Genomic DNA, 230,686 nt, shown 5'->3' with positions numbered 1-230,686 from the left:
CACTTTATGGCCGATGAGCAGGAGATCATTGCCAAAATGGACCGGACGCAGCTCATCCGGGTGGTGACCAACCTGGTTAAGAACGCCATCCAGGCGGTCCCGGAGGTGGACCACCCGCGAATCCTGGTGTCTGTGGCAGCCGAGGACGGTTTTGTCAAGATCATGGTGGCCGACAACGGCATAGGCATCGAAGCAGACAACCGCGACAAAGTATTCGAACCCAAATTCACTACCAAAAGCAGCGGGATGGGGCTCGGCCTGGGAATGGTCAAAACCATTGTGGAAACCTATGGCGGCAGGATTGAATTTACCTCTCAGAAGGGAAAAGGCACCGTCTTCACGGTATACTTGCCGAGGGAAAAGGCATAGGCAACAGCGGACACTGATAATTTTATAACTTCAGACAGAACTTCAAATAAAACCCTAAGTAATTCCATGAAATTCAAAAACCTGAAAACCGAGGAAAAGGATGGGATAGCGCTGCTGACCATCGACCGGCCCAAGAAACTCAATGCGCTGAACCGCAAAACCATCGAAGAGCTCCACGAGGCATTCTCGTCCCTGGATGCCGACCCGGATATCCGGGCCATCGTGGTGCGGGGTAGCGGGCCCAAGGCATTTGTGGCCGGGGCGGATATCGCGGAATTCGCGTCTTATGGCCCTGAGGAGGGGCGCGACCTGGCGGCAAAAGGCCAGGAAACGCTTTTTGACTTGGTGGAACAGCTCGGCACCCCGGTGATCGCAGCCGTTAACGGCTTTGCCCTTGGAGGCGGCCTGGAACTGGCCCTGGCCTGCCATATCCGGGTGGCCAGCCACAATGCCCGGATGGGGCTGCCAGAAGTATCACTTGGGTTGATCCCCGGTTACGGGGGAACCCAGCGGCTGCCGGAACTCGTGGGCCGGGGCCGGGCGCTGGAGATGATTCTCAGCGGCGGCATGATCGATGCGGAACGGGCCCTGGAGTACGGGTTGGTCAACCACGTAACGGCCCTGGAGGAACTCGAAAGCTACTGCCTGCAGCTCGCAGGGAAAATCGCAAAAAATTCGCCGGTGGCCATCCGGTATGCAATAAAAGCGGTAAATGCGGGTTCTAGGAGTAGTGTTTCCGGGTTTCGGACCGAAATCGACGCCTTCGGATCGTGCTTCGGCACGGCCGATTTTAAGGAAGGCACCACGGCTTTCCTGGAGAAGCGGAAGCCCGATTTCCCCGGGGAATAATCAAAAGGACATCCTATGTATCGGAATCTCTGTATGGCAGTTGCGCTGCTGGCCGCCTGGGTCTGCGGGGCGCAGGAAATGCCTGTGGACTATATGTTCGGCGAAAAATATAACGATCGGTACAGATATTCAAACCTGGTCACTTTCTCGGAGTCTGCCCAGGGCAACAAAGTCCTGGTCAGGGCCTATTATACCGGGCTGATCCTGAGGCCAAAAGGCTACCTGATAGAGCGGTATAACCCGCAGCTTGAACTGATAGACGAATACAATTACAAGTTCCGGGGAGCCGACTTCCTGGACGGTTTTGTGGCCAACGGGCAATTATACCTGTTGTTCCTGAGCTACGACCCGGAGCGTTTGAGTTATACGTATTCCGTGCATCAAACCCCGGTTGGGGCCTACAATTTTACCCGAAAGGACCTGCTCACTATTCCATCGGTATATGTGGAAAACCCGGTCGACAAGAATTATTACAACCGGAAATTTAATTCGGGGTTCAGTACGACCCTGCTATTTGACCGGGAACAGAAAGCTTTTGCCCTGAGCCTGCACCACAAGAAGGGCGACGTGAACAAGCACCGGATCCTCGTGTACAATTTCAATATGCAACCGGTCATGGACGTCGATTTCTCGGCCTCCGTGGAAGAAAAAAATTACGCCTTTGAGGCACTGGAAATGGCTCCGGATCATTCCACGGCCTACCTGGTTGCCAAGGCGTATTTCCGGAAGCGCCGCTTTAAGGCCGAAGAGCGGAAATTCCAGTACGAACTAATCAAGCTCACCCGGGATGGGGCCCAAACCGCCTCCTACGACCGGGAAGGCTTTTATTCCGAGGCGCTCAAGCCGATCCTGCGCAACGGGAAACTCCTTTGCGTGGGCTTTTATGCCGACCGGAAGGACGAGCGGTACAACGGCCTGGAATACCTGGAAGTGGACCCGCAGACCCTGCAGGCGGGTATCCACAAATACAACCCCTTCTCCCACCAGTTCATGGTCGATAAATTCGGGTCGGAATCCGAGAAAGCCATCAAAAACCTCGTGTTTAAGGACGTGCATTTTACGCCGGACGGTTCCCTGCTCTTCAACGCGGAGGAGTATTTTGTTACCAACAGCATCCAGGATAACGGGAGCGGCGGCAGGCTGCGCGTGGACCGCTTCCACCACAACGACATTATCAGCGTTCGGTTGGATAGCCGCGGAGACCTGGTCTGGGCCCGGAACATCAACAAGACCGAAGTGACCCAGGGCGACGGGGCCTATGCCTCCTACAGCGCCTATTCCAAGGACGGCCACACCTATTTCTTTATATGTACCGCTGCAGACAACCCCCAGTTGCTGAACAATGAGCGGCTCATTTTCCGGCAGGGGCTCAGCCGGAACCGGAACGTGTTCCTGATCCGCCTGAACCCGGAAGGCCGGATCTCCTGGGAAAAGATCATTGACCAGTCCGAAGCGCGCCTGCCGCTGATGGTTTCCAAACCGCTGGTGGAGGAGGACGAGGACCGGCTGTACTTCTACGCCAAGCGGGGCAGTAAGAAGCAACTCGTTTCCGTACATATCCGCGGGTAGTTCGCTTTCCGCTGCCGCCGGATCCTTACGCGGCATCCCGTTTCGGCGGTGTTAAATTCTCCATCAACCATCGCATATCAGGATAATATCCATAAATTTGGATAAATTCCAATTGCCGTGTCGCATCCCGAAAGAGAAATCCGCAAAGGCCGCGGGGCCCAATCCCGCCAGGCAAACCGCTTTGAGGCACTTCAGGAGCAGCCCCTGGAGGATTTTCTGGAGCACCAGCGGATCAGCGGGGAATCCGAGAAGGTCCGCACCGGCTACCTGCGCGTCCACCCAAAAACCATCGTCAACAAGGTTACCAGCCCGGATGTGGGCATGTCCTACAGCATGAACCCCTACCAGGGTTGCGAACACGGATGCGTCTACTGTTATGCGCGGAACTCCCACGAGTACTGGGGGTACGGGCCCGGCCTGGATTTTGAAAGCAAGATCCTCGTCAAGGAAAACGCCCCGGCCCTGCTGGATCGTTTCCTCAAACACCGTTCCTGGAAGGCGGCCCCCATCGTGCTTTCCGGGAATACGGATTGCTACCAGCCTGCTGAAAGGGAGTTTGGGATCACTCGCGCCTGCCTGGAAATATTCCATCGCTACCGCCACCCCGTGGGCATCATCACAAAAAACGCACTGGTACTCCGGGACATGGATTTGCTCACGGAACTACATGCCGACGGTTTGGTGGGCGTCAATATTTCGGTGACATCCCTGGACGAATCCACCCGCAGGTTGCTGGAACCCCGCACCGCGAGTATTGCGAAACGGTTGGAAACGATCCGCAAACTATCCGATGCGGGCATCCCCGTCAACGCGATGCTCGCCCCGATCATCCCGGGGATCAACAGCCACGAGGTAATGGACATGGCCCAAGCGGTTGCCGATGCAGGAGCCCGCTCTTTCGGGTTTACGTTGGTACGTCTCAACGGGGCCATCGCCGGAATCTTTACGGAATGGCTCCATCGGGCAATGCCGGACCGGGCCGGGAAAATCCTCTCCCAGATCCGCGCCTGTCACGGCGGCAGCCTGAATGACAGCCGTTTCGGCATCCGCAACAAGGGGGAAGGGGCCGTTGCATCCCAGATCCACCAGCTGGCCGGGATTGCACGGAAAAAATACTTCGCGGGGCGCAAATTCCCGGAACTCAACACCTCCCTGCACGCAGCGCATAAAAGCGGGCAGTGGGAGCTCTTTTAACCCTGTCGGAGGGTTGGAAAGCAGGCCGGACCAGGAGTAGCCCCGGGCTTATGGACAGGCTGCCGGGCCTAGGCCAGATCCCAGCCTTCCCGGTAACTGCCGTTTACCCATTCGTTTGCCTTGTCGAAATTGGTGACCCGCATGTTTTCGCCGTCCCACATAATTTTCTTGCGCCCGGGGTATTCAAAGTACGACCGGCCGCTATCCGGGTCGGTGACCCGGTTTTTGTATTGGAAGGCCCGGATGGCCAGGTTCCCCATCAGGACGGATTCCGTAAGTTTTCCTGCCTTCTCGAAATCCGATGAGGTGGGGGTGCCGTTCAGGCAGCCTTCCACAAAATTCCGCTGATGCCCTCCGGTACCGCCTTCCACACGGGGCAGCCTGGGAGCCGGCTTGCTGACCATATCCATAAGGTCAGAGGGAAGGAGGCGGGCATTCCGGGAATACGTATCGCAGACCATGATGCCTTTGGTCCCGTAGAATATGGAGCCGCCGCCGTTGTCGCCAATGGTCTCCCCGTCTTTCAGTTCGTCGGGCAGGTCGGGCTTCAACCCGCCGTCGTACCAGTTCAGGGCTACCTGCCCGTGCTGGTCCGTGTCGAATTTCAGCCGGACGATGGAAGAGGAGGGACAGGATTCACTGTAGTCCGCTTCCACAAAGTCGCCCACCCAGTTGGTGGTGCAGCTCGCCTCCGCTTCTGCAGGGTATCCGAGTTCCAGGACGCTGAAAGGGGTTTCCATAATATGACAGCCCATATCGCCCAGGGCCCCCGTGCCGAAGTCCCACCAGCCACGCCATTTAAACGGGAGGTAGCGGTCGTTGTACGGCCGCATGGCCGCAGGGCCCAGCCACAGGTCCCAATCCAGTTCCTTCGGGATCGGATCGCTTCCTTCCGGTACCGGGACCCCCTGGGGCCAGACAGGACGGTTCGTCCAGCAATCCACTTTTTCAATCCGGCCGATTATCCCGGAATCGAGCCATTCCCTGGCTTCGCGGCTCCCGTTGCTGGAAGCCCCCTGGTTGCCCATCTGCGTAACAATCCCCATCTCGCGGGCTACCTGGGTCATCATCCGGGCCTCGGCGATGTTGTGGGTCAGGGGCTTCTCCACATAGGCGTGTTTTTTCTCCCGCATAAATGGCAAGGCAATGGTGGCATGCGTGTGGTCCGGGGTCGCTACCATAATGGCATCCATGTCTTTCAAATGCTTCTTGTACACGTCCCGGTAGTCTTTGTAACGCTTTACATCCGGGAACATCTCATAGGTAGGGGCAGCCCGCCGGTCGTCTACATCGCAGAAGGCGACGTATTTGACCTTTCCGGTTTCGCTCAGGCCGCGCATCACGCCGGCACCCCGGCCGCCAACGCCGAAGGCGGCTACGTAGAGCGTGTCGCTGGGGGGCACATGGCCTTTTCCCAGTACGAAACTCGGGACAATGCTGAATGCCGCCGTAGAGGCAGCCGTATTTTTCAGGAATTTTCTTCTTTGCATGGATGTTGGGTGTTTGTTCGGTTTGTTCAAAAATGAGCTTTCAAGATACAAAAACTACGGAAAGCGGACGACGCCCGAACGGGCCGGCACATGCAGGTTCAATACGGGGCGGGAGCCTGGAACCGGTCTGGGAAATCAGGCCGTGCCGTTCCACTCCCGGTAGAATTCCTCCAGGTATTCCAGCATAAAGGCATGGCGCTTTTCGGCCAGGCGTTTGCCGGTATCGGTGTGCATGCGGTCCTTGAGCAGCAATAGTTTCTCGTAGAAATGGTTCAGGGTGGGCCCGTCCGATTTCTTGTATTCCGCCTTGCTCATTTTCACCCGGGGGGCGATTTCGGGGTCGTAGAGTTTCCGTCCTTTGTAGCCGCCGAAATTAAAGGCACGAGCAATCCCGATGGCGCCCATGGCATCCAGGCGGTCGGCATCGCGGACCACAAAGAGCTCGTCCGAGGTAAACGGCTTTTTGTTTTTCTCCAGGCTGTTTTTAAAAGAAATATTCCGGATGATCTGGACCACATGCGTGCGAATGGCCTGGGGCACCCCGATTTTGCGCATAAAGGCGTCCGCTTTTTTCGGACCGGCATCTTCATCGCCGTCGTGGAATTTTGAATCGGCAACGTCGTGGAGCAGGGCAGCCAGGCTCACGATCAGGATATTCACCTTCTCGTCTTTGGCAATCAGCAAGGTATTGCGGAATACCCGCTGGGTGTGGAACCAGTCGTGGCCGCCTTCGGCCCCATCGAGTTCGCTCCGGACATAGTCAATGGTCTGTTCTACAAATTCTGCATCGGTCATGCTGGGGGGTCGATCTTGGAAGCGATCTTCGCTTCGAGTTCTTTCATTTTTTCAGGGGTAAACCCGGCTACGGGCATGGGCGGGTGTACGGTAAACCGGACCCGGGCCCCGAGGCCGAGCGGAAAAGCTCCATAGCGGAACAGTTTCCAGGAATTGTTGATGGTTACCGGCAGGATCAGCGCGGAGGGTGCCTGGTCCATCAGCAGGCTCAGGCCAAAAGTACGGAATGGTTTCGGCTCCCCGGTGCGGGATCGGGTCCCTTCCGGGAATATCACCGCGCTACGGCCCGTTTTTTCGATATACGCACCCAGCCGTTCGAGTTCGGCCCGGGCCTGCCGGCGGTCCTTGCGGTCGATCAGGGCCGAACCCCCGTGGCGCAGGTTAAAGGAGACGCTAGGGATTCCTTTTCCGAGCTCTTTTTTGCTGACGAATTTCGGGTGGTATTTCCGAAGGTACCAGATCAGGGGCGGGATGTCGTACATGCTCTGGTGGTTGGTCACAATGATGAGCGGCCCGCTTTCGGGCATGGGATCGGCGTATTCAAACCGATAGGTGGTCCCCAGGATGTGAGTACTGCGCATGATGCACAGATTGAGCAAACTGACGCTCGCCTTATGGGCCTGGTAGCCGAAAAGGTTCAGGCAGACCCACTGCACCGGGTGGAACACCACCAGGACCAGCCCGAAAACGAGCAGGTAAATTGCGGAAAGCGGGTATGCAAGGAGCTTGACCATGGTGTAAAAATAAGAAACGCACCGCGACATGGAGCAATGAAGCCAAATTGTAGGAATCACCCTATATTTATCCCGGCAAAAAATGAAACCCAACTCATTTTGAAACGGATCCGAATACTTTATTGGAGAGTTCTAACGATCGTATTTGTTGTGATCGTGTCACCCGGGAGTGCGCTGTGCCAATCGAGTCCCATTTGCGGGTTTACAAGCCGTATTTCATTCGATGAATTCATTGAACCTTGTGGCACCCCAATGCCGCCGCCGGAAATCCCTTCAGATTCAGTAACCCGTGTGGAAATGCCCGGGAAGACAACGTCGTGGTGTATGTCCTCGGTGTGCGATCCCACCCGCCTGGCGCGACTGGATTCTCTATTCAGACAACTCCGGATCAGTCGGAATTTTTCGCTGATTGCCTGTGCGGAAGGGTCGATGAATACGTCGACTTCATCTAATAATGACAGGGGAGTAAAGACTCGTATCATCGCGGTGCAATCGGACCTTGAGGACTTTATCAACCGGCCCGGGTCGGACCTGGTGGGCACTCTTACGTTTATGCACGCCCTGGGCCACCATGTTTTTCAGCATCCCATGAGTCAAATGGACCTCCTGGAAACATTTGAATTGGAGGCCGATTATTTTGCGGGGTTCGCCTTGAGTTATTTCGGGCTTGACAGGGCCGAAGTCGATTCAGTACACAAACAATTGCTGCAAGGCAAACCGGTGCCTGAGGGGTATCCGCGTATTTCCGACCGGGAAGACGCGTTTGGGGAAGGCTGGTCCTGGGCGACGTATTCCCTTCAGTTTGGTTGGGGAGAAGCCATTTCTATATACGAACTCGACCGGATTAAATCTGACAAATTCAAAGAAGAGGCAAAACAGGCCGAAGAAGCTGGCGACCTGGCCCGGGCCGCACGGCTTTTCGCTGAGGCATACGGGTACGACTGGCGGATCTCCGGAAATTTGCACGAGGCTTTGCGCTGCGCGCGTCAAGGGAAGGATGATAGATTCGCCCTCGACATCTATGGGGAATTGCTTGCCTCCGCTGGAAAAGACCGCCATATGAGGCCCCGCAAATCCTACCTAGCCGAAATGGCGACCCTTGCCCGGAGTCTGGGGCAGTACACAAAGGCGGAAGCCTATCTCAGTATCAGCCGGGAGCTCGAAACCGGCCAGGTTGCGGATGAAGTCAATACGGGCCATATGTACCTGAAAATGGAAAGGTATCCCCGGGCCGCCGAAGCATTTCTGAAAGCCATCAAATTAGGGCCTGCGTCGGCCGAAATGTACCTTGGTCTGGGCAAGGCACAAAGTGCCATGGGAGAGGCCGAGTCTGCCATTCGGTCCTTCAGGGCTGTCCTGGCGGGATCCCCGGACAATACTGAGGCTTACCTGGAGCTGTCAAAGGTGTATGCCAATGAGGCCGAGGCGCTGCGGGGAATTATCGAACAGGAATCGTCGCGGGCTGAAGTCCGTCGGCTTGAGGCAATCAAAACGGGCTTGTATCGAAAATCAGAAGCGGTACTCATGGACGGATTGCAAGTTGAACCCGCCGATCGGGAATTGCTAACGCAGCTTTACAGAATCTATCTGAGTATCCCCGATAAGTCCGGGATCCGGGAAACCCGCAAAAAACTCAAGGACGTCAGGTAATCTCTTTTTCGCGGTGAATCAATAAAGAAACCCCGCCAGTCCGGCAGGGTTCTTCCTATAGGGTTACGAACCGCGTTTCAGCAAAACTCGTCGTACGCCTGGGTGAGGTTCTCGGCGATCATCTCCGCCGGGCGGCCTTCGATATGGTGGCGTTCGATCATATGTACGAGTTCCCCGTCCTTGAAGAGGCCCATGCTGGGCGAAGAAGGCGGGAATGGCACCATCAGGCTGCGGGCGGCATCTACGGCTTCCCGGTCCACTCCTGCGAATACAGTGACCAGGCGGTCCGGGGTCTTGCCGTTCTGCAGGCTCAGCTTGGCGGCAGGGCGCGCATTGGCGGCGGCACAGCCGCAAACCGAATTGACGACTACCAGTACGGTACCGGGTTGTTTTATAGCTGCCTCTACTTCCTCGGCCGTGAAAAGTTCTTCAAAGCCGGCGGTGGAGAGGTCTTCCCGCATGGGTTTTACGAGTTCTGTAGGGTACATAGTATTTTTTTATGGAATTTCTAAAGTGCAAAGGTACGAAAAGGACGCCACTTTACCATAAGGGGCACAGGTAATTACAGGACCCGGGAACCGCTTATCCGCCCGCTGCGGCATTCCGGGGCAATGCGCTATCTTTGCCAAAAATTTTTCCGGATGATCAAATGGTTTGGCGCTTTCGTCGGGTACCTCTTCCTCCGGCTGCCGGGGGCCATTATCGGGTTCCTGATCGGGAGCCTGATAGACGGGGCCAGTCGCAGCGGCGGGACGGTGTTTACCGATTTTACCCGGCAAAAGGTATCCCCGGCCGACTTTGAGCTGAACCTGTTGTCGCTCTGCTCCATCGTTATCAAGGCGGATGGGCGCGTGAGCCAGCAGGAACTCGACTACGTGCGCCAGTATTTCCTCGCCACCTACGGGAAGGAGAAGGCCAATGCCATTTTCAGGACGTTTAACGAGGTCATCAAAAAACGGGAAATTTCCGGCCAGCGGATCTGCGCCTACCTGAACCAGCGGACGCGCTATGAGGTGCGGTTGCAACTGGTCCACTTCCTGTTCGGGATCGCGCAGGCGGACGGGCACGTGAGCGAGGCGGAAATCCGCAAACTCAGGGAGTTGGCGGGATACCTGCAAATAGGGGCCACGGATTTTGAAAGCATCATGGCGATGTTTGTCGAATCTGCGGACAACGCCTATAAAATCCTGGAGATTGAACGCACTGCCACGGACGAAGAGGTGAAAAAGGCCTACCGGAATATGGCCAAAAAGTACCATCCGGATCGGGTCAACACCCAGGACGAGGCCATCAAGCGCGGGGCCGAAGAAAAATTCAAGGAGGTGCAGAAGGCCTATGAGGCCATCCAGCAGGAACGGGGAATTTAAGCGGCGGCCCCGGATACCGGGCCGTTTCTGGCCAATGCACCTTTCGCATATCGGGGCGCTCAAGAATTTTTGAAATAATAACAGGATGGAGAATTTCTGGATGTACGGGGAATTGGGGTTCCTGCATGTGCTGGACCCGCAGGGCTACGACCACGTGCTTTTTCTGACGGCCCTGGCCCTGCCGTTTACCTATCGCTACTGGAAGCGGGTGTTCTGGCTGGCGACGCTCTTTACGGTGTCCCATTGTTTGTCCCTGGCCCTGGCCGCATACGGGGTGGTGGATGCGGATGCCGGATGGGTGGAGTTTCTGATCCCGCTGACCATTCTGCTGACCGCCCTGTTTAACCTGCTGTTGACGGGCGCCGGCCCGGACCGGCAGGCGGCTTTCCGGGTGCACCTGGTTTCCACCGGGTTGTTCGGGCTCATCCACGGCCTGGGTTTTTCCAATTACTTCCGGATGCTGATGTCCGGGGAGTCCGAGAAAACCGGCCCGTTGCTGGGGTTTGCCCTCGGGATCGAAGCGGCCCAGTTGCTGGTCCTGGTAGTGGTGCTGGGGGTTACCTATCTGGTGGTGGAGCGGCTGCGCGCCCCTTCTGCCTGGTATGTCCGTTTGGCCAGCCTGGCCATTGTGGGGATTTCCACCGCGCTGCTGATCGGGGCATGGCCCTTGTGATTTTCACTTAATATTAACCCGGGCGGGGTTGTAAGCCACCCCAAAAGCGGGTATATTAGTGCTTTCCCGCACGAAATTTTTTCTGGCCGCGTTATACCAATAGAGTGAAGGAGAAAAAACAGGAGAAATACGACAAGGCATACCTGCGCATGGCGAACGAATGGGGCAAGCTTTCCTACTGCCGGCGCAAACAGGTGGGGGCCATCATCGTCCGGGAACGGATGATCATCTCCGACGGGTACAACGGCACCCCCTCCGGATTTGAGAATTTCTGCGAAGACGAGGAGGGCTATACCAAGTGGTACGTGCTGCACGCCGAGGCCAATGCGATTTCCAAGGTGGCCTCCTCCACGCAGTCCTGCGAAGGGGCAACCCTCTATATTACCCTGTCCCCCTGCAGGGAGTGCAGCAAGCTGATCCACCAGTGCGGAATCCGACGGGTGGTATACCAGAAGGCCTACAAGGACGATTCCGGGTTGCAGTTTTTGGCGCGGGCCGGGGTGGAACTCGTCCATTTGCCGGTTATCGACATCGGGGTGGCCGTAAATGAAGAATGATTTGAAGAAAAGCTATTACATCGGACCGGCAGTCGTGGCCTTTGCCCTGGCTCTGGGGATTTTTGTGGGCGGGAAACTGCACTTCAACGATACCCCGGAGAAACTCTTTACGACCAATTCCAAAAAGGACAAACTCAACCGGCTCATCGACTATATCGATTACGAGTACGTCGATGAGGTGGATACCGACAGTATCGTCGATGTGACGGTGAACAACATCCTGGACAAACTCGACCCGCATTCCGTCTACATCCCGAAATCCGAGATGAAGCGGGTTTCCGAGAACATGAAGGGCGACTTTGTCGGGATCGGGATCAACTTCTACACTTTCCGGGATACCATTACCGTTACCCGGACGATTCCCGGGGGGCCCAGCCAGCGCGCAGGCCTTCAGCCCGGAGATAAAATTTTGCTGGCCGACGGGGATACGCTCTACGGGCGCCGGATACCCGACGGGCAGATCGTCTCCCGGCTCAAGGGGCAGGAAGGCAGTTCCGTCAAACTGCAGGTATACCGCAAAACCGAGGACCGGCTCTTTAGCGTCAACCTGCGTCGCGACCGGATCCCGATCCGCAGCATCGATGCGAGTTACATGCTGACTTCGGACATGGGCTATATCCGGATGAACCGTTTTGCCGAGACCACTTTCGACGAGTTTGACGCTGCCTTACGGAAGTTGCAACAGCTCGGCGCCAAGAAACTCACCCTGGACCTCCGGGACAACCCGGGGGGGTATCTGAACGTGGCCGAACGCATTGCCGACGCCTTCCTGCCGGAGGGCAAACTGATCCTCTTTACCCGGAACAAGAAAGGCCAGACGGATTCCATCTACGCCACTTCCCGGGGCCGGTTTGAAAACAAACCGGTCTATGTACTGATCAACGAGCGGTCTGCCTCGGCTTCCGAGATCATCGCCGGGGCCCTGCAGGACAACGACGTCGGTACGATCGTCGGGCGGCGATCCTTTGGCAAGGGGCTCGTGCAACGCGAAATGGACCTGGGCGACGGCTCGGCCGTGCGGCTCACGGTATCCCGGTACTACACGCCCACCGGCCGCTCCATCCAGCGCGATTACCAGAACGGGAGCCAGGACTACTACGACCGGTTCACCGAGCGTTACCACAACGGGGAGCTCACCTCGGTAGACAGTATCCGGGTGGCCGACTCCCTGAAGTTCACCACGCCCGGCGGGAAGGTGGTTTACGGGGGCGGCGGCATCGTCCCGGATGTTTTTGTGGCCATTGGCAGCAATGAGGAAGAGGCGCTGGCAGCCCTGGATTCCCGCGGCTATTTTTCCCGCTTTGTCTTTGACCACCTGGAAGAAGACCGCAACCGCTACGCGGATTACGACGAGATGCGTTTCTACCGGGAGTTCCGAACCGACGATATCCTCTTTGAGCACATGGTGGATTTCCTCTCGGCCTTTAATTTGCGCATCGACTACTACGAGCACGAGGATTTGCTGAAGACCTACATCAAGGCGGGGATCGCCGAGCAGCTCTTTTCGCCGGACATGAAGGCGCGAATCCTGGCGCCTACGGACGCGATGCTGTTAAAGGTGCGCGACCTGGACCGGCCCAGGCTCAACCCGGAGGAGGGGCCGGAGTCCCGGCCGGATAGCTGAAGTTTCCCGTTGTAAGCCAGCCCTGCCGTCCATAAGGGGCCAGCCCGGGCTGCGTTTATTCCCCGTCCAGTTTTTTCTGGATACGCCGGGAGGTTTGGTAGATCAGCAACAGCACAATGGCGCATAAGGCGGCTGCAATGCCGATGAGTGCCACAAGACTATCCCCTTCCAGTGGGTCTTGCATATCCACCATGGTGATGTTAAAGACGATCAACGCCAGGGCCAGTACAATCAGGACTATCAATAAGATTCTATTCATCGGAATACGGTTTTAATGACCCGCAGGTCCCGGCGGGCAGCGGGCTGCTTTAAAACAGCCCGTTGATGTTTGTCGCGAACAGCTTCACCGAGATAGCCAGCAGGATCACCCCGAAAACCTTGCGGATAACGCTCAGGCCGTTTTGGCCGAGGACCCGCTCGATCCGGGAGGAGGCTTTTAACACCCCGTATACAAAGATACAGTTCGCGACAATAGCCACAATGATATTTACCACATCGAATTCGGCCCGCAGGGACAACAGCGACGTCATGGTGCCCGCCCCGGCAATCAGCGGGAAGGCCAGGGGAACGATGGATGCAGCCTCCGGGGCCTCGTCCCGGTACAGGGTGATGCCGAGGATCATCTCGATGGCCAGGAAAAAGAGCACAAACGAACCGGCCACGGCAAAGGAATTTACGTCGATACCGATCAGCTTGAGGATTTCCTCCCCGACAAACAGGAAGGCAACCATGATAATTGCGGCGACCAGCGTGGCCTTGCCGGACTGGATATGCCCGGCCTTCTTCCGCAGGTCGATGATGATCGGGACGCTGCCGACAATATCGATTACGGCAAAGAGGATCATGGTGGCGGTGGCGATTTCGCGGAAATTAAAGTTCATAGTGCTCGATTTTTTGCGGCGCAAATGTAATGGGAATCCGGAGATTCCAATAGTGGTTATACGGGAATTTTCCACTCCCGGATTTCAGGTTGAAAAGAATATCTTTGTCCAAATTTCCAACCGATGTTTGAACTGGGTAAAACGGTAGTCTCGGAGGAGCTTTTTGAGAAGCATTTTGTTTGCGACCTGCAGGCGTGCAAGGGCGCCTGTTGCGTGGACGGGAGTGCCGGCGCCCCGGTTGCAGAGGAGGAGCGCGGTATCCTGGAGAAAATCTACACCCGCGTGCGGCCGTTTCTTCGGGACGAGGGCCGGAAGGCGATTGAGGCCCAGGGGCCCTATGTCCGCGGATCCGACGGGGAGTGGGAGACCCCGCTGGTAGACGGGAACGAATGCGCCTATGTCGTGTATTCCGGGGAGACCGCGCTATGCGGTATCGAGGCGGCCCACCGGGAGGGGGCTATCGATTGGAAGAAACCCCTGTCCTGCCACCTCTACCCGGTGCGTATCCGGGAGTACACGGCCCTGACCGCTGTGAATTACCATCAGTGGCACATCTGCGACCCGGCCTGTTCCCTGGGGGAAACTACCCGGGTGCCGATTTACAAATTTGTCCGGGAGGCCTTGGTTCGAAAATTTGGGGAGGCGTGGTACGAAGAGCTGGAATCCGTGGCGGAGAAACACCTCAAATAGTCGGGATTTTCAGGATCACCTCGGTCCCGGCAGATTTCCCGTCCGCATCGAAAAGATCCCGGATTTCGATGGTGTAATTGTACTGGTAATCCCTGGAAAAATTGGCAAGACGCTCCCGCGTTATGTCGATCCCGACAGACTTCCGCTTGAGCACCCGCCGCTGTTTTAACTTGTCGGCTTCCGCCCGCCCGATGCCGTTGTCCCGGATCACCAGGGTGATATATCCGGAATTTTCCTGCCGGATCAGGATCCGGATGCGTTTCTCCCCCTCCTTTGACGAAAGCCCGTGCCAGATTGCATTTTCGAGGAATGGCTGCAGGATGAGCGACGGAATTTTCACCAGGCTCGGGTTGATCTCCGGATCCATCTCCACGGCAAAGTCAATCTCGTTGTTGAACCGGATGTTTTCGATATTCATGTACAGTTCAACCGTTTCCAGTTCCTCCGCCAGCGGGATTTCCTTCAGGGAGGATGCCTCCAGGATTTTCCGGACGAGTTTGGAGAACTTGTTCAGGTAGTGCACGGCATTTTTCTGCTCGTTGTTGATGATGTAGAGCTTAATGGAATTCAGCGAATTAAAGAGGAAATGCGGGTTCATCTGGCTCCGGAGCATAGCCTGTTCCAGGGTGAGCACTTTTTTTTCGCTGTTCAACTGGTACTGCCGGTACAGGATGTAGAGGATCAGGGTAATCAGCACGAGCATCAGGGCGCCAACCAGCAGCGTGGTCCGGTTCCGCCGGAGCCGGAGCTTCACGATCTCGTTTTCCTTGGAGAGGATTTCTATCTGGTCCTTTCGCTTATCTACCTCGGACTTGGAAATCATCTCGTAAACGTACCGGCGGTTCAGGTCGTTCGAGATCATCCGCCGCGCAGCCACGGAAGCCTTGTAGAATTCAATGGCCGCCTGGTAATTTCCCAGGGCCATTTCGATGTCGTGCAGGTAGCGGTTGGCGGAATCCATATTGCTCGGCAGATTCAGCTCTTCGGAAATCCTGAGTCCGTTGAGCAGGTAGCCCCGGGCCTCGTCGTAACGCTTCAGGCGGGACAATACCCACCCGAGCTGCACATAGACGTTGGCCAGTAATTCGGGATCGCGCATAGACCGCGCTTTGGGCAGGATGGCCTCAAGAATTTCCAGGGCTTCCGCGGCTTTTTCCTCATGGGCAAGGACGTGGGCCATGCCGTATCTGGTAATGACGTCGCTCCGGTCCGAGCCCAGGCTTTTGTTCACCCGGAGGGCGTCCTCGTAGTAGGACATGGCCCCCGTGAGGTCGCCGAGGGCTTCCAGGCACTCCGCGATGTTCTGGTAATTGGCTACCTGACCCTCCAGGTTTCCCAGCGCCTGGTCGTTCTCCAGGGAACGCTGGAAATACTCAATGGCCAGGCCGTACTGCTCCAGCATCCGGTAAATATTCCCGATGCCGTTGATGGCGGTGTTGCGTTCCCGCAGGACAAAGTCCCCGGGATCCGCAATCGATTCGCTTAGGCTCAGGGCTTCCTGGTGATAATCCAGGGCGGATTTGATGGCTTCCATTTTTCGGTACGCCATTCCCAGCCGGTTCAGGGCGACAATCCGCAATTCGCGGTTATTGGATTCGGTGGCCTTTTCCAGCGCTACGGCCAGGTAGTCCAGGGCCCGGTCGTTTTGGGAGAGGTTCTGAAAGTGCACCCCGAGTTGGGTATATCCGTATATGGCCCCGGGGGTAAAGGCCGCAATTTCGGCCTCCCGCACAAAATACTGCATAAGGAGCGTATCCTGGGAATACGGCCCAAGGGCGGTTTTATAGGCGCTGTAGTTTGCCGGCCGGGCACGGATGAGGCTGTCGGCAAGCTGGCGGAAATCTTTCGGGATACCCTGGGCGGCCGCCTGCGTACAGATGGCGGCAATGCAAATATGGAGCAGGGTTTTAAAAAGGTGTTTCCGCATGGAGGGGGCCGGCTTAAATCATATCCAGGAAGTCCGACTTTTTTTGTCGGCTAACCGGGATTTTATGATTCGGTTTGAGGATGACGTACCCGTCCGTTTTAAGAAATTCCTTGATTTTGTTTAAGTTGATGATAAAGGAATTGTGTATCCGGAAAAAGGTGTCGGAAGGCAGCAATTCCCCCACTTCCTTTAATTTTTTGGTCAGGACGATTTTATTTCCGTCGGAAAGGTAGATGGTGCTGTAGTTGCCGTCGGATTCCGCATAGATGATATCGTCGTTTTCCAGGAAAACCAATTTCCCGTCCGTACTCAGAGTAATCTTTTTGTGAGAAGAAGTGGCGTTGTGGTTCAGGAGGATCCGTTCCAGGCGCTCGGCGGACATGCCCCGGGCGTGGTGCTTCCGGATTTTGGTGATGGTATCCGCCAGGTCGTCCGAATCGATGGGCTTCAACAAATAGTCGATGGCCTCGTTTTTAAGGGCTTTGATGGCGTATTGGTTGTACGCTGTGGTGATAACCACGGCCACGTCGCTGTTCTGCATCTTCTGGATAAACTGGAAGCCGTCCATGGACGGCATTTCAATATCCAGGAACAGGCAATCCGGCTGGTTGCTGTCCAGGTAACTCAGCGCTTTGTAGGCATCCGTAAAGGAGGCAACCACCGAAATTTCATTCGAAAAATTGGTCAGTTCCCACTGGAGGCTCTGGAGCGCTTTCTCTTCATCGTCGACAATGACTGCCTCTAACATAACTTTGACTTCGTACGTCCTAATTTAAACAAAATTAAAGATCGGGGGGCAGGCCGGGCGTTAACTTGTGTTGATTGCAGGTTTCAGTTTATGAATGGTTGCAAATCGGATGAATCCGGTCCGCAAGGTCTGGCAGGCCCCTGAAATTGCGGGTTGCGTCCGCCCAAAAGGGCCGGGAGGGCGCATCGCCTGCACGGGGTGTTGCGGATTATACAGGATTTCAGCCCGATTATACATTTTGGACCCCGCCCGGTGCATGTACGCATTACATTGCCGGCAGATTATGAAGATAAAGGAAAAGATGATGAAACGCTGTCTGTATTACTTCCTGGGGTTGGTTGCCGCGCTGGTTCTGGCCGTGCTGTCCGGGAAGGCCACCTACGGGGAAGGCAGCGTCCTGGACGGAACCGAGACGGCTGCCGTTTCCGACGAGGGTTCGGACGCGCTGGTTTCCGGGGCACCGCTGGAAAAAGTCCGGGGAATTGAACCTAACCAAGAGAATCCGTGAATCAGAGGACAAAATGGATTACCCGGATTGCGGGGGTCGCTTTGACGTCCCTGGTAGTGCTGGGAATTATCTCCTATATGACCCCTGGAAATATGTTGCCGGAAAGCCCGATGGTCACTGGCAAATACCAGCTGTCTTCCCTGCAGGACGGCCAGGTGGAATACTTTGAGGGGCCGGTTTATTTTGAACTGGCCAAACAGCATTCCGGATTCCGGCAGATCCCGGTATTCAAATTGCATTTTATCAACCCGAACGCCCAAAAGGGCAAAGGCTTTGGATTCATTATCCCGCTGTCCCAGGACTCTGCGTTTATCCGGGCCGAGCAGTACAGCGTGGAATCCACCAAGGACGAATTCCTGAGCAGCCTGGGGACGGTGTTCGGCTATGCGGACCTCGTTAAGGAAAAAAACACCCTGTATTTTACGGAATCCGGCAGTATTTCAATCTCGGCGTCGAGTTTTGAAGAGGTTGCCGGGAACATGAATATGCTGTTGATGGACGAGAACGGCCGGAGCATGCGCCTGAAGGGGCGGTTTAATGCCCGACCGCTGTACACGCAGCAATTGAATTGAAAGTTTTAACAATAACCGATAGATTTTTAGTCAAACAGGAAGTACGGCTCTTATATGTTCGTTATGTTTTAACAGCTGCGTTCAGGCGTCGGGCGTTTGCAACCAAGCCAAATTTTGGAACTGGTATCTGTTAGATTTTTAGGTTTCGGGGGAACTACCTAGATCAACAACCGCAACCGCCAACCACGTCGCCGGGAGCCGTACCGTTTGACAAAACCTATCCGAATTAATAGACCGAATAGTATGCTTGAATAAGCGACTGTTCGGTTTATTTTTTTGATATACATCCCCGGGAATGCCCTTATTTTTTTTATAAACCCCGAACCTGCCGTATCGAGGCTTGCGAGGCTAGATTTCAACAGGTTGTGTTAAAAACTTTGGGGCAGATGGGGACTAACCCCCTTTCCTCTTTGGCGGTATTTTCCAATCTTTGTTGGTCCCTATTGCAAGGAAATTTCACACTTTTTTAACTCAATTTAAATCCCGCATTATGTCAGCAGCTGAAGAGCCAATCCTGAAGGAAAATAAGGACAGATTTGTAATATTCCCGATACAACACCACGATCTTTGGGAGTGGTACAAGAAGTGTGAAGCCTGTTTCTGGACCGCGGAGGAGATCGACCTGCACCAGGACCTGAGCGATTGGAACAATAAGCTTTCAGACGACGAGAAATACTTTATCAAGCACATCCTCGCTTTCTTCGCTGCCTCGGACGGGATCGTGAACGAGAACCTGGCAGAAAATTTCGTCAACGAGGTACAGTACTCGGAGGCCAAATTCTTTTACGGGTTTCAGATCATGATGGAAAACATCCACTCGGAGACCTATTCGCTGCTGATCGATACCTATGTAAAGGACGAAAAGGAAAAGAACGTGCTGTTCCAGGCCATCGAAAATTTCCCGGCGATCAAGAAGAAAGCCGACTGGGCGCTGAAGTGGATCGAGTCCCCGAGCTTTGCCGAGCGGCTCATCGCGTTTGCCGCCGTGGAGGGGATCTTCTTCTCCGGGGCCTTCTGCTCCATCTTCTGGCTCAAGAAGCGGGGCCTTATGCCCGGGCTCACCTTTTCGAATGAGCTGATTTCCCGGGACGAGGGGATGCACTGCGATTACGCCGTCCACCTGCACAACAACCACCTGGTGAACAAAGTGCCCAAGGAGCGCATTACCCAGATCATCACCAACGCGCTGGATATTGAGCGGGAATTCATTACCGAGTCCCTGCCGGTGAGCCTGATCGGGATGAATGCGAAGTTGATGACCCAGTACCTGGAGTTCGTGACCGACCGCCTGCTCGTGGAGCTCGAGTGCGAGAAGGTCTACAATTCCACCAACCCCTTCGATTTTATGGACATGATTTCCCTGCAGGGGAAGACGAACTTCTTCGAAAAGCGCGTCTCGGAATACCAGAAAGCCGGGGTAATGAACAAGGAAAAAGACACGGACTCACAGAAAATCAGCTTCGACGCCGATTTCTAGGGAGCATCCGACGGAAAAGAGTCCGCTCAACGACCGGGCTTTTTTCTGCCGCAAATTGAAAATGTTAAGAATTTTAACAGGGCAGGGCGAGCCCGAATACTAATGATCACAAAAAGGAGAAACACATGTTTGTAGTAAAAAGAGATGGCAGGAAAGAGCCGGTAATGTTCGACAAGATTACCGCGCGGGTGCGTAAATTGTGCTACGGTCTGAGCGACCTGGTAGACCCGGTCAAGGTAGCCATGCGGGTTATCGAAGGCCTGTACGACGGGGTGACTACCTCAGAACTCGACAACCTGGCGGCCGAGATTGCCGCCACACTGACCACCACCCACCCGGATTACGCCAAGCTCGCTGCCCGTATCTCCGTCTCCAACCTGCATAAGAACACCAAGAAGTCTTTCTCCGAAACCATGAAGGACCTCTACGAGTACGTGAACCCGCGTACCGGCAAGAAGGCCCCCCTGGTTGCCGATGACGTCTTTGAGGTGATCCAGAAGCACGCCGATACCCTGGATTCGATGATCATCTACAACCGGGATTTCGGCTACGATTACTTTGGCTTCAAGACCCTGGAACGATCCTACCTGCTCAAGCTGAACGGGAAGATCGTAGAGCGCCCCCAGCATATGCTTATGCGCGTTTCCGTCGGCATTCACCTGGACGACCTGGACGCCGTCCGGGAGACCTACGAGCTGATGTCCAAAAAGTATTTCACGCATGCCACGCCCACCCTGTTTAACTCCGGGACGCCAAAGCCGCAGATGTCTTCCTGTTTTCTCCTGGCCATGCAGGACGACAGCATCGACGGGATCTACAACACGCTGAAACAGACGGCAAAGATCTCCCAGTCGGCGGGGGGCATCGGGTTGTCCATCCACAACATCCGGGCCACCGGTTCCTATATTGCAGGCACCAATGGCACGTCCAACGGTTTGGTTCCCATGCTGCGCGTTTTCAACGATACGGCGCGGTACGTGGACCAGGGAGGCGGCAAGCGCAAAGGCAGTTTTGCCATTTACCTGGAGCCCTGGCACGCGGATATATTCGATTTCCTGGAACTCAAGAAAAACCACGGGAAAGAAGAGATGCGGGCCCGGGACCTGTTCTACGCCATGTGGATCTCCGACCTGTTTATGAAGCGGGTGGAGGCCGATGCAGAGTGGACGCTCATGTGCCCGAACGAATGCCCGGGGCTCTATACCACCCACAGCGAGGAGTTCGAGGAACTGTATCTGAAATATGAAAAAGAGGGCAAGGGCCGCAAGACGATCAAGGCCCGGGAGCTCTGGGAGAAAATCCTGGAATCCCAGATTGAGACGGGAACGCCTTACATGCTCTACAAGGACGCTGCCAACCGGAAGAGCAACCAGAAGAACCTGGGGACCATCCGCTCTTCCAACCTCTGTACGGAGATTCTGGAATACACGGCAGAAGACGAGGTGGCAGTGTGCAACCTGGCCTCCATCGCCCTGCCGATGTTTATCAAAAACGGCGAATTTGACCATAAGGAGCTCTTCCGGGTGACCAAGCGGGTGACCAAGAACCTGAACCGGGTCATCGACAGGAACTACTACCCGATCAAGGAGGCGGAGAATTCGAATATGCGCCACCGGCCGATTGGTCTGGGGGTACAGGGCCTGGCGGATACCTTTATCCTGCTTCGCCTTCCCTTTACCAGCGACGAGGCGAAGAAGTTGAACCGGGAGATATTTGAGACGCTGTATTACGCGGCTGCAACGGCCTCCATGGAAATGGCCAAGGAGGAAGGGCCGTATTCTTCCTATGAAGGCAGCCCGATTTCCCAGGGGCAGTTCCAGCATAACCTGTGGGGGATTGAGGATAAGGAGCTCTCCGGCCGCTGGGACTGGGAGAAACTTCGGAAAAGCATCAAAAAGAACGGCGTGCGCAACTCCCTGCTTGTGGCGCCCATGCCGACGGCTTCCACTTCGCAGATCCTCGGGAACAACGAGTGCTTTGAGCCGTATACCTCCAACATTTATACGCGACGCGTCCTCTCCGGGGAATTCATCGTAGTCAACAAGCACCTGCTGGAAGACCTGGTAAGCCTGGGTCTCTGGAACGAGAATATGAAGCAGGAGCTCATGCGGGCCAACGGATCCATCCAGCATATCGATGCGATTCCCGACAACATCAAGGAACTCTACCAAACCGTCTGGGAGCTCAGCATGAAGGACATCATCGATATGAGCCGGCAACGGGGGTACTTCATTGACCAGAGCCAGTCGCTGAACCTGTTCATGGAGAACGCGAACTATGCAAAACTGACCTCCATGCACTTCTACGCCTGGAAAAGCGGCCTGAAAACGGGGATGTATTACCTGCGTACCAAGGCGGCTGTGGACGCAATTAAATTCACCCTGGACAATACCAAGAAAAAGGTGGAAGTTCCCGAAGCGGTGGTGACCGAGGAAGGCGTTGCGCCGGAAAAGGCAAAGAACCTGAAGGTGTCGACCACCCCGGTGAAGGAACAGCCGGTGGATGCAGAACCTCTCAGTGCTGAGGAGATGAAGGCCCTGGTAGCCCAGGCCAAAGCGGCTTCAGGCCAAACCGACGACGATTGCCTGATGTGCGGTTCGTAAACCGGTTCATGCAGGGGGTCGTAACGGGTATGCCGGTTGCAAGCCCCTGCAAGTTTTAGTGTTTATTCAAAAAAATACCCCGGCCTGCTGCCAGTAGCAGCAATCGCCGGGGTATTTTTATTTTGGGCACGCAGGCTCCGGATCACCCTACAGGGATCACCCAACGGAAATAAGCCGGAATCCGGTCAATCTTTCAGCATCGGTCTGACGATGCTCCGGATTACCAGGAATGCGGCCAGGTAGCCCAGTAAAATAATATAATAATTCTCCATCTCGAGCTCGCGTATGATATATACGGGTCAAAATGGCCGTTTGGATTACCGGCGGGTAAAGAAATTGTAAAAACGCCCGGCTCCGGGCGCCGAAGGAATGCTTGCCAGCGGACTAACCCATCTCCTGTTCCGCGGGTTCGGCAGGCGTTAACCGGTTTTTGAATTTCCGGTAGGCATAACGCGCCAGGGAATACAGGGTTACATAGGTCAGCAATACATACAGGTAGGTGTCGATTTGGGACATGACATCTTTAGTTTTGGGGGATATGCGATGAAATGTACAATTAAATCGATAACGCGCCCAAATTTGTAGGAAAAATTCGATGAAATGCTCAGGGGTCCACGGCGCGGTAGGCTTCGATCACTGCTTTTTCCCCGGAAATACCCTCCTGGGAATTTCCGTGTTCCATCCCAAGGATACCGTCATAACCGCGTCCGGCAATGTATTTAAAAACATTTGAATAGTTGATTTCGCCCGTTGTGGGTTCCTTTCGGCCCGGGTTGTCCCCAATCTGGAAATAAGCAATTTCATCCCAGCAAGCCTCTATGTTCGGGATCAGGTTGCCTTCCTGGATTTGCTGGTGGTAAATATCGAAAAGGATTTTGCATGCCGGGGAGTCTACTGCCCGGCAGATTTCATAGGCCTGTGCCGACCCGCTGAGAAACATTCCCGGGTGGTTTCTGAAGTTGAGGGGCTCCAGGACCATCGTGAGGTTGTGAGGTTCCAGGATGTCGGCGGCCCGCCGGAGGCTTTCCACCACATGGGCCGTCTGGTGGCCCATATCCTGCCGTAAATCCAGGTGTCCGGGCACTACGGTCATCCACCGGGCGTTCACCCTCTGGGCTACCGCTACGGCTGCCCGGATTTCCCCCTGGAATTCTTCCCGGAGGGCCAAATCGCCGGAAGCCAGGTTCGGGCGGTCCCAATAGATGGTATGGGCCACAAAGACCCCCATCCGCATGCCCCGTTCCGCCATCAGGCGCGCCATGGCTTCCTGCTGGGCTACCGGCCGGTTGCCCATTCCATTGTCCTCAAAAGATCGAAAACCCGCGTCCGCCATGAAGCGCAGCTGCTCCAGGGGGTCCTCCCCGGCGCTTTCCCGGAACATCCCCAGGTGGGGGGCGAAGTCCAGGGTAAATGCTTCCGCTGGTTGGGGAAAGGTGCTGTCCGACTGTTGCGATTTCACTGCGGCACCCGGTCCGGCTTCCCGTCCGAATGCAATAGGGCTTGCGGCACCCAAAGCAGCCGCAAGCCCTGTATTGCGTATGAATTTCCTGCGGTTCACCGGGGGTCTGTTAAATAGACCAGGCCTTGCCGCCGGTCAGTTCGTCTACGTCCCCGCAAGGGATGTATTCGCCCGGTACGGGCTGGTAAGCCAGTACCTCTTCCCCAATGTATTCCGTGTTCTTGTAGGCCCAAATGACGGAGCCGCGCAGGTTGTTCGCAAAACTGTATCGGGAGATCGCCTCGTCCAAGGTGGCTTCCTGCCCGGATTCCACAGCTTCCTGGTAGGAGCCGATGGCTTCCATTATCACCGCTTCCTCCTCAGGAGTCTTTTTCGCCAGGCTCTCGGCGAGGACGGGTTCCAGGTCCTCGACGGTCAGGTCTTCGGCAGCTTCCTTCCCGGAATCCGCCAGTGCCTTGTCTATAAACGCCCCGAATGCCATCCGCATAAAGTCCTGTTCCTCCGCTGGGGGGACTGCTTCCATATAGCTGTCGATAAAGGCGTGAACCTGTAATTCGGAGGCAGCGGGAGTATCGGTTTTAGGCAGGATGATGTCCACGAGCTTCACCAGGACGGCTCCTTCGCCCTCGCTGAAGAAGACCGGGGTCCAGTCGGTGCCTGCCTCCTGCTGGCAACTCTGCAGGATGCTTATTACGGTGGGCGTGGCCAAGGTGAGCCCCATAGCCATCCCCATATTTTTTAAGGCTTTTCTTCTTTCCATTAGATATTTCCTTTTTTAAGTTCTTTAACGGCGTGGTCCGCTGCCCGGGCCGTAAAGGCCATATAAGTGAGCGACGGGTTTACGCAGGAGGCCGAGGTCATGAAGGCCCCGTCTGTGACATAGACGTTTTTGCAGTCGTGCACCTGGTTGTAACCGTTAACCACCGAGGTCCGACGGTCACGTCCCATCCGGGCCGTTCCCATTTCGTGGATTCCGAGGCCCAGGGCGCTGTTTCCGTTGAACGGGGTCACTTCGCGGAAGCCGGCTTTTTCCAGCATATCCGCGGCCTGTTCCATCATATCCTGCCGCATGTTCAGTTCGTTTTCCTTATAACCCGCGTCGAAAGTCACCGTGGGCAGGCCCCACTGGTCGAGCTTGTCGTAGTCCAGGGTCATCCGGTTGTCCTCGTAGGGCAATACCTCGCCGAATCCGCCCATGCCGAAGGTCCAGCCCCCGGGTTTCAGGATCGCCTCCTTGAGGTCCTTGCCGTGGGAAAGCTCCCCAATGGTATCTTCCCAGTTTCCGCGGCTGGCGCCGCCCTGGTAGCCGTAACCCCGCTTAAAGCTGTCCACGTTTGTACCGCCGCCGAGGTTCCGGAAACGGGGGAGGTAGATGCCGTTGGGCTTGCGTCCTTTATAGTATTTGTCCTCGAAGCCGTCGAATTTGCCCGACGCCCCCACGTTGAGGTGGTGGTCCATGATGTTCCGGCCCAACTGGTCCGAATCGTTCCCCAGCCCGTTCGGGAACCGGTCGGAACGCGACTGCATCAGGATGGAGGTGGAAGCGATGGCGGAGGCGCACAGGAATACCACCTTTGCCTTGAACTCGAATTCCTCCTTGGTGACCCGATCGATGATTTTTACGCCCGTGGCTTTTTTGGTATCCGGGTCGTAGGTGATTTCGTGAACGATGGAATCCGGCCGGAGTGTCAGGTTTCCGGTCCTTTCCGCAGCCGGCAGCGTGGAAGAGACGCTGCTGAAGTATGCGCCGAAGGGGCAGCCCCGGATACACCGGTTCCGGAACTGGCAGCGGTTGCGGCCCTCGTATTGTTTGTCGCTGTTGATATGCGCTACCCGGCCAGCGGTAACCACGCGGTCTTCGTATTGTTCGGCCAGCTTCTGGCGGAAGTGGTCTTCCACGCAGTTGAGCTCCATCATGGGTTCGAAGACGCCATCCGGGAGCTGGGGCAGCCCGAGTTTTTCGCCGGTAACCCCGATATAGGCTTCCACCTTGTCATACCAGGGGGCGATGTCCTTGTAACGGACCGGCCAGTCCACGGCGATGCCTTCCCTTTTGTTCGCTTCAAAGTCGATATCGCTCCAGCGGTAACTATGACGTCCCCACATAATGGAACGGCCACCTACGTGGTACCCGCGCATCCAGTCGAACCGCCGGGTCTCGTTATAGGGGTGTTCCAGGTCGTTGACAAACCAGAAATTATGCTGGGCGCGCACGGTATAACCCGTCCGGGCCTGCTTTTCCTGTTTGGCCGCTTCTTCCCTCGGGAGCTGCCCGTTGTGAGGGAAATCCCAATCATCCATGTTGGCCGTCGGATAGTCTTCGATGTGCTTGACCATACGGCCGCGTTCCAGCACCAGGGTTTTCAGGCCGGCCTCGCAAAGTTCTTTCGCCGCCCAACCGCCGCTGATCCCGCTCCCGACGACAATCGCATCGTAGGAATCCTGCTCCTGGTTGTAATAGAATTTACTCATTTAGAATGTTTGTTTAATTCCTAAAAGTATTAAATATTAAATTAATTTTCTACATTTAAACGCCCATAAATCCTAGGGTTTTGCAGTAAAGGAGGCGTAAAGATACGGATAATGCAATGAGAGCGAAAACCTTAGCGCCTGCCTGCCCGCACAGCCGCCCGGCAAAGCGGATCTGACCAGCAACCAATTAAAATAGCCGATAACCGATGAAAAGACGCAAATTCCTCCACCAGAGTGCCAAGGCTTCGGCCGCAGTTTCCCTGTTCGGGGCCCTTGCCTGTAAGGGAAATGAGAAGAAAGAAACCAGCGACGGCAGCCCGGATTCCGGAGCGATGGCCGCCACCGCTGAAGCCGATTTGTTTTTCGATCTCTCCCTGGGCCAGTGGTCAATCAACCGGATGATCCGCAACGACGGGGTAGACCCGTACACCTTTGCGGAGAAGGCCAAGGGATGGGGCTTTACCGGCCTGGAATACGTCAGCGCCCTGTATTACGGCACCCTGCAACGGGCGGGATTTTCTGCTGAGGCCATGCAGGAATTCGTCGATAAATCCAATGAGGAGGCACAGAAACACGGGATGAAGAACGTCCTGATCATGGTGGACGGCCAGGGGAATCTGGCTGTGTCCGACGCAACCGAACGCGCTGCAGCCGTTGAAAACCACCACAAATGGGTAGATGCCGCCGCGGCCATGGGTTGCCATGCCATCCGGGTCAACCTGGCCGGCAGCGACGTCCCGGATGAGTGGATCGCCAATTCCATCGACGGCCTGACGCAGCTGGGCAACTACGCCCGCGACAAACGCATCAATGTCCTTGTCGAGAACCATGGGGGGCTCTCCTCCAACGGGGAGATGATGGCCAGGGTTTTCAGCCAGGTGGAACTGGATAATGTGGGCACACTCCCGGATTTCGGGAATTTCTGCATCCGGCGAAACGACCCGTCGGACTACGGTTCGGGCTGTGCCGAGGCATACGATATTTACAAGGGCGTCGAGGAGCTCATGCCGTTTGCCAAGGCGGTGAGCGCCAAATCCCACGATTTCGGCCCGGACGGCAACGAGTCGGAGATCGACTACGTCCGGATGCTGAAAATTGTGAAGGACGCCGGATACCGCGGGTATATCGGGGTGGAATACGAAGGAAGCGAACTCGGGGAAGAAGCCGGGATCATCGCCACGCGGGACCTGTTGATCAAAGCCGCCGGGGAATTGTCATAAGCAGTAATTAATGGGATGAAATCGTATTTCCACCAACTTTTTGATTACAATTATTACTGTAACAAAAAGCTTATTGAAGCTTGCTCGGAAATGAAGGAGGTGTCTGCGCGTACAGCGGAGCTCTTCAGTCATATACTCAATGCACACCATATCTGGAATGCCCGGCTGAACGGGAGCGAACCCCAACACGGGGTGTGGGATGTGCATGCGCTTTCCGATTGGGCGGATATCCACTACGAAAACCAGCGGGCCTCCTTTGAGTTGATCACCAATGCGGACGACCTGGAAAAACGCGTGGGATACGAGAACTCCGAGGGGCGGAGTTTCAGCAATACGCTCCGGGACATCCTGTTCCATATCCTGAACCACTCCACCCACCACCGGGCACAGATTGTGGCGGAAATCCGCGCCAGCGGCGCGGAACCTCCCGCTCTGGACTACATCTTCTACAAGCGATAAACCGCCGCCATGAAGGGTCGAATCCAATTGCAGCTATCCTTGATGATGTTCCTGGAGTTTTTTGTCTGGGGCAGCTGGTTCGTAACCATGGGTACCTATCTGGGCCGGAGTCTGAACACGGACGCAGCAGCAGTCGGCACCGCTTATATGACGCAATCCTGGGGGGCCATCGTCGCGCCCTTTATCGTCGGGCTGATCGCCGATCGCTTTTTCGCGGCCCAGCGCATGCTCGGAGTCATCCATATCGCGGGCGCCGTACTGATGTATTTTATCGGGTCCACGCAGGAATTCGCCGTATTCTACCCGCTTTTGCTGGTCTATATGGTCCTGTACATGCCCACCCTGGCCCTTGCCAACAGCGTGGCCTTCAACCAGCTGTCCGACCCGTCCAAGCAGTTTGCCAGGATCCGGATCTGGGGGACCATCGGCTGGATTGTTGCGGGGATGCTCATCGGCTACGTATTTCATTGGGAGGCCGAAAACCTGCTGGGTTACACCTTTATGCTGGCCTCCGGGTCTTCCCTGGCCCTGGGCCTGTTCAGCTTCACCCTCCCGGATACCCCGCCCAAATCCAAAGGCGACCGGATTACCCTGAGCGACGTGCTGGGGCTGGAGGCACTCAGCCTCCTGAAAAGCCGCAACTACCTGATATTTTTCCTGTCGAGTGTTCTTATCTGTATTCCGCTTGCATTCTATTACAGTTTTGCGAACCCCTTCCTGAACGAAATCGGGATGGATAACGCTGCGGGGAACATGACGTTCGGACAGATTTCCGAGGTGATCTTCCTGCTCCTCCTCCCGGTTTTCCTGAACCGGTTCGGGCTCAAGTGGACGCTGATTGTCGGGATGCTCGCCTGGGGGGTGCGCTATACGCTCTTTGCCTACGGCAATGCGGACGAGGGGGCATGGATGTTGTTTACCGGCATCGTGCTCCACGGAATCTGCTACGATTTCTTTTTCGTCTCCGGGCAAATCTACACGGATGTCAAAGCCGGGCCGCGGATCCGGAGCGCCGCCCAGGGACTGATCACCCTGGCAACCTATGGGGTGGGAATGCTTATCGGTTACCAGGTTTGCGGGAGCATCGTCGACGCCTTTGCCACCGCCGACGGCCATGCATGGCGGGAAATCTGGCTGTACCCGGCCGGGTTCTCATATGTCGTCTTGCTGCTGTTTATCCTCTTTTTTCGGAATGAGAAAGTCAGCTACAAACTATAATTTTAATATATTCATCGCTTGCAACTAAACTAAAACAAACATTATGAAACCAATTAACAGAAATCGGGTGTTCCTTGCCGCTTGTATCTCCCTGGTGGTAACGTCCATGACCTTTGCCATCCGGGCGGGGATCCTCGACCAGCTGGGACTCCAGTTCGACCTTTCGGATACGCAACTGGGCTATATCAACGGAATGGCCTTCCTGGGTTTCCCCATCGCCACGATTGTCGGCGGGCTGCTTTACAATTTACTCGGTCCGAAAAAGTTGATGATGATTGCGTTTTTCTCGCATATCATCGGCCTGGTGATGACCATATACGCCGGAGGGTTCTGGACGCTGTTGATCTCCACCTTCTTTATCGGCTTTGCAAACGGGTCCGTGGAAGCGGCCTGCAACCCGATGATTGCCGATATGTATACGCGCAACCGAACCGCCATGCTCAACCGCTTCCACGTTTGGTTTCCGGGGGGTATCGTGATCGGGGCGCTGATTTCCAAGTTTATGACGGATTTTGGCATGGGCTGGCAGGCCCAGATAGCCATCATGCTGATCCCCACGTTGATATACGGCTTCATGTTCTTTAAGGAGCCCCTGCCGGAAAGCGAACACATGGAAACGGACACGCGCCTCAATATCAAGGCGCTCGCCAGCCCGCTTTTCCTCTTTATCATTGTCTGTATGACCCTGACGGCGATTTCCGAATTCGGGCCCCAGCAATGGGTGGAGCGGATCCTCGGGAATTCCGGGGCGAACCCCATGCTGGTCCTGGCAATGGTTACCGGTATCATGGCGCTCGGCCGCTATTTTGGCGGTTTTCTGGTGCACCGGCTGAACCCGATTGGCGTACTGTTGATGTCGGCGATTGTCACGACGGCGGCCGTCTACAGCATGAGCATTGCAGAAGGCGGGATGATTTATGCGGCGGCGATCCTGTTTGCCCTGGGGGTGTGCTATTTCTGGCCCACCATGATCGGGTTTACCTCGGAGTATATGCCTAAAACCGGGGCCCTCGGCATGTCGCTGGTAGGCGGAGCCGGGATGTTGTCCACAGCCATCTGGCAGCCCGTGATCGGGTCCTGGCTGGACAGTGCACGGCAAACTGCCCTGGACAGCGGGATGGCCCAGGAAGTGGCGGAACTGGCCGCCGGGAAGGCAACCCTCGGGAAGATGATGTTCTTCCCGCTTACCGTTGCCGTACTCTTTGGGATACTGTTCCTGTTTTTCCGGAAGAAACTGGAAGAGCGACGCGTACCACAGGCGCATGACATGGCCGATGTCCTGGAGCAAACAAAAGGAAGTTAAAATCAAAAATTACCTAATACTATGCCTGAAAAGATAAAACTGGGTATCCTCGGAGGCGGGGGCGATTCATTGATCGGCGTCCTCCACCGGGTTGCCGCCCATATGTACGACAGCTATGAGATTACCGGAGCGGTCTTTAACCCGGACCATGCACAAAGCCTGGAATTTGCCCGGGAACTTGGGATTTCAACCGACCGTATCTATCCGGATTTTGATACGCTGATTGCCGAGGAGACCAAACTGCCGGAATCCGAGCGGATCCAGGTGTGTTCCATCCAAACGCCGAATTTCCTCCATTACCCCATGGCCAAAAAACTCCTGGAAAACGGCTTCCACGTAATCTGCGAGAAACCGATGACCACCACGTACGAAGAGGCCAAAACCCTTCGCGACCTGCACGAGAAATCCGGGAAGGTTTTTGCCGTTACCCACACCTATACGGGTTATCCGATGGTGCGCCAGATGCGGGAAATGATTAAGGCCGGTGCCCTCGGGAAGATCCACAAGGTGGATGCCCGGTATTACCAGGGCTGGATCAACCCGATTATCCACGATAAGGAAAAGCGGAATTCGGTCTGGCGGCTCGATCCGAAGAAAGCGGGCATCAGCTCCTGTATGGGGGATATCGGCGTCCACGCTTTCAACATGGTGGAATTCACCACGGGCCTGAAAATCAAATCGCTTCTTTGCGACTTCAACTACCTGTATGACGACAACGTCATGGATGTGGACGGCACGGTGCTGATCCGAATGGACGAACACGTGAAGGGCGTAATCCGCGCCAGCCAGGTAGCCACCGGGGAGGAGAACGGACTGGCCATTACGATTTACGGCGAAAAGGCCGGTTTCCGATGGGAACAGGAACGCCCCAACTTCCTCTACCTGTTGTCCGACACGGAACCCGTGCGGGTATACAAACCCGGGCACGCATACAATTCCGAGCTGTCGCTGGATGGAACCAAGCTCCCGGCCGGGCACCCGGAAGGCATTTTCGATGCGATGGGCAACATCTACCGGGGCGTGGCCAAGGCCATCCGCGGACAAAAGTACAACGACGGGGAATTCCCGACCATGACAGACGGAGTCCGCGGCCTGAACTTCATTGAGGCCACGGTAGCATCCCACAAATCCGGGAACACCTGGGTGGATCTGGATTGACGCAACCCGTTTATCAGAAATAAATAAGCCCGGGTTGGTCCGGGCTTTTTTATGGCGAGGCCGAAGAAGACGACCCCCGGGAAGACGATGACCGGGCCGACGACGAAGACGACCCCCCGGGAAGACGATGACCGGGACGACGACGAAGACGACGAGGACTAAACCAGGGATTCCGGTTTATAGGTGGAGGGGAGCGCCGGCAGGAAGTACCGCAAAAGCATTCACCCTTAAACCCAATTGCCATATTGAAATCTTCAAATCGGCACATCTTCAAATCTTCAAATCGGCAAATCTTCAAATCAGCCTTACCCCTCGTACACTTTCTCAAACACCTCGCACACCACGATCATACTTTCCCTCGGAACCCTGCCAAAGGGCTCCAGTTCCCGGGCAAATGCCTCCCAGTGCGATTTTTTCCACTGCTCCAGAGACCCGTCTCCTTCCCCTTCCAGCTTGGCGTAGGAGGAAGAGATGCTGAAAAAAGGCTTGAGCCGCACGGCCACTGTCCGGACAATGCACCGGGCCTGACCCTCCCAATCCGTTAAGACGGTAAAGTCCCCGATCCTGGGCAGGGTCTCCCCCCGGTGCTGCAAGCCCAGGAGGGCATGGCTGTAAGAGCGTTTTTTTCCCTTCAGGACCAATTGGAGGTTCCGGTTGGCCTGGTCGGCATCGCGGCCCAGGGGGCGCACTTTGGGTTCGCCGGTGAAGGCGTATTCCAGGTGACGGTCCAGGTAATCGCCCCAGAGGCGTTTTGCAGATGTGTTTTTCATCGGGTGGTGTGGGATTAACTAAAGGCGCCAGCCTTGAATTGTTCGGCTGCGTGATGTGCAGCCCGGGCGGTAAAGGCCATATAGGTCAGGGACGGGTTTACGCAGCTGGCCGAGGTCATAAACGCCCCGTCGGTGACGTAGATGTTCGGCACGTCGTGGACCTGGTTATGCCGGTTGACCACGGAGGTTTTCGGGTCGTGGCCCATGCGGGCCCCGCCCATTTCGTGGATGCCCAGCCCGGGCCCGGTTTCCCGTTCGTAGGTTTCAATATCCTTAAAGCCCGCCGCTTCAAACATCGCGACGATCTGCCGGAGGATATCCTCCCGCATGCGGTATTCGTTTTCTTTGAATTCGACGTCGAAATCCAGCTGGGGCAGCCCCCACTGGTCTTTTTCCGTTTCGCTCAGGCGTACCCGGTTGTCGTGATAGGGGAGCATCTCCCCAAAGCCGGTAGCCCCGATAGTCCATTTCCCCGGTTTCATGATGCTGTCCTTCAGGCCGGCCCCGTACCCCATTTCGGCTACCGATTCCGTCCAGTCGCCGCGGCTGGCAGAGCCCTGGTACCCGAAGCCCCGGAGGTAGTCTTTTTTCTCCGAATCCCGGCCCAGGTTGACAAAGCGGGGAATATAGAAGCCGTTCGGACGACGGCCTTTATAGTATTTGTCCAGGTGGCCTTCCACGCTGGCACGGGCCCCCAACTGGTAGTGGTGGTCCATGATATTGCGGCCCAACTGGTCGTGGTTGTTGCCGATTCCGTCCGGGAAACGGGAGCTCCGGGATTTCATCAGGATGCCCACGGTGGCCATGGCCGAAGCGCAGAGGAAGATCACTTTGGCGTTGAAGGTTAGCTGTTCGTGGGTTTCCGTGTCGATTACTTTGACGCCGGTGGCCCGGCCGGTGGCTTCGTCGACGATGACTTCGTGGACAATGGCCAGGGGCATCAGGGTCATGTTCCCGGTGCGTTCGGCCGCTGGCAGCGTACTGCTGTTGCTGCTGAAATACCCGCCAAACGGACATCCGCGCCAGCAGCGATCGCGGAACTGGCAGGGGTTGCGTCCCTCGGGAACGGCGTTCGGATCGGTAATATGGGCTGCCCGCCCCACTGTGAGGACGCGTCCGTCCGAAAAGGACCCGGAAACAGCCTTTTTCAGGTCTTCCTCCGGGCAATTCAGGCCCATGGGCGGCTGGAATTTTCCATCCGGCAGGTGGGGGAGCCCCAGGGCCTCTCCGCTGACGCCAATATAGGATTCCACCTTGTCGTACCAGGGGGCGATGTCTTTGTAGCGCACCGGCCAATCCACGGCTATCCCGTCTTTCTTGTTCGCTTCAAAATCCACGTCGCTCCAACGGTAGCTCTGCCGGCCCCAGGTCAGGGAACGGCCGCCTACCTGGTAGCCGCGGATCCAGTCAAAACGCTTGGTTTCCTGGTAGGGGTGTTCCAGGTCGTTGACAAAAAAATGCGCCACGTCCGGACGGGGCGCCCAACCTACGCGGAGTTGTTTGTGGTATTGCCGCTGGCGTTTGCGGTCCATCTGGTTGCCGTAAGGCAGGTCCCAGTCATCCAGGTTCGCCGTTGGGTAATCCTCTATATGCTTCACCATCTTGCCGCGCTCCAGGACCAGGGTCTTCAGGCCTTTTTCACATAGTTCTTTGGCGGCCCATCCGCCGGTGATTCCGGTACCGACGACAATGGCGTCGTATTCTCCTGAGGGTTTACTCACGTTTCCACGGTTTATTCTCGGGTATTTTCTATCTTTATGACGGTCGCTCCGCGACTACCCGGATATTTTCGATTCATTAAATATAGGGTATAATTCACAAACTGCTGCGGGATAAAAGCTCCGGCGAAACCGGAGTCCGGGCGCCCTCGGATGCGGGCGGCTGCCCCATTTTACAACGCGGCGGGAGGTGAAAAATTTTACAACTACCAAAAACTGACAAGAAATGAAAACTATCAAGGGGCCGGCGGTTTTCCTGGCCCAATTCGTCGACGACAAAGCGCCATTCAACAGCCTGGACGGCATGTGCAAATGGGCCTCGGACCTGGGGTACAAAGGCATTCAGATTCCCACCTGGGAGCACTTCCTGATCGACCTGGACAAAGCGGCGGAAAGCCAGGATTACTGTGACGAGCTGAAAGGGAAAGTACAGTCCTACGGCCTGGAGATCACCGAGCTATCCACGCACCTGCAGGGGCAGTTGGTAGCCGTCCACCCGGCCTACGACCTGATGTTCGACAACTTCGCCCCCGACGCCGTCAAAAACAACCCGAAGGCCCGGACAGAATGGGCCGTAGACGTGGTAAAGAAGGCTGCTACGGCAAGTCGCCGGCTCGGGATCAAGGCACACGCTACTTTTTCCGGCGCACTCCTCTGGCATACCTTCCACCCCTGGCCGCAACGTCCGCCCGGGCTGGTGGAAATGGGCTTTGAGGAACTGGCAAAGCGCTGGAAACCCATCCTGGACCACTTCGACAAGGAAGGGGTAGACGTCTGTTACGAAATCCACCCCGGGGAGGACTTGCACGACGGGGATACCTTTGAGCGCTTTTTGGAGGCCACCGGCAACCACCCCCGCGTGAATATCCTCTACGACCCGAGTCATTTTGTACTCCAGCAACTGGACTACATCGAATACATCGACCACTACCACGAATTTATCCGTTCCTTCCACGTGAAGGATTCCGAATTCAACCCCACCGGGAAGAAAGGGGCGTTCGGCGGGTACAACGACTGGGGCGACCGGGCCGGTCGCTATCGCTCCCTGGGCGACGGGCAGATCGACTTTAAGACGATTTTTTCCAAGCTGACCCAATACGGGTGCGACGTGTGGGCCGTGATGGAGTGGGAATGCTGTATCAAGAGCCCCGAACAGGGCGCCCGGGAAGGCGCCAAATTCATCCAGGACCACATCATCGAAGCCACGGAGAAAACCTTCGACGACTTTGCCGGGGGGGAGATCGACAAAGAGATGCTCCGGAAGATCCTGGGACAATAAAAACCTCACGAACCACTAAATATTCAAACTGAAATGAGAAAACTGACATTGCTGGCCTGCTGCTTTTTTGCAGTAATCGCCTGCAAGGAAAACAAGGAAACACCATCCGAAGAAGTTGCGGAATCCGCAGAGACCGCAACCCCGGAAAATGAGGCGTCGGACTGGAACGTCCTGTTTGACGGGACATCTTTTGACGGCTGGAAGGGCTACAACCAGGAAGGGGTGCCGGACACCTGGTCCATCGAAGAGGGGGCCATGGTCTTTACCCCCCCTGCCGAACGGCCGGAGGGAGCCAGCTACAACCTGGTCACCGAGTCCAAATTCGAGAATTTCGTACTCTCCCTGGAATGGCAGATCAGCGAAGGGGGGAACAGCGGGGTGTTCTGGGGCGTCGAGGAACTCGAGCAATTTGGCCAGCCCTACCAGACCGGCCCGGAGATCCAGGTGCTGGACAACGAAAAGCACCCGGATGCCAAGGCAGGTACCACCCACCAGGCCGGAGCCCTCTACGACATGATCGCCCCGTCCGAGGATGTTACGCGCCCGGTGGGCGAATGGAATACCATGGAGATTACCATCGATTACGCCGGGGAGACCGGCAAAGTGGTGATGAACGGTACCGAGCTGCTCACCTTTCCCCTGGGGAATGACGCCTGGGATGCCATGGTGGCGGACTCCAAGTTCGACGGGTGGGAAGGCTTTGGCCAGTACCACGAAGGGAAGATCGGGCTGCAGGACCACGGCGACCGGGTGGCCTTCAGGAATATTAAAATCAAACCGCTATAATCATGAAGAAGTTACTTACCGGCCTGGCTGGAATGGCCCTGCTGGGCGCATGCCAGCAGCAACCGGAACAATCGACGGAACCGGAAACGGCCGGCGGGCCCGAGCCTATTGTCCATGAGGAATATCAGGGCGAGGAGCCTACAGAACCCGAGGCCACCGAGGTGTATGAGCCCGTGCCACCGAAAGTGGACCCCTACGGCCAGAACGGGGCCCCCAGCGATGCGATTGTACTGTTTGACGGAGGCGGTTTTGACCAGTGGCAGATGGTCAGCGACAGTTCTGAGGTGAAATGGCACCTGAACGACGACGGCAGCATGACTGTAGCCGACAAGACGGGCGACATCCGGACGAAACAGGAGTTTGGCGATATCCAGCTTCACCTGGAGTGGCGCTCCCCGGCGGATGTGCAGCGCGACGGGCAGAACCGCGGGAACAGCGGGGTGTTTCTGAACGGGCTCTACGAAGTGCAGGTGCTGGACAACAACGACAACGATACCTACGTGAACGGGCAGGTGGCCTCCGTCTATAAGCAGCACATCCCCCTGGCCATGGCCTCCGTGCCGTCCGGGGAATGGAATACGTACGACATCATCTACCACATGCCCGAGTTCAACGAGGCCGGCGAGAAGATCCGCTCCGGGACGCTGACAGTGATCCACAACGGCGTGCTGGTGCAGGACCATGTGGAACTCAAGGGAACGACCCCCTATATCGGCTGGCCGGACAACCCGGCCCACGGGAAGGGACCCCTCATTCTCCAGGACCACGGCGACAACAGCCGGGTGAGTTACCGGAACATCTGGGTTCGGGAGCTCTGATCGCCTTCGGCAATACGCATGCGTTATAATATGAAAGGGCCGCCAGCACACGTCTGGCGGCCCTTTTTTCACGGGCAGAATTTACTACCTTTGGCAAAACAGACCACGCAGGAATGATCCACTCCATGACCGGCTTCGGGAAACACGTCATCCAGTCTCCCGGAAAGAAAATCACCGTAGAACTCAAATCCCTCAACAGTAAAAACCTGGATATCAATGCCCGGGTGCCCCAGGCCTACCGGGAAAAGGAACTGGTCTTCCGCAACCGCATTGCCCGGGAACTCGAAAGGGGGAAGGTCGATTTCAGCCTCTATGTGGAACTGACCGGCGACCAACCCTCGGCGGAGATCAATGGGGCCATCGTCAAAAAGTACATGGAGCAGCTCGGGGAACTCGCCGAGGGAGATTCCCAGAATTTCCTGGCCATGGCGCTCCGCCTTCCGGATGCGTTGCGCACGGAACGGGAGGAAATCGACCCGGAGGAATTTGCAGCCATCGAAGCCGCCCTGCAACAGGCGCTGTCGGCCCTTAAGGAATTCCGGCGTGACGAAGGGAAAGCCCTGGAAAATGACTTCCGCCAGCGTATCGAGGCCATCCTTTCCCATCTGGATGCCGTTGACAAGCGGGACACGGACCGGCTGGCTGCTGTCCGGGAGCGCCTCCAGCGAGCCGTGGCGGAGATCCGGGAGAACGTGGACGAAAACCGCTTTGAACAGGAACTGATCTACTATCTGGAGAAGTACGACATCACCGAGGAAAAAGTGCGCCTGGCCAAGCACCTGGAATATTTCAGGCAGAGCCTGGACAGCGCGGATTCCAATGGCAAAAAGCTGGGTTTTATCTGCCAGGAGATCGGCAGGGAAATCAATACCATCGGTTCCAAGGCCAACGACGCCCCCATGCAGCGGATTGTCGTGCAGATGAAAGACGAGCTGGAAAAAGTCAAGGAACAAATCCTGAACGTACTGTAATGGCAGGAGGAAAACTCATCGTATTCTCAGCCCCGTCCGGCAGCGGCAAGACCACCATTGTACGCCACCTGCTGGAACAGCCCAACCTGAACCTCGCCTTCTCGGTTTCGGCCACTTCCCGCCCGCGGCGGCCCAAGGAGAAACAAGGGGAGCACTACTATTTCATGACCGTGTCGGAGTTTAAACAACACATCAAAAACGGCGATTTCCTGGAATGGGAGGAGGTGTACCGGGACAATTTCTACGGCACGCTGAAAAGCGAGGTGGAGCGCCTCTGGGCCGAGGGGAAGAACGTGATATTCGACATCGACGTGGCCGGGGGGTTGCGCATCAAGAAAAAGTTCCCGGACCAGACACTGGCTGTATTTGTCAAGCCGCCCAGTGTGGACGAGCTGAAGATCCGCCTCAAGAAAAGGAGCACGGAAAGCGATGAGAAGATCAATATGCGGATTGCCAAGGCATCCGTGGAGCTGGCCACCGCCCCCCAGTTCGACCGGATCATCAAGAACTACGACCTGGAGGTTGCCCTGAAGGAAGCCCGGGACCTCGTGGCCGGCTATGTCGGGGAGGCTGAACCGGGCGAAAACCGGGCGAAAACCCGCGATTTGGACGCCGGCGGGAACGGGACGGATGCAAAAAACCCTTCCTAAACCACAGTACCCGCAAGCATGAAGAAAACCGGCTTGTTTTTCGGCACCTTCAACCCGATCCATATCGGCCACCTGATCATTGCCAACCACCTGGCGGAATTCTCAGATCTGGACCAGGTGTGGTTTGTGGTTACCCCCCGCAGCCCCTTCAAGAAAAAGGACAGCCTGCTGGACGACTACCACCGGTTCCAGATGGTCTACGAGGCAGTCAGGGAGTATCCGCGGCTGGAGGTCTGCGATGCGGAATTTAAACTGCCCCAGCCCAACTACACCATCGATACGCTCACCCACCTGCGCGAGAAACATGGGGACTCCCGCCAATTTTCCCTGATCATGGGGGAAGACAACCTCAAGGGCCTCCATAAGTGGAAAAACTACGAAGCCATCCTGGAATACTATTCCATTTACGTCTATCCGCGGCTCGGGCCCGGGGACATTCCGGAAGCGCTCCGGGACCACCCCGCTATTTCGCGGGTGGATGCCCCGGTGATGGAATTGTCGGCCACTTTTATCCGGAAGCAACACGCGGCGGGGAAAAATGTGCGGCCCTTGTTGCCGGAAGCCGTGTGGAAGTACATGGATGAAATGAATTTCTACCGGTAGGGCAGGGGCCGCTGCCCGTGCCTCTGGGACTTCTCATTGCGTATTTGGGCATTTTGCCCGCGCCTCCGGTACTTTTACCGATGCGGACGGGATTTTTCCTGTTCCCCGATCAATTGCATCGCCCAGGCGAGCCCTGCATCCATCGAATCGAAAATCCCGCTCGGGCAGGGCACGAATTGTTGCTCCAACTCGGCCACGCGACGGTTGATGTCATTGTATGCAACCACCCCGTATCCGAGTAAGAAGGGGAATAGCTTGTGGGCCTCCAGGTGGAGGGTCGGATCCATGGAGTAGGAGTGCTGCCGGTCCGAGAGGTAAACAGCTGGTCGCTTCCGGTTGTAGAATTCGATGCCGATGGCAATTACCGGCAGGGCGCTGTCCAGGGTTACCTGCTGCCCTTCGTCAATCCGGCCGATGACCAGGTTGCGGTAGAACCGAAACGTACCGATTGCCAGCCGGTGTTCCGCCAGGAAGGTAGTTTCGAGTTCCGTTCCGGTCATTAGTATGCTATTTGCTATTAAAAGTTACAAATAATCCGATTCGCAAATTTCAGGTTGCGAGAAAATCGACAAACTCCCAAAATATCGGAGGAAATGCACGGCGCATTCGGGCGGTCTACCCGGAAGGGAAAAGTTACCGAGGGGCTGCCCGGGCATGAATTGGCAGAAATGGGCAGGAATGGGCTACTCGCGGCTGCCTGCAGGCCGCAACCGATCGGAACCCAGGTATTCCCCCGTATCGTTGCGGTACCATTTGCGGAATTCGGGTACCCGCATGGTCCCGATTGCGGCTTCCCCTTCCAATAGGATGTACTCCCCGTCATTTGCGGCCACGTCATGGAAGAACTGGTAGGCCCCCAGGGCGGAGGTTACCGGGTCGAAATAGAAGCGCCAGGTATCGGATCCGGTACCCGGCTCGTACCGCACCTCGATCACGAGGTATTCCTTCCCGTGGAAATCGGCCCGGGTCACCTCCGGCTCCATCACGGTACCCGGATCCCGGAGTTTCATCGGCAGGCCGTAGAGGTAGCTGTAGTAGTCGCGGAGCAGGGAGGCCCGCTCGCAAGTAAGATTTTCCGATGCGGCTGTTTCTTCCGGGAACCCGGCCTCGCCCTGGTACCACAGGCGGCAGTGGCCCCCGTGTACCTGATAGGTCTTGGTTACCCCTTCCTGTTCCACGCGGATACGAAAAAGGGAAGCAGCCTGATCCATGTGGATGGTGCTGAGGCGGTCTGATCCCCCCGGCCGTTCGGCCAGGATTTCAAAATCCGCCCGGAGCCGGCCCCATTGACCCTGCGGGTCGTGGTACGCGATGCTTTTTTCCAGCAGTTCGGGGGCGGTTATCTGCTGGGATTCAAGTGCAGGCGGGGAGAGGAGAACCAGGACGTAAAGACAAAAGAATTGCAGGTATCCCATAGGATCGGTATTAGTTCTTAAAAATAGTGTTTTGCGAATCGTTGGGGACAACTGGCATTAAATGGAGTCGATAAACACCATTTTTCCCAGGTTTTTGGTAAACCACTACGCTTAGTGGGCGGTGTTTAATATACTGATAAACAGGCACCAATATCTTTAATGTAAACTTAATGTAAATAAAAAGTTAGCTGAAAGTAATATTGACGTAAAATAATTGTATATTTGTTACGTTAATGTAAAGTACAACACATAAAACCACAGTATTATGTATAGAATTATGACACTTTTGATGTTGATTTGTGGTGTGATTTCAATCGAGGCGCAACAACCTGAGCCGCAGTTTGAGCGGACTGATGACCTGGTGAAGGCTACATATTATCATGAAAACGGTGCGGTTGCCCAGACCGGGTTTTTCCTGGACGGCCAATTGCACGGGGAATGGATCATGTTTGACACTTCCGGGAAAAAGGTCGCCATCGGGCAATACGCTGCAGGTAACAAAACCGGAAAATGGTTTTTCTGGGAAGAAGATAACCTGCGTGAAGTAGACTACTCCGATAATGCTATCGTGAACGTAGTCAATTGGAACAACGGCACCCGGGTAGCGGTGAACAGATAACTCGCTACCGAAACGATTCCGTCAACGATAAAGCCCGCCATGCAGCGGGCTTTTTTTTTGACCGGTGCAACCGGGAAACCAGGGACACCAATGGCCGGACCGGTTGCATAATGAAGGCATTCCAGGTCGATTATAATTCCAATTCGATTTTGTTGATGTTAACGTCGTAGATCTCCATGAGCTTGAAGGTAGCTTCCAGAAGGTCTCGTGTCTCCTGAAGCAGGTTGAAATACAGGGCTGTGTTTTTAGGGCTCGATTCATCCCCCCGGGTCCGTTCAATTTGCTTGCGGATTTTTGCATCTACCCGTTGTAAGAGTTCCTCCTGCCGGATCAGCGTCTGGGTCAGTTCCTCAAAATTCCCTTCCGAAAATATTTCCTGGACCTCCTTAAAAAAACCGGAGACAAAGGAATCTGTTTCCTTCAGGTCCCGCAATTGCTGGAAGCGCAATTTCTTGTGGTTGTTGTTGACGTGTTTATAGGAACTCTTGGAGATGTGTTCCAAGGACTGGGTCATATCCTGAAGGTACCGCAAAATCTGCAGGTACAGGTTGGATGCCTTGACGCTTCCCTCATCCAGGTTTTTGATAAAGTAGAAGATGCTTTCCCGGAGGTTTTCGACTTCTGTATCCAGTTTCCGGATGTGTTTCGTGCTTTTTTTCAGGGAGTTCAGGTCGTGCTTTACGAGTCCCTCCATGCTGGAGGTGTAGATTTTGTTTACCCGTTTGATGGCTACTGCCACATTGTCCGCGCTGTCTTCGATGACTTCGCTGATGGTGCTGCTTTCCGTTCGCCTCAATACGTATTCCTCCTTGAGCTCCCGGCTGCGTTTTTTATGGTTTAAGTAATTCCGGATCAGGATTACCAGGGCCAGTACAAATAACAATCCGATAGCCCAGGCCCCACCCAGGTAGATCAGGTAGGCGACGATCCCGGCTCCTGTAAAGGCCGTAATGGCCGTGAGGAACCATCCTCCGATAACGTTAAGGACGCCCGCAACCCGATATACCGCACTTTCCGAGCCCCAGGCCCGGTCGGCCAGGGAAGTACCCATTGCCACCATAAAGGTGACATAAGTTGTGGAGAGCGGCAGTTTCATAGAAGTGGCAATGGAAATCAGGACGCTGGCCACCATCAGGTTTACCGATGCCCGGACCATATCGAAGGCCGGCTTCTCCTTGGCCTGGACCCGGCTCGTATAGCTGGGGGCCCGTTCAAACCTTCGGGAGATAGCTGCCTGAACCTTTTTTGGAGGCAGGGAGGAAATGGTTTCAACGGCCGCAACAGTGAGCCGGACGATTTGCCGGGACAGATAATTCGGGCGGAACCGCTCTTCCCCTTCGCCTTCCCGCGCCAGGTTAATCTCGGTTTCCGTAACAAAAAGGGCTTTGGTGGAAAACCAGAGCGTCAGGATCATCACCACGCCCGACAGCAACAACAGCAGGGTTGGCGTCTGCACAGCGGCAGCCAGTCCGTCCATGGCATAGTTGTCCGCCCCTACCCCGGAAGCGCTCCAGTCCAGGAAGGACTGGTAGGCGGCGATAGGGACCCCGATAAAATTAACCAGGTCGTTTCCGGCAAAGGCCATGGCCAGGGCAAAGGTCCCGAAAACGATGATGATCTGGTAGATATTCAGTTTTGCCAGGCTTTGCAACAGGCCGCATACCAGCGACCAGACGATTGCATTGCCAACCAGGAAGAGCAAGGTGTTCTGTTCCACGAAATCTATCACCAGGCCATTGAAAAGGTTTGTGCTGCTCAGTCCCTTGATAAGGATAAAGTATACGATCCCCGCAATGGCCAGCCCGCCGAATACAGAAGCTTTCCAGGTGGCCTTTTTCTGGAACTCGAAGGTGAGGAATAATCGCGAGAGGAATTGTATCAGCGCGCCGATGGTAAAGGCAATCAATACCGACAGGACAATGCCGAGGATTATCTCGATGGCCTTGTCGTTGTTGATGTAGTTCCCCAGGTTCAGGAAACTTTCGTCGGCGGCGGACATTTTGATCAGGCTTGTGATAACGGCCGCACCCAATAGCTCAAAAACGATGGAAACTGTCGTGGATGTGGGCATCCCCAGGGTGTTGAAAAAGTCCAGCAGCAGGACATCGGTAATCATAACAGCCATGAAGATGATCATGATTTCCGAAAACATAAATTCCCCGGGCACAAAAATTCCCTTCCGGGCTACTTCCATCATCCCGCTCGAGGACATGGCCCCAAAGGCAATCCCGATACTCGCAACGATCATAATGGTACGGAAGGAAATAGCCTTGGACCCCAGGGCGGAATTGAGAAAGTTCACTGCATCGTTGCTGACCCCCACCACCAGGTCGGAGATGGCCAGGATAGCCAGGGCAATGATCATGTAGAGATAGAGGTCGTCCCCCATAGTGCTTCAAATAAACACAAAAATCAACTTATTAATGGGGAGTAACGTTAAAATAAGGTTATGAAAAGTCTCCCGCGCCCCAATATTACGGAGAATTCCGGGGATTCGCATTACAGGCTGAAGTACTGTTTCAATTCCGTGTTATTCCTGGTATCCATGTCGGCCCGGGTTGTATAAGAACCCTGGTATCCATCAAATAAAAAGCCCCGCCGAAACCGGCGGGGCCTTCTTTGAGAACAAGTGTAATTAATCCTAGCTAATTATTCTCCGGTAAACCAAGCGAATACAGAGGTATCCACTCCGGTTCCGCCAAAGACGTCGTCGTCTACGGTGGTCATTGCCGTACCGTCTACTTCGATATTCCCTACCGGGCCGCTGTCACGCATATCCACATTTACGGTGTACCCGTCCAGCAGGATATTGGTGATAATGGCGCCGGTGGTTTTCTTGAACTGCAGGGCCGTGCCGCCGGTGGAGGAAACAGCCGTAAAATTCTCCAGGGTCGGAACCGCAACCCCCGCATCCACACCATCGGCCTCTACCGCAGTAGAGAATCCTTCGATGTCGTGTACAACCAGGGTGTTGGTGAGTGTGCCGTTCCAGCCTTCTGTCCAGTCCACCGCGTCGTCTTCGTTGTTGGCCAGGTAAAAATTCGAAGCGCTGACCGTACCGCCAAAGAATTCAACCCCGTCGTCCGTACCATTCAGGATGGCGACGTTGTTGATGGTGGTCCCGGAACCAACGGCGTACAGGGAAAGGCCATTGTACTGGGACTCGGAATTGATCTGGGCCCCGGCGTAGTTGATTACGAGGTATTCGATGGAGCCGGAGTTATCCGTATCGTTAGTGCCGCCGTAAACAAACCCGCCTACTTCGGCAATGGCATCCACGCCTTCAGACGTGGTGGCATCCCCCAGGATTACCAGGCCGCCCCAGTCTCCGGGCTGCTGGCTGGAAGAGGTCATTACCACAGGGGCTTCGGCAGTGCCCTGGATGTCGATCATGGCACCTTTCTTAACCACGATGTACGTTTCAGTAGCCGCTCCCTGTTCCGCGTCGGCAATGATGCGCGTGCCGGCAGGGATGGTAAGGGTGCCGGCATCCACGCTGAAACTGCCGCGGAGGCGGTAGATGACGCTGGCATCCAGGGTCATGTCCGTAGTCATGGAACCTTCAAGGTCCTGCGTCTCAACAGAAACATCCGTATCCACCCAGGCAAAGGCTGTGGCTTCCACCGTCGGGTCGGCCAGGTAGGTCTCGGCCGGATCCGCAGCTGCGCCGTCGATCTGGACATTGGCCAGCGGCCCGCCGTCCCGCATGTCAACGGAAACTTCGTATCCTGTCAGGGAAAGGCCGGTAATGGTGGCCCCGGACTCCTTCTTAAATTGCAGGGCCGTTCCGCCAGTAGTGGATACGGCGGTAAAGTTGGCCAGGGTCGGGTTGCCGTTTATCCCGTCGGCCTCAACGGCTGTAGAGAATCCGGCAATCGTATGGAGTACCAGGGTGTTGGTCAGCGTACCGTTCCAGCCTTCTGTCCAGTCAACTGCGTCGTCTTCGTTGTTTTCCAGGTAGAAATTGGAGGCGCTTACCGTACCGCCAAAGAACTCTACCCCGTCGTCCGTACCGTTGAGGATGGCGACGTTGTCGATAGAAGTCCCGGAACCGACGGCATACAGGGAGAGGCCGTTGTACTGGGACTCGGAGTTAATCTGGGCGCCGGCGTAGTTGATGATCAGGTAGGAGATGGACCCGGAGCTGTCCGCGTCGTCAGTTCCCCCGTAAACGATCCCGCCTACTTCGGCAATGGCGTCCACTCCTTCGGTGGTGGTGGCGTTTCCGGCAATCACCAGGCCGCCCCAGTCGCCCGGGTTCTGGCCGGTTGAGGTCATCACGACCGGATTCACGGCAGACCCCTGGATATCGATCTGCCCGCCTTTCTGGACCACGATATATTTATCGGTCCCCGATTGGGAGGTGATCACGGTCCCTGCAGGGATCCTCAGGGTGACACCGCTTTCCACGCTGTAGGTGCCGGTGAGCGTATAGGCAACCGTCGGGTCGAGGGTGCGGTCTTCTTCCAGACTGCCGGACAGGTTCGCGTCTTCTTCCTCCACACAAGCTGTGCAGGAGCCTCCGCAGTCAATACCGATTTCATCTCCATTCTGGATCCCATCCGAACAGGTGGCCTGTACGGGTGGGTCGGGGCCTCCGTCATCGCTGCTGCAGCTCGCAAGCATCAGCGCGAAGACCATCGTCATTGAGGTGAGGATTCTGTAAATGTTTGTCTTCATAATGAGAGGGGTTTAATTAGTGATCGATTTCAGTTAGTGGTCATTTTTGGTCAAAATGTATAATTGAGACCCAGGCTGATCTGTGCTCCAGAAGTATAGCTACGGACAACTTCTTCCGTTTCAATATTGGTGGTACTAGGGCGGACCAGCTGGGTCCTTTCAATTGTCGGTGTAAGCAGGTTCCGGCCCATCAGCCGGATCCGCCAGTGTTCCCCGAGTTCCTGGATCAGGACGGCGTCGAGGACCACAAAGCCTTTTTCAACGATGGCATCGTTGTAGAATGTATCGCTCTGGCTCTGGATTTCCGGAGCCCCGAGGGAGAAGATCTTATCTGAGGCATAGTTGGCCGTCAGCGTTGCGTTAAACGGGTTGGCCCCTTCCAGGGAGTAATTCAGGCTCGCGTTGAAAATCCAGTCGGAAGCCCCTTGCAGGCCGGTTTCGGTCAGGCCCTTGTAGCGGAAGGTGCGGATAAAGTTCCCCTCTTCGTCCCGGACCTCTTTCAGATCCTGCTCGTGCCACATCCGCGTGGCGTTGAATACCAGGCCCAGCCCGGAGCCCTCGCGCAGGCCCTCTTCGTTTTCCGGGGCGGTAATCAGGTCTACCTTGGCCTCGGCCTCAATCCCGATCACCTCAGCTTTGTTTCCGGAGTTGAAATAGGAGAACACGCCGGCCGAACCCCGGTCCTGCACCCGGTTGATCGGGTCCGAGATCTCCTTGTAGAAGGCCGCCAGGGAGATGAGTTCCCCGGCGGAGGGGAAGTATTCCCATTTCAGGTCGTAGTTCAGGTCGCGGGAGGCTTCCAGGTCCGGGTTCCCCCGGGTTACCTGCCCCACCTGGGAGACGTATTCAAACGGCGCGATTTCCTTGAATTCCGGCAGTGTGATCGTCCGGCTCATCGCCAGGCGGAGCGCATTCCGGTCATCGATGCTGTACCGCACGTTCAGGCTCGGATAGAGGTTTGAATACTCCTTAATGGTTTCGCCCACCCGGCCCGGGAAGTTCCCCACGTCAAAGCCGACGTTGATCTCGTCCCGCTGGAAGCGCAGCCCGGCATTGAAATTCCATTTGTTCAGGCCCACATTAAAGTCGGCAAACCCGGCCATGGATTCCAGTTTCCCATTGTACAGGTCGGGCTGGAGCAGGTTGTACTGGAGGCGGCCGCTTGTAAAATTATCGGGTTGGAAAATCGCCCCGATATTGTCGATGGAAGGCGGGTTCACCGTATTGACGGATTGCTCCTCCACCCCAACGAATACGGATTCAAAATCCCGCTCCTTGTTCCGGTAGTTGACGCCGACCTCAATCCGGAAGGATTTATCCTCTTCCTGGATGATGTCCATCACGTCTTTCAGGTAGCCGTTGTATTCCCTGTCCTGTATTTCCTGGCTGGATTTCCGCTGTTGGAAACCGCCGGTCCGGCCCAGTTGCACAAAGGATCCGTCCGGGTCAAAGTTCACCTCATTCCGGATCCGATTCGGCTCGTCCGCATTCACATTATTGAAGCCCAGGGCCCACTGCAGGGAATTTTTCTGGCTGAGGCGATGGGTCCCCAATAACTGGGAAATCAGGATCTGGGTTTGCTTGATGTTCTGGTCGCGGATAAACTGTCCGAGGCCTTCGGCCGGGTCGGTCTCCTCGAAGATGAAGCCCTCCCCGTTGCGACCCCCTTCAAAGATCTCTTCTGTAAAGGTATTCAGGAAGATAGAGGACGACTTGAGTTTGTGGTTCTCGTTGATGAAATACACCATATCGAGCAGACCGGAAGTAACCTCCCGCTTCCGCCACCGCGTGGCATCCGTCAGCGTATCGTCGATAAAGTTGGAGCGGAATTGCCGGAAGAGCCCCTGGCCGTAGTCGTAGGACCGGCTTTGTGACCCAGTGAGCAGCACGGATAAGCGATCGCCGAATTTTTTCCCGGCCACCAGGTTCAGGACATAGTCCATGGGTGCCTCCTCCGTGCGGGTATTCCATCCCTGCTGGGTAATCAGTTGCTGGACGGACCGGTTGAAGCTGTAATACCCCAGGGGCGCCTTGGCGCTTGCGGGAGACAACTTGAAGTTGTCGAACACCCCGTCCTGGATTACGTTCGTATTTGCACCGCCCCGCAGGCCGATGGTCAGCTCGCTCTGCCCGACGAGTTCCCGGGAGGTGATATTGACCGTCCCGGAGGCCTGGTCGGCGGAACTCTGTACGGAATAGGTCTTCCCAATGCTGACGTTCTGGATCACCCGCGTAGGGAACAACCCCAGGTCGATATTTTTCCGGTCCACGTCGTCGGAGGGGACCGGCAGCCCGTTCAGGGTGGTGGAGAGGTAGCGGTCGCCGAGGCCGCGGATAAAAATATCCCCGGACGCCTCGCTGGCGGTAACCCCGGAGATTTTTGTGGTGGCGGTGGCCGCGTCCGAGACGCCGATCCGCCCCAATTGCTGGGATCCGATACTCTCCCGGATCAGGATGGCGGATTTCTGGTCGAGCAGCAGAGCCACCTCGGAGTCCTTGCGGGACACGGTGGTCACAACCACTTCGTCCAGGGCCATGCCTTCATTGGCAGACATGGGCACATTGATCTGGGTGATTTTCCCTGCCTCTACAGAAGCCAGGATCTCCACCGTTTCGTAACCCAGGAAACTGAAAACCACGGTATAATCCCCCGGATCCAACCCATCAATTTCATACAGGCCGTCAAAGTCGGAGGTGGTTCCCGTGGTAGTCCCCTTGATCAGGATATTGGCAAACGGCAGGGGTTCCCCGTTCATTTCCTGGTCGGTGAGCACCCCGGCAATACTTCCTGTATTTTGTGCACTCACCATAAAACTTGAAAGGGCAAAAAGCCCGAATAGTAAAATTCTCATTGGATTTATTTCGCTATACTTAGTACCGGCGCAAAGAACGCCCGGGGTTGTAAGTTTCGGGTTAGCCTGGGATTAAACCTTCTTTGCGTTATCGTTAGCTCAATGTTACGGTGTTACCCCAATGTTAACAGGTGGGAAAAGCCTCTCCACAGGGCCTGGAAAATGTAGTATCTTGCGGTTTCTACAACTACTGGTATGATGCAATGGGAGCGGCTGTTGTCGCTGAAACGACACGGGGATACACATAAACGCCTCCGCAGGGAACAGGATGAGACCCGCCTGGGATTTGAGGTGGATTACGACCGTATAATTTTCTCCCCGTATTTCCGGAGCCTGCAGGACAAAACCCAGGTGATCCCCCTCTCCAAGACGGATTTTGTGCACACCCGGCTAACCCACAGCCTGGAGGTTTCCGTGGTGGGCCGCAGCCTGGGTCGCCTGGCAGGGGCAGAGGTCCTGAAGACCCATCCCTACCTGTCCGAAGTCCATGGGTACTGTTTCAACGATTTTGGTGCCATTGTGGCCGCCGCCGCCCTGGCACACGATATCGGGAACCCACCCTTTGGCCACAGCGGGGAAAAGGCCATCGGCGCTTTTTTCAGCCGGGGCCCGGGACGCCGCTACCAGGATGCCCTTTCGGAAGATCAATTCGAGGATTTGGTGCGTTTTGAGGGCAACGCCCACGGCTTCCGCCTGCTCACGGCTTCCCGGGAGGGGATCCCCGGCGGCCTGCGGCTGAGCCACGCCACCCTGGGGGCGTTTATGAAATATCCCAAGGGATCCCTGCCCAGGAAACCCGCCCCCCATATTGCCGCCAAAAAATTCGGGTATTTCCAGTCGGACACCGACAGCTTCCGGGAGGTGGCGGAGGAACTCGGCCTGAAAACGCTGGGCTCCGGGGCCGACCGCTTCTATTGCCGGCACCCGCTCACCTACCTGGTGGAAGCCGCCGACGATATCTGCTACACAATCATCGACTTTGAGGATGGGATCAACCTGGGGCTGATCCCGGAAGACTTTGCCCTGGAATACCTGATCAAGCTGGTGAGCGACGGCATCAACACGGAGAAGTACCGCGCCATCCCCGCCATGCAGGATCGGTTGGGCTACCTCCGGGCCATCGCAATCAATTCCCTGGTGCGGGATGCCGTCCGGGTATTTATGGAAAACGAGCCCGAGATCCTCAGCGGGGAATTCCCGGTAGCCCTCCTGGATCGGAGCCGATACAAGGCGCAGATCGCGGACATCCTCAATATCAGCGTGGAACGCATCTACCAGTCGCCCGAGGTGGTGGAAAAGGAAGTGGCCGGGTATGCGATCCTCTCAGACATCCTGGAAGTAGTGACCGGAGCCCTGGTCCGCCAACTCGAAGGCGAATTATCCGCCTACGACGGGCTCATCCTGAAGCTGCTGCCAGAAACCACCCGCATGCCCGGGGCAACCTCCGTTTACGACGTGCTGCTGCAGGCCTGTTCCTATGTGGCCAGCCTCTCGGACGGGGCGGCCGTCCACCTGCACAACAAAATCAGCGGGAAGCAGCTCTGATCAGAATTTGTAGTTGATGCCGATGCCGAGCTGTTGTCGGAACTGCGTGCGGGGCGAGCCCGGGTCAATCACCGTGCCGTCGTCGGCCTCTACACGGTCAAACAGGATGTCGTCGTCATAAATCAGGTGGGTGAGCAGGGTGGCCTGGATGAATTCATTCACCTTGAAATTAAATTTGACCTGCCAGTCTACGTCCACATTCCCGAACACCCGCAGGTAGTCCGTATAAAGGGAGAGGTTGTGGTTCAAAATCACGTTGTCCGTTATCGGCAATTCCCATTTATGGGTAACCAAAAACCCGAGTTCCGCAAAGAGGTTGGACCCGGGCTCCAGGACATTGCCGTTGTTGTCCAGTACGGCTTTTTCCACCCCGAACGCCCCGTTGTTGGCCAGGGTCTGGTCCAGTACAAAGGTACCCTTGAAGGTCAGGGGTGAGATATAGAGGTTGAAGTCCTTCCCCTCGGGGATATAGGAGGTACCCGCCCCGAGGAACAGGTAACCCGGAGCCATAAAGCGGGAAATGGGTTTGCTGCGGTCCGGGTATTTAAAACCGTCGGCAAACTGCGTGTTGAAGTTCATCTTCACGGAATAGTACCAATTGCTGATCGTATCCCGCCGGTAGCCGATCGTGCTGCTCAGCCGGATGGCGTCGTCCGTCTTCCGCCATTTTCGCCCTTCCTGGGCGTTCCAGCCAAAGCGGAGTTCCAGGTCGTTGTCCCACTGGAAATAGCGGAATTTGTAGTTCCGCTCAAAGTAGAGCTTGCCGATGGCCGATACGGCATTGTCGCCCCCTGCATTCCAGTTAACAAAGGCCACCTCGCTGAGTTGCAGGTCGAATTCGTTCTTCTTTTCCCAGAACGACGGTACCCGGAAGCGCTTTTTGCGGCGCATCAGCGGCTTGGTCTCGTTGAAGGTAATCACCGGGTTCGTGAGGTTGACCCCCCGGGGGATGATCCGGATCGGATACTGGTTCGTGCGGATCACCAGGGTGTCCGTCGGGATGCTGTCGATGGTCCGGGGGATTGTATCCTGCCCGAAGGCCAGGGTTGAAAGCAACAGGCAGGCTGTTGCAACGAGGTTGGTTTTCGCGCCGATGTTACTCATGCGTCAGGTTGTTTAAGGTCCGGAGCAGGGAGGCCTTGTCGAGCCCCAGCTCTTCGTATAGTTCTTGGGTTGTGGCGTGCCCGGGGAAGGCATCCGGGATACCCAGGCGATGCACCTTCCCGCTATACCCCATCTCGGCAAGGGCTTCGAGGACGGCACTGCCAAACCCGCCCTCCCGGCACCCGTCTTCCAGGGTCACCACCTGCCCATAGGCAAGGGCAATCTCCCGCAAGGCTTCCCGGTCCAGGGGTTTGGCAAACCGGAAATCGTAATGCCCAAAGGCTTCCGGATTCTCCGTTTCCCCCAATACCTCCCGGATGGTTTGGCCCAGGGGCCCCAGGGTAAGCACCGCAACAGCTATTCCCTGCTGCAATTTTCGTGCCTTTCCCACGGGAATTCTTCGGAAAGGGTGTTTCCAACTGGCCTGCCGGCTATAGCCGCGCGGATAGCGGATGGCCACCGGGCCCCGGGGTTCCAGTTGGACGGTGTAGAGCATGTCGCGCAGCTCCCGGTTGTCCATGGGCGACATCACCACCAGCCCCGGGATGCACCGCAGGTAGGCGATGTCGAAGATCCCGTGGTGGGTGGCCCCGTCCTGGCCCACCAGGCCGGCCCGGTCCAGGCAGAATACCACGGGGAGCTGTTGGATGGCCACGTCGTGGATCACCTGGTCGTAGGCGCGCTGCAGGAAGGTGGAATAGATGGCGCAATAGGGAACCGCCCCATCGGCCGCCATCCCGGCCGCCAAAGTTACCGCGTGCTGTTCGGCGATGCCCACATCGAAGGCCCGGTCCGGGAATTCCTCCATGAGGTATTTCAGGGAGCTACCCGAGGGCATGGCAGGGGTAATCCCGACGATGCGGGGGTTCTCCCGGGCCAATTCCACCAGGGTATGCCCGAACACATCCTGGTATTTCGGCCCCCGCCCCGGATCGTTTTCGCGGCGTACCAGGTCGCCCGTGTATTTGTCAAAACGCCCCGGGGCGTGGTAGACCACCTGGTTTTCCTCGGCCTGCCGGAGGCCTTTCCCCTTGGTGGTAACCACGTGGAGCAGCTTGGGCCCCGGCCTTGAGGCCAGTTTCCTCAGCGTGGCTACCAGCCCGGGGAGGTCGTGGCCGTCCACGGGCCCGGTGTAGTGAAGGTTCAGGTTTTCAAACAGGTTGTCGCCGGCAGCCCCCCCGGCCTTGACCCGGGTTAGGTATTCCTTGAGCGCCCCGACGCTGGGGTCGATCCCGATGGCGTTGTCGTTGAGGACGACAAGCACGTCCGTATCGGCCACCCCCATGTGGTTCAGCGCTTCAAAGGCCATTCCCCCGGCAATGGAAGCATCCCCGATCACGGCCACGTGCTTCCGGGCGATTTTTCCCTGGAGCCGGGCCGCCAGGGCCATGCCGAGCAGGGCGGAGAGGGAGGTGGAAGCATGGCCCGTACCGAAGGCGTCATACGGGCTTTCGTCCCGTTTCGGGAAGCCGCTGATCCCCCCCTGTTGCCGGTTGGTATGGAACGATTCACGCCGTCCGGTGAGGATTTTGTGCCCGTAGGCCTGGTGGCCCACATCCCAGATCAGCCGGTCTTCCGGGGTGTTGAACACATAGTGGAGGGCCAGGGTCAGTTCCACCACCCCCAGGCTGGCACCCAGGTGCCCTTCCTTGACGGAAACCACGTCGATGATGAATTCCCGGAGTTCGGCCGCAAGCTGCGGGAGGCGGTCTTCGGGAAGTGCGCGCAGGTCGGCCGGGTCGTTTATTTGCTCCAGGATTTGCATCTTCGCCGGTAAAGGTACTGCAAATTCGATTTCCGGGAAGTGGAATGGACAGGACCGCAGATAGAAAGGATCGGACGAGATATTGTATTTTTAGCCCGATGGAATTGATACTCGACGATGCGTTTTTTATGCGGAAAGCCCTGCAGGAGGCCGAGGCGGCCTTTGATCTGGGGGAGGTGCCGGTAGGGGCGGTGGTCACCGTCCGGGACCGGGTCATTGCCCGGGCCCACAACCTCACGGAGAAACTCAACGATGTTACGGCCCATGCAGAAATGCAGGCCATTACCGCCGCTGCCAATTTCCTGGGGGGGAAGTACCTGACGGACTGTACGCTCTACGTGACCCTGGAACCCTGTCAGATGTGTGCCGGGGCCCTGTACTGGAGCCAGGTTTCCCGGGTGGTCTACGGGGCGCCGGACCCCCAGCGGGGATTCACCGCCATGGGGGGGAAGCTGCATCCCAGGACCCTGGTTACCCCGGGGATCCTGGAGGCGGAGGCCGCCGCCCTGCTCAAGCGGTTCTTTATCGAGCGCCGGAACCTGAACTAGCCACCCGGCATATGAGCAAAAAAAAAAACACCGCGCCAGGGGCGCGGTGCGTACTTGTCATCAAAATAAAATATAACTATCCGATTACGTGCACATCGGCCGCAACCATTCCTTTTCGTCCTTCAGTTTCCTGATATTCTACTTTGTCCCCCTGGTTCAGCACCAGCCCGTCCAGGGCCGTGGCATGAACGAAGATGTCCCTTCCGGTGTCGTCGTTAGTGATGAATCCATAACCTTTGGACTCATTGAAAAATTTAACAGTTCCAGTCATTTAAAAAAATATTAAGTAATAAAAGTTGTACGAAGTTAAACGAAATTCTTTCAACTGTCGTACCTGTAAAAAGTGAAATTAGGAAAAATTACTGATTTTCAGGGGATTTCTTCCGGTTCTCGCGCATTTCGCGGATTTTTTGGTCCGTCAGCATGTAATCCTTCATATTCTTCCCGCGGGATTCCGAAACCAAAAACAGGGGCATGGCCAGCAGGAACAGGCCCACTACCCCGAAGCCTATGAACTTGTTGGCTTGCTGGGGGGCTTCCTCCATCCGGGTAAAACCGTAGATAATGCCTGCCAGGGAGGCCAGGACAATCGCCAAAACCACGTATCGTATCAGGGTGCGCATTACCGTGCAAAGGTAATCAACTTGCGGCGGTAAGCGGTTAGCAGTTTTGATTTTGAGACAAAACCGGCGTACTTCCCGTTGCGGACTACCGGGAGGTTCCAGGCCCCGCTGTCCTGGAATTTCTTCATCACCTGCTTCATGCTGTCCGATTCGTAAAAGATTTTTTCGGGCGGGTTTTGCAGAAAGGAGGCCACGGTGATTTTGTCGTACATGGCCGTATCGAACATGAATTCCCGGATGTCGTCCAACAGGACGATCCCCTCGAGCTTGCCGTCGGCATCCACCACGGGGAAAATATTCCGTGTAGACTTCGCCACAGATTCCAGCAGCATTTCCCCCAGGGTCATCTCCTTTCGCACCTCCCGGAAGCCGGTTTCAATTACGTCGTCGAGTTCCATGAGCGTCAGGACGGTCTGGTCCTTATTGTGGGTGATCAATGCGCCGATGCGGGCGAGTTCCCGGGTGTAGATGGTGTGGTCCATTGTATTTCGCGTTATGAGGAAAGACATGGCAGCCGTGATCATCAGGGGGACAAACAGGTCGTAGCCCCCGGTGATTTCCGCGATCAGGAAAATGGCGGTCAGCGGGGCGTGGATCACCCCGGCAATCAGGCCCGCCATCCCGATGAGCGTAAAGTTGGACTCGCTCACCGACAGCCCGAGACCCAGGTTGTTGATCACCTTGGCGAGCATGTTCCCCAGGGCGCCGCCCATCACCATGGTCGGGATAAAGATCCCCCCGGCCCCCCCGGCGGCAAACGTGGTGGTCATCGCCACCGCCTTAAACAGCGTAATCCCGAACAGCAACCCGATAACCACCCAGATATTGTGCGTATAGGCGTCAAAGGGCGTGGTGCCCAGGGCAGCCAGGTGGTCGCCCTCCAGCAGGCTGTTGATAAAGCCGAAGCCCTCCCCGTAGAGGGGCGGGATAAAGTACAGCATCGTCCCGATTGCCAGGCCGCCCACCAGCAACCGGTACTTGGGGCTGCGCAGCGGCTGGAAGAGTTTCATGATCCCGAAATACATCCGCGTAAAATAGACGGAAGCCACGGCCGTCCCCATCCCCAGGAGGATATAGTACAGGCTGTCGCGGACGGCGAAGGAATCCTGCAGCTCAAAGGTGAACAGGTTTTCGTCCCCCAGGAAGAAATAGGAGGTGAGCACCCCGGAAATGGAGGCCAGGAGCAGGGGGAGCATTGAGAGCATGGTCAGGTCCAGGCTGAATACCTCCACGGCAAAGATGATTGCGGCGATCGGCGCCTGGAACACCGAGGCGATGGCCCCGGCCGAGGCGCAGGCAATTAGCAGGGAGCGTTCCTGGGAACTGATATGCAGCATGCGGGAAATGTTGGAACTGATGGCGGCTCCGCTGGCCACGGCCGGGCCGAGCAACCCCACGGACCCCCCGAAGCCAACCGTCAGCGGCGCGGTGATCAGGGGGGTGACGATTTTTTTGGCCTGGATGAGCCCTTTCTTCCGTGAGAGGGCAAAGAGGATGGAGGAGATGGCGTGTTCCAGTTTCGCCTTGTGCACGTATTTTACGTACAGGTAAACCAGGGTCAGCCCCACGATGGGCAGGATGAAGTAGATTTCTTCGCTCAGGAACAATACGCCCCGGTCCAGGGCCGATTCGATGAAATAGGTGGCGTTCTTCAGGGTAACTGCAGCCAGGCCGGCCAGAAAACCGAGGACCACGCTCATCAGGTGGGTAAAGGTCTTATGGGAAATATGCTTGTACCGCCACTTGAGGAACCGGGTCAGTAAGCTATGTGGTTGGTTGCCCATCTACCGATCGATCTACCTAAAAGTACAAAAATACCGGGGCCCCGGACCCCGGCCGATGTATTTTCAACAGGTCCGCCCGGAAACCGGCGTACCGCTCAGGATTCCAGCAGGCCCAGGTGCAATTCCCGGAGCTGCTCCGCGTCCAGGGGCGCAGGGGCGTCGATCATTACATCCCGGCCGCTGTTGTTTTTCGGGAAGGCGATATAATCCCGGATGGATTCCTGCCCGCCCAGGATGGCGACCAGCCGGTCCAGCCCAAAAGCGATACCGCCGTGGGGGGGCGCCCCGTACTGGAAGGCATCCATCAGGAAACCGAATTGCGCCCGGGCTTCGGCTTCGGTAAAGCCCAGGTGCCGGAACATGACGGCCTGGGTTTTTTTATCGTGGATCCGGATGGAACCGCCCCCAATCTCGTTCCCGTTCAGCACCAGGTCGTAGGCATTGGCGCGCACGGCTCCCGGGTCCGAATCCAGCAATTCCAGCTGGCCGGGTTTCGGGGCCGTGAACGGGTGGTGCATGGCGTGGTAGCGCCCGGACTCTTCGTCGAATTCCAGCAGGGGAAAATCCGTGACCCACAGGGGGGCAAATTCTTTCGGGTTCCGCAGGCCCAGGCGGCCGGCGAGTTCCATCCGCAACATGCTGAGCTGGCTGCGGGTTGTCCCGGCATCCCCGCTGAGGACGCAGATCAGGTCGCCGGGTGTGGCGCCCGTAGCCTCAGCCCAACGGGCCAGGTCTTCCTGGGAATAAAATTTATCCACCGAGGATTTGAAGCTGCCGTCGTCGTTGCATTTCACATAGACCATGCCCTTGGCGCCTACCTGGGGGCGCTTTACCCAGTCTACCAGGGCGTCGATCTCCTTCCGGGTGTAGGAGGCAGCGCCGGGAACGGCAATCCCCACCACCAGCTCGGCCTGGTTAAAAACATTAAAATCCCTGTGTCGGGCCACCTCATTGAGTTCCCCGAATTCCATACCGAAACGGATATCGGGTTTGTCCGAGCCGTACCGCCGGATCGCCTCGTCGTAGGTCATGCGCGGGAATTCGCCCGTGTCCACTCCGTTTACGGCCTTGAGCAGGTGACGCGTCAGTCCCTCGAAAGCCCGGAGGATATCTTCCTGTTCCACAAACGCCATCTCGCAGTCAATCTGGGTGAATTCCGGCTGCCGGTCCGCGCGGAGGTCTTCGTCCCGGAAACACTTGACAATCTGGAAGTATTTGTCCAGACCGCCAACCATCAGCAGTTGCTTAAAAGTCTGTGGGGATTGGGGCAGGGCGTAAAATTCCCCGGCATTCATCCGGCTCGGGACTACAAAATCCCGGGCCCCTTCCGGGGTGGATTTGATCAGGTAGGGGGTTTCCACCTCAATAAAGCCCTGGTCCGACAGGTACTTGCGGACCTCCATGGTTACCGTATGCCGGAACATCAGCTTGTTCTTTACCGGGTTGCGCCGGATATCCAGGTACCGGTACTTCATCCGGAGTTCGTCCCCCCCGTCCGTCTGGTCCTCGATGGTAAACGGGGGTGTCTCGGCCGGGTTCAGGACGGTCATTTCCTCCACGAGCACCTCGATGCCGCCCGTGGGCAGTTTCGGGTTTTTGGAGGCGCGCTCAATCACATTCCCTTTAACCTGCAGGACGTATTCCCTTCCGGTTTCCCGGGCCTGATCCAGCAGGGCTGCCGGCGTGCGCTCCTGGTCGAATACCAGTTGGGTGATCCCGTATCGGTCGCGCAGGTCGATCCAGACTACGAACCCTTTGTCGCGGACTTTCCCGGCCCAGCCGGCAAGGGTTACCTCCCGGCCGATATGTTCTTCCCTGAGTTCCCCGCAGGTATGTGATCGGTACATATGTCGTGATTTAGTGCTGGCAAAGGTACAGCAGAAAGGGGGAAGCCCGCAAGCCTTTTGCGAACTTCCCCCTTTGGCCGGATCCCTTTTTTCGGGACTAGGCGGCTTCCTGCAGTCGCCTCGCCTCTTCTTCCGATTTCGGCCGCCGCTTGCGCACGGCCAGTTTAATCCGGTAGGTGATGTTGAAGAGCACCGGAACGATGATCAGCGTCAGGAACGTCGCCACGATAAGCCCGAAGATCACGGTCCAGGCCAGGGGCCCCCAGAAGATCACGTTGTCCCCGCCCATATAGATGTCCGGCTGAAAGCTGCTGAAAAGCCCAAAGAAATTGATGTTCAGGCCAATAGCCAGCGGGATAAGCCCCAGCACGGTGGTGATGGCCGTCAGCAGTACGGGCCGCAGACGGGCCTTTCCGCCCCGGACGATGGCTTCTGTTACCTGAGGCAGGGTCAGCAATTCCCGGTCGTCCAGGCCGAGTTTTACCTTTTTCCGGTCGATCAGAATCTGGGTGTAATCCAGCAGGACCACCCCGTTGTTCACCACGATACCCGCCAGGGAAATGATGCCCATCATGGTCATCATGATGACAAAGGACCATCCCGTGATGATCAGCCCGCCAAAGACCCCGATAAAACTCAGGAAAATGGCAGTCATGATGATGGCCGGCTTCGATATCCCGCCAAACTGAAAGACCAGCAGCAGCATGATCAGCCCGAGGCCGGAGAAGAAAGCCCCCACCAGGAACTGCATCTGTTTGTTCTGCTCCTCGAGCTGGCCGGTATAGTCGATGCTGACATTCGGCGGGACGCCTTCGAATTCCTCCATGGCGTCCTGGATTTGCGAAACGATGGCCCCGGCATCCGTGAACCCGGGGGTGAGGCCCGAGTAGACAGTCACCACGCGCTTGGCATCGATATGCTTGATAGCGCTGAACCCGGAGGTGTTCCGGTGGCTGGCTACGGCCGAGACCGGGATTTCCTTGATCTGCCCGGTGGCCGGGTCTCGGAAAATGATGTTCTGGTTGAACAGGGCACTCGTGTTGTAGCGGAGGTCTTCGTTGAAGCGGACATTGATGTCGTAATCTTCCCCGTCCTCCTTGTAGATACCCGCCTTGTCCCCGAATATGGAGCGCCGCAGCTGGTTGCCCACCTGGCCGACGGCCACGCCGAGTTCCCCGGCTTTTTCCCGGTCCACGATCACTTCCATGGAGGGCTTGCTCTTATTCACGTCGATCTTCAGTTCCTCGATTCCCTCGATGTTCTTGCTGTTGATAAAATTCCGCATCCGCTCGGCCAGGTTGATGAGCGTGTCGTAATTCTTTCCTTCCAGCTCCACGTTGATCGGGTAGCCGGCGGGCGGGCCCACGGCGTCTTTTTCAACGGAGATCTCTACCCCGGGGTACACCCCTTCCAGGGCCTGCTGGATCCTGAGCCGCAATTCCTCCGTATCCTTGCCTTCCCGGTATTTGTACTCCCGCATGGACAGCGTGATTTTTCCCCGGTGCGGCATTTCTGCGGCCGTCCCCCCTTCGGTAAACGGGTTCTCGGCCCCACGCCCCACCTGGGAAACCGTCGATTCGAGCAGCACGTTCCGATCGCCCATCATATAGGTGTCGCTGTCTACCACGGCGTACACGCGTTCCTCGATGGCCTTGGTGATCTCGTTGGTCTTTTCGATGGAGGTACCCTGGGGATACTCGATGTAGACATAGATTTCGTTGGGCGTATTGTCCGGGAAAAATTCCACCTTGGTACGCTGGCTCGCCAGGGAAGCCCCGAAGGCCATAAACGCGGCGATCAAAAGGACGAACATTGTCCCGGCATACCAGTAGACGTTCCGGCCCCGCAGGGCGCGTTTGAGTTGGCCCTCATAGAAATTCTCCAGCCGGCGCAGGGTGACCCGCTGGAAGCGGTTTGCGCGTTTTTTGATCACGTACCGGTAAAGCCAGAACAAGCCTGCCGTGACGATCATCAGGGAGCCGAGCCCGCGCATGGCGCCCCCCACGATCAGGATGAAAATCCCCAGGGGTATCAGGATCAGCGACAGCCTCACGAGCTGTTTCCGCGTCAGTTCCTTTTCGCCCGTTTCCATGAAGTTCGATACGAGCATCGAATTCATGAAGATGGCTACAAAAAGCGACGAGCCGAGTACGACGGAAAGCGTGATCGGGAAGAAAATCATAAACTCCCCCATGATACCGGGCCAGAGGCCCAGGGGGACAAAGGCAGCCACCGTGGTGGCCGTGGAGATGATAATCGGCACAGCGATTTCGCCAATCCCTTTTTTGGCGGCTTCCAGTCGGGACATGCCCTCCTCATCCATCAGACGGTAGACGTTCTCTACAACCACCACCCCGTTGTCCACAAGCATCCCCAGGCCCATAATCAGACCAAAGAGGATCATTGTGTTCAGGGAGTAGCCGAGCCAGGAGAGGATCATAAAGGACATAAACATGGACATCGGGATGGCAAAGCCCACAAAAAGCGCGTTGCGGAACCCGAGGAAGAACATGAGCACGGTGACCACCAGCAGAATGCCGAAGATGATATTGTTCACCAGGTCATCCACCTGGTTCAGGGTCCGGCTCGAGGAATCGTTGGCGATGGTCACGTTCAGATCCCTCGGAAAATAATCCTCCCGGGCCTCCTGTACCAGGTCGCGGATTTTGTTGGCCGCTTCGATGGTGTTTTTACCCGACCGCTTTTTGATGTCGAGCATCACCACGCTCCGGCCTTTCTCCCGGGCATAGGTGGTCTTGTCTTCTTCGTGGAAGGTCACCGTAGCCACGTCCTTGATATACACGGCATTCCCGTTTTCGGATTTTACCACAAAGTTCCGGAGTTCGTCCGGGTCTTCCACTTCCCCGAGGATGCGAACCGTCCGGCGCTGGCCATTGGTCTGCAGGTTCCCGGCAGACATGGTCATATTCCCATTGCGGATGGCGTTCAGCACGTCGTCGAAGCTCACCTTGGCGGCCATCATCTTGTAGATATCCACGGCCACTTCCACCTCCTTGTCCTGGGCCCCGCGGATGTCCACCTCCTTAATCTCGTCGAGGTCCTCGATCTCGTCCTGCAGGTACTCCGCAAACTCCTTGAGCTGCTCCACCGGGTAGTCGCCGGTGAGGTTGACATTCATGATCGGGAAGGATTCCGCCAGGTTCAGGTCGAATACGTTCGGCTCCACCTTGGCGCCGTTGAATATCGGCCAGTCTTCCCCGGCCTTTTCAGCATCCACCTCGTCTTCTACCTTGAGTTTTGCATCCTGGACGCTGATGTTCTCGTCAAATTCCACAACGATCATCGAGTAGTCTTCCTGGGAAGTGGAGGTCAGTTCCACCAGGTTGCTCACATTCTTCAGCCGGTCTTCCAGCGGGTCGGTGATCAGCCGCTCGATATCCTCGGCCGTGTTGCCCGGATAGGGGGTGCTGATATACACCTTGGTTTCCTCCACCTCCGGGAAATCCTCCCGGGGCATGTTTTGGTAGGCGGAAATTCCCATGACCAGGAAGATGCCGATCATCACATAGATCACCGACGGGTTGTCGATGGCCCAGGACGAGAGCCAGAATTCCTTGTCTGCGTTCTTTTTCTGTCGGCTCATGCTTTGTTCAGTATTTGGATTTTCTGCCCTTCGCGAACGCGGCGGGCCCCTTCTGTGATAATCTGGTCGCCGGCTTCGATGCCACTGAGGATCTCCACCTGGTCGCCCTGCGACAGGCCGGTTTCCACCAGGCGCTTAACCGCCGTTCCCACGCCCTCAGCATCGATGTCCTCCGCCAGGTACACGTATTGCTGGCCTTCGGCATTCTCGGAGATCACCGAGGGCGGGACCAGGATGGCTGCCTCGGCAGAATAGTCGTTGATGCTGACGCGGGCCGTCAGGTTCGGCTTGATCTTCCCATCCCGGTTGGGCACGGGGATCTCCACGCTGAAGGACCGGTTGGTCGGATTGATGTAATTTCCGGTTTGCCGGACTTTCGTCCGGATGCTGTCGCCCAGGACCGGCAGGAAAATCATCACGTCCTTACCCGGGCGGACGCTCGGGAGGTAGCTTTCCGGTACATCTACTTCCACGTACATATCCGAGAGGTTTACCAGCCGGATCACAGGCATGCCGGCCGCCGGGTTGACGGTGGTTCCCGCTTCCAGAAGCACGTCGTCCACAATGCCGCTGAAAGGAGCCCGGATGGCCGACTTGGCCAATTGGGCCTCGGCCTGACGGATCTGGTTGGTCAGGGATTCAAACTCGGTTTTGGCCTGGAGGTACTGGATCTCCGAGCCGATATTCTGATCCCAGAGGCGTTTTTGGCGCTCATAGGTGGTTTCTGCCAGGGCCGCCTGGGTGCGGAGTTGCTCCAGGCCGCTCGACAGGCCGCCGTCGTCGATGCGGGCCAGGACCTGTCCTTTGCGGACCTGGTCCCCGTCTTCGACCAGAACGCGTTCCAGGGTGCCCGCCATTTCCGGGTAGAGCAGGACGTTCTGTTTGGTCTGCACATCGCCCTGGAGTTCCAGGTAATGGTCAAACCGGGCGGGCTGCAGCTGCATGGTGGATACCAGGGGCCGGTTGGCGTTTCCCTCCAGGGAGGCGATAACCGAATCGATTTGCCGCAGGGAGGCCTTCAGGTTTTTTTCCGTCTCGGACAATTCCTGCCGCCGGGCTTTGATGGCTTCCAGATCCCCGTTGGCGAGGAGGGTGTCCAGGTCGCTGTCCGGGCTGCTTCCGCAACCCGAAAGGGCCAGCAGGGCAAAGGTCAGAAGGAGAATATTTTTCATGGGTGTATGATTGATGGTTGTTGAAATCAGGATTTTGGTCTGTATCGGGATTTTGGTTTGTATCGGTAGCATTCGGTTCATCACGGGTTGAGGATATTTTCAAGGGCTGTTTTCCTGTTGATCACGTCCACCATAGACTGCAGGTACTCCCGCTGGGCCGAATAGAGCTGGGTTTGTGCCTGGCGCAATTCAAAACTGGATGCCAGGCCTTCGGAGTACTTGATCGTGTTTTTGCGCTCAATGCGTTCGGCCAGGGCCAGGTTTGCCTTGCTCGTCTGGAAGGTTTCGATGGCCAGGGTGTAATCGCTCCGGGCCTGTTTCAGCTGGAGTTCGAGTTGTTGTTCGGTTTCCTCCAGCTGGGTTTTGGCCTTTTCAAGCGCAATTTTGGCCCGCTGGGTGGAGGCGCTCCGGCCCAGGGAACTGAAAATCGGGATCGATAAGTCAAACCCCAGGATGGAAGACTGAAAGCTCTGGGTGTCCCCGTCAAAATAGGCCAGCGGATCGCCAAAGCCCGTCCGGCCGTAGTTGATAAAAGCATTCAGGGTTGGCAACGCCCGGCTCCGGGCGAGTTTGAGTTCGTAGAACCGTTGCTCGTTGAGGTTCTGGGCGAGTTTATAATCGACGTTGTTTTCCAAGATAAAACCGGATTCCAGCAGTTCGGGCCGCGTTTCCTGCTCCACGAGTTCATCCAGGTCCTGGGTAAGGCGCGTGGGGTGGTCCAGGGGAAGGCCCATGGTGACGTTAAGCATCTGCAGGGTAATTTCCGCCAGGCGCTGGTTGCTGCTCAGGTTGTTGTGCAGGGTAGCCGATGTAATCTGGAGTTGTTCCACGTCTTCCTCTTCTGCCAGGCCGTTCTCGTAGAGCTTCTCGGTTTCAAACAGGTTTTTGTCTACGGCGGCAATGTCTTTTTCCAGCAATTCCACACTTTCGCGGGCCAGCAGAACATTCCCGTAGGATTCCACCACGGCCCGGCGCACTTCCTGTTCGGTTTTTTCCCGGTTGTTTTGGCTGTAGCTCAAAAATGCCCGGGTAGCCTGGATTCCGACGATATAGGAACCGTCGAAGATCTGTTGGCGCAGGGTGGCCGTGGCACTCATGGTCCGGGGCGGCCCGAATACAATTTCCTCGAAGGTGCCGGGTTCTCCCCCGAAGAACTCGGCCGGGATCAGGGAAATGGGTTGCTTGAGCTGGTCCTGATAGCTTACCGCCCCGCTGATCTGCGGCAGGCCCGATGCAATGGTCTCCCATTTCTGCTTTTCGGCATCCGCGATATCGCGGTTCGCATTGATGGCGCTGTAATTGTGCTCCAGAGCAAAGGCCACCGCTTCCTCCAGGCTAAAGGCCACGGGGGCCTCCGCCTCCTGATCCGCGGATTGTGCGGTCAGGGGGGGTGTGCCTGATTGGGTGGCAGGGGGTGTCATTTCTTGGGCATATCCCGCCCGGGCAATCAGCAGGGCAAGGATTCCGATACGAATCAATCGCATTTATTCCAGATTTGAGTTGATGATTTTATTGAGGACTTTCCGGCCGTCGGGTGTAACGATGCCCCGCAGGTGGTATTCCAGATAGTGGTCCATCAGGCCCGGCATCGGAAAGTCGGATTTCGGAAAAAGGTCTTCGTCATTCAGGCTGGTTACCCCTGCAAAATAGATGCGGGCAACAAAGCCGGGATCCAGGTTGGCCCGGTAGATCCCCATCGCCATCCCCCGGTTGATGTTCTTTAACACACACTCCTTCATCATGGCGAACTTCTGTTCGTTGAGGGATTCAAAAATTCGGGGATAGTATTTGCGGAGCTGGTACTGGGGGGAGGATTTCTCGTCCTTCAGGTGGGTCAGCGCAAATTTCTTGATTTCGTATAGCTCCTCGATGGGGTTCAGCCCTTGATCGGTAATACAGGTGATGCCCAGGGAGATCTTCTCGAATAGATTGCAGGTGCATTCGTGGATGAGTTCCGTCTTATTCTTGAAATGCAGATAGATCGTCTTTTTGGAAATCCCCAATCGTTCGGCCAGGTCGTCCATGGTGACGCTCTTAAAGCCGAGTTGCAGGAACATCTCGCAGGCGGTATCGATGATTTGTTCTTTCATAGGGGGGCAAATGTAGGGTGGAAACTTTAAAAACAAAAAAAGTTTCCAAGGTTTTACGATTATTTAACAATCACCTTACCCAATCCGGGTACACGGGACACATTCAGGAAGCTGTTTCTTCGGAGGGCGTGACTTGCAGCTCGGATGTATCCGGCCCGGCAGGGAGCGATAGCAGCGCCAGGCCAAAGGCCCTATCGATCCGTTCCCGGATGCTCCTCGGCCGGGGCATTTCCTGTTTCATTGTTCAATCTTTGGATGTAGTTGTTAAAGGCAGTTTCCCCCTCCTCGTTCCAGAATCGGTCGTAGTAGGCCCATTTGTCCTTTGTTTCGAAAACCCGGTTCCGGCAAACGGGCCGTTCCCCGCCTTTTCCGGATTTCTTTTTGCCGCCCCCCGAACCGTGGCCGCCAAACCCGAACAGCAATTTGGCCAGGACCAGGATGCCGAAGGCTTTCCAGTAACCCACCGTGGGGAGTCCGAACAGCTCGGGCATCAGCCAGTTCCAAAGCAGCATAAAGGCATAGCCCACCAGCAGGAAGATTCCAATGCCCAACAGGATATAAAAGAATATTTTAACGCCTTTAGCCACCCCCCGTTTGACGCGGGCCTCCATCCGCTTTTCCATATGTTTTCCGTAATCCATGACTTTTGATTTTTATTTGTAAACCGTTTTGATATCTCTCGTAATGATTTTCACTGCCTTTTCAGGCATAAAATTTTTCTGCAGGATCGACAGCGCCCGGTGCCTCCGGGACATAAGTGTCCCCGGGGAGATCCCGGTCATTTCGGAATACTCCCGGTAGGAGTAGCCCTCAAAATCCACAGCCAGGATCACCTCCCGGTAGTTGGGCTTCAGGTTTTCGATCCCCACTTTCAGTTGCCGCATCGTGGATTCCGGGTACCTTTCGGCCGACTCCCCGTAAAATCGTTCGGCAAATTCCGACCAACGCTCCTCCAACCGCTCATTATCGCTCTGTTTCCCTTTTCGCGTCCGCATCACGTCGATGATCCTGTTCCGGACCGCGCGGTAGACAAACCCGGCAATATTGTTAATTTGCGAGAGGTCGTCTGCCCTGGAGAAAAGCCGCAGCGCCACGTCCTGGATGATATCCTCGGCATCCCGTTCGGCCGTGTCGTCGATGCGGGAACGCACATAGCCGCTGAGGGATTCGTATTCGTCCCGGAAGAATCGGTTCAGGTTGTTGTAATTGTCCTTGGCTGGGGCCATCGGGTTGATTTAGTTGCCGGCTTGCACCTGTATAGACGAAGACTTCCGATTCTATTGCATATTTTTCGGAAAAATTCGGAGGCTATGATTGAATCCATCGAGCAGTACCGCCAGTCATTTGACGATTATCTGCAGAAAATATTACAATTCGGGGAGCCGGCCGGGCTCTATGAACCCATCGGGTACATCATGGACCTGGGGGGAAAAAGGATGCGGCCGGTCCTGGTCTTATTGAGCGCGGAACTATTCGGGGCCCCCGCGGAGAATGCGTTGCCCGCTGCGGCCGCGGTGGAGATCTTCCACAATTTTTCCCTGGTACACGACGACATAATGGATGCCGCCCCGCTCAGGCGCGGCCGGCCCACGGTCCACCGAAAATGGGACCCGAATACCGCCATCCTCTCCGGCGATGCGATGCTCATTCGCGCCTACCAGCAGTTAGACGGCTATCCCCCGGAACTGTTCCAGCCGCTCACCCGGCTGTTTTCCCGGACGGCCCTGGAAGTTTGCGAGGGGCAGCAATACGATATGGATTTTGAGTCCCGGGATGACGTGGGCATCCCGGAATACCTGCGGATGATTGAGTTCAAGACGGCTGTGCTCCTGGGCTGTGCCCTGCAAATGGGGGCCATCATCGGCGGCGCGGAGGTAGCGGAACAGGAGGCCGTTTACGATTTCGGGATCCGGCTCGGCCTGGCTTTCCAGTTGCAGGACGATTACCTGGACGTTTTTGGAAACCCGGAGACGTTTGGCAAACAGGTGGGGGGCGATATCATTGAAAACAAAAAAACCTATCTCTACCTGCAGGCCCTGGAGCGTTGCGGGGCAGACGATGCCCGGGAGCTCCGGGACCTCTATTCGGTCCGACCCACCAACCCGCAGTCCAAGGTAGACCGGGTACGCCAGATTTTTGAGACCTGCGGGGCCGACCGGCAGACCCGCGATCAGATTGGCGGTTACACCCGCGAGGCATTTGCCAGGCTCGATACGCTTACCGGAAACCCCCGGGCCAAGGCGGCGTTGCGCGATTTTGGGGAGTGGCTGCTCAGCCGAGACTTTTAAGGGAGGAACGCCACAAGGCGCGGATAAACAAGCGTTTCGGACAGGCCGCAATAATCCGGAGGTCTTCGCCCAGGGAAGTCTGCTGGTGCAGGAAACGCAATATCCGGGTGGGGGGGACGCGCCTGAAGAGGGCGGAAAACACCTCGCCCCCGCGGGCATTGTTGCCCGCCAGCACCTCCAGCAACACCAAATCGTAGAACCAGAAGCGGTCCCGCCGCGCCATTTGCAGGCGCTTCCCGGATTTGAGGGCCTTTACCAACCGGGGAACCAGCTGCGTACTGTTCCAGAAGGTGTAGCCCGTGCTTGGACGGGCCCAGCCCCCGGCAATCCCGATATGGGTGATATGTTTGCTGTCCCGGGCCGTAAAATCGTTGCAGGTCATCGGGATGCTCCCGCGTTCTTTTTCCAGGATTTCATATTCCCCGACCCCGTATTCCTCCTGGAGGTACGCTTCAATGGCTGCCTCGTATTCCCCGGGTTCCAGCAGGTCTTTTGAAAAGAGCGTGTATTCCAACAGGGCCTCCGTCGGGGAGTCCGGGAGCACATACATAAAGCGCGTGTTTCCGCGCTGCGGGATGCCAAAATCCATAAAGGTCGGGGTGTCCGGATCAAAGACCGGCCGGGGGACCCGGACGCGCCACCCGATAAAATGCTGGCGAATCAGCGGATAGGGGCGCCCGGGGAGGGGCGGCTGGGAAAACGGGACGCTGCTGAAAACCCGGGAGGTTGTATAGGAGGCCCGGGACGTCTTCAGAAAGGCGCCATCGGGGCGCTCCTCAACATGGTTTACCGCTTCGCGAATGACATGGATATTCGGGCAGGTGGCGATCTTTTGGTAGTAGGACGCGTAAAAATCTTCCCCGCGGAGCATTTTGTAGGACAGCGGAAGCAGGGGGAGCACCCGGTCGATCCCGGTTCCCCGAAAACGCATCCGGTCCCAGCGGGTTTCGATCAATTCGTCGAAAGCGCCCTCGCCGGACTCCCAAAAGCACCAGGTCCGGTCATTGCCTTTTTGCTCCTGTTTCTCGAACAGGGCAATCCGCTTCCCGTCAAACCAGGTGTCGCGCCCCATGGCTTCGGCGAGCAGGAGGCCGGAGGCCCCGCCCCCGATGATGATAAAGTCAAAATGTTCCATAGCGGCAGAAAGGCCCGGGTCCAAAAGTACGAATTCGGCCGTGAAACGCCTGCCGCTGCGAGAGGGCGGAATATCCCCGGCAGGCGGAATGCCCGGGCAAGCGGGATTGCCGGCTCTTGCAGGCGGCCTTCAGAGCTGGTAACGCAACCCGGCAAATCCGCGGATCCCCTGGTTGGGCCCATAGACATAGGCGGGGTCAAAAGTGAGGCCATAGGGATTGCCTTCCGAGGGTACCGGGTCCCCGGACGCGTCGAATTGCACCTGTTTGTCAAAGGGGTCCCCGGCCCGGGCAATCAGGAAGGGCGTACCCCGGTTCGGCGTCCAGTTCAGCAGGTTCTTGACCCCCGCATAGATTTCCATATGCTCGAGCCCCTTGAAGGTGAACTGGATGTTTTGGATGCTCCAGGCAGGGGAATATTCCGGACGCGGGTCCAGGTCCCCTGCCAGGGGCAGGCGCATGGGGCCATAGAGGTTGCCCGTATAATCAGCCGTCAGCTGCAGCGGGCGGATGGGGAAGGAGACGCTCCAGGTGGCCGAATAGCGCTCGGTGAGCACAGGTCGGCTGTTGGTCCCTTCAGCGTCGACGCGAACGTCCTGCAACGTGGTCCCGGCAGCCACCCGCAGGCCATTGGCGAAGGCCGCATCCAGGTTGAGGCTGAACCCCCGGGAAACGGACCGGCCATCCAGGTTCCGGTAGAAGATCCGGTTGGGGTCCGAATCGTAGTCGGGCAAAATCTGGTTCGAGAAATCCGTGTAGAAAGCCGAGGCGTCCACGCTAAAAAAGTGCCCGTCGGGCGTGTAGAATTTCCTGAGGTAATTCAGGTTGAGGTTCCAGGATTGTTCCGGGAGCAGGTCCTCGGCAATCACCACGTCCCGGGCGCCGGTAAGGGCCGCGTGGTCTTCCGTGAACAGGTTGACTACCCGGAAGCCGGTCCCGAAGTTCAGCCGGAGGAGTTCGTGTTCCCCGAGCTGGAGCTTTACGGCCCCCCGGGGGGTCCAGATACTCCCGTGCCGGGGATCCTGGTCGTATCGCAGGCCGGCCAGTAGCGTGTGTTTGCCGGAGAATCGGTATTCGTCCTGGGCAAAGAGGCTCGGGATCCAGACCCGGTCCGGGTCATTGCCCTGAGGGGAATCCGTAGCCGGGGTATTGTCGTCGTAGTAGTTGTACCTCAGTGCAGCCCCTACCAGCAGGTCGTGGTTCCCGGCTGTCTTGTCCCAGCTCAGCTGCCCAAAGCCGATCCGCTGGTCGGCCAGGTAGGGGAGGTCGCCGTACCAGGAATCCTGGCGGTGGTCGTTATAGGATACGGACAGGAGGAGTTTTTCGGGCAGGGGCAACTGGTACCGGCCGAGAAGTTCCCAGCGTCGCGTGTAGATGCTCTCCCCGTAAATGGAATCGGTTCCCCGGAATTCCGGGGTCCACTGCATTTCGCCCCCCCAGCGGTCTTCGTAAAAAAATCGCCCTGCCAACGAGAATTCCCGGGAAGAATCCCGGGTGAAATTCCATTTCTGGAAGACGGAGATCCGATCCTGCAACGTGACGTCTGTAAAGTTGTCCCCGTTGTTGTCTGTCGGCACATCGTAGTTAAAGTAGTTTATACCGGTGAGCACCCGGGTGTTCTCCCCGATCCGCAGGGAACCCCCGGCATCCAGGTTGTATTCGCCCCAGCCCGTGGCAAAGCCGTCGGCAAAGAATTCCGGGGCCGTCAGCGCATTTTTTGTGATGATGTTAATCAGACCGCCCACCGCTTCGCTGCCGTATAGCGAGGAGGCTGGCCCTTTGACAATCTCGATCTGTTCGATCAGCGCATTCGGGATACCCGACAACCCGTATACGGTACCCAGGCCGCTGACAATCGGCATGCCGTCTATCAGCACCAGGGTATACGGCCCCTCAAGGCCGTTTATGTGGATATCGCCGGTGTTGCACACGTTGCAATTGATCTGCGGGCGCACCCCGTTTACGGCCTGAAGTGCCTCAAAAACGTTGGCAGTTGGGTTCTTCCGGATAAAAGCGGGGGAATAGACTTCAACAGGTACCGGGCTCTCAAAACGGCGGACTGCCTTGAGGGTTCCGGTAACCACTGTCTCGTTCAATTGTTCCGCCCGGGGCTGCAACCGAATCTCGAGGCGGGAGCCCGCCGGCCCCACGCGGACCGATTGGCGGTGGGTCCGATATCCTACGGCGGATACCACCAGGGTATGCGTGCCATCGGGGAGGTCCTCCAGGCGGAACTGCCCGTCCACATCCGTGGCAGTTCCCGTTTCCAGATTCCGCAGGTAGACATTCGCCAGGGGAACGGGGCCTTCGGAATCCGTTACCATTCCCCTCAATTCCCGATCCTGGGCCAGGGCGGGTGCCAGGCCAAGGAGCAGGCTGATAATCGGGAGGATACAGCGGATATTCATGCTTACTAAAATAAAATTTAGACAAAGCTAAAAATTTGTTTTTACAATTAAAAATGTATTTTTGCTTTAACTAAAATTTCAACGTTTACCCCGGATGACCCATTCCGAAGAGAATTACCTGAAAGGCATCTACCACCTCTGCAAGGGGGGCTCCGTGGCGGTGGCCACCAATGCGATCGCCGCCCAGATGGACACCAAGCCCTCCTCGGTAACCGATATGGTGAAGCGGTTGTCTGAAAAGGGCCTGGTAGACTACCGGAAGTACCAGGGGGTTTCCCTGACCGAATCGGGGAACCGGCAGGCATTGAAGATTATTCGAAAACACCGGTTGTGGGAGTTGTTCCTGGTAGAAAAGCTCGACTTCAAATGGGATCAGGTCCACGAAATAGCCGAACAGCTGGAGCATATTGAGAGCGAGGTGCTGATCGACCGGCTGGATGCCCTGCTCGAATACCCGGACTACGACCCCCATGGCGACCCGATCCCCGATAAGAACGGGGTGTTCAAAACCCGGGAGAAGAAACTCCTCTCGGCCATGCCCGTGCCTTCGGAAGGGCAATTTGTGGGGGTGAAGGATTCCTCGGCGACCTTCCTGAGGTTCCTTGACCGGCATCGCATTGCACTGGGGAAAAAGGTATCCATCCTGGAAAAAGAAGAATTCGACAAGAGTATGCGCATCCGGCTGGATGGGGAGGCGTTCCGCATCTCCCACCAGATCGCGTCCAACCTGTATATCAAACCAAACAATGCCTCATGAAAGCAGTAGTAGACTACATGCAATCCATCGACCCGATCCTGGCGGCCTTCTATGCCACCCTGTTTACCTGGGGGCTTACCGCATTGGGAGCGGCCCTGGTTTTTTTCTTCAAGACGATGAACCGGGCCGTCCTGGACGGGATGCTCGGGTTTACCGGCGGGGTGATGGTGGCTGCGAGTTTCTGGAGCCTCCTGGCACCCGGTATTGAAATGAGCCCGGGCGAAGGCTTTGAAAAAGTCATGCCCGCCGCCGTCGGGTTCTTGCTCGGGGCTGTGTTTATTTTCGGTCTCGATAAAATCCTGCCCCACCTCCATATCAACTTCAAGGAAAGCGAAGCGGAGGGGATCGATACGGGTTGGCGGCGCACCACGCTGCTGACCCTGGCCATTACGCTCCACAATATCCCGGAAGGTTTGGCCGTGGGGGTTTTGTTCGGCGGGGTGGCCGCCGGGTTTGAAGGCGCTTCCATCGGGGGTGCCGTGGCTCTCGCCCTGGGCATCGGCCTGCAGAATTTCCCGGAAGGCTTTGCCGTGGCCATGCCGCTTAGACGCTACGGCCTGAGTCGAAAGAAGAGCTGGCTGTACGGGCAGGCCTCTGCCATGGTGGAACCCGTCGCAGCCGTTCTCGGCGCCTGGGCAGTCCTCACCTTTCAGCCAATCCTGCCTTATGCGCTGTCCTTTGCAGCCGGGGCAATGATCTTTGTGGTGGTTGAGGAGGTTATCCCGGAAACCCAATTGGACAAATACACGGATATCGCCACCATGGGCTTTATCGGCGGGTTTATCATTATGATGGCCCTGGATGTAGGCCTGGGATAAACGCGGCCCTGGGATAAAAAAAACCGGCCTTCGCGGCCGGTTCCTTTTATCTGTAGTCTGCAAGGCTATTGCCTGAGTCTGCCAGGCTATTGCCCGCCTTCGCTCCAGGGGGGTACCACCCCGTTGGAACGGGCGTAGGCAATCAGCTGCCCTTTGTGTTCCCCGTTGTGCTCCAAAACCACCAACAGGCCCGAGAGCTTGTTCATCTTGGCAAAGCCAAAATCGACTTCTTCCCCAAAACTGCCCGGGTCTACCATTTGCAGCTTTTCATTGATGAATGCGGAAGACTTCTTGTAGGTTTCGATGATGTTGTCTTTGCCTTCAATGGCCTCCATATTCATGATGTCCACGCCTTCTGGCGGCGGGAAGCCCATGCGCATGGCGATGTAGTAATTGGCTGCCGCCGTGTGCAGAATGGTCTCGCCTGTGGAGCGAACCCCTTCGGACGGACGCCACCCCATTTGTTCTTCGCTGAATGCCCCGGCCAGGTCCACCATCTGTCCCTGAACCCGCTCGAGCATCCCCGAAATTCCCGGGACAACCACTTCGTCCTGGGCTGTAGCGCCGAAACAGACGACGCCCATGATTAAAAGGATAATTTTTTTCATTTTCAAAAAGGTTTGTTTTCGTTAGATCCCCACAGCCTCCTGAGCCGCAGGCATGTTCAATATACGAAATTATCGCGTGGGTCCGGGGGCCATTTGTTCGCGGGACCTCTCCGATAAAACGCAGGGAGACGCCAAGGGTGAAAATAACGGCTGCCGACGGTAATTTTTTAAACGGAATCTCCGTTAGAGGTATAGCGCCCCCGGCGAGTTTCCTTCAGACCGGACCGCGCAATACGATTAAACAACAAGGTACAATGGCCCGAACCAAGCGATCGGTTTTCTGGAACCTCCTCCTGGTAGCCTGCCTGGTGGTATGCGCCCTGGCTTTTACCGCACATTACCGGAACTGGACCCGGCTGGAACCGCACCGCATGCAGCTCCTCTCCGGGATCTATTACCTGGATTTGCCCTATGCCGAGATCAATAGCGTGGGTTGGGTGCCGAAATTGCCGCAGCTGGAACGCCAGAGTGGATTTTCGGCCGGGGCCCTGGAGAAAGGGGTCTTCAGGGATTCGTTACAGCCGGCCCGGCCCGTATACATTTTGGTAGATGACCTGAGGCAGGATAAAATCGCGGTGCGCTACCGCGACAGCCTGACGCTCTATCTCAATTTTGCCGACTCCGCCGAGACCCATTCCGTCTATAACCTGCTACTGGCCAAACACGAGGAGTACCGCACCCGGGAGCCCTAGAAGTACGATGCAATCAGGTACGTACGCTGCTTACAATTCGTTTTAAGCTTTCAAATCGATCCATATAGCCAACCGCAATATTGTATGCCGCCCAAATGATATGCAAACGGGCTTTCGGGATTTACCCGTTAGCTGTATTTTTGGCCGACTGAACGCAAACGGTTATGAGAAATATCATCGGGTTGATCACTTTGCTGGCTACCTGGGCGCTGCCGGCCCAGAACCGCCTGGAGATCGAAGTGGAAGGGGTAGAGGCCTCGGAAGGTGAGATCCAGATAGCCTTATATACCCATGAAAAGGACTTCCTGTCCATGGAGGGGGTATTTCGGGCAGATAGCGTAAAGGCCAGTAAAGGCACTACGCTGATTTCTGTGGAGGACCTGCCGGCGGGGACCTATGCCCTGGCCATTTTTCACGACCGCAACAGCAACAAAAGGCTCGATACGAACTGGATTGGCGTCCCCAAGGAGCCGCTGGGCTTCTCCAATGCCCGGATGCGGACCTTTGGCCCGCCAACTTTTGAGGATTGCATGATGCACGTGCAGGCAGACGCCCGGATAACGATCCGCCTCGAATAACTAGCCCCCGGATTTGGTGGTGATCACGATGACGCCGTTGGCCCCGCGGGAGCCGTAAAAGGAGGCATCGGACGATCTGAGCACCTTAATGGATTTGACATCCACAGGTTGGACAACATTTTCGATTTGACGGAACGAATTTCCCATGGCAAGGCCATCCAGCACATAGAGGGGTTCGGTTTGGGACCCCGACATGGAATTGGCACTTTTGGAAAGAACGGGCACCCCGTTCTGTATGGAGATGCCGGGCAGTCTGCGGATACGGGTGATCAGCGGGATCACGGCGCTGTTCCGCTCGTCCATCTCGGCTTGCATATCGGTGATTTCCCCATTGGGATTGCCGGATTTAGAGCTGCCGCAGGAAGCCCCCAGCAGGAGGGCGGCCAGCAATAGCAGGGCAGTAATATTTTTCATATAGTGTATCGATTTAATGGCAGCCGCAATCGCCGTCCCCGCAATCCCCGGATTTCTTAGCAGAAGGCCAGAGGAATTTGCGCACCAGCCAGGCAATGGCCAGGGCAACGGTGAGGTAGGCGAGTATGTTCTGCAAATTCCATTCCATTATGCGAGTATTTGGTAGGCAGCGAAAGCTACAATATAGGCAAATGCGCTCATAAACACCAATTGGAGGATGGGCCATTTCCAGCTGTTCGTCTCGCGCTTGACGATGGCCAGGGTGCTCATACACTGCATGGCAAAGGCGTAGAAGAGCAGCAGGGAAATCCCCGAAGCCAGGTTAAAGAGCGGTTCGCCCGTATCTTCCTTCACCTCGGCAGCCATCCGGTTCTTGATGGTTTCCTCCTCGTCGCTGCCCACGCTGTAAATCGTCGCCAGCGTCCCGACAAAGACTTCCCGGGCAGCGAAGGAAGTGAGTACGGCAATACCGATCTTCCAGTCGTACCCAAGAGGTTCCACGGCGGGTTCGATAAACTTGCCCATCCGGCCTATAAGCGAATGCTCCAATTTGTAGCCGGCGATTTCCTGATTCACCGCCCGCACCTCCAGCAACGACCGAAATTTTACAATCGAATCCTGAACGCTGCCAACGGGCACCCGACCGTCAGCGGGCGTAACCCCCGCCCGGAGCGTACTGCGGTATTCCTGCATTTTCTGGTCCATATACGCCTTGCTGTACTCGCTGAAGCCCTGAGACTGCACCCGTTCGGTCACAATCTCTTCGGCATTCCGGAATTCCTCGGAGTACCCGGTGGAGCCCAGGAACCAGAGTACAATGGAAATGGCCAGGATGATCTTCCCGGCCCCGTAGACAAAGCTTTTGGTTTTTTCGACGACCGTATAGAAGACATTCTTCCATAAAGGCCACTTGTAATTGGGCATCTCCACCACAAAGAAGCTCCTGTTCGGGATTTTCAGGATGCGGTTCAGCCCCATGGCGGAGAGGATTGCGGCCAGAAAGCCCACCAGGTAGAGCAGCATAAGCGTGAGGGCCTGGTAGCTCAGCCCGATAAACCGGCCTTCCGGGATCACCAGGGCGATGATGATCAGGTAGACGGGCAGGCGGGCGGAACAGGTCATAAACGGGGTCACCAGGATGGTGATCAGCCGTTCCTTCCAACTCTCGATATTCCGCGTAGCCATCACGGCCGGAATGGCGCAGGCGGTCCCCGACATAAGCGGGACCACGCTTTTGCCGCTCAGGCCAAAGGGCCGCATCACCCGGTCCATCAGAAAGACCACCCGGCTCATATAACCGGATTCCTCCAACAGGGCGATAAAGAAGAACAAAAAGGCGATTTGAGGGATAAATATTACGATCCCCCCGATCCCGGCCACCACTCCTTCGGCGACCAGATCGGTAAACATGCCCGGCGGCAGCGTGTTTTTGATCCATTCACTCGCCGAGGCAAAGCCCGCGTCGATAAAGTCCATGGGTACTTCGCTCCAGTCGTAGATGGCCTGGAAAATCGTCAACAGGATCAGGAAAAAGATCAGGTAGCCAAAGACCTTGTGGGTGAGGATCTTGTCGAAGGTGGCGCGCAAGCCTTTGGCGGCGGCCCAATCCACCTTGTAGGTCTCTTTCAGGACCCCGTTGATAAACTGGTACCTCAGGATGGTCTCCTTGTGCTGCAACCGCTTGAGTTCACCCCGCGATTTGATGTCGTAGGTAGGGGCCTCCCCCCTCAGGTTTTTTTGCAGGGGTGTAAAATTCACATCCTGGGTAATGACCACCCAGAGTTTGTAGAGTTCCTCCCCCGGAAAGGTCTTTTTGAGCCGCCCGAAATACTCCGGGTCTATTACGGAGACGTCTACACAGGGCGAAGCCGGGATTTCCCGGTAGCGTTCAATGTGATTTTTCAGCGTTTCGATCCCCGTATTCTTCCGGGTACTGATCAGGGCAATGCGCGTATTGAGTCGTTTTTCCAGGGCCTCCACGTCCAGGCTGATCCCCTTGCGCCGCATCCGGTCGGCCATGTTGATCACCAGGATGGCCGGGATGCTCAGGTCGCGTATTTGGGTAAATAGCAGCAGGTTGCGCTTAAGGTTCTCCACGTCGCTGATTACCACGGCCACGTCCGGGAAATCCGGGGCGTTCCGGTTGAGGAGCAGTTCCACCACCACACTCTCGTCCAGGGAAGTCGTGTTCAGGCTGTACGTGCCCGGCAAGTCCAGGATATGCGCTTTGATGCCGCGGGAGAGCTTGCAAACCCCCTGCTTTTTCTCCACGGTGATCCCCGGGTAATTGCCAACTTTTTGGTTCAGGCCGGTGAGCCGGTTAAAAACGGAGGTTTTCCCGGTATTTGGGTTGCCGATAAGAGCGACCTTGATGTCCTTACTCATTGGGGGGGAGGGGTTCCAACGCAATTTGGCGGGCCACTTCGCGGCGGATGGCAATGTGGGAGCCGTTGACGTTTATGTAGATGGGGTCGCGCAGCGGGGCCACCTGGACCATTTCGATAATGTTCCCGGGCAGGCAACCCAGTTCCAGGAGCTTTATGGGGAGTACATCTTCGGTAAATTCCTTGATGACACCGCGCTCCCCGCGACGTAAGTCCGCTACGTTCAAACCCAATTTTTATTTAGATTGATTATAAGCAAGAACAAAAATACGTGAAATTGCGGATATCGGAGCCTCCCCGGCCAAAAAGATTCAGGGGAGTGTCCGGAGCGCCGTTAAGCGGTCCCGTCACCGGGGTTCGTTCTAACCCCGAGCAGTTGGGTTGCCCCCGCCTGCCGGGTTGCCACCGCCCGGTCTCCGTGTTGGGCCGGAACACTCAGTCCGGGGCTGCGTAGGAAGCCTGCAGGATTTGCAGCTCCTCCAGCAGGCGCGCCATCTCCTCCCGCCGTGTCCCGTCGTAGGTCCCCCGGATGCGCCCTTCCTTGTCTACTAGGATAAAATTTTCCGTGTGGATCATATCGAAGGGACCGCCGTCCCCGTCGGTCTTTACGGCCATATAGGATTTTCGAGCCAGCTCGTAAATCTGCTTTTTGTCGCCGGTTACCAGGTTCCACTTGGCGTCGATCACCCCCTTTTCCAGGGCGTATTCCTTGAGGCGGGGAACCGAGTCGATTTCCGGGGTCACCGAATGCGAGAGCAGCAGCACTTCCGGCTGGTCGCGGAGCTCGTCCTGAAGGTAGGTCATATTCTCGGTCATGATCGGGCAGATGGTTGGGCAGGTGGTGAAAAAGAAATCCGCAATGTAGATGTGCCCGTCGTAATCGCTGCGGGTAATGGTATCCCCGTTCTGGTTGACCAGGCTGAAATCCGCCACCCGGTGGTATTTCTTGATGTGGCTGATCTCCGCGTCCACGAGTTCCGGGTTAAAGTCGGCCGGCTGGTAGACCGGCAGCACCTGCCGGGGTTCCAGGGCGTTGTACATCAGGTAGATGATGACGCCCGAAACCACCACCAGCGTGATCCAGAAATATTTGTAGCGGAAGAGCAGGGAGCGCATGGCGTGCTTTTTTGCAAAGGTACGCAACGGGCGCATCCCGGTCAAAACCCCGCCGGGCCGCGCGTGCTAATTCTTTCTTAAAGATGTCCGCACCCGGCGGATTTCTTTTTTAAAGCGTTTGTAAAAGTGTACTTTTGTGCGTTTTAAACCGCGAGAAGCCTATGTCTCCAATCCTGATTCAAGCCCTGCAATTCCTCCTCAGCCTGTCGCTCCTGATCGTGCTGCACGAAATGGGGCATTTCCTGCCCGCCAAGGCATTCAAGACCCGGGTCGAGAAATTCTACCTGTTTTTCGATATTAAGTTTTCGCTATTCAAGAAAAAGATCGGCGAAACGGTTTACGGCATTGGCTGGCTGCCGCTCGGGGGGTATGTGAAAATCGCCGGGATGATTGACGAGAGCATGGATACCGACCAGATGAACGAGCCGCCCAAACCCTGGGAGTTCCGTTCCAAGCCGGCCTGGCAGCGGCTGATCATCATGCTGGGCGGGGTAACGGTGAACTTCCTGGTGGCCTGGGTCATTTATATCGGGACCTCTTTTGCCTACGGGGATGCCTATATCGCTGCAGACAGCATCGAAGACGGCTACCACGTGACCAACCCGGTGCTCCTGGAGCTGGGCGTCCAAACGGGCGACAAGCTGGTAGCCATCGACGGGCAGCGCTACGCAAAGTACGACGACCTCCGCCGCAACATGATCACCGCAGACCGGATCACCATTGAGCGGGACGGGGTGGAGCGCGAAATTGAGCTGCCGGAGGACTTCCTCGGCCAGCTTTCCACCGGGGAGGACCTGAGTTTGTTCAACCTGCGCTTCCCGTTTATGGTTGGGGAAGTCTCCGACAGTTCCCTAAACAAGGACGCCGACCTGCAGCCCGGCGACCTGGTGCTTTCCCTCGCCGGGGAACCCGTCAAGTACTACGACCAGGTGGCACCCATCATGGATACCCTGGCCAACCGGACCATCCCGGTAAGTATTGAACGGGACGGGGAAACCCGCACGCTGCAACTGCAGACGGACGAAAACGGGAAACTGGGCATCTACCCCGGGGGCAGCATGAAGCGCTTCTCGGAGATGGGCTATTTCGATACGGTAACCGAGGAGTACAGTTTCGGGGAGAGCATCGCCGTGGGCGGCCGCAAATTTGTGGACCAGATTGGCGGCTACTGGCTGCAATTGAAAAAGATATTTACACCGAGTACCGGGGCGTACAAGGGCGTGGGCGGCTTTAAGGCCATCTTCGACATCTTCCCGGACTTCTGGAGCTGGCAGGGCTTTTGGGAAATCACCGCATTCCTCTCCATCATGCTGGCCGTGCTGAACCTGTTGCCCATCCCGGCCCTGGACGGGGGGCACGTGATGTTCCTGCTCTACGAGATGGTGTCCGGCCGCAAGCCCAGCGACAAATTTATGGAGTACGCCCAGATGGTGGGTTTCTTCCTGCTCATCGCCCTTATCCTGTTTGCGAACGGGAACGATGTGTACAAGGCGTTGTTCAAGTAAGCGGCCCGCCGGATTCGGAAACCGGGGCCTGAAATTATGGAGGGGAACCCCCGGTTGTACAAGCGCCCGGGCGATGAATTTCTCGGCATCTTTGATTGCTCGTAAATAAAAATAATTTATATTTGCACCCGCTTATCAAGCAAAAAATATTCCTCCTTAGCTCAGTTGGTTAGAGCATCTGACTGTTAATCAGAGGGTCCTTGGTTCGAGTCCAAGAGGGGGAGCATTTCACAGGCCGGTTTTCACCGGCCTTTTTTTATTTCATTGGGCTCGAGCCAGCGCACCGGCGGGCACCTTCGCCACTTCGACCCTCATTGCCTTGGATGTGCCGAACCTGAAACGGATAGTTGCCGGACGTATGTTGCTATACCAGGCGCTTAACCATATAGTAGAGGTCCAGGTTTTTCGTCCAGTAATCCTTCTCCTTCCGGATCAGCTCAAACCCGAACCGTTCGTAGAACCGATAGGCCAGCTGGGAGGTGTATACCTCCACTTTTTCGATCCCGGATTCCGGCGTCATACATTGTAAGCAGTGCTCAATCAGTATGGACCCCAGGCCCTGTCCCTTGAATGCTGGATCCAGGAAATCCCAGGTAAGCCTTCCCAGCCCCGGCCCGGAGAGGCAATACCCTCCACTCCCCACAATTTGCTCCTTCAGGGTCAGCACAAAATAACTATCGGCCTGGCGATCCAGATAGTCCCTGAGGTCCTGCAATTCCCCGGGATCGAAGTATTTGGGCGTATTGCTGAGGAAAATGCGCCTGATCTCGGGCCAGTGGGCTTCTTTATAGGGTGTTATCCGGGGTTGCATGTTAGAACTGTATACGGTTTATGACCAATCCCTGCCACTTATCCGGTTGGGGTTTATGGGTGTCCGGATCATAATGTGGCCAGGGGCTGTTGGCAATGTAATAGAATGCATGGTTCGCCAACAACTTTCCGTTGGTGGGTTCCCCCCCGAGATCCAGGTCGTTATCCAGGAGTTGCACGCGTTTTACCTCCCCGGAAGCCTCAATGGAAATCCGGATCAGGCGCATGGGGTTCGAGTTATTCTGAATGCCAATCAGGTTGCGGGAATCCAGAGCCGACAGGCCGTCGATCCCCTTCAGCAAAAATTCGGGCGAACGCAGCCATTTCCTGATGGACAAATCGTTTGCGTCCAGGCTTAAAATACCCTTGATATAGTCCGCGAGGTAAAGTTTTTGATTCGCATGGTTATATGTTATCCCCTGCAGATTAAAGGCATCTGAAATCTCCAGGGTTTGGACCAGCTCCAGGTTTCGGGCGTTCACCCTATAGAGGATGGGGCGCCGGGAATCGCTGATATAAATCGTGCCCTGTCCGTTGGAAGCCATGGACCCCAGGATGGATTCACCCGGTATTTCAAGGCTGCCCTCAACGCTTTTTGTCCCAATATCAATCCGGCTGAGGTAGGATTTGTATTGCTGCTCCGGGTTGTATCCCGCGAATTGGGGGATGACGCTGGTAGTCGCATAAAGGTATTGCCCATCGTCCCCGACCAATAAGCTCAGGGCGGACCCCGGGAGGGAAACTTTAGCAACAAGCCGGTGGTCCTGGCGACTCAGGAAATGGACAGCCCCCTGGTTCACCTCGGAAAGTATGATGTAGTCGGGGGTGAGTGCGATATCCTCAAAATGGTGTTTTTCCGCGAGCCGGAGGAACGTTTCACTCCGCCGTATGGTTTTTGAATACGCCCGGAGTTTTTTATCCAGCTTTTTCCTGAAACTGCCCTGGCGCATGAAGGAATCCACGGCCGGCTTTTGTTCGAATCGGTCTGAGGCATCCCAGCTCAGGTACCTGCCCAGGGCCTGGTATGCTTGTTTTTCTCGCCCGCAGAGGATAAGTCCTTCCACCTCGTTGAGCAGCAGTTCCGGGTGGGAGGGGTGGAGTTGCAATGCCTGCCTTGTCAAGTCCAGATAGCGCTCATAGTCCTTGACCTGAAAGGCTTCCTGGCTTTCCTGGTAGCGTTCTTTTAAGGTCTGGCCCCGGCCGATCTGGGAGCAAATGATTAAAAGCGCAGCAAATAAACAGCCCCTCATTTTTTACCTAAATTTAGCATATCCCACCGGTTGCACGTTTGTTGAAGCCAATTTTCTCTATTTTTAAGGTTAAACTCTATACCTCATGAAATACGCGATTTTCTTTTTAATGCTGGCCATACCGCTTTTAGGGAATGCCCAAAATTCCGACTATAGCGTCAGTTCTTATAAGGACGAGGGCAGAAAAGCTCCTAATACCCATTATATCGGGGAAGCCTGGTTGAACGGGGTTTTGCGGGCCGAAGGAGAGCTCTCATACAATATCACCAAAGCCACTTTTAAGGCGAATTCCACCCTGGATTGGCACAAACACGATGCCCCGCAGGTGTTGATCGTTGTGGAAGGCGAAGGCTACTACCAGGAACGTGGCAAAGACCCGATGCGCATGAAGGTCGGGGATGTCATAAAATGTGAAAAAGAAACCGAGCATTGGCATGCATCCTCCAAAGAGCACGATGTGACCTACCTGGCCATCTATACCGGGGAGACCACCTGGACGGAAGTTCTTACGGAGGAGGCTTATGATGCCGTGGCTGAGAAATTGAAGAAGTAAGCAGGAAACTCCCATAAAAGGTTCCGGTTAAGCTAGAACGGAGACCGGGACTATAACCCTATTGAGAAGCGATCGGCAGTACGAGAAAGCAGCCGTATCCCTGCCGTATCGTGGAGGCGGGTCATTTGCACATTCAGAGTGGAAAGTAAACCTGCCGATCTTCGAGAGAAGCTATCAGTTTTTTTATGGTCACTTCTTCCAGGACCCTGTTGAATTCCGTTTTTCCTTTCCCCACCAGGTCATGCAGGGCACACGGGTTTTCCGAATTGCAATTGCTGATCCCCAGAACACAGGATTCCACATACTGCCCCCCGTCTACCACCCTGACAATATCCATCAGCGTGTGGTTTTTATTTTCTTCAGACAGGTAAAACCCCCCGTTCCTTCCTTTGATGGAAGAAATGATATTGTGTCTGGACAATACCTGCAGGATTTTCGCCAGATAGGATTCCGAAACATGGATTTGTTCATACATGTCCCGGGTCAGGATCTTTTTGGGCTCGCTGGAATGCAACCCCAAATAGATCACTGCTTTAATAGCGTATTTCGCGGTTTTTGAAATCATTTGAAATCGGGAATTTCTGTGGCAGATTTCACCATACGAAGATTAAAAGATGTTTTTATCCTTTTAATGACAAATATCATGTTTTCCGCGGTATTCCACCGATACATTTGTCGTGTTAAATCTTTCAAAAATGAGAAAAATACTAATAAGCATGTCATTGCTCGTCGGGTTGATCACCCTTAGCTGCGGTGAAAAGAAGGAGAATAAGGAAGCTGATGGGTTCAAGATAGAACGCAAAAGCTCCCAGGATGCAACCAAGGCCGAAACCCCGGCAACCGAAGGTGTCAAGGCCTCTGAAAGGGTGGACCTCACCAATAAAGGCGTAGGCCCCATTACTTCGGTGACCCTTGATCCCGAGATTGACCAGGAAATGGCCGCGGAAGGGGAGGCCGTATACAATCAGATGTGCCTGGCCTGCCACAAGGTCGGCAAACGGTTTATCGGACCGGCCCCCAATGGTATTTTGGAACGCCGGACCCCGGAGTGGGTAATGAACATGATCCTGGCACCTGAAAAAATGGTCAAAGAAGACCCGCTGGCGAAAGATCTGTTAATGGAATTTAACGGGTCGCCCATGGCAAATCAGGGCCTTACCGAAGAGCAAGCCAGGGCCGTACTGGAATATTTCAGAACCTTAAAATAATACGATATGAAAACAATCAACCAAACCTTTTTTTGGTGCATTATTTTGATGGGCCTCACCATTATGGGATGTAAATCAGACCCTGAAGCGTCCGCACAGGCAACAGACTCCGGTTCAGGCGTTGAGGTGTCCAAGGAACAGGGCCAGGCCTTTATCAAAGATGAAGCATCCGAGCCGAACATCCTGAATATTGCGGCCGGGTCGCCGGACCACACGACGTTGACTGCAGCTGTGCAGGCAGCGGACCTGGAGAATGCCCTGGTCAATGCCGGGCCCCTGATGGTCTTTGCCCCCACCAATGAAGCCTTTGACGCCTTGCCCGCAGGGACGGTGGAAGACTTGTTGAAACCCGAGAACAAGGACGCTTTGGCCAACATCCTGAAATTCCACGTAACCCCGGGGAACTACGACAAGGAGTTTCTAAAGAAGTTTAAGAAACTCGGTCAGGCCAACGACCAAAGCGTCCCGGTGGAAGTAAAGGGCGACGATGTCTATGTGGGGGGCGCTAAAATCGTAGCCAGCGTTCCTGCGAGCAACGGGATTATCCACGTGGTGGATAAAGTCATGCTGCCTCCGCAATAACCTAAAATCCAAGCAACATAATCCTAAATAGAATTTGCATCATGAAACATATTAAATCAATCATTGGAATAACCCTTTCCGGAGCAGCCCTGCTGTTTTCCGGGTGCAATCAGGGCGGCGGGTCTTCTAACGGTGCCCTCACATCAAGTGCCGCGGAAAAGGTATACGTAGCTCCGGGGGAACAGGATGAATATTACGCGTTCCTTTCCGGGGGTTACAGTGGAAACCTGACAGTTTACGGCCTTCCTTCGGGGAGGATGTTCAAGGAAATCCCGGTTTTTTCCCAATTCCCGACCTCCGGTTACGGGTATTCCGAAGAAACCAAGCCCATGCTCAACACCTCCTACGGTTTTGTGCCATGGGATGACGCTCACCACCCGGATATCTCCCAAACCAATGGGGAACTGGACGGTCGCTGGATTTTTATCAACGGAAACAATACCCCCAGGATCGCTAGGGTAAGTCTGAGCACCTTCGAAACCGAAGAAATCATCGAGGTGCCCAATAGTGCGGGGAACCACAGTTCTTCCTTTATTACGGAAAACACGGAATACGTGGTTGCCGGAACCCGGTTTTCAGTTCCCGTCCCGCAACGGGATATGCCCATCAATGAATACAAAGGGAACTTTAAAGGTGCCCTGACGTTTATTACGGTAGATCAGGAACACGGGCATATGGATATCAAATTCCAGCTGCTGATGCCCGGATTCAACTACGATTTATCCCACCCCGGCCGCGGGAAATCCCATGGCTGGTTCTTCTTCACCACCTACAACACGGAAGAAGCCAGCACGCTGCAGGAGGTGAATTCCTCCCAGAATGACAAGGATTTCATCGCTGCCATCAACTGGAAGAAAATCGAGGAATATGTAAATAACGGCGGAGGCACCAAAATGCCGGCAAACTACGCCCACAATGTTTACGACGAGAGCACGCATATGGCCACCACAACCATGGAGAAGGAAGTGCTGACCGTAAATCCTGCCGAAGTCCCCGGGGCAATCTTCTTTTTGCCGACTCCAAAATCCCCCCATGGGTGTGACGTAGACCCGTCAGGGGAGTACATCATCGGCAACGGGAAACTCTCTGCCGACCTGACTGTGCATTCCTTTGACAGAATGATTGCCGCCATCGAGGGGGAAAAGTTCGACGGGGAAGCCTACGGCATCCCGATCCTGAAGTTCGAGGATGTCCTGGCCGGCACGGTTAAAAGCGGTGGCCTCGGCCCGCTCCACACCGAATTTGACGCCGATGGCAATGCTTACACCACTTTCTTTATCTCCTCTGAGGTCGTGAAGTGGAAATTAGGCTCCTGGGAAGTGATAGACCGGAAGCCCACCTTTTATTCTGTTGGCCACCTGATGATTCCCGGAGGGAACTCGCGTAAGCCCTTTGGCAAATACGTAGTGGCGATGAACAAGATCACCAAGGACCGATATCTGCCCACAGGGCCCGAAATGGAGCACTCTGCCCAGATATACGATATCTCAGGTGAGAAAATGGAGTTGATCTACGACTTCCCGACACACGGGGAACCGCACTATGCCGCTGGATGCCCGGCGGATCTGTTGCGGGAAAATTCCAAGAAAATCTACCGCCTGGATGAGAACAATCACCCTTATGGGATTAAATCTCCTGCCGATGCCAGGGTGGAACGGGATGGCCGTGACGTACATATTTACATGTCCACCATTCGAAGCCACTTTACCCCGGACAACATCGAGGGGATCAAGGTCGGTGACCGGGTGTATTTCCACATGACGAATCACGAACAGGATTTTGACGTGCCCCATGGCTTTGCTGTCATCGGCGCCAACACCTCGGAGATCCTGATCATGCCGGGGCAGACGAAAACCATTGTCTGGGAACCGAAGCAGGTAGGGGTATGGCCCTTCTACTGTACGGACTTCTGTTCGGCCCTGCACCAGGAAATGCAGGGGTACGTAAGGGTATCCCCGGCCAATTCGAACCTGGAATTGTCCTGGTCGTTAGGAGAATAAACCGGGTCCCTGCCTTAATTTGTTGGTTCTTTTGGGGAAAGCGGGCTGTGTGAAAACCTGCCCGCTTTTTCTATTGATCAGCATACGCAACGCAATTACAGACACCATGAAAAAAGCAAGTACACTTATGATTCTGGGGCCGCTCTTCCTGTTGGGATTGTATTTCCTGCCCCTCTGGAACATCATGCTGGGGGCTCCCCAATACCCGGAACCCCTTGGGATGAATATACATATCAACGGGATCAGGGGTGTTAGCGAATTTGATATCCAGAACATCGATGGTCTGAATCACTACATCGGTATGAGGACCCTGCCCAAAGACGAAGATATGTGGGAGTTCAGTGCCTTTCCAATTATTGTGGGGGCCATGATAGCCCTCGGTGTTATTGTGGGCGTGCTGGGGTATTTCAAAAAGGTCGGGTATCGATGGTTTTTTGGCTGGTTCCTGCTGATGTCTGTACTCGGGATTATGGGCATGTACGATTTTAATAACTGGATGGTCGACTACGGGACCAACCTCGACCCCAATGCGATTATGAAACTGGAGAATCCCGACGGTACACCCATGACCTATAAGCCACCCCTGTTCGGTCATGTCAAAATGCTCAATTTTGACGTCACCTCCCTGCCGGCACCCGGCGCCTGGATGATGTTTGTAGGGATGACCATGACCCTGCTGGCCGGCTACCTGGGCTGGAAGTCTTCCAAAAAAACCGAATAAACCCAAAAAAGAACTGAGATGACTACTGGATTTTCCCTGAGAATTTTTGCCCGGTTGCCCAGGACCGTGATGTTTTCCGGGCTGCTGATTGCCCTAGCAGCGGGTTGTAAGGTAGCGCCCGAACCCATAGACTACGGCGCAGATGCCTGCCAGTTCTGCAGGATGGCCATCGTGGACCTGCAACACGGGGCCGAAATAGTTACCGATAAGGGCAAAGTGTTTAAGTTTGACGCCGTGGAATGCATGATGAATCACCTCCGGGAGGTGGAGGCCCAATCTGTATCCTTGTTTCTGGTCAACACCTATTCCCGGCCGGGGGAGCTCCTGGACGCAACCCAGGCTTCCTACCTGGTCAGTAAAGGCATACCCAGCCCGATGGGGGAATACCTGACGGCATTTGAAAACGAAGCACAGGCGGTGGAGGCCCAGATAAAACACGGAGGCGACGTGTATACCTGGCAAGAAATCAACAACCGCTTTAAAGATTAAACAAAACCCGAAAAGGGCGGAACCATATGAAAGCGGACCTCTTACGTGCCACCTTTGCTTTTTTACTAGTCTTCGCTGTGGGAATCGACGCGATGAGCGCCCGCACCATTGATGTATGCAAAGATTGCCGGGTAACTTCCATACGGGAGGGCATTCGCCTGGCCGAACCCTATGATACACTGCTAATCGGGAAAGGGTACTACAGGGAATACAATATCCTGGTGGATAAACCCCTGTCGCTGATAGGAGAGGGATACCCCATAATCGACGGGGAGGAACAGGGGGAGGTGATCCGTGTGGTAGCTGACGATGTCCGTATTCAAGGGTTTGCGATTCGCAATGTAGGGGTGAGCTACACCTCGGACCACGCCGCCATCCGGGTGGTCCAGAGTGAAGGTTTTGCGATTGAAGACAATCGGTTTGAGAATTTGTTCTTTGGTATCTACCTGGAAAAATCCCGGGGCGGGGTGGTAAGGGGAAACCAAATTTCCGGCGATGCCGTCGACGAATATAATTCCGGCAATGGCATCCAGCTCTGGTATTCCAACAATGTGGAAGTATCCGAAAACCGGATAGAGGGGGTTCGGGACGGGATCTACCTTGAATTTTCGGATACGATTCGCATCCGGGGGAATGCAAGCAGGAAGAACCTCCGCTACGGGCTCCATTTTATGTTTTCCAACGACAATGTCTATTCGGACAATCTGTTTGAAAACAACGGGGCCGGGGTAGCCGTGATGTTCTCCAAACGAATCCGGATGACCGGGAATCGGTTCCGCAAAAATTGGGGGACGGCTGCCTACGGGATGTTGCTGAAGGAGATCAACGATGCGGAGATCATCGGCAACCTTTTTGAGGAGAATACCGTGGGGATCAATATAGAAGGGTCTAACCGGATCACCTATGAGCGAAACAATTTTGTCAGTAACGGCTGGGCCATCCGGGTTTTGGGCGCCTGCTATTCCAACAACTTCCACCGCAATAATTTCCTGTACAATTCCTTTGACCTATCCTACAACAGCAATGTAAACGACAACAGCTTTGAAGGGAACTACTGGAGCAACTACTCCGGGTATGACCTGGACAAGAATGGGGTGGGCGATGTGCCACATCGGCCTGTAAAACTGTTCTCATATATTGTAAACCGTACCCCGGAGACCCTGATCCTGTTGAGGAGCCTGTTTATGGACCTGATCGATTTTTCCGAAAGGGTGTCGCCGGTATTTACCCCGGACAACCTGGCGGACAACCAACCACAAATGCGCATAATCAAATGATACAAATAGAAAACGTCCACAAGCGATTTGCCAAAAATGAAGTGCTCAAAGGGGTGGACCTCCAGATTCCTGAAGGCGGCATCTATGCGGTCCTGGGTCCGAATGGTTCGGGGAAAACCACCCTTATCAAATGTGTTTTGGGGCTGGTAATCCCCAATAAGGGCGATATCCGGGTGAAGGGGCAAAAGGTAAAAAACCAGTGGAAATACCGGGAAGAGATCAACTACCTGCCCCAGATCGCCAATTTTCCAGGGAACATCCGGGTGAAGGAACTCATAGGAATGATCAAGGACCTGCGGAAAAAACCCGGGGATGAAGTGTCCCTCATTGAGCTGTTTGGCCTGGAACCCTTCCTGGATAAAAAACTGGCCAACCTCTCCGGCGGTACCAAGCAAAAGGTCAACCTGGTGCTGACCTTTATGTTCGACAGTCCGGTGATTATCCTGGATGAACCCACCTCCGGCCTGGACCCGACTGCCATGATCGCCCTGAAAAATTTGATCCGGAAAGAGCGGGAGGCTGGAAAGACCTTCCTGATCACGACCCACATTATGCAATTCGTGGAGGAGATTGCCGACCAGGTGGTGTACCTGTTGGAAGGAAAGATCTATTACACCGGAACCCTTTCGGGACTATTGGAAAAAACAGGTCAACATGACCTGGAACACGCCATTGCGGCCATAACCAGTGAGAAACAACATGCTTAAAATCCTCAAATACAGCTTTTACGACCTGATGCGCAGCCGTTGGAGTTATGTGTACTTCCTGTTTTACCTGCTGCTCGGATCCGTGTTGTTGTTCCTGAACAACGACCTTTCCAAGGCGGTGATTACCCTGATGAACATCATCATTATTTTAGTCCCGCTCATCGCCACAATTTTCGGGGTCATGTACTTTTACAATTCCCGTGAATTCACCGAGCTGCTCCTGGCCCAGCCCCTGAAACGATCCTCCATATTCCTCGGGCAGTTCCTGGGTGTGGCGGGTTCCCTTACCCTGAGCCTTGTCCTCGGCTTGGGCCTGCCTTTTGTGTTGTATGGCCTATTCCAAAGCGGGGTCATTGTGAACTTTGCCCTTTTGATCCTCATCGGCGCATTTCTCACCTTTATTTTCGCAGGATTGGCTTTCAATATTGCGATTTTTAATGAAAACAAGATCAAAGGTTTTGGTTACGCCGTCCTCCTATGGTTGTTTATGGCTGTTATTTACGATGGGTTATTCCTGCTCGCGCTGATCGCCTTTGAAGAATATCCGCTGGATTCCTTTTCACTTGCCGCCACGGTTTTCAACCCGATAGACCTGTCGCGTATCCTCATTCTCCTCGAGCTCGATATTTCGGCTTTGCTCGGCTACACGGGAGCTGTATTCAAGAAATTCCTGGGGACGCAGCTGGGGTTCCTGATTTCCGGAGCCGTATTGATCCTATGGACGCTCCTGCCGGTTTGGAGCCTGTACAGAAAGGCGAAGAAGAAAGACTTTTAATAATAGCTCACGGTGGGATCCAGGCCGGAACCAAGGCAGTAAAGTCGCCTGTAATTGTTATTTTTAGGCAGCTGAAAAACACACAAAGAAAATGAGACACACCTTCCTACTGCTCCTGGGCGCGTTCCTGCTGCTCCAGGGGATGCCGACCCATGCCCAACGCAATAAATCGAAGAACGCCGACGAGGAAAAAAAGCTGCCGCTCCAGGCTTTTAAGTTCCGGAATGTAGGTCCGGCCTTCCTTTCCGGCCGGATTGCCGACCTGGCTATCCACCCGGAAGACGACGACACCTGGTACGTGGCTGTCGGCTCCGGCGGGGTGTGGAAAACGGAAAATGCCGGCACTACCTGGACGCCCCTCTTTGACGACCAGGGCTCCTATTCCACCGGTTGCCTGACCCTGGACCCGCAAAACCCGGCCATCATCTGGGTCGGGACCGGGGAGAACGTCGGGGGCCGGCACGTGGCCTACGGGGACGGCATCTACCGTTCCAAAGACGGCGGGGCCAGCTGGGAAAATCTCGGGTTAAAGCAGACGGAGCACATATCGAAGATTATCGTCCACCCGGACAATTCCGATGTGGTCTGGGTGGCCGCCCAGGGACCGCTCTGGAGCAAAGGGGGCGAACGCGGGGTGTACAAAACCACGGACGGGGGCGCCACCTGGAACCGCGTGCTCGGCAATGCGGAGTGGACCGGGGCCACAGACCTGCTTATCGACCCGCGCGACCCGCAGGTACTCTACGCGGCTACCTGGGACCGTCACCGGACGGTAGCTGCCCTGATGGGCGGTGGCCCGGGGACGGGGATCCATAAATCCACCGACGGGGGGGAGACCTGGGAGGAACTCACCTCGGGCTTGCCCAAGTCGAATATGGGGAAAATTGGCCTGGCCATCTCGCCCCAGGACCCGGATGTACTCTACGCGGCCATCGAACTGGACCGTACCCAGGGGGCGGTATACCGCTCGGCAGACCGGGGGGCTTCCTGGAAGAAGATGTCGAACACGGTGTCCGGGGGAACCGGGCCGCACTACTACCAGGAGCTCTATGCAAGCCCGCATAAGTTCGACCGGCTCTACCTGATGAACGTACGCGTACTAACCTCCGAGGACGGCGGGAAGACCTTTACCCAACTCAAGGAGGAGGACAAGCACTCGGACAACCACGCCATCGCCTTTAAAGCGGACGATCCGGATTACCTGATGATCGGGACCGATGCCGGCATCTATGAAAGCTTTGACCTGGCCGAGACCTGGAGGTACCACAAAAACCTCCCGCTCACCCAGTTCTACAAGGTGGCCGTCAACAACGCGGAGCCTTTCTACCACATCTTCGGCGGGACCCAGGACAATGGCTCGGCCGGCGGTCCTTCGGCTACGGACGAAGAGGAGGGGATTGCCAACCGGCGCTGGTATAAGACCCTGGGCGCCGACGGGCACCAGTCCGCCACGGACCCTGAGTACAACAACATCATCTATGCAGAAACCCAACAGGGCGGCCTGCACCGGGTAGACCTGACCACAGGGGAACAGGTGTACATCCAGCCGCAGCCCGGGCCCGGAGACCCGCATGAGCGCTTTAACTGGGATGCACCCATCGTGGTTTCCCCCCACAACCCGGCCCGGCTGTATTTTGCCTCCTACCGCGTCTGGAAGTCGGAGAACCGCGGGGATTCCTGGACGCCGATTTCCGGCGACCTCACCCGCAACGAGGAGCGCCTGGAGCTTCCCATCATGGGGCGGCAGCAATCCTGGGACAACGCCTGGGACGTCGGGGCGATGTCCAATTACAATACGATTACCTCCCTGAGCGAATCCCCCGTGCAGGAGGGGTTGCTTTATGCGGGGACGGATGACGGGTACATCGCTGTAAGCAGCGACGGGGGCGGTTCCTGGGACCGCATCCCGGTAACGCGCCTCGGCCTCCCGGCCCGGAGTTTTGTGAACGACATCAAGGCAGACCTCCACGACGCCAACACGGTTTATGTGGCCCTGGACAACCACAAGGAAGGCGATTTCAACCCCTACCTGTTCAAGAGTACGGACCGGGGGCAGTCCTGGACGTCCATCGCGGCCGACCTCCCCGAGCGGACCCTCGTCTGGAGGCTCGTCCAGGACCACGTAAACCCCAGCCTGCTGTTTGCCGCCACGGAGTTCGGGGTATACACCTCCCTGGACGGGGGGAGCAACTGGCAGAAACTGCCCGGGACCCCGAACATGGGCTTCCGCGACCTGGCGATCCAGAAACGGGAAAACGACCTGGTGGCGGCCTCCTTCGGGCGCGGGTTTTTTGTCCTGGACGACTACAGCGCCCTGCGGGAGTTGACCCCTGAAAACCTCGCGGCCCGAGGCAAGTTGTTTACGCCGCGACCCGCCAAATGGTATGTGCCCCGCAGCGAACTCGGGAACACCGGCGCCGATTTCTACCTGGCCGAAAACCCGGAGTTTGGCGCGGTCTTTACCTATCAACTGGCAGATGAATTCACAACGGCCAAAGACGCGCGGCAAAAGGCAGAAAAAGCAGCCAATGAGAAAAAGGCGGACATCCCCTTCCCGGGTTATGCGGCCATCGATGCCGAAAACAGCGAACAGCCCGCCCGGGTCTGGCTCACCATCCGTGACAGCCAGGGGAACGTAATCCGCCATATCCAGCAAAAGGCCTCCCAGGGGACCCACCGCATTGCCTGGGACCTCCGCCACGCAAGTACCGGGGCCATCGATCCGGAGCGCGATTCCCGGGGCTGGTTCAGCAGGGGCCCGCTGGCCACACCAGGCACCTATACCGCCAGTCTCTCCCTTGAAAAGGAAGGTGAGGTTACAGTACTGGATGAAGGGGTGTCTTTTGAAGTGAAACCCATCCGCGAAGGCGTCCTGGGAGGTATGGATTACGACAACTACAATACCTACCGTCAGGACCTGGAGGAAGTGCAACGGCGAATGGAAGTCCTCCGGGATCGCTTTGAACAGGCCGAAACCGCCCTGAAGGGTTTTGAAAAAGCCCTGGCGAAGACCCCGGCTTCTCCGGCCGGTCTGGCAGGTGAAGTACAGGAACTGAGGGAAGCTATCCGGGAACTCCAGATTAAAACCGAGGGCAGCCCGGCCCGGGATGAGATCGGGGAGCGGAACCCGCCCTCCGTCCAGAATTTTTTCGTGACGGCCTACCGCGGGATGAACACCACGTACGGCCCCACGCCCATGCACCGGCAAAGCCTGGATACAGCCAGGGAAATGCTCGGGGAACTGGAGCCGCAGGTAAACCGGATTGCCGACCAGATGGTGCCGGCCCTGGAGCGTAAACTGGAGGCGGCCGGCGCGCCGTATATCAAGGGGAGGGATTGAATTGGGATTCCCGCAGGAGGTTATGGACTCCTGCGGGATCTCCTGTTTACCAGTTGCCTGTACGGGGATTTGCCGGCAGGCCATTTTTCCTATCTTTAGGGAAATCCTTTCCGAATGAAACAATTCCTTTACTGCCTGCTGGCCGGCGCCTGCCTGGTTTCCTGCCAAAAAGAGGGGCCGGAGTCCCGAATAGCCTGGGATACCTACGGGGTGCCCCACATCTACGCCTCCAGCCAGGAGGACCTCTTCTTTATGCAGGGCTGGGCCCAGATGCACAACCACGCCAACCATATCCTGAAACTCTATGGGACCTCCCGCGGGAGGGGGGCTGAGTACTGGGGTCCCTCCAAACTGGCCGACGACCAACTCATCCGGACCATGGGGTTTGATGCCCTGGCAGAGGAGTGGGCCGACTCCCAGGACCCGGAGCTCCGGGAGATTTACGCAGCTTTTGTCGGGGGGATGAATGCCTATGCGGAGGCCCATCCCGAGGCCATCCAACCGGAAAACCGCGAGGTGCTGCCCATTACCCCCAAGGATGTCAATATGCATAGTATGTACGTGGTCTTTACCCGTTTTATCGGGGGCTCGGACCTCGGCAGGGTCCAACAATGGCCGGATATGGGTTCCAATACCTATGCCGTTGGCCCGTCCCGGTCGGCCTCCGGGAATGCGATGCTCGTCCAGAACCCGCACCTGCCCTGGTTTGGGGAATTCCTGTTTTTTGAATCGAATTTGATCCTGGAAGGCAGGCGCATGTACGGCACTACCCTGGTAGGGTTCCCGGGCATCGCGATTGGGTTTAATGAAAACCTCGGCTGGAGCCATACGGACAATACCATCGACAATTCGGATCTCTACGAGGTGGAACTGACCGAAGGCGGATACCTCCTGGATGGTGAACCTACGCCTTTTCAGGAATCTGCCACCACCATCCGGGTGCGCCAGGAGGACGGCAGTCTGTCTGAGGTTGAGCTTCCCCTTCTCCGGACGGAACACGGACCCGTCGTGAAGCGGGGAGACGGCCGCGCCCTCGCCATCCGGATGGTCGGGATGGACCGGCCCAATATGTTTTTACAGTGGTGGCGGATGATCAACAGCAGCAACCTGGAGGAATTCGAGAATGCCTTGCAGATGGCGCAGATCCCGTTCTGGAATGTGATGTACGCCGATCGCTTTGGGGATATCTTCTACCTGTTCAACGGCTTGGTGCCCCAGCGCGGGCAGGATGCCTGGGCGTATTGGGACCGGGTAGTGCCCGGGGGAAAGAGCGCGGATATCTGGACCGAGGTGCACCCCTATGAGGATTTGCCCAAGGTCAAAAACCCGGCCAATGGCTGGTTGCAAAACGCCAACGACCCCCCCTGGACCAGCACGATCCCGATGACCCTCAACCCGGATGACTACCCGGGGTATATGGCCCCGCGCTACATGCCTTTCCGGCCCCAGCGTTCGGCCCGGATGCTGCTTGAGGATGAATCCGTCACCTTTGAGGAACTCCAGGAATACAAGCTCTCTACCCGGTTGGAATTTGCAGACCGGATTTTAGACGATCTGGCCCGGGCGGTGGACAGCCTGGGTTCGGATGGGGCCCGGGCCGCTATGGACCATTTGGAGGCCTGGGACCGGACAGCCGATGCGGAGAGTACAGGCACCCTGTTGTTTTTTAACTGGGCGCAGAAGTTTGGGCCCTACAGGGGTTCCAACTATGCGGTTGCCTGGGATGAAGAAGCCCCCACTACCACCCCGGATGGTCTGGCCGACCCGGCGCGGGCGGTACAACTGCTTGAAGCAAGCGCAGAAGAAATCACCGGGAAATACGGCACCCTGGAGGTGCCCTGGGGCGACTACTACCGGATCAATTACAATGGGAAGGATTTGCCCGCCAACGGCACGGACGGTTCCCTGGGGGTATTCCGCGTTGCATGGCCGGGATCCGGGGACGAAGACCACCTGTACGTGGGTGGGGGCGATTCCTGGGTCGGGGTGATTGAATTTGCGGATTCCGTCCGGGCCAAGGTGCTGCTGAGTTACGGAAATGCCACCCAGCCGGGATCCCCGCACTTCGGAGACCAGCTCGAGCTCTTTTCCCGCAAGGAATTCCGGGACGCCTGGTTTACAGATTCGGCCATTGAGTCCAACACCTCCAAAGTTGAAAAACTCGAAGAAATCCAACCAAAAAATTCCGACTGAATAACATGAAAGAATTTCCGAATTCCCCCCGACTCGCTTACCGGCGCCTACTGAAAGCCTTGCAACATGTCGTTGGCGCGATGCTCCTGCTTGCAATCCTGACGGGCTGCCGGCAGGAGCGGGAGGCCGGCCCCATAATTTCCGGGATCCAGGAAGATGTTGAGGTGGTCCGCGACCCGTACGGCATCAACCATATCTATGCAAAGAACGAGCACGACCTGTTCTTTGCCCAGGGCTACCTGGCTGCCCGCGACCGGTTGTTCCAATTTGAAATCTGGCGACGTCAGGCCACCGGGACGGTAGCTGAAATCCTGGGGGAACGGGAACTCCAACGGGATATCGGGACGCGGTTATTTGCCTACCGGGGCGACCTGGAGGAGGACTTTGGCATGTACCACCCCCGGGGGTCGGCCATTATCCGGGCGTATACTGACGGGGTCAATGCCTATATCGACGAGGCGCTGGCCGACCCGGAATCCCTGCCCCTTGAATTCCGGGCCCTCGGAATCCTGCCCGGGAAATGGACCCCGGATGTGGTGATCTCCCGCCACCAGGGACTGCTTGGCAACAGCGACGAAGAACTGGCTATTGGACGGGCGGTGGCGGCCATCGGGGAGGAGGCGGTGAAATCCCTCCTCTGGTTTCACCCGAAAGAACCGGACCTGCAACTGGCGGACGGAATCGATGCAGCGTCCCTTTCCGAGGACATTTTGAAACTTTACAATGCCTACCGCAAGCCGGTGCGCTTTGAACCGGAAGACCTGGACCCGGGCTTCCCGGGTAGCAGCATGGCATTTGGAAGCTCCGGGGAGCATTTAAACGGGTCCGATCCGGTCGCGGAACCGGTTGGGTTGGAACTGCCTGTGTCCGACAGCCTGTCGATTGGAAGCAACAACTGGGTGGTGGCCGGAGAACGTACTGCCAGCGGCCTGCCGGTAATGGCCAACGACCCCCATCGCCGGATCAGCGTTCCGTCCCTGCGCTACATGGTCCACCTGGTGGCGCCCGGCTGGGATGTAATTGGCGGGGGCGAGCCGGAGATCCCCGGCGTATCCATCGGCCACAACCCCCACGGGGCCTGGGGCCTGACTGTATTCAGGACGGACGGGGAGGATATCTATGTCTACGACACGGACCCGGAGAACCCGGACCGCTACCGGTATCGGGAGGGTTGGGAAGAAATGGAAACCATCCGCGAATCCATCCCCGTGAAAGGCCGCGAGGCTGAGGATGTGACGCTGAAATATACACGTCACGGGCCGGTCCTCTTCCAGGATACGCTGCGGAACAAGGCCTATGCGATGCGGTGCGCCTGGCTGGAGCCCGGGGGGGCACCCTACCTGGCGTCGCTCAGGATGGACCAGGCGCGTACCTGGGAGGAATTCCGGGAAGCCTGCAATTACAGCCATATTCCCGGGGAAAACATGGTCTGGGCGGACACGGCGGGCAACATCGGCTGGCAGGCGGTGGGCATTGCCCCGATCCGGCCAAATTTTTCCGGTTTGGTGCCCGTGCCCGGGGACGGCTCCCACGAGTGGGACGGCTATTTGCCCATTGTGGAGAAGCCCCATGCGTTGAACCCGGATAAAGATTTTATCGCCACGGCCAATCAGAACGTGACCCCCCCGGAGTATGACCGGTGGGATGCCGTTGGATATTCCTGGTCGGACCCCTTCCGGGGTGACCGGATTGAGGAGGTGCTCGGCAGGGAGAAACCGCTCGACCTCAAAGAAATGCAGGCCCTGCAGACCGATTACCTGTCACTCCCGGCCCGCGAACTCACGCCCTATTTGCAAGGGTTGGAACTCAGTGGGCGCGCGGCAGAGGCCCGGGAGCAGTTGTCCGGCTGGGATTACCGGCTGGAGCCGGAATCCGTTGCAGCAGCCATCTATGTGGCCTGGGAAAACCGGATCCGGGAAGCGGCACACGAACAATTTGTCCCGGAGGCTGCCAAACCGCATATCGGGAGCCTGCAACTGGAGCGTATCCTGCAGTGGGTTCGGGAACCCGGCCCCCGATTCGGTGGTCCGACCGGTAGGAATGCCTTCCTCAGGGAGGCGTTTGAACTGGCCGTTGAGGGTCTGGAACAGCGACTGGGAGCCGATATATCCCAATGGCAGTACGGGCAGCAGAAGATGAAGCACATTACGATCCGCCACCCGCTGAGCGGCTTATTGCCGGACCGGCGGGAATCCCTGGACCTGGGTCCCCTGCCGCGGGGCGGCAATGGATACACGCCGGGATCTACCGGCAACAACCTGAACCAAAGCAGCGGGGCCACATTCCGCCTGGTGGTCCCGGTAGGGGACTGGGACCGGGCCCGCGCCATGAACAGCCCGGGCCAGTCCGGCGACCCGGACAGCCCGTATTACGGCAATTTGTTTGAGGCCTGGGCCAGGGACCAGTATTTCCCCTTGTACTACTCCCGGGATTCCATCCTGAAGCACGCGGATGCCCGGATGGTCCTGCAGCCGGAATAATCCCACCCGTAACATGCCTGGTTAGCGTAAGGTGGTCTGGTTTAGTAAAGAACACCAATACGTTTCAATAACGAACGGGCGTACATCCGGCATGTGCTAATTTGGTGTCTCAGGTTTGGAAAACCGGTGTGGCAAGGCTTTGAGTGGGGAAAATCATAAGCCGGGCTGGCCGGCAGCCCGCCTGGCAACAAAAAGAAGGAACGGTTGTGTGCTGCTCCTTCTTTTTTATGGGCTGAATCGGCTCGTCCGGGCACGCTAATGAGCCGTTTGTCGAATAGTGCAAACTTTTGAACGGATTTCAACAACCCGGCCGGCCGAAGATTTATAATTTGTGGAGGAACCCAATGATAGAATAACTATGGAACAGTTAAAAAAGCCAGCCGTTTATTTCCTGCTCTGGTTATCCTCTTTACTCCTTTACGTATTGGTATTGTAATAAAATGAATGTATACCGGCAGTACGATCCGTAACGATTCGTGCGGAAGCCGGAAAATAAAATGCATAAAAAAAGCCCGCCAGAAATGGCGGGCTTTTTTTTTATATCTGGTGAATCGTTGTGCCCCGGCTGTCCGGTGGCTCAGTAGCTGCCGGTATCCCGGGCAGGGAGCGTGGCCCGCTACCAATTCGACTCGTCCGCTTCCATATAGAAACCATTGCGGATTTTAAACTGCCGGAGTTTTTCCTTGATCCGCGATACGGAAGCGTCTTCCCCGCCCTGGAAATAGTGTATTTGGCGATGGTTCATCGGGATAAATGGCTGGACCTGTTGGTCCCGGTCGCGTCCCGGGGACTCTGAGGCCCTGTCTGTAACCTTTGCGCGGCTGAACAAGGTCCGCAACAGGATCAACAGGCAAACCCCGCTGATGATCCCGACAATCAAACCGGAATAAAACTCATAGGTCATAGGATTCTTTTTTTTCAAAATTACCCCAAAAGCCGTGCCTCGATTGATGTAATTCGGGAAGAAATTATCCTAATTCGTTGGAATGTGCCGGATTGATGGCCCGGAAGACTCCTATCGCTACCGGGGAATCACTACGGGTTTGCAAGTGCGAATTCATAATATTTACGGGGCTTTTGGTAACTAATTGTAATCTTATAAGATTGTTTTAACATCTGTTTTGATGCGGGAAAGCGTAAATATTGCATACGTCCGGTCATTGGGGAGATTAAGTTTTATCCGTTTTCCCGGGCTGGGACCAAAGCAGAAACCGATCATGTTGACCATTTCTATCAAGGCAAATTCCATTTCCGAATACTTTGCACAGGTGCAAAATGTTCTGGGCGGGGAACTGACCGATTACTGGGGCGAATACGTCCTGGATATAGACAACCAGTACGCCAGGGGATCCCTGCGTTATCGGGAATTCGAATGGGGTGCCAGCGTCTTTGACTACGACATTGTTTTTCACCAGCCAACCGTATTTCGCATCTGTACCATACGATATAACCCGATCCACTTTGTCTATTGCCTGGAAGGTCATAGCGAACACCGTTTCGGGCACGAATCCGAAACCCGGAAATTCGAGCAATTCCAATCCGTGATCGTCACCGGTCCGGCCGAAGGGTTTCAAACGGGGGAATTTCCAGCGGGGGTGCCGTTGAAGATCAACTCCATCCGCATCGACCGCGAAAAATTCATCAGCAACAGGCTGCAGGTGGTCGAAACCTTAAACCAGCGGCTCTACGACGTGTTCCACGATGTTGAAAGGCGGCAGGCGTTTGCCTACCAGGGATCGTATAACCTGGCCCTGGCCCCCCTGGTGGAAAAATTGTATAGCCTGGAATCCCGGGGCCTGATCCGCATCATGCAGATAGAAGGCCTGATACTCCAAATCCTCTCCGCCCACATCATGGACCACGAAGAATCCATGGCCGGCACAAACGGTAACGTACGGGTCCTGAGCCGGGAACTAATGATAGTCCGGGACATTGCACGGCAAATTTCTGAGCAGGTTGCCGGCGATTATTCGCTCCCTGCCCTGTCAAAGGCCACCGGGCTTTCCCAGTACAAACTGCAGGAAGGGTTTAAAAGCCTCTATACCCGGACCGTGGCGGATTACGTGCGGCACGTACGCCTGGAAACGGCGCGCAACCTGTTGCGGAAGACGGATATGAACATCAGCGAGGTGGTTTATTCCGTGGGTTTTAACAGCAGGAGTTATTTCTCGAATATATTTAAAAAGCAATACGGCCTCAGCCCCAGCGATTTCATCAGCAAACTCAGGCGGACGGGTTCGGATTAGCGTATGAATCGCACCTAGATTCGGCGACCTGTTTTGCACGGCTTGCACGGCTAAAGACCGGTTTGCCGGGGAAATTGCGTAAATTTCCCGGAACAGATCGTTTAAGCTAAAAACCATGGGATCCATCCGGCTCATTTTCCTGTTGCTGCTGACCTTTCCGGTGAGTCATGGACAGTCGGATGCGGCATTGCGCCCAAAACTCGTCGTGGGCGTGGTGGTGGATCAGATGCGATTTGATTATCTGGAAAAATACCGTGAAAATTTCGGCGATGGGGGCTTTCTGCGACTCCTCCGCGAAGGTTACTCCTTTGAGAATATGCAGTACGACTACATACCTACCGTAACCGCGGCGGGTCATGCCTCCATTTACACGGGTACCACGCCTTCCGGCCACGGGATTATCGGGAATTCCTGGTACGACCGGGACGCGGGCCGAATAGTTGACAACGTAGGGGATACCACCGTGCAAATTATCGGATCGCTGATGCCGAATGGAGAAGGCCGTTCACCGGCGCGGTTGATGGCGCCAACATTTTCGGACCGTCTGCGCGAATGGGCGGGGCCGGAGTCGCGGATTATCAGCATTTCCCTGAAGGATCGGGGGGCGATACTGCCCGGGGGCCACCAGGCGGATGCCGCCTATTGGCACGATTGGGAAACCAGTCCGGGTTATTTTGTTTCCAGCACCTATTACATGGACGCGCTCCCTGCCTGGGTGGAAGATTTCAACGCAGCGGGTCTTTCTGAAAACTATATGCATCAGACATGGACCCCGCTGCTTCCCTTGGAGGCGTATAAGAACAGCTCCCCGGACGACAACCCATACGAGGTGGTCCTCAAGGGCAAGGATGCCCCGGTTTTTCCCTACGACCTGGCTGCGATGCGCAGTGAATACGGGGAAGGGCAACCCTATCACAACATCCTCTGGGCCACGCCCTACGGGAATGAACTCGTAAGGGAATTTGCCCTGAGGGCCCTGCGGTCTGAGGAGCTCGGAAAGGATTCGATTCCCGACTTTTTAGGGATCAGTTTTTCAACCCCCGACGTGGCAGGGCATACTTTTGGCCCGCAATCGGTGGAAATGGCAGATATCTACCTGCGGCTCGACCGGGATATTGCCAAACTCCTCCAGGCGCTGGACCAGGAGGTCGGGCAGGGCCGGTACCTCCTCTTCCTGACTTCTGATCACGGCGTCCATCCGGTGGTATCCCAGGCGCAGGAACAGGGACTTCCTGCAGGGTTGGCGGTACTTCCCAGATACCGTCAGGATCTGATGTTCCATCTGTCCCTTCGATACGGCGCTTTTAATTGGATTGAATCGTTTGGCACCGAACAGATCTATCTAAACCGCAAACTGGCAGAAGAAAAGGGAATTCCACTTGCGGAAATCCAGCAGGTCGCCGCTGCATTCATGGCTGAGCAACCGGGTGTTCGCTATGCCCTGACGGCATCAGACCTGGCAGAGAAAGCGATGGAAGCCCCACTGCCGGCCATGTTGCAGAAGGGATTTTATGCGAACCGGTCAGGGGATGTGCTACTCGTCTACGAACCAGGTTATGCGCCAACTATGAATTATCGAATCGCCGTCTCCGAAGTTCGAGGAGCCACCCATGGTTCCGGATATGCCTTCGACACCCATGTGCCGCTGTTGTGGTTTGGCGCGGGGATTCCACAAGGTTCCACCGACCGCCTGGTGCATCCGGCCAATATTGTCCCGACACTGACCCGTGTGCTCAATCTCACTCCGCTGCCCGGGGCGGCCGGCCAGCCTCTTGACGAGTTACTCGACTGACAGCACCTATTGGTCCCGTGCAGCAACCAGGATCTGCTCCCGGTAGGACGTATCGTCCCTGAGAATCTGAAAAAAGTTTTCGAGGAAGTCGCGGGTGTTCTGGAATTGCCGGCTATTGTGAAAATCGTCCGCCATGGAATCCAGATAGGCCATCACCCGGGGTTTCAGGTCCAGGTATTGGCGACGCACCGCATCGAAGACCTGCGGATCCCGCTTAAACCCCCTGAAGAGTCGTTGGGTAACCTTTTCAATGTCCAGGTTATCGCCCTGTACACTGGAAACAACCGCATAGTGGGCATTTACCATGCCGCTCATGTCGAAATCATACGGAATGGGGATGGCTTGCCGGCCATCGACGAATATAAGTTTTTCGTTGTGTTGGTAGGCCGATGAGAAGTCCGTATTGCCAATCATAAACTGAAAGAAATCGTTCTGTACGGAGCTCAGATGGTCTTGTTGTAAGGGGTGTACGGTCCGTTTCAGGCGTTTACCCCGGTTTCGGTCTGCCACGTTTGCAATATCCTCGATCATAAACGCTTCGAGTTCATAGGCTTTTTCGTTCCGCTTCTTCTGGTCTACATATTCCAGCCGCATCCGGCGTGTACGGAAGTGGAACGGGGTGACCATCTCATAAAATTTGTACGCCAAGTATTCCTTCAGGACGTAGTCGGCGCAGTCGTCGGTGGGCGCACAGGGCAGGACAAATTTCAGTTCCTTAATGCCTTCAAATAACGTTCCCCGGGCAGCGGCCTTTTTGATCCGGACTTTAACCGGCGCGAGAAAACAGTTGGCCTTCCGCCAATTTCCCCTGGCGCGAATGCGGACTTCCAGAGAATCCCAGGTCTCGTCCCCAACCCGGTAAAGCAGCATCGTATTCAGATACGTACTGTCGTTCGTGTCCCGGATCAGGTCGCGATTGGAGTAACTCAGCCGAACGTCAAGCCGCTCGGTGCTGCTGAAAAGCGGTTTGGCTGCGCCATCTGCCGGCTCTTGTTGACCCAGGATGGCGCCCGGAAGCTGCAGGAGCAAAATCAACAGGCATCCCAGTAATCGGGATTGTATTTTCACTATCTTAGACGTTAACAATGCTTTAAGATAATAAAAATTTACGCCATAAATATTTATTTGTCCATTATTAATTGGCGAACACTCAGGGTGTTGCTGGCTTCTGCTTTGGTCACTTTTCTGGCACTAGAATTCCAGATTGCCTACAATGTGGACCTGACTTTGCTCAGTATTGCCATTGTTTTCCCATTGGTCTTTTCCATCCGCGGCTCGTTCCGGCGCAGGGAAAAAGCACTTCAGCATTTCAGCCAGTTCCGGAGCGCCCTGAAAACCCTGTCGTACTACATCGGCAGCAACGAGGCACTTCCCCAGGAACAGAAAAACCACATGGCGGGGTTGCTTTCCAGCATCAGCGACAAAACCATCGAACACCTGGGCAGGAATGACCCCTCCACAAAAGCCGTAGATGAGAGCATCAACCACATCCATGAATACCTGCTGGAACTCGGCGCCTTGGCCCCCGTCAAACTCAAGGACCGGGTTTTCAGGTTTTTAAACGACCTGCACGAAGGTTTTGAAAACCTGCACGCCATCAATATCCACCGGACCCCGGTGTCCCTCAAGGCGTACTGCCTGATATTCATCTATCTGTTTCCGTTGGTGTACGCCCCGAACATCCTGATGAATATCGGCACCACCCATCCGGACATTGTCGTATTTTTTATTGTTTTGCTGACGCAGTTTATCCTGGTAACCCTTTATAACATCCAGGACCAATTGGAGTATCCCTTTGACGAGGACGGGCTGGACGACATCAAATTGCAGAATTTTAAAATAGACCGCTGAGGCTGGCGATGGATTGGTTTGTCCCGGGAATTACGCGGGTGTTCAGCTAAGCTCCAGGACCATCCGGTAGTCGTCCATGATAAAGCCATCCCCAATGTCCTTGACGGTGCCTTCCCCTTTTTCGAACCCCATGCGCTCATAGGCCCGGATACTCGCCGAATTGTCTTTGTTTACCGTCAGGGCTATTCGCCGGCAGTCCCAGTCCCGGGCCTGGTTGCGGACATGCTGCATCGCTGCTCGTGCCAAACCCCGCCCCCGGTGGCTTTTCAGGACATAGATCTTGCTCAGGAACAATTCCTCCCCCTGCTTTTTATAAGCAAAATACCCGGCAGGCTGCCCGCGGTCTTCCAGCAGGTAATAGCACAGGCCCGCGGCCGACTGCCGGGCGATGGCGCCGGCAGTCTGGAATTTGCGCAGCATATAGTCTACCTGCGGCTTGCCGATGATGGGGATGTAGTGTTCGCGCCAGATCGTATCGGCTAGTTCTTCAATCGCCGCATAGGCTTCCGGGGAGTTGGCAAATAGTATCTGTGTCATAAGCGTTCCACAAAGGTGCAATGCGAACCAGGCGCCTTCAAATATACAGTTTGGGCCTCATTTAAGCCGGTGGCGGGAATTCGATTAATTGGCTACATTTACGCGACTGACACCAAAAATGCACGATTCATGAAAATTTTCCGCTTTCCTTTTGCTGGTGGCCCCCTGGGTGTGCCAGCGGCCAGGATCCTCACGCCTGTGATGTTGTTGGCCGGCATTTATATATCATCCGCCCAGCCGGACAGCCCCGTAATCGGGCGCTGGGACCTCACCGTTTCCATGGACGGGCGCGAATTGCCCTCCTGGCTGGAAGTGAAATTATCCGGACAATCCACGCTGGTGGGATACTATGTAAGTTTCGCAGGTAGTGCCCGGCCCATATCCGAGGTCCACGCCGACGGCGGGAGTTTCTCCTTCAGCCTGCCTCCCCAGTGGATCGGAAACCACTATATGCATGTACACGGAAAAGTTGAGGGCGACACGATCAGCGGGGAACTCCTCTACCACACGGGCACGAGCCATTCCTTTAAGGGTGTGCGGGCCCCGGAACTGCTCCGGGAGGAGCCGGAGGCCTGGACCCCCGCCCGCCCCCTGATTGCAGATTCGGGCCTCGACGGGTGGACCACCACCCCGGGGAGCGATACAAACCAGTGGGAGGTTGTTGACGGCGTACTCAACAGCCCGGCTTCGGGCGCCAACCTGATGACTGTGGAAAAATTTGACGACTTCAAGCTGCACGTGGAGTTTCGCGTCCCCGAAGGCTCCAACTCCGGGATTTACCTGCGGGGGCGGTATGAGGTGCAGGTGGAAGACAGCTACGGGAAGCAGCCGGAGTCTATCTACCTGGGTGGGGTTTACGGCTTCCTGAGCCCGAATGAAATGGCCGCCGCCCGGGCCGGGGAGTGGCAGACATACGATATCACGCTTGTGGGCCGCCGGGTCACTGTTGTGTTGAATGGCAAGACGATCATCCACCGGCAGATCATCCCGGGGATTACCGGGGGTGCCCTTGACAGCGCAGAGGGCGAACCGGGGCCCATCATGCTCCAGGGGGACCACGGCCCGATCTCCTATCGGAATATGACCGTATCGGTGCCCGCAAATTAAACCAGATATTACCTACCCGGGCCCGAATCCCATTGACCGGATCCGGTTCCTGCCAATAAAGACCAACAAAATGAAAAGATATTTCCTCCTGGCCGGCCTGTTGAGCCTGGCCTTTTCAACTTCCTTCGCTCAAGAAATCAACGAATATCTGTCCCCTGTAAAATTCCGGAACATCGGACCGTTCCGGGGCGGTCGCTCCACGGGGTCCTCCGGGGTTGTCGGCGACCCGCTGACGTATTACATGGGGACCACCGGTGGCGGGCTCTGGAAGACCACCGATGCCGGACAGCGTTGGACGAATATCTCCGACGGATATTTTAAAACCGGTTCTGTCGGGGCCGTTACGGTTTCGGAGAGCCACCCGAACGTGGTCTATGTCGGTATGGGGGAACATGCCCCCCGGGGGGTGATGACCTCCTATGGGGACGGGGTATACAAATCCGTGGATGGCGGGAAGACCTGGGAGCACCTGGGGCTGGAACTCACGCGGCATATTTCGCGGATCATCGTCCACCCGGAGGACCCGGACCGGGTATGGGTGGCCGCCCAGGGCGCCCTGCACGGCCCCACCCGGGAACGGGGCATCTACAAATCCGAGGACGGGGGAAAGACCTGGAAAAACGTCCTCTTTGTCAATGAACTCACCGGGTGCAGCGACCTGTCCATGGATGTACACAACCCACAGGTGCTCTATGCCGCCATGTGGGAACACATCCGTAAGCCCTGGCAGGTAGTCAGCGGCGGGCCGGGCAGCGGGCTCTATAAATCCACCGACGGGGGCGAGACCTGGAAGCAGATCCATAAGGGGCTCCCCGAGGAGAAAGGTAAAATGGCCATTGCCGTGTCCCGGGCCAACCCGGACCGGCTCTACGCCGTAATCGAAAGCGACACGCAGAAGGAAAAAGGCGGGCTTTTTACATCTGCAAACGCAGGGGCGAGCTGGAGCCGCGTGAGCGATGACCACCGGCTCGTGCAGCGGGCCTGGTATTATATCGAAGTGACCCCGGACCCCGTGGATGAACACACTGTCTACGTCTTAAGCGCCTCTGCCTACCGCTCCATCGACGGGGGGCGGAACTGGGAGCGGATCCGCACGAACCACGGGGACTACCACGATTTGTGGATCAACCCGAAAAACCCGAAAAACATGGTAATTTCCGACGACGGGGGGGCGGAGATCACCTTTGACGGGGGCAGCAGCTGGTCGCGCCAGGACAACATGCCCACTGCCCAGTTCTACCGGGTAGCCGTGGACAGCCTCTTCCCGTACAACCTCTACGGGGGGCAGCAGGACAATACCTCGGTCAAGATTGCCAGTATCGGGATGGGTTCTTCCGGGATCGGCCGGGAGCACTGGAGCCCCTCGGCCGGGGGGGAAAGCGCCTTTCTGGGCTTCGACCCGAACGATCCGAAAAAGGTCATGGGGGGCAGTTACCTCGGCTATGTGGAGCTGCTGGACGTACCCTCGCAAACGGGGACCCTGGTGATGATCGAACCGAACCTCTACCTGGGGTTGCCGGCCCGGGAAATGAAGTACCTGTTTAACTGGAACGCGCCGATTATTCGTTCCATGCACGAGCCGGACACGTATTACCACGCGGCCCAGTACGTGCTGCGGACCCGGGACCAGGGGATGAGCTGGGACGTGATATCCCCGGACCTCACCCGCGATTTGGATGAAAAGCAAGGCAATGGGGGAGCGCCCTACACGAACGAGGCGGTGGGGGCCGAAAACTACGGGACGATTTCGTACCTAATCGAGTCGCCCCATGAACCCGGCACGATGTACGCGGGGAGCGATGACGGTATGGTCCACATTACCCGGGACGGGGGTGCTACCTGGCAGGACGTGACGCCGAAAGGCCAGGGAGAGACCCTGGTCAACGCCATCGAAATTTCCCCCCACGACCCGGGTACCGTTTATATCGCCACCACCCGGTATAAATTCAACGATTTTCGACCCGGCCTACTGAAAAGTACGGACTACGGGAAGTCCTGGACGGCTATCAACCGGGGGATCCCGGACGGGGCCTATACCCGGGTGGTCCGGGAAGACCCGGTCCGAAAAGACCTGCTGGTGGCCGGCACGGAAACGGGCCTCTACCTGTCCTATAACGGGGGTACGGATTGGGAACGCTTCCAATCCAACCTGCCCGTGGTGCCGATCACCGATTTGCAGATCCGTTTTGGCGATTTGATCCTGGCTACCCAGGGCCGTTCGTTCTGGATCTGTGACGATATGGCCCTGTTGCGGCAGGTCCCCGGCCGCCCGGATGGGTTGAAACTCTATACCCCGGGCGATGCGATCTACCCGAACTGGTACAGCTCCATGGACGGACCGGACCCCAACGGGACTCACCCCTTTGCCGGGGTCAACCCGCCCAGCGGCATGCCGGTGTATTACCAGCTGCCCCAGACGGTAGATTCCACGGAACTGCGGCTGGAAATCCGCGATGCCTCCGGGAAGCTGGTCCGCGCGTTCAGTTCCCAGGCCGACGACTCCTACAAGTCGTACGAAGGGGCACCCCCAAGGCCGCCCGTCCTGCCCAGTCAGCCGGGGCTCAACCGGTTTGTCTGGGACATGCGGTACCCGCCCCTGCCCGGGGCACCCGAGGTTTATATCGAGGGCAGTTTCCGGGGCCACCGGGCCATCCCGGGTACGTATACCCTGGAACTTATCCACGGGGATACCCGCCAGAAGGCCACGGCCTCTATCCTGCCGAATCCGGCCCTGCCCACTACGGAGGCCGAGTTCTCAGACTATCATGAGTTTATGGAAGGGGCCGAAGCTACCTATCGGGAAATGACCCACATGACCAATGGCATGCGGGAAGTTCGCATGCGTCTGAAGGACCTTATCGGGCATTTGGAAGAAGCCGGGAAGCCCGAACTCGCCGGGCAGGGAAAAGACCTGGCTGCGGAGATGGACCAATGGGATTCCACCATGGTGCAGCGGCTTTCCAAGGCCTATGACGATGTGGAAAACTACGTAAACGGGTTTACAGCCGAATACCTGACCGCCCTGAACCACGGGGACAGCGGGATCCCGAGGGTTAACAAGGGGACTAAGGAGAAGATAGCCGCCCTGAACCAACGCTGGGCGCAGCACCGCGCAACCGCCCGCCGCATCCTGGATTCCCGGGTACCTGGCTTTAACGCGGCGCTTCAGGAAGCCGGGATCGGCGCCCTGTACCTGCCGCCCATGCCCTGACGCAGCAACCGGAGATCGCCGGCCCGATCTCCGGCTGTTTCCGGTTAACGAGAAAAGGACGTGTTTGGTCAGGAGGATTTCCCGGGGCTTTGTAAATTTGCGTACTTGGTTGATTCAGAACACTGGGGAATGATATCCAAGCCGATTTTTCTACGCCTGCTGGCGGGTTTCCTGCTGGTTTCCTGTTGGGGTTGCGCCACCCTGAAACAGGAAGAGGACCCCTATGCCGAAACCTGGGAATCCGTGGTGGAATCGCAGAATTGGAAATACGCCCTGGAACTGGGGCCGGATGATGCAGCGGCCAGGCAGGAAGCCTATTTTGCCCTCCCGGACTGGACGGACGGCAGCTCCGCTTCGGCCGACCCGGAATTTGTGGAGACCTATCCGAAACTGGTCAGTCGCGCCTATTTCCGGCTGATCGCAGAGGCCATGAAGGCGGACCGGAGGATACGCAGGTCCTTCCAGGAACTTTCCCTTGAAATCCGGAATACCGATTCGAAACCCAGCCGCAAACTCCAGCGGGACTATGAAACCGCGCGCAGGCGATATATCGCCCACCGGCAAATGCTCGAAGGGCTGCTTGCCTGGAAGGCTTTCAACACCTACGGGTCGGACGACCTGGAATTCTTTATGCGGGAACAACTGCGGCCCTCCCTGGCGCTCTACCGCAAAGGCGCCCAGCAGGAACGCATCCTGGATTACCTGATGACGGAACTGGCGGACCTCTACCACAAACCCGAGGAGGGGATCCTCGATAATTCCCTGTAAACTTTCATACATTTTGTAAATAAGACTTGACATATTGGATTTTTTGCATATACTTGTAAAGTATGTTTTACAAAAAGACAAACATTAATTACAATGCAAACCATCGATATGAATCAAACAACACGTAAACAACAACTAAGGAACCTGGGAGCCTGGACATTTGCCTGGGTGCTTTCCACGGCCCTGGTGGTTTTCGGGGCCGAATTTATCTGGGATGGCAATCCGTGGATCACCATCGTCGCACTGGCGGTAAATATCCTGGTGGGTATCGGCATGATCCTCTCCAACCGGCGGTTACTGGAAAACTGCGACGAACTGGAGAAGAAGATCCAGCTGGAATCCATGGGCCTGACCCTGGGCCTGACCCTGGTGGTGGGTATCGCTTTTTCGATGATGGATGCCACGAACCTGATTCCCTTTGACGCAGAAATTGCGTTTTTGGTGATGTTTATGGGCATTTGCTACATGCTGGCCATCTGGTTCAATAACCGGCGCTACCGGTAATTCATAAAAGCCAGATCATGAAAAACACCATCCGCGTCCTTCGCGCCGAAAAGAACTGGACCCAGGAACAGCTGGCAAGTGCCATCGGGGTATCCCGGCAGACCATCAACGCCATCGAGAAAGAGAAGTTCGACCCGAGCCTCCCGACCGCTTTTCGCATCGCCCGGTTGTTCGAAAGGCCCATCGAAGCGATATTCACCTTCGAAGAATAACCGGCATCCGCCGGGTACCTGCCCTGCCATTTTTCCATGGGAATTCCATTGATCGAAGATTCGTATCTTCCCGGGAAACCTGACGTATATGAAACGCACTGTATGGGCATTCATCGCCCTGGCCCTGACCCTTTCCTGCAACGGGCCTTCCAAAACCCATGACACCCCTGCGGACCCGTCGGCCGGATCCGGATCACAATCGGCTGAATCCGGGGAAATAAGTAATGCCCCGGATTCCCCGGACCCCGGTTACGACCCGGAAGCCCGTTTGGCGGAACTCGGCATCGACCTGCCGGAAGCTGCCACCCCCGTGGCAAACTATGTCAATGCGGTCCGCTCCGGCAACCTGATTTTCCTGGCCGGAAAGGGCCCCAAACAGGCAGATGGCACCTATATTACCGGACAGGTGGGCACGGACCTTACCGAGGAGGAAGGGTATGAGGCCGCCCGGCTGACGGCCATCAACCAACTCGCCGTACTCAAGGCGGAACTCGGCAACCTGGACCGCGTGGTGCGCATCGTTAAGGTACACGGCATGGTGAATGCCGCACCGGGCTTTACCAACCAGCCCGAGGTGATCAACGGGTTCTCGGACCTGATGGTGGCGGTTTTCGGGGACCGCGGCAAACACGCCCGGGCAGCCGTGGGGATGGGTTCCCTGCCGCGGAATATCTCCGTGGAGGTGGAAGCGGTGGTTGAGGTGCGGGATTAGGCTGCTGTCCCATTATCCCATACGAACTACTCCATCGTTCCGGCGGACTTTGGCAACACGGGCTTCCGGGTTTCAGTCCCGGCTTTCACCTTCAGCCCGAACAGCGGCCTTAGAAAACCGATCCTGCGAATGACAAATTCATAAAGGAGCATACAGATCACCCCGGTAAATACCGTAATGCCCAGGAACTTGAGAAATGGCGACAGCTCCAGGGGCAGGATGAGCATGGCCGCGGTATACAAGACCGCCATATGGATGATATATACCGGATAGGCAGCCTGGCTCAGGTAGCGCAGGGTTGCGCCCGGTCGGTTCAGGTATTTATACCCGAAGCCAAAAATGCCGAAGATCCACAGGTTGGATTCAATCGCCATGAGGTACCCCGGGGCACTCAGATTGAATTCCAGGAATCGGAGGGTATACAGGGATGCGGCTAGGCCAATATACAGCCACCTCCATTTGAGAACCGTTTGCCAGAAGGGCTTGCCGATCAGCACAAAAATGAATCCGAAAAAGAAAGCCAGTAGCCCGATAAAGAAACCATGCCAGGTCTCGGCATACAATTCAAAAGGCCTGGGCCGGACCAGCAGGGCTTCGATGACAAAAAAGGAAATGACGCTCAGAGGCCCCACGGCCTGCCGCATCAGGTATCTCAGTTTTTGAACGAATTGCCCCTCCTCGTGCTTTTTCAGGTAAAAGAACAAGGGGGAAAGCAGTAACACATAGCAAAAGATATTCCCGAGGAACCAGAGGTGCCCGGCATGCGGGTAATAGCCCAGGGGCAACCCGTAGTATTCCTGGAAGACCAGGAAATGCAACGGGGCGATGGCCAAAAACCCGAATACGAAAGGCAGGAGGATCCGTTGGCTTCGTTCGCGCAGCAACTGCAGCCAGTTGCGTTTGCGGATGGCAAAACAGACCCCCATCCCGGAAACATAGAACAAGAGCGGGATGCGCCAGACGTTCAGCAGCGTCATGGGCTTCCAGATAGCCTCCAGGGGCTCCTCTGTCCCAATAAAACCGACGAGCATCGCCCAGGGCTGGAAAATGATGGCTATGTGATAGACCAGCAACAAGCCGATGGCAATTACGCGCAGCCAGTCGATATCGTATCTTCTTTGAGGTGTCATGGCACGGATGGTTTATAAGGTTACTGCAACATCATGGCGATCACCGGGCGGGTTTCCTCGAGTTCCTCCATGTTTAGTTTCAGGCCCAGTGCCCCCAATTGCGACTGCATCATCTCATAGATGGGCTTGACGTCCGAAAAGGAACCCATGACGGATTCCCTGGGTGTTGACCCGAACTTATTTCGCACGGTTTTATCGGCGTTCGCATCCAGCAGGGCTTGTACGATTTCGACCCGGCAGAAGAAGGCGGCGGCGTGGAGTGCAGTGGATCCGTCATTATTGGTAACCGAAATGTCGGCACCGCCATCGATCAGGGTCTCGGCAATTTCAGTGTGCCCGAAGGTTGCTGCGGCTATCAACGGATACCCGCCCATGGGGTCCTGGGAATCGAGGTCCGTTCCCGCGGCGACATGCTGCTTAACTGCATCGAGGTTGCCATAGAGGACGGCTGTATGGATATCCATTTCGGGCCTGGCTACCCCGGTTTGTGATTTCGCATCCTGGCAGGATCCGGCGCTTGAAATGAGTAGCGCACCCAGAAAAGCGGTATAGATAAGCGATTTCAACGGTTTGATCTTTAAAGTTTTCATTGTGATTGTTTTTGATGTTCCTATTTGTTTCTACAAAGATCGGGTAGGGGTAAAGGCCCGGCCTATCAGCTATGCGGCCCAATCCATAAAGTTTGGCGAAGGGGTGAAACCTATGTTGCAGCGATATAAATTATGACGCAGACCGTGTTTTTTTGCTAATTTGGACGGGAATCAGCACATCATGCCGGATACCCCATCCAAGAAAGAACATTTCATCTCCCGGGCGGAAACCCTGTTGCTTGAAAATATCGCACGGGAAAATTTTGGAGTATCCGAGTTGGCGGAGGCCATGAACATGAGCCGCTCCAGCCTGCTCCGGAAAGTCAGGAAGCATACCGGACTGTCTGCCAGCCAATTCATCCGGCAGGTCCGGTTAAAGCAGGGGATGGAAATGCTACGCCAGACCACGCTGAATGTCTCTGAGGTTTCCTACCGGGTAGGGTTTGGCAGCACCTCGTATTTTATCAAGTGTTTCCGGGAGCACTACGGGTATCCCCCGGGAGAAGCGGCCGAAAGGGCGCTTGAGAATGCATCCGCCGAGCCAGGGGACAGCCCGATGGAGGCGGGGGCAAGTGCCCATGGGACGCCATTAACCAGTGCAGTGAAACCCCGCTGGAAATCGATCGCGGCTGTAGCCCTGGCCCTGGGTATTCTGGCCTTCCTGCTGTATTTCCTTTCCAGGCCGCCCACTTCCATCGAGGTCGAAAAATCCATCGCCGTCCTGCCCTTCAAAAACGAAAGCAGCGATACGACGAATACTTATTTTGTCAATGGCCTGATGGAATCCACCCTGAACAATTTGCAGAAAATCGAGGACTTGCGCGTCGTCAGCAGGCCCTCTGTAGAGAAGTACCGCCATTCGGATAAAACCATACAGGAAATGGCAGGGGAACTCGAGGTCAATTACTTTATTGCCGGGAGTGGACAGCGGGAAGGCGACCGGGTGCTACTCAATATCCAGTTGATCGAGGCGGCCACGGACCGGCAGATTTGGGCAGAGCAGTACAGCCGTGAACTCGGGGATATTTTCGCCCTGCAACACGAAGTAGCGCAGAAGATTGCTGCAGCCATTGAAGCCATCGTTACCCCGGCAGAAAGGGAACAAATCGAAAAAGTCCCCACGGAGAACCTTGCAGCCTATGACTATTACCTCCAGGCGCTTGAACCCTATCATGCGGGTAACGGGGAAGGGTTGCTCAGGGCCATCGGCCTTTTTGAGCAGGCTATAGGGGAGGACCCGCAATTTGCCCAGGCCTATGCCAATATGGCCATCGCCTATTTTTTACTGGATATGGACCTGGCCGAAAAGAAGTATACGGACCGGATCAACAACCTGGCCGACAAGGCCCTGCTCTATGATTCCAAACTGGCGGAAAGCTTGGTTGCCAAAGCCCTCTATTACATGCAGGTGAAGCAGTACCGGCTGGCGTTGCCGCACCTGGAGAAAGCGTTGGAATACAACCCCAATTCCGTCCTGGTCTATCAATTGCTCTCCGACTATTATGCCCGGATTGTCCCGGATACCGGAAAGTACCTGGAGTATGCGCTTAAGGGGAACCAATTGGAATTCGGGGCCGGGGATTCCATCACCCGGAGTTATTCCAACCTGCACCTGGGCAATGCGTTTATCCAGACGGGATTCCCGGACCAGGCAATGGAGTACATCGACCAGTCCATTGCCTATTTCCCGCAAAACGAATATGCCTCCTTTGTCCGGGTCTTTATTCAATTCGCTATAGACCGGGACCTTGGCAGGATGCAGCGATCCCTGGTCAGGGAATGGCAGAAGGATACCACCCGGCTGGACATCCTGCAGGAAGTGGGCAAGTCCTTTTACTTTCAGGAGGAATATGACAGCGCCTATTATTACTATGGGAAATTTGTCCGGGCCCGGGAAGGCAGCGGGCTGGACATCTACCCCCAGGAAGATTTAAAAATCGGCCGGGTCTTTGAGGCGGTTGGCAGACCGGAAATGGCCGGGGAATTCTATCGCTCCTATGCGGCCTATTGCGAAAGGGACGAGTCCATTTACAAACCGGCGAGCCTGGCTGTCCAATATGCCCATGAAGGGAAGCTTGACCAGGCCATTGAGCAACTCGAGGTCTTTGCGGAGCAGGACAATTTCCAGTATTGGATATTACTGTTTATCGACAAGGACCCGGTAATGGAACGCCTGGAAGGCCACCCGGGGTATGCTGCCGTCCTTCAGAAGATCCGGGACCGGTTCTGGGCGCATCACGAGCGTCTTGAAAAGGAATTAGAGAAAGAAGGGCTGCTTTGACCTGGCAGGTATTCCCGGGGCAACCGCTTCGCTGACTAAAACAGGTCCGCTTCCGGCCACTCCTGGCGGGAGGTGATCTGATCGTTCATAAAGTCCGCAAAAGCGTTGAGGACCGAATCATAGTTCGCATTTCCGGTGTTGAATACGGCAGTATAACAAAATGGGCTATTCACCGAAAGTACAGCGAGCGTGCCGGGAAGGGCGCCGTAATGCAAATAGGTCCCATTTTCCAAATAACTTTCGGCATCACCGAAATCGAGCAAATCGGGAACGACACTGCGGGTGTCCGAGTGAACCGCTATTCGCGCCAGGTCCTTTGCCGAGGCTATCCACCCGCCATGCGAGTCCATGCGGGTTACATTCATCGCATAGGGGTCGAACCAGGAAGAGTTATATAGGACTTCATTTTCAAATCTGTCATCCAGGGTATTGCCGCCTATTTTCATGGCTGAAATGCCCATGGGGGATAGGATTTTTTGTTTGACATAATCCTCATAGCTCATACCCGTCACCACTTCGATGACCCGCCCCAGCAAACAGTATCCGAAATTACTGTAGTAATAGGGGTTGGACCTTACATAGGTGCGTTCATCCAGGACCCTGTCGATCAGCTGCTGGTGACTCAGGGAAACCTCGTCAAACATAATATCGTAGGGCTCATTTTTAAAACCGGATTTATGTTCAACCAGTTCATTCACGGTGATTTTTTCTATTCCGTCCTGATAAGGCGGCGTGCCGTATTGGGTACCCAGCAGCCCGTTGGTTCCAAAAACCCGGTCGCCCATGCTTAATTTCCCGTCCGCTGCCAGCCTGGATATAGCCAATACGGTAATCGGTTTGGATATACTGGCAACCCGGAAGAGCGACTGATCATGCACCGGTGTTTCATCGTCTGCATCCCCGAAGGATTGCAGATAAACCAGCTTCTCATTTCTAGTGATGGCAACCTGCCCGCCTTTTAAACCGCGATTCGCCATAAATGTGGCTACGGCTGCGGTGAAATCTTCCATATCCACAGCATCCGGCTGTCCCCCCGTATTCTCGTCATCGGCGGGGTTTTCATCGGAGTCCGAGCCGGAATCCGGAGATTGACCGGATTGATTATTCGGCGGATTTGTTGTTTGGTCCGTTCCCCCATCGCCTTTTGAGCACGCAAGAAAAAGGACTAATAGCCCTGAAAGGAGAAGTGTTTTTAGTAGCTGCATTTCGAAATCGGTTTAGTCGGGGGCAGAGAAAATCGGGTTGATCATATTTGCGGGGGATTTTCAATATAAGAAATCTCCGTGAAAGACTTAAAGCGGGGGGCTGGGGAATGGGGATGGCGGGTGAAGGAATACGTTCAGGGAGTTACCTTCGCTTTGCTGGGTGTTCCTGGAGGCTCTAGTCTGAAATGCATTCCAGGATTCGCTTCGCTGCGCTCCGCAGTTCCTAGCGGCTCCATTCTGAAGCCCGCAGGAGATAACTTCGCTGCGCTCGTTGTTCCTTTGGGGCTCATTCTGAAAATACAAAAACCCCATGCTGGCGTTGCCAGCCTGGATTTTATTTCCCTCGGTCCGCTTAAGAAAGCGAGCTTTCTACGCGAACCTTCGGAAATAAAATACCCCGGCTGTTGCCGGGGTGTTTTTGTGCTTATTTGTAGCCCCGCTAGGAATCGAACCTAGATCCTGGGTACCGGAAACCCATATACTATCCATTGTACTACGGAGCCGTTGGGAGTGCAAAGATAAAACGTTTTCTCTGTTTTCAAACAAAAAGTGTCGGACGGATCCTGCCAGGAGATCGCTTCGCTGCGCTACGCAGTTCCTGGCGGCTCCATTCAGAGGCCCCGCAGGAGATCGCTTCGCTGCGCTCCGCAGTTCCTGGCGGCTCCATTCTGAGGCCCCGCAGGAGATAACTCGGCGCGGGCTCCCAGGTGGTCGCTGGAGCGCCTCGTTGTTCCTGGCGGCTCCATTCTGAAAATACAAAAACCCCATGCTGGCGATGCCAGCCTGGATTTCATTTCCCTCGGCCCGCTTAAGAAAGCGAGCTTTCTACACGAACCTCCGGAAATGAAATACCCCGGCGGTTGCCGGGGTGTTTTTGTGCTTATTTGTAGCCCCGCCAGGAATCGAACCTGGATCTAAAGTTTAGGAAACTTCTATTCTATCCATTGAACTACGGGGCCGCCGTAAAAGGGTCTGCGAATTTATGAATACTTTTTAAAATCTCAGGGCGCTCGGCTTCAAAATCGGAGGGCTCTGTGTGGACGGATTTCCGCATGGCTCGTGGTTTCCGGGGGGGGGGAGGCGTTTTTTGTCCAGGCCGCAGCGTGGTCGGTATAATGAGGTATGCCGGCCAGGCCCGGCGGCCATGAGCAAGTGGGGCTGCCAGCCGCGGGATTCGCAATATCTTCCCTACCTTAGCAGGGAAAGATTCGGAACATGGAAACGAAGAAAGAAACTGAAAATGGCATTGCCAAAAAGAAGGCGCTTTTTGTCGAGGGGGCCATCGCCCCGGATTTTATCGCGGAGTCCATTGCCAAACACCAGTCCAAGACCGGGATTGGGGCCCATGACATTTTTTTGGGCCAGGTCCGGGCCGACGAGATTGACGGCAAAACCGTGACGGGGATTGCCTATACGGCCTATGAGGAGATGGCCCATGAGAAGATGCATGAGATCCGGGAAGATTTGTTCGGTAAATACGACCTGAGCTGCATGCATATCTACCACAGCCTGGGCGAAGTGGCCGTAGGGGAGATCTGCTTGTTTGTGTTTGTTTCGTCCCCGCACCGGAAGGCGGTATTCGAAGCGCTGCACGAGCTGGTGGAGCGCATCAAAAAGGAATTGCCGGTATTTGGCAAGGAGTTGTTCGGCGACGATTCCTATGCCTGGAAAGTCAATAAATAGCCCAAGCAATTAACAAATCATGGTAGACATAACCCACAAAGAGGTAACGCTGCGGTCTGCTACGGCAGAAGCCATAGTGCGCACCGGCAGTGAGGAAACCATCCGGGCCATCCGGGAAGGCCGGGTACCCAAAGGGGATGTATTGGAAATGAGTAAGGCTGCCGGGCTGCTCGGGGTGAAGCAAACCCCCTACCTGTTGCCGGACTGCCACCCACTGCCTATCGAGGAGGCCCGGGTGGCATATGAAATGGACGGCCTTGAAATCCGCATCCTGATGACCGTCCGGACCCACTACAAAACCGGGGTGGAGGTAGAAGCCATGCACGGGGCCAGCGTGGTGGCGCTCACCATCTACGACATGCTCAAACCCATCGACAAGGAGGTCGAAATCCGCACCATCCGGCTCCTGGAGAAGACCGGGGGTAAATCGGACATCCGCAGGTCGGAGGATTAATAATTCTACAGGAAGATTTCACGGGATTGCGAGCCGGGCTTAGATGATCTCGCTATCTCGGGCTTTCTCAGGACGCAATGGCACAACGGCCCCGGCCGAAATCCTAACGGATCGACCAGATCTCGTACATGGGTTCCCCCCGGCTGTTCTTTCCGGTGTGGTGCCAGTCGTCCCCCTTGCGTTCAAATGAGAATTCCAACTCGGCCCCCACGCGGGAATCGTCCCGGGAGAAGAACTGGATCTGTTCCGTATAGATGCCCTGGTCTGCCGCGTACCGGCCGCCTCCGGACCCCATAAAGTCCATGGTTTCCGAATTGTAGGCAACCCATTGGAAATATCCGTTGTTCAGGAACTTGAGTGTTTTGCGCGCGCTGTTATCGCCCCGGCGTTCCTGCCCGGTATCCGGCCCCCGGGTGGCAAAGAGCCAGGCGCCGTCCAGGGGTTGGTCCAGGTCGGGTTCCCGCCGGTAGGGACGGGCGTGGTTTTCGTTGAAAATAAGGTTGCCGTCTGCATAGCCGTAGGACACCCGGTGCACCTTTTCTCCCGTTTTCTCATAGTCTGTATTGAATTCCAGGTCTACCCGGAGCGAATCTTCGCCGATTTCGTAGAAGCCTCCCATCGTACTGATAAAATGGGCGGGCTGGCTGTCGTAAGTGGTGTGGATGATGTAGTTATCGGAGACGAGCAGCAGGTGGTTCCGGGTGGTGTCCCCGTGCATTTCAACGGCCTTGTAGGCGCCAGGGCTAATCTGGGCCCACACGCCCCAGGCGGATAGCACCGAGGCGATCGCACAAAAAATTAATCGTTTCATAATGGTTTCAGACTTTGAATCCCCCTAAATTACAACATATTTACGGTTCAGAAAATTATTAAATACGCTGAAAACCAGTTAGTTGAATGAGGAGGTGAATGATATTTAAAAAAAACGCAAAAAACCGGTTATATTTAAAAAAAAAGTTTTCATTTGCAGCCGTCAAAATAGGGCCTGACCCGTTTGGACTAGCTGAACATCTTGAATCGTGTTTGTATATTCGGGTGGGGGGGAAACAGGAAGTCATACCCCGTCACAGCCTATCAGATAGGCAACCGAAGTTTAAAGCTAACTTCCGTAAGCATTGTTTACCGATCCGCCGGTTCCTGCGGACTCGTACGCGTACTTCCAAGTGGCTTATTTTCCCATACACGGAGGCCTATGAACTAACTTCCGGCCCCGGCAGATACCGGGTCGGCGCAGATTTTCAACCACTATGAATATTACCTATCGGGATCTTATCGATCAGACCTATTATTTTCCCACCGAAGAGTTCGACCTGGAGGGGGACCGGCTCCGTTTCCACGGGGTTTCCCTCACAGACCTGATCGAGCGCTACGGCAGCCCGCTGAAATTCACCTACCTGCCCAAGATTTCACAGAATATCAACCGGGCCAAGGACTGGTTTGCCGAGGCGATGGAAAAGCACGACTACCCGGGTAAGTACTATTATTGCTACTGCACCAAGAGCTCGCATTTCCGCTATGTGCTGCACGAAGCCCTGAAGAACGACATCCACATCGAGACATCTTCCGCCTTCGACATCGATATTGTCGAAAACCTGAAGGCGCAGGGGTTGATCAGCGACCGCACCTACGTGATCTGCAACGGCTTTAAACGGGAGGCCTACGTGGACAATATCGGGCGGCTTATCAACGAAGGCCACCGGAATTGCATCCCGATTATCGATAATTACGAGGAGCTTTCCCTTCTGGACGAAGTCATCGACCAACCTTTCAAGGTCGGGATCCGAATCGCTTCCGAGGAGGAGCCGAAGTTTGAGTTTTACACCTCCCGCCTGGGGATCGGCTACAAGGACATCGTCCCGTTTTACGAGAACCAGATCCGGGATAACGACAAGGTGGAACTCCGGATGCTGCATTTTTTCATCAATACGGGGATCCGCGACAATGCGTATTACTGGAACGAACTCAACAAGTGCCTCAAGGTATACGTCCGCCTGAAAAAGCTGTGCCCGAGCCTGGACAGTCTGAATATCGGCGGGGGTTTCCCGACCAAGAATTCCCTTTCCTTCCAATACGATTACGCCTATATGGTGGATGAGATCGTGAACCAGATTAAGCTCACCTGCGAGGAAGGAGACGTGCCCCCGCCCAACATCTTCACCGAATTCGGGAGTTTTACCGTGGGGGAAAGCGGCGGGGCCGTGTACAAGGTGTTGTACCAGAAACAACAGAACGACCGGGAGAAATGGAACATGATCGACAGCTCGTTTATCACGACCCTGCCGGATTCCTGGGCCATCAACAAGCGCTTTATCATGCTGTCGGTAAACCGCTGGGACGACCCGTACGAGCGCGTGCTCCTGGGCGGGCTCACCTGCGACAGCGACGATTATTACAACAGCCAGCAGGACATGAATGCCATTTACCTGCCCAAGTTCCATTCGGGCAAACCCCTGTACATCGGGTTTTTCAATACGGGGGCATACCAGGAAACCATCGGCGGGTTCGGGGGGCTGCACCATTGCCTGATTCCCCAGCCTAAGCACCTGCTGATAGACCGGGACGAAAACGGCGAGGTATTTATATCGGTGTTCAGCGAACAGCAAACGGCCCGGGACCACATGCAGATCCTGGGTTACGGTCCGGGCCCCGACGGGGAACCGGAAGCGCAAACCAGCCTGCGCACCGGTAAAAAACGGGAAACGGCCTCCTGAATGGCCCGTGAAATCCAAAATCATTCACCTGTAAAACCTAATTGACTACCCCTATGAAACAATCGAAGAATTACGCCGGGATTCCTGACGAATTCTCGCAAATGGAGAAAGCCGCCGTGGTCCTGATCCCCGTGCCCTTTGACGGCACGAGTACCTGGGGAAAAGGCGCGGACAAAGGCCCCGACGCCTTCCTGGAGGCATCGGAAAACATGGAGCTCTACGACATCGAAACCGGCACGGAGGTGTACCGTCAGGGCATCTACCTGGCCCCGCCTGTCACGGGGGATCACCCCGAGGGGGTGGTTAACGCGGTCCACGACCAGGTGAAGGATTACATCATGCGAAACAAGTTCGTTACGCTGTTCGGGGGGGAGCACTCGCTATCGATCGGGTCGATCCGGGCCTTCAACGAGTGCTTCGACGACCTGACCGTCCTGCAGATCGACGCCCATGCGGACCTGAGGAAAACCTATGAAGGCACGGCCTACAACCACGCCTGCGCGGTGCACGAGGCTTCGCAAACCACCAACCTGGTCCAGGTGGGCATCCGCAGCATGGATGCTATTGAAAAGACCTATATGGACCCGGAGAAGGTGTTTTTTGCCCACGAAATGGCTGCAGACGAGTTCTGGATGGACAAGGTCATTGAGTTGCTCACGGACAACGTGTTTATCACTTTTGACCTGGACGCCCTGGATCCGTCCATTTTGCCGTCCACGGGTACCCCGGAGCCCGGGGGCCTCTTTTGGTACGAGACCCTGGAATTTTTATTTCGGGTCTTTGAGGAAAAAAACGTGGTGGGCTTCGACATCGTGGAGCTCTGCCCCAACCCGGCCGACCGGTCCTCGGATTTCCTGGCGGCCAAGTTGTATTATAAAATGTTGAGTTATAAATTCAGGGAGGATGCGATCGAAGGGGATGCCTGAGTGCCGCGGCGCCTTGCCCTATGCCCCAATGTCGCTTCCCGATAAAAGTTAAGAACATGGATTCAAATGCCCCGGTTACCGATTTTATTACCCGATACTTCCGCCACTTCAACGCCGCCGCCCTGGTGGACGCCGCCAAAGGCTACCAGGACCAGTTGGACCAGGGCGCAAAAATGCTCGTCTCCCTGGCCGGGGCGATGAGCACAGCCGAGCTCGGGCGGATTTTTGCCGAGATGATCCGGCAGGACAAGGTGCATATTATCAGCTGTACGGGCGCCAACCTGGAGGAGGACATCATGAACCTGGTGGCCCACAGCCATTACCGGAGGGTCCCCGAATACCGGGACCTCACCCCGAAAGACGAATGGGCGCTGCTGGAAAAAGGCCTCAACCGGGTAACCGACACGTGCATCCCGGAGGAAGAAGCTTTCCGGCGGCTGCAGGAGCACATTTTTAAGATCTGGAAGGATGCAGAAGCGGCCGGGGAGCGGTATTTCCCCCATGAATTTATGTACAAGCTCCTGCTCTCCGGCGTGCTGGAACCCCATTACGAGATAGATTTAAAGGATTCCTGGATGTACGCGGCGGCGGAAAAGAACCTGCCCCTGGTTTGCCCGGGCTGGGAGGACAGCACCATGGGGAACATCTTTGCCTCCTACGTGGTCAAGGGCGAACTGAAAGCCAGCACGATGAAATCCGGCATTGAGTACATGACCTACCTGGCCGACTGGTATACGGACAATTCCGATAAGGGGATCGGATTCTTCCAGATCGGGGGCGGCATAGCCGGCGACTTCCCCATCTGCGTGGTACCGATGCTCTACCAGGACCTGGAGCGCACCGAGACGCCGTTCTGGAGCTATTTCTGCCAAATCAGCGACAGCACCACGAGCTATGGATCCTACTCCGGCGCGGTGCCCAACGAGAAGATCACCTGGGGAAAACTGGGGATCGACACACCGAAGTTTATCGTGGAGAGCGACGCGACGATTGTCGCGCCCTTAATTTTTGCTTACCTTTTAAACATGTAATTATGGATAACCTCAAGCGCGTCATAGTAGATTTTAAGAAACTGACCCCCGAGGTGCTGAAGTTGCTGGTCGAGAAGTATCCGGACGGTTACGACGACGACAACATCATCACCTTCAGGAATGCGCAGGGCGAACGCGTGGAAGCGGTAGAAGTTACCACGGACGACACGAAATACCTGGTTAAAATCAGCGCCAAGCTGGAGAAAACCATGGCCAACTACGAGGAGGAAGACTACGAGGATTTTGACGACGATGACCCGGAGGCCATTCCGGACGTCGAAATCGATTCGGAAGACGACCCGGAAATGTGATTCCGCCCAAACCGAATGCAATCAACTTTTTCCCGTGCCGCCTGCAGCTTTCGGTGGCCAGCCCTTAAATTTAGATTTCCATGACCCAATTACCAACGCTCGGGAGCGAAGAGTGGTGCGTCTTTGACGACCTGGGCATCCCGGCAATAAAGGCCCGAGTGGATTCCGGGGCCAAGACATCCTCCATGCAGGCCACCAATATCAAGGTGGTGATGAAGCACGGGGAAGAATGGGTGCACTTTGAGGTACACCCGCTCCAGGATACGCGCAGTATCACTATTCCATGCGAAGCGAAACTGGTAGACCGGCGGTATGTAAAAAGTTCCTCGGGGATCACCGAGGAGCGCCTGGTTATCCGGACACCTGTACGCCTGGGGGAGGATACCTTTGAAATCGAAGTAACCCTGGCCAGCCGGGACACGATGGAGTACCGCATGCTCCTGGGCCGGGAGGCCCTCTCGGGACGCTACCTGGTAAACCCCGCTGCGAGTTTCAGCCAGCGGGAGATCTGCGACGCGGAACTCGAACGGCTGTACAAGCCACATCGCCCTTCCCGGTCCGGCCTGAAGATTGCGCTCCTTGCCAGCAACCCGCAGCTCTACAGCAACAAGCGCATCATGGAAGCCGCCCAGGGCAGGGGGCACGAAATCGTGTTCCTCAACGTGGAGCTCGCCTACATGAAACTCGATGCCCGTTCCCCGGAAATCCGCTACCGTGGGGGCAACATCCTCAATGAATTCGACGCGATCATCCCGAGGATCAAGCCCGCCGTCACGTTTTACGGTTGCGCGCTGATCCGGCAATTCGACAACCTGGGGGTCTATTGCCTGAATTCCGCCGAGGCCATTACGCAATCCCGCGACAAACTATTTGCCTCCCAGCTTTTTTCCCGCCACGACATCCATATCCCCATTACCGGATTTGCCAAGTCCCCCAACGACACCCGGGACCTGATCAAGATGGTGAACGGGGCGCCCCTGATCATCAAACTCCTCGAGAGCACGCAGGGCAAAGGGGTGGTGCTGGCCGAAACCAACAAGGCCGCCGAAAGCGTAATCAATGCCTTTAAAAGCGTCCAGACAAACATCCTGGTGCAGGAATTTATCAAGGAGGCCAATGGTCAGGATATCCGCTGCTTTGTGATCAACAACAAGGTGGTGGCCTCCATGCAGCGGCAGGCGGAAAAAGGCGAATTCCGGGCAAACATCCACCAGGGGGGGAGTGCTTCCCCGGTAAAAATCACCTCCGAGGAGCGGAAGCTGGCTATCAAGGCGGCCAAGGTGCTCAACCTGGCGGTCGCCGGGGTGGATATCATCCGGTCCAACAAGGGGCCGTTATTGCTGGAAGTCAATTCGTCGCCGGGCCTGGAGGGCATCGAAAATGCCACCGGCAAGGACATTGCGGACAGCATGATCCGCGCCATAGAGAAGAAGCTCAACTATCAGCCTGCCTGAGCCCGCAATTCAGCCAACATGGTAGCGGTGGTTTTCTGCAGGTTGTATTCCGGCTGCCAGCCCCAGTCCTCCCGGGCCTGGGAATCGTCTATGCGGCTCGGCCAGGAATCGGCGATTTCCTGCCGGAAATCCGGGGCGTATTCAATTCTGAAATCCGGAATCTCCCGCCGGATGGCCTCTGCGAGTTCCTCCGGGCTGAAGGTCATTGCCTGCAGGTTGTAGGAGGAGCGGATGCTCAGGGCCTCCGCATCGGCGCGCATCAATTCGATGGTCGCCCGGATCGCGTCGTCCATATACATCATGGGCAGGCGTGTATCCCGGTCCAGGAAACTCGTATAGGTGCCGTTTTTCAAGGCTTCGTGAAAGATCTCTACCGCGTAGTCCGTGGTGCCCCCTCCCGGCTGGGTCTTCCAGCTGATGAGCCCGGGATATCGGAGGCTGCGCACATCCACCCCGAATTTCCGATGGTAGTAGGCACACCAGCGTTCCCCGGATTGTTTGCTGATGCCGTATACGGTACTCGGTTCCATCACGGTGGACTGGGGGGTATCCTCCTTGGGGGTCGTACCCCCGAAGACCGCAATGCTCGATGGCCAGAATATTTTGGAAATCTTGTTTTCCCTGGCGAGCTTCAGGACGTTGAACAGCGTATTCATGTTCAGGTTCCATGCCCGGTCCGGGAACTTTTCGGCCGTAGCGCTCAGCATAGCGGCCATCAGGTAAATCTCGTCCACCTCGTAATGCACTACCACCTCTTCCATGGCGTCGGCGTCTGTGGCATCCAGGATTTCAAACGGCCCGGAACCCATCAGTTCGGAATCGCCCTCCCGGATGTCGCTCGCCACCACGGCCTCCGGCCCGTGAATCCCCCTCAGGGCCAGGGTGAGTTCCGTGCCGATCTGCCCGCAGGCGCCCAGAATCAAGATGGTTTTGGCCATATCGCGTGCGCTAATAGTTTGCGCGGCTAAAGATAACTCTTTGTAAATTTGTACCTTCGATTATGAAGAAATTGTGCGCTTTTTTCCTGCTCTTATGCGTGCTTTCCGGTTGTGACCAGCCGGCGGGCCCGCGGATTGACACCCCCCCTGAGGGAACCCTCCCGGACACGCTCCCCCTGCCGGAACCGGTGGGCCTGCAGGGCCCGGTCCGCACTGCAGTGGCAGATTGGGAGGCGTTTACCGCGCTCGAGGAGCGCATCGCATCTCTATACAACGCGCAGGGTCCAGAAGAAATGAAATTAAAACTCGAGGAACTCACCGCCGATTTTCAGGCCCTCGAGGAATCGGAATTCCCGGAACTATTTAATATCCCATCGGTCAGGAGCAGGGAGCGGGTGGTCCGGACATTCCTGCTGAAAACCCAGGCGGCCCTGTATTACCGCAGGGATTACCGCCCGGCACTGCGCCAGTTCCTGGAAGCCTATAACGCCTTCCGGTCTCAGCTCAACCGCGTGGAGTCCAGCCAGCTCGACCCGTCCCTCTTTGACGAGGACTAAAACCCAGACCATGAAAAGATTCTCCCTGTTATTCATGTGTTGCCTGCCCCTGATGGTGGCGGGGCAGCAAGCCGAAAAAAAACATTTGGACAGTTTGCTAACGGCCTGGCACCAGGCCGCTTCGGACGCCGATTTTGATGCGTATTTCGGTTTGATGGCCCCCGGCGGGGTGTTCATCGGCACGGATGCCTCTGAAAATTGGGACCGGGAGGCCTTCATGGAATTTTCCAGGCCGTATTTTGACCAGGGGAAGGCCTGGTCATTCCGGGCTATCGAGCGGAATATCTACCTGGGGCCCGGGGGAAAAACCGCCTGGTTCGACGAACTGCTGGATACCTGGATGCAACTCTGCAGGGGGTCCGGGACACTGGTGAAAACACCGGAAGGCTGGAAGATTGCGCACTATGTCCTGTCGATGACCATACCCAATGAAGAGGTGGAGGGGGCTGTTGCCCTGAAGAGAGAACGGGATAGCCTGGTTCGCGCCCGCCTTACCGGTGACAGGCAATAGCCGGATTCGAAGGGATTGATACGTATCGCGCCATTGATACCGGCGGGTCGGCACGCTTTTGGTGCGCGGCCTTTGCTTCCCTGGAGTTATCCGGTTAGTTATCCGGGTTTTCCCCTTCCTGCGCCTGTTGTTTCCTGGATTCGAGTGCCTGCTTGCTCAGGCTGGCCAGGTTGAAATTGGGATCCATGGCCAGGGCCTCGTCAAAACTGGCAATCGCCTTGTCGATGTTGTTGCGGTTCATACCGTATTGCGCCAGGCCGCGGAGGTGGATCAATGCGGACTTCAGCGAGACCTCGTAGGGCTGCTGCCTTTCGTAAAAGGCGTATTTCATCTCGTCCGTAGCGTGTTCAATACCGTATTCGATGGCGGTTAGCGCCCCGGCATTTTCTCCCACCTGGATTTTCAGATCGGCGATCTCATACGAGAGGTAGGGGTTTGGGTTGCGGTCGAACAGGGCTTCGAAATGCTCCAGCGAACGTTTGGGCTGGTTCAGGGATTTCAGGGAAAGGGCTTTGACCTGCAGGGCGATATCCGAATCCTCCGGGCTGAGGTCCACCCCCAGCAGGTTAAGCGCCTGCAGGTGCTGGTCGTTGTTGGCGTATACGTAGGCCAGCGTGTCCCGCCGCTCCACGGAATAATCCAGGAGGTTCAGGTGGGTGAGGGCGTTGATCACTCCGCGCACATCGCCCTGCACGCGCATTTGGCGGTAGTAATCCTCATAGTGTTTTTTCAGGGCCGACTCCGTTTGGGCAGTCAGCTGGAATCCTGCGGCCAGCAGGATAAGCCAAACCAGTTTTTTCATTTTGACAGTGTTTCAGGTGGGCAAAATTACGTTATTTTTTGTAGTCGCACCAGCAACCCCTGAAAGCCGGGTGTCCCGGTCTGATCCTGATTGGCAGGGAACTCGCATTACGGGGATACAAGCGGGTACAAAAAAGGGGGGCGTCATTCGGCCCCCCACTTGAATTGGGTCATGGTTGGTTAGCGGGACAGATCAGTACAGGACGGCCTGGCGTTTGCCGGCCCGGAACCGCCTGAGCAATTGTGCGTAGAAAGACAGACTTTTGCGGTCTGTCTGCAAACATCCGGTTAGGAATGCCTTCAGGTTTTTAAACAATAGGTTGACGTACAGCACCGGCAGGTTCAGGTTGACTTTTCCCGGCCGGTAACTGGCATTGTCCGCTAGTACAAACATCCTGATGCGTTTGCGATGGTAGTCGATGTCCACGTCTGCCGCATTGTAATGGTTGCGCAGCAGATCGCGGTGGAGTTCGCGATATCGCTCGTCATTCTGATTTTTTCCGCAACTCTCGGAGATCAACTCCTCGAGGTCGGAAACGATCCGTTCTTCGATGTGTTTTGTTTCCATGACATGTGGTTTTAACTATACTAAAGTTACCGTTTATCGATAAAAATCTGTAAATCAACGGAATAAATTAACCATTTGTCGATGATTTTGTTGTGAAACACACCTGGGATGTGGTGAATCAGGCCTCAGGAGTTGTCAGAAATTCGTACGTATTAACAAGAAAATGCCTACTTTTTATGCGTTTACCCGGTTTTTGTCCTGTGGAATCCACATATTGGGGTACCGGGATGCCCCGTTCCAGGGCTTCGCCTTGATAATAATCGGCTTTGGCCGGGTGGCCCGGGGCTACCCCGTTGGCAATACCTACCTGGGAAGGGTCGCGTATCGCCCGTTCAATGAGGTTCAGGCAGTCTGTACGTTCGATGAGATTCACCGGGTCATTCCCCCCGGAAAGCCCCGTCCGCCCGGAGAGCATCGTCACCGGGTGGCGATCCGGACCGATTAACCCGCCAAATCGAAGGATGAGTGAAGACCCGGCGAGAGGGGAAGCCCGGAGGATTTCCTCCGCCCGCAGCAGTTGCCTGCCGCTTTCGCTGTCCGGTTCGGGTTCCGTGGCTTCGTCCACCACCCCCTGGCTGCGGCCGTAGACCGAAGTACTCCCGATGTAGATCAGGCGGGGGACCCCATGGTCTTCAAGGGCGCGGACCAGGTGGCGTATTTTGGCCGGATAATCCGTTTGCGGATTTGCCCGGATCCCCGGGGGAATATTGCATACCAACAGGTCGAGCCCTTGCAGAAATTCCCGCCAATCCCCGGTAAAGCCGGTTTCCGTCAGCACCACTTGAAAAGCTCGTATCCCGGCATTTTCCAGCTTGTCCAACTTTTCGGCCCGCGTAGTGGTTCCCCGTACCGAATAACCGGATTCCAGGAGCCTGCCGGCCAGGGGGAAACCCAGCCAGCCGCAGCCGAGGATGCCGATGGTCCCGGGGGCATCCGGTAAAGTGTGACGGGCGGAGTCGGGGGAATCACTCAAAATGCAGGGATTTAATCAAAAGGACGGCATCGTTCAGTATAAATGGCATGGGGATCGTTTCAGCGGGCCGCGGGGGGATGCTGAACCAGGGGTTGTCCAGCAAGTCGTTGGAGGCTTCGTACAGGGTCAGTTCCAGGGCCTCCCCGGCCGGGAATTCCAAATCCAGGCGGGTCGGGGCATTGTCGCTCACATAGTGGGTGACCAGTTTGCCGCCTCGTCTCCGGTCTAGGTAATCCTCGGAAAGCTCTACACCGTTGACACGGGCAGCGCTGAGTTCCGCCCCGGTGGCAAAGACTTCCAGGCGGTTAATATCCCTTTGGGGGATAACTTCCAAAACCAGGTGGTGCCGGCCGCCGATCAGGGTATCCGTCAGGATTTCCACGGCGGGTTCCGGGATGGGTTTGCGGCTCGCTTCGCGGATAAACGTGAAACCCGAATTGTATTTGCTGCTCAGCGTATGCAGGCCGGCGGTTTCCGGCCGCTCCGGTTCGGGGCCCAGGTAGGCCTGCGTCCAATCGGAAGGGACCTGTTCGTACGTGGCCCAGAAGGCCTGTTGCGTATCGGTTTGGCCCACGTACAGCAAACTGGTGGGCTTAGGGTTTTCGGGGGTATACCGGCTGGAGAAATGCGCCCCTGCCAGGAACCCGGCAAACAACAGGAGGCCCAACCCGCCGAGGCGCGCTTTGTTGGGAAGCCTTGCCAGCAGCCCGAGGAGCAACAAAAACAGGAAGGTGGTCATCAGGCTCGCCGCGATCAGCATTTTCATCCCGAGACCCACCGGAAACATTTTAACAAACGGCGCAAAAATCCAGAGGGCGGGGATGCCCAACAGGCACAGGACGTACGGATTGGGGGACTCCTTCAGGCAGCTGATCAGCAGCGCCATCAACAGGGCGATCCCCGGGATCAGGAAAAAAGCTGCCCCGGGCAGGTAGATGTTCAGCACCCCGCAAAGTACCAACCAGAGGAGGAGTGGGGCCACCAGTGTATCGGCCGGCGGGAGTTTCCGGAACCTGGAATACACCAGGAAACAGATGCCGGCCGCCAGGGCCGCCCAGGCAGCGATATACAGGTAGCCGTTATAGGGGAAGCCTTGCAGGATATCCCCATAGCCCGGGTAGAGGGTTTTGAGCAGCGGCCAGGCAAAGTAGCCGGCCGCGCCGTTGAGTATCGGGCAGGCGAAGAGCGGGGCAAACCCTTTGAGGATTCCCCTCCCGTGCAGTTGCCCGTTGCGTAAACCAATCGCGCAGACCAGGAGGAAACCGAGCACCGCCAGGCCAAATATCGGCCAGATCCAGCGAAAGGGATAGGTGACCAGCCCAAAAAAAGGCAGGTTAAAATAGACGGAATCCTCCCCGCTTTTCAGGCCGTCCAGGGAAGTCTGGCTAAAGTGTTCCAGGAGGGGGACCAGGTAACTGCCCTGATGCGCGAGGGTTCTGAGGTCCAATCGTTCCGGGGTGTCCAGGGCTGTATGGTAGTCAAAGTGGTCGTCGATGAAGGCAAAGTTCATCCCCTCGATATCCCCGTCCTCCCGGAAGACCGTCAGGTCCGTATCGTTGGGAAGCATTTTATAAATGCTGTAGGCCAGCGAATTCGCGACGGGGTATTCGGCCCCGGCAGCAACAAAAGCGTCCACGAGTCCGGAATTTCCGCCGTTGGTCTCCAGGAGCATGTACCCGGGCCCCCCGCTGCCCCGTGCTTCGAAGTTCAGCACAAGGCCCACATCCTGGGCCCAGGGGTGCTGGTTGACAAAAAGGTCGGCCCCGTTCAGGCCGAGCTCTTCGGCATCCGAAAACAGGAGGATGATGTCGTTGGCAGGCTGCTCACCAGATTCGCGGTAGGCGCGGACGGCCTCCAGGATCACGGCCACTCCGCTGCCCGCGTCGCTCGCCCCGAAGGAGGAATGCGGGCTGCTGTCGTAATGGGAGAGGAGCAGGAGCGCTTTTCCGGACCCCGTCCCGGGTATCCGGGCCAGAATATTGACCGCCTTGCTCAGGTTGCCCCAGTCGCCGGCCGTGTATCCTTCCTGCAATTCGGGTTCCAGGCCCATTCCGCGAAGCGTGCGCACCAGGTATTCCCGTACGTCATCGTGTCCAGGAAAACCTACCCCGTGGGGTTTTCGGGCTATCGCTACAACGTGCTCCATCGCCCGGTCGGTGGAGAATTCGGCCGCCGGGACATCCGCGTCCTCATGGTAGCGGGGAGTAGCGCTTTCAAAAGCCCAGAAGGTGGCTGCCAGCAGCAGGAGCAGGCAGAGGACGGTAGCGGTAGGTTTCATACTGAGGATTTCGCAATTAAAAGTATAAAAAATTGCAGGGCCCCGGCATTTCAGCGATTTAATTTAGAAGGTATTGAAAGAAAATACTATATTTAAGAATAACCTGACTAAATATAACTCCATGGCTATTAAGAGTTTTCAGGGCCGCAGGGCCAAGGATCCATCGAAAAAAGAATACGACGCCCCCATCCTGGTGTCCGATTATATGACGCGTAACCTGGTCACTTTCCGACCCGATCAGTCGATTCTCGAAGTGATGGAAGCCTTTACGCGCCACCGGATTTCCGGGGGTCCCGTACTGGACGACAACGGGTTTTTGGTCGGCATTGTCTCCGAGGCCGACTGCATGAAGCAAATCTCGGAAAGCAGGTATTTCAACCAGCCGATCCTGGATAAAAGCGTCGAGCGTTTTATGACCAAGGAGGTGGAAACAATCCCCCATGACATGTCCATTTTCGACGCGGCCGGGGTGTTTCACAAAAACAACCGCCGTCGCTTACCCGTTATGAAGGATGGGTTGCTCATCGGGCAGATCAGCCGGAAGGATATCGTTGTGGCTGCCCTGAAGCTGAATTCCCAAAACTGGAAATAGCGCACCGCCCCCGGGAGTCCCCGGGCCGCATTGTACCCTTTGTACCCAGCAGGTATCCCCCCGCCAAACAAGGCGGAAATCGTATACCAGATGACCTGGCTTACCCCCGGCATCCCGCGCGATACCGGTAAACAGGTTCGGATCAAAACCCCCGGCGAGTAACTCCTGTCTTTGGATAACCCCGCAGGTCTGCCCCCTGAGGTGGGCGTGCAGGATGCGGTAATTTTGCTTAAGCCGCCTATTCACCGAACGGAACAGCCCGTTGGTTTCCCGGTTTCGCGAATTGTGATAGGCGTTCCGGCAGGCATCCGAACAAAAACGCTTGTCCGACCGGCCGCTGAATCCTTCCCCGCATTCCCTGCATATCCCCCTCATGGCCCCAAAAGTACCTCCCGGGGCTGTAAATGCCTTTCAGTCTTCCATAATCAGCGCCGGCAACCCGAGCTCCCGGTAACTCCGGTTGTAGCCTTCCATGCCTTCGTTTACAATGGCGTCCCGCTCGCGTGCCAGGCTTCGCCAGGCAGTCATGAGGTCGCGCAGGCGTTCGCGCGCCCCCTGGGTGAGGACCGGTTCCGCGCCGTCGATGTAACCCTTCAGGTACATGAATTCGGCATTGAGCTGGTTGTTGTAATTGATGACGTCCTGGAAGGTTTTCTGCCGGGGCTGGATCAGTTCTTCTTCCCAGTCCGTAATCCGTTGCAACAGGGAGTCGCCCAGCTTCAGCAGGGGTTCTGCCTTTTCATCCCCGGAAAGCAAATCGGCGTAGGTCTCCAGCTGGGAGCGGACGGAACGCAACTGGTTGACGGCGCGGTGCATGTCGCGCAGGGCCTCCTCAATTTGCGACAGGGCCTCCTGTTGTTCCCGGAAATCTGCCGGGGTCGCCCCGATATCCGGCCGGGGCACAATCCGGATGGGCTGGGTAGCCTCTGTGGAATCCATGCGGATCCGGGCGGTATAATTTCCGGGTGCCACACGGGAACCTGAATAATCCCCCATCACAAATACCCCGTCCACGGCCGGGATGGCTTCCCGGCGAAAGTCCCAGACAAATCGGTTCAGTCCGGTATGGGCTGTCAGGGTTTCCGGTTTGGACGGCCCCCCCGGCCAGGTTTTGAAATCTTTTGGGGGTTGGTTCGTATAGCTGCGGATTACGCGGTTATTCTCCAGGATTTCCAGGACGATTTCGGCGGAATCCGCCTCACGCCCCAGGTAGTAGTCCAGGATGACCCCGGATTTGGGGTTCTGGCCCAGCCCGGGTGTCGGCTTTTCCTGGTATCCCCCGGAAAACAACACGGTCTCCCGCGGCTGAATCAGGGAGATGGGTTGCCGGCGGTCGTAATCCTGCTGGAGCGCGGACAGGTCGTCCAGGATCCAGAAGGCCCGGCCGGCGGTTGCCGCCACCAGGTCGTTGTTGCGGAATGTGAGATCGTTGATGGGCACTACCGGGAGGTTCAGCTGGAAGGGCTGCCAGTAGCCTCCCGCGTCCCGCGATATGTACAGCCCGGTTTCCGTACCCGCGTAGAGCAGGCCGGGGCGTATGGGGTCTTCGCGGACAACGCGTACAAACCCATTCGGGTCGTCCAGGCCGTCGGTGACCAGGCTCCAGCTGGCGCCGTAGTCCGTCGTTTTATAGACGTAGGGAGTCAGGTCCATAAATTTGTACCGCATCAGCGTGGCGTAGGCGGTGGCCGGGTGGTGGGGGGAGACCTCGATGCTGTTGACAATGCCCTGGCCCATACCTTCCGGGGTGACGTTTTCCCAACTTTCGCCTCCGTTGCGGGTCAGGTGGATCAGTCCGTCGTCGCTTCCCGCCCACAACGTCCCCTGTTCGTGGGGGGATGCCGTCAGGTACATGATCGTGTTGTAATTTTCGCCCCCTGCCGCCTCGTTGGTGAACGGGCCACCTCCGGGCCCTTGTTTGTCGGCTTCGTCCCGGGTGAGGTCCGGGCTGATGACCTCCCGGCTCAGGCCCCCGTCCTGAGAGCGGAACACGACGTTCCCGGCATGGTAAATCGTATTCCTGTCAAACGGGTCGCTCACAATGGGCGCATTCCAGTTATACCGGTATTTTTGGTCTTCCGGGGCTTTGCTCAGGCCGAGTTCGGGGTATTCCTGGATTTCCTTCGCCGTCCGGCGATCCCGGAACCACTTCTCGATGATCCCCTGGTAACATCCCCCGTAAACTACGTCCGGGTCGTCCGGGTCAAAGGCCAGGTACGCGCTTTCGCAACCCGCCACCGAATGCCAGTCCTTCCAGTCGATGCCCCCGTCCGAAGTCCGGCTGGCAATTGCAATGGCGGAATTGTCCTGCTGGCCGCCGTAGACCAGGTAGGGGAACTGATTGTCCGTGATCACCCGGTAGAATTGGGCGGTTGGCTGATTTTCCTGACTGCTCCAGCTGGCTCCCCCGTTGAGGGAAATGTTGCCCCCCCCGTCATTGGCATTGATCATCACCTGGTTGTCCTCCGGGTGGATCCAAAGATCGTGGTTATCCCCGTGCGGCGTGGGGATAGGCTGGAAGGTCTTTCCCCCGTCGATAGAGCGGGTCATCGGGGCATTGAGTACATAGACGCGCTCGGGGTCCTGCGTATCGGCGAAAATTTCCATGTAGTACCAGGACCGGGCGACATTGATCCGGTCCTTATTCACCTGCCGCCAATTGCCACCCCCATCGTCCGAGCGGTAAACCCCCGCCTGCTCGCCTTCGGCTTCCAGGACGGCATAGACGAGGCCGGAACGCGCCCCGGAGGCGGATATCCCTGCCTTCCCGAATGTCTCCGGCAGCCCTTTGCCCAATTTTTCCCAGGTGGTGCCGCCGTCGGAGGATTTATAGATGCCCGAACCTTTGCCCCCGGACTCCATGGTCCACGGAAACCGGCGGTGTTCCCACATGGCCGCATAGAGGATCCGCGGGTTTTTGGGGTCCATACTCAGGGAGGCGGCTCCCGTCCAGTCGTTTACATGCAGCACGCGCTCCCAGGTTTGCCCTCCGTCGGCGGTCCTGTATACCCCCCGGTCCCCGCCCGGTCCGTACTGGGCCCCCTGGGCAGCCACATAGAAGGTGTCCGGATCCGTCGGATGGATGATCACGTCGGAGATGTGCCGGCTCTTATCCAGGCCAATGTGCTCCCAGGTAGTACCGGCATCGCGGGAGAGGTAAACCCCGTCCCCCATGGAAGTCATCACCCCTCGGGCTGCGTGTTCGCCCATCCCCGCGAGTACGACATTCGGGTCGGAAGGCGCCACGGCGATATCGCCTACCGTCCCGGTCTTCAGAAAGCCGTCCGAAATATTTTTCCAGGTAATGCCGTTGTCCCCGGTTTTCCAGATGCCACCCCCGGTAGTCCCCATGTAATAGGTTCCCGGCTGGTCTGCCACCCCGCATGCCGCCACACTCCGACCGCCCCTGAAGGGCCCGATATTCCTCCAGGCCAGGCCCGAATACAGGGAATCCGGCAGGATTTCCCGGGGCGCCTGCCGCCGATTGCGTTGGGAGTAAGATGCTTGCGCTACAAGGGTGAATGTCAGTAGAAGGATCAGGTGTTTTCTCATCGATACAGGTTGATTAAAGCTCAGGAAATTTTGATTTTCGGTTATAGCCGCGGGCGCCCGCTATGGCGGGTCGCCCGGAAAGGGTTATCGCAACATCAGTCGTCGATGGCGGCGAAGACCATCTGTCGGAATTTCCATCCGGTTTCGTCCTTGCCAGCACCCTGGGTTTGCTTCATAAGGATCCCGATCAGCTGCTCCCCGGGGTCGGCAAAATACTGGGTGTTGAAATAGCCGCCCCAATCAAAGGTGCCGATTCCGCCTTCGCCCCCCTGTGCCACGCCGTCCGGGTTCACGATGGCAAAGGCCAGGCCGTAATCCTTCGGGCCGCCGGACCAGAGATCGCCGATCTGGTTGGCCATCATGGTTTCAATAGTTGTCCGGCTCAGGAGCCGCTGTCCGTTGTATTCCCCCCCGTTGAGGTACATCTGCAGGAAGGCCGCATAATCAATGGCTGTGCTGGATAGGCCGGCACCGCCTGCAAAGTAGGTGCGGGCGCCCTGCTTCGGGTAATCGATGTCAAATACAGCCGTGGTGAAGGGCCTCCAATCCCCGTCGTCCGGGTCCCAATATTGCACGGGAACCAGCCTCTCAGCGCGGTCTTCCGGAAGGTAGAACCAGGTATCCACCATGCCCAGGGGGTCGAAAATCCGTTCCTTGAGGAAGACGTCAAAGGGCTTACCGGACACCAATTCCACAAAGTACCCGAGCACGTCCAGGCCTTCGCTGTAGGTCCAGCCCTTCCCGGGCTCGTGGTGGAGGGGCATGCGGGCGAGTTTGGGGATGTTTTCGGCAAGGGTCACCGGGCGGGCCGTAAACGCATCGACAATCCCGGCTTTGGCATAAGCCTTCCGGAACCGGGGGTCCCCGTCGATCATCCCGTAACCGATCCCGGAGGTGTGCGTAAGCAGGTGCCGGATGGTAATCGGGGTTTCCAGGGGGGTGGTTGTAAAACTGCTGTCCGCTTCGCGGAATGTATCCAGGACACCGGTATCGGCAAACTCAGGGATGTAATCGGCAATGGGGTCATCCAGCCGGAAACGGCCTTCTTCCCAGAGCATCATCACCGCCGTTGCGGTAATGGCCTTGGTTTGGGAAGCGATCCGGAAAATCCCGTCCGGGCGGAAAGGCAGGCTGTCCCGGACATTTGCCAGGCCGTACGCCTTGTGCAACACGATTTTTCCATTCCGGGCTACCAGGGCCACGGCACCGGGAATCTGATCCCCGGCGATGGCGCGATGCAGCATGGAATCGATGCGGTCCAGGCGCTCGTCTGACATGCCCTGGCCGGTTGGGTCGGCCATGACCAGGTTTTCGGTAGTTCCTTCAGTCTGTGTGACGGGCTGCGGGTCCTGCCGGCATCCCACCGCAAGGGCCAGGAGGAGCAGAAGGCAGATGGTATTTTTCATAAGGTCTGTTTTTGGTGTGGTTGTCTTGGTTTGCGGATGCGATTCGGCGCAGTCAGGTGGCAGATAGGGCCTCCGACCGGGTCAGTCCTGCCCTCCTTCCCGGTTGGGCGACCGGGGTTCGGGCCATTCCCGCTGCTCCCCGGTACGGGGGTTGACGGAAAGGACCGCCTTCTCCCGGGAGGTCCGCTCCGGGTCTTCGCTGGCCATATATGCGAGTACCGCGGTCAGGATGGCATTGTTGCGCACGTCGTCAAATACGATTTTGTCATAGGTGTCCAGGTTGGTGTGCCAGGTGTAGTTCCAGTAACTCCAACTCAGGGAACTCAGGGAAAAGGCCGGCGCCCCCATGGCGACGAAAGAGGCGTAATCCGATCCGCCCCGTCCCGGGTTTCCGGGGAATTGGGTTTCGATGTGCTCCGTCACGTGGTCCGGCACGGCTTCCAGCCAGCGGCCCAGATATTCGTAGGCGTGCAGGAATCCCTGCCCGGAAATATTTACCACGCGGCCCGTGCCGTTGTCCTGGTTAAAGAGCGCCTGCAGGCCGGAGACCACCTCCGGGTGGTCCTCAACATACGCCCGGGAGCCGTTTAACCCTTGTTCCTCACTCCCCCAGAGCCCGACGATGATCGTTCGCTTCGGTTTCGGGTATACCTTTTTCAGGATCCGGGCCGCCTCCATCATCGTCAGCGTCCCGGTGCCGTTGTCGGTAGCACCTGTTCCCCCGTCCCAGGAATCGAAGTGCGCCGATAGCACAATGTACTCGTCCGGCAATTCGGTTCCCCGGATGGTTGCCACCGTATTAAAAGTGGGCACACGCCCCAATTCGCGGGACTCGGCCACCACGCGGAGGCGCGGACCATCCCCGTTCTCGGCCATCCGGTAGAGCATGCCGTAGTCTTCCAGGGAGAGGTCAATCACGGGTATTTCCTCCGTGTTGGCACTGAATATTTTGTTGGCCCCGAAGGCCCCCGACCAGCGCGACTGGACAATGCCTGCAGCCCCTGCGGCTTCCAGGGCCTGGTTGATAGACCGGGAGGAATAGCCGGTATTCCTCAGGTTTTGCCGCCAGGCCTTTGTTTGGGCCTCCCGATCGCTTTTCATTTTTTCAAAGGAGGCTTCCGTTGCCCATTCCTCCCAGTTATAATCGGGCCGGCCCGTGGGTTCCGGCATGGAAACCAGGACCCATTTGCCCTTTACTTCCGGGAGCCAGCGGGCAAATGCCAGGGAATCTGCCACTTCGGGCAGGGTGATCAAATCGGCCGTAATGCCTTTGGCGGGAGTTGAAGGACTCCAGGCGAGTTGCCTTCCGTGGAGGCTTACCACCCGCGGTTCCAGCAGGTCGATGTGGCAGATACCCCGCTCCCAGCCCCGCCAGGTACCCCATTGTTCGTTTTCGGCCGGGATGCCCCATTCCTTAAACGTGGCTACGGCCCATTCGTGCGCTTTATTCATTTGCGGGGTGCCTACCAGGCGCGGCCCGATGACGTCCATCAGCTGGTGCGCAAGGGTTTCCAGTTGGGAATTTTCGACTGCCTCCTTTTCGATTTGGGCAACGAGTGCGGCTGTTTGCTGTTCCGCGGCTGTTTCCTGGGCCGTCCCGGAGGCCAGGACGAAGAGGCAGAGGAGTAGCAGGATGGGATGATTTCTCATAATGGGTCGGTTCTCGGTTTCGTATTCAGGAAATATAAGAATTATCGCTCTGATTTCGCTGCTTCCCCGGCCGGGGAAGGGTCAGCTGTTTGCAAACAGGTATAAACAGGTATAAACGGGTGGACGCGGGTATAAATGCGTAACTACCGATTTTGGGCTGGATCCGGGATTATGTTTGTTTTTTCGGGGGGCGAATACCCGGAGCGATGTTTAACAAATACCTAACAACACTATGAATGCCCTAAGGAACAAAGTACAACTAATCGGAAACCTCGGCCAGGACCCGGAGGTTACCGTGCTGGACGGAGGCGGGAAAATGGCCCGGTTCTCCCTGGCAACCAATGAAATCTACAAAAATGCGCAAGGCGAAAAAGTAACGGACACCCAATGGCACCAGGTAGTAGCCTGGGGTAAAATTGCGGATATTGTGGAAAGTTACCTGAACAAGGGTAAAGAAGTGGCGGTGGAGGGCAAACTCATACACCGGCATTACGATACCGAGGAAGGCCAGCGGAAATACGTGACGGAGGTGCGGTGTTCGGAACTCCTGCTACTGGGGAAGTAGTATTTTACCGCAATTGAACGAGAAAAGGGGCGTATTGCCTCATTTCTTAGGAAAAAAGCGGGTGTTTCGGTAACTTCTGGATGGTTGGATCGTCCAATATAATAGAAGCACCCGCTCATGTCCTCTAAAGCCACATATTGGTTGTTTGCTGCCCTGATCAGCTGTTCAGGGGCACTGGCACAACCGGTGGCGAAACATGCGGGTTTTGCCCAATCCGTTACGGAGCAAATTCGGGAAACCACCCCGGGACTTCCCAATCCGGCGTTTTTCGTTCGGCAGGCACAAACGGATGCGGCCTATGAACAACAACTGCAGTTGGAGGGAGGCAAGGAGGAAATGGATTTCTGGACGGACCAACGGGCTTTTGAACGCGAGTTATACAGGCAAAACCTAGCTGCCTACAAAGTGTACATCCAGGCGAAAAGGGATGTGTATTCCTCCCATCAGCAAAGCTGTGGCCCTTCCTGCTTGCACGGGGATTACTACTACCTACAGGCTTCGTTCTATTTGCAAATGGGTTCGGATTCCAACGGGGATTCCTGGATGTTCGGGTCCCTGGATTCGGGGGGCGGCTTGATTGCCGCCGGGCCTGAATAGGCATTCCGTTTGGCCCGAAGGTCGTTTGGCCCGAAGGCCGGCGAGTACAGCCGGCAACCGGTTAAGCCACCTGTTGAAAACCGGGGTTAGACCGTGCCAGCTTCAATAAGTCCTTGCACGGGCACTTGCGACACCGCTTGTGCTCTCCTTTCTTAAACTTCTTACAGCACTTGGATTTACAGCCCTCGGGGGCACATCCCGTCCGGAGGATTTCCTGCAGGCGCTGCTCCCGCAAAAGCAGGAGTTCGGCGGCACATTTCTTTTTTTTCTTTTTCTTTCCCATTCAGGCAACAGACCGTAAACCCATCGGAATGACAGGCTGCCTTCAAAAGTAGTAATTTTTATTCGTTCTAAATAGGGTTGTGGCAGGTTGTCAGGCGGTTTCCCCGCTGGCTGCGCTATCCGCGCTTATTTGCTTTATATCCCTGTCAAACAGGTAAAGCCCGCCTTTGTCATTGCCGATCAGGTTGATCTTGTCGAGGATGGTCCGGGCAAGCGCTTCTTCTTCGATTTGCTCTGCCACGTACCATTGGAGGAAGTTATGGGTGGCGTAATCCTTCTCCTCCAGGGTCACATGGACCAGGTCGTTGATACATTCCGACACGTAAATTTCGTGTTCATAAAGCATTTTGAACAGGTTTTGAAACGACCCGAAATCGGTTTCAGGGGCATCCAGCTCGGAAACCACGGCATGTCCGCCCCGTTCATTGACGTATCGTACAAGTTTTAGCATATGCATCCGTTCCTCGTCGGAATGTTTGTAAAGGAATTGGGAGATGCCTTCCAGCCCTTTTACCTCTGCCCATGAGGCCATGGACAGGTAGATCTGGGAGGATTGTGCCTCTACGCGGATCTGTCCGTTCAGGGCAGTTTCTACGTTCTTTTTTAACATGTTTGCGGTTTTTTATAAAGATACAAACTGTTTCAGAGAAGCCCGCTACCGGGAAAGCACAATACATGCGAGTCCCAGGATATAGAGGATCAGCATGCTGTTCAATAATGGGGTCACCCCGCGGGGCGCGCCCCGGAACTCCTTAGCAGTGTGTTAAACGCAAAGTTGCTGACAAGAATGCCCAGGGAGAAGATGAATACGGCAGAATACGGGCTGAGTTTGCCGGCGGCGGCATCGGGCCTTTCAGGCCCGGGCGTTGGACCCGGCGGGTTTTCTGCGGTTTCTTTTTTTCACCACATGCCGACAGGATGGAAAGGGTTGCCGCAATTGCCAGATGGGCGAAACGTATTGTTTTCATGGGAAAGGAATTCGGTTCCTCAATATAGCCTTTTCTCCGGGGAATAGTTCTTTTGGGTGGAGTCCATCTGATCCGGGGAATAGGGAAGGAGCTTTTCCGGGTATTCGGAATGAGCTGAAACGTCAGAACCGGTACTGCATCCCGATGGTCCCCGGCCCGAAGGTGAGGTTCCATTGGGCCTGGTCGGGATCCTGTCCGTATTTTTCATCGTAGCGCCGGTCCAGGTAGCGATCGATGGCTTCCACGGTGAAAATGCTGATGCCAATGCTGAAAACCACGTCGGAAAGCCAGTGTTTCCCCTCCCAGAGGCGCGATATGCCCGGTACGAGCCCGACGGTATAGATCCCTGCTCTGAGCCAGGGGTTGCTGAACTGCTTGGCAATGGCATAGGCATTGGTAAAGGCAAGGATGGAATGCCCCGATGGAAAGGAGTGGAAGTCGTTGTCCCCCGGCCAAAGCGGGCTGAATGTTGCCTTCCCGAGGCCGCTCGAAGGGCGGGCCCTTCCAATAGCCGATTTCAGCACTTGTTGCAGGAATCCCGCCGAGGTGGCCGATGCCACCAGCAAAACCCCGGTCCGCCGCAGTTTAGGATCCTTCAGGAAGAGGCCGGTGAGGTACACGCCCCCCGTCAGCATATAGTTGTTTGCCGGGCTCCCAATTTCCCAACCGTAATCCCGGATAAATTTGGGTACGTCCTCCCGGATCCCGATAAAATAATCCGACACCGGTACATCCGCCAGGTAGGCCCCGCCGGTTGCCCCGACCAGGAGCGCAAAATTACCCCACTGCTGTCCACCCCAGTAGAGTGGACGGGAATACGAATATCCAACGCCCCCGAAAATACTCCCCAGGTCGTAGGTGAATTGCTGCCAGGTACCGGCGTCGATGCTGCGTCCCGGTTGCTGCGCGGATACCGGGACGGCCAGGCAACACAGGAAGGCGATAAAAATATTTCTAACCATCAGAAATACAGGCTTTGGGCGGTTCGGAACGTTTGGGCGTGGGCCTCCACAATTGTGCGTATCTGGGGGGAGTATCCACCTCCCATACTGCATTGAACGGGAAGGCCATGGCTGCGGCACCACCGGAATACCATTGCGTCCCGCTGCCGGCAACCTTCAGGGGTCAGCGCAAGGGTGCCCAGCTTATCGGTGGCCAGGACATCCACTCCACAGAGGTAAAATACAAAATCCGGCCGTACTTGCGCGTACAAGTTTTCAAGATGGGTCTCCAGGGTGGTCAGGTACTCGGTGTCACCGGTTTGTTTGGCCAGGGGGACGTCCCAGTCAGACACTTCTTTGCGGAACGGGTAGTTGGATTGTCCGTGCATGGAATAGGTGAATACCCGGGGTTCCTCCCGGAATATTGCCGCGGTTCCATTCCCCTGATGCACATCCAGGTCGAGCATCAGGATGCGTTCGGCCAGGTTGTTTGCCAGCAGGTGGCAGGCCCCGATGGCCTGATCGTTGAGCATGCAGAATGCCTCCCCCCGGTCCCGGTACGCGTGGTGGGTGCCGCCGGCAATATTCATGGAAACACCGTTCTCCAGGGCGTAGTGGCAGCATCGGATGGTCCCCTGTGCAATGGTCCGCTCCCTCAGGACCAGGGCCTCACTCCAGGGAAAACCCACCTTGCGCATCTCCCGTGGCGGGATGCGGCCGGTTTGTAAATCCTCAAAATACGCGGCATCGTGGGCCCTGAGAATTTCGGAATCCTCCGGGAGGCCGGGGGTGAAAAAATTTTCATGCTCCGCAGTACCCTCGTGCAGGAGCTGCTGGGGCAGGAGCTCGTATTTCTGCATCGGGAAGCGGTGGCCTTCCGGCAGCGGATGGGCATAGATGGGATGGAAGGCAATTTTCAGCAAGGCCTCAGCTGATCACCGAACCGTTGGCGAGGGCCTGTTCGGGAGTAAGGAACACGAGGTTGCCCTCCGCATCCTCAGCGAGCAGGATCATCCCCTGGCTCTCCACCCCGCGCAACGGCCGGGGGGCCAGGTTCACCAGCACGGTTACCTGTTTCCCGACGAGGTCTTCAGGCGCAAATTGTTTGGCAATCCCCGAAACGATGGTCCGCGTATCGATACCCGTATCCACTTTCATCACGATGAGCTTGTCCGCCTTCGGCATTTTCTCGGCTTCGAGGATGGTGCCCACGCGCAGGTCGAGTTTCGTGAAATCGTCGTACTGGATGGTGTCTTTTTGCGGGGTTACGGAAGAATTGTCCATTTCGTTCTGTTTTTTCGTCTCGTGTAGTTTTTGCAGTTGTTTTTCGATTTCTGCGTCTTCTATTTTTCGGAACAACAGGCGGGTTTCCCCAATGGCGTGCCCGGCGGGAAGCAACACTGCCTCCCGGGATACGGCTTCCCATTCCAGGGGGGAATCCAGTGTTCCCAGATTCAGGATCTCCCGCAGCCGTCCGGCGGTAAACGGGAGGAAGGGTTCGCAGAGCACGGCCAGGGCAGCCGCTACCTGCAGCCCGACCCCCAGGATGGTGCCCACCCGGTCCGGGTCTTCCTTGATCACCTTCCAGGGCTCTTCGTCCGCCAGGTATTTATTGCCCAGTCGTGCCAGGTTCATCAACTCCTGGGAGCCTTCACGGAACCGGAACCGGTCCAGGCAGTCTGCAATCCGGGCGGGATAGGCCCGCATCGCATGCAGGGTATTGCGGTCGTTTTCGCTGAGGTTTTGCAGGGCGGGCACCTGGCCGCCTTTGTATTTGTCCGTCAGTACGGCCACCCGGTTGATAAAGTTCCCGAAAATCGCTACGAGCTCGTTGTTGTTCCGGGCCTGGAAATCCTTCCAGGTAAAGTCGTTGTCCTTGGTCTCCGGGGCATTTGCGGTGAGCGCATACCGGAGCACATCCTGCATGTCCGGGAACTCCTCCAGGTACTCGTGCAGCCAGACCGCCCAGTTTTTGGAAGTGGAGAGCTTCTGCCCCTCCAAGTTCAGGAATTCGTTAGCCGGTACATTTTCGGGCAGGATGAAATCTCCATGGGCCTTGAGCATGGAAGGGAAGATAATGCAGTGGAAGACAATGTTGTCCTTCCCGATAAAGTGCAGCAGCCGGGTACCGGGGTCCTTCCACCAGATTTCCCAATCCGCGCCTTCCCGCCGGGCCCATTCCCGGGTGGAAGAAATATAGCCGATGGGCGCGTCGAACCATACGTAAAGTACTTTCCCTTCAGCCCCTTCCAGGGGAACCGGGATGCCCCATTCCAGGTCGCGGGTTACAGCACGGGGTTTCAGTCCTTCGTCAATCCAGGACTTGCATTGTCCGTAGACGTTAGGTTTCCAGTCGTTTTTATGGCCATCGAGGATCCACGTCCTGAGGAAGTCCTCATAGCGGTCCAGGGGTAAAAACCAATGCCGGGTCTGCTTTAGGACCGGTTGGGCCCCGCTAATTGCAGACCGGGGGTCGATCAGGTCTGTCGCATTCAGGGAGGAGCCGCAGTTTTCGCACTGGTCCCCATAGGCTTCCGTGTGCCCGCATTTCGGACAGGTTCCCACCACAAAACGATCTGCCAGGAATTGCCCGGCCTCCGGGTCGAAGAGCTGGTCGGTTACCTGCTCCTCAAAATCGCCCTGGTCGTGGAGTTTGGTAAAAAATGCCGAGGCGGTTTCGCGGTGGATGGGGGCGGAGGTACGGGAATAATTGTCGAAGGCGATGCCGAAGGCCTCAAAGGACTCCCGGATCAGCGCATCGTATTTGTCGATGAGCTCTTTGGGGGAAATGCCTTCCCTACCGGCTTTCATCGGGATCGCCACCCCATGTTCGTCGCTGCCGCAGACAAACAGCACTTCTTCGCCACGGAGCCTCAGGTACCGGCTGTATATGTCTGCCGGGACGTAGACCCCGGCCAGGTGGCCAATGTGGATCGGGCCATTCGTATAGGGGAGGGCGGCGGTAATCGTGGTCCTCTCAAAGGAGCCTTTGGCGTCGGACATAGGCGTTTGGTTAAGCCACAAAAATAACCAAATTAAACCGGTGCCGGCAAACCCGTCATCAAAAGAAAAGCCCCCGTGACACTGGACAGATATGAATATCCGGGGCGTCCAGTGTCTGGGGGCATTAATCTTGCCGCGGGCGGGGGATCAGGCCACCATGATCGATTTGGCCAGGTGGCGGTCCTGTACGCCGATCCGGTAGATGTACTTGCCGGTTGCCAGGTGGCGCGGCACCCGGTCGCGGACGTTGATCTCCAGGCTGCCCTCAAAGACCATTTCGTTGAAGAGGGTTGCGATTTTCTGCCCGAGTATGTTGTAGAGCGAGATATCGATATGGGCGCTGAAGGGCATCTCCACGTGGATGTGCGGGTTGGATTCCGTCGGGTAATAGGGCTTGTGGACGATGGCTTCGATCTCTTCAGGCGTAGGTTCGTCTCCCGGGGTGCCGTCCCCGGGCGTCGGGGGTGTCGGGGGTTGGTCGCTGTAAGCGATATCGTCGAAGTCCACCCCGGAACAATTGAACCCGAGGTTCACCGGGTTGTAGGCATGCCCCAGCAGGTGTTGCTCCACCAGCGGGATATCCACGCACAGCCATTCGGCCAGGACCGTGGCGTACAGGTCGCGGAAATCCATGGTGTACTCCAAGTTCCCCCGGCTGTTCGGGTCGTCCAGGGAGGGGTGGTCGCCCACAAAGGCGCTGCCGTTCAGGCCGGCACCAAAGAATAAGGTGGGGGCAGCCTTCCCGTGGTCGGTGCCGTTGGAACCGTTTTCGTAGATCCGGCGGCCAAACTCCGAGAAAGTCATGCTGAGCACCTTGTCGTCCTGCTCGGTAAAGGTCAGGTCCTCATAGAAGTCCTTGACGGCTACCGACAGGTTGGTCATCAGGCGTTCGTGGATCAGGGGCTGGTTCCCGTGGGTATCAAAACCGCCCATGGAGATCATATAGACCCGGGTACCCAGGTTCCCCTTGATCAGGCGGGCCAAAAGGGCCAGCTGCCGGGCAAAGCCGTTGTCCTGGTATTCCACCTGGTTCTGGCCGCGCATATAGGCTTCGTGGATCAGCCCGGAATATTCGTAGGTGGTGTTGGCCACCCCTCGCAGGAACCGGAGCTGGTCGCCGTACATGCAATTGTCAAACAGGGCGGCATCCAGGCTGTACTGTACGCCGGTTTCGGCAATTTCCTCCAGCTGGTTGATGTTCGAGGCGACAAAGGCGTAATTCGTCTCTTCCCCCTGGAAAACCAGGTTGCCGTACTGCCCGATCTGGATGGCGGCCGGGGCTGCCGGCGGGTTTATCAGGTAATCCGGGTAGATGTTTTCAAAGTAGCGCCCCATCCAACCGGTATCCAACCCGGAAAACCCGGTGGTTGTCAGGTCTGTGTTCGCATAGATATCCGAACCGGTAAAGTGGGAGAGGCTCTGGTTTTCATAACCGACTCCGTGGACGGCCTTGAAAGACCCCTCGCCCCACATTTCCTCCAGGGCTTGCATATAGGAAGGCACCCCGAATTCGTCGGTCAGTTTCAGGACCTTGCTTTCCGGGATATAGATGTTTGGCCGCGCATTTGCATAGGTGTCGTACTGTTCAATGGGGATTACCGTGCTCAGGCCGTCATTCCCGCCGGAGAGGCGGATCAGGATGAGGATTCCGTCGCCCGGGGCATTGGCGATTGCCGCAGTCAGTGGGGATGGGGCCGATGCGCTGAGCATGTTGCTGCCGAGCATCATGGACCCTGACCCGGCAATGCCTAATGCCTGTAAAAATGAGCGGCGGCTCCAGACAATGTGCTCCTTGTCGTGGGCACTCTGGGGGTCTTTGGGAAGCGGTATATGATTATTGCACATAGTCGTAGGTTATTTGAGTTGAAATTCGGGTTGCCTCGAGAGGTACATCAGCAGCAGGAAAACCTGCTGGGGGACTTCGGGGCTGACCGCGAGCATCCAGAGGCCGAGGCCCCCGGGGATGTAATCGGACCCGTAGTAGTTTTCAGGGACATCGTCGATCTTAAAGACGTCCATGGCGTTCTCAAAATCCTGGGGTGTCAGGAGTCCTTTGGGGAGGAACTTGTCTACCAGGGCGCGCACGACGGTTTCCGGGTTGCTCGTATTGCTGTCCGCCGGGCCCACGGCATCCATGGCCAGGGTCCGGAATTGTTCCTGGTTGGCCTGGAAGAAACCCTGGATCATCACTTCGATGGTCAGCCAGCGGCCGATAATGAAATTCGTGTTGATCCACTGGCGGTCGCGTTGCCAACCGGCTACGTCCACCGGCTCAAAAAGCTCCTGCCCGATAAGGCGGGAGGACTCCAGTGCAAAGGACAGGTTTGTGTCGTCGTAGGCAAAACCCGTTTCGTTGATAAAATTGAGATAGTAATCAAACGGGCTCTTGATAATTACGCCAATGGCGTTGTCGTCAAAGAAATGCTGGCTTTTCAGCAGCTGGGAAACAACCGGGGCCAGTTCAAAATTGTTGGAGATAAACGTAGTGGCCATCCCGGAAATGATGGCCTCTGCATTTCCGGTGGCATCATTGGAATCCGGGTGAACCAGGAACTCGTAGATTTTCCGGCAGATGAATGTGGCAATTTCGTTGGGCCGCTGCTCAAAGAGGATATCGATGACGTCGTCGTACCCCCAGGTCCCGGATTGGCCGAGGATGGTCTTTACCCCCGGGTCAAAGGTAGTGATGTCAAAAATCACCGGGTCCCAGCGCTCCTCGCCCCGTTCGGTATACCCACTCAGGGCCCGTGCGGTTTCGATAATATCCTGTTCCGTGTAGCCGTTGCCCTCTCCCAGGGTGAAAAGTTCGTACAGCTCCCGGGCGTAGTTTTCGTTCGGGTTGTCCCCGTTGTTGTAAACCCCGTCCAGGTAATACAGCATGGCGTAGGTTAAGCCTATTTCGCTGACGAATGTCTTGAAATTGCCCAGGGCATTACGCTGCAGGCAATCCGTATAGTAATACAGGTACGAAGGACTCTCGTAAATCTCGAGCTCCGTAACAAAGTGGTTGCTCCAGAAGAAACTCATCCGGTCCCTCAGGTTATTGTCCAACAGGGCCTGGGTGTAATCCAGGCGCCAGGAATCCCGCTGGCTGCGGATGATGGGTCCGGCCGCATCGTCGTCGGCCGGGTAGTTGGCCCGGTTCCAATCCTGCCAGGCAGGAGCCGGTAGTGGCGGGAGGGCCAGGGCGTCGTTAACCAGGCTGTCCACCAGCGTCCCGGCAGTCTGGCCCACCGATTGGTCCACTGTCTGCACCGAAGCGCTGAAGCCGGCCCGTCTAAACAGGTGTTCCACCCGGGTTTTGTCCAGGGGGGGTGCATACGGCGTAAGGGGGGCCGTATTGCAGTTCACGAAGTATTCCATAGTAGTTGTAGGCTTTAAGAACGTTCATGTGTTTAGGGGGCAAATTCTTAACGCGCTTACAATCTGCTTAGTATCGCATAGAAACTATTTTCGTTGTATTGCGGTCTCAAAGTAAGGGGAATGCTTGAGAATTGCGGTAAACGGCATATTTTTTCGATGAAATGCACAAAATATTCACAATCCGCGGGTTGTACGTTTATTGAAACCCAACCAGAACATGCCAGAGGAGACCACCTGCGACATCGGCCGGGAAGGGGAGGACTATGCCGTCCGCTATCTGCTCGCGTCGGGTTACCGGATCCTGTGCCGGAATTACCGGTACCGACGGGCTGAAATTGACGTATTGGCCTTCAGGGAAGGGGTCCTGGTGGTCATCGAAGTGAAAACCCGTACCCGGGCATTTTACGAGGCGCTTTCCCGAAGCATCCCCAGGTCAAAAATAGCCCGGCTCGTGCGGGCTGCCGACCATTATGTCCGCAGTAACGGCCTACGGGCGGAAGTCCGGTTCGACATTATCCAGGTAATCCGTTTGCGCGAGGGGTATCGGCTGGTCCATCTGGAAGATGCATTTTACTTTTTTCAATAGTTGTTTGTTTTGTAACAAATTGTTATGTTTGTTCCTGACAAGTAACCAATCAACCAGTAATCAACGAATTAAGCAGACTGACATGAAAACGATTTCCTCCGTCGTCGAGCACTACATCAAAAAGAAACCCTTCCTGCAGACCGCGCTGGCCCAGGGCATCATCAACCTGACTTCGCTTTCCCGCCAGGTTCGCCCCGAGATCGAAGCCCAGTTGGGCAAGGAAGTGCGAAACGGGGCCATTGTGATGGCCCTGAAAAGACTCTCCGACGACCTGGAGTTCCGGGCCACCCACCGGATTGTCAAAGTGCTGAAGAATATCGGGGAAATAACCGTCAGGTCCTCCCTGACCGATTTTACCTTCCTGATTTCGGATACGATCCTCCGCAACCAGGGGCGCCTGCTGGAGGTGGTTAACAAGAACAAGGATGTTTTCTATACCTCGTCCCGGGGGGTCAATGAATTAAACATCGTGGTCAGCAACAGCCTGGACGGCGTAGTGGAAGATGTTTTCAGCGCCGAGCGGCAAACTCAAAAGGCCGAAAACCTCTCGTCCATCACCGTAAAACTGCCTGCGGAGAATGTTTCGGTCCCCGGTATCTATTACTTTATTTTCCAGCGCCTGGCCTGGGAGGGCATCGTACTCTACGAGGTGATCTCCACCACGAATGAATTTACCATCCTCGTGGACGAGGATCAGGTAGACAATGCGTTTACGGTCATCAAAGACCTGAAATCCCTTTAAATTTTCACGGGGCATAATAATTTCCCCTGGCCGTGGCCCCGGGAAGCCCATTCGGTTCAGGGCAGTAGCCTAATCCCGGTCGGTCCCGGGTCGCGATTTAATCGCGTATAAACGATTCGAAACGGACTTCCACCGGGCCAGCTTCGCCCACCTTGCCGCCCGCTTCAATCACCGAGCTCCCGTGGACGCTGATGGTGGATTTGATAAAATCCTCCTCGTCGGCCTTGTAGATGTTGTCCACATATTTCTGCGGGTTCCGGTCGATATAGGGAAACCAGGTACTGTGAATCTGTATCATGATCCGGTGGCCCTCCTTAAAGGTGTGCAGCACATCCTGCAACCGGAAATTCACCTCGGATACCTCCCCGGGCACAAAGGGCTCCGGGTGTTCAAAACTGTTGCGGAACCTGCCGCGGAATACCTCGGAACGAACGAGTTGCTGGTACCCGCCCATGACGATGTTTCCCGGGTTGTGCTCGTAGTTTTCGTGGTCCTGGGGATACACGTCGATGAGTTTCACCACAAAATCCGCATCGCTGCCCGTCATGGATACCTGTAGTTTGGCCAGGATTTCCCCGGCGATGGTCCGCGGGTCCTCCAGGGGCTCCGTCTCAAAGGTGAGCACATCGGGCCTGCGGGAGGCAAACCGCTGGTCGTCGCTCATGAACCGGCGGGGCGTAAAGGTGAGCCCCTCGGTCTGGGAGGTATACGGAACCGGCTTGTCCGGGTCGCTGGTATAGGAGAACACGGCATCGGGGTCCGTTGGGCTGTCCAGGGAAAGCGTCCCGTTTTCCCCGAAATACAGGGAGAGCGGCGCCACGTCTTTCGGGGGCCACTGATCAAAGCTCCTCCACTGCTTGGTGCCCGTATCGAACATATAGGCCTCAGGGAGGGTCAGGGTGCCCTCGTCCTTGAGGTGGTAGTTGAAGAATTGCCGTTCGATTTCCTTTTGGTAGTGCGTGGAAATGCTGTCGCCGAAATAGATGTGGTTATGGGTGGTCTGCCCGCGCTCCCGCGTCCAGCCCCCGTGGTCCCAGGGTCCCATCACCAGGGTGTTCTTCGCTTGCGGGTTGTGGGCCTCGATGGTTTTGTAGATATTCAGCGGCCCGTACAGGTCCTCGGCGTCGAACCACCCCCCGACGGTCATCACCGCATGGTCGATCCCGCGCAGGTGGGGCAGGATATTCCGTTTTTGCCAGAAGTCGTCGTAATTCGGGTGTTCCACGATTTGTTCCCAGAAGAAATTATCGTGGTGGAATTGTTCGGTTATATTTTTTAACGGGCCTTTTCGCAGGTAAAAATCGTACCCGTCGCTGGCCGGCTCCCCGTAAAAACGCATAATCTTGTCCCGGTACCAGGGTTCCCGGGTCCGTTCTTCCTTCTGGTATCCGAACACCGCAAAGGCCGCCGTATAGCTTTGGAGGTAGGCCCCCTGGTGGTGGAAATCGTCGAACCAGAAGTCCGAAATCGGCGCCTGGGGGGAGGAAGCTTTCAGGGCCGGGTGGGCATCCGGGAGGGCGGCAGCCGTGTAAAAACCCGGATAGGACACCCCGTACATGCCCACGCGTCCGTTGTTGTTGCCGATGTTGTTTATCAGCCACTCAATGGTGTCGTAGGTATCCGAACTTTCGTCGATGGCAGTCGGGTCGTCCGGGTCGTTTCCCGGGATATTCGGGGTCATATTGTCAAAGGTGCCGTCGCTCATGTACCGGCCCCGCACATCCTGGTAGGCCAGGATATACCCGTCCCGGACCAGGTAATCCGAAGGGTAGCGGTTCACCTGGTAATTGGAGTAATTCGAGGCGTTATAACAGGTGCGGTTAAGCAGGATCGGATAGGTCCGGCTTTGGTCTTTCGGCGTGTAGACCACCGTAAACAGTTCCACCCCGTCCCGCATGGGGATGTGGTATTCTGCCAGGTCGTAGTGCTGGCGGAGGTAAACGGAGTCGATGGGTTCGCTGCTGTGGGCGGGAAGGGCGAGCAGGCAGAGGACGAGGAGAAGGAAGAGTCGTTTCATAGGGTAATCCGTATCTGTTTTCGGTTGATGGAATTCGGTTTAGATGCGTGCGTTCACAGACCTAAAGATAACCATTCATCACGGGAATTGGCGCGGGCGGCAAATCAGGCCTGGGGTACGCGAGAACCGGCAATGGGTTCCAGGGCCCCAAGGGCTTTCCCGATGGAGGTCACCCGTTCAAAAACCAGCAGCAGCCGCAGCCCGTTGCGGGTTTGCTTTTCTTTCAGACGGCCACTCCCGGGGTGGGATTGCACGTATTGCAGCATCCGTTTGAAGACGGCGCTTTGGTAGAATTCCGATTGCTGGTCGGCGATGAAGTAACCAATCAGTTTCCCTTTTTTCATCACGATTTTTTCCAGCCCCAGGGCGGTCGCCATCCACTTCAGCCGGACGGATTCCAGCAGGTCGGACGCGGGTTCCGGCAGCGGGCCGAAACGGTCTTCCAGTTTCCTCCGGAATGCGGCCAGATCCTCCTCATTGTCCGTATCGTTCAATTCGGTATACAGGCTGAGCCGTTCCGAAACGCTATTGATGTAATCGTCCGGGAAGAGGAGCTCAAAATCCGTGTCGATCTGGCAGTCCCGGACGTATTGCTGCCGGGGGCCTTCCGTTTCCCGGTAGAGGTCCTTGAATTCGTTATCCTTGAGTTCGTCAATGGCTTCGGCCAGGATTTTCTGGTAGGTCTCAAAGCCGATTTCATTGATAAACCCGCTCTGTTCGCCTCCCAGCAGATCGCCCGCCCCGCGGATTTCAAGGTCTTTCATCGCGATGTTGAAGCCGCTGCCCAGCTCGGTATATTGCTCCAGGGCTTCCATTCGCTTGCGCGCCTCCGCTGTCATCACGTGGTAGGGGGGCGTGATAAAATAGCAAAAGGCCTTTTTGTTGCTCCGCCCCACGCGGCCGCGCATCTGGTGCAGGTCGCTCAGGCCGAAATTGTTGGCGTTATTGATCAGTATCGTATTTGCATTGGTTACGTCCAGGCCGCTCTCGATGATCGTCGTGGAAACCAGTACGTCGAATTCGCCGTTCATGAAATCGAGCATGAGCTTCTCCAGCTTTTTCCCCTCCATCTGGCCGTGGCCGATGCCGACGCGGGCATCCGGGACCAGGCGCTGGATGAGCCCGGCCACTTCTGCAATATTCTCGATCCGGTTATGGACAAAAAAGACCTGCCCGCCGCGCTGGATCTCATATCGGATGGCATCGCGGATTACCTCCTCGCCAAATCGGACCACCCGGCTTTCGATCGGGTAGCGGTTTGGGGGCGGCGTGTTGATGACGGAAAGGTCGCGGGCGGCCATCAGGCTGAACTGAAGCGTCCGCGGGATGGGGGTAGCCGTAAGGGTCAGCACGTCGATATGTTCCTTCAGGCTCTTGAGTTTGTCCTTGACCGAGACGCCGAATTTTTGTTCCTCGTCCACAATCAATAAGCCCAGGTCCTTGAATTCCACCTGTTTGCCCACCAGTTGATGCGTGCCAATCACGATATCGAGTTTCCCGGATTTCAGGTTCTCCAACAGCGTGCGCCGCTCCTTTGCACTTCGGAACCGGTTGAGGTAATCGACGGTTACCGGCATCTCGGCGAGCCGTTCCCCGAAGGTGCGGAAGTGCTGGAAGGCCAGGATGGTCGTCGGCACCAGGACGGCCACCTGCTTCCCGTTATCCACCGCCTTGAAGGCGGCCCGGATGGCCACCTCGGTTTTTCCGAATCCCACATCCCCGCAAATCAGCCGGTCCATGGGGCGTTCACTTTCCATATCTGCCTTCACGGCTTCGGTGGCGGTACTCTGGTCCGGGGTGTCCTCATAGACAAAAGAGGCCTCCAGTTCGTGCTGGAGATAGCTGTCGGGGGCGTGGCTGAATCCTTTTTTCATCCGTCGCTTCGCATAGACCTGGATGAGGTCGAAGGCGATTTTCTTGACGCGCGACTTGGTTTTCGCCTTGAGTTTCTTCCAGGCAGCCGACCCGAGTTTGTAGATCTTCGGCACGGTCCCGTCCTTGCCGTTGTATTTGGCGATTTTATGCAGGGAGTGGATGCTGACATAGAGGATGTCCCGGTCGCCGTAGATCAGTTTGATGGCCTCCTGCTGTCGGCCTTCCACATCGATTTTCTGCAGCCCTCCGAATTTGCCGATCCCGTGGTCGATGTGGGTAACGTAATCGCCGATTTCGAGTTTGTTGAGTTCCTTCAGGGTAATTGCCTGCTTCTTGGCGTACCCGTTGCGCAGGTGGAAGCGGTGGTAGCGCTCAAACAACTGGTGGTCCGTGTAGCAGCTGAGACCGAGTTCCTCGGACTGGAAACCCCGGTAAAGCGGCCGGACAATAGTGGAATAAGGGACATCCCGGCCGATCTCTTCAAAGATATCCCGGAAGCGGTTGGCCTGTTGTTGGGAGGAGCAGAACAGGAAGTTCTGCATTCCCTTTTCTGCGTTTTCCGCCAGGGTGTCCCGAAGCAGTTCAAATTGCTTATTAAAGGCGGGTTGGGGCATGACCCGGACGCGAAGCGCTGTACCGGCCGTTCCGGTTTCGCCGGATTTCCCGTCCAGGGCCACCGTGCGGAACCCGCCGAGCTCCCCCCGAAACGACCGCCCGTCCAGGAAGAGCGCTCCCGGTTCGGCATGGGCCAGTTCGCCCTCCAGTTTTGTAAAGGCTTCCCCGGCTTTCTTAAAAAGCTTGTCCAGCTGGGCAAAACAAAGTTCGGGCTGCTTGATAAACAGCAGGGTCCGGTCCGATATGTATTTGAGGAAACTCTCCCGGGCCTCGTGCAGTATCTTGTCGGCCACATTGGGTACCAGGGTAATCTTCTTGTGTTTGTCCGTCGATAACTGGGTTTCCACGTCAAAGCTCCGGATGCTGTCGATTTCGTCCCCGAAGAATTCCAGGCGGTAGGGTTCGTCATGGGAGAAGGAGAATACGTCCACGATGCCTCCCCGCACCGAAAATTCGCCCGGCTCGGTTACAAAATCGACCCGCTTGAAATGGTACTCAAAGAGCGTTTCGTTCAAAAAGTCGAGGGAGAGGTTGTCGCCCACCCGGACTTTCAGCGTATTGCGGCTGAGTTCTTTCCGGGTAACCACCTTCTCGAACAGCGCATCCGGGTAACTGACAATCAGGGCCGGCTTCTTGCGGGAACTGATACGGCTGAGCACTTCCGCCCGCAACAGTACGTTGGCGTTATCGGTTTCCTCAATCTCGTAGGGTCTGCGGTAGCTGCCCGGGTAAAAAAGCACATTGTCCCGGCCCAGCAGTTCCTCCAGGTCGTTCAGCACATAGGCGGCTTCTTCCTTATCGCCCAGCAGGACGAGCATGGGGCAGACCTGTGCTTTAAAGGTTTCCGCAACGACAAACGAGAGGGAAGATCCGGTGAGCCCGTCCAGGGACACCGTTGCGGCGGGTTGGGCAATAGCGTCCTGCAGATCCCTGAAAAAAGGGGCCTGTTGGAATTTTTCCCGGATCGTTTCCAGATTCAAAGGCAAAATTTTGTGCAAAAATAGGGGGATGCCAGCAAGTGGGCAATTTTTGGTGCGGGTTTCACGATTTTTCGGGATCGCCGTGGGTAAAGCGCTCCTGAAACTTCCGCATCGGATTGGTCCTGCGGTTTCGGTAGCCGTGCCACCCGACGAGCAGCAGGAGCAGGGCGGCGCCGGCCAGGGGCACGTAAAAAAGCGGCCCGGAAGACTCCTGGTGGCGGAAGGCGATGGCAGCCAGGGCCCAGATACCGACCAGGGCAAATTCCCGCATGTTTCGGCTCAATACCATAAATACGTTGAGGGCAAATGCCACCAGGACCAGGGCCAGGGCCCATTGAACAGGACCGATCCCCCAGCCGTCCCACCCGAGGTATTCCAGGTAGAGGGCGGCATTGGCGATAACCGCAACCGAAACCCAACCGGAATAGAAACAGATGGGCCACCAGACAAAGGCGATGGTGCCAATCGGGGCGTCCCACCGCTCCATATTTAGCCTGCGGATGATTGCGGCCAGGCAGGCCAGCAACCCAACGATCACCAGCAGGGACATGCCGATCCACTCCCTGGTAAAGACCACCACCCAGGCGGCATTCAGGAGGTTTGCCCCGATAAACCAGGGGGCGGAACGGGCGATAAATTCGTTGTCCCGATCGTAGCGGGAACTCCGGTAGATACCGTAGATCGCAAAGGCCAGCAACCCGATAAAAATAAGACCCCAGATGGCAAAGGCATATCCTGCCGGGGTGAAGAGCGTATCGTATTTCCGGCTGATTTCCCCGACAGCCGGATAGGGCCACATACCGGATTGGGATATCCCGTTGACTGCCAGGACCAGCATCGCGGATAAAAGGTTCAGGTACGACCAGGTCTTGTTCATGACTTGCTGCTTTTAGTTGGGGTACCGGAAATAGCGGCCTCCAGGGGAACCACTGCATCCCCGGTCAGGGCAAAAAACCGGTCGCCCGGTTCCGGGTCCAGGGCATGGGTGCCGGTAAACGCCCCGAATGCCGGGAGGATCAGTTGGTTGGTTTTCAGGTGGAAGCAGGGCAGGCGAAGCGTCTGCCGCCCCGCGCCACCCAACCGGACCGCCGGATGGATGTGTCCTGCAATATTAAACCGGCCCGCGGCTGCCTCCGGGTGGTGGGTCAGGGTAAACGGCCCGGCTTCCAGGGAGTCGTACAATTCAATGCCCAGGGCCTCGTAGCGCAGGGGGGAAATAACGTCGTGGTTGCCGACCACCAGTTGCATCCGGGAAGTGCACGCCCCGGCCCAATCGGAAAACAGCTGCCATTCGCGGTTGATATGCGAATGGAAGAGGTCGCCCAGAAAACAGAGCGTCCGGGGCTCAAAATGCCTGCGGATGGCCTCAAGCCTATCGAAATTTCGACGGATCGCAGCGCGGGGTACGGCAGCCCCGTGTTTGCGGAAATGCATCACCTTCCCCAGGTGCAGGTCGCTGAGCAACAGCGTGGAGGCGGCTGGCCAGAACAGGCCGCCCCAGGGGTGGAATACCACAGATTCGCCGGCGAGTTCCAGGGAGTGCGTCATCTGGTCAAAGATACCGAATCTCAGCGACCTCCGCGGGTCAGGATCCGTGTCATCCGGCGGATGCGGTCGGCGAGTTTTTCACTGGAGAGCTTTTCCCGCAGCCGGTCCGTGATAATCGGGAAGGAAAACGGCGTGTATTTTTCGCAGGCCTTCCAGAGGATTTCCTGCCGGGAGATCCGTTCCAGGGCTTTTCGCAGGCGTCCTTCTTCCAATTGGTGCTCAAAGGTCTCCCGGAAAGCCTGCCGGAAGAGCAGGTGGTCCGGTTCGTAGTCGCGGAACACCTCAAAGAGCAATTGGGAATTGCTCTGCAGGTGCTTCATCTTGATCCCCTTTTTCGGGTAACCCGTAAACACCAGGCCACTGATCACAGCGATGTCGCGAAATTTCCGCCGGGCCATTTCAGTGGCGTTCAGGCTTTTCTGCAAGTCGTCCAGCAGGTATTCCGGGCTGAACAAGTCGTTGTCCAGGATCACCCCGATATTCAGTTCCCGGTCGGACAGGAGCTCAAAGCCGTAGTCGTTGTAGGCCAGGGAAAAGGTGATCGGGGACAGCAGGCTGATGCGGTAACTGAGCAAGCTCGCCATGGCCTCGTGTACAAACCGTCCTTCAAAGGGGTAGAACAGGTGGTGGTACCCCTCCCGGCTTTGGAAGGTTTCAATCAGGAACTGGTCCGGCCCCGGGACGATACTCTCGAGTTGCTGCCGTTTAAAGAGTGCGTCCAGGGATCGGATTTCCCGGGATTGCTCCCCGGCCGGCCGGCGGTGCGAATAGAGTTCTTCCCGGAGCAGTTCGGACATCTCGCTCGACAGGGTCAATCGCCCGCCCATCCAGCTGGGCACCTTAGAGGTTTTCCTGCTGGAATTCCTGACCTGGGCCACCATGTCCCGGATCCGGATAAATTCCAGGTTGCGCCCTGCAAAAGTAAAGACGTCGCCGGGGTTGAGTTTGGAGATAAACCACTCCTCGATCGTCCCGATGTACCCGCCTTTCTGGTATTTTACAGTCATGTGCGCGTCCCCCACAATCGTGCCGATCTGAAACCGGTGCCGCATGGCGACGCCCCGGTTGGTAACCTTGAACAACCCGTCGGGCAGTACCTCCACCTTTTTGTATTCGTCGTAACTGGCCAGGCTCTGGCTCCCCATCACCAGGAAGTTCAGCAGCCATTCCCAGTCTTCCCGGCTCATGGCCTGGTAGCAGAACGTTCCGGTCACCTCCCGGTAGATTTCCTCCGGCAGGAAGCCATCCGACACGGCCAGGGTAGTCAGGTACTGGACCAGGACGTCGTAACTGGCCAGGTACGGGATGCGGTCTTCCACGGCCTGCTTGCGAACGGCCTGTTGCAGGGCGGAGGCCTCGATGAGTTCCATGGCGTGGGTGGGCAGGAAATAGATGACGCTTTCCCTCCCCGGCCGATGCCCGGACCGGCCGGCCCGCTGCAGAAACCGGGCCACCCCCTTGGGCCCGCCAATCTGCACCACGGTCTCCACGGGTGCAAAATCCACGCCCAGGTCCAGGCTGGAGGTGCAGACCACGGCGCGGAGGCTTTCGTTCCGGATGGCCTGTTCCACCCAGTTCCGGGTGGCCTTGTCGATGCTCCCGTGGTGCATGGCAATGTCCCCGGCGAGTTCCGGGTGTTTTTCCAGCAAGGCCCGGAACCAGATCTCGCATTGGCCCCGGGTATTGGTAAAGAGCAGCGTGGTCTTGCTGTTCCGGATAATCGGGATGACGTGTTCCAGGAGGTGGAGCCCTAGGTGGCCCCGCCAGGGAAAGGTCTCCATCGTATCCGGGATAATACTCCGGACCGTAATTTTCTTGTCGATTTGCGCGCGGATCAGCACGGAATTTTCCAGGGCGCCGGATTCCGGACCGAGCAACACCTGCCGGGCCTGTTCCAGGTTGCCGATGGTGGCGGAAATCCCCCAGATCCGCAGGGCAGGACAAATGGTTTTCAGGCGGGAGAGGGCCAGCTCCATCTGTACCCCTCGTTTGCTGCCGAGCAGTTCATGCCACTCGTCCACGACAATGGCATAGCAGTCCGCGAACAGCTTTTTATAGCCCTTGGTGGCCAGGAGCAACTGCAGGCTTTCCGGGGTGGTGATCAGCAGGTCGGGGAGGATCTTGCGTTGCCGGGCGCGTTCGGCACTGGAGGTGTCGCCGGTCCGTATCCCCACCTCAAATGGGATGTCGAGGTCCCGGGTGATTCGTTCGGCCGATTGGTGGATTTCCCGGGACAGGGCGCGCAGCGGGGTGATCCAGATGGCCTTGAGACCTTTTTTGTGCCCATCCCGGAAATTTGGGTGCTGCCGCATATACTCCAGGAGGATCGGGAACCAGAGGGCGTAGGTTTTCCCGCTTCCGGTGGGGGCGTTCAACAAGCCGTGGCGGCCCTCCATAAAGGCGGCCCAGGTCTTGTGCTGGAAGGGGAATGGGTCCCAGCCTTGCCGTTTAAACCAATCGGAGGCGATGGCCATCAGGGCGTCGGTATCCGGGGGTTGCCCGGTAGGGTGCTTGGGGCCTGCCATGGTTCAGGGGATCATGTTTTCGAGTTCCGCAAGCGTGTTTGCCTCGGAAATGGGTTTGTCTTTCCGCCAGCGGACGATCCGCGGAAAACGGGTGGCAAAGCCGCTTTTATGCCGCCCGGACCGGGCAATCCCCTCAAAGGCAATTTCAAAAACGTGTTCGGGCTTCACGGAACGGACCGGACCAAAACGCTCCAGGGTATTCCGCTTGATCCAGGCATCCACCTGCCGGAATTCGGCATCCGTCAGTCCGGAATACGCCTTGGCAAACGTAACCAGCTCGCGGCCGTTTTCCGTATCGGCCCAGAGCGCAAAGGTGTAATCCGTAAAAAGGTTGCTGCGCCGTCCATGGCCGCGCATGGCATAGGTGAGCACGGCATCCACCGTGAAGGGGTCTACCTTCCACTTCCACCAATCCCCTTTTTTCCTTCCCACGCCGTAAGCCGATGCCCGTCGTTTGAGCATGAGCCCCTCGCTCCGGAGTTCCCGTGCCCGCCCGCGTTCTTTCCGGGCCGCATCCCAGTCCTTGATTTCCAGCGTTGCCGAGAGGTCTGCCGGCAAGTTGGGGTCTGCCTGCAGGGGTTCGATCAGCGGGTCGAGCAGGGCCCGGCGCTCCGTATAGGGCAGGTCCCGAATGTCCTTGCCTTTCCATTCCAGCAGGTCGTAGGCCCTGAGGATTACCGGAATCTTCTGAAGCAGGGCGTTGGTGACTTTTTTACGGCCCAGTCGCTTTTGCAGGTCGTTGAAGCTTCCTACCTGTCCCTTGGGGTAGGGCAGTATTTCCCCGTCGATGACCGTGCCGTCGGGCAGGGCCTCCGCCAGGTCCGCGAGTTCCGGGTAGCTCCCGGTGATCAACTCTTCGCCCCGACTCCAGAGGAAATGGGTCCCCCCGCGCACAATGAGTTGCGCCCGGATCCCATCCCATTTGTGCTCCATCAGCCATGCCGAGGGATCCCCCAGGTCTTCGGGCGTCTCATCCACCGGATAGGCCAGGTAGAAGGGGTAGGGTCGGGACTGATTTTCGGCCTGCTGCTCCTGCAACACCAACTCTTGGAAACTCGTATTGGCCGGGTCCCAATTGCCCATCAGCCGGAAGGCGAGCAGGTCTTCCCCGATGCCCGTGGCCTGCGACAGGGCCCGGGTCATGAGTTTCTGGCTGATCCCGATCCGGAAGCCGCCCGTCATGAATTTGGTGAGGACAAATCGCTCATAGAACCCCAGTTTTTGCCAGTTTTCCTGGAGGTAGGCTTTTTTTCCGGATTCTTCACGGCCCCTGAGCGCCACGATGTCCTCCAGGTAATCGGACAGGGAACGGGCTCCCGAATCCGGGTTCCCCGACTGCGGGATCACCAGGGCGATAGTCTCAGCCAGATCGCCCACGATATGGTAACTCTCCTCGAATAGCCAGAGCGGGATGCCCGCCAGTTCCGACGCCCATTCCCGAAGCAGGCGGGTATTGACCGGACGGGGTGGGCGGCGGTGCGAAAGGATGGCGATGGTCCAGACCTTATCCGGCCCCGGGGCGCTGTCGAAGTAGCTGCTCAGGGCATCCACCTTGACGTTCGTCTTGTTGGTGGCATCCAGGGTCCGTATGAGTTCCGCAAATGCCCTCATGTCACTACCTGCGTGTCGTTTTCGGGGGTTTCCCCCTCGTATTGGGTTTCCTCTGTACGTGCGTCGTACCCGTTTTCGGCCAGGAAGCGCGAAAAAATATGGGCGTATCCGTGCGTGCAGATGACGCGCTCCGCCCCGGTGGCCCGGATGCTATCAAGCAGCCCCTGCCAGTCGCAGTGGTCGCTCAGGACAAAACCCTGGTCTACCGCACGCCGGCGCCTTGCCCCCCGAAAAGCCATCCAGCCGCTGGCAGCGGCTACCTCATAGGGCACCATCCGCCGCATCCAGGTACTGCCATGGGCGCTGGGCGGGGCCAGAACGAGGTTGCCGCGGAGTTCCTCCCTCGTGGTTTCCCCGGTTACCCGGGTGGTTTCCGGGAATCCGGCCAGCGGGCGCAGTACTTCCGTCATATTTTCAATGGCCCCGTGGGTATAGATCCGGCCGATGTCCGGGTCCAGGCCAGCCAGGAGTCGTTGGGCTTTTCCCAGGGAATAGGCGAGCAAAACGGAGGTTTTCCCCCCTTCCCGGTTCCGCGCCCACCAGGCGTTGATATCCCCCAGTACTTCCGCTTGCGGCCGCCATTTAAACGCCGGCAACCCAAATGTGCATTCCGTGATAAAACTATGGCAACGCACAGGTTCATACGGCGTGGCCAGGCCGTCGTCTTCGGTTTTATAGTCGCCCGAAAACACCCAGACTTCCCCCTGGTATTCCGCCCGAATCTGGGACGATCCGATAATATGTCCGGCCGGGTGAAAACTAAAGCGCACGCCGTTGACGGTAAAGGATTCCCCCCATTCCCGGCCACTGACGCGGATATCGCCCAGCCGGTGGCGGATAATCGGTACGTTTCTATGATGGGTGATATACCGGCCGTGACCGGGCCGGCTGTGGTCGGCATGGCCGTGGGAAATCAGGGCGCGGTCCACGGGTTTCCAGGGGTCCAGGTAGACGTCGGCAGGCGGGCAGTAAATGCCCCTGTCGGTGAATTCCAGAAGCGGTTTTTCCATAGCTGTGTGAAGGTACGGAATTCCGGGAACAGGAAGGACCCCGAACGTTTGGCGTCCGTTTCGATTTGGCCGGCATTACCCGTTGTGTTTCCCCCGTGGGAACCCATGGTAAAACCCCCTTCTAAGGGACCTGTAAATCTTTGCGCCATGAAGGGTTAAAACCCTTCGGGGAAGCGGGCAAATCCTTTGAAAAGAAATATATTTGCAGAGATAAACGCATTGCAGACCATGCCCATTTTAGATTTATACAACCACTCCGAGAAACGCCGCAACCTGGCGCACTTTGCAGCCATCGCCTCCCTGGCGGCCGTTGACGGAGCGGTCAACCCGGCGGAAAAGGAAATCCTGGACCGTTTTGCCCAGAAACTCAATATCACCGATGCCGAATATAAGGAGGTGATGAAGAAGGAAAACAAATACCCGATTGAGGCCCCCTTCGAGATGAAGAAGCGCTACGAGCGGCTCTACGATTTCTTCCGGATCATCTTCTCGGACCACGGAATCGACGCGGAAGAAGAGGATCTGGTACGCAAGTACGCTATCGGGATCGGCTTCAGCTCAGAAATGGCCGACAAGGTGCTTAAAAGTTCTACGGAAATTTTCAGCGGGCAGATTCCGTTTGAAGACTACCTGCTGCTCATGGAGCGCCGGAAGTAAAGTGCCGGAAGAATTGCGATGGCCGTTCCTCTGCCCCGTTCTCACCCCCGGGCTCAGGCGTATTGCGCCATAAAGGACTCGGCTTTCTCCACCATTTTACGGCTCCCGCAGAAAAACGGCACGCGCTGGTGCAGTTCTGTAGGCGTAATCTCCAGGATCCGGCGGTACCCGTCCGATGCCCTGCCCCCGGCCTGTTCGGCCAGGTAAGCCATTGGGTTGCATTCGTAGAGCAACCGGAGTTTGCCGTTGAAGGCCGTACTGCTCTTTGGGTAGATGTAGATGCCCCCCTTGATCATATTCCGGTGGAAATCCGATACCAGGGAACCGATGTACCGGGACGTGTAGGGCCGGTCGTCCTCTTCCTTCTGGCAGTATTTGATATAGTCTTTGACCCCCTGCGGAAAGTGCGTGTAATTCCCTTCGTTGACCGAGTAGATACGGCCCGTTTCCGGAAACTGCATGTTGGGGTGGGAGAGGTAAAACGTGCCGATGGCCGGGTTGAGGGTAAAGCCGTTTACCCCGTGCCCGGTGGTATAGACGAGCATCGTGGAGGTGCCGTAGATAATATACCCGGCCGCTACCTGGTTCACCCCGGGTTGCAAAAAGTCCTCCAGGGACACAGGCGACCCGATGGGGGTGACCCGCCGGTAGATCGAAAATATGGTTCCCACCGACACATTCACGTCGATATTTGACGAGCCGTCCAGGGGGTCTATCAGTACGACGTATTTGTTTTGGTGCTGTTCGTCCTGGGAATTGATGGTGATGAAATCGTCTTCTTCCTCCGAGGCAATGCCGCAGACGATCTCCCGGTTCTGCAATGTCTGTTTGAATTTTTCATTGGCCAGCACATCGAGTTTCTGCTGGCTCTCACCCTGGATATTCGTTTCGCCGGCAGCTCCCAGGATGTCCACCAGCCCGGCCTTATTCACCTCGTGGTTAACCACCTTGGCTGCAAGGCGGATCGCGTTGATCAGTTTGGACAATTCGCCCGTGGAATACTGGAATTCCTGCTGGTTCTCAATGATGAACTCCCCGAGGGTCTTGTTTTTTCTCTGCATCCGGGCGTATTAGGTGGTTGTGCCCACAAATATCGTTTATTTTGTGAAACTATATCGTTTTCGCTTATCAGTCGTTTTTAAGATTTATAACTTTGTGTTTTATTTGTAACAGATATGGAAACCAGCATACGACCCGCTGAGGAGGCGGACATGAAAGAAGTATACCGGTTGATTCGGGAGCTCGCCGTTTACGAACGGGAACCCGATGCCGTTGAAGTGACCGAGCAGCAGCTGCTCCGGGACGGTTTCGGACCCGACCCGAAGTTCCGCTGCTTTGTTGCGGAACGGGATGGCGGGATCGTCGGTATGGCCCTGATCTATCCCCGTTATTCGACGTGGAAGGGCCCGGCCATCCACCTGGAAGACCTGATCGTCACCGAGGAGGCGCGCGGCCTGGGGGTGGGCAGTGCGCTGCTCACCGAAGTGATCCGGTACGCCTCCGGGCAGGGGGTTAAGCGCGTGTGCTGGGAAGTTCTGGACTGGAACGAACCTGCAATTGACTTTTATGAAGCCCGCGGAGCCCGGGTCCTGAGGGACTGGGACGTTGTCCAATTGGACGAGGCGGGGATTGAAGCTTATCTCAAGGAATATGCGAGTATTTAAATTCGGGGGTGCCTCGGTAAAGGATGCGGACGGAGTCCGCAATGTGTTGAAGGTGCTCAGCGAGACGGGGACGGAAAAGACATTCCTGGTGGTATCCGCCATGGGAAAGACCACCAACGCGATGGAAGCCGTGGTGCGCGCCTATTTTGAGGACAAAGGCACGCTGGCCGCTGCGCTGGATGAGGTGGTGGCCTATCACCTCGGTATCGCCGGGGAATTGTTCCCGGCCGAAGGGCACCCGGTTTTCGACAGGCTTCGCGGACTCTTCGAAGAGGTGCGAGGTTTCCTCGCCTGGAACAAGTCGCCCAAATACGGGTTTGTCTACGACCAGGTCGTCGGCTATGGGGAACTGCTCTCCACAGTAATTGTCAGCGCCTTCCTGGAGGATAGCGGCATCGCGAATACCTGGCTGGACATCCGCAAATACATCAAAACGGATTCGAATTACCGGGACGGCAACGTCCAGTGGGAGCGTACCCAGGAGGCAATCGCCACCCTGGCCCCGGGGAAAGAGCTCTTCATTACCCAGGGGTTCCTGGGGAGTGACGAGAACAACTTCACCACAACCCTGGGCCGGGAGGGATCCGATTATACGGCGGCCATTATCGCCTATTGCCTGAATGCCCAATCGGTTACCATCTGGAAGGACGTGCCCGGGGTCCTCAACGCGGACCCGCGCTATTTTGAGCAGGCGAGCCTCCTGAACCGGATCTCCTACCGGGAGGCCATTGAGCTGGCGTTTTACGGGGCATCGGTTATCCACCCCAAGACATTGCAACCCCTGCAGCGAAAGGAAATCCCGCTGCACGTCAAGTCCTTTCTGAAGCCGGCCGACCCGGGGACCACGGTGGGCTCCGGCAAGGGGATCGAACCCGAGGTCCCGTGCTTTATCGTCAAGAAGGACCAGGTACTCATGCGGCTGTCTTCCCTGGATTTTTCCTTTATTGTGGAGGACAGCATCGGCGACCTGTTCAAATTGCTCCACGACCACCGGATGAAGGTCGATATGATCCAGAATTCGGCCATCAGTTTCTCCGTGTGCATCGACAACAAGTTTGGCCGGTTGCCCGAATTGCTCCAACAGCTCCGGGGACGCTTCAAGGTGGTCCACCACGAGAACGTATCCCTTTATACCATCCGCCATTTCAATGCGGAGGCGATCCGCTCTTTGCAGAATGGCCGGGAGGTACTCCTGGAACAGCGGAGCAAGGAAACCGTGCAGTTGGTGGTGAAGTGACCGCGGGGCGGTAATTCCTTCACAGACATTTCGAAATTCCCGGATTGTAGGGGTCCTCCCCGGTCAATTTTCTATCTTTACCTGTATAGCAACAGCAACCTATGAGTTTAGTGACTGCCAAGGAGGTGTCCCGGGCCATCAACCTGGACCGGTATGGATTCCTCGGAACCCTGATGGGCTGGGTCCTGATGCAAATTACGCGGATCAGCAGCATCAACCGCTTTTACAAGCGGCACCGGCACCTGGAGGGTACCGAGTTCCTGGAACGGATCCTCGAGCACTACGAAATCGACTTTGAAATCCCCGAAGAGGACATTAAACGGTTGCCTAAGGAAGGGGCTTTTATCACAATCAGCAATCACCCCCTGGGCGGGATTGACGGGGTGCTCTTGCTGAAACTCCTGCTGCAGCACCGGCAGGACTACAAGATCATCGCCAATTTCCTGTTGCAGCGGATTGAACCGCTGGCCCCGTTTATCATGCCTGTCAACCCCTTTGAAAACCACCGGGACGCCAAGAGTTCGGTGGCGGGTTTCAAGCGCTCCATGGAACATCTGGGGGGTGGCCACCCGTTGGGCATTTTCCCTGCCGGGGAGGTCTCCACCTACAAGGAAGGCCAGCACTTCGTGGACAAGCCCTGGGAGGAAGCGGCCCTGAAGCTGATCCGCCGCGCCGAGGTCCCGGTAGTCCCCATTTATTTCCACGCCCGGAACAGCCGGTTGTTTTATTACCTCTCCCGGATCAACGATATTTTCCGAACCGCCAAACTCCCCTCGGAACTCACCACCCAGCGGAACCGGAGCATCAAGGTGCGGATTGGCCACCCCATTTCGGTTGCCGTGCAAAAGGAACACGATACCCTGGAGGAATTCTCGGACCTGCTCAGGAGGAAGACCTACCTCCTGGCAAATGCCTATGAGCGGGAGCGACTCATAGACCAGATCCCCGGCAGCCTGAAAATCCCCAAGCCGCCCCGTCGCATTGCCGATGCCGTACGGAGCGAAGTGATCCAGGGGGAAATTGAGAAGCTGCGCGAAAAGAACTGCCGCCTGCTGCAAAACCGGAATTACGAAGTATTCCTCGCCCAGAAGAAGGACATGCCTTTTATCCTGCAGGAGATTGGCCGGCAGCGGGAAGTGACCTTCCGGGCCATTGGGGAAGGGACCAACAAGTCCATCGACCTGGACCGCTTTGACGACTACTACCACCACCTTTTCCTCTGGGACGACCAGGAGAAGAAAATCGTCGGGGCCTACCGGATGGGGATGGGGTCGGAAATATTCGAGAAATACGGCATCGACGGGTTCTACCTGCAGGACCTATTCCGGTTTGAACCCGAACTATTCGGCATGATGAGCCGTTCCATCGAAATGGGCCGCGCCTATATCGTCAAGGAATACCAGCAGAAACCCATGCCGCTGTTCCTGTTGTGGAAGGGCATAGTGCACACCACGCTCCGGCACCCGGAACACCAGTACCTGATTGGCGGGGTGAGCATCAGCAACCAGTTCTCGAACTTCTCGAAATCCCTGATGATCGAATTTATGAAGTCCCATTACTGGGACCCCTATGTGGCGCAGTATATCCGCCCGAAAAAGGAATTCAAGGTAAAGCTCAACGATGCGGACAAGGAGTTCGTCTTTGACGAAACCGAGTCCGACCTGAACAAGTTCGACAAGCTCATCGAGGAGGTGGAACCCGGCAGCCTCCGACTGCCCGTACTGATCAAAAAGTACATCAAGCAGAATGCCCGGGTGGTGGCCTTCAACGTAGACCCGCTATTCAACAATTCGGTAGACGGTTTGATGTATATCCGGATCGCCGACCTCCCCGAGGACACCGTAAAGCCGGTCATGGAGGAATTCCAGGCAGAACTCGAGCGACGCCTGGCCGAAGGGGCCGGCGGGGAACAGGCTAGCGGAGCTCCCGCTCAATAAAATCCCGGCAATACGCCTTGATCTGATCCCGTGCAGCGATAAAGGCCTCCCGCTTCTCGGCTTCCGAACCGGTAACTTTGGACGGATCCGAAAAGTTCTGGTGCAGCCGTTTGGCGCCGGGCGCCGGGATAAACGGGCAGTTCTCCCGCGCGTGGTCGCACACGGTGATGATATAGTCCCAGGCAATGCCTTCGTATTCATCGACATGGTTGGAAGTGTGCCCCGAGATGTCGATCCCGTCTTCGGCCATAAAGCGGACCGCGTCCGGGTTGAGCCCGTGGGTTTCCACCCCGGCGCTATAGATGCGGGCGGCGGGCTCGGACTGAAGGGCTTCCAGGTATCCGTGGGCCATCTGGCTCCTGCAGGAATTCCCGGTGCAAAGTACAAGGATGTTTTTCATGGGTGTAGAATGCTTGTTTTGGTGAAATAAATGTTTAATCGGTGCCGACGGTTTTGCTTCTGCGTTCAAACAGGATATTGTCCTGCCAGATACCGTCCCTTTTGGCAATTTTTTCCCGGTAACCCAGCCGGCGGAAGCCGACGGCTTCATGCAGGCGGATACTCCCGGCGTTTTGCGGGAAAATCCCGGATTGCAGGGTCCAGATTCCCTGCTGTTCACTCTCGGCGATCAGCTTCCTGAGCAGCGCTTTTCCCGTTCCCTTACCCCTCTGGGCGGAACTCACATATACGCTCACCTCGGCCACACCGCCGTAGACGCAGCGGCCCGAGACCGGAGAAAGAGCCGCCCACCCCGCAACCTGTCCGGAGATTTCGGCTACCAGACGGCCAAAGGGGAGATGTGCCCGGTCCCAGTCTTCATATGCCGGGACCCGGGTTTCAAAAGTGGCATACCCGGTAGCGATCCCCTCTTCATAGATTCGGGCTACCTCGTGCCAGTCCTCGGGTTGCATGTCTCGGATCTGCATGGGGCCTTCAGGTTATCAGCAACAACCAGACGCGGGGTCGCAACCATTCCGGGCCCCGGCAACTGGGGCGGGTTCCGGGGTGCCGCAGATATCGCTCGCCTTGCACTGGGTGGCTTCCGGGGAGAGGCGGAGGACCAGGTGGTCTCCTTCCACCACCTCCCCTGCAACGTGCAACTGGGCGGTGTGGAATTGCCGGTTGCCGTATTCAAATTTTACCGGGCTGTCCAACATCAGCGGTTGCTTGCGGTTGACGCGGGAGAGGATGGCCAGGGCTTTCCGTGCGGTAATAGAGCGATCCGTATGCTCCGGGACAGGGCTTTCCCATAGCTGGATGACGGTTTCCGTCCACGCGTCTGAGCGTCCGCCGCAATCCGTGGCGTCGACACGGATATTCTTGACTTCCGTGATATGGTAATCGGGCCGCAGCAGCTTCCCGGGGGCGTATTCAAAATTCAGCTCCCTTTCCGGGTGCCTTTCCAGGAGATTCAGGAATTCAGAAGTTTTCATGGGTTCGGGTATTGGATTCAATTGTTGTTTCTGTTTTTGTGTGGCTCGATTTGCGGGAATCAACAGGGATTTGCCGGGGATCTGCCGGGTATTTGATGCGCAGGGCGGGTCAACAGCACTGGCTGCTGATTCGGGTGAAAAAAGACCCGAATAACCCCTGTATTTCATTCCACCGGTCGGTATCGATGCAATAGCAGAGGTTCCTTCCCTGAAAATTCCCCCGGAGCAACCCGACTTTTTTAATTTCCGACAGGTGCTGGGAGATGGTGGCCTGGGCCAGGCCGGTTTCTTCCACCAGGTCGCTGCAAATACAGGAGTCCTGCCGGCTGATGTACTGCAGGATGGCTACCCGTGCGGGATGAGCCAGTACCCGGGCAATCTGCGCAATTTCATTCTGTCGCTGGTCGAAGAGTTGGGTTTTGGAAACGCCCATGTTTTACAATTTATATATCGCAATATTACGATAATAAGATTAAAAATAAAAGCCGAAGTGTGTTTTTCGGCTTTTTTCGTTTTTCCAAAGAAGGGGTTATCTCCGGACCCGTGCGGATTTCCCTTAAAACCAGGGCTTTTTCCCCACCTGGTAGGTATTGTAGAACTCCTCGTCGCTTTTGGTCAGGTAGATGACGCCCTCGATGAGTCCGATCAGGCCGGTGGCCCAAACCACAAAGATGCCCACGCCGATACAGGTCAGCACCATGCCGATGACCGTGACCACCAGGAGGATAATCCCCTCTTTCTGGTATCCGAGGATAAACTTATGCACGCCCAGGGAGCCCAGCACAATGGCGAGTATCCCGGCCAGGATTTTTTTGTTCTCCCCCCCGGCGCTGTTGAGGCCTTCCTTGAATTCGTCGGCGGTTTTCTTGGCTTCGCTTTTAAAATCTCCGGCAGCTTTTTTTGCATCTTCGCCGGCTTCCCGGGCCTTATCCCCGAAATCTTTATTTTCGTCTGACATGGTAATTGGTGTTGGTTTTAGTATCACCAATGTAGCAAATTATTCCTTATTCCAGAAATGCGGAATCCACAGGTTCCCAGAGTTCTATTTTATTGCCTTCCGGGTCCAGGATCCAGCCGAATTTCCCGTAGTCGTATTCTTCTATCTCACCCACCACCTGTACACCTTCTTCCCGTAACGCGGCCAGGAGCTCGCGGAGGTTTTCCACCCGGAAATTCATCATAAAGGGTTTTTCGCTTGGCTCAAAGTACTTTGTGTCCATTTTAAAGGGACTCCACTGGGTACTGCAATCCCTGCCGTTCTCGTCTTTCCACCAGAAGGTCCACCCGTAGTTGTCCGTGGGAATCCCCAGATGTTTTTTATACCATTCCTTGATATGGTCCGGGTCTTTGGTTTTAAAGAAAAACCCTCCCAGGCCGGTTACTCGCTTCTCCATGATTGCTCTTATTTATTTTTTTATTGCTTTTTCGTACATGCGAACCCAATCCTCCACCTCCATTTTTTCACAGAGTTCCCCGATGAGCCCATAGGGTATTTTATCGGGTTTCCGGAAGCGGATACAACTCTTGCCCATATCCGGCTTTCCGATATCCAGGGCCCTGTACCGGTCCAGGAACCACTGGTTGAGTTCGGGGTCCGCGTAGATCCCGCTGTGGTAGACGGCGATGTAGTTCTTTTGGCTGGCGAGGCTCATAAAGGGCAACGGGAGTTCCGGGTTGCAGTGGTAGCCATCCGGGTAGCGGGCATGGGGCACCACGTATCCGATCATCCCATAACTGATGGATTCCTCAAATCCTTCCGGCAGGTGGGTCCGGATGGTTTCCCGAAGTCTGGAGACGGGTTCCCGGCGCTCCTCCGGCAGCTGGGAAATGTAGTCGTCTGCACTGGTTGCCTCGTATTGCATGGCGGGTATATTTTTGGTTGTTGTCGGTTTTCAGGATGTCGCCGTCGAAGGCTTTGGTTTCAGGATGTCGCCGTCGAAGGCTTTCGTTTCAGGATCTGTGCGGATATAATACTCATGATCAACCCGATGAGGAAGACCGTGATAAACATCAGGAAGAAATTCATCAGGGGGTTGGTAAACAGTTCCTTTTCCGCCTCCATGGCCCGGGCGCGCTCCTGGAATTCGGATTCGGGCAGGGAGGCTTCCAGGTCGGCCAGGACGGAGGCGTAATAGGTCTCCATAAAATCCGGGTTCATATACTTTACATAGATCACGTCCAGGATTCCGAACATCAGGGCGGTGATCAGGCTGATGCCCAGGCCGATTTTCAGCCCGGCTCCAAAGTTCAGGGTACCGCTGTTTTCGCGGTCCCGGAAATGCCGGATCCCGAAATACACAAAACTGAGGGCCACCACCATGGAGGCGTACCCGATCACTTCCTGGGCGCCAAAATCCAGGCCGTCGGCCAGGTAAAGGCTCAGCAGGAAGAGTACGCAAATGACCGTGCCCCCGTAAAGGCCGTACCGGATGATTGTCTTTTTCATGGGTTCTGGTTTTAGGTTGGTATAAAAATACCCGGCCCGGGGGGAGTGGGCTTCATACTAAAGTACCAATTTTATCCTTTGGGCCTTCCGACCCGGAAATTTATGCGCTGCCTTCGGGGAGGAGATTCAGCGCCCGGGCCTTGCGGATAACCTGGGTGCGGCGCCGGACATCGAGTTTAACCAGCAGGTTGGAAACATGGGTTTTCACCGTGCTTTCGGAGATGTGGAGTTCGTCTGCAATTTCCCGATTGGACAAACCCTTGCAGAGGGGGAGGAGCACTTCGCATTCCCTGGGGGTGAGCCCGAGCTGGCGGATTTTCCGTTGGTCGGCTTCCCGGGACGGGGGTTTCGGGCGGGCATGCCGCTGCAATCCCATGCCGATCAGCAGGAATAGCACGGCCAGGCTGCCGAATATCCATTCCGGGTCAGTGGTCCCGCTATAGTACCCCAGACGGCCAATGCGCAGCAGGATCCATACTGCCAGAGCCAGGGCCGAGAAAATCCAAATGGTCCGCCACATATGGGAAAGATATAAAATGCAGGGTAAACCGCGGGAGGCGCCGGGAATCACTTTCCCTGGTAATGCTCCTTGATTTTTCGCACAATGGTGGCAGCCAACTTTTCCTTGCTCTCCACAGTCCACCCCGCCACGTGCGGGCTCAGCAGGACCCGGGGAGACCGGATCAGCTCTTGCATGTCCGGGGGCATGCCGTCCTCTCCGAAGAGGGATTCAAAGGAGGATTTCTCGTATTCCAGGACATCGAGGCCGGCGCCCAAAACCCGACCGGTCCGCAGGGCATCCACCAGGTCGCCGGTCCGGACGCATTTGCCGCGGGCCGTGTTGAGGAGCCAGATGGGTTTTGCGAAACCGCCCAGGAATCCGGCATCGACCATCCCGATGGTTTCCGGCGTTTCCGGCACGTGGAGGCTGACCACGTCGGCGTGCTGCATCAATTCCGGCATCCCTACCTGGCGGGCATCCCCGTTGCCCACGCCCCCCACGATATCATAACAAAGGGTCTGTACGTCAAAACCCCGGAGTTTGCGCGCAAAGGCCTGGCCCGTATTGCCGTAGCCGATGATGCCCACGGTCTTGCCGTCGAGTTCCACACCCCGGTTTGCCTCCCGTCGCCACCGGCCTTCCCGGACCTCGGCATCGGCCGTGTGCAATTTGTTCATCAGGGAGAGGAGCATGCCCAGGGCGTGTTCGCCTACTGCGTTGCGGTTGCCCTCGGGTGCGGCAGCCAGGAAAATGCCCCGTTCGCCCGCCGCCCGGGTATCGATGTTTTCCAGGCCGGCACCTACCCGCCCAATGAATTCCAGGTTTTTGGCCCGGTCCAGCAATTCCCTGTCGACGGGGAGCCTGCTGCGGATAATGATGCCGTGGTATGCCCCGATTTTTTCCAGGATTTCCTGCCGGGTACCGGTGTGGTCCCTGTGGTTTTTGAACCCCAGGGCCGCCAGGCCTTCCTCGAGCAGCGGGTGGTTTTCGTCCAGGTGCAGAACTTTTTTCATCGCATTGCAGTTACGTGGGTCCGGAAGGGGACCAAGATACAGAAGATTCCGGGCATTTGCGAAACGGGAGGCCCCGTCTAAATCCCAAGCACAAACCGGGCGATCCAAAAATAGATCAGGATGCCGAAGATGTCGTTGCTCGTGGTGATGAAAGGCCCGGTTGCAATGGCCGGGTCGATGCCGCGTTTGTGTAAAAAGAGCGGGGTAAATGTGCCGATGACGCCGGCTACGACAATCACCGCGATCAGGGAGATGGAAATGGCCAGGGCCGTGGGGAAGCTCCCTTTCCAGATCCAGGTAAACACCAGCAGGCCGACGGCCAGGATCACCCCGTTGAGCAGGGCCAGGAGCATTTCCTTGATCAGCCGGTTACCGACACTCCCCTTCAGGTCGTCGTTGACGAGCCCCTGTACGATAATTGCACTGGACTGTACGCCCACATTCCCCGCCATGGCCGCAATCAGGGGGGTGAAGAAGAACAGGATGGCGTGCCGGGCAATCATCTCCTCAAAGCCGCCCATGATGGCTGCGGCGCCCAGGCCGCCGATCAGGCCGAGGAACAACCAGGGCAACCGGGCCCGGGTCAGGTCCCAGATGCTGTCGTCCGCTTCCACATCCTGGGAGATACCTGCCGCCATCTGGTAATCCCGGTCGGCTTCTTCCCGGATGACGTCCACGATATCGTCGATGGTAATCCGCCCCACCAGGCGCCCGATTTCATCTACCACCGGAATGGCTTCCAGGTCGTATTTCGACATGATCCGGGCCACTTCCTCGGGTTTTTCGTTCACGTTTACCGAATCCACGTGGGATATATATATATCGCGGATCGGCGAGCGGGTCGAAGCGGTCAGCAGGTCCTTCAGGGACAACCGGCCGATAAGGATGCCCTGGTCGTTGACGACGTAGATGGAGTGGACCCGGGTTACGTTTTCCGCCTGTTGGCGCATTTCCTTGACGCAGGTGAGCACCGTCCAGTGGTCGTACACCTTGACGAGCTCCTTGGCCATCAGTCCACCGGCCGAATTCTCGTCGTATCGCAGCAGGTCGACGATGTCGCGGGCGTGTTCGCGATCGGAGATCTTGGAGATGACCTCCTGGACAATTTCCTTGGGGAGTTCCGCCACGATGTCGGCCGCGTCGTCCGTATCGAGTTCCGCGAGCTCCCCGGCGATCTCCTGGGATGAGAGGTTGCCCAGGATGGCTTCCCGCACATCCTCGTCCAGTTCGGTAAGGACATCCGAGGTTTTTTCGCTGTCCAGCAGCTTGATCAGGTAGGTGGCCTGGTCCTCGTGGAGTTCGTCGATAATTTCGGCCACATCCGCATAGTGCACCTCTTCCATCAGCGAACGCAGGGAATCGTTCTGACGGTTTTCTATCAATTGCTGGATTTCCGCCAGCAGCTCGTCGGTGAGTTTAAACGGTGTCATCCCAGATGCGCTTTGAGAGGGCGATAAATTCCCGTACTTCCAGTTGTTCGGGGCGCCGGTCAAAGATAGCATCTTCTTTGAGATAATCGGGGACGGGCAGGCTTTTAAGACTGTTGCGAAGCGTTTTCCTGCGCTGGTTGAAGGCGGTTTTCACCAGGCGGGTGAGGTGTTGGTAATCCCAGTCGGCCCGGGTATCTGTGCGGTAGCGTAAATGCAGTACCCCGGATTCTACCTTGGGCGGGGGGTCGAAGACTTCCGGGGGCACGGTAAAGCGGTATTCCGCCAGGTAATAGGCCTGAACCAGGACCGACAGGATGCCGTAGGTCTTGCTCCCGGGGCCTGCGCAGATGCGTTCGGCCACCTCCCGCTGGAACATCCCGCTGAATTCCGGAATCCGCTCCCGGTTTTCCAGGACGCGGAAGACGATCTGGGTGGAAATGTTGTACGGGAAGTTGCCGGTAACCGCAAAGGGTTTCCCGCCGAAGAGGCCGGGGAGGTCGAGCTTCAGGAAATCTCCGTGCAGTACCTCGAATGACTTGTAGGACGTCGTTTCCGAAGCCAGTTCCAGAGGGAAAACCTCCCGGAGGTACTTCACGGATTCCCCGTCGAGTTCCACGGCCAGCAGGTCCACGGGCCGCCTGAGCAGGAAAGCGGTCAGCACCCCGGTGCCGGGCCCGATCTCCAGGATCCGGGGCGGACCATCCGGGCTCAGGGTTCCGGCAATCCGCATGGCGACGGAAGCATCCGTCAGGAAGTGCTGGCCGAGGTGTTTTTTGGCGCGAACCCCCGTTGTGCGCTGGGTATCGCCTTTTCGCCCCATGCCCCCTCCCTTTTTGGCCGGGGATCTCCGCTTGCCCCTATCCCTGCTCATCGGGTGCGGTATTTCCGGCCGGAGGTTCACAGCCGAATGCCCGGTTCCGGACCCCCGGATCGGGTAGCGCGCCATGGACAAAGCGGTATGCGGGGGACGCCGTCATTCGTGTTCGCTGATGATTTCAAGTTCCGTGCGGAAGGCCACCAAACGGTCTCCGTACCGGTCGGTTACTTCCTGCCGCAGCCTGGCCGCGTGTTCCCCGTAATAGGCTTCTAGGGACTGGCGATCCGGAGCCAGGTACTGAACCGAATAGGTGGTCCCCCCCATCTCCTCCTCGACGAGTACCCGGCAAATCCGCGCGTTTTTAAAAGCGCCCGTGGCGATTACGTCCGGGATGTGGGTGGTGCGCATCCATTCGAGCCACTCCTTGCGAATAGCATCTTCGACGTTGATGGTTACATTGTAAATGATCATGTAGAGTTGGTGTTTCCCCGGGGGTTTAATTGACGGGGTCGCCCCGCAGCCTCCGGAATTGTTTGCGGGCTTCCGGGAAGTGGTAACTGTCCTGGAAGCGATAGATGATTTCCCTGTAGTGTTCCATGGCCTTGGCCGGGTCTTCCAGGCGGGTTCGGTACAGCTCCCCCATGGCAAAATGGGCGTCGTCCGCCAGGATGTCCTGCCCAAAGAACTCAACGATTTTGCGATAACTCAGTAGGGCACCTGAATAATCGCCGGCCGCTTCGAGCAACCTGCCGTGCATCAGTAAGGCCTCGTCTTCGATTTTCTCCCCCTTGTGGCCGGTCAGTATTTCGTCCAGGGCCGCGAGCGCTTCCGCGTTTTTTTGCTGGTACGCCAGCAGGTCGGCCCGGGCGTACTTCCGCAGGGCGGTCTGGGTGGAGTCCTCCAGCGAATTGTCCGAAATGATCAGGCTGAGCTGCATGGCGTCGTTGGCGATGAGCTGGGACGTGGAATTGCGGAGGACCTTCAGCTGGGTAAGCGCCCAGTCAAAATCCCCCTTGTAAAAACTGGTCTGTGCAACCTTAAAGCGGGCCTGTTGCCCCATCACGTCGTTTTTCAGCAATTTCTGGATTTGCGAGAACAAGATGAGCGCCTCGTTAAACCGCTGGTCAAAGACGAGGATGTCTCCCAGGCTGAGCTTTACGTAGCCTTCCGCATATTCCGGAAGCGGCAGGTCCAGGCTGTTTTTCAGGATGCGGATTGCCCGGTCGGGTTTGGAGAGGCGGAAGGCCAGGAATTTGGCATAGGCCACCTGCAATTGCAGGGTGGAAGCGGCATAGCCGTATTCGTCCATCAGCTCCTCGTAGGCTTGTTCGGCCTCCCGCAGGTCTTTTTCCCGGTTGTCGGCCAGGCCGATATCGATCAGGTGGAGGCGTGCGTTGAGCCGGCTTACCGGGTCGTTGCTTTCGGCAACCACAAATTCAAATGCAGCGACAGCAGCCTCAACGGCCCCGGCCTCCTCCGCGCTGCGACCCAGGTTCACCATGCGGTCGAGCCGGACCTCCGGTACGCGCCGGTATATGGCCTTTTCCTGGTTAAACGCGTTGGCGTATTGCCCCTGTTCCAGGTACAGCCAGCTGAGCAATTCGTTCCAAAGCGGGTCCGGGTCTTTCTGCGCCCGGGTAAGCAGGACGCGTCGGAGCAACTGGTTGTTTTCGGCTTCCGGATCCGGACCGATAAAGGATTCGATTACCCGGAGTACATTCGCCTTGGCGGACTCCCGTTGTTGCAACAGGTCCATATAGGCGTCGAACATTTCCCCGATACGTCCCTGTTCCCCGTAAATACGGGCTATTTGAAAATTAAAATCGAGTTCCGGGTTGAGCTCCATCGCGCGGGAATAGGCCTGCAGGGCATAATCCAGGAGGGTATACCGCTGAAATTTAAACCCGATCCCATATCCGAAATTCGGGTTGGATTCGATGGTCTCCAGTGCCTGGCGATACCATTTTTCGGCCTCCTCCGGCCGATCCATAAGCAGGTAGGTATACCCCATATCGATCAGGAGTGTCGGGTAGGCATTGCCCTCCTCCAGGCGCCGGCTCAGAAAGGAGATCGCTTTGTCGTAGGCCTCCAGCTGGTGGTAGCACAACACGAGGCCTTCCGTGTAGTCCGTCCGTCTCGGGTTGTTTTCCGCAAGCTTCTCGTAATACACAACCGCCTTGTCAAAATCCCCGTCGTTGAAATACTGCTTGGCCAGGAAATCTTCCTGGGCCGAAACGACCGAAAGGCACAGGACTGCCAGGGAGCACAGGAATTGTTTCATAACAGGGCTTTGTACAAAGATACGAAGTAATACGGGGCGGCCTTTCCGGGTGTTCCCCGGGCATCGGTCCCGACAGGGCGATCTCCCGCCCCGGGCCTGCTACTCGATCCGGTCGAAACCGGTATAGGGCACCAGCACGTCCGGGATGCGGATGCCCGATTCGTCCTGGTAATCCTCCAGGATACACGCCAGGATCCGCGGCAGTGCAAGGGCACTTCCATTCAGGGTGTGGGCCAGTTGCGGCTTGTTGTTTTCGTCCCGGTAACGCAGTTTCAGGCGGTTGGCCTGGAAGGCCTCAAAATTCGATACGGAACTCACTTCGAGCCAGCGTTCCTGGGCCGCCGACCAGACCTCAAAATCGTAGGTCAGCGCGGAGGTGAAGCCCAGATCACCCCCGCAAAGCCGGAGGATGCGATACGGGAGCCCCAGTTCGCCGAGCAGGCCTTTGACGTGCTCTACCATTTGCTCCAGGGCCGCGTAGGAATTCCCGGGTTCTTCCACCCTCACAATTTCCACCTTGTCAAACTGGTGCAGCCGGTTGAGCCCCCGCACATGCGCGCCATAGCTGCCGGCTTCCCTCCGGAAACAGGGGGTATAGGCCGTATAGCAGAGCGGCAGGTCGCCGAGGTCCATCAACTCGTCCCGCAACATATTGGTAACGGGGACCTCTGCAGTAGGGATCAAAAACAATTTGTCGTCCCGGAGTTCGTACATCTGTCCCTCTTTGTCGGGCAGCTGGCCCGTACCTAGCCCGGAGGCTTCATTGACCAGGTGGGGGACCTGAACTTCCTGGTATCCCGCTTCCGTGTTGCGGTCCAGGAAAAAGCTCACCAGCGCGCGCTGGAGCCGGGCGCATTTACCCTTGTAAACAGGGAATCCCGCCCCGGTAATTTTCACCCCGAGCTCAAAATCGATCAGGTCGTATTGGGCGGCGAGTTCCCAGTGGGGCAGGGCACTGCCTCCGGCCTGCGGCAGGTCCCCGGATGTGAAGACCACCTCGTTGTCCTCCTCGTCCGTTCCGGCCGGAACGGAGGTATGGGGAGCGTTCGGTACCTGGTAGAGGGCTTGCTGCAGGGTATCTGCTGCATCGTTCAGGGATTCCGTCAGGGCTTTGGAGGATTCCTTGAGTTTCGCTGAACGGGCCTTCAGTTCCTGGGCTTCTTCGGATTTCCCCGCCTTAAACAAATTCCCGATTTCCCGCGAGAGCGTATTGGCCTCCGCCAGTGTGGCGTCCAATTGGGTCTGCAGGGTACGGCGCTGCTTGTCCAATTCCAGTACTTCCTGAATCATGGGTTGGGCATCGATCCCCCGTTTGCCGAGGGCTTGGGCGATTGAATCGGGATTTTCCCGCAAGGTGTGCAGTGGCAGCATGTTCCGTGCAAATTTAGGCTGCAAATTTAAGGGTAAAATATGGAATCAGCCAACGGAACGGCCACCGATCGGCGCGGGTTATGCCGGCTACTCCAATTCCCAGGGGGCGGGCAGGATCCAGCGGTGGTGGCGGAAGTGATCCCAGGGTTCTGCCGCCAGGTCTACCTCCGGGTCGATAAAGGGGGCTGCCGGCTGCCGGTTGATCCGCAGGTTGCCTGCCGCATAGACGGCAATATCCTTCCCCTGCCGCGCATAGGATTTCTTGAGGTATTGGGCAAACTGCCAGATAAAATCCGGGTAGGCGAGTACTTTGCGGTACTGTCGGGGGGTCAGGTAATTTTCCGGTTTCACGGGTTCGCTGATGCCCGTGGCCTTGTCGACAATGCGGAACTGGATGGTGCCCCGCCTGCTCCGGAGCATCATGCGCCAGCTCATGCGGTGTCCCTCTTCAGTCCATAGGACATCGCCGGGAATTGCGTAATGCCGGATGGGCAGGAACACCTGCAGGGTGAAATACAACGCGCCCACACCCAGCAGGATTCCGGCATACCGGGGGCGGCCCGAGGGGGGTTGCCACTGCCCGGCGGCCTTGGTCGGGAAAAAGGTGCGGCGGATGGTTTCGGGTTCAAAAAAGAACGCGGTAAACGCCAGCGACAGGTAGGGGAATATCCCGATTTGAAAAACCACCGAGTTGAACAGGTGGAAAAAAATGGAGGCGCCAAAGGCCCATTTTCGGGTCGGCTTCCAGAGCAGGAGGGGGATGATCAGGAAATCGAATGCGATCCCGAACAGGCCGATGCACCGGTGCACCCAGGGCTCCTGCAGGATCGTTCCGATCAGCGGGTAATCTGCCTTGCCAGCCATCAGCAACCCGATAAAACTGAAATCCAGCCAGTCGTCGTATATCTTGGCGATAGCCGCATAGGTGTACACGATGAACAATTGCAGGACAACCGTCCATTTTACGGCCGTGTACATGGTATCCGTGCGTATTTCCGGCCGGCGTTTGGCGTCGAGGGACCTCGCCCGGTGGGCGGGGAGGAAACACATCAGCCCGGATATGAGGATCAGCAGGTAATAGTGGTTGTTGTAAGCGGTTTTCTGCATCAGGTAGGTGCCTGTCCAAAGCAGGGTGAACAGGATGATGCTCAGCCGGTAGCGGTACCCCAGGGCGATGGCGATACCCAGCAGCCCCATCAGGGCGTAATAGACATACATCCCCGGACCCGGCAGGGGTTGCAGCCACTCAAAGCCGATAAAGGTAAAAGTGAATTCGGGTTCCACCAGGTAGCGCCGCACCCAGCCGGTGGCGATGGCGCCGAAGCACTCCAGGGCCAGTAATACCCCGTAAAACATCCGGAACAGGATCAGCGGGCTGTTGTCCATCCGGGAATAGAGCAGGCGCCGGATCATCGTTGGCGTATGGCCCGGCGGGCCGCTTGTTGGTCCAGGGAGAGCTGTTCTTTCAGGGCTTCCAGGGAATCGAATTTCCGCTCGTCCCTGAGACGGGCCAGGAGGCCGACGCGCAGGGGCTGGTCGTAGAGGTCCTGGTCCAGGTCAAAAAAATGCACCTCAATGTGCTGGCCGGAGTCCTCAACCGTCGGGTTGGACCCGATGTTCATCATGCCGAAAACCTCCCGGTCTTCCAGTTGGCTGCGAACCGCATACACCCCATTCGCGGGGATGAGCTTGTATTCGGAGTCTATCCCGAGGTTGGCCGTGGGAAAACCGAGGTTCCGCCCCAGGCCTTTGCCCCGTCGGACGGTGCCGGAGAGCATATAGGGATACCCGAGGTAGGCATTGGCCGTTTCCAGGTCCCCGGCTTCCAGGGCCTTCCGGATTTTCGTGGAACTCACCGATACCTCGTCCACCTCCTGGGCAGAAATTTCCTCCACGGAAAAGTCGAACAGGTTCCCGAAAGCTTCCAGGTCCTGGATGTTTGCCGTGCGGTTCCGGCCAAAGCGATGGTCGTACCCGATGATGATTTTTTTGGTGTGGAGTTTTTCCACAAGCATTTCCCGCACGAACTGCGTGGCAGTTAGGCGCGAAAAACGCTGGGTGAACGGGTGGATAACCAGGCAGTCCAGGCCGGTTTCCCGGAGGATATCCGTCTTTTCCTCAATAGTGTTCAGCAATTTCAGGCCGCTGTCCTTTTGCAGTACCATCCGCGGATGCGGGTAAAAGGTGAGCAAGGTAGACTGCATGTCATGCGACCTGCCAAAATCCGTCAGCCGGCTAAGGATTTTCCTGTGCCCGATATGGACACCATCGAAGGTGCCGATGGTAACCACGCTGGGCCGCTCAATACGGTATTCTGAAAGACCTCGGACGGTTATCACGGAATCAAAATAATAAAAAAGGCGTATTTTTAGCGATGCAAAGCCCCATGAATGAAGACAAAGCTACGTCTTGTTTTATCAATTCCCATATTCTTGCTCAGCTTTTGTTCCTTCTCTCAGGAAACCAGTGGGTTGTGGGAACGTGATAACGCCATCCAGCTTCGCCGGACGGCATCCGGGGAGCTGCTGAAACCACAGGAAGGCAGCGGCTTTACCCTGGATGAAATGGGGATGCGCCGGGCATTGGAGGAACTCAACGGAAACCCCGGGTCCGCCAAGCGTATGTATTTCCCGGACAGCCGGGGCGAATTGCAGCCCTATCTGGTGCGCGAGCGGTCGGTCATGGCGCCTCAACTCCAGGAGCGGTACCCGGAAATCCGCTCCTACCTGGGGGTCAGCCCGGAGAACCCGGCAAGAAGGATCCGCTTCAGTATGTCCCCTTCGGGTTTCCAGGGCATGGTGAGCGAACCCGGGCGGGAAGCGTCCGGATTCCTGGAGAAAGTGCCGGGTAGCGGCGCTAGGTACCTGCTTTATCGCCGCGACCAGAAGGAGGCCCTGCCTTCGGCCTGGAAATGCGGAACCCGGGCTTACCGGGAATTTGCCAAGCCGGCTTCCTCCCGTGCGGCCAAGTTGGTAGACGACCAACTCTTGCGGACTTACCGGCTGGCGGTGGCAACCACAGGGGAGTACGCGGAATACCACGGGGGCACCGTCGGGAGCGCACTGTCGGCCGTAAATGCCACGCTTACCCGGATCAACGAGGTGTTTGAGACGGACCTGGCCATCAGCCTCGTGCTGGTAGCAGGCAACGACCAGGTAATCTATACGGATCCTTCCACGGATCCCTTTGGCGGGAATTTCAGCTCGGAGGTCCAAACCACGCTCGACGCCCAGATCGGATCGGCCAACTACGACATCGGCCATTTGTTCCACCGGGGGTCGGAAGCCGGGAATGCCGGGTTCATCGGTGCGGTTTGCAGCGAGAACCGGAAGGGCAGCGCGTATGCTGCTACGCCCACTCCGGAGGGCGATCGGTTTGACCTGGATTTTGTGGCCCACGAGATGGGGCACCAGTTCGGCGCAAACCACACGTGGTCCTTTGATTCAGAGGGCTCCGGCGTCCAGGCGGAACCCGCTTCCGGGACCACTATCATGGGGTATGCAGGCATCGCAGAAGGCAACAACGTGGCCCAACAAGGGGACGACTATTTCCACTATTTCAGCATCGTGCAGATTGCGCAATATGTGGCCGGCACCTCCTGTGCCTCTACGACGGCCCTCGCCAACAACCCGCCCGCGGTGAACCCCCTGCCGGATTATTTCATTCCCGCCGGCACCGCTTTTGTTCTGGAAGCCGATGCCTCGGACCCCGATGCGTCGGATATCCTTACCTACGCATGGGAACAGGTAGACGACGGGGTAGTTACCCGAGCCTCCTTCGGGCCGCAGAACCCAAGCGGGGCCAATTTCCGTTCCCTGCCGCCCGGGGTTTCCCCCAGCCGGTACTTTCCCCGGCTGAGCCGGGTGGCCTCCGGCAACCTGACCCAGGTGAGCCCGGCTTCCGGTTCCGCCTGGGAAACCGTATCGGAGATTGAACGGGACATGACCTTTGCCCTGACCGTCCGGGACAATGCCCCGGGGGGCGGGCAGGTGGCTTCCGACCTGGTGAGCGTGCGGGTGGTTTCGCAGCCGGATGCCTTCCGCGTGATCTCCCAGCAGAGCACCCAGAATTTTGCCGGGGGGAGTATCCAGACGATCAGCTGGGAGACGGGCGCAACCAACCAGGCCCCTATCAACTGCCAGGAGGTGGATATTTTCCTGTCCCTGAACAGCGGGCAGGACTTCCCGGTACTACTGGCTTCCGGGGTCCCGAACACCGGGAGTGCCCAGGTACAGCTTCCCGGGACGGCCACCACGGGGGGGCGGATTATGGTCAAGGCCTCGGACAATATTTTCTTTTCCGTCAACCAGGCCGATTTTACGATTACCCAGCAGCCCTTTGTGCTCGCTGCACAGGAACTCGAAGCGGTGGGATGCCAGCCTGTGGACGCCGTATATGATTTTACTTATCACAACTTTGACGGGTTTGCCGAAGAGGTTACCCTCGGGGTATCCGGCCTGCCCGCCGGGCTCGGGTCCGGCTTCAGCAGCCCGACTGTCCAGACAGACGGTACCGACCTGACGCTGACCATTACCAATACTGCTGCCGCGGCGCCGGGGCTCTACCCCCTGGTGATTACCGGGACGGCCCCGGGCGGGAATTTCAACCTGCCCGTCCAGTTGCGGCTTACCGACGGAAGTTTTACTGCTCCCGCCTTGCTCAGCCCGGAAGCAGATGCCACAGATGTCGGCCTGGTGCCCCGGCTACAGTGGGAGGCGACACAGGAAGCTACTTCCTACCGGGTCCAACTGGCGTTAGATGCCGGGTTCTCGGGGATCCTGGTAGATGAGGTTGTTTACCTTGCGGAATACCAACCCGAGGAGCTGCTGCCGGATACCACCTATTTCTGGCGTGTCAGGCCCATCAACGACTGCGGTCAGGGCGCCTTTGGCGCGGCCGCTTCCTTCCGGACCATCGCCACGGATTGCAAGACGCTTACCGCCCAGGGAACTCCCATCACCATTTCGTCCACCGGAACGCCCACGGTGACCTCGAGCATTTTTTTCGCGGACGATCAGACGGTCATCGGCGCGCGGGTAGGGCTGGACCTCAGCCACAGCTACCTCGCCGACCTGGTGATTAAACTCCGTTCCCCGGCCGGGACAGAAATTACGCTTATTTCCAACTCCTGTGCCGAGGCAAACGATGTGGACGCCACGTTTGACGCCGATGCCCCGTCGTTTATTTGCGGGAACAACCCGGCCATTTCGGGACTCGTGCGGCCGCTTGGCTCGCTGAACGCCTTCGACGGGGAATCGAGTTTCGGGGAATGGGTGCTGATCGTGGAGGATACGGCCCCGGCGGACGGCGGTGCCCTGAATGGTTTCAGCCTGGAACTCTGCGTGGAGGGCCAGTTTCGTCCGGATGCGGATGGGGACGGGGTTTTTGACGACGGGGACGACCTGTGCCCGGGAACCCCGCCCGGGGCTGTGGTCGATGCCAATGGCTGCCCGGTTTACCGCTTTGCCCCGGACCAGTTCGACATCGCTATTTCGGGCGAGAAATGTGTGGGTACGGACGATGGGGCCATTCGCGTCACCGCCTCCCGATCGCTGGATTACACCATTACCATCCGGGGAAATGGCCTGGACGAATCCGGGGCGTTCAGCAACTCCTTTGAGTTGAGGAACCTGGCCACCGGGCAATACGACATTTGTATATCGGGCACCGACGGGCCCATAACCTATGAAGCCCAGTGTTATAGCGTCACCATCGGCAGCCCGGATCCGCTGAGTGTGCTGGTAAGCCGGTCGGCGGGCGGCTCGGGGATTGACCTGGACCTGGACGGGGCCGTTTCCTATGTCGTTTCCCTGAACGGGGAGGAACGCACCGTGGGTTCCGGACCGCTCCACCTGGATTTACAGCCCGGGAACAACGACCTGAAAGTTACGGCCGTCCCAGCCTGTAAGGGCAGCTATGAAGCCTCCTACTTTTCATCGGATTCCATTTCGGCTGCACCCAACCCGTTCTCGGACCGCATCGGCTTGTATTTGCCGGATATCCGGGAACCCGTCACCCTGGAATTGTTCAATACTTCCGGGAGGCTGCTGTACCGTAGTGCCAGGCAGCCCCTGAGCCACAATGAAGAATTTTCCCTGCCGGTACTTCCGTCGGGCTTGTACCTGCTGCGGGTGCAATCCGGGCAACAGGAAGCACTCTTAAAAGTTTTCAGGAGATGAAGCGCGCTGTACTTATGTTGGTATTCGGTTGGTTGCTGGTGTCCTGCGGGAGCGACGATTCCCCCAAGGTGCCGCCGGCCGTTAGCCTGGCCTATCCGGAGAATAATTCGGAATGCACCACGGGCATTTCCCGGAGCGAGACCACCAGCGAGGTGGAATTCCGGTGGGCGGACACGCCCCACGCCGTGCGCTATGAGCTTACTGTCCGCAACCTGCAGACGAACGTCACCGAAAACGTCATCACATCGGGCCTGAGCGCCAGCCTGGTCCTGGAGAAGGGGACCGCCTATTCCTGGAACGTCATTGCCCGCAGCGAGTCCGGTATGGACGGACCGGCCGGGGCAGCCTGGCAATTTTTCAACGCGGGTTCCGCCCTGACCTACCCGCCGTTCCCTGCCCAGCACAAGGATCCAGTGTCCGGGGAAACGGTTACGCCAGACGCCAGCGGGGAAGTTACCCTGCGGTGGGACGGGGCCGATGCGGATAACGACCTGGTGGAATTCGAAATTTATTTTGGGACGGATGCCTCCAATCTCTCCCTGGAACAAACGGTGGGCTCCGGGCAGTTGTCCCTGGTAGTGCCCGTACAGTCCGGCGGGGTGTACTACTGGGAAATCCTCAGCCGGGATTCCGAGGGGAATACCTCCCGCTCCGGGGTGTCGTCATTTCGGGTCTTTTGACAGGCCATTCGGGGTGATTCGGGACCCGCACCCTCAGGTATTGTTGAACTGGTTCATCGTAATTCCCGGCCCGGCCAACGCAAAACTCCGGATGAGTTCCGCGGAGCGGTCCAGCCTTTCAGGCAGGGCTTCCTGCTCGGCTTCCTCCCATTTGCCCAACACGTAATCCACCTGCCGGCCTTTTGAGAATTCCGACCCGATCCCGAACCGGAATCGCGCATAGGCCGTGGTGCCCAATATTTGCTGGATGTCCTTCAGCCCATTATGGCCCCCGTCGCTGCCCTTGGTTTTCAGGCGAAGCGTGCCGAACGGGAGGTTCAGGTCGTCGGTGACCACGAGCAGGTTTTGCAAGGGGATTTTTTCCTTGTCGAGCCAGTACTGCACCGCCCGGCCGCTGCGGTTCATGTAGGTGGCGGGTTTCAGGCAGAGCAGGGACCGGCCCTTCACCTTCCAGGTGCCAACTTCTCCCAGGCGGGCCGATTCGAATGAAAAGTCTTCCGACCGGGACAGGTGGTCCAGGATCCGGAATCCGATGTTGTGGCGGGTTTCGGCGTATTCGTCGCCGATGTTGCCGAGCCCCGCGATCAGGAATTTCTTCATGGGGTCTGTTTCGTTTAGCTTGATGTCTGGCCTGAACAGGCCCGGAAATAACCGATGTAGCACCCTGTTGGTTTTAGGCCGAAAATACGAAAAGCACCCATACCGACCCGGGGGGCGGAAAGGATGCTTTCCATGATGCGGGGCTCCCGGCTTTGACAGGGAGCGTCCGGTTTATTCCTGGGCCTCTGCGGCCGGTTCTTCGGAGGCTTCTCCTTCGGCGCCTTCCGCTGCTGCGGCCTCTTCGCCTTCCAGTCCTTCTTCGTCTTCCTCGTCGGTTTCAATGACGATAGCCTTCCGTTGCGTTTTCACCTGCACCACTACGGTCGTATCCGGGTGGAGGATGGTAAATTCATCGCTTTTCAGGGTGTCAACAGCTACCAGGTCGCCGATCTTCAGGTTGGAAATATCCACGTTGAAGAAATCGGGCAGGTTCTTCGGCAGCGCCCGGATAACGAGTTTCCGCTTGCGGAAGAGCAGGCGTCCACCGTTGCGAACCCCCGGGGAATTCCCCAGCAGGCGTACCGGGATTTTCATCGTCACTTCCTTGTCCGGGAACAACTGGTAGAAATCCACGTGCAGGATGTTGTCGGTTACCGGGTGGAATTGGATGTCCTGTAATACGGCATCGATCTTCCGGCCATCCTCGAACTCAATTACCACGGTATGGGCATTGGGGGTGTACACGAGGTCTTTAAACGAAATTTCATCCGCTGCAAAGTGTAATGGTTCTTCCCCTCCGTATACCACGCAAGGGACCTTTCCAGCATTACGTAGGGCCTTACTAGCCTTCTTGCCCACGCTTTCTCTTTCTGATCCTTGAATTGTAATTGACTTCATTATATAGATTGAATTAATATGCTACATTAAAAATTTGGATGCGATGGAGGTATTGTGGTGCACCCGGTGCATCACATCCGCAAAGAGTTCCGCACAACTGAGCACCTTTACCTTGGGGCTTTCCTGGCGCGGCGGGATGGAATCCGTGATAATCAGTTCTTCCAGCCGTGAATTTTCGATCCGCTCGTACGCGCTACCGGACAGCAACCCGTGCGTGGTAATGGCCCGGACGCTTTTTGCCCCGCGCTCCATCATCAGGTCGGCCGCTTTTGTAAGCGTGCCGGCCGTATCCACCATATCGTCCACCAGGACGACGTTTTTGTCGGCAACATCCCCGATCAGTTCCATATGCGAGATCACATTCGCCTTGGCCCGCTGCTTGTAGCAGATCACCACGTCGCTTTCCAGCGCCTTGGAGTAGGCGTAGGCCCTTTTGGAACCCCCCATGTCCGGAGAAGCAATCGTCAGGTTGTCCAGTTTCAGCTTCCGCAGATACGGAAGGAAGAGGGTGGAGGCAAACAGGTGGTCTACCGGCTTTTCGAAAAAGCCCTGGATCTGGTCGGCGTGCAGGTCCATGGTAATAATCCGCGTGGCCCCGGCCGTTTCCAGCATCTTGGCCACCAGTTTGGCGGCAATGGGTACGCGGGGTTTGTCCTTGCGGTCCTGGCGGGCCCAGCCAAAGTAGGGCATCACCGCGGTAATATGCCGGGCGCTGGCGCGTTTGGCAGCGTCGAGCATCAGGAGCATCTCCATGAGGTGTTCCGGACCCGGATGGGTGGAGCCGATAATGAAAATCCGCGCCCCCCGGATGGATTCCTCGAAGGAAGGCTGGAATTCGCCGTCGCTGTAGCGGGAAAAAATAACCTTGCCCAGGTCTGCCCCATAGGCCTTTGCAATTTCTTTACCCAGGGCCTGGCTCTGGGTGCAGGCAAACAACTTGGGTTCCGGTACCGTATAGGACATTACAGCAACTTTAGGTGATCTCGCTAACTCCCTCGTTCGAAAGGAGGTGCAAATTTACACAATTATCTGAGTCGCAAAAGCATAAATCCGCCATAATTTCAGTTGCCGGAAGAATAATTTTTTTAGTTTTGCAAACCGCAAATTGCCTCGGTGGCGGAATTGGTAGACGCGCCGGATTCAAAATCCGGTTCTTTCGGGAGTGTGGGTTCGATTCCCACCCGAGGTACAGACTAACCCTGTAAACGCATTGATTTACAGGGTTTTGTATTTTTCAAGTGACGAATAAGTGACGGTTTTGGCTGATTCTAATTGATTCAGATTCTCTGTTTTTCGAAACAAATAGTATTAACACTTTTCATTTCATTTATTCTCCCTTTTAAAGTGTTTCGACCCATTTTTGCCGCCTGCAGTGGGTCCATTTTACCAGATGGAGAAAACAGCCTGTTGATAACTCCAATTCTTTTGATTTTTAGGTCATTTTTTTCGGACAGAATCCAATGCATTTTAAATGAAATTGAATTCTGGTAATTGGGTTTGTTTTCCATTGTTTTCATTTGATTGTCCGATTTCAAACGAAAGAAGATGTGGATAAAATTTGAATTGCGAGGGGCAGATCGGAGGCTCGATTTTCTAACTTCTTTTAAGAATTCTTCAATAAAAACAAAAGCGCTTTTGTTCATTTAAAAGTAACCTTAAAATCTATTTAAATGGACAATTCAATGATCCTGGAACGGCTGGACCGTATTGAACTTCTATTGTCTTTTCACAAGGAAGTTTTAACATTTGAAGAGGCATGTCTGTACACCGGCATGTCCCGAAGCTATCTCTACAAATTAACTGCCTCAGGTATTATTCCACACAGCAAGCCCAACGGTAAGCTCATTTTCTTTGAGAAGGCCAAACTCAATTCCTGGTTATTGCGAAATAACAGAAAGGCTCAATTCGAGATTGAGGATGCAGCTTTAAGGTATTCTTTTCGGAATCGATAATGCTGTGATGAAGTCGAATATGCTTTTCAACGAATTCCACTTTGGTGAGAATTTCAAGATGTGTCATTGTCATGACAAATCTTGCTTTTGCTCCCCATGGTCGCAAAAGATAAAGGTGCCTTGAAACGTGAATTCGTTCAATTCCGGTGTACGGTTTACGAGAAGAAGCTTCTAAAAGTTAAGGCTCGAAAAAGCGGCTTGACTTTAAGTGAATTCTGCCGCAGAGCTGCCTTTGAAGATCAGATCATCGAGCGTCTGACCGAAGAACAGATTGAAGCCTATAAGATGCTGGTCAAATACGAGAACAACTTCAAGAGGATTGGAAATATGTTCCGAAAGCGAAATCCCGGACTCTCTGAAGAAGTATCACAGCTGGCCGATGAGATCCGCATGCACCTGCTGAGTTTTAAAAAATGATCGGGAAAGGAAAATCTATAGCGCATACCCGGGCTTCTGTTGCCTATGGCATGAAACAGGAAAAAGAATCTGAGGTGATCCTTAAGGAGTTTTTGTCCGGGGATAATCCAAGTGAAATTGCCGAAGAATTCCGGTTGGTGCAAGAGCAGAATCAGCGCTGCACGAAAAACACGCTGAGTTTTGTGTTAAGCCCGACCATTGAAGATGGGAAAGGGTTGGATACTGAAGACCTAAAGGTAATCACCAAGCGGTTTATGGAAGCAATGCAATTACAGGACCGTCAGGCCATTGCATTTGTCCATCGAAATCGGGAACATACCCATATACATCTTTATGTAAATCGCATTGACTTTCATGGGAAAGCGTACAAGGACAACTATATCGGAAAGCGGAGCCAGCTGGCGGCTGAAAAAGTCGCACGGGACATGGGGCTATCCACGGCTAGGGATATTCAGGAACTCAAATTAGAGGAACTAAAGGGAATCCGCTCTGAGATAAAGGCGATCCACGATAAAGTGTTTGCCAAATCGAGTATTCGAAGCTTTGACACCTATATCGCCCAGATGCAGCAGAAAGAGGTACATATTGAGCCTTACATTAACAAACAAGGCGCATTACAGGGTTTTCGGTTTCAGTACAAAGGACATGACCTCAAGGGAAGTGCTGTCCACCGATCGCTTTCTGCGGGAAACATCGCTAAGCAGATGAACTTAGGATCACTGGAGGTCCAACGAATCAAAAAGGATAGGACGATACTGATATCGGGAAAGACACTATCCCTTTCCCCGAACCTGGCAACAACGATAGTAAAGAAAGCCCTGAAACTGGCCCTGAAAAAAGTGCGTAGTGCCAGCATTGAATTGTAAAGGACATGGCAAAACTGGATGAAATAGCGGAATTACTCACTGAGGAGATTCACAGTTTTGAAAAGAGCGTGAACAAACTGGAAACCCTTCAGGCAAGCTTGAAAGACTACAAGCTGGAGCCTGACATTTCTTTGGTGAATAAGATACTCTGGGAGTACCATGAAATCCAGCGCAAGCGTCACTTTGAGCTAGAAAAAATAGTGCTGGGGATAAATAACAAAATTGAAAAAGCCCAAACGATACCGGGTTGGCAGGTAAAACTGTTTTGGGCCTGGAGTTTTTTAAATCTATTAGGCTGGGGAATAACAATTGTTTTTTTACTTAAAACTTAAATTGGCAAAAAGCAGGTCGCGCCCTATTTCGATTTTACTAGCGCTTATCTACCCGAACGCTATAAAATCGAAACAGGGACCGTGCGCGAAAGTTAGGGGTAAGGATTTGGGGTTCATTTAACCGTAAACCAACATTGCAATTCGGTTGCAAGTTCTTTTCGTTATTTTTGCGAAGTGAAGTGGACGGCTATCCTTTTAACGGTCTATTTTTTGTCTCTTAATGTTCTTCCTTGCAACGATACCAGTGTTGCAATAGAGGGGGAGCATACTACACTTTCCATCGATCTATCAGACAATCACAATTTTGATTGCGAACTTTGCTCCCCATTTTGTCAGTGCCATTGCTGTCACGTTCATACCGTAAATTTTGGGGTAACTCATTTCGAACCTCTTCAACTCACAATACCAAAAAATAACTTCGCCCATTTTGATCGTATGGGCAAGGAGATTTCCATCCGATTATTCCAGCCTCCAAAAGGTTAATTCAGTTTACATAGGATAATTACATCCTGTTTTGAAATTTTTCAGCGGGAAATTCCAGGCTGTTTTCGTTTTCGCGAAAGCAACAGTCCATATATAACTGTATTAACACTTAAATCCATGATCGACAGAATCATTGATTTTTCAATCAATAACAAATTCATTATTGGTCTGCTTACACTTGCACTGATTGGTGCCGGCACCTACAGTATGACCCAGGTGCCGATCGATGCCGTGCCGGATATTACTAACAATCAGGTACAAGTCATAACCCAATCTCCCAATCTTGGAACGGAAGACATTGAACAATTCGTAACCTATCCTGTGGAGGTGGCAATGAGCAATTTGCCCAGTGTCAAAGAAATCCGTTCGATTTCCCGTTTTGGACTTTCGGTAGTTACCATCGTATTCGATGACAAGATGGGAACCTACCTACCCAGACAGCTAGTATCTGAAAAACTGACCGAAGTACGTGAAGCCATTCCAGAAGGCTTCGGCCAACCTTCCATCGGGCCTATCACTACAGGTTTAGGCGAAGTCTATCAATATACCTTAAAGGTTGAATCTGAATTTCAGGATAAATATTCCCTGACCGACCTCCGCACAATGCAGGATTGGATTGTACAGCGACAAATGGCAATGGTGCCGGGCGTTGTGGAAATCAACGCCATTGGCGGGAAAATAAAACAGTACGAAGTGGCTGTTAACCCGAATGATTTGAAAGCAATCGGGCTTACCATAACCGATGTGTTCAAAGCGCTTGAATCGAATAATAAAAACACGGGGGGTGCTTACATCGAGAAAAACCATCAGGCCAATTTTATTCGGGGTGAAGGTCTTGTACGGAGTCTTGACGACATAAAAAAAATCGTTATTAAAAATGAAAATGGTGTGCCTGTTACGGTAAGTGACGTTGCCGAAGTACGCTTTGGTTCAGCCGTTCGCTATGGAGCTTTGACACAGGATGGCGAAGGCGAGGTCGTAGGCGGGCTTGTAATGATGCTAAAAGGAGCAAATTCAAACGAGGTCATTGTCCGAGTCAAGGAACGGATGGCCGAAATACAGAAATCGCTACCGGAAGGGGTGATTATCGAACCGTTGTTGGATAGAAGCAAACTCATAAATGAAACCACGGGAACGGTACGGAACAATCTTTTGGAAGGCGCACTCATTGTAATTTTTGTATTGGTGTTTCTCTTGGGTAACTGGCGCGGTGGTTTGATTGTAGCATCCACCATTCCACTTTCACTTTTGTTCGCCTTTATTTTGATGAACGTTTTCGACGTATGGGCAAACCTGATGAGTTTGGGGGCAATCGACTTTGGTATTATCGTAGATGGTGCGGTAATCATTGTGGAAGCCAGTGTATTTCTTATGGGTAGTTATTTACTTAAAAAGAAAGCCTTGAATAGGGCAGACCGTGATGAGATAGCCGCAAATGCATCCAAAAAGATGATGAATGCCGCTTTCTTCGGACAGTTGATAATCCTAATTGTTTTCCTTCCCATTTTGGCATTGGAAGGAGTCGAAGGAAAAATGTTCCGGCCAATGGCGCTAACGTTCATCTTCGCAATGATTGGAGCCATGGTATTGTGCCTAACCTATGTGCCCATGATGTCAGCTCTATTTTTAAAACCGCCTAAAACGAAGAAGAAAACTTGGGGCGATCGGTTTGTGCTTTGGGTTCAAAGAAAGTATGAACCTCTTTTAGTAAATGCTTTGAAGAAAGGAAAATGGGTCGTGGGTATCGCCGTTGCCCTATTTGCCGTTGCCACATTCGTATTTTCCAGAATGGGTGGTGAGTTTATACCTCAACTGGACGAAGGGGATATTGCGTTCCACACCATTCTAAAGCCAGGCAGTTCGCTGAGCGAGACTATTGAAACCACTACCAAAGTAGAGCGTATTGTCATGGCCGAATTTCCTGAAGTGGAAAAGATTGTGAGCCGCATTGGTGTGGCCGAAGTGCCCACTGACCCGATGCCCATGGACTTTGCCGATGTATTTGTAATCCTTAAACCACGAGATGAATGGGTGTCCGCAGCATCTAAGGATGAGCTTATCGCCAAAATGAAAGAAGCGGTAAGCATTATTCCGGGTGTAAATTATGAGTTTACTCAACCGATCGAAATGCGCTTCAATGAACTGTTAGAGGGTATCCGTGAGGATGTGGCCATCAAAATTTACGGTGAGGATATCGATGTGCTAGCCTCAAAAGCGGACGAGATTACCCAAATCATTGCAGGAACGGATGGTATCGGTGATATGCGGGCAGAAGCTACTTCTGGATTGCCCCAGATGACCATAAAATACAATCGAGATAAGTTAGCGCAGTATGGAGTTAGCATCGACCAACTTAATATGATGGTGCAATCTGCTTTTGCTGGCGGATACGCAGGGGTCATTTTTGAAGGAGAAAAGCGTTTTGATTTGGTCGTCAGGCTCCATGAGCAAAACCGTTCAGATATCAATGACATAAGAAAATTGTACATCAGTTTGCCGAATGGGTCACAGATCCCGCTTCAAGAACTGGCCGCAATTGAATATATACCGGGACCGATGCAAATAAGCCGGGACAATACCAACCGCAGGACCTACGTGGGTGTAAACGTGCGTGGCCGCGATGTGGAATCATTGGTCAATGAGATTAAGGATAAACTGGATGCCAATCTTGATTTGCCTCCCGGTTATTTTATTCGATATGGTGGTGCATTCGAAAATCTTGAAAGGGCAAGTGAGCGATTGCAGACCGTAGTTCCGGTAGCGTTATTACTAATTTTTATCCTAATTTATTTTGCCCTAAAATCATTTCCACAATCCTTGATGATTTACCTGGCCATCCCGATGGCGACCATAGGCGGTGTTTTCGCCCTATGGCTCAGGGATATGCCCTTTAGTATTTCAGCAGGGGTCGGCTTTATTGTGCTTTTTGGCGTAGCGGTACTCAACGGATTGGTAATGATCAGTGGGTTCAACGAGTTGAAACAGGAAGGTGTTGCTGACCTTAATGTTCGTATTCTCGAGGGAACAAAACGCAGAGTACGCCCTATTATGCTCACGGCGTTCACGGACATTTTAGGTTTTCTTCCGATGGCAATTTCAGGATCCGCAGGGGCTGAAGTGCAACGACCCTTGGCAACTGTGGTAATCGGCGGATTGATATCTTCAACACTTCTGACGCTGTTGATCCTTCCTATTTTTTATCAATGGGTTGAGAATCGTTCAGAACGGGAGAGGAAACTCAATTCAAAATTAGTTTCTGCTATGGCCGTGGCAGGTCTTTTGTTCACTTCCACATTTGCAAAAGCGCAACAAGAACAAGATTCACTTCCAATTATCTCCATAGAACAGGCTGGTAAAATTGCCAGGGAAAACTATCCGCTTCTGAAAACAAAACAGCTGGAAATCCAAAAACAAAACACACTTAAAGGGACGGCATATGATCTTGGAAAGACTCAAGTATTTACGGGAGGTGAGGAGGTAGGTGATGGTCAGGGAATTTATACTATAGTAGGTATTGGGCAACAGAGTATCAATCTGTTCGGAATCGGTGCGAAAAGGCGATTGCAGAAACAGCGAATCGCTTTGGCAGAAACCGCTCATGACTTAACTGGCTTGCAAGTAGAACAGGAAGCAAAAAAGGCGTGGTCACAAGCATACCAACAACGACAGAAATATGAATTGTATCGTGAACTGGATTCGATATACGCACTATTCGAAAAGGCTGTCGAACTCAACTTTGAGGTAGAGGCCATTTCCAGGTTGGAATATGCATCTGCGATCAATCAAGCGTTGCAAATCAGCAATAAATTGCAACAGGCCGAAAGTGATTATTTGATAGCCTTGCAAAAGCTCAACCTTTGGTTGGTCTCGGACACCTATTACACAGTTCCAGGAAAGCTTGACGAACGTGAGATTGGGGCTGTAAGTCTCGATGTGGATTTAGCTAAGCATCCGGAATTGGCACTTTCACAAAAGCGAATTGACGAAGCCGAAGCCAATTACCGAGTTGCTCGTACGGATTTATTGCCAAATTTTAACCTGCAAGGAGGGTTGCAACAGGTGAGTGGCGAAAACGGTTTTTACACCTATCAGGCAGGCCTATCACTTCCCTTATTTTCCGGCACGCTACGTAGTGAGGCAAAAGCTGCCAAAATTGATAGTGAAATTGCAAGAGAACAGGCAAATTTTATCCAACGTCAACTGCAATCCGAATATCGACAAGCGGTACAAACTCATCAGAAATGGAAAACTTCCTGGCAATTTTATAGGGATAAAGCACTACCGCTTGCCGGGGAACAGCGCATTGGAGCATTGCTTGCCTATACAGAAGGTGCTGTAGACTATGCCGCATTCACGCAAATCATACGGGATGCCATAAATACTGAAATGGAGGCCCTGAACACTCTTGATAACTATCTAAAATCAGTTTTTGAATTACAATATTTCAATCAATAACATGAAAAATCTATTCATATACACGTTAATCGGGCTGTTCGTTATGTCATTTGGGTTGACCGCTTGTGGCGATTCCAACAGCGAAACTAAAGGGGGCACAAAATCTCGCTCTGCGTTGGAGCAAGCCAATTCCAAAAGCGAAGTCGATAAGGTCGTGTTGACCAAAAAACAGTTTGAGGCCTTGCACATGGCAATAGACACTTTAAAAATGCGCAATATGAGCGGATACGTTGAAGCCAACGGACAACTGGAAGTGCCGCCCCAAAATGAGGCCACCATAACTTCAGTTGTCGGCTCCAACGTTGTATCTATCGAGGTACTTGAGGGAGATCAGGTCACCAAGGGGCAAACGGTCGCCTATCTATCCCATCCTAATATTATTGAGAAACAGACGGATTACCTAAATGCATATAGCAATAGCCAGTTTCTTAAAAAAGAATACGAACGACAAAAAACCCTGTACGATGCAGGGGTGGGGAGCGGTGCAAATTTTCAGAAAGCCGAAGCAGAATATCAGGCATCGCGTAGTTTAGTAAACGGATTGGAGGCACAACTATTACAACTGAATATTAGTGCTTCCGGTTTGAGAAATGGTAAAATTTACCAACGGGTTGCTCTACGAAGCCCCATTGCAGGATTTGTCCAAAAAGTAGAAATCAAAACAGGCCAATATGTAGAGCCACAGACCGACCTTATGGAAATCGTAGACACCCACCACGTACATGCCGATTTGATGGTCTTCGAAAAGGATGTCTACAAGGTAGCGGAAGGACAATTAGTTAGGTTTAATGTTCAATCCATACCCGGAAAGGAACTTACGGCCGAAATATATTCCGTTGGTAAAACCTTTGAGCAGTACCCGAAGGCAATCCATGTACACGCCGAAATCGAGAACAAGGAAGGCAATCTGATACCAGGGATGTACATCCAGGGACGCATACAAACGGAGAATACAATGACAACAGCGATCCCGGAAAGTGCCATAGCAACTGATGGCAACAAGTTCTTTGTTTTTTCAGCTGTAAAGGAAGGTGATGGTTGGGCTTTTATTCCTTGCGAAGTAGCTAAGAGCATGCAAGACGGTGAATGGGTCGCAATCGATTTTCTGACCGAACAAGAACCCAACACCAGGTATGCCTTTAATAATGCCTATTATTTAATGGCGGAAATGAAAAAAGGGGAAAACGAGGAAGAAGGACATTAACGATATGAACAAAAAGAGAAAACAAAATTTAAAGGAAGCACGCTCACTTCAAATATGGAATGTCATTTATGATATTATAGAGGTAGTCGTATCGCTAATAGCGGGATTCACGGCAAATAGTTCGGCATTGATTGGCTGGGGATTGGACAGTACTATCGAAGTGATTAGTGCGGGAACTTTAGGATGGCGGTTGCACGGCGAAATCAAAGGACTGGATGAGAGGCTCGTAGCGAAAAGAAAAATGACCACAATGTACGTAATCGCCATTTCGTTTGCCCTAATTTGCCTTTTCATTTCCTATGATTCCATTACAAAACTAATGAGTCAAGAAACTGCTTCTTGGTCTACGACAGGTATCGTAATACTGATAGTTTCCCTGTGGGTTAACCCTATTTTGATTTATTATAAAAGAATGTACGGGCATAAACTGGATAGCCCTGCCTTACTGGCAGATGCCAAAGATACTTTTATCTGTCTGTATCAAACCGTGGTAGTCCTAATAGGCCTATTGCTTGTGAAATGGCTGGGCTGGTGGTGGGCTGACCCTGTTGCGGCATTGTTGATAGTGCCCTACGCGGCAAAAGAGGGTTGGGCGGCCTTTATCAAAGCAAGAAAAATCAAAGACAACGAGGATATAGAATGAAAGAAATAGAAAGAACCTTAGAAACAAAAGGTGTGCGCCCTACTGCCATGCGAATACTCGTTTACAAATTTCTTGCTGAAAAAAATGTAGCCTTGTCCCTCACCGATATTGAAAATGCCTTTGTCAAGGCGGAACGCACAACTCTTTTCAGAACCTTGAAAACCTTTGAGCAAAACGGAGTCGTACATCAAATTGACGATGGCACCAGAATTCAAAAATTTGCCCTTTGTGAACCTGGTTGCAATTGTGACCTCGAGCAGGATTTGCACCTGCATTTTCATTGCAACAACTGCGACGAAACAGTATGCCTAACACAACACAAGATTCCACATATTAACCTTCCGGAAGGGTATGTGGCAGAGGACGCTAATCTCGTTTTGAAAGGGATTTGTGAAAAGTGCAGCGGACAGTGATTGCACTGTTGTTGCATGACCATGAAAGATAATTTTGAGGGTGTCATTCAAGAAAAATTTTAATACACTCTTTACCCCTCAGGCTGTTGCCTGAAATTCATCCGCATGATATGAAAAAGAAAAAAGTAAACCTACGGGACATAGGTCCCAAAAAACACCAGGGCAAACATGGACGTGAGGACGGGCATAACCATAACAATCCCGGGAAAACTTCTAATTTCAGAACCTACTTGCCCGCCATTTTCAGCCTTGTTTTGCTCATTAGCGGCATTGCCGTTGATTACTTTGACACTTTTCCCTTTTTTAAAGGTTGGATTCGAATTATTTGGTACTCTGTAGCCTATATACCCGTAGGGTTCCCCGTCATCCGTGAGGGTTGGAACAGTATCAGGAGAGGCGATTTCTTCACGGAATTTTTCTTGATGTCCCTTGCGACCCTGGGGGCATTTGCCATAGGGGAATACCCAGAAGGTGTTGCCGTTATGCTGTTTTACGCGGTTGGTGAATTGTTTCAGAATGCAGCCGTGAATCGCGCGAGAGGAAATATTCGGGCCCTTCTGGATGAAAGGCCGGACCATACACTGGTATTTCGTAACGGGAATTTCATTTCCGTAGACCCGGAAACCGTAGAAATTGGTGAAAGGATACAAGTGCGCGTCGGTGAAAAAATTGCCTTGGATGGCAAGCTTTTATCCGAAAAAGCCTCGTTGAACACGGCTGCCATTACAGGCGAAAGCAAACCGGACACTATCAATAAGGGTGACGAGGTTTTTGCCGGAAGCATCAACCTCGATGGCGTTGTCGAAATCGAGACAATCAAGGAATTCAAGGACAGTTCGATCGCACGGATTCTGGATATGGTGCAGAACGCTACTGCCAGAAAATCCAAGACTGAGCTGTTCATCAGGAAGTTTGCAAGGATATATACACCTATCGTTGTTTTCCTCGCTATTGGCCTGACGTTCTTCCCTTATTTTTTTGTGGATGATTATGTATTCCGGGATTGGCTGTACCGCGCTTTGATTTTTCTCGTGATTTCGTGCCCTTGTGCTTTAGTCATTTCTATTCCCCTGGGATATTTCGGGGGGTTGGGAGCGGCATCTCGAAACGGAATTCTTTTTAAAGGGGCCTCCTTTTTAGACGCCATGACAAAAGTAAATACAGTGGTCATGGATAAAACGGGAACAGTTACAAAAGGGGTATTTAAAATAAAGGAAATAAAGTCCATGGTATTTGAGGAAGCCGAGTTTATGAAATACCTGATGGCGATGGAGGAACAATCCACCCATCCTATTGCAAAGGCGATTCTGGAGTATAAGGCAGCCGGGTCAGATTATGAGGCCACCGAAGTTACCGAGGTGGCAGGTAAGGGTTTAGAAGGTACGGTCAACGGAAAGAGCGTGCTAGTTGGAAACAAAGCCCTGATGACTGCAAATAGCATAGAAGTCCCTTCTGAAACGGAAGGTATTGTAGAATCTATTGTAATGGTCGCCACAGACAGAAAATTTGCAGGTTATGTGACCATCGCCGACGAACTGAAAGAAGATGCTCAACGGGCTATAGAGCAAATCAGGGATGCAGGAATTTCGAAAATCATCATGCTTTCAGGTGACAAAGACTCCATTACGCAGCAAGTCTCTCAGGAGTTGAATATCGATTGGGCCAAAGGGGGGCTCCTACCGGAAGATAAGTTGAATGAAGTTGAAATCCTCAAAAAACAACCCGACACCACTGTGGCCTTTATGGGCGATGGCATCAATGACGCGCCCGTACTGGCGGCCAGTGATGTGGGGATAGCAATGGGAGGTTTGGGAAGTGATGTGGCTATTGAAACGGCAGATGTTATCATCCAGACCGACCAACCGAGTAAAATTGCAAGAGCGGTAAAAATAGGACGTTCAACGCGAAATATTGTATGGCAAAATATCGGATTGGCGTTCGGGGTGAAGATAATCGTACTCATTCTGGGTGCCGGCGGCCTGGCTACGATGTGGGAAGCTGTTTTTGCAGATGTTGGGGTGGCACTTTTGGCCATTTTCAATGCGGTTCGGTTGCAGCGGATGACTTGGGATTAAAACAGAATAATTAGGTCTCATTACGCATTCATATACTTAAGAATTTTCTTAAATAAAATAATAATTATATTTTTGTTTATGAATTAATTCAAGAAAAATGAGCTTGGAAATAACTTGTACACGGAACGAGGCAGATAAGAAACAGATATCGAGATGCAGGGAAACTATAGAGAATTCTTCGAACAGCTTTAAGGCAGTAAGTAAAGTTCTGTCTCTTGCGGGAAGCGAGGTACGACTGAAAATCCTATTCCTATTGAACATTGAGAATGAACTGTGCCCATGTGATATCGCGGATATACTAGAAATGAGTGTGCCTGCCGTGTCCCAGCATATTCGAAAAATGAAAGATGCAGGTATCATCATATCGAGACGTGATGGTCAAACACTTTATTATTCGCTGGTCAAGAATGAGGACAATATTCTAAATGGAATTTTCAATTCACTCTCCATAAGAAAAAGAACAGCTTAAAAACATATGATGGAACCAAACAAAACCTCAAACACGGCGGCTTATGCGGGCATTTTTACAGCTGTAGCAGCATCAATATGTTGTATAACCCCTGTCTTGGCATTGATTGCCGGAACAAGTGGTATTGCATCTACATTTTCCTGGGTCGAGCCATTTAGACCCTATCTTATCGGCCTGACCATTATTGTCTTGGTGTTTGCGTGGTATCAGAAACTGCGGCCGAAAACTCAGGAAGAAATTGATTGCGTCTGTGAGGATGATGCAAAACCTACGTTTTGGCAATCCAAACAGTTTTTGTTCATCGTAACGGTATTTGCGGGATTGATGCTGGCCTTTCCGTACTATACTAATCTATTTTATGCGCAGCCCACCAAGGATATCGTTTATGTTTCTCAATCCAATATCGAACAACATACTTTTGATGTTGTGGGAATGACCTGTGCAGGTTGTGAGGCACATGTAGAAAGCGAAGTCAATAAATTGGATGGAATTATTTCGGTCAAAGCCAGCTATGAAAATGCCAACACCATCGTGGAATTTGACAAGACCAAAACCGATTTGCCCGCAATCCGAAAAGCTATAGAAAGTACCGGCTATAAAGTGGTCGAGAAAACCACTAAAGAAAATAAGTAGATGAAAAAATATGATGTTTTCATTATTGGCTCGGGTATGTCCGGTATGACAATCGCCTATAAATGTGCCTCAAAAGGTCTTTCGGTGGGCATTACTGATGAACTGCCTTATGGTGGCACCTGCGCCCTACGAGGCTGTGACCCAAAAAAAGTAATTATCGGTGCCACGGAAGTACGTGACTTTGCCAAACGGCTTCAAGGGAAAGGCATTGATACCATTCCGGATATCAACTGGAAGGATATAATGGCGTTCAAACAGACCTTTGTCGATGAAATGCCAAGGAAAATAGAAAAGGGGTATAAGAAGAACGGCATCGATACCTTTCACAGTTCCGCTGCGTTTATAAATGAAAATACCTTAAGTGTAGGTAACCAGACCATCCAAGCTGATAATGTTGTAATTGCATCCGGTTCAAAACCAAAAGTTTTAGACTTTGAAGGCGGACAGCTTGCGCAAACGAGTACGGATTTTCTAAACCTTAAGGAATTGCCAGAATCCCTGCTTTTCATCGGTGGTGGATATATAGCTTTTGAATTCGCCCATATTGCGGCACGTTCCGGTGCCGAGGTAACGATAGTACACCGGGGGAAACGTCCGCTAGAAAACTTTGACAAGGATATTGTAAAACATTTGGTTGATGCCACAATTAATTTAGGAGTTAGGCTTGTTCTTGAAACCGAAGTTTCTAAAATTGAAAGTGAAGATGGTCACTTTGTAACCACAGGAATTTCTGAAGGAATGGAAACTACCTACAAATCGAAAGCAGTATTTAATTCCGCGGGTCGTCCGCCTGCCATTTTTGATTTAGAATTGGAAAAAGCAGGTATATCCTTCTCAAAAAAGGGGATAGAGGTCAACGAATACCTTCAGAGCACATCGAACGCGAACATATATGCAGCTGGCGATGCAGCGGACTCAAGAGGATTGCCCTTAACACCCGTAGCTGTTTTGGAAGGACACGTCGTAGCTTCAAATATCATTAAAGGAAATAAGAAAAAAGTCAGTTATCCCCCAATGCCTTCCGTGGTTTTCACTTTGCCCACAATGGCAACGGTTGGCCTATTGGAAGATAAGGCCAAGGAAAAAGGTTTTGATATCAACGTCAATTTTGAAAAAGTGGGTAATTGGTTTAATGCGAGACGCCTGAATGTGGATGAATATGCTTTTAAAACAATCATCGATAAAAATAGTAACACTATTTTGGGCGCGCATCTGATCGGGCCTCACTGCGAAGAAACAATAAATCTTTTTGCCATGGCGATAAAGACCAAGATGACCATCAGTGATTTGCGGACAATGATATTTTCATATCCTACAATGGTATCTGACCTAACCTATATGCTCTAACTATTATTTATGGAAACTACTATATTAAAATCCACGATTACCTGCCCAGAATGTGGCCACAAAAAAGAAGAAGAAATGCCAACAACGGCCTGTCAATTCTTTTATGAATGTGATAATTGCAATCAAGTATTAAAACCAAATGACGGGGATTGCTGTGTATTCTGTTCTTACGGTACTGTATCCTGTCCACCAATTCAGGAAGATTCAAAATGCTGCCAATAAATTCGGGAAATTATTTGGAGACCACCCCAAGAGCATAGTTACATTGCAATAAAATTTTTATCAATGATACCACGGGATTTAAGTAAGGACATAAAAACAAGATTGCAAAGTATCAATGGGCAACTTAGCGGCCTCATGAAGATGCTGGACGAGGATACAGATCCTGAAAAGATACTGATACAGTTCAAGGCAGCACAAAAGGGTTTGGACAAGGCTCATTTTCTGTTACTGGACGAAACTTACAGAAAGGCTTTAGCAATCAAAATTTCAGAAACCTTGGAAGCTTGTCCTGGAGATTGTGGTAATGAAGACCGTATTGAATTTATACGGAAACAGTTTCCTGACTTGGAACTGGAAAGTCTTACTGACAAAATGAAAGAAATCGCCGCACTTAAATCCAAATTGGAAGACTCCAACAAGGAATAGTACTAGCGAAACAACGACCCCAGTTAATGGCCCAAAATTATGGGTCATTTTTTTTGAAATATTGTTTGGAGACCACCCCAGGCACCCACCTACCTTTGTACCGTGCTTATTTAATAAGCCATTATGAATAAAATTTTATTAAAAAATAGATTATGAAAAGTCAAGTAGAAGTCTTTACAGCCAACTGCCCCGTTTGTGACCCAGTGGTCAAAATGATTGAGGAACTGACCTGTGATGGATGTGAAGTGACAACATACGATTTGGTAAAAAAATGCGATGATAAGACTTGTCTTACCAAGATGAACGAATATGGGGTACAAAAAATACCCGCAATAGCCGTAAATGGAAAATTACTGGATTGCTGCAAGGATTCCGCCATTACCAAAGAAAAGTTGATAGAAGCAGGTATTGGGCAAAATTAAAAAAAAGATTTGGGTACAGCCATTTTTTACCAAATATCCTGTTGCTGTGCCGAGGGTTGTTAAGAAATAGCAGCTTAACATTTAAAAACAAGTGATTATGTCCTTTTCCACTTTTCATCTCAGATTCGTTCTCATCATTATCCTTTGCTCATCGACAATAACTATTGTTAATGCACAGGGACACGGGCCCTTATACGGTTTACAGACCCCTACCCTCGCCAAGGGAGGCGTGGATTTAAATGTCGCAAGTATGAGTTTGAGCACCGAGAACGAAACATCCTATATGCTGCGTTATCTGTTTTCCTATGGTATCACAGAAGATTTGCAGATTAACTTGACCACACCCACTATGATAGAGCGCCTTGACAATGCACCGAGAACAAGGGGAAACAGCAATATGCCCGCCAATGGTGATATTGAAGCATCTCTTTGGTACCGATTTTTTTCCAATGCCTATGGGGTCGGGAAGCGATTTGAATCTACAGCGATTTTAGGGGTATCAGCCCCTACTGATGATGTTCGAGGGCAAGTAAATGTGGGCAATTCCATCCACGGTGCAATTTCTACGGGATACGCCTCACGTACTTGGTATGTGTGGTTAGGCGGTGGCTATCAGTATTATTTTGAAAAAGACAACGAACAACTTGGCGACCTGCCATACGCGAGTGTCGTGGTAGGGTATCGTCCCAATATCTTTATGGGCGATTATCCAAAACCCGATTGGAGGATTTTTATAGAAACCGTGGCAGAATTTCCGGGAGACAATAAATATAACGAACAACAAAACTTTAGGGATTCAAGAAGCAAAAAAGTATTGATGGGGCCTTCATTTTTAGGTTTGTACGGAGCGTGGGGGATTTCATTTGGAGCCTTGTTTCCGGTGGTGCAGGACCTGACCCCAAGCTCAATAAAAGAAAATTACAGAGTATCCATTAATCTAAGTTATTGGTTATAATAGAATCAAATTTTAAAAATTAAGAAGATGAAAAAAATAGCATTGATTTTGATAATAACATTACTTGGTACTTTGAGTTCAGAGGCACAGATTCAAAAAGTGGACCAAGAGGTCTATGGGATGGATTGTGCGCCTTGTGCTTATGGCCTGGAACGCGGTCTAAAAAAAATGGACGGACTTCAAAATGTAAGGGTGAGCCTTAACGATGGAAAAGCGTATTTGGAACTGGCAACTGAAAACAAACTCACATTACAGGGCATTCAGGAAGAAGTGAAACAAAATGGATTTTCAGCAAAGAAAGCCCAAATCACCATTTCAGGAACCGTGAAGAAGGTAAACGGGCTGTGGGTAATTGATACCGGCCAAGAGCTATTTGATATATCGCAGCATTCACCGACTGAACTACTGCAAGCATTGACTCCTGGAATGACAACTTTAAGTGGTACGGTAGAAGATGAGGAGGATGGAAACCTTTCGGGCCGATGGGCCATAACACTTACAAAAATCAAATAAGTTTTTATGAAGTCTTTCGACAAAATGTTATTGGGTTCCAGTTTGCTTGCTGCCGTTCTTCCCTTGATGTGTTGTTTCATTCCCGCATTGCTTTCGGTGGTGGCCGGATTGGGATTTATAAGTAGAGGTTTTCAATGGGTACACCCCGCTGAGCTCTATCTGACCCTATTTTCGGTTGGCAGCCTTGGGGTCGCACACTATAAAAATTTTGAAGGCTCAAAGAAGCTTTGCCGGAGGAAGTCGTGCCAAGAGGGTAAAATCCATCGTGGTATCAACTCCTGGTCTCTATGGATAATTACATCCCTGGTTTTCATTTCTATGATTGTAAATTTTTGGTATGAATTTTAGAAAGGTGTACATCTTCCCCGTTGTTTTTTTGCTTCTTTTCATATCTAGTTGTAAAAAGGTTCAAAAACAATGGCATTTCGAAAGGAAAATTATGCTACCTATAGAATCCCGTCCCCTGGCATTGGCCAAGGACGGGGAAACCATTTGGTTTTCGGACCCGGATTATTTCCGACTTTTTAGAATTGACTTGAACGGAAGGGTCTTGGATTCCATTATTGGCATACAACGGCCAATGAACATCCACAGTGATAAAAAGTCGTTGTACATCCCCGAATTTTTGACGGACACCATCTGGAAGTATCGGAACGGAAGGTTGAACCCCCTTCAAATAAAAAAACGTCCTCAAGCCCCCGCAGGAGTATCGGTATATGGGGATACGGTGGCCATAGCGGACTTTTATAACCACCGTATTATTATACAGACCGCGGATACGAGTGTCACGATTGGAAAGCAAGGTCATCAAGATGGTAAGCTCTATTATCCTATTGATGTAAAACTGAGAGGCAGCAAGGTATATGTTGCCGATGCCTATAACCACAGGGTTCAGGTCTTTGGTTTTGGTGGAAAACACTTAAAGACGATTGGTCTCAATGACCAAATAAACGTGGCCTCTGGTATTGAATTGAATAGTCAGGAAATAGCGGTAACAGATCAAGAGAACGATCGTGTTTTGATTTATGGCTATGATGGGCAATTGTTTCAAGTTTTGGAAGAAGGGATCAATTATCCTACGGATGTTTTGTTGGATATGGAATATCTGTACATTACAAATTTTAAGGAGAATTCTATTTCGGTCTATCAAAAGAGGTGACTTGTTTGTATTGATTCGAGGTTTGACATGGAGTGATAAGAAAAAAAGGCTCCTACTTTAGCTTCTCCTTTTAACTTAGTGACTCAACCGATGCAATTAATTTTATCTCGCACATACATATTCTGTGAACTCATGTCGATAAAGCAAGATTATTATTTTCTTGAACGCTTTGGTCATCACGATTGCAGGCCGACGAAACTCATTGATGCATTATCAATAAATTGATTATTCCTTTTTCATACCCCATAAAAATAGGGTTACTTTTTTTTCACAATAACAAGAAACCCTAATTTTTTGTTTGTAGATAGTAAACCAATCCTATCGCCATCAAAATGATCAATCCTGCAATTATAAAAGGATAATAAAAGCCACCTGCCAGCAACCATGTTCCCAACACAGGCCCTAAAATCTGGCCGATACTGTTGGAGGAGCTTTGAATGGAAATATTTCTTCCCGTATCTTCCTTGGATAACAAAGAGACTGCCGAAAGCAGATTCGGGGTTACCATGGCACCGCCACTGGCAAATAGTATTATCATACCATATACAGATAGCTCACTTTGTAAAAAAGGGAACATTAAGAGCGATACCCCTGTTATCAATAAGCCTAACGTTATTTGCTGTTTTGAGGTTATTATCTTTTCCCCATAAGTAGCAAAAACAGGCTGTAATACCGCCATCACAGAACCGCAAAGCATAAAGCCTATACCCACTTGACTACTATTGAACGCCAATTCATCCTTGCCATAGATTGAAAAGACGGTTTCAAAGAGGGTCACAACAAATTGCATTACAAAGGATAGCAGCAGTAGGATGATAAAATAGTTACTTAAGGTAAAATCAAATTTTATCGTTTTTTCTCTAATCCTGGTCACAATTGCCGTGTTCTTCAACCATTTTATAATTACGAACAATATGATCAAACCTAATATGGCGGCAAAAAGAAATGGAATCGAAAATCGGTTAAAATGAAATATCCCAAAAGATAGTTCCAAGTGCACATTGGTCTGCGATAAGAGGCCGCCCAAAACAGGGCCAAAAATAACACCAGAACTAATGGCCACTCCGGACCATGCCATTGTTTTGGTTCTTCGCTTTTGAGAGGTTATGTCACTTAGATAGGCATTGCTTACAGGAATGACGGATGAAGTGAAAATTCCCCCAAAAATGCGGGCGGAATAGAGCATTGTAAGCGAAGTAGCCAGCCCGGTCAGCAAGTTCATTGTTATAAATCCGATTAGGCCTACTAGAATTATGGGCTTACGACCATATTTATCGGAAAGTCTTCCCCATACAATTACGAATATGAGTTGGAACAACGGATAAATACTGGTCAACATGCCGATATGGAAGTTAATCCGGTCGGCATCTAAATTATCTTTTAATGCCAATCTTTCCGTATAGTAGGGGAGAATGGGCAGTAGTATCCCATACCCTAACATAACGACAAATAGACTTAGCAGAATCAAAAATATCCTGCCAAGTTTTTGTGGCTTGTTCATCTATTTCTTCGCAATTTTCCTTTTTAGTAATTGGGCGTTTATGGCGACAATGATGGTTGACAAGCTCATAAATACGGCTCCTACGGCCGGACCAAGGACAAATCCCGAAGCGTATAGGACTCCTGCGGCAAGGGGTATTGCGACAACATTATAACCGGTAGCCCATATCAGGTTCTGGATCATCTTGTTATAGGTGGCCTTCCCAAACAAAATCAGGTTAGCGATGTCTTGTGGATTGCTGTTTACTAAAATAATATCTGCTGTCTCTGCGGCTACATCGGTACCTGAACCGACTGCAATGCCAACATTGGCCTGTGCCAGTGCAGGGGCATCGTTAACCCCATCGCCGGTCATTGCTACAAATTCCTCCTTTTCCTGTAATTGCTTTACGATTTCAACCTTTTGGTGTGGCAAAACTTCGGCATAATACCCGTCAAGTCCTAATTTTTCGCTCACCGCCTTTGCTGTCTTTTCATTGTCTCCTGTTGCCATGAGCACTTTAATATTGTTCTTTTTGAAAATCCTGATCGCTTCGGCGGATTCCGGTCTGATCTCATCGGCAAGTGCAATGTATCCTGCCAACTTCCCATCGATTAAAACAAATACAACTGTTTCAGCAGCATCACTATAGGCATCTTTTGGAATATCTATTTTTTCATCCCTTAAATAACCAGGGCTTACCACTTTTATCTTTTTGTTCTCAACAGTGGCTTCAACACCTTTTCCGGTTATAGAATTAAAATTTTTAGGTTTTGGGATGATTACCTTATCCTCCTTGATTTTTTTGATGATGCCAACTGCAATAGGGTGTTCGGAACTTTGTTCCAAAGCACTGGCGAGCCGTAATACTTCGGCCGAGGAATTGTTATTGTCTACCGACTCTATACGGGTAACACCAAAATCCCCTTTGGTCAGCGTTCCGGTCTTGTCGAAAAGCAGAGCGGATATTTTTCGGGATTCTTCAAATGCCGTCCTGTTGCGGATCAACAACCCGTTCTGTGCCGAAACTGCTGTGGAAATGGCTACTACCAATGGAATGGCAAGACCCAATGCGTGGGGACAGGCAATGACCATAACCGTGACCATTCGTTCCAAGGCATATACAAAGGGGAATCCCAATGCAAGCCAAACAGCCAATGTGCCAAAACCAATGGCCAATGCAATATAGGTAAGCCATTTGGCAGCCCTATCTGAAAGGTTCTGCATTTTGGATTTTGTTTTTTGGGCTTCCTCGACCATGGTTATCACTTTATTGAGATAACTATCCTTACCAGTATGTTCTACCTTGACCTTTAAACTACTGTTTCCGTTTACCGAACCACCTATCACTTTGTCGTTTAGTTCTTTTTTTACAGGTTTAGATTCCCCCGTAAGCATTGATTCGTTCAAGTAACTCGATCCTTCCACGACAATACCGTCCGCAGGAACTTTCTCTCCTGGTTTTATCAGGATCAAATCACCTTTCAATAAATCTTCCAGTGCTATATCTTCTATTGTTTCGCCATTTACGCGGTGTGCTTCGGCGGGCATCATACTTACCAATAATTGCAGGGCTTTTGAGGCTCCCAGAACACTCTTCATCTCTATCCAGTGGCCTACAAGCATAATGGCTATAAGGGTAGCCAGTTCCCAGAAGAAATCAACACCTTCAAGGCCAAAAACGGTAGCCGAACTATAAAAATAGGCCACACTTATGGCCATGGCAATCAGGGTCATCATTCCCGGGGCACCTTTTTTCACCTCAGACCAGAATCCCTTTAAAAAAGGCCAGCCACCATAGAAATAAACTATGGACGATATTGCGAATAGAATGTACGGGTTGCCCGGCAACAAAAAATCATAGCCGAAAAATTCTTGGATCATCGGCGACAGAAATAGAATGGGTATGGTCAGTACCAAGGTTACCCAAAAACGTTTTCTAAAGTCAGCGATCATCATCTTATGGTGGTCATGACCCATCTGCCCATGTTTCGGATTATGGTCGGAATGTTCATCATGGCTCATATTGTGTTCCTTATCCATGGTTTTGGTATGGCCATGCTCGGTTTTTTCGGCCAGTGAATCTTTCAATTCGGTCTTTTTATCCACTGCCTTTTCCTTTGCGGAACCCTTACTTCTTTTACTATGATCGTGTTTGTGATGCTCGTGATTTTCCATGTTCTTTATTGAAGTGTTATCGTAGTTTTTTTCGCATTTCTTCGGAAATGTTCTGTGCATATACCCCATAGGCATCGACTAGGGTGCCCTTAATTCCATCTTTGGATGAAATTGCATACAGAATGCTGTTGTCATCGGTACTGCTCATTCCTTCAAAGCGGTGCATTTCATCCACCTTAAAATTTTCGGGATGTATTTCCAATTTTAAGGCGGCACATTCCAAACAATGGGGATTTAGATTAAAGTTATAGGTATATCCCCTATTTTGAAGTGCGTTTATCGCCTCTGAAAGTGTATCGTAACTCTTCATTTTCTTTGCTATTATTTATAGATTATCGTAAAATAGCTTCCGTCGTTTTCTACAAATTTTTGATAGGACAACAGCCCTTTTTTCGATAGTTTTTCAAGAACTGAATATTCAAGTTCCTTTATGCGTATGCCCCACGAATAGGCTTTCACCGTAAGTTTTGAATTGATTTGAATGTCTTTTGTTTTAGGATTAAGCTTTCGGTCAAAAATGTAGATTTTACTTTTTGAGCCGAAAAAATCCAGTAATCCCGAATCAAAACTAATTTCAAGTTCAACATTTTTCAAACTGTCCATGTTGTATAAATCTTTGAAATTTTTGGAACTGGTGTTTATTTCGGTTTCTTTCGATTTTCGATTTGAAAATGGAAATGCCATTACCATAACACTCGATGCTTCTGGCCGACAGCGATAGGTGGTGGAGTATTTATCCGTTGAATTCCCGTTTTCATCAAAGAATTCGGTTTCTACCTCAATTTCATAATATCCATCCGTTTCTATTAACCCTCCCGCCTGAAAGGTTTGCTTATTGCGAAAAACTCCATTTTCATCATAATTTTCCCGCACCACCAATCTGTCGGCGAGTTGGCCTATAAGCATTTCTTCTTGTGCCTGTACTAAAAAAGATGACAATAAAACGGTCAAAATGTAAATGGTACTTTTCATGTATGGTACATCAGTTCAGTTACTTCCTGGGCTATGACATCACTTAGGTCAATACCGTTCGATTGGTGTGGTATGGTGTTGCAAGTAATGATATCTTTCACATGGGCATCCCAAAGGTCTTGATAGGCGTTTCCGGAAAAAACAGCATGGATTCCGATGCATATCGCCGGTTTCATTCCGGCATTCTTCAAATGTTCCGTGGTTTCTATCATTGTCTGAGCCGTAGATATGATATCATCCACCAGGACTGGAGTGGATACTTTATATTTCGCTACATTGGGTACGGAAACTTCAACATCACGATCACCATGGCGCACCTTTTGCAATACGGTAAATGGAACTTCGGCTTTTTTGGCTACATCGGAAACCCATTGCTCGCTTTCGGAATCAGGGCCTATTAATACCGGATTGTGTATATTTTCATTGATGTATTTGGAGATGGCATCCGCGGCATGGATAACCCTATTCGGAATATCATATACCTCGCCTAAAGAACTTATGCGATGCAAATGGGGATCGACGGTCGTGATACTATCGGCAAAGCCCGAAATCAATTTTCCAAAATAGGTGGAGGAAACCCCCTCACCATCGTTAAAAACCTTGTCTTGGCGCATATAAGCCAAATAGGGTGCCACCAAACAGGTACACATTGCCCCCAATGATTTGGCCGTATGGCTCAAAAAGTAAAGAGGCAACAACTTTACATCAGGTTCGTGAAGGGTACAGACCAATACCACACATTTTCCTTTTACATCGGACAGAATGCGAGTATAGGACTCGCCATCAGGAAATTTTCGTATCGCACATTCCCCGATTTCGGCATTCATTTTCTTTGCTAGGAGTTCCGTTAATTCTTGGTTGCCGGGAAGGCTAAATAATATCGTTTGCATAAGTTCTTTTTATTGGATTGTAATTATATCATCATGATTCTCATAATATTCCAAGGCATAGTTCAGTTCCCCATTTGTTTCTGCGTGGAGTATATAGAGCAATCCCCCCTTTTCTATCTCATCGCCCAACCGGACGTTCATCGAAATGCCCGCCAATTTGGATTGTGGTGCTCCCGACAATTTTGCGAGTTTTGCAATCTTTCGATTGTTTATTTTTTTGACCTTACCACGTTTAGGTGCATGCATCTCAAATTGGTAAGGGGCAACATAGGTTTTTGAAAATCTTCCTTGGGCCTTGCAGATGGCCTCGAATTTTTGATAAGCCTTTCCGCTTTCCAACAATTCTTTCGCTGTATCAAGGCCTTTTCCTGTTTCCACTTTTTCCGATAGCTCCAAGAGGTGCCCCGCCAACAATAATCCTCGTTCTTTTAGGTCTTGTGGCGCATCCCTCTTATTCTGCAAAACACTTAGCACATCAACCGCCTCTAAATTAGGGCCGATACCCCTGCCCACGGGCTGGCTGCCATCGGTAATGACCACCTTTATTTTAAGCCCTACTGCATTGCCTACGGCTTCCATATGTTCCTTGAGTTTTTGCACGGCCTCTTCACTGCGCACCTTGGCCGTTTTCCCAACAGGAATGTCGATTACCACATGGGTAGCACCTGCAGCCGCTTTTTTAGACAATACCGAGGCAATCAGTTGACCTTCGCTATCAATATCCAAGGCTTTTTCCACCTTAATGAGAATATCGTCCGCTGGGCTTAATTGTGCCGTACCGCCCCATACCAAACAGCCGCCTTCCTGTTCCACGACACGTTTGATTTCTTCGCCAGAAAGGGTAACATTCGTCAATACTTCCATAGTATCGGCCGTACCCGCTGGAGAAGTAATGGCCCGTGAGGAAGTTTTGGGCATGGTCAGCCCGTAAGCGGCGGCAATTGCGACAACGATAGGCGTAGTTCTATTGCCCGGTAATCCCCCGATACAGTGTTTGTCAACCACTATTTCCTTCTTCCAATCCAGTTGTTTTCCCGAGGATATCATCGCCTTGGTAAGGTCCGAGATTTCATCGATATCCATTCGGTCGCCTGCACAGGCCGTAATAAATGCCGATAAGTGGATATTGGAATAATCGCCTTCGATGATATCCGTGATGATGTCCTTGTAAGCTGTATAACCGAGCTTTTGATTATAAATTTTTGCCCTTACAAAGCTCAATGATTCTATGGGTTCCAAATGGGACACGTATAACGTTTCGCCGTCCCATACTTTGAGTTTTTTTGCTGCTATTTGTGACAGCCCTATTTCGCCCTGCCTAAGAACTTCTGAAGTAATGATATGCAGACTTGCAATTATCGAGGAGCTCATGTTCGATACCCTTATACGGGTCAATGCCTCAAACCCTTCTGAAATACAGACATGACAATCTTCTCGCATATACACAACGTTTTCATTTTGCGTGTAAATACCTAGCGATTTATATTTGAGGATGTTTGATTTTTCTTCCATTTCCATGTTATTCTTTCGTAATTTCTTACCTACTTTAACTCTTCGATACCATAGAGTTGGGGAACTTCACTATCCCAGTCATAGATTTCCTTGATTCCCTGTTTTAAGGCCTCGGCCCCTTCTCTTTCGCCATGAACGATAAATATTTTTTCTGGCTGAATCTTTATATCACTCAACCAATCCAACAATTCGGCATGGTCTGCATGGGCCGAAAGACCTTCAATCTCGGCCACTTGCATTTTGAAGGATACAGTCTTTCCATACACTTTTATTTCCTTTTCTCCTTCCAATAATTTTCTTCCACGGGTACCTTCCGCTTGATAGCCAACAAAGAGTAAAGTGTTATCGGGGTTTTGTGCCTGGGTTTCCAGATAGTTCAACATTCTGCCGCCTGTGAGCATTCCGCTTCCGGCAATGACAATTTTTGGTTTGTCATCACTTCTCAGTTCCATAGTTTCACGGTAGCTGCTAACAACGGTAAAGTGGGAGCACATTTTGTCACACTCGTCATCTTCCAACCTATGCCAGTCACGTGTTCTGTGAAATAGTTCCAAGACATTGGCACCCATTGGGCTGTCCATTATCATGGGGACTTTCGGAATTTTGGTTTCTTTTAATAGCCTCCAGAATATCAACATCATCAATTGGGCGCGTTCAACCGAAAAACTTGGTATAAAAAGGCTACCGCCCCTTGAAACGGTTTCGTTGACCAATTTTTCAATTTCGGGAAGCGCTTCCGTCTCTTCGGGATGGAACCTACCGCCATAGGTTGATTCCATAAACAGCACGTCGGCTCTTTTTGGTTTAGCAGGTGGATATAAGAGCAAATCGTTTGTTCTACCAATATCCCCTGAAAAGACAAATCGTTTGTCCTGCACATCCAATTCAATATAGGTTGCTCCGAGAATATGTCCGTTATACTGAAATCTTGCTTTTACATTTTTTAAAATGGGAAGCCACTGGTTGAGTGGTATTCCCTTGAAATACGGAATGGTCTTTTCAACATCTTTTAAATCGTACAGCGGTTCTGCGGGACTGTGCTTTGAATACCCTCCCTTATTGGCACGTTCGGCCTCTTGTTCCTGTATTTTGGCACTATCGTTCAATATAATCTTGGCGATGTCCAAAGTGGGATAGGTGCCATAAATAGGCCCTTTGAAACCTTGCTTTACCAACCTTGGCAGATAGCCGGTATGGTCCAAATGGCCATGGGTAAGCAATACGGCATCAATTTCGGTGACGTTTACAGGTGGATATTCCCAGTTTTTTAAGCGTAGTTCTTTGAGCCCCTGAAACAGACCGCAATCGATAAGTATTTTTCTGTCCCCTGTGTCCAGAAGATATTTGGAACCAGTAACAGTACCAGCCGCTCCTAAAAAATGGATATTAATAGTTCTTTCGGTCATAATTCAAGTGTTTGGTTGATGGGTTTCGCATAGACTTTGCGAATCGGCTAGAATCTTTTTTCGTCTGGCCCCATCAATCCCAACTTTTTTCAACACATCGGGATTGTCCTTTATTTCCCTACAAAGTACAATTCCATGTTCCAACAATTTCGATTTCTCCGATTTGGTAATCGTGGTCAGTGAGGTTAAGGGATGCAGGCCAGCTGTGTCTATTCTATTCTTTAGTGCTTTTCCTTTGGGATAATCCCAACTGGTCAGCATTAACCCGACACAGTTTCCATAATGTGTGGCATCACTTGTAAATCGGGTATTGGTGTAAACACCGCCTTGGTGTGATTTGTTTTTGTGACCTTCTTGCTTTTCCCATTGCTTTTGAACATCCAAAAATCTAGATTGGATGTAGAGCGGGATTTTCACATTGCAAAACCGGCCTTGGTCGCTGTGATATTTACACTCTATCATATAGTGCCTATTCCCTTTTTGGGCAATCACGTCCACTTCATGCTGTACACAATCGCCTTTGACGAGTACCCCTACTTCTACCTCAAAGCCTTCATACTGCAATACTTTGCCAACAAATTTTTCAAAGGGGTAACCGGATGGCCCAAGTTCCATTAAGGCCTTTTTTAGCTTATATCGCGACGCACTTACCCTTGCCCTGCTTTTTAGCATCCTGAAGGCCATTTGATAGATTTTTTTTGTGGTCATTCCATCCTCAATATTTCCTTCTACTTCATGGGCGATTTGCTGTACAAGACTTTCATCGACCTGAGAACGTCTTAGGGAGTTGACAAGTTTATTCATATCAAATGCCTCCATTTCGCCCGAATATTTTTTAACCTGTATTACTCCCATTCCTAAATGCGTATTGTCATTACCGGAAGTGTGGAATGATTGGCTACACCCTCAGCGATACTTTTGGAAAATAAGTTTAAGAAACCCGTATTCCCGTGCGTACACATGGCAATTAAATCCGCCGGTTCATACGTTAAGAAGGTATTGATTCCCACCTCTACAGAGGGTTCGTTATTGACGAACATGGAATAATGTTTCAGGCCTGGAAACTTTTCAACAAATGTTTGGATAGGTTTTAGTCCTGCTTGAATACTATTGGTATCCGTTTTCGTATTGACGCGCAATAGATGGATATGTGCATTGCATTTTTTTGCAATGGAAATAACATGCTTAAATGCTTGACTTACATCCTCTTCAAAATCAGAAACAAATACGATATTTTTAAAAGGGAAAGCAACCTCGTCCTCCTTGACCACGATTACCGGAACATCCGATTTTCTGACGATCTCTTCCACGTAACTACCCAACAATTCACGTACAGCACCCTTAGTGCCGCTACTGCCCGTGATAATGAAATCATGGTCAAAATGCCCCGAATGTTTTATAATATGCTTGGTTCCTACTTGATATTGAAGGAAGGTTTGACATTTCAAATGTTCCTGTTCTGCCTTCTTTTCCAGCTCGCGTAAAGCGGATTTTGCACTGCCGATTTTTTTCAAGGTTTCAGGATGCCGTTTTTCCTTTTCCTTCTCCAGCTTTACCCAATCAACAGGGGTCTGTATCAAATGGAAAAAATGAATCTCGGCATCAAAAAGTTTGGCCATGTCTATTCCGAGTTTCGCAGCTTTAGTGCAGTTTTCAGAGAAATCTGTGGGTACTAGTATATTTTTCATTGTTATTATTATTAGGTAGTATATGTTTGATCTTTATGATATGCGTTGTCGCCTTTTTGCCTGTCATTTCATTAAAAAAGCGTTGCACTTCTCGAAACAATTTAAGTTGTGTATGATAGTTTCGGCAATAATTGTCAATGTTGTGTCAGCCGGATTTCCATGAATCAGTCAAAACCTAATTCTGATCATAACGCAGCTTCCCGAACCTAGGGTTTTTGACGCTTCATCACGGTACAGTTCCTCAGGATTAGTTTATTCCGAACATTATTTATCTCCAGCATTTTATTCTTTCCCTCGGCTGCTTTTCGTTGGTAGTATTCCCTTAATTCCGGGTCGTGATTGATTGCAGAGAGGGCACACATGTGGAATTGCCTTTTTAAGACGCGGTTTTCCATATGGTGTGTTTTGGCCCACTTTTGAGGGCTGGTCCCGTAGGTATACTCAAAGGGGGCTGCCCCGCAAAAGCAAGCAAGTTGCTTCAGGTTTTCATAGCGGGTGAAGAAGCTTGTAAAGATGGTTGGGTAAATTGCTGCATTCATTCCAGGGGAATCGCATACCGAGATAAATGCCCCAACATGTTTAATATTTGTGTCCATAGTTCAATCTTGGTTGTTAACGTTCACGTCATCGGTCGATCTTTTCATATTCTGGTTTTTAAACAGTGGAACACTCTTCTTGTGTTTTTAGTACTTTATCTGAGCCTGTGATGGGCATATTTCCATAAAATCGATTGAATACCATACAGGCCGTAAGATCGCCGGTAACGTTTACTGCCGTCCGAAACATTCCAAGCAACCGTTCCACCCCTATTATGATGATTATTCCTTCTGCCGGTATGCCTGCACCGGATAGTACGGAAGCTAAAATCACAACGCCCCCTCCGGGTATTGCAGGTGTCCCTATAGACGCCGCAACGATGGTAACCACCACCACGATGACATTCAAAAGGCCCATTTCCAGTCCGTATGCTTGGGCAATAAAGAGGGTGGTTATGGTCTGGTAAAGCGCCGTGCCGTCCATATTTACGGTGGCTCCGATAGGGATTATGAAATTACTGATTGTAGGATCAACCTTTAGTTCTTCTTCCGCAGTTTTGAGGGAGAGCGGCATTACCGCCGCGGAACTTGTGGTCGAGAAGGCCAGCAGTTGCACATCCCTGATCTTACGTAAAAACCGTAACGGATTTCCCTTGCCCAAAAGGCTTACACCTATCAGGTAAATTATGACCAACAACAATAGCCCTATCAAGACGACGAGCACATAAAAGCCCAGACCTGAAAGGGAATTTAGACCAACGCTAGAGGTCAGTTGCGCCATCAAGCCGAATACCGCCACCGGCACCAACAACATGGCCCACTTGACCACGGTCATACAGATTTCCTGAATGGCACTCAATAATAATTTTACGGGTTTTAGCAAGTCGTCGGGAAGGGACAATACGGCAACACCTATTATAATAGTAAAAATGACGATACTCAACATTTCGCCACTTACCATGGATGCCAAGGGATTGTCGGGCAACAAATTTGTTATAGCAGTGGGGATATCGTTCAAGCCGAATGACAGCTCGGTGCTTTCGGCATTACTGGTCAAAGCCTCTTCATGATCCACAGCGGCTTGTTGATGTAGATACTTGCCAGGGCGAAAGATTAAGGCAAGGATCGTACCTATAGTTACCGAAATAATTGTTGTGGAAATAAAATATAAGAGCACCCCACCACCTAGCTTTCTCAGATTCTCTTTGTCATTACTTGCTATACCTGTAATGATAGAGGCAACGATCAAGGGTATCATGATCATCTGTACCAATTTAAGAAAGAGCATGCCAGGTAGGGCCAACCAATTGCCAAGAACATCGGCAGTGCTTTTGGTTATCCAACCATTTTGAGGACTTAACAACAGTCCGAGACCGACCCCAAGGAACAGTGCAATGATGACTTTTAGCCATAACCTATCTTCCACCAATTTTTGCAGGTAGTGGTTAAGGGATTTCAGTGATTTTATTTCCGTATCGAACATTCTTGATTATCCATTATGCTATGGTTACTTTCTTCTCTAAATAAACGCCCTGTACGCCACGTAACAGTTCTACCCCCTCTTTGAACGGCCGCTGAAAAGCCTTTCTTCCCAAGATCAGACCGGAGCCTCCCGCTCGTTTATTGATTACTGCGGTGGTAATTGCTTCGGCCAAATCGGATTCGCCTTTGGAGCCACCTCCCGAGTTGATCAACCCGATTTTTCCCATATAGCAGTTTGCCACTTGTAACCTACATAGGTCAATGGGATGTTCCGTGGTCAAGGTTTCATACATGGCATCTTCGTATTTGCCGAATCCAATGTTTTTGAATCCAAAATTGGTAGTTGGCAACTTTTGCTTGATAATATCCGCCTGTATAGTAACCCCAAGATGATTGGCCTGCCCTGTCAAATCGGCCGATGAATGATAATCTTCTGTATCGGTTTCGAAAGCTTCGTTTCGGGTGTAACACCAGAGAATGGTGGCCATCCCAAGACTGTGCGCCTCCACAAATGCCTCGGAGATTTCCTTCAACTGCCGATTACTTTCATCGGAACCGAAATAAATGGTCGCACCGATTGCAACGGCACCCATGTTCCAAGCTTCCTTCACTGTACCGAAGAGGGTTTGGTCATATTTGTTGGGATAGGTCAGAAGCTCGTTGTGATTTATTTTTACGATAAACGGAACTTTATGCGCATATTTCCGCGCGTAAAGGGCCAAGCCCCCGAAAGTCGAGGCCACTCCGTTGCAGCCTGCTTCGATAGCCAATTTTATGATGTTCTCAGGATCAAAATAGTCAGGATTTTTATAGAAGGAAAAAGCGGCGCTATGTTCAATACCCTGATCGACAGGAAGAATGCTGAGATATCCTGTGCCAGCAAGATTTCCGTGACGATAAAGTTGTGAAAGGCTTCCGAGGACCCGAGTATTTCGATCAGTGTTGACGAATACCTTGTCTACAATGTGTTTCTCTGGTAACTGCAATTCATCCTTGGTAATCTTATTGCTAACATGTTCCAGGTAGAAAGATGCCTTGTCCCCTAAATGTTCCTTTATTTCTTCAAATGTCATCTCTATTTTTTAATTAATTCCTAAACTTTTATTGGTTTTGACGATGGATTTTTGACCATCATTTTCGATACCCGTCAATGCTCGTATCGCATCAATGGTCTCAGGAATTACGATGGCCTGATTATCCACCACATAGGCATAAAACAGTTCGTCGACCACGACTTTGAGCATGTCTTCCCACAGGGCGACTTCGTACATATCGCCCCAAGGCCGTCCCATATCCAGATACATTTCCTTAATGGTGTTGTTCGAGACCAGCCCTTGATCGTAGCGTATCAATTTGATACGGGTCGAGGTTTTAAGGGCCGCTAGCACTTCCTCTTTGCATGCTTTTCTCTTTAGCTTTACGTTCCAGTAGTGCATATGGCTCAAAGTTTGGGGTACTTTTACCGCCGATGTAATTACATCGAGATCGGGATCCACGCTTTGGGCATCCGGACCTTGGTGGCTCGGGATTTCCTTTTCGGGCACCATCGTATTCATAATGCCCCCCAAATGGCTTTCCCAGGGGTCTGTAGCCCTTCTCAAAAGGGTGCCCCTCCCATAGTCAAGTAGTTCGGCTCTTTTTAGTGCAGTCAGCGTTCTTAAAATGGATGTGGTATTGCAGGAAACCACTCTTGTCGAATTCAAACCTACGGCCGATTCATAATTGTTCTCTGCACTAAAGGAATGGCCTGTGGTTTCATGTTTTTCCCCTCCTTGAAGGATAAATTTGATTCCTTTTTCCCTATAGGTTTCAACATTTTTAGCCGCAATCTTTTTGGGGGTACAATCCACAACCAGATCAACCCGTTCCAATAGCTCTTGCATAGAACCTGCAACGGATATTCCCTCCGATCGCATTTTTTCATCTGCTTCCTTGGTTGCGGCAAATACTGCAAAACCTTTTTCCAAGGCGGTCTGTATACGCCAATCGCTAATGATGTCGCAGACCCCGAAAAGGTCCATATCCTCTTGTACATTAACGGCATCGGCCACTCTTTTTCCGATGACTCCATATCCTACTACTGCTATTTTTTTCACACTCTTCTGTTTTTTAACTGTACATTATAAAATGCCGCTATAAGTGCTCCGATCAGCCACCCTATGATAAAAGTTTGGACAATGCCTATGGCCGCTTCCCGAAGGGGGATATCCATTCTAATAATACTTGTAGTGTCCAACCCGTGCAGCAAACTGTTGAAGAAATCTATTGTTCCCTCACGGCCGGCTGTTAACATTACTACTATACAACCCAGATATACCAATGCTCCTGTAAGCCCCATGGCAAAGCCTAATTTTTTTATGTTGATTCGATTCATGATTTTCGTTTTTTGTTATTTATCAGATTCCAAAACTTTCTTTGATTCCTCATATTCTTCTTTCGAGATTTCGCCTTTGGCAAATCGCTTTTTAAGAATATCGTTTGGGTTCTCGTTCTCGTTTTTCCGATAGGGGATGTCGTGTGGGACAAAGAATATCCAGATTAATAGGATCAACCATATGATCCACCATATAAAGTGCATACCGCCCCAGTGTCCATCGAAATAATGCATAGTTTTTTTGTTTTAAATGTTAATACTTAATTATTCTATTTCGGTTATTTTGTAACCGCCAAGCTGATCGAGTTGTTTCTGCAAATCATTTATTGAAAGATTCTCGTTCATATTGATTTTGGCAACTCCTTTTGGATTCAAGAATATTTTCGCTTCATCTATAGCCTCATGGCCTTCCAAAACCTTCTTGACCCTTGTGATACAGCCTCCACAACTTATCCCGTCTATTTGAAACTTCTTCTTCATAAGTTTTTCGTTTTCAATGGTGGTGCTGTTCTTTGTCCTTGTCCTGTTTTTCTTCACTTTTTCTTTTCAGATTATCCTCTGTTAGACCATGACTGTGGCCACCGTGTCGCATTGGCATTAACAAATGCACAGCAAACATGATTACGATAAAAGTGAACAGGGTCAGGTTACCTTTGATCCCGAATACGGGAGCGAAAAAAATAAGCAATAGGGGTAGGCCACATCCGATGACCATCCATAACCAGTGATTTTTCATGGTTCTGTATTCTTTTAAATTAAATTTTAGTGATTTTCAGAGTGATCGGTATTGGAAGAACCCGATGGCATGTTACCCATCATTCCATTCATGTCCATTCCCTTATCTCCCATCATTTTCATACAAGATTCCATACAGTCTTCGCTCATCATCCCTTTTTCGTGCATCATTTGCATCATGTTGCCCATCATCTTTCCGTCCTTCATCATATTTTGCATCATGTTCTTCATCATCATACTGTCTTTCATCATCATCTGCATGCCGCCTCCCTGCATCATGTTTCCCATCATTTTAGTATTGCCCTGCATCATTTGCATAGCATGGTCATTATTCTGCATGGCATCCATAAATTCGGTCATATAACTATGATTGCCTGCTATTGTGTTCATGATTTCAGTTCTTGTTTCGGCATTTTTAAGTAGTGCGTTGGCATCTACACTTTGGTTACAGCTCCCTAGAGCTATGAACGCAATCATAGAAAGCATTAGTGATACTGTTTTCATTGGTTCTAATTTTTATAATTAATATGTAAATGTCCTTAGGTGATATCCTTTATTATGCTTGGAATTTTGCTCCCATAACCAAAATGGCCCAGCGGCTATGGGAGCATTTCCATCTATCAATTAGCTGACTTGAGAAACTCTTCTATTTTTTTACTTTCGTGTTCGGTCAGGTTTGCCCTCACCCGCATGTGTAAGCTTATAGTTTCCCAGTCCGTATCATTGTAATCAGCCGGCGACGGGGCAATGTGACAGCGGTTACAGGTCTCTCCCCATAGTTGTGCCCCGGATTTCTCTATACTAAATTCTTCGGAAGCTTCTACCACTGAATCTGCTGGCACATCGGTATTTTTGTCCTTGGTCGATGAACAGGCGACGACCGTCAGTCCCAATGCAACCATGAGCCCCAAAGCGATTGATAATTTATACACTGTTTTCATTTCTCTAATTTTTATGATTTAATTAAAATCCTATGGCCCAATGCAAAAACAAACCGTTTGTATTGGTGATTCCATCTCCATCATGGCCTCCTTCAGTTTCTGTGGTCTGATAACTAAGCTTCACTACCGACCGCCAGCTCAACCAATAGTTGAGTCCGAAGGCATATTGTGTTGATTTCTCTTCCCACTCAGCGCCTTCAGGTGCGTTAAAGTCTGAGTACCTTCCAACAAGCTCCAATTTTTTCACGAAGTCACTGCTGGCCATTGTGGGCCTATAGCTCAGTTGGGCATAAAAGGAGTTACTTTGATTGTCAAAAGAATATTCTTCTAAATCACCATCTTCATGCATCTCGATAAATGTGGCCGTATCCACGTTGGAACTGTTATATTGTGCTTTTACATCCACTATGCCACTCAATCCCGGTATTTGTTTCACCAAGGAAAAATCCAGGGCATATAAAAAAGCACCAATGTCCTCGAATTCTGAACCCTCTTCCCCTGTGCCGCTGGTTGAATAGGCTGAAAAACCAATTTCAGTAGAAGAATCTGAAAAAGGCAACAACCCGATTCGGCCACCAAAAGCTTTGGCCAAATTGGTATCCTCATAGTTCGCAAATTCCAAAATACCTGCTTCTTCCGGTTCTTCAGATCCATCTTTTATTCTTGGGCCGTTGGTCGAGTACACTGAATAGTTTAATTTGGGGCCACCTAAATCAAATGCCCCCCTAAGCTCTACACCGATACCCGAGGAGGGTGCTATGCCATCGTGTCCGTAGCCCAAGGGGGCATTGGGTAATCTATTTATCCACGCGGGATGCAACCTTTCGATGAATGTGCCGAAGGGCAAAAGAAATTTCCCAGCCCGAACGGTCATGTTCTTGTTGAGCACGTACATGACATCTGCATATTCCAAACCGGTTTCTAATTCATTCCCTTCCAACACAAACTCCAGTTCAGCCTCGAACATCAATCTGTCAGAGTGTTTGTATAGGAATATAGGAGCGAAAGCCGATCCCAGAAAAGTAGATTCTGTTTCGTCGCCCGAATCCATATATTCGAACCCCGTGTGGCCGTAACCACGCAGCATAAATTGGGTCTTACTCGGTTCAAAGGTGTTGTAGGTCTGTCCAAATGCTGAAGACCCAAACGCCAAAATGGTCATAAATACTAGTAGCTTTTTCATTTTTTTAAGGTTCTGATATAGTTAATCAATTCCCATCTTTTCTTTTCCGGCAATGCACTTTTATAAGAGGCCATGGGTGAACGCCCTTCAGTTAACTTCCAGAAAAGAGCTCCGTCGGTCTGGGCCTGCACATCCGTATTGGTCAAATCGGTAGGTTTCGGAGTTAGGCCTGCACCTCCCATGCCGTCTCCCTTTCCTTTTGCGCCATGGCAAATCACACAAAGCATTTTGTAAGTTCTTTTGCCATTGGCAACAGCAGAGGCATCATTTTTCAAGGGGTTAGTCAATTTATCCGCACTTTCGGGCGCTTCCCATTTTTCTTGTGAATTCACGCTCGGTATCGCCAAGAGAAGTAGAAGCACCGTAAGTGTAATAGGTCCTGATAATGTTTTAGTTATTTTCATATTTTGAATCAATTAGGTTGTTGAGTTAAAACTATTTTTTATGGGTCAGTTATAACTTCATAATATTCTTTTATATCTATATAATTTCGTCAAGAAAGCCCCGTTGCCACACTTGGCTATTCTTGTAATCGGTCATGCTCATGCCCATGATTTCCTTGAACTGTCTGGATAAGTGGTTAACACTGCTGTAATCGAGCATATAAGCGATATCAGAAAAGGTATGCTGCCGCAACTGTATGAGCTCTTTTACCTTTTCAATTTTCAACTTGATGAAATATTTTTCTATAGTGGTATTTTCATTTTTTGAAAATTTTTTGCTCAGCACTTTGTAGGCTCTATGCAACGATTTTGTCAGATAGTCCGAAATATTTTCCTTTATATCAAAGGGGACATCGGAAACCAATGATATCAAAGCAATCTTTATTTGCTCGACTATCATCTCTTCTTCACTTTTGGCTATTTCAAAGCCGTTGGAATGAAGGACATCCATCACTTCTCGGTCTACTTCGGCAATTGATATTTCTTGGGCCTTTACCGTAAGTTTCCCTAATTCAAGGGACAATACCGGAATTCCCAAATCACGCAATTCTTGCTTTATGACTTTTAGGCACCGACTACAGACCATATTCATGACCCAATAAACTCTAGTGGATTCCATGTATGAAAATGTTCGTGTTCATAACTGAGTAATAAATCAATCGGAGGATTGATTCTCTGATAAAATACAGGTCGAAAAAGGGTGTCGCCAGAAAATGGACGCGACAGTAGATAACCAAACAATGGGCTGTTGGCAATGGGAAGCACAGATTGTTAATCCGCTTAAATAAAAATCAAATCAAGAAAACTTCGTGAAGTATGAGTATGTCCCGTTCGATCCAGGGAGGATCATGGTTTATAACGGAAACTGTTTTAAGCTCAAGTTCTTGAAATAGACTAAAATAGGAGTGGAAAAATGCTTTTAAAAAGACAAAAGCATGCGAATCAAGCTCAGATGAAGCCTTCTTTAAATCATCATTACCAATGTTGATAAAAGAATCAGTACTACAGCAATTTTTTTGCTCTAAAGAACATTTCTTCGGGGTATTTTCTGGGTTTTGAAGCTTTTCATCACATGGTTTTGCCTCACCAGTCACAGATAAGCTCACCAACTTGCTACAGCAATAATGCATATTTGCCGTAAAAGACATGGTGGTAAATAATACCGTACACGTGAGAAATATGGATAATATTTTAGTACAAATTCGCTTCAATGCTTAATGCTAATTGTTTTTGTTTAGCCTATTTCATATAACTTTGATTTGACTATAACTGTAATTATTTGTTTTTCAATTAATTGAATTGTAAGTCTGTTAAGAATCCGCTTTAAAAATAACCAGGAGGGCTAAACAAAAATATGATATTGGTCATGTTTAAGACTAAAAGATTCGTAATTACGAATTAAACAATGTCTTTGGTATAGTTTCTCACTAGCAATATCTTGGAAAGCGCAGCAAATCGCTTGGAATTACTGATTCAAGCACAGGAAAAGGGCACATATAAACATTCAATATCATAAAAGCGATATTAAGGAACAAAATGTTATTTGCAGAACTTAGGTGCAGGGCCGGCTTTTGCTCTTGTTTTTCACTTGTTTGAATTGTTGCTCTAAAGATGGTGATCAGACGGGTCTCTCGTTACCAAGGGAATTATTTTACTGTAGACCTGGACTTTCAGAAAGGGGCTTTGTCACAAAACAATGGCAGGTTTATACACAAGGATTTTGAGTCGGCAGGTTTTGATCATGGCCAAACCTCCAGACTTTTAACGAGTTGGACCAATTGCTAATGGAACTCAGATCGGATTAATTTGGACAAACTATGCTGGTTATGTCAGATGAAGATGTCGTAAAATATGTTAAACAGAAAAAAAGTGTTAAAGTTTTTGTAGATTTGCATACCTAATGAAAAAAAGATTTTGCAAAATATCGTCATCTATAATGGCACTTTTAGTGCTGTTATCGACGTTCTCCTTTGCCGTTGATCGGCATTATTGCGGCGATGTTTTGGTGGATTTCTCTTTTTTCGGTAAAGCGGAGTCTTGTGGAATGGAGATGCAACAATCCAAAGATTCACATTACCACCTTATAGGAAATAAAGGTTGCTGCGAGGATCAAACACTAGCCATTGCTGGCCAAGATGATTTAAAGATTTCATATGAAAATCTCAACGATGAGCAACAAGTCTTTGTAGTATCATTTCTATATTCTTTCATAAACCTTTACGAAGGATTTGATACGAAAATCGTTCCTTTTAAAGATTATTCCCCCCCACCACTGATACGGGACATCCAAGTTCTGGATCAGACCTTTCTGATTTGATTTTTAAGTAATTGACAATTTAGGCCCAACATATTATTTATTGTTAGGGTCAAGTTGGTTTTTGTTGGTTTTGTCAACTTGAATTTCCAATTACTTAATTATCCTAATCATGCTAAATAAAAGCATAAAGTTTCTCATAGAAAATAAATTGGTAGCGGTTTTGCTGCTCGCCCTTTTTGTAGGCTGGGGAATCGTAAATGCACCTTTTGAATGGAATACCGGCGCACTACCCAGAAATCCGGTTGCTGTTGATGCCATTCCCGATATTGGGGAAAATCAGCAAATCGTATTTACGAAGTGGGACGGTCGGTCCCCACAGGATATCGAAGATCAGATAACCTACCCATTGACCACATCTTTATTGGGTATTCCCGGCGTAAAGACCATCCGTAGTTCCTCCATGTTCGGCTTTTCGAGTATCTATATCATTTTTGAGGAGGATATTGAGTTCTATTGGAGCCGTAGCCGTATCCTTGAGAAATTGAATTCACTACCGGCAGGATTGTTACCGGAAGGTGTCAACCCGGCTCTGGGGCCCGATGCAACGGGATTGGGCCAAATTTTTTGGTATACGCTCGAAGGCCGTGATAAGGATGGCAATGTTACCGGAGGTTGGGATCTGCAGGAACTTCGCAGCATACAGGATTTCTATGTGAAATATGCCCTTTCTTCGGCGAGTGGGGTTTCCGAGGTGGCTTCCATTGGCGGTTACGTTCTGGAATATCAAGTCGATGTAAACCCGGAATTGATGAAGCAGTACGGTATCAGTCTGCAACAAGTCGTAAAAGCCGTAAAACAGAGCAACAGGGACATCGGTGCGCAAACCTTGGAAATCAATCAGGCCGAATATCTGATTCGCGGGCTGGGTTATGTCAAATCATTGTCCGATTTAGAGAACGCCGTGGTTACTTCGAGCGATTTTACCTCGATACGTATTGGGGATATTGCCAGGGTAGCACATGGCCCAGCTACCCGAAGGGGAATATTGGATAAGGAAGGTGCCGAAGTCGTTGGTGGCGTGGTCGTGGCCCGCTACGGTGCAAACCCCATGGAAGTCATCAACAATGTTAAAGACCAAATAGACGAACTCAGTGCGGGGCTTCCTTCAAAAGAACTTAGCGACGGGACAACATCGCAATTGACCATTGTCCCGTTTTATGATAGAACCGAGTTGATTCAAGAAACACTTGGAACCCTCGATGAGGCACTGACCCTGGAAATACTGATTACCATTTTGGTCATTATTGTCATGGTCTTTAATCTAAGGGCTTCCATTTTGATTTCCGGACTGTTGCCGGTTGCAGTGCTGATGGTCTTTATCGCTATGAAACTTTTTGGCGTGGATGCCAATATCGTAGCGCTGTCGGGTATCGCTATCGCTATTGGCACCATGGTCGATGTAGGGGTCATCCTCTCCGAGAATATTATACGGCATTTGGACGAATCTGATGGTAAAGAATCCATCAATAAAGTTGTTTATACGGCAACAGCGGAAGTGTCGGGTGCTATCTTAACGGCGGTAATGACCACTATTATCAGCTTTATCCCTGTCTTTACCATGATCGGGGCAGAAGGAAAGCTCTTTCGCCCACTGGCCTTTACCAAGACCTTTGCATTGACTGCATCCATTATCGTCGCTTTATTTTTGATACCGCCATTTGCAGCATTTCTGTTTCGTAAAAAGAGTGTAAAGAATACGCTGGGCTATGGTGTCAATGGGGTGCTTATCGTTTTGGGAATTCTTGCCATTGTCTATGGCTCTTTGTTAGGGTTGATATTGATAGCCTTTGGTGTGGTAGGCCTCTTGAAATATCCCGAATTGGCCTCAAAAATTTCATCGGGATTCACGATTTCCGATAATCGGGCCAATTTGATCAATATCATCATTTCGGCATTTGCCATTGTTTTTGTCCTCGCCGAATACTGGAGGCCCTTGGGGTTGGACAAAAGCATTTTCTGGAACCTGATATTCGTGGGTCTTATCTGTTTCGGGCTTCTGGGTTTCTTTACGATTTTCAGAAATTATTATACCCGAATTTTACGTTGGGCCTTGCGCAACAAACTTATTTTCCTCTCAATCCCGACCGCGATAGTTGTGTTCGGTGTGATGATTATGCGAAATACCGGAAAGGAATTTATGCCCTCGCTCAACGAAGGTTCCTTCCTTCTGATGCCCACATCGTTGCCACATGCAGGGGTAGAAGAGAACAAACGCGTACTTCAGCAACTCGATATGGCCGTGGCCAGTATTCCGGAAATAGCGACTGTAGTCGGTAAATCAGGAAGAACGGAATCGGCCCTAGATCCCGCTCCACTTTCCATGTACGAGAATGTTATTCAGTACAAACCGGAATACATGCTCGATGAAGATAGAAAATGGCAACGCTACAAAGTAAATGAAGATGGCATGTTCGAACTGAGGGACGGTACTTTTGTGACCAATCCGAATTTAGAGGTCGATACGGATGATGCGGATTATAAGGAATCTTCGATAAAATCTGCTTTTTCCGTACAGCAAAAAGACCTGATACCTGATGAGGACGGCGAGTATTTTCGAAACTGGCGACCCGAAATAAAGTCGCCCGACGATATTTGGAAAGAAATTGTCAAGGTAACCAAATTCCCAGGTGTTACCTCCGCCCCGAAACTACAACCTATCGAAACCAGACTGGTCATGTTACAGACAGGAATGCGGGCACCCATGGGCATCAAGGTCAAAGGTCAGGATTTAAAGCAAATCGAAGCATTTGGGATTCAATTGGAAGACATCCTGAAAGAAGCCGAGGGGGTCAAGGACGAAGCGGTATTTGCCGATAGGATTGTGGGCAAACCCTATCTCTTGATAGATATCGATAGGGAACGATTAGCCCGTTATGGTATTACCATAGAAGATGTACAAAGTGTATTACAGGTGGCCGTTGGTGGCATGGTACTAACCCAGACCGTTGAAGGCCGGGAACGTTATGGGGTTCGTGTGAGGTATCCTAGGGAACTTAGGGAAAACCCGCAGGACCTAAAGGATATTTATGTGCCCGTTGAAAAAGGGAATCCCGTTCCTTTGAGCGAGCTGGTAACCATTAACTATGAACAGGGGCCACAGGTCATCAAAAGTGAGGATACTTTTTTGGTGGGTTATGTACTCTTCGATAAGTTGGACGGTTTCGCTGAAGTGGAAGTGGTTGAAAACGCCCAGGCCTTGATTCAGGAAAAAATCGATAGCGGTGAATTGATAGTTCCCAAAGGGATCAACTATCTCTTTACGGGAACCTATGAAAATCAGTTACGGGCCGAAAAAACTTTGTCTGTGGTGGTACCCTTGGCATTGACTATTATTTTCCTGATCCTCTATTTCCAATTTCGCTCCGTGGGTACATCGTTAATGGTATTCACAGGTATAGCGGTCGCCTTTGCCGGAGGATTCTTGATGATTTGGTTTTATGGTCAAGATTGGTTTTTAAACTTTAATTTTTTTGGGGAAAACCTACGCGACCTCTTCCAGATGCACACTATAAATCTTAGCGTCGCTGTTTGGGTCGGGTTCATCGCCTTATTTGGTATTGCCACGGACGACGGTGTAGTCATGGCGACCTATCTGACACAGACTTTCGATAGAAACAAACCGGATACCCTTATGGGCGTTCGGGATTCGGTAGTGGAAGCAGGCGAAAAACGTATCCGTCCCTGTTTGATGACCACGGCAACGACAATTCTTGCCTTACTGCCAGTACTGACCTCCACAGGCCGTGGTAGCGATATTATGATACCCATGGCGATACCAAGTTTTGGCGGGATGCTTATCGCACTGATTACCCTTTTTGTGGTTCCTGTTTTATACAGTTGGAAAGCGGAGTTTCAATTAAAACGATTGTCGAAATGAAAAAATACGTACAGATCTTTTTAGGAATCATGTCCATTGCTGCTATTAATGCACAGGAGTTGGAAAGTTTGATTGAGCAGGCCGAATTGAACAACCCTGAGATTCAGGCCTATGAACTGCGCTACAATATCGCCTCGGAAAAAATCAATGAGGTCAAAACGTTTCCTAATACGGAAATAAGTGTGGGAGTCTTTGCCAGTGAACCGGAAACTCGAACAGGTGCCCAAAAGGCAAGGTTTTCCGCCAAGCAAATGATCCCTTGGTTCGGCACGATTACCGCACGGGAAAATTATGCCAGTTCACTAGCCGATGCACAATATGAAGATCTGGTCATCGCCAAGCGAAAATTGACCTTGGCCGTTTCCCAATCCTACTATCGCCTCTTTGCAATCCGTGCAAAACAAAAGGTGCTCGATGAAAATATCGAACTATTGGAAACCTATGAACGACTGGCCTTGACCTCGGTCGAAGTAGGTAAAGCCTCCGCTGTAGATGTACTTAGATTACAGATACGTCAGAATGAACTGGAACAAAGCAAAGAAGTCTTAAGTGAGGAATATCAGGCCGAGCAAACCTTGTTCAACAATCTGCTCAACAGGGAGGAAAACACACAGGTCGATGTGTATTATGAATTTACCATACCCGAAGTAGATCCTGTTTTTGCAGAAGGCGATCTTCAATTACATCCGGAACTTGTTAAGTACGACAAATTGTACGAATCTGTAGAAAAATCCGAGCTGTTGAATCAAAAAGAGGCATTGCCCGATCTTGGTTTTGGACTCGATTATATACCTGTCGCTGAACGGCCCGCGATGGACTTCAGCGATAACGGAAAGGATATCGTAATGCCGATGGTTTCCTTGTCCATACCCATTTTCAATAACAAGTATCAATCCATTTCAAAACAGAATGAGCTGCGGCAACAGGAAATCACCGC

At 54.0% G+C, this 230,686-nt stretch carries 214 protein-coding genes and 4 tRNA genes (2 of these 218 cut by a window edge); 100 read left to right on the top strand and 118 right to left on the bottom strand.

All coding sequences use genetic code 11. The features are described from left to right. From AC3DKS_RS05400 to AC3DKS_RS05385, 4 genes are all read left to right on the top strand, one after another. Positions 1-369, top strand: the 3' portion of a protein-coding gene (locus AC3DKS_RS05400) for a sensor histidine kinase (RefSeq protein ID WP_041327423.1). The gene continues 1,044 nt to the left of window position 1, outside the view; only the last 369 of its 1,413 coding nucleotides appear in the window; its start codon lies off the left edge, out of view; the stop codon is at positions 367-369. A 66-nt stretch (positions 370-435) separates the two neighbouring features. Next, a complete protein-coding gene (locus AC3DKS_RS05395) occupies positions 436-1,218 on the top strand; it encodes an enoyl-CoA hydratase/isomerase family protein (protein WP_015753159.1) in 783 nt (260 codons plus the stop codon). Between the two features lie 15 nt (positions 1,219-1,233). Further along, on the top strand, positions 1,234-2,787 hold the full coding sequence (locus AC3DKS_RS05390) for a hypothetical protein (RefSeq protein ID WP_272606837.1): 1,554 nt from the start codon (positions 1,234-1,236) through the stop codon (positions 2,785-2,787). Between the two features lie 117 nt (positions 2,788-2,904). Then, entirely contained in the window at positions 2,905-3,981 is a 1,077-nt protein-coding gene (locus tag AC3DKS_RS05385; RefSeq protein ID WP_272606836.1) for a PA0069 family radical SAM protein, read from the top strand. A gap of 68 nt (positions 3,982-4,049) precedes the next feature. Here AC3DKS_RS05385 and AC3DKS_RS05380 read toward each other — a convergent pair whose 3' ends face one another. The 3 genes from AC3DKS_RS05380 to AC3DKS_RS05370 all read right to left on the bottom strand — a co-directional run bounded on the left by AC3DKS_RS05380 (position 4,050) and on the right by AC3DKS_RS05370 (position 7,000). Continuing rightward, positions 4,050-5,471 carry a Gfo/Idh/MocA family protein gene (locus AC3DKS_RS05380; protein ID WP_272606835.1) on the bottom strand — a complete coding sequence of 474 codons (1,422 nt, stop codon included), beginning with the start codon at positions 5,469-5,471 and terminating at the stop codon, positions 4,050-4,052. A 135-nt stretch (positions 5,472-5,606) separates the two neighbouring features. Continuing rightward, positions 5,607-6,266, bottom strand: coding sequence for an HD domain-containing protein (locus AC3DKS_RS05375; protein ID WP_272606834.1), 660 nt, complete (start codon positions 6,264-6,266; stop codon positions 5,607-5,609). After that, the gene (locus AC3DKS_RS05370; protein WP_272606833.1) at positions 6,263-7,000 is read right to left on the bottom strand and encodes a lysophospholipid acyltransferase family protein; all 738 of its coding nucleotides are present in this window, start codon (positions 6,998-7,000) and stop codon (positions 6,263-6,265) included. Before AC3DKS_RS05370 ends, AC3DKS_RS05375 begins: the two co-directional genes overlap by 4 nt. 297 nt (positions 7,001-7,297) lie before the next feature. On the opposite strand from AC3DKS_RS05370, the gene AC3DKS_RS05365 reads away from it, so the two are divergent. Next, positions 7,298-8,650: a tetratricopeptide repeat protein gene (locus tag AC3DKS_RS05365; RefSeq protein WP_272606832.1), complete on the top strand. Its 1,353-nt coding sequence runs from the start codon at positions 7,298-7,300 to the stop codon at positions 8,648-8,650. Between the two features lie 77 nt (positions 8,651-8,727). On the opposite strand, the gene AC3DKS_RS05360 is transcribed toward AC3DKS_RS05365, so the two are convergent. Next, positions 8,728-9,138, bottom strand: a complete 411-nt coding sequence (locus AC3DKS_RS05360) for a BrxA/BrxB family bacilliredoxin (protein ID WP_015753153.1) — start codon at positions 9,136-9,138, stop codon at positions 8,728-8,730. A gap of 153 nt (positions 9,139-9,291) precedes the next feature. Here AC3DKS_RS05360 and AC3DKS_RS05355 point away from each other — a divergent pair, with 153 nt between their 5' ends. From AC3DKS_RS05355 to AC3DKS_RS05340, 4 genes are all read left to right on the top strand, one after another. Next, positions 9,292-10,017 (top strand): TerB family tellurite resistance protein, encoded by a 726-nt coding sequence (locus AC3DKS_RS05355; RefSeq protein ID WP_015753152.1) that lies wholly within the window; start codon positions 9,292-9,294, stop codon positions 10,015-10,017. A gap of 85 nt (positions 10,018-10,102) precedes the next feature. Further along, the gene (locus AC3DKS_RS05350; RefSeq protein ID WP_272606831.1) at positions 10,103-10,690 is read left to right on the top strand and encodes a HupE/UreJ family protein; all 588 of its coding nucleotides are present in this window, start codon (positions 10,103-10,105) and stop codon (positions 10,688-10,690) included. Between the two features lie 104 nt (positions 10,691-10,794). Then, complete coding sequence (locus AC3DKS_RS05345; protein WP_015753150.1) at positions 10,795-11,247, top strand: deoxycytidylate deaminase; 453 nt, start codon at positions 10,795-10,797, stop codon at positions 11,245-11,247. Further along, positions 11,237-12,871, top strand: a complete 1,635-nt coding sequence (locus AC3DKS_RS05340) for a S41 family peptidase (protein ID WP_015753149.1) — start codon at positions 11,237-11,239, stop codon at positions 12,869-12,871. The genes AC3DKS_RS05345 and AC3DKS_RS05340 overlap by 11 nt, the downstream gene beginning before the upstream one ends. A 55-nt stretch (positions 12,872-12,926) precedes the next feature. On the opposite strand, the gene AC3DKS_RS05335 is transcribed toward AC3DKS_RS05340, so the two are convergent. Next, positions 12,927-13,130, bottom strand: coding sequence for a hypothetical protein (locus AC3DKS_RS05335; RefSeq protein ID WP_041326917.1), 204 nt, complete (start codon positions 13,128-13,130; stop codon positions 12,927-12,929). 49 nt (positions 13,131-13,179) lie between these two features. Further along, entirely contained in the window at positions 13,180-13,752 is a 573-nt protein-coding gene (locus tag AC3DKS_RS05330) for a MarC family protein (RefSeq protein WP_015753147.1), read from the bottom strand. Between the two features lie 123 nt (positions 13,753-13,875). Here AC3DKS_RS05330 and AC3DKS_RS05325 point away from each other — a divergent pair, with 123 nt between their 5' ends. Then, positions 13,876-14,442: a DUF3109 family protein gene (locus tag AC3DKS_RS05325; protein ID WP_272606830.1), complete on the top strand. Its 567-nt coding sequence runs from the start codon at positions 13,876-13,878 to the stop codon at positions 14,440-14,442. Here the strand turns inward: AC3DKS_RS05325 and AC3DKS_RS05320 are convergent. Further along, on the bottom strand, positions 14,435-16,369 hold the full coding sequence (locus AC3DKS_RS05320) for a tetratricopeptide repeat-containing sensor histidine kinase (protein ID WP_272606829.1): 1,935 nt from the start codon (positions 16,367-16,369) through the stop codon (positions 14,435-14,437). The two genes, AC3DKS_RS05325 and AC3DKS_RS05320, sit on opposite strands and share 8 nt — an antisense overlap. Before the next feature lie 13 nt (positions 16,370-16,382). Beyond that, the gene (locus AC3DKS_RS05315) at positions 16,383-17,117 is read right to left on the bottom strand and encodes a LytR/AlgR family response regulator transcription factor (RefSeq protein WP_272606828.1); all 735 of its coding nucleotides are present in this window, start codon (positions 17,115-17,117) and stop codon (positions 16,383-16,385) included. A 283-nt stretch (positions 17,118-17,400) separates the two neighbouring features. On the opposite strand from AC3DKS_RS05315, the gene AC3DKS_RS05310 reads away from it, so the two are divergent. From AC3DKS_RS05310 to AC3DKS_RS05295, 4 genes are all read left to right on the top strand, one after another. Next, positions 17,401-17,625: a hypothetical protein gene (locus AC3DKS_RS05310; protein WP_015753142.1), complete on the top strand. Its 225-nt coding sequence runs from the start codon at positions 17,401-17,403 to the stop codon at positions 17,623-17,625. Continuing rightward, positions 17,622-18,197 (top strand): hypothetical protein, encoded by a 576-nt coding sequence (locus AC3DKS_RS05305; protein WP_015753141.1) that lies wholly within the window; start codon positions 17,622-17,624, stop codon positions 18,195-18,197. The genes AC3DKS_RS05310 and AC3DKS_RS05305 overlap by 4 nt, the downstream gene beginning before the upstream one ends. Positions 18,198-18,687: 490 nt before the next feature. Next, complete coding sequence (locus AC3DKS_RS05300; protein ID WP_015753140.1) at positions 18,688-19,674, top strand: ribonucleotide-diphosphate reductase subunit beta; 987 nt, start codon at positions 18,688-18,690, stop codon at positions 19,672-19,674. 125 nt (positions 19,675-19,799) lie between these two features. After that, positions 19,800-22,277: a ribonucleoside-diphosphate reductase subunit alpha gene (locus AC3DKS_RS05295; RefSeq protein ID WP_041326914.1), complete on the top strand. Its 2,478-nt coding sequence runs from the start codon at positions 19,800-19,802 to the stop codon at positions 22,275-22,277. A gap of 384 nt (positions 22,278-22,661) precedes the next feature. On the opposite strand, the gene AC3DKS_RS05290 is transcribed toward AC3DKS_RS05295, so the two are convergent. The 4 genes from AC3DKS_RS05290 to AC3DKS_RS05275 form a co-directional block, all read right to left on the bottom strand. Beyond that, on the bottom strand, positions 22,662-22,793 hold the full coding sequence (locus AC3DKS_RS05290; protein ID WP_015753137.1) for a hypothetical protein: 132 nt from the start codon (positions 22,791-22,793) through the stop codon (positions 22,662-22,664). 88 nt (positions 22,794-22,881) lie between these two features. Then, the gene (locus AC3DKS_RS05285; RefSeq protein WP_272606827.1) at positions 22,882-23,736 is read right to left on the bottom strand and encodes a hydroxypyruvate isomerase family protein; all 855 of its coding nucleotides are present in this window, start codon (positions 23,734-23,736) and stop codon (positions 22,882-22,884) included. A 109-nt stretch (positions 23,737-23,845) separates the two neighbouring features. Further along, positions 23,846-24,496, bottom strand: coding sequence for a gluconate 2-dehydrogenase subunit 3 family protein (locus tag AC3DKS_RS05280; RefSeq protein ID WP_272606826.1), 651 nt, complete (start codon positions 24,494-24,496; stop codon positions 23,846-23,848). Further along, on the bottom strand, positions 24,496-26,208 hold the full coding sequence (locus AC3DKS_RS05275; protein ID WP_272606825.1) for a GMC oxidoreductase: 1,713 nt from the start codon (positions 26,206-26,208) through the stop codon (positions 24,496-24,498). Before AC3DKS_RS05275 ends, AC3DKS_RS05280 begins: the two co-directional genes overlap by 1 nt. Before the next feature lie 206 nt (positions 26,209-26,414). Between AC3DKS_RS05275 and AC3DKS_RS05270 the strand changes: the two genes are divergently transcribed. From AC3DKS_RS05270 to AC3DKS_RS05250, 5 genes are read left to right on the top strand one after another with little or no spacing between them, the layout of a single operon-like run. Then, entirely contained in the window at positions 26,415-27,428 is a 1,014-nt protein-coding gene (locus tag AC3DKS_RS05270; protein WP_272606824.1) for a sugar phosphate isomerase/epimerase family protein, read from the top strand. 15 nt (positions 27,429-27,443) lie between these two features. Next, positions 27,444-27,887: a DinB family protein gene (locus AC3DKS_RS05265; RefSeq protein WP_272606823.1), complete on the top strand. Its 444-nt coding sequence runs from the start codon at positions 27,444-27,446 to the stop codon at positions 27,885-27,887. Between the two features lie 9 nt (positions 27,888-27,896). Continuing rightward, the gene (locus AC3DKS_RS05260; protein WP_272606822.1) at positions 27,897-29,105 is read left to right on the top strand and encodes a nucleoside permease; all 1,209 of its coding nucleotides are present in this window, start codon (positions 27,897-27,899) and stop codon (positions 29,103-29,105) included. Between the two features lie 43 nt (positions 29,106-29,148). Then, the gene (locus tag AC3DKS_RS05255) at positions 29,149-30,408 is read left to right on the top strand and encodes an MFS transporter (RefSeq protein ID WP_015753130.1); all 1,260 of its coding nucleotides are present in this window, start codon (positions 29,149-29,151) and stop codon (positions 30,406-30,408) included. A gap of 21 nt (positions 30,409-30,429) precedes the next feature. After that, entirely contained in the window at positions 30,430-31,566 is a 1,137-nt protein-coding gene (locus tag AC3DKS_RS05250; RefSeq protein ID WP_272606821.1) for a Gfo/Idh/MocA family protein, read from the top strand. A gap of 305 nt (positions 31,567-31,871) precedes the next feature. Here AC3DKS_RS05250 and AC3DKS_RS05245 read toward each other — a convergent pair whose 3' ends face one another. Further along, complete coding sequence (locus tag AC3DKS_RS05245; RefSeq protein WP_015753127.1) at positions 31,872-32,336, bottom strand: ASCH domain-containing protein; 465 nt, start codon at positions 32,334-32,336, stop codon at positions 31,872-31,874. 14 nt (positions 32,337-32,350) lie between these two features. Beyond that, positions 32,351-34,057: a GMC oxidoreductase gene (locus tag AC3DKS_RS05240; RefSeq protein ID WP_015753126.1), complete on the bottom strand. Its 1,707-nt coding sequence runs from the start codon at positions 34,055-34,057 to the stop codon at positions 32,351-32,353. Positions 34,058-34,280: 223 nt separating this feature from the next. Between AC3DKS_RS05240 and AC3DKS_RS05235 the strand changes: the two genes are divergently transcribed. From AC3DKS_RS05235 to nadD, 6 genes are all read left to right on the top strand, one after another. Continuing rightward, on the top strand, positions 34,281-35,333 hold the full coding sequence (locus AC3DKS_RS05235; protein WP_015753125.1) for a sugar phosphate isomerase/epimerase family protein: 1,053 nt from the start codon (positions 34,281-34,283) through the stop codon (positions 35,331-35,333). Positions 35,334-35,366: 33 nt separating this feature from the next. After that, positions 35,367-36,119 (top strand): 3-keto-disaccharide hydrolase, encoded by a 753-nt coding sequence (locus tag AC3DKS_RS05230; protein WP_272606820.1) that lies wholly within the window; start codon positions 35,367-35,369, stop codon positions 36,117-36,119. Positions 36,120-36,121: 2 nt separating this feature from the next. Beyond that, a complete protein-coding gene (locus tag AC3DKS_RS05225) occupies positions 36,122-36,937 on the top strand; it encodes a 3-keto-disaccharide hydrolase (RefSeq protein ID WP_015753123.1) in 816 nt (271 codons plus the stop codon). Positions 36,938-37,050: 113 nt separating this feature from the next. Then, positions 37,051-37,908: a YicC/YloC family endoribonuclease gene (locus tag AC3DKS_RS05220; protein WP_272606819.1), complete on the top strand. Its 858-nt coding sequence runs from the start codon at positions 37,051-37,053 to the stop codon at positions 37,906-37,908. Next, positions 37,908-38,558: a guanylate kinase gene (gmk, locus tag AC3DKS_RS05215; RefSeq protein WP_272606818.1), complete on the top strand. Its 651-nt coding sequence runs from the start codon at positions 37,908-37,910 to the stop codon at positions 38,556-38,558. Before AC3DKS_RS05220 ends, gmk begins: the two co-directional genes overlap by 1 nt. An 18-nt stretch (positions 38,559-38,576) precedes the next feature. Next, complete coding sequence (nadD, locus tag AC3DKS_RS05210) at positions 38,577-39,161, top strand: nicotinate (nicotinamide) nucleotide adenylyltransferase (RefSeq protein ID WP_272606817.1); 585 nt, start codon at positions 38,577-38,579, stop codon at positions 39,159-39,161. A gap of 74 nt (positions 39,162-39,235) precedes the next feature. Here nadD and AC3DKS_RS05205 read toward each other — a convergent pair whose 3' ends face one another. Together AC3DKS_RS05205 and AC3DKS_RS05200 are read right to left on the bottom strand one after the other, a co-directional pair. Next, positions 39,236-39,661 carry a hypothetical protein gene (locus tag AC3DKS_RS05205; RefSeq protein WP_272606816.1) on the bottom strand — a complete coding sequence of 142 codons (426 nt, stop codon included), beginning with the start codon at positions 39,659-39,661 and terminating at the stop codon, positions 39,236-39,238. A 183-nt stretch (positions 39,662-39,844) separates the two neighbouring features. Further along, on the bottom strand, positions 39,845-40,576 hold the full coding sequence (locus AC3DKS_RS05200; RefSeq protein ID WP_272606815.1) for a DUF6503 family protein: 732 nt from the start codon (positions 40,574-40,576) through the stop codon (positions 39,845-39,847). Between the two features lie 265 nt (positions 40,577-40,841). On the opposite strand from AC3DKS_RS05200, the gene AC3DKS_RS05195 reads away from it, so the two are divergent. Continuing rightward, positions 40,842-41,195 (top strand): toxin-antitoxin system YwqK family antitoxin, encoded by a 354-nt coding sequence (locus AC3DKS_RS05195; protein WP_272606814.1) that lies wholly within the window; start codon positions 40,842-40,844, stop codon positions 41,193-41,195. A 130-nt stretch (positions 41,196-41,325) separates the two neighbouring features. Here the strand turns inward: AC3DKS_RS05195 and AC3DKS_RS05190 are convergent, their stop codons facing one another. From AC3DKS_RS05190 to AC3DKS_RS05180, 3 genes are all read right to left on the bottom strand, one after another. Then, complete coding sequence (locus tag AC3DKS_RS05190; RefSeq protein ID WP_272606813.1) at positions 41,326-43,584, bottom strand: inorganic phosphate transporter; 2,259 nt, start codon at positions 43,582-43,584, stop codon at positions 41,326-41,328. A gap of 260 nt (positions 43,585-43,844) precedes the next feature. Next, positions 43,845-45,875, bottom strand: coding sequence for a hypothetical protein (locus AC3DKS_RS05185; RefSeq protein WP_474731028.1), 2,031 nt, complete (start codon positions 45,873-45,875; stop codon positions 43,845-43,847). A 50-nt stretch (positions 45,876-45,925) separates the two neighbouring features. Next, positions 45,926-48,727, bottom strand: coding sequence for a TonB-dependent receptor (locus tag AC3DKS_RS05180; RefSeq protein ID WP_474731026.1), 2,802 nt, complete (start codon positions 48,725-48,727; stop codon positions 45,926-45,928). Positions 48,728-48,925: 198 nt separating this feature from the next. Between AC3DKS_RS05180 and dgt the strand changes: the two genes are divergently transcribed. After that, a complete protein-coding gene (dgt, locus tag AC3DKS_RS05175; RefSeq protein WP_474731178.1) occupies positions 48,926-50,272 on the top strand; it encodes a dGTP triphosphohydrolase in 1,347 nt (448 codons plus the stop codon). Here dgt and AC3DKS_RS05170 read toward each other — a convergent pair whose 3' ends face one another. After that, positions 50,273-51,376, bottom strand: a complete 1,104-nt coding sequence (locus AC3DKS_RS05170; protein ID WP_015753112.1) for a DUF3078 domain-containing protein — start codon at positions 51,374-51,376, stop codon at positions 50,273-50,275. It abuts the gene before it with no gap. Beyond that, positions 51,369-53,141: a 1-deoxy-D-xylulose-5-phosphate synthase gene (locus tag AC3DKS_RS05165; protein WP_474731024.1), complete on the bottom strand. Its 1,773-nt coding sequence runs from the start codon at positions 53,139-53,141 to the stop codon at positions 51,369-51,371. Before AC3DKS_RS05165 ends, AC3DKS_RS05170 begins: the two co-directional genes overlap by 8 nt. 98 nt (positions 53,142-53,239) lie before the next feature. Between AC3DKS_RS05165 and AC3DKS_RS05160 the strand changes: the two genes are divergently transcribed. Next, positions 53,240-53,689: a nucleoside deaminase gene (locus tag AC3DKS_RS05160; RefSeq protein ID WP_474731021.1), complete on the top strand. Its 450-nt coding sequence runs from the start codon at positions 53,240-53,242 to the stop codon at positions 53,687-53,689. Between the two features lie 76 nt (positions 53,690-53,765). Here AC3DKS_RS05160 and AC3DKS_RS05155 read toward each other — a convergent pair whose 3' ends face one another. From AC3DKS_RS05155 to AC3DKS_RS05110, 10 genes are all read right to left on the bottom strand, one after another. Beyond that, a complete protein-coding gene (locus tag AC3DKS_RS05155) occupies positions 53,766-53,960 on the bottom strand; it encodes a cold-shock protein (RefSeq protein ID WP_015753109.1) in 195 nt (64 codons plus the stop codon). Positions 53,961-54,048: 88 nt separating this feature from the next. Continuing rightward, positions 54,049-54,312 (bottom strand): hypothetical protein, encoded by a 264-nt coding sequence (locus AC3DKS_RS05150; protein WP_015753108.1) that lies wholly within the window; start codon positions 54,310-54,312, stop codon positions 54,049-54,051. After that, a complete protein-coding gene (locus AC3DKS_RS05145; RefSeq protein WP_015753107.1) occupies positions 54,312-56,096 on the bottom strand; it encodes a chloride channel protein in 1,785 nt (594 codons plus the stop codon). The genes AC3DKS_RS05150 and AC3DKS_RS05145 overlap by 1 nt, the downstream gene beginning before the upstream one ends. Positions 56,097-56,191: 95 nt before the next feature. Further along, the gene (gene aspS / locus AC3DKS_RS05140) at positions 56,192-57,943 is read right to left on the bottom strand and encodes an aspartate--tRNA ligase (protein ID WP_015753106.1); all 1,752 of its coding nucleotides are present in this window, start codon (positions 57,941-57,943) and stop codon (positions 56,192-56,194) included. A 97-nt stretch (positions 57,944-58,040) separates the two neighbouring features. Beyond that, a complete protein-coding gene (locus AC3DKS_RS05135) occupies positions 58,041-61,547 on the bottom strand; it encodes an efflux RND transporter permease subunit (protein ID WP_474731015.1) in 3,507 nt (1,168 codons plus the stop codon). After that, positions 61,544-62,719: an efflux RND transporter periplasmic adaptor subunit gene (locus AC3DKS_RS05130; RefSeq protein WP_041326907.1), complete on the bottom strand. Its 1,176-nt coding sequence runs from the start codon at positions 62,717-62,719 to the stop codon at positions 61,544-61,546. Before AC3DKS_RS05130 ends, AC3DKS_RS05135 begins: the two co-directional genes overlap by 4 nt. Before the next feature lie 80 nt (positions 62,720-62,799). Then, positions 62,800-64,203 (bottom strand): TolC family protein, encoded by a 1,404-nt coding sequence (locus tag AC3DKS_RS05125; protein WP_015753103.1) that lies wholly within the window; start codon positions 64,201-64,203, stop codon positions 62,800-62,802. Next, on the bottom strand, positions 64,204-64,809 hold the full coding sequence (locus AC3DKS_RS05120) for a TetR/AcrR family transcriptional regulator (RefSeq protein WP_015753102.1): 606 nt from the start codon (positions 64,807-64,809) through the stop codon (positions 64,204-64,206). It abuts the gene before it with no gap. A 191-nt stretch (positions 64,810-65,000) separates the two neighbouring features. Then, positions 65,001-65,450 (bottom strand): hypothetical protein, encoded by a 450-nt coding sequence (locus AC3DKS_RS05115; protein ID WP_474731011.1) that lies wholly within the window; start codon positions 65,448-65,450, stop codon positions 65,001-65,003. Between the two features lie 12 nt (positions 65,451-65,462). Further along, entirely contained in the window at positions 65,463-66,035 is a 573-nt protein-coding gene (locus tag AC3DKS_RS05110) for an RNA polymerase sigma factor (protein ID WP_272606809.1), read from the bottom strand. 84 nt (positions 66,036-66,119) lie between these two features. Between AC3DKS_RS05110 and AC3DKS_RS05105 the strand changes: the two genes are divergently transcribed. Then, positions 66,120-67,097: a polyprenyl synthetase family protein gene (locus AC3DKS_RS05105; protein WP_272606808.1), complete on the top strand. Its 978-nt coding sequence runs from the start codon at positions 66,120-66,122 to the stop codon at positions 67,095-67,097. Here AC3DKS_RS05105 and AC3DKS_RS05100 read toward each other — a convergent pair. Both AC3DKS_RS05100 and AC3DKS_RS05095 read right to left on the bottom strand, forming a co-directional pair. Further along, the gene (locus AC3DKS_RS05100) at positions 67,081-68,232 is read right to left on the bottom strand and encodes a lycopene cyclase family protein (RefSeq protein ID WP_474731008.1); all 1,152 of its coding nucleotides are present in this window, start codon (positions 68,230-68,232) and stop codon (positions 67,081-67,083) included. The two genes, AC3DKS_RS05105 and AC3DKS_RS05100, sit on opposite strands and share 17 nt — an antisense overlap. Positions 68,233-68,361: 129 nt before the next feature. Then, positions 68,362-70,638 carry a TonB-dependent receptor gene (locus AC3DKS_RS05095; RefSeq protein WP_474731006.1) on the bottom strand — a complete coding sequence of 759 codons (2,277 nt, stop codon included), beginning with the start codon at positions 70,636-70,638 and terminating at the stop codon, positions 68,362-68,364. A gap of 94 nt (positions 70,639-70,732) precedes the next feature. On the opposite strand from AC3DKS_RS05095, the gene AC3DKS_RS05090 reads away from it, so the two are divergent. Next, entirely contained in the window at positions 70,733-71,395 is a 663-nt protein-coding gene (locus AC3DKS_RS05090) for a metal-dependent transcriptional regulator (protein ID WP_015753096.1), read from the top strand. Beyond that, the gene (locus AC3DKS_RS05085; protein ID WP_015753095.1) at positions 71,392-72,213 is read left to right on the top strand and encodes a ZIP family metal transporter; all 822 of its coding nucleotides are present in this window, start codon (positions 71,392-71,394) and stop codon (positions 72,211-72,213) included. Before AC3DKS_RS05090 ends, AC3DKS_RS05085 begins: the two co-directional genes overlap by 4 nt. Before the next feature lie 86 nt (positions 72,214-72,299). Here AC3DKS_RS05085 and AC3DKS_RS05080 read toward each other — a convergent pair whose 3' ends face one another. Beyond that, positions 72,300-72,821 (bottom strand): DinB family protein, encoded by a 522-nt coding sequence (locus tag AC3DKS_RS05080; RefSeq protein ID WP_015753094.1) that lies wholly within the window; start codon positions 72,819-72,821, stop codon positions 72,300-72,302. Positions 72,822-73,075: 254 nt separating this feature from the next. On the opposite strand from AC3DKS_RS05080, the gene AC3DKS_RS05075 reads away from it, so the two are divergent. Beyond that, positions 73,076-73,513 (top strand): hypothetical protein, encoded by a 438-nt coding sequence (locus tag AC3DKS_RS05075; protein ID WP_474731001.1) that lies wholly within the window; start codon positions 73,076-73,078, stop codon positions 73,511-73,513. Positions 73,514-73,677: 164 nt separating this feature from the next. Next, entirely contained in the window at positions 73,678-74,091 is a 414-nt protein-coding gene (locus AC3DKS_RS05070; RefSeq protein WP_015753092.1) for a DUF2141 domain-containing protein, read from the top strand. On the opposite strand, the gene AC3DKS_RS05065 is transcribed toward AC3DKS_RS05070, so the two are convergent. The 5 genes from AC3DKS_RS05065 to AC3DKS_RS05045 all read right to left on the bottom strand — a co-directional run bounded on the left by AC3DKS_RS05065 (position 74,092) and on the right by AC3DKS_RS05045 (position 78,005). Beyond that, a complete protein-coding gene (locus tag AC3DKS_RS05065; RefSeq protein ID WP_474730998.1) occupies positions 74,092-74,505 on the bottom strand; it encodes a TonB-dependent receptor plug domain-containing protein in 414 nt (137 codons plus the stop codon). A gap of 13 nt (positions 74,506-74,518) precedes the next feature. Next, on the bottom strand, positions 74,519-74,653 hold the full coding sequence (locus AC3DKS_RS05060) for a hypothetical protein (protein ID WP_015753090.1): 135 nt from the start codon (positions 74,651-74,653) through the stop codon (positions 74,519-74,521). Continuing rightward, positions 74,653-76,890, bottom strand: a complete 2,238-nt coding sequence (feoB, locus tag AC3DKS_RS05055; RefSeq protein ID WP_272606802.1) for a ferrous iron transport protein B — start codon at positions 76,888-76,890, stop codon at positions 74,653-74,655. Before feoB ends, AC3DKS_RS05060 begins: the two co-directional genes overlap by 1 nt. Further along, on the bottom strand, positions 76,883-77,116 hold the full coding sequence (locus tag AC3DKS_RS05050) for a FeoA family protein (RefSeq protein ID WP_420592668.1): 234 nt from the start codon (positions 77,114-77,116) through the stop codon (positions 76,883-76,885). The genes feoB and AC3DKS_RS05050 overlap by 8 nt, the downstream gene beginning before the upstream one ends. Positions 77,117-77,324: 208 nt before the next feature. Next, on the bottom strand, positions 77,325-78,005 hold the full coding sequence (locus tag AC3DKS_RS05045; protein WP_474730994.1) for an SCO family protein: 681 nt from the start codon (positions 78,003-78,005) through the stop codon (positions 77,325-77,327). 161 nt (positions 78,006-78,166) lie between these two features. On the opposite strand from AC3DKS_RS05045, the gene rseP reads away from it, so the two are divergent. Beyond that, positions 78,167-79,510, top strand: coding sequence for an RIP metalloprotease RseP (gene rseP / locus AC3DKS_RS05040; RefSeq protein ID WP_474730991.1), 1,344 nt, complete (start codon positions 78,167-78,169; stop codon positions 79,508-79,510). 150 nt (positions 79,511-79,660) lie between these two features. Continuing rightward, positions 79,661-79,734: transfer RNA gene (locus AC3DKS_RS05035), tRNA-Asn, on the top strand. A gap of 140 nt (positions 79,735-79,874) precedes the next feature. On the opposite strand, the gene AC3DKS_RS05030 is transcribed toward AC3DKS_RS05035, so the two are convergent. Beyond that, on the bottom strand, positions 79,875-80,321 hold the full coding sequence (locus tag AC3DKS_RS05030; protein WP_474730988.1) for a GNAT family N-acetyltransferase: 447 nt from the start codon (positions 80,319-80,321) through the stop codon (positions 79,875-79,877). Between the two features lies 1 nt (position 80,322). Further along, positions 80,323-81,570, bottom strand: a complete 1,248-nt coding sequence (locus AC3DKS_RS05025; RefSeq protein ID WP_474730986.1) for a YncE family protein — start codon at positions 81,568-81,570, stop codon at positions 80,323-80,325. Positions 81,571-81,655: 85 nt separating this feature from the next. Here AC3DKS_RS05025 and AC3DKS_RS05020 point away from each other — a divergent pair, with 85 nt between their 5' ends. Beyond that, positions 81,656-82,123 (top strand): cupin domain-containing protein, encoded by a 468-nt coding sequence (locus AC3DKS_RS05020; RefSeq protein ID WP_474730985.1) that lies wholly within the window; start codon positions 81,656-81,658, stop codon positions 82,121-82,123. Positions 82,124-82,256: 133 nt separating this feature from the next. On the opposite strand, the gene AC3DKS_RS05015 is transcribed toward AC3DKS_RS05020, so the two are convergent. Beyond that, positions 82,257-82,688 (bottom strand): RrF2 family transcriptional regulator, encoded by a 432-nt coding sequence (locus AC3DKS_RS05015; protein ID WP_015753082.1) that lies wholly within the window; start codon positions 82,686-82,688, stop codon positions 82,257-82,259. A 130-nt stretch (positions 82,689-82,818) separates the two neighbouring features. Here AC3DKS_RS05015 and AC3DKS_RS05010 point away from each other — a divergent pair, with 130 nt between their 5' ends. From AC3DKS_RS05010 to AC3DKS_RS04960, 11 genes are all read left to right on the top strand, one after another. Beyond that, on the top strand, positions 82,819-83,331 hold the full coding sequence (locus AC3DKS_RS05010) for a c-type cytochrome (protein WP_041326905.1): 513 nt from the start codon (positions 82,819-82,821) through the stop codon (positions 83,329-83,331). A gap of 6 nt (positions 83,332-83,337) precedes the next feature. Next, the gene (locus tag AC3DKS_RS05005; RefSeq protein WP_420592667.1) at positions 83,338-83,913 is read left to right on the top strand and encodes a fasciclin domain-containing protein; all 576 of its coding nucleotides are present in this window, start codon (positions 83,338-83,340) and stop codon (positions 83,911-83,913) included. A 41-nt stretch (positions 83,914-83,954) separates the two neighbouring features. Beyond that, positions 83,955-85,913 carry a Sec-dependent nitrous-oxide reductase gene (gene nosZ, locus AC3DKS_RS05000; RefSeq protein ID WP_015753078.1) on the top strand — a complete coding sequence of 653 codons (1,959 nt, stop codon included), beginning with the start codon at positions 83,955-83,957 and terminating at the stop codon, positions 85,911-85,913. Positions 85,914-86,019: 106 nt separating this feature from the next. Next, positions 86,020-86,634: a hypothetical protein gene (locus AC3DKS_RS04995; RefSeq protein ID WP_420592666.1), complete on the top strand. Its 615-nt coding sequence runs from the start codon at positions 86,020-86,022 to the stop codon at positions 86,632-86,634. Positions 86,635-86,652: 18 nt separating this feature from the next. Continuing rightward, entirely contained in the window at positions 86,653-87,123 is a 471-nt protein-coding gene (locus tag AC3DKS_RS04990; RefSeq protein WP_474730978.1) for a nitrous oxide reductase accessory protein NosL, read from the top strand. 92 nt (positions 87,124-87,215) lie between these two features. Next, positions 87,216-88,400 (top strand): nitrous oxide reductase family maturation protein NosD, encoded by a 1,185-nt coding sequence (locus AC3DKS_RS04985; RefSeq protein WP_420593449.1) that lies wholly within the window; start codon positions 87,216-87,218, stop codon positions 88,398-88,400. Then, entirely contained in the window at positions 88,397-89,107 is a 711-nt protein-coding gene (locus AC3DKS_RS04980; protein ID WP_474730975.1) for an ABC transporter ATP-binding protein, read from the top strand. The genes AC3DKS_RS04985 and AC3DKS_RS04980 overlap by 4 nt, the downstream gene beginning before the upstream one ends. After that, positions 89,100-89,882 (top strand): ABC transporter permease, encoded by a 783-nt coding sequence (locus AC3DKS_RS04975; RefSeq protein ID WP_015753073.1) that lies wholly within the window; start codon positions 89,100-89,102, stop codon positions 89,880-89,882. The genes AC3DKS_RS04980 and AC3DKS_RS04975 overlap by 8 nt, the downstream gene beginning before the upstream one ends. Before the next feature lie 91 nt (positions 89,883-89,973). Beyond that, on the top strand, positions 89,974-93,222 hold the full coding sequence (locus AC3DKS_RS04970) for a VPS10 domain-containing protein (protein WP_474730971.1): 3,249 nt from the start codon (positions 89,974-89,976) through the stop codon (positions 93,220-93,222). Positions 93,223-93,336: 114 nt separating this feature from the next. Next, a complete protein-coding gene (locus AC3DKS_RS04965; RefSeq protein ID WP_474730968.1) occupies positions 93,337-95,415 on the top strand; it encodes an acylase in 2,079 nt (692 codons plus the stop codon). 5 nt (positions 95,416-95,420) lie between these two features. Next, positions 95,421-97,895 (top strand): penicillin acylase family protein, encoded by a 2,475-nt coding sequence (locus tag AC3DKS_RS04960; RefSeq protein WP_474730965.1) that lies wholly within the window; start codon positions 95,421-95,423, stop codon positions 97,893-97,895. Between the two features lie 616 nt (positions 97,896-98,511). On the opposite strand, the gene AC3DKS_RS04955 is transcribed toward AC3DKS_RS04960, so the two are convergent. After that, positions 98,512-98,799: a hypothetical protein gene (locus AC3DKS_RS04955; protein ID WP_272606794.1), complete on the bottom strand. Its 288-nt coding sequence runs from the start codon at positions 98,797-98,799 to the stop codon at positions 98,512-98,514. 313 nt (positions 98,800-99,112) lie between these two features. Here AC3DKS_RS04955 and AC3DKS_RS04950 point away from each other — a divergent pair, with 313 nt between their 5' ends. Beyond that, a complete protein-coding gene (locus AC3DKS_RS04950) occupies positions 99,113-100,141 on the top strand; it encodes a helix-turn-helix transcriptional regulator (protein ID WP_041327406.1) in 1,029 nt (342 codons plus the stop codon). A 115-nt stretch (positions 100,142-100,256) separates the two neighbouring features. Further along, complete coding sequence (locus tag AC3DKS_RS04945) at positions 100,257-101,933, top strand: alkaline phosphatase family protein (protein WP_474730960.1); 1,677 nt, start codon at positions 100,257-100,259, stop codon at positions 101,931-101,933. 6 nt (positions 101,934-101,939) lie between these two features. Here the strand turns inward: AC3DKS_RS04945 and AC3DKS_RS04940 are convergent, their stop codons facing one another. After that, positions 101,940-103,001, bottom strand: coding sequence for a hypothetical protein (locus AC3DKS_RS04940; protein WP_474730957.1), 1,062 nt, complete (start codon positions 102,999-103,001; stop codon positions 101,940-101,942). Between the two features lie 57 nt (positions 103,002-103,058). Between AC3DKS_RS04940 and AC3DKS_RS04935 the strand changes: the two genes are divergently transcribed. Continuing rightward, a complete protein-coding gene (locus tag AC3DKS_RS04935) occupies positions 103,059-103,784 on the top strand; it encodes a hypothetical protein (RefSeq protein WP_238528093.1) in 726 nt (241 codons plus the stop codon). Between the two features lie 42 nt (positions 103,785-103,826). Here AC3DKS_RS04935 and AC3DKS_RS04930 read toward each other — a convergent pair whose 3' ends face one another. Beyond that, a complete protein-coding gene (locus AC3DKS_RS04930; RefSeq protein ID WP_474730953.1) occupies positions 103,827-104,321 on the bottom strand; it encodes a GNAT family N-acetyltransferase in 495 nt (164 codons plus the stop codon). 129 nt (positions 104,322-104,450) lie between these two features. Between AC3DKS_RS04930 and AC3DKS_RS04925 the strand changes: the two genes are divergently transcribed. The 6 genes from AC3DKS_RS04925 to AC3DKS_RS04900 all read left to right on the top strand — a co-directional run bounded on the left by AC3DKS_RS04925 (position 104,451) and on the right by AC3DKS_RS04900 (position 110,835). Beyond that, a complete protein-coding gene (locus AC3DKS_RS04925) occupies positions 104,451-105,428 on the top strand; it encodes a 3-keto-disaccharide hydrolase (RefSeq protein ID WP_474730951.1) in 978 nt (325 codons plus the stop codon). Positions 105,429-105,498: 70 nt separating this feature from the next. Beyond that, positions 105,499-108,639, top strand: coding sequence for a WD40/YVTN/BNR-like repeat-containing protein (locus tag AC3DKS_RS04920; protein WP_474730948.1), 3,141 nt, complete (start codon positions 105,499-105,501; stop codon positions 108,637-108,639). A 129-nt stretch (positions 108,640-108,768) separates the two neighbouring features. After that, positions 108,769-109,407, top strand: coding sequence for a hypothetical protein (locus tag AC3DKS_RS04915; RefSeq protein WP_015753056.1), 639 nt, complete (start codon positions 108,769-108,771; stop codon positions 109,405-109,407). A gap of 108 nt (positions 109,408-109,515) precedes the next feature. Next, positions 109,516-109,911 (top strand): hypothetical protein, encoded by a 396-nt coding sequence (locus AC3DKS_RS04910; protein ID WP_148214271.1) that lies wholly within the window; start codon positions 109,516-109,518, stop codon positions 109,909-109,911. A gap of 17 nt (positions 109,912-109,928) precedes the next feature. Continuing rightward, complete coding sequence (locus AC3DKS_RS04905; RefSeq protein WP_474730945.1) at positions 109,929-110,123, top strand: helix-turn-helix transcriptional regulator; 195 nt, start codon at positions 109,929-109,931, stop codon at positions 110,121-110,123. Between the two features lie 88 nt (positions 110,124-110,211). Beyond that, a complete protein-coding gene (locus AC3DKS_RS04900; protein ID WP_474730942.1) occupies positions 110,212-110,835 on the top strand; it encodes a RidA family protein in 624 nt (207 codons plus the stop codon). Between the two features lie 26 nt (positions 110,836-110,861). On the opposite strand, the gene AC3DKS_RS04895 is transcribed toward AC3DKS_RS04900, so the two are convergent. Both AC3DKS_RS04895 and AC3DKS_RS04890 read right to left on the bottom strand, forming a co-directional pair. Beyond that, positions 110,862-111,965 carry an acyltransferase family protein gene (locus AC3DKS_RS04895; RefSeq protein ID WP_272606785.1) on the bottom strand — a complete coding sequence of 368 codons (1,104 nt, stop codon included), beginning with the start codon at positions 111,963-111,965 and terminating at the stop codon, positions 110,862-110,864. Positions 111,966-111,985: 20 nt separating this feature from the next. Continuing rightward, positions 111,986-112,555: an ankyrin repeat domain-containing protein gene (locus AC3DKS_RS04890; RefSeq protein ID WP_015753051.1), complete on the bottom strand. Its 570-nt coding sequence runs from the start codon at positions 112,553-112,555 to the stop codon at positions 111,986-111,988. 181 nt (positions 112,556-112,736) lie between these two features. Here AC3DKS_RS04890 and AC3DKS_RS04885 point away from each other — a divergent pair, with 181 nt between their 5' ends. Then, positions 112,737-114,836: a helix-turn-helix domain-containing protein gene (locus tag AC3DKS_RS04885; protein ID WP_474730938.1), complete on the top strand. Its 2,100-nt coding sequence runs from the start codon at positions 112,737-112,739 to the stop codon at positions 114,834-114,836. 35 nt (positions 114,837-114,871) lie between these two features. Here the strand turns inward: AC3DKS_RS04885 and AC3DKS_RS04880 are convergent, their stop codons facing one another. The 3 genes from AC3DKS_RS04880 to AC3DKS_RS04870 form a co-directional block, all read right to left on the bottom strand. Beyond that, complete coding sequence (locus AC3DKS_RS04880) at positions 114,872-115,846, bottom strand: serine hydrolase domain-containing protein (RefSeq protein ID WP_272606783.1); 975 nt, start codon at positions 115,844-115,846, stop codon at positions 114,872-114,874. 626 nt (positions 115,847-116,472) lie between these two features. Continuing rightward, a tRNA-Arg gene (locus AC3DKS_RS04875) sits at positions 116,473-116,544 on the bottom strand. Positions 116,545-116,928: 384 nt separating this feature from the next. Continuing rightward, a tRNA-Arg gene (locus AC3DKS_RS04870) sits at positions 116,929-117,000 on the bottom strand. A 256-nt stretch (positions 117,001-117,256) separates the two neighbouring features. Between AC3DKS_RS04870 and AC3DKS_RS04865 the strand changes: the two genes are divergently transcribed. Both AC3DKS_RS04865 and moaC read left to right on the top strand, forming a co-directional pair. Then, positions 117,257-117,724: a molybdenum cofactor biosynthesis protein MoaE gene (locus tag AC3DKS_RS04865; protein WP_420592645.1), complete on the top strand. Its 468-nt coding sequence runs from the start codon at positions 117,257-117,259 to the stop codon at positions 117,722-117,724. A gap of 19 nt (positions 117,725-117,743) precedes the next feature. Further along, a complete protein-coding gene (moaC, locus tag AC3DKS_RS04860; RefSeq protein ID WP_474730935.1) occupies positions 117,744-118,178 on the top strand; it encodes a cyclic pyranopterin monophosphate synthase MoaC in 435 nt (144 codons plus the stop codon). A 103-nt stretch (positions 118,179-118,281) separates the two neighbouring features. Here the strand turns inward: moaC and AC3DKS_RS04855 are convergent, their stop codons facing one another. Then, positions 118,282-118,989: a hypothetical protein gene (locus AC3DKS_RS04855; protein WP_272606781.1), complete on the bottom strand. Its 708-nt coding sequence runs from the start codon at positions 118,987-118,989 to the stop codon at positions 118,282-118,284. A 436-nt stretch (positions 118,990-119,425) separates the two neighbouring features. Here AC3DKS_RS04855 and AC3DKS_RS04850 point away from each other — a divergent pair, with 436 nt between their 5' ends. The 5 genes from AC3DKS_RS04850 (at position 119,426) to rimK (ending at position 124,611) form a co-directional block, all read left to right on the top strand. After that, a complete protein-coding gene (locus AC3DKS_RS04850) occupies positions 119,426-120,889 on the top strand; it encodes an arginine decarboxylase (RefSeq protein WP_272606780.1) in 1,464 nt (487 codons plus the stop codon). 53 nt (positions 120,890-120,942) lie between these two features. Then, positions 120,943-121,815 carry an agmatinase gene (gene speB, locus AC3DKS_RS04845; RefSeq protein WP_272606779.1) on the top strand — a complete coding sequence of 291 codons (873 nt, stop codon included), beginning with the start codon at positions 120,943-120,945 and terminating at the stop codon, positions 121,813-121,815. A 56-nt stretch (positions 121,816-121,871) separates the two neighbouring features. Further along, entirely contained in the window at positions 121,872-122,846 is a 975-nt protein-coding gene (locus AC3DKS_RS04840) for a deoxyhypusine synthase family protein (RefSeq protein WP_015753036.1), read from the top strand. A 2-nt stretch (positions 122,847-122,848) separates the two neighbouring features. Next, a complete protein-coding gene (locus AC3DKS_RS04835; RefSeq protein ID WP_015753035.1) occupies positions 122,849-123,157 on the top strand; it encodes a hypothetical protein in 309 nt (102 codons plus the stop codon). Between the two features lie 80 nt (positions 123,158-123,237). Then, entirely contained in the window at positions 123,238-124,611 is a 1,374-nt protein-coding gene (gene rimK, locus AC3DKS_RS04830) for a 30S ribosomal protein S6--L-glutamate ligase (RefSeq protein ID WP_272606778.1), read from the top strand. Here rimK and AC3DKS_RS04825 read toward each other — a convergent pair. Next, positions 124,599-125,549, bottom strand: a complete 951-nt coding sequence (locus tag AC3DKS_RS04825; protein WP_272606777.1) for an NAD-dependent epimerase/dehydratase family protein — start codon at positions 125,547-125,549, stop codon at positions 124,599-124,601. The genes rimK and AC3DKS_RS04825 overlap by 13 nt on opposite strands. A gap of 62 nt (positions 125,550-125,611) precedes the next feature. Between AC3DKS_RS04825 and AC3DKS_RS04820 the strand changes: the two genes are divergently transcribed. Then, positions 125,612-126,106: a hypothetical protein gene (locus AC3DKS_RS04820; RefSeq protein WP_272606776.1), complete on the top strand. Its 495-nt coding sequence runs from the start codon at positions 125,612-125,614 to the stop codon at positions 126,104-126,106. A 10-nt stretch (positions 126,107-126,116) separates the two neighbouring features. Continuing rightward, positions 126,117-126,617, top strand: a complete 501-nt coding sequence (locus tag AC3DKS_RS04815; RefSeq protein ID WP_272606775.1) for a nuclear transport factor 2 family protein — start codon at positions 126,117-126,119, stop codon at positions 126,615-126,617. Positions 126,618-126,711: 94 nt separating this feature from the next. Here AC3DKS_RS04815 and AC3DKS_RS04810 read toward each other — a convergent pair whose 3' ends face one another. The 4 genes from AC3DKS_RS04810 to AC3DKS_RS04795 form a co-directional block, all read right to left on the bottom strand. After that, a complete protein-coding gene (locus tag AC3DKS_RS04810) occupies positions 126,712-127,419 on the bottom strand; it encodes a hypothetical protein (protein WP_015753030.1) in 708 nt (235 codons plus the stop codon). Between the two features lie 192 nt (positions 127,420-127,611). Further along, positions 127,612-127,986, bottom strand: coding sequence for a hypothetical protein (locus AC3DKS_RS04805; protein ID WP_272606774.1), 375 nt, complete (start codon positions 127,984-127,986; stop codon positions 127,612-127,614). 118 nt (positions 127,987-128,104) lie between these two features. After that, positions 128,105-128,959, bottom strand: a complete 855-nt coding sequence (locus tag AC3DKS_RS04800; protein WP_272606773.1) for an NAD(P)H-binding protein — start codon at positions 128,957-128,959, stop codon at positions 128,105-128,107. After that, a complete protein-coding gene (locus tag AC3DKS_RS04795) occupies positions 128,952-131,237 on the bottom strand; it encodes a M20/M25/M40 family metallo-hydrolase (RefSeq protein ID WP_272606772.1) in 2,286 nt (761 codons plus the stop codon). The genes AC3DKS_RS04800 and AC3DKS_RS04795 overlap by 8 nt, the downstream gene beginning before the upstream one ends. 121 nt (positions 131,238-131,358) lie before the next feature. On the opposite strand from AC3DKS_RS04795, the gene AC3DKS_RS04790 reads away from it, so the two are divergent. After that, positions 131,359-131,829, top strand: coding sequence for a CBS domain-containing protein (locus tag AC3DKS_RS04790; protein ID WP_041327400.1), 471 nt, complete (start codon positions 131,359-131,361; stop codon positions 131,827-131,829). A gap of 411 nt (positions 131,830-132,240) precedes the next feature. Here the strand turns inward: AC3DKS_RS04790 and AC3DKS_RS04785 are convergent, their stop codons facing one another. The 3 genes from AC3DKS_RS04785 to AC3DKS_RS04775 form a co-directional block, all read right to left on the bottom strand. Beyond that, the gene (locus AC3DKS_RS04785) at positions 132,241-135,381 is read right to left on the bottom strand and encodes a VPS10 domain-containing protein (protein WP_474730926.1); all 3,141 of its coding nucleotides are present in this window, start codon (positions 135,379-135,381) and stop codon (positions 132,241-132,243) included. Positions 135,382-135,476: 95 nt separating this feature from the next. After that, entirely contained in the window at positions 135,477-136,787 is a 1,311-nt protein-coding gene (locus tag AC3DKS_RS04780) for a serine hydrolase domain-containing protein (protein ID WP_272606770.1), read from the bottom strand. Positions 136,788-136,868: 81 nt separating this feature from the next. Then, complete coding sequence (locus tag AC3DKS_RS04775; protein ID WP_272606769.1) at positions 136,869-138,437, bottom strand: M20/M25/M40 family metallo-hydrolase; 1,569 nt, start codon at positions 138,435-138,437, stop codon at positions 136,869-136,871. Positions 138,438-138,669: 232 nt separating this feature from the next. Here AC3DKS_RS04775 and AC3DKS_RS04770 point away from each other — a divergent pair, with 232 nt between their 5' ends. Together AC3DKS_RS04770 and AC3DKS_RS04765 are read left to right on the top strand one after the other, a co-directional pair. Continuing rightward, positions 138,670-139,002, top strand: a complete 333-nt coding sequence (locus tag AC3DKS_RS04770; protein ID WP_015753021.1) for a single-stranded DNA-binding protein — start codon at positions 138,670-138,672, stop codon at positions 139,000-139,002. Positions 139,003-139,119: 117 nt separating this feature from the next. Beyond that, a complete protein-coding gene (locus AC3DKS_RS04765; RefSeq protein ID WP_272606768.1) occupies positions 139,120-139,599 on the top strand; it encodes a hypothetical protein in 480 nt (159 codons plus the stop codon). Between the two features lie 373 nt (positions 139,600-139,972). Here the strand turns inward: AC3DKS_RS04765 and AC3DKS_RS04760 are convergent, their stop codons facing one another. The 7 genes from AC3DKS_RS04760 to AC3DKS_RS04730 all read right to left on the bottom strand — a co-directional run bounded on the left by AC3DKS_RS04760 (position 139,973) and on the right by AC3DKS_RS04730 (position 148,156). Continuing rightward, positions 139,973-140,491, bottom strand: coding sequence for a ferritin (locus AC3DKS_RS04760; RefSeq protein WP_015753018.1), 519 nt, complete (start codon positions 140,489-140,491; stop codon positions 139,973-139,975). A gap of 142 nt (positions 140,492-140,633) precedes the next feature. After that, on the bottom strand, positions 140,634-140,849 hold the full coding sequence (locus AC3DKS_RS04755; RefSeq protein WP_272606767.1) for a hypothetical protein: 216 nt from the start codon (positions 140,847-140,849) through the stop codon (positions 140,634-140,636). 122 nt (positions 140,850-140,971) lie between these two features. After that, complete coding sequence (locus AC3DKS_RS04750) at positions 140,972-141,811, bottom strand: phosphatase PAP2 family protein (RefSeq protein ID WP_272606766.1); 840 nt, start codon at positions 141,809-141,811, stop codon at positions 140,972-140,974. Further along, positions 141,811-142,713 (bottom strand): histone deacetylase family protein, encoded by a 903-nt coding sequence (locus AC3DKS_RS04745; RefSeq protein WP_015753016.1) that lies wholly within the window; start codon positions 142,711-142,713, stop codon positions 141,811-141,813. The genes AC3DKS_RS04750 and AC3DKS_RS04745 overlap by 1 nt, the downstream gene beginning before the upstream one ends. Before the next feature lie 4 nt (positions 142,714-142,717). Then, positions 142,718-144,793 (bottom strand): methionine--tRNA ligase, encoded by a 2,076-nt coding sequence (metG, locus tag AC3DKS_RS04740; RefSeq protein WP_272606765.1) that lies wholly within the window; start codon positions 144,791-144,793, stop codon positions 142,718-142,720. Positions 144,794-144,940: 147 nt separating this feature from the next. Continuing rightward, a complete protein-coding gene (locus AC3DKS_RS04735) occupies positions 144,941-146,638 on the bottom strand; it encodes a DUF1501 domain-containing protein (RefSeq protein WP_041326898.1) in 1,698 nt (565 codons plus the stop codon). Between the two features lie 9 nt (positions 146,639-146,647). Continuing rightward, positions 146,648-148,156 (bottom strand): DUF1800 domain-containing protein, encoded by a 1,509-nt coding sequence (locus AC3DKS_RS04730; protein ID WP_272606764.1) that lies wholly within the window; start codon positions 148,154-148,156, stop codon positions 146,648-146,650. Between the two features lie 217 nt (positions 148,157-148,373). Between AC3DKS_RS04730 and AC3DKS_RS04725 the strand changes: the two genes are divergently transcribed. Together AC3DKS_RS04725 and AC3DKS_RS04720 are read left to right on the top strand one after the other, a co-directional pair. Next, positions 148,374-148,742, top strand: a complete 369-nt coding sequence (locus AC3DKS_RS04725; protein WP_041327397.1) for a YraN family protein — start codon at positions 148,374-148,376, stop codon at positions 148,740-148,742. Between the two features lie 82 nt (positions 148,743-148,824). Further along, positions 148,825-149,484, top strand: coding sequence for an aspartate kinase (locus tag AC3DKS_RS04720; RefSeq protein ID WP_272606763.1), 660 nt, complete (start codon positions 148,825-148,827; stop codon positions 149,482-149,484). A 97-nt stretch (positions 149,485-149,581) separates the two neighbouring features. On the opposite strand, the gene AC3DKS_RS04715 is transcribed toward AC3DKS_RS04720, so the two are convergent. From AC3DKS_RS04715 to AC3DKS_RS04685, 7 genes are all read right to left on the bottom strand, one after another. After that, positions 149,582-151,501, bottom strand: coding sequence for a CocE/NonD family hydrolase (locus AC3DKS_RS04715; protein ID WP_015753010.1), 1,920 nt, complete (start codon positions 151,499-151,501; stop codon positions 149,582-149,584). 104 nt (positions 151,502-151,605) lie between these two features. Next, positions 151,606-154,971 carry a transcription-repair coupling factor gene (mfd, locus tag AC3DKS_RS04710; protein WP_272606762.1) on the bottom strand — a complete coding sequence of 1,122 codons (3,366 nt, stop codon included), beginning with the start codon at positions 154,969-154,971 and terminating at the stop codon, positions 151,606-151,608. A gap of 61 nt (positions 154,972-155,032) precedes the next feature. Then, a complete protein-coding gene (locus AC3DKS_RS04705) occupies positions 155,033-155,848 on the bottom strand; it encodes a TspO/MBR family protein (RefSeq protein ID WP_015753008.1) in 816 nt (271 codons plus the stop codon). Continuing rightward, positions 155,845-156,519 (bottom strand): ligase-associated DNA damage response endonuclease PdeM, encoded by a 675-nt coding sequence (pdeM, locus tag AC3DKS_RS04700; protein ID WP_015753007.1) that lies wholly within the window; start codon positions 156,517-156,519, stop codon positions 155,845-155,847. The genes AC3DKS_RS04705 and pdeM overlap by 4 nt, the downstream gene beginning before the upstream one ends. Positions 156,520-156,539: 20 nt before the next feature. Next, the gene (locus tag AC3DKS_RS04695) at positions 156,540-159,044 is read right to left on the bottom strand and encodes a ligase-associated DNA damage response DEXH box helicase (RefSeq protein ID WP_015753006.1); all 2,505 of its coding nucleotides are present in this window, start codon (positions 159,042-159,044) and stop codon (positions 156,540-156,542) included. Between the two features lie 3 nt (positions 159,045-159,047). Continuing rightward, on the bottom strand, positions 159,048-160,655 hold the full coding sequence (locus AC3DKS_RS04690) for an ATP-dependent DNA ligase (RefSeq protein WP_015753005.1): 1,608 nt from the start codon (positions 160,653-160,655) through the stop codon (positions 159,048-159,050). Beyond that, positions 160,652-161,665, bottom strand: coding sequence for a ligase-associated DNA damage response exonuclease (locus AC3DKS_RS04685; RefSeq protein ID WP_015753004.1), 1,014 nt, complete (start codon positions 161,663-161,665; stop codon positions 160,652-160,654). The genes AC3DKS_RS04690 and AC3DKS_RS04685 overlap by 4 nt, the downstream gene beginning before the upstream one ends. Positions 161,666-161,893: 228 nt before the next feature. Here AC3DKS_RS04685 and AC3DKS_RS04680 point away from each other — a divergent pair, with 228 nt between their 5' ends. Further along, positions 161,894-162,322 (top strand): TerB family tellurite resistance protein, encoded by a 429-nt coding sequence (locus tag AC3DKS_RS04680; protein ID WP_015753003.1) that lies wholly within the window; start codon positions 161,894-161,896, stop codon positions 162,320-162,322. Positions 162,323-162,375: 53 nt separating this feature from the next. On the opposite strand, the gene fbp is transcribed toward AC3DKS_RS04680, so the two are convergent. Then, entirely contained in the window at positions 162,376-163,383 is a 1,008-nt protein-coding gene (fbp, locus tag AC3DKS_RS04675; protein ID WP_015753002.1) for a class 1 fructose-bisphosphatase, read from the bottom strand. 114 nt (positions 163,384-163,497) lie between these two features. On the opposite strand from fbp, the gene AC3DKS_RS04670 reads away from it, so the two are divergent. The 3 genes from AC3DKS_RS04670 to AC3DKS_RS04660 all read left to right on the top strand — a co-directional run bounded on the left by AC3DKS_RS04670 (position 163,498) and on the right by AC3DKS_RS04660 (position 167,160). After that, complete coding sequence (locus tag AC3DKS_RS04670) at positions 163,498-163,986, top strand: GNAT family N-acetyltransferase (protein ID WP_015753001.1); 489 nt, start codon at positions 163,498-163,500, stop codon at positions 163,984-163,986. Beyond that, positions 163,973-165,223, top strand: coding sequence for an aspartate kinase (locus AC3DKS_RS04665; protein WP_015753000.1), 1,251 nt, complete (start codon positions 163,973-163,975; stop codon positions 165,221-165,223). The genes AC3DKS_RS04670 and AC3DKS_RS04665 overlap by 14 nt, the downstream gene beginning before the upstream one ends. 101 nt (positions 165,224-165,324) lie before the next feature. After that, on the top strand, positions 165,325-167,160 hold the full coding sequence (locus tag AC3DKS_RS04660) for a GNAT family N-acyltransferase (RefSeq protein ID WP_015752999.1): 1,836 nt from the start codon (positions 165,325-165,327) through the stop codon (positions 167,158-167,160). Here the strand turns inward: AC3DKS_RS04660 and AC3DKS_RS04655 are convergent. From AC3DKS_RS04655 to AC3DKS_RS04575, 17 genes are all read right to left on the bottom strand, one after another. Continuing rightward, complete coding sequence (locus AC3DKS_RS04655; RefSeq protein WP_015752998.1) at positions 167,138-167,560, bottom strand: arsenate reductase ArsC; 423 nt, start codon at positions 167,558-167,560, stop codon at positions 167,138-167,140. The two genes, AC3DKS_RS04660 and AC3DKS_RS04655, sit on opposite strands and share 23 nt — an antisense overlap. 34 nt (positions 167,561-167,594) lie before the next feature. After that, positions 167,595-168,086 carry a GNAT family N-acetyltransferase gene (locus tag AC3DKS_RS04650; RefSeq protein WP_015752997.1) on the bottom strand — a complete coding sequence of 164 codons (492 nt, stop codon included), beginning with the start codon at positions 168,084-168,086 and terminating at the stop codon, positions 167,595-167,597. Positions 168,087-168,101: 15 nt separating this feature from the next. After that, positions 168,102-168,593 (bottom strand): DUF6428 family protein, encoded by a 492-nt coding sequence (locus tag AC3DKS_RS04645; protein ID WP_015752996.1) that lies wholly within the window; start codon positions 168,591-168,593, stop codon positions 168,102-168,104. Between the two features lie 109 nt (positions 168,594-168,702). Further along, positions 168,703-169,026 (bottom strand): ArsR/SmtB family transcription factor, encoded by a 324-nt coding sequence (locus AC3DKS_RS04640; protein WP_015752995.1) that lies wholly within the window; start codon positions 169,024-169,026, stop codon positions 168,703-168,705. 123 nt (positions 169,027-169,149) lie between these two features. Next, entirely contained in the window at positions 169,150-169,551 is a 402-nt protein-coding gene (locus tag AC3DKS_RS04635; RefSeq protein ID WP_015752994.1) for a TM2 domain-containing protein, read from the bottom strand. Between the two features lie 46 nt (positions 169,552-169,597). Then, the gene (locus AC3DKS_RS04630) at positions 169,598-169,987 is read right to left on the bottom strand and encodes a VOC family protein (RefSeq protein ID WP_015752993.1); all 390 of its coding nucleotides are present in this window, start codon (positions 169,985-169,987) and stop codon (positions 169,598-169,600) included. Between the two features lie 12 nt (positions 169,988-169,999). Beyond that, positions 170,000-170,455, bottom strand: coding sequence for a DUF1801 domain-containing protein (locus AC3DKS_RS04625; protein WP_015752992.1), 456 nt, complete (start codon positions 170,453-170,455; stop codon positions 170,000-170,002). A 59-nt stretch (positions 170,456-170,514) separates the two neighbouring features. Further along, positions 170,515-171,039 carry a DUF4199 domain-containing protein gene (locus AC3DKS_RS04620; protein WP_015752991.1) on the bottom strand — a complete coding sequence of 175 codons (525 nt, stop codon included), beginning with the start codon at positions 171,037-171,039 and terminating at the stop codon, positions 170,515-170,517. 100 nt (positions 171,040-171,139) lie between these two features. Beyond that, positions 171,140-171,559 (bottom strand): response regulator transcription factor, encoded by a 420-nt coding sequence (locus tag AC3DKS_RS04615; RefSeq protein ID WP_015752990.1) that lies wholly within the window; start codon positions 171,557-171,559, stop codon positions 171,140-171,142. A gap of 47 nt (positions 171,560-171,606) precedes the next feature. Further along, complete coding sequence (locus AC3DKS_RS04610; RefSeq protein ID WP_015752989.1) at positions 171,607-172,554, bottom strand: 2-hydroxyacid dehydrogenase; 948 nt, start codon at positions 172,552-172,554, stop codon at positions 171,607-171,609. 77 nt (positions 172,555-172,631) lie between these two features. Beyond that, the gene (gene mgtE, locus AC3DKS_RS04605) at positions 172,632-173,984 is read right to left on the bottom strand and encodes a magnesium transporter (protein ID WP_015752988.1); all 1,353 of its coding nucleotides are present in this window, start codon (positions 173,982-173,984) and stop codon (positions 172,632-172,634) included. Next, on the bottom strand, positions 173,971-174,936 hold the full coding sequence (gene rsmA, locus AC3DKS_RS04600) for a 16S rRNA (adenine(1518)-N(6)/adenine(1519)-N(6))-dimethyltransferase RsmA (RefSeq protein WP_015752987.1): 966 nt from the start codon (positions 174,934-174,936) through the stop codon (positions 173,971-173,973). The genes mgtE and rsmA overlap by 14 nt, the downstream gene beginning before the upstream one ends. A 21-nt stretch (positions 174,937-174,957) precedes the next feature. Beyond that, on the bottom strand, positions 174,958-175,272 hold the full coding sequence (locus tag AC3DKS_RS04595; RefSeq protein ID WP_015752986.1) for a DUF4286 family protein: 315 nt from the start codon (positions 175,270-175,272) through the stop codon (positions 174,958-174,960). A gap of 25 nt (positions 175,273-175,297) precedes the next feature. Then, positions 175,298-177,082, bottom strand: a complete 1,785-nt coding sequence (locus AC3DKS_RS04590) for a tetratricopeptide repeat protein (protein ID WP_015752985.1) — start codon at positions 177,080-177,082, stop codon at positions 175,298-175,300. Between the two features lie 99 nt (positions 177,083-177,181). Then, the gene (gene serS / locus AC3DKS_RS04585) at positions 177,182-178,453 is read right to left on the bottom strand and encodes a serine--tRNA ligase (protein WP_015752984.1); all 1,272 of its coding nucleotides are present in this window, start codon (positions 178,451-178,453) and stop codon (positions 177,182-177,184) included. An 87-nt stretch (positions 178,454-178,540) separates the two neighbouring features. Next, complete coding sequence (locus tag AC3DKS_RS04580; protein ID WP_015752983.1) at positions 178,541-179,866, bottom strand: HTTM domain-containing protein; 1,326 nt, start codon at positions 179,864-179,866, stop codon at positions 178,541-178,543. After that, positions 179,863-180,792: a bifunctional riboflavin kinase/FAD synthetase gene (locus AC3DKS_RS04575; protein ID WP_272606759.1), complete on the bottom strand. Its 930-nt coding sequence runs from the start codon at positions 180,790-180,792 to the stop codon at positions 179,863-179,865. Before AC3DKS_RS04575 ends, AC3DKS_RS04580 begins: the two co-directional genes overlap by 4 nt. Before the next feature lie 132 nt (positions 180,793-180,924). Between AC3DKS_RS04575 and AC3DKS_RS04570 the strand changes: the two genes are divergently transcribed. Beyond that, a complete protein-coding gene (locus tag AC3DKS_RS04570) occupies positions 180,925-184,632 on the top strand; it encodes a reprolysin-like metallopeptidase (protein ID WP_272606758.1) in 3,708 nt (1,235 codons plus the stop codon). Then, on the top strand, positions 184,629-185,312 hold the full coding sequence (locus AC3DKS_RS04565) for a hypothetical protein (protein WP_272606757.1): 684 nt from the start codon (positions 184,629-184,631) through the stop codon (positions 185,310-185,312). The genes AC3DKS_RS04570 and AC3DKS_RS04565 overlap by 4 nt, the downstream gene beginning before the upstream one ends. Before the next feature lie 33 nt (positions 185,313-185,345). On the opposite strand, the gene pth is transcribed toward AC3DKS_RS04565, so the two are convergent. The 3 genes from pth to AC3DKS_RS04550 all read right to left on the bottom strand — a co-directional run bounded on the left by pth (position 185,346) and on the right by AC3DKS_RS04550 (position 187,712). Further along, positions 185,346-185,912: an aminoacyl-tRNA hydrolase gene (gene pth, locus AC3DKS_RS04560; protein ID WP_272606756.1), complete on the bottom strand. Its 567-nt coding sequence runs from the start codon at positions 185,910-185,912 to the stop codon at positions 185,346-185,348. Positions 185,913-186,083: 171 nt separating this feature from the next. After that, entirely contained in the window at positions 186,084-186,749 is a 666-nt protein-coding gene (locus tag AC3DKS_RS04555; protein ID WP_041326895.1) for a 50S ribosomal protein L25/general stress protein Ctc, read from the bottom strand. 21 nt (positions 186,750-186,770) lie between these two features. After that, positions 186,771-187,712: a ribose-phosphate pyrophosphokinase gene (locus AC3DKS_RS04550; protein ID WP_015752977.1), complete on the bottom strand. Its 942-nt coding sequence runs from the start codon at positions 187,710-187,712 to the stop codon at positions 186,771-186,773. Positions 187,713-187,856: 144 nt separating this feature from the next. Between AC3DKS_RS04550 and AC3DKS_RS04545 the strand changes: the two genes are divergently transcribed. Beyond that, positions 187,857-187,938: transfer RNA gene (locus AC3DKS_RS04545), tRNA-Leu, on the top strand. Positions 187,939-188,026: 88 nt separating this feature from the next. Here AC3DKS_RS04545 and AC3DKS_RS04540 read toward each other — a convergent pair. Beyond that, on the bottom strand, positions 188,027-188,266 hold the full coding sequence (locus tag AC3DKS_RS04540) for a hypothetical protein (RefSeq protein ID WP_148214266.1): 240 nt from the start codon (positions 188,264-188,266) through the stop codon (positions 188,027-188,029). Between the two features lie 153 nt (positions 188,267-188,419). Here AC3DKS_RS04540 and AC3DKS_RS04535 point away from each other — a divergent pair, with 153 nt between their 5' ends. From AC3DKS_RS04535 to AC3DKS_RS04445, 19 genes are all read left to right on the top strand, one after another. Continuing rightward, complete coding sequence (locus AC3DKS_RS04535) at positions 188,420-188,701, top strand: helix-turn-helix domain-containing protein (RefSeq protein WP_015752975.1); 282 nt, start codon at positions 188,420-188,422, stop codon at positions 188,699-188,701. A gap of 96 nt (positions 188,702-188,797) precedes the next feature. Continuing rightward, on the top strand, positions 188,798-189,118 hold the full coding sequence (gene mbpA / locus AC3DKS_RS04530; RefSeq protein WP_272606755.1) for a mobilization protein MbpA: 321 nt from the start codon (positions 188,798-188,800) through the stop codon (positions 189,116-189,118). Then, complete coding sequence (locus AC3DKS_RS04525) at positions 189,115-189,984, top strand: relaxase/mobilization nuclease domain-containing protein (protein ID WP_272606754.1); 870 nt, start codon at positions 189,115-189,117, stop codon at positions 189,982-189,984. The genes mbpA and AC3DKS_RS04525 overlap by 4 nt, the downstream gene beginning before the upstream one ends. Positions 189,985-189,989: 5 nt before the next feature. After that, on the top strand, positions 189,990-190,316 hold the full coding sequence (locus AC3DKS_RS04520) for a DUF6730 family protein (protein WP_015752972.1): 327 nt from the start codon (positions 189,990-189,992) through the stop codon (positions 190,314-190,316). A 174-nt stretch (positions 190,317-190,490) separates the two neighbouring features. Then, positions 190,491-190,799, top strand: a complete 309-nt coding sequence (locus tag AC3DKS_RS04515) for a DUF6660 family protein (RefSeq protein ID WP_336298650.1) — start codon at positions 190,491-190,493, stop codon at positions 190,797-190,799. A 117-nt stretch (positions 190,800-190,916) separates the two neighbouring features. Then, the gene (locus AC3DKS_RS04510; protein WP_015752970.1) at positions 190,917-195,254 is read left to right on the top strand and encodes a CusA/CzcA family heavy metal efflux RND transporter; all 4,338 of its coding nucleotides are present in this window, start codon (positions 190,917-190,919) and stop codon (positions 195,252-195,254) included. Position 195,255: 1 nt separating this feature from the next. Further along, positions 195,256-196,458 carry an efflux RND transporter periplasmic adaptor subunit gene (locus tag AC3DKS_RS04505; protein ID WP_272606753.1) on the top strand — a complete coding sequence of 401 codons (1,203 nt, stop codon included), beginning with the start codon at positions 195,256-195,258 and terminating at the stop codon, positions 196,456-196,458. 4 nt (positions 196,459-196,462) lie between these two features. Continuing rightward, positions 196,463-197,101, top strand: coding sequence for a cation efflux transmembrane domain-containing protein (locus tag AC3DKS_RS04500; RefSeq protein ID WP_015752968.1), 639 nt, complete (start codon positions 196,463-196,465; stop codon positions 197,099-197,101). Further along, complete coding sequence (locus AC3DKS_RS04495; protein ID WP_272606752.1) at positions 197,098-197,514, top strand: Fur family transcriptional regulator; 417 nt, start codon at positions 197,098-197,100, stop codon at positions 197,512-197,514. Before AC3DKS_RS04500 ends, AC3DKS_RS04495 begins: the two co-directional genes overlap by 4 nt. 110 nt (positions 197,515-197,624) lie before the next feature. After that, a complete protein-coding gene (locus AC3DKS_RS04490) occupies positions 197,625-199,589 on the top strand; it encodes a heavy metal translocating P-type ATPase (RefSeq protein ID WP_272606751.1) in 1,965 nt (654 codons plus the stop codon). A gap of 97 nt (positions 199,590-199,686) precedes the next feature. Further along, a complete protein-coding gene (locus tag AC3DKS_RS04485) occupies positions 199,687-200,058 on the top strand; it encodes an ArsR/SmtB family transcription factor (protein WP_015752965.1) in 372 nt (123 codons plus the stop codon). Positions 200,059-200,067: 9 nt separating this feature from the next. Further along, entirely contained in the window at positions 200,068-200,691 is a 624-nt protein-coding gene (merTP, locus tag AC3DKS_RS04480) for a mercuric transport protein MerTP (RefSeq protein ID WP_049764880.1), read from the top strand. After that, positions 200,692-202,038: a dihydrolipoyl dehydrogenase family protein gene (locus AC3DKS_RS04475; RefSeq protein ID WP_488072524.1), complete on the top strand. Its 1,347-nt coding sequence runs from the start codon at positions 200,692-200,694 to the stop codon at positions 202,036-202,038. A 9-nt stretch (positions 202,039-202,047) separates the two neighbouring features. Continuing rightward, positions 202,048-202,260, top strand: a complete 213-nt coding sequence (locus tag AC3DKS_RS04470) for a GDCCVxC domain-containing (seleno)protein (protein WP_083760667.1) — start codon at positions 202,048-202,050, stop codon at positions 202,258-202,260. Positions 202,261-202,323: 63 nt separating this feature from the next. Further along, entirely contained in the window at positions 202,324-202,686 is a 363-nt protein-coding gene (locus AC3DKS_RS04465) for a metal-sensitive transcriptional regulator (RefSeq protein ID WP_015752962.1), read from the top strand. Positions 202,687-202,838: 152 nt separating this feature from the next. Further along, a complete protein-coding gene (locus tag AC3DKS_RS04460; protein WP_015752961.1) occupies positions 202,839-203,108 on the top strand; it encodes a thioredoxin family protein in 270 nt (89 codons plus the stop codon). A gap of 250 nt (positions 203,109-203,358) precedes the next feature. Next, positions 203,359-204,063 (top strand): hypothetical protein, encoded by a 705-nt coding sequence (locus AC3DKS_RS04455; protein ID WP_238528091.1) that lies wholly within the window; start codon positions 203,359-203,361, stop codon positions 204,061-204,063. A gap of 27 nt (positions 204,064-204,090) precedes the next feature. After that, positions 204,091-204,576 (top strand): heavy-metal-associated domain-containing protein, encoded by a 486-nt coding sequence (locus AC3DKS_RS04450; protein ID WP_015752959.1) that lies wholly within the window; start codon positions 204,091-204,093, stop codon positions 204,574-204,576. Between the two features lie 337 nt (positions 204,577-204,913). Further along, complete coding sequence (locus AC3DKS_RS04445) at positions 204,914-205,735, top strand: NHL repeat-containing protein (RefSeq protein WP_015752958.1); 822 nt, start codon at positions 204,914-204,916, stop codon at positions 205,733-205,735. A 286-nt stretch (positions 205,736-206,021) separates the two neighbouring features. Here AC3DKS_RS04445 and AC3DKS_RS04440 read toward each other — a convergent pair whose 3' ends face one another. The 23 genes from AC3DKS_RS04440 to AC3DKS_RS04330 form a co-directional block, all read right to left on the bottom strand. Next, positions 206,022-207,236: an MFS transporter gene (locus AC3DKS_RS04440; RefSeq protein WP_015752957.1), complete on the bottom strand. Its 1,215-nt coding sequence runs from the start codon at positions 207,234-207,236 to the stop codon at positions 206,022-206,024. Further along, the gene (locus tag AC3DKS_RS04435; protein ID WP_394330209.1) at positions 207,237-209,258 is read right to left on the bottom strand and encodes a copper-translocating P-type ATPase; all 2,022 of its coding nucleotides are present in this window, start codon (positions 209,256-209,258) and stop codon (positions 207,237-207,239) included. A gap of 151 nt (positions 209,259-209,409) precedes the next feature. Next, positions 209,410-209,703 (bottom strand): hypothetical protein, encoded by a 294-nt coding sequence (locus AC3DKS_RS04430; RefSeq protein ID WP_015752955.1) that lies wholly within the window; start codon positions 209,701-209,703, stop codon positions 209,410-209,412. An 11-nt stretch (positions 209,704-209,714) separates the two neighbouring features. After that, complete coding sequence (locus tag AC3DKS_RS04425) at positions 209,715-210,365, bottom strand: hypothetical protein (protein ID WP_041326892.1); 651 nt, start codon at positions 210,363-210,365, stop codon at positions 209,715-209,717. Next, positions 210,362-211,255 (bottom strand): ribose-phosphate pyrophosphokinase, encoded by an 894-nt coding sequence (locus AC3DKS_RS04420; protein ID WP_015752953.1) that lies wholly within the window; start codon positions 211,253-211,255, stop codon positions 210,362-210,364. The genes AC3DKS_RS04425 and AC3DKS_RS04420 overlap by 4 nt, the downstream gene beginning before the upstream one ends. 9 nt (positions 211,256-211,264) lie before the next feature. Beyond that, the gene (locus tag AC3DKS_RS04415; protein WP_238528090.1) at positions 211,265-212,773 is read right to left on the bottom strand and encodes a thymidine phosphorylase family protein; all 1,509 of its coding nucleotides are present in this window, start codon (positions 212,771-212,773) and stop codon (positions 211,265-211,267) included. A 23-nt stretch (positions 212,774-212,796) separates the two neighbouring features. Beyond that, entirely contained in the window at positions 212,797-214,173 is a 1,377-nt protein-coding gene (locus AC3DKS_RS04410; RefSeq protein WP_015752951.1) for an MBL fold metallo-hydrolase RNA specificity domain-containing protein, read from the bottom strand. A 3-nt stretch (positions 214,174-214,176) separates the two neighbouring features. After that, positions 214,177-215,028, bottom strand: a complete 852-nt coding sequence (locus AC3DKS_RS04405) for an ATP cone domain-containing protein (protein ID WP_015752950.1) — start codon at positions 215,026-215,028, stop codon at positions 214,177-214,179. A gap of 2 nt (positions 215,029-215,030) precedes the next feature. Further along, positions 215,031-215,861, bottom strand: coding sequence for a universal stress protein (locus tag AC3DKS_RS04400; RefSeq protein WP_041326891.1), 831 nt, complete (start codon positions 215,859-215,861; stop codon positions 215,031-215,033). 206 nt (positions 215,862-216,067) lie between these two features. Beyond that, a complete protein-coding gene (locus AC3DKS_RS04395; protein WP_083760666.1) occupies positions 216,068-216,457 on the bottom strand; it encodes a transposase in 390 nt (129 codons plus the stop codon). A gap of 58 nt (positions 216,458-216,515) precedes the next feature. Beyond that, entirely contained in the window at positions 216,516-217,880 is a 1,365-nt protein-coding gene (locus AC3DKS_RS04390) for a dicarboxylate/amino acid:cation symporter (protein ID WP_272606750.1), read from the bottom strand. A 13-nt stretch (positions 217,881-217,893) separates the two neighbouring features. Further along, positions 217,894-218,952: a class I fructose-bisphosphate aldolase gene (locus tag AC3DKS_RS04385; protein ID WP_272606749.1), complete on the bottom strand. Its 1,059-nt coding sequence runs from the start codon at positions 218,950-218,952 to the stop codon at positions 217,894-217,896. 9 nt (positions 218,953-218,961) lie between these two features. Continuing rightward, positions 218,962-219,975, bottom strand: a complete 1,014-nt coding sequence (locus tag AC3DKS_RS04380) for a type II glyceraldehyde-3-phosphate dehydrogenase (protein WP_272606748.1) — start codon at positions 219,973-219,975, stop codon at positions 218,962-218,964. Further along, entirely contained in the window at positions 219,972-220,253 is a 282-nt protein-coding gene (locus AC3DKS_RS04375) for a DUF5676 family membrane protein (protein WP_474730878.1), read from the bottom strand. The genes AC3DKS_RS04380 and AC3DKS_RS04375 overlap by 4 nt, the downstream gene beginning before the upstream one ends. 15 nt (positions 220,254-220,268) lie before the next feature. Further along, a complete protein-coding gene (locus AC3DKS_RS04370; protein ID WP_272607129.1) occupies positions 220,269-220,457 on the bottom strand; it encodes an SHOCT domain-containing protein in 189 nt (62 codons plus the stop codon). A gap of 60 nt (positions 220,458-220,517) precedes the next feature. After that, positions 220,518-220,733, bottom strand: coding sequence for a heavy-metal-associated domain-containing protein (locus AC3DKS_RS04365; protein ID WP_272606746.1), 216 nt, complete (start codon positions 220,731-220,733; stop codon positions 220,518-220,520). Between the two features lie 13 nt (positions 220,734-220,746). Continuing rightward, the gene (locus AC3DKS_RS04360; RefSeq protein ID WP_272606745.1) at positions 220,747-220,989 is read right to left on the bottom strand and encodes a hypothetical protein; all 243 of its coding nucleotides are present in this window, start codon (positions 220,987-220,989) and stop codon (positions 220,747-220,749) included. Between the two features lie 26 nt (positions 220,990-221,015). Further along, positions 221,016-221,492, bottom strand: a complete 477-nt coding sequence (locus AC3DKS_RS04355) for a hypothetical protein (RefSeq protein ID WP_272606744.1) — start codon at positions 221,490-221,492, stop codon at positions 221,016-221,018. A gap of 116 nt (positions 221,493-221,608) precedes the next feature. Beyond that, complete coding sequence (locus tag AC3DKS_RS04350) at positions 221,609-221,929, bottom strand: hypothetical protein (RefSeq protein ID WP_272606743.1); 321 nt, start codon at positions 221,927-221,929, stop codon at positions 221,609-221,611. 22 nt (positions 221,930-221,951) lie between these two features. Further along, entirely contained in the window at positions 221,952-223,112 is a 1,161-nt protein-coding gene (locus AC3DKS_RS04345; RefSeq protein ID WP_272606742.1) for a porin family protein, read from the bottom strand. Then, positions 223,109-223,516: a c-type cytochrome gene (locus tag AC3DKS_RS04340; RefSeq protein WP_015752938.1), complete on the bottom strand. Its 408-nt coding sequence runs from the start codon at positions 223,514-223,516 to the stop codon at positions 223,109-223,111. The genes AC3DKS_RS04345 and AC3DKS_RS04340 overlap by 4 nt, the downstream gene beginning before the upstream one ends. 76 nt (positions 223,517-223,592) lie before the next feature. Next, positions 223,593-224,174 carry a helix-turn-helix domain-containing protein gene (locus AC3DKS_RS04335; RefSeq protein ID WP_041326888.1) on the bottom strand — a complete coding sequence of 194 codons (582 nt, stop codon included), beginning with the start codon at positions 224,172-224,174 and terminating at the stop codon, positions 223,593-223,595. Positions 224,175-224,346: 172 nt separating this feature from the next. After that, the gene (locus AC3DKS_RS04330; protein WP_430930916.1) at positions 224,347-224,766 is read right to left on the bottom strand and encodes an HYC_CC_PP family protein; all 420 of its coding nucleotides are present in this window, start codon (positions 224,764-224,766) and stop codon (positions 224,347-224,349) included. A gap of 689 nt (positions 224,767-225,455) precedes the next feature. Between AC3DKS_RS04330 and AC3DKS_RS04325 the strand changes: the two genes are divergently transcribed. The 3 genes from AC3DKS_RS04325 to AC3DKS_RS04315 all read left to right on the top strand — a co-directional run. Further along, positions 225,456-225,872 (top strand): HYC_CC_PP family protein, encoded by a 417-nt coding sequence (locus AC3DKS_RS04325; RefSeq protein WP_041326887.1) that lies wholly within the window; start codon positions 225,456-225,458, stop codon positions 225,870-225,872. Between the two features lie 109 nt (positions 225,873-225,981). Then, entirely contained in the window at positions 225,982-229,749 is a 3,768-nt protein-coding gene (locus tag AC3DKS_RS04320; protein ID WP_272606740.1) for an efflux RND transporter permease subunit, read from the top strand. Then, positions 229,746-230,686, top strand: partial view of a TolC family protein gene (locus tag AC3DKS_RS04315; protein WP_272606739.1) — the 5' portion only. Its footprint extends 277 nt past the window's final position; 941 of the gene's 1,218 nt are visible here — the first part of the coding sequence; it begins with the start codon at positions 229,746-229,748; the stop codon falls past the right edge of the window. The genes AC3DKS_RS04320 and AC3DKS_RS04315 overlap by 4 nt, the downstream gene beginning before the upstream one ends.

The sequence above is a fragment of the Robiginitalea sp. genome (assembly GCF_982776155.1).
The sequence above is the reverse complement of the archived record's forward strand: the minus strand, read 5'-3'. Positions and strand labels throughout refer to the sequence as shown.

Bases quoted from the DNA above. Each gene is read 5' to 3' on its own strand.
- pth (WP_272606756.1), bottom strand. From the start codon at position 185,912: ATGAAGAAATTCCTGATCGCGGGGCTCGGCAACATCGGCGACGAATAC.
- AC3DKS_RS04405 (WP_015752950.1), bottom strand. From the start codon at position 215,028: ATGGGAGTAATACAGGTTAAAAAATATTCGGGCGAAATGGAGGCATTT.
- AC3DKS_RS05170 (WP_015753112.1), bottom strand. From the start codon at position 51,376: ATGAGTAACATCGGCGCGAAAACCAACCTCGTTGCAACAGCCTGCCTG.
- AC3DKS_RS04835 (WP_015753035.1), top strand. From the start codon at position 122,849: ATGGATAACCTCAAGCGCGTCATAGTAGATTTTAAGAAACTGACCCCC.
- AC3DKS_RS04470 (WP_083760667.1), top strand. From the start codon at position 202,048: ATGGAAACTACTATATTAAAATCCACGATTACCTGCCCAGAATGTGGC.
- AC3DKS_RS04720 (WP_272606763.1), top strand. From the start codon at position 148,825: ATGAAAACGATTTCCTCCGTCGTCGAGCACTACATCAAAAAGAAACCC.
- AC3DKS_RS04625 (WP_015752992.1), bottom strand. From the start codon at position 170,455: ATGCAATACGAGGCAACCAGTGCAGACGACTACATTTCCCAGCTGCCG.
- AC3DKS_RS05355 (WP_015753152.1), top strand. From the start codon at position 9,292: ATGATCAAATGGTTTGGCGCTTTCGTCGGGTACCTCTTCCTCCGGCTG.
- AC3DKS_RS04375 (WP_474730878.1), bottom strand. From the start codon at position 220,253: ATGAATCGAATCAACATAAAAAAATTAGGCTTTGCCATGGGGCTTACA.
- AC3DKS_RS04755 (WP_272606767.1), bottom strand. From the start codon at position 140,849: ATGAAAACAATACGTTTCGCCCATCTGGCAATTGCGGCAACCCTTTCC.
- AC3DKS_RS04385 (WP_272606749.1), bottom strand. From the start codon at position 218,952: ATGACATTTGAAGAAATAAAGGAACATTTAGGGGACAAGGCATCTTTC.
- AC3DKS_RS04430 (WP_015752955.1), bottom strand. From the start codon at position 209,703: ATGAAGAGTTACGATACACTTTCAGAGGCGATAAACGCACTTCAAAAT.
- pdeM (WP_015753007.1), bottom strand. From the start codon at position 156,519: ATGACGCACTCCCTGGAACTCGCCGGCGAATCTGTGGTATTCCACCCC.
- AC3DKS_RS05250 (WP_272606821.1), top strand. From the start codon at position 30,430: ATGCCTGAAAAGATAAAACTGGGTATCCTCGGAGGCGGGGGCGATTCA.
- AC3DKS_RS05045 (WP_474730994.1), bottom strand. From the start codon at position 78,005: ATGCGCTCCCTGCTCTTCCGCTACAAATATTTCTGGATCACGCTGGTG.
- AC3DKS_RS04785 (WP_474730926.1), bottom strand. From the start codon at position 135,381: ATGAGAAAACACCTGATCCTTCTACTGACATTCACCCTTGTAGCGCAA.
- AC3DKS_RS04985 (WP_420593449.1), top strand. From the start codon at position 87,216: ATGAGCGCCCGCACCATTGATGTATGCAAAGATTGCCGGGTAACTTCC.
- AC3DKS_RS05005 (WP_420592667.1), top strand. From the start codon at position 83,338: ATGAAAACAATCAACCAAACCTTTTTTTGGTGCATTATTTTGATGGGC.
- AC3DKS_RS05065 (WP_474730998.1), bottom strand. From the start codon at position 74,505: ATGAAAAATATTACTGCCCTGCTATTGCTGGCCGCCCTCCTGCTGGGG.
- AC3DKS_RS04350 (WP_272606743.1), bottom strand. From the start codon at position 221,929: ATGAAAACAGTGTATAAATTATCAATCGCTTTGGGGCTCATGGTTGCA.
- AC3DKS_RS05315 (WP_272606828.1), bottom strand. From the start codon at position 17,117: ATGTTAGAGGCAGTCATTGTCGACGATGAAGAGAAAGCGCTCCAGAGC.
- AC3DKS_RS04995 (WP_420592666.1), top strand. From the start codon at position 86,020: ATGAAAAAAGCAAGTACACTTATGATTCTGGGGCCGCTCTTCCTGTTG.
- AC3DKS_RS04450 (WP_015752959.1), top strand. From the start codon at position 204,091: ATGAAAAAAATAGCATTGATTTTGATAATAACATTACTTGGTACTTTG.
- AC3DKS_RS04780 (WP_272606770.1), bottom strand. From the start codon at position 136,787: ATGAAAAATACCATCTGCCTTCTGCTCCTCCTGGCCCTTGCGGTGGGA.
- AC3DKS_RS05310 (WP_015753142.1), top strand. From the start codon at position 17,401: ATGAAGATAAAGGAAAAGATGATGAAACGCTGTCTGTATTACTTCCTG.
- AC3DKS_RS05060 (WP_015753090.1), bottom strand. From the start codon at position 74,653: ATGGAATGGAATTTGCAGAACATACTCGCCTACCTCACCGTTGCCCTG.
- AC3DKS_RS05120 (WP_015753102.1), bottom strand. From the start codon at position 64,809: ATGAAAGAACAAATCATCGATACCGCCTGCGAGATGTTCCTGCAACTC.
- AC3DKS_RS05280 (WP_272606826.1), bottom strand. From the start codon at position 24,496: ATGGAAAGAAGAAAAGCCTTAAAAAATATGGGGATGGCTATGGGGCTC.
- AC3DKS_RS04765 (WP_272606768.1), top strand. From the start codon at position 139,120: ATGTCCTCTAAAGCCACATATTGGTTGTTTGCTGCCCTGATCAGCTGT.
- AC3DKS_RS04945 (WP_474730960.1), top strand. From the start codon at position 100,257: ATGGGATCCATCCGGCTCATTTTCCTGTTGCTGCTGACCTTTCCGGTG.
- AC3DKS_RS05130 (WP_041326907.1), bottom strand. From the start codon at position 62,719: ATGAAAAATATTCTCCTTCTGACCTTTGCCCTGCTGGCCCTTTCGGGT.
- AC3DKS_RS05375 (WP_272606834.1), bottom strand. From the start codon at position 6,266: ATGACCGATGCAGAATTTGTAGAACAGACCATTGACTATGTCCGGAGC.
- AC3DKS_RS05390 (WP_272606837.1), top strand. From the start codon at position 1,234: ATGTATCGGAATCTCTGTATGGCAGTTGCGCTGCTGGCCGCCTGGGTC.
- AC3DKS_RS04455 (WP_238528091.1), top strand. From the start codon at position 203,359: ATGAGTTTGAGCACCGAGAACGAAACATCCTATATGCTGCGTTATCTG.
- AC3DKS_RS05185 (WP_474731028.1), bottom strand. From the start codon at position 45,875: ATGAAGACAAACATTTACAGAATCCTCACCTCAATGACGATGGTCTTC.
- AC3DKS_RS05105 (WP_272606808.1), top strand. From the start codon at position 66,120: ATGATTGAATCCATCGAGCAGTACCGCCAGTCATTTGACGATTATCTG.
- AC3DKS_RS04715 (WP_015753010.1), bottom strand. From the start codon at position 151,501: ATGAAACGACTCTTCCTTCTCCTCGTCCTCTGCCTGCTCGCCCTTCCC.
- AC3DKS_RS04885 (WP_474730938.1), top strand. From the start codon at position 112,737: ATGCCGGATACCCCATCCAAGAAAGAACATTTCATCTCCCGGGCGGAA.
- AC3DKS_RS04415 (WP_238528090.1), bottom strand. From the start codon at position 212,773: ATGGAAATGGAAGAAAAATCAAACATCCTCAAATATAAATCGCTAGGT.
- merTP (WP_049764880.1), top strand. From the start codon at position 200,068: ATGGAACCAAACAAAACCTCAAACACGGCGGCTTATGCGGGCATTTTT.
- AC3DKS_RS05230 (WP_272606820.1), top strand. From the start codon at position 35,367: ATGAGAAAACTGACATTGCTGGCCTGCTGCTTTTTTGCAGTAATCGCC.
- AC3DKS_RS04645 (WP_015752996.1), bottom strand. From the start codon at position 168,593: ATGAAAACTTCTGAATTCCTGAATCTCCTGGAAAGGCACCCGGAAAGG.
- AC3DKS_RS04980 (WP_474730975.1), top strand. From the start codon at position 88,397: ATGATACAAATAGAAAACGTCCACAAGCGATTTGCCAAAAATGAAGTG.
- serS (WP_015752984.1), bottom strand. From the start codon at position 178,453: ATGCTGCCACTGCACACCTTGCGGGAAAATCCCGATTCAATCGCCCAA.
- AC3DKS_RS05255 (WP_015753130.1), top strand. From the start codon at position 29,149: ATGAAACCAATTAACAGAAATCGGGTGTTCCTTGCCGCTTGTATCTCC.
- AC3DKS_RS05325 (WP_272606830.1), top strand. From the start codon at position 13,876: ATGTTTGAACTGGGTAAAACGGTAGTCTCGGAGGAGCTTTTTGAGAAG.
- AC3DKS_RS04410 (WP_015752951.1), bottom strand. From the start codon at position 214,173: ATGACCGAAAGAACTATTAATATCCATTTTTTAGGAGCGGCTGGTACT.
- AC3DKS_RS05330 (WP_015753147.1), bottom strand. From the start codon at position 13,752: ATGAACTTTAATTTCCGCGAAATCGCCACCGCCACCATGATCCTCTTT.
- AC3DKS_RS04915 (WP_015753056.1), top strand. From the start codon at position 108,769: ATGATATCCAAGCCGATTTTTCTACGCCTGCTGGCGGGTTTCCTGCTG.
- AC3DKS_RS04685 (WP_015753004.1), bottom strand. From the start codon at position 161,665: ATGGAAAAACCGCTTCTGGAATTCACCGACAGGGGCATTTACTGCCCG.
- AC3DKS_RS05080 (WP_015753094.1), bottom strand. From the start codon at position 72,821: ATGAAAAAAATTATCCTTTTAATCATGGGCGTCGTCTGTTTCGGCGCT.
- nosZ (WP_015753078.1), top strand. From the start codon at position 83,955: ATGAAACATATTAAATCAATCATTGGAATAACCCTTTCCGGAGCAGCC.
- AC3DKS_RS05275 (WP_272606825.1), bottom strand. From the start codon at position 26,208: ATGAGTAAATTCTATTACAACCAGGAGCAGGATTCCTACGATGCGATT.
- AC3DKS_RS05195 (WP_272606814.1), top strand. From the start codon at position 40,842: ATGTATAGAATTATGACACTTTTGATGTTGATTTGTGGTGTGATTTCA.
- AC3DKS_RS05370 (WP_272606833.1), bottom strand. From the start codon at position 7,000: ATGGTCAAGCTCCTTGCATACCCGCTTTCCGCAATTTACCTGCTCGTT.
- AC3DKS_RS04590 (WP_015752985.1), bottom strand. From the start codon at position 177,082: ATGAAACAATTCCTGTGCTCCCTGGCAGTCCTGTGCCTTTCGGTCGTT.
- AC3DKS_RS04420 (WP_015752953.1), bottom strand. From the start codon at position 211,255: ATGCAAACGATATTATTTAGCCTTCCCGGCAACCAAGAATTAACGGAA.
- AC3DKS_RS05380 (WP_272606835.1), bottom strand. From the start codon at position 5,471: ATGCAAAGAAGAAAATTCCTGAAAAATACGGCTGCCTCTACGGCGGCA.
- AC3DKS_RS05145 (WP_015753107.1), bottom strand. From the start codon at position 56,096: ATGGGCAACCAACCACATAGCTTACTGACCCGGTTCCTCAAGTGGCGG.
- AC3DKS_RS04345 (WP_272606742.1), bottom strand. From the start codon at position 223,112: ATGAAAAAGCTACTAGTATTTATGACCATTTTGGCGTTTGGGTCTTCA.
- AC3DKS_RS05360 (WP_015753153.1), bottom strand. From the start codon at position 9,138: ATGTACCCTACAGAACTCGTAAAACCCATGCGGGAAGACCTCTCCACC.
- AC3DKS_RS05180 (WP_474731026.1), bottom strand. From the start codon at position 48,727: ATGAGAATTTTACTATTCGGGCTTTTTGCCCTTTCAAGTTTTATGGTG.
- AC3DKS_RS04760 (WP_015753018.1), bottom strand. From the start codon at position 140,491: ATGTTAAAAAAGAACGTAGAAACTGCCCTGAACGGACAGATCCGCGTA.
- AC3DKS_RS05190 (WP_272606813.1), bottom strand. From the start codon at position 43,584: ATGGGGGACGACCTCTATCTCTACATGATCATTGCCCTGGCTATCCTG.
- AC3DKS_RS05100 (WP_474731008.1), bottom strand. From the start codon at position 68,232: ATGGAACATTTTGACTTTATCATCATCGGGGGCGGGGCCTCCGGCCTC.
- AC3DKS_RS04620 (WP_015752991.1), bottom strand. From the start codon at position 171,039: ATGAAAAAGACAATCATCCGGTACGGCCTTTACGGGGGCACGGTCATT.
- AC3DKS_RS04795 (WP_272606772.1), bottom strand. From the start codon at position 131,237: ATGAAACCTACCGCTACCGTCCTCTGCCTGCTCCTGCTGCTGGCAGCC.
- AC3DKS_RS04525 (WP_272606754.1), top strand. From the start codon at position 189,115: ATGATCGGGAAAGGAAAATCTATAGCGCATACCCGGGCTTCTGTTGCC.
- AC3DKS_RS04325 (WP_041326887.1), top strand. From the start codon at position 225,456: ATGAAAAAAAGATTTTGCAAAATATCGTCATCTATAATGGCACTTTTA.
- AC3DKS_RS05010 (WP_041326905.1), top strand. From the start codon at position 82,819: ATGAGAAAAATACTAATAAGCATGTCATTGCTCGTCGGGTTGATCACC.
- AC3DKS_RS04725 (WP_041327397.1), top strand. From the start codon at position 148,374: ATGCCAGAGGAGACCACCTGCGACATCGGCCGGGAAGGGGAGGACTAT.
- AC3DKS_RS05225 (WP_015753123.1), top strand. From the start codon at position 36,122: ATGAAGAAGTTACTTACCGGCCTGGCTGGAATGGCCCTGCTGGGCGCA.
- AC3DKS_RS04735 (WP_041326898.1), bottom strand. From the start codon at position 146,638: ATGTGCAATAATCATATACCGCTTCCCAAAGACCCCCAGAGTGCCCAC.
- AC3DKS_RS04595 (WP_015752986.1), bottom strand. From the start codon at position 175,272: ATGATCATTTACAATGTAACCATCAACGTCGAAGATGCTATTCGCAAG.
- AC3DKS_RS04435 (WP_394330209.1), bottom strand. From the start codon at position 209,258: ATGGATAAGGAACACAATATGAGCCATGATGAACATTCCGACCATAAT.
- AC3DKS_RS04365 (WP_272606746.1), bottom strand. From the start codon at position 220,733: ATGAAGAAGAAGTTTCAAATAGACGGGATAAGTTGTGGAGGCTGTATC.
- AC3DKS_RS04965 (WP_474730968.1), top strand. From the start codon at position 93,337: ATGAAACAATTCCTTTACTGCCTGCTGGCCGGCGCCTGCCTGGTTTCC.
- AC3DKS_RS05165 (WP_474731024.1), bottom strand. From the start codon at position 53,141: ATGCAAATCCTGGAGCAAATAAACGACCCGGCCGACCTGCGCGCACTT.
- AC3DKS_RS05150 (WP_015753108.1), bottom strand. From the start codon at position 54,312: ATGCGCACCCTGATACGATACGTGGTTTTGGCGATTGTCCTGGCCTCC.
- AC3DKS_RS04930 (WP_474730953.1), bottom strand. From the start codon at position 104,321: ATGACACAGATACTATTTGCCAACTCCCCGGAAGCCTATGCGGCGATT.
- AC3DKS_RS04565 (WP_272606757.1), top strand. From the start codon at position 184,629: ATGAAGCGCGCTGTACTTATGTTGGTATTCGGTTGGTTGCTGGTGTCC.
- AC3DKS_RS04955 (WP_272606794.1), bottom strand. From the start codon at position 98,799: ATGACCTATGAGTTTTATTCCGGTTTGATTGTCGGGATCATCAGCGGG.
- AC3DKS_RS04500 (WP_015752968.1), top strand. From the start codon at position 196,463: ATGAACAAAAAGAGAAAACAAAATTTAAAGGAAGCACGCTCACTTCAA.
- AC3DKS_RS05265 (WP_272606823.1), top strand. From the start codon at position 27,444: ATGAAATCGTATTTCCACCAACTTTTTGATTACAATTATTACTGTAAC.
- AC3DKS_RS04535 (WP_015752975.1), top strand. From the start codon at position 188,420: ATGGACAATTCAATGATCCTGGAACGGCTGGACCGTATTGAACTTCTA.
- AC3DKS_RS04665 (WP_015753000.1), top strand. From the start codon at position 163,973: ATGCGAGTATTTAAATTCGGGGGTGCCTCGGTAAAGGATGCGGACGGA.
- AC3DKS_RS04695 (WP_015753006.1), bottom strand. From the start codon at position 159,044: ATGGCAGGCCCCAAGCACCCTACCGGGCAACCCCCGGATACCGACGCC.
- AC3DKS_RS04510 (WP_015752970.1), top strand. From the start codon at position 190,917: ATGATCGACAGAATCATTGATTTTTCAATCAATAACAAATTCATTATT.
- AC3DKS_RS05070 (WP_015753092.1), top strand. From the start codon at position 73,678: ATGAGAAATATCATCGGGTTGATCACTTTGCTGGCTACCTGGGCGCTG.
- speB (WP_272606779.1), top strand. From the start codon at position 120,943: ATGAAACAATCGAAGAATTACGCCGGGATTCCTGACGAATTCTCGCAA.
- AC3DKS_RS04485 (WP_015752965.1), top strand. From the start codon at position 199,687: ATGAGCTTGGAAATAACTTGTACACGGAACGAGGCAGATAAGAAACAG.
- AC3DKS_RS04670 (WP_015753001.1), top strand. From the start codon at position 163,498: ATGGAAACCAGCATACGACCCGCTGAGGAGGCGGACATGAAAGAAGTA.
- AC3DKS_RS04335 (WP_041326888.1), bottom strand. From the start codon at position 224,174: ATGGAATCCACTAGAGTTTATTGGGTCATGAATATGGTCTGTAGTCGG.
- AC3DKS_RS04825 (WP_272606777.1), bottom strand. From the start codon at position 125,549: ATGGCCAAAACCATCTTGATTCTGGGCGCCTGCGGGCAGATCGGCACG.
- AC3DKS_RS04580 (WP_015752983.1), bottom strand. From the start codon at position 179,866: ATGATCCGGCGCCTGCTCTATTCCCGGATGGACAACAGCCCGCTGATC.
- AC3DKS_RS04495 (WP_272606752.1), top strand. From the start codon at position 197,098: ATGAAAGAAATAGAAAGAACCTTAGAAACAAAAGGTGTGCGCCCTACT.
- AC3DKS_RS05350 (WP_272606831.1), top strand. From the start codon at position 10,103: ATGGAGAATTTCTGGATGTACGGGGAATTGGGGTTCCTGCATGTGCTG.
- AC3DKS_RS04920 (WP_474730948.1), top strand. From the start codon at position 105,499: ATGAAAAGATATTTCCTCCTGGCCGGCCTGTTGAGCCTGGCCTTTTCA.
- AC3DKS_RS04660 (WP_015752999.1), top strand. From the start codon at position 165,325: ATGAGTTTAGTGACTGCCAAGGAGGTGTCCCGGGCCATCAACCTGGAC.
- AC3DKS_RS05395 (WP_015753159.1), top strand. From the start codon at position 436: ATGAAATTCAAAAACCTGAAAACCGAGGAAAAGGATGGGATAGCGCTG.
- AC3DKS_RS04895 (WP_272606785.1), bottom strand. From the start codon at position 111,965: ATGACACCTCAAAGAAGATACGATATCGACTGGCTGCGCGTAATTGCC.
- AC3DKS_RS05220 (WP_272606819.1), top strand. From the start codon at position 37,051: ATGATCCACTCCATGACCGGCTTCGGGAAACACGTCATCCAGTCTCCC.
- AC3DKS_RS05300 (WP_015753140.1), top strand. From the start codon at position 18,688: ATGTCAGCAGCTGAAGAGCCAATCCTGAAGGAAAATAAGGACAGATTT.
- AC3DKS_RS05110 (WP_272606809.1), bottom strand. From the start codon at position 66,035: ATGGCCCCAGCCAAGGACAATTACAACAACCTGAACCGATTCTTCCGG.
- AC3DKS_RS04540 (WP_148214266.1), bottom strand. From the start codon at position 188,266: ATGAAAACAATGGAAAACAAACCCAATTACCAGAATTCAATTTCATTT.
- AC3DKS_RS04555 (WP_041326895.1), bottom strand. From the start codon at position 186,749: ATGAAGTCAATTACAATTCAAGGATCAGAAAGAGAAAGCGTGGGCAAG.
- AC3DKS_RS04615 (WP_015752990.1), bottom strand. From the start codon at position 171,559: ATGTGGCGGACCATTTGGATTTTCTCGGCCCTGGCTCTGGCAGTATGG.
- AC3DKS_RS04520 (WP_015752972.1), top strand. From the start codon at position 189,990: ATGGCAAAACTGGATGAAATAGCGGAATTACTCACTGAGGAGATTCAC.
- mgtE (WP_015752988.1), bottom strand. From the start codon at position 173,984: ATGACACCGTTTAAACTCACCGACGAGCTGCTGGCGGAAATCCAGCAA.
- AC3DKS_RS04890 (WP_015753051.1), bottom strand. From the start codon at position 112,555: ATGAAAACTTTAAAGATCAAACCGTTGAAATCGCTTATCTATACCGCT.
- AC3DKS_RS05015 (WP_015753082.1), bottom strand. From the start codon at position 82,688: ATGATTTCAAAAACCGCGAAATACGCTATTAAAGCAGTGATCTATTTG.
- AC3DKS_RS05115 (WP_474731011.1), bottom strand. From the start codon at position 65,450: ATGGATTACGGAAAACATATGGAAAAGCGGATGGAGGCCCGCGTCAAA.
- AC3DKS_RS05270 (WP_272606824.1), top strand. From the start codon at position 26,415: ATGAAAAGACGCAAATTCCTCCACCAGAGTGCCAAGGCTTCGGCCGCA.
- AC3DKS_RS04425 (WP_041326892.1), bottom strand. From the start codon at position 210,365: ATGAAAAGTACCATTTACATTTTGACCGTTTTATTGTCATCTTTTTTA.
- AC3DKS_RS04460 (WP_015752961.1), top strand. From the start codon at position 202,839: ATGAAAAGTCAAGTAGAAGTCTTTACAGCCAACTGCCCCGTTTGTGAC.
- AC3DKS_RS04445 (WP_015752958.1), top strand. From the start codon at position 204,914: ATGAATTTTAGAAAGGTGTACATCTTCCCCGTTGTTTTTTTGCTTCTT.
- dgt (WP_474731178.1), top strand. From the start codon at position 48,926: ATGCAATGGGAGCGGCTGTTGTCGCTGAAACGACACGGGGATACACAT.
- AC3DKS_RS04635 (WP_015752994.1), bottom strand. From the start codon at position 169,551: ATGTCAGACGAAAATAAAGATTTCGGGGATAAGGCCCGGGAAGCCGGC.
- AC3DKS_RS04820 (WP_272606776.1), top strand. From the start codon at position 125,612: ATGAAGAAATTGTGCGCTTTTTTCCTGCTCTTATGCGTGCTTTCCGGT.
- AC3DKS_RS04340 (WP_015752938.1), bottom strand. From the start codon at position 223,516: ATGAAAATAACTAAAACATTATCAGGACCTATTACACTTACGGTGCTT.
- AC3DKS_RS04370 (WP_272607129.1), bottom strand. From the start codon at position 220,457: ATGCACTTTATATGGTGGATCATATGGTTGATCCTATTAATCTGGATA.
- AC3DKS_RS05160 (WP_474731021.1), top strand. From the start codon at position 53,240: ATGGAATTGATACTCGACGATGCGTTTTTTATGCGGAAAGCCCTGCAG.
- AC3DKS_RS04775 (WP_272606769.1), bottom strand. From the start codon at position 138,437: ATGAGAAATCATCCCATCCTGCTACTCCTCTGCCTCTTCGTCCTGGCC.
- AC3DKS_RS04360 (WP_272606745.1), bottom strand. From the start codon at position 220,989: ATGAAAAATCACTGGTTATGGATGGTCATCGGATGTGGCCTACCCCTA.
- AC3DKS_RS04880 (WP_272606783.1), bottom strand. From the start codon at position 115,846: ATGGAAGATTTCACCGCAGCCGTAGCCACATTTATGGCGAATCGCGGT.
- AC3DKS_RS05030 (WP_474730988.1), bottom strand. From the start codon at position 80,321: ATGCAACCCCGGATAACACCCTATAAAGAAGCCCACTGGCCCGAGATC.
- AC3DKS_RS04395 (WP_083760666.1), bottom strand. From the start codon at position 216,457: ATGGACACAAATATTAAACATGTTGGGGCATTTATCTCGGTATGCGAT.
- rseP (WP_474730991.1), top strand. From the start codon at position 78,167: ATGTCTCCAATCCTGATTCAAGCCCTGCAATTCCTCCTCAGCCTGTCG.
- AC3DKS_RS05235 (WP_015753125.1), top strand. From the start codon at position 34,281: ATGAAAACTATCAAGGGGCCGGCGGTTTTCCTGGCCCAATTCGTCGAC.
- AC3DKS_RS05090 (WP_015753096.1), top strand. From the start codon at position 70,733: ATGACCCATTCCGAAGAGAATTACCTGAAAGGCATCTACCACCTCTGC.
- AC3DKS_RS05260 (WP_272606822.1), top strand. From the start codon at position 27,897: ATGAAGGGTCGAATCCAATTGCAGCTATCCTTGATGATGTTCCTGGAG.
- AC3DKS_RS04400 (WP_041326891.1), bottom strand. From the start codon at position 215,861: ATGAAAAATATACTAGTACCCACAGATTTCTCTGAAAACTGCACTAAA.
- AC3DKS_RS04815 (WP_272606775.1), top strand. From the start codon at position 126,117: ATGAAAAGATTCTCCCTGTTATTCATGTGTTGCCTGCCCCTGATGGTG.
- AC3DKS_RS04640 (WP_015752995.1), bottom strand. From the start codon at position 169,026: ATGGGCGTTTCCAAAACCCAACTCTTCGACCAGCGACAGAATGAAATT.
- mbpA (WP_272606755.1), top strand. From the start codon at position 188,798: ATGGTCGCAAAAGATAAAGGTGCCTTGAAACGTGAATTCGTTCAATTC.
- AC3DKS_RS05085 (WP_015753095.1), top strand. From the start codon at position 71,392: ATGAAAGCAGTAGTAGACTACATGCAATCCATCGACCCGATCCTGGCG.
- AC3DKS_RS04680 (WP_015753003.1), top strand. From the start codon at position 161,894: ATGCCCATTTTAGATTTATACAACCACTCCGAGAAACGCCGCAACCTG.
- AC3DKS_RS05020 (WP_474730985.1), top strand. From the start codon at position 81,656: ATGAAATACGCGATTTTCTTTTTAATGCTGGCCATACCGCTTTTAGGG.
- AC3DKS_RS04810 (WP_015753030.1), bottom strand. From the start codon at position 127,419: ATGAAAAAACTGGTTTGGCTTATCCTGCTGGCCGCAGGATTCCAGCTG.
- AC3DKS_RS04905 (WP_474730945.1), top strand. From the start codon at position 109,929: ATGAAAAACACCATCCGCGTCCTTCGCGCCGAAAAGAACTGGACCCAG.
- rimK (WP_272606778.1), top strand. From the start codon at position 123,238: ATGACCCAATTACCAACGCTCGGGAGCGAAGAGTGGTGCGTCTTTGAC.
- AC3DKS_RS04855 (WP_272606781.1), bottom strand. From the start codon at position 118,989: ATGAAACGATTAATTTTTTGTGCGATCGCCTCGGTGCTATCCGCCTGG.
- AC3DKS_RS04975 (WP_015753073.1), top strand. From the start codon at position 89,100: ATGCTTAAAATCCTCAAATACAGCTTTTACGACCTGATGCGCAGCCGT.
- AC3DKS_RS04730 (WP_272606764.1), bottom strand. From the start codon at position 148,156: ATGGAATACTTCGTGAACTGCAATACGGCCCCCCTTACGCCGTATGCA.
- metG (WP_272606765.1), bottom strand. From the start codon at position 144,793: ATGTCCGACGCCAAAGGCTCCTTTGAGAGGACCACGATTACCGCCGCC.
- AC3DKS_RS04770 (WP_015753021.1), top strand. From the start codon at position 138,670: ATGAATGCCCTAAGGAACAAAGTACAACTAATCGGAAACCTCGGCCAG.
- AC3DKS_RS04390 (WP_272606750.1), bottom strand. From the start codon at position 217,880: ATGTTCGATACGGAAATAAAATCACTGAAATCCCTTAACCACTACCTG.
- AC3DKS_RS04465 (WP_015752962.1), top strand. From the start codon at position 202,324: ATGATACCACGGGATTTAAGTAAGGACATAAAAACAAGATTGCAAAGT.
- AC3DKS_RS05295 (WP_041326914.1), top strand. From the start codon at position 19,800: ATGTTTGTAGTAAAAAGAGATGGCAGGAAAGAGCCGGTAATGTTCGAC.
- AC3DKS_RS04440 (WP_015752957.1), bottom strand. From the start codon at position 207,236: ATGAACAAGCCACAAAAACTTGGCAGGATATTTTTGATTCTGCTAAGT.
- aspS (WP_015753106.1), bottom strand. From the start codon at position 57,943: ATGTACCGATCACATACCTGCGGGGAACTCAGGGAAGAACATATCGGC.
- AC3DKS_RS04550 (WP_015752977.1), bottom strand. From the start codon at position 187,712: ATGTCCTATACGGTACCGGAACCCAAGTTGTTTGCCTGCACCCAGAGC.
- AC3DKS_RS04320 (WP_272606740.1), top strand. From the start codon at position 225,982: ATGCTAAATAAAAGCATAAAGTTTCTCATAGAAAATAAATTGGTAGCG.
- AC3DKS_RS04475 (WP_488072524.1), top strand. From the start codon at position 200,692: ATGAAAAAATATGATGTTTTCATTATTGGCTCGGGTATGTCCGGTATG.
- AC3DKS_RS05340 (WP_015753149.1), top strand. From the start codon at position 11,237: ATGAAGAATGATTTGAAGAAAAGCTATTACATCGGACCGGCAGTCGTG.
- AC3DKS_RS04505 (WP_272606753.1), top strand. From the start codon at position 195,256: ATGAAAAATCTATTCATATACACGTTAATCGGGCTGTTCGTTATGTCA.
- AC3DKS_RS04610 (WP_015752989.1), bottom strand. From the start codon at position 172,554: ATGAAAAAAGTTCTGCACCTGGACGAAAACCACCCGCTGCTCGAGGAA.
- AC3DKS_RS04960 (WP_474730965.1), top strand. From the start codon at position 95,421: ATGAAAGAATTTCCGAATTCCCCCCGACTCGCTTACCGGCGCCTACTG.
- AC3DKS_RS04990 (WP_474730978.1), top strand. From the start codon at position 86,653: ATGACTACTGGATTTTCCCTGAGAATTTTTGCCCGGTTGCCCAGGACC.
- AC3DKS_RS04950 (WP_041327406.1), top strand. From the start codon at position 99,113: ATGTTGACCATTTCTATCAAGGCAAATTCCATTTCCGAATACTTTGCA.
- AC3DKS_RS04355 (WP_272606744.1), bottom strand. From the start codon at position 221,492: ATGAAAACAGTATCACTAATGCTTTCTATGATTGCGTTCATAGCTCTA.
- AC3DKS_RS04900 (WP_474730942.1), top strand. From the start codon at position 110,212: ATGAAACGCACTGTATGGGCATTCATCGCCCTGGCCCTGACCCTTTCC.
- AC3DKS_RS04750 (WP_272606766.1), bottom strand. From the start codon at position 141,811: ATGGTTAGAAATATTTTTATCGCCTTCCTGTGTTGCCTGGCCGTCCCG.
- AC3DKS_RS04805 (WP_272606774.1), bottom strand. From the start codon at position 127,986: ATGGAAACAAAACACATCGAAGAACGGATCGTTTCCGACCTCGAGGAG.
- AC3DKS_RS05095 (WP_474731006.1), bottom strand. From the start codon at position 70,638: ATGAATATCCGCTGTATCCTCCCGATTATCAGCCTGCTCCTTGGCCTG.
- AC3DKS_RS04850 (WP_272606780.1), top strand. From the start codon at position 119,426: ATGAATATTACCTATCGGGATCTTATCGATCAGACCTATTATTTTCCC.
- AC3DKS_RS05335 (WP_041326917.1), bottom strand. From the start codon at position 13,130: ATGAATAGAATCTTATTGATAGTCCTGATTGTACTGGCCCTGGCGTTG.
- AC3DKS_RS05135 (WP_474731015.1), bottom strand. From the start codon at position 61,547: ATGAGCCGACAGAAAAAGAACGCAGACAAGGAATTCTGGCTCTCGTCC.
- AC3DKS_RS04790 (WP_041327400.1), top strand. From the start codon at position 131,359: ATGGCTATTAAGAGTTTTCAGGGCCGCAGGGCCAAGGATCCATCGAAA.
- AC3DKS_RS05075 (WP_474731001.1), top strand. From the start codon at position 73,076: ATGGCCCGAACCAAGCGATCGGTTTTCTGGAACCTCCTCCTGGTAGCC.
- AC3DKS_RS05125 (WP_015753103.1), bottom strand. From the start codon at position 64,203: ATGCGATTGATTCGTATCGGAATCCTTGCCCTGCTGATTGCCCGGGCG.
- AC3DKS_RS05200 (WP_272606815.1), bottom strand. From the start codon at position 40,576: ATGGGATACCTGCAATTCTTTTGTCTTTACGTCCTGGTTCTCCTCTCC.
- AC3DKS_RS05365 (WP_272606832.1), top strand. From the start codon at position 7,298: ATGCCCGGGAAGACAACGTCGTGGTGTATGTCCTCGGTGTGCGATCCC.
- AC3DKS_RS04910 (WP_148214271.1), top strand. From the start codon at position 109,516: ATGAATCAAACAACACGTAAACAACAACTAAGGAACCTGGGAGCCTGG.
- AC3DKS_RS04840 (WP_015753036.1), top strand. From the start codon at position 121,872: ATGGATTCAAATGCCCCGGTTACCGATTTTATTACCCGATACTTCCGC.
- AC3DKS_RS04705 (WP_015753008.1), bottom strand. From the start codon at position 155,848: ATGAACAAGACCTGGTCGTACCTGAACCTTTTATCCGCGATGCTGGTC.
- AC3DKS_RS04490 (WP_272606751.1), top strand. From the start codon at position 197,625: ATGAAAAAGAAAAAAGTAAACCTACGGGACATAGGTCCCAAAAAACAC.
- AC3DKS_RS05155 (WP_015753109.1), bottom strand. From the start codon at position 53,960: ATGACTGGAACTGTTAAATTTTTCAATGAGTCCAAAGGTTATGGATTC.
- AC3DKS_RS04650 (WP_015752997.1), bottom strand. From the start codon at position 168,086: ATGCAGATCCGAGACATGCAACCCGAGGACTGGCACGAGGTAGCCCGA.
- nadD (WP_272606817.1), top strand. From the start codon at position 38,577: ATGAAGAAAACCGGCTTGTTTTTCGGCACCTTCAACCCGATCCATATC.
- AC3DKS_RS05245 (WP_015753127.1), bottom strand. From the start codon at position 32,336: ATGAAAAACACATCTGCAAAACGCCTCTGGGGCGATTACCTGGACCGT.
- AC3DKS_RS05320 (WP_272606829.1), bottom strand. From the start codon at position 16,369: ATGCGGAAACACCTTTTTAAAACCCTGCTCCATATTTGCATTGCCGCC.
- AC3DKS_RS05205 (WP_272606816.1), bottom strand. From the start codon at position 39,661: ATGACCGGAACGGAACTCGAAACTACCTTCCTGGCGGAACACCGGCTG.
- moaC (WP_474730935.1), top strand. From the start codon at position 117,744: ATGGTAGACATAACCCACAAAGAGGTAACGCTGCGGTCTGCTACGGCA.
- AC3DKS_RS04970 (WP_474730971.1), top strand. From the start codon at position 89,974: ATGAGACACACCTTCCTACTGCTCCTGGGCGCGTTCCTGCTGCTCCAG.
- gmk (WP_272606818.1), top strand. From the start codon at position 37,908: ATGGCAGGAGGAAAACTCATCGTATTCTCAGCCCCGTCCGGCAGCGGC.
- AC3DKS_RS05025 (WP_474730986.1), bottom strand. From the start codon at position 81,570: ATGAGGGGCTGTTTATTTGCTGCGCTTTTAATCATTTGCTCCCAGATC.
- AC3DKS_RS04655 (WP_015752998.1), bottom strand. From the start codon at position 167,560: ATGAAAAACATCCTTGTACTTTGCACCGGGAATTCCTGCAGGAGCCAG.
- AC3DKS_RS04630 (WP_015752993.1), bottom strand. From the start codon at position 169,987: ATGGAGAAGCGAGTAACCGGCCTGGGAGGGTTTTTCTTTAAAACCAAA.
- AC3DKS_RS04690 (WP_015753005.1), bottom strand. From the start codon at position 160,655: ATGAGGGCATTTGCGGAACTCATACGGACCCTGGATGCCACCAACAAG.
- feoB (WP_272606802.1), bottom strand. From the start codon at position 76,890: ATGAGTAAGGACATCAAGGTCGCTCTTATCGGCAACCCAAATACCGGG.
- AC3DKS_RS04865 (WP_420592645.1), top strand. From the start codon at position 117,257: ATGGAAACGAAGAAAGAAACTGAAAATGGCATTGCCAAAAAGAAGGCG.
- AC3DKS_RS05290 (WP_015753137.1), bottom strand. From the start codon at position 22,793: ATGTCCCAAATCGACACCTACCTGTATGTATTGCTGACCTATGTAACC.
- fbp (WP_015753002.1), bottom strand. From the start codon at position 163,383: ATGCAGAGAAAAAACAAGACCCTCGGGGAGTTCATCATTGAGAACCAG.
- AC3DKS_RS04925 (WP_474730951.1), top strand. From the start codon at position 104,451: ATGAAAATTTTCCGCTTTCCTTTTGCTGGTGGCCCCCTGGGTGTGCCA.